Origin of the sequence: Georgenia ruanii (assembly GCF_009193175.1) — a bacterium.
GTDB classification, from domain to species: Bacteria; Actinomycetota; Actinomycetes; order Actinomycetales; family Actinomycetaceae; genus Georgenia; species Georgenia ruanii.
Map to the genome: position 1 here is coordinate 1 of NZ_VUKE01000008.1, position 174704 is coordinate 174704.

General features: G+C 74.7%; 140 protein-coding genes, 4 tRNA genes, 1 pseudogene and 2 riboswitches. Of the genes and pseudogenes, 34 read left to right on the top strand and 111 right to left on the bottom strand.

The features are described 5' to 3' along the window. The first annotated feature begins 351 nt into the window (after window positions 1-351). Window positions 352-2496, top strand: a complete 2145-nt coding sequence (helR, locus tag GD880_RS09275; protein ID WP_152231353.1) for an RNA polymerase recycling motor ATPase HelR — start codon at window positions 352-354, stop codon at window positions 2494-2496. A 134-nt stretch (window positions 2497-2630) separates the two neighbouring features. On the opposite strand, the gene GD880_RS20320 is transcribed toward helR, so the two are convergent. From GD880_RS20320 to GD880_RS09320, 10 genes are all read right to left on the bottom strand, one after another. Beyond that, entirely contained in the window at window positions 2631-2801 is a 171-nt protein-coding gene (locus tag GD880_RS20320; protein ID WP_193314439.1) for a hypothetical protein, read from the bottom strand. Window positions 2802-3024: 223 nt separating this feature from the next. Continuing rightward, window positions 3025-5412: an ATP-binding cassette domain-containing protein gene (locus tag GD880_RS09280; protein ID WP_152231354.1), complete on the bottom strand. Its 2388-nt coding sequence runs from the start codon at window positions 5410-5412 to the stop codon at window positions 3025-3027. A gap of 147 nt (window positions 5413-5559) precedes the next feature. Further along, window positions 5560-5970: a VOC family protein gene (locus GD880_RS09285; protein WP_152231355.1), complete on the bottom strand. Its 411-nt coding sequence runs from the start codon at window positions 5968-5970 to the stop codon at window positions 5560-5562. Between the two features lie 5 nt (window positions 5971-5975). Then, complete coding sequence (locus GD880_RS09290; protein WP_152231356.1) at window positions 5976-6425, bottom strand: helix-turn-helix transcriptional regulator; 450 nt, start codon at window positions 6423-6425, stop codon at window positions 5976-5978. A 100-nt stretch (window positions 6426-6525) separates the two neighbouring features. After that, window positions 6526-6909 carry a DUF1801 domain-containing protein gene (locus GD880_RS09295; protein WP_152231357.1) on the bottom strand — a complete coding sequence of 128 codons (384 nt, stop codon included), beginning with the start codon at window positions 6907-6909 and terminating at the stop codon, window positions 6526-6528. A 280-nt stretch (window positions 6910-7189) separates the two neighbouring features. Continuing rightward, entirely contained in the window at window positions 7190-7630 is a 441-nt protein-coding gene (locus tag GD880_RS09300; RefSeq protein ID WP_152231358.1) for a CHRD domain-containing protein, read from the bottom strand. 79 nt (window positions 7631-7709) lie between these two features. Further along, on the bottom strand, window positions 7710-8540 hold the full coding sequence (locus GD880_RS09305) for a putative protein N(5)-glutamine methyltransferase (protein WP_152231359.1): 831 nt from the start codon (window positions 8538-8540) through the stop codon (window positions 7710-7712). Then, entirely contained in the window at window positions 8530-8925 is a 396-nt protein-coding gene (locus GD880_RS09310) for a VOC family protein (RefSeq protein ID WP_152231360.1), read from the bottom strand. Before GD880_RS09310 ends, GD880_RS09305 begins: the two co-directional genes overlap by 11 nt. A gap of 68 nt (window positions 8926-8993) precedes the next feature. Next, entirely contained in the window at window positions 8994-9788 is a 795-nt protein-coding gene (locus GD880_RS09315) for an alpha/beta hydrolase (protein ID WP_152231361.1), read from the bottom strand. Between the two features lie 25 nt (window positions 9789-9813). Further along, on the bottom strand, window positions 9814-10416 hold the full coding sequence (locus GD880_RS09320) for a biotin transporter BioY (RefSeq protein WP_152231362.1): 603 nt from the start codon (window positions 10414-10416) through the stop codon (window positions 9814-9816). Between the two features lie 244 nt (window positions 10417-10660). On the opposite strand from GD880_RS09320, the gene GD880_RS09325 reads away from it, so the two are divergent. After that, window positions 10661-11011: an RNA polymerase-binding protein RbpA gene (locus GD880_RS09325; protein ID WP_152204365.1), complete on the top strand. Its 351-nt coding sequence runs from the start codon at window positions 10661-10663 to the stop codon at window positions 11009-11011. Window positions 11012-11124: 113 nt separating this feature from the next. On the opposite strand, the gene GD880_RS09330 is transcribed toward GD880_RS09325, so the two are convergent. The 13 genes from GD880_RS09330 to ribD all read right to left on the bottom strand — a co-directional run bounded on the left by GD880_RS09330 (window position 11125) and on the right by ribD (window position 25356). Continuing rightward, window positions 11125-11880 carry a polyprenol monophosphomannose synthase gene (locus GD880_RS09330; RefSeq protein WP_152231363.1) on the bottom strand — a complete coding sequence of 252 codons (756 nt, stop codon included), beginning with the start codon at window positions 11878-11880 and terminating at the stop codon, window positions 11125-11127. Continuing rightward, window positions 11877-13523, bottom strand: a complete 1647-nt coding sequence (gene lnt, locus GD880_RS09335; RefSeq protein WP_152231364.1) for an apolipoprotein N-acyltransferase — start codon at window positions 13521-13523, stop codon at window positions 11877-11879. The genes GD880_RS09330 and lnt overlap by 4 nt, the downstream gene beginning before the upstream one ends. Before the next feature lie 318 nt (window positions 13524-13841). Beyond that, the gene (locus GD880_RS09340; RefSeq protein WP_152231365.1) at window positions 13842-16787 is read right to left on the bottom strand and encodes a DEAD/DEAH box helicase; all 2946 of its coding nucleotides are present in this window, start codon (window positions 16785-16787) and stop codon (window positions 13842-13844) included. Next, window positions 16784-17866 (bottom strand): diacylglycerol/lipid kinase family protein, encoded by a 1083-nt coding sequence (locus GD880_RS09345; RefSeq protein ID WP_152231366.1) that lies wholly within the window; start codon window positions 17864-17866, stop codon window positions 16784-16786. The genes GD880_RS09340 and GD880_RS09345 overlap by 4 nt, the downstream gene beginning before the upstream one ends. Then, the gene (tatC, locus tag GD880_RS09350) at window positions 17863-18660 is read right to left on the bottom strand and encodes a twin-arginine translocase subunit TatC (protein WP_226909517.1); all 798 of its coding nucleotides are present in this window, start codon (window positions 18658-18660) and stop codon (window positions 17863-17865) included. Before tatC ends, GD880_RS09345 begins: the two co-directional genes overlap by 4 nt. Window positions 18661-18663: 3 nt before the next feature. After that, a complete protein-coding gene (gene tatA, locus GD880_RS09355) occupies window positions 18664-19050 on the bottom strand; it encodes a Sec-independent protein translocase subunit TatA (RefSeq protein ID WP_152231367.1) in 387 nt (128 codons plus the stop codon). 150 nt (window positions 19051-19200) lie between these two features. Next, entirely contained in the window at window positions 19201-19557 is a 357-nt protein-coding gene (locus tag GD880_RS09360; RefSeq protein WP_152231368.1) for a hypothetical protein, read from the bottom strand. 5 nt (window positions 19558-19562) lie between these two features. After that, window positions 19563-20522: a helix-turn-helix transcriptional regulator gene (locus GD880_RS09365; RefSeq protein WP_152231369.1), complete on the bottom strand. Its 960-nt coding sequence runs from the start codon at window positions 20520-20522 to the stop codon at window positions 19563-19565. Further along, on the bottom strand, window positions 20515-21513 hold the full coding sequence (locus GD880_RS09370) for a helix-turn-helix transcriptional regulator (protein WP_226909518.1): 999 nt from the start codon (window positions 21511-21513) through the stop codon (window positions 20515-20517). Before GD880_RS09370 ends, GD880_RS09365 begins: the two co-directional genes overlap by 8 nt. Before the next feature lie 162 nt (window positions 21514-21675). Further along, window positions 21676-22152: a 6,7-dimethyl-8-ribityllumazine synthase gene (ribH, locus tag GD880_RS09375; protein ID WP_152231370.1), complete on the bottom strand. Its 477-nt coding sequence runs from the start codon at window positions 22150-22152 to the stop codon at window positions 21676-21678. Continuing rightward, window positions 22149-23582, bottom strand: coding sequence for a 3,4-dihydroxy-2-butanone-4-phosphate synthase (ribB, locus tag GD880_RS09380; protein ID WP_152231371.1), 1434 nt, complete (start codon window positions 23580-23582; stop codon window positions 22149-22151). Before ribB ends, ribH begins: the two co-directional genes overlap by 4 nt. Continuing rightward, entirely contained in the window at window positions 23579-24181 is a 603-nt protein-coding gene (locus GD880_RS09385; RefSeq protein WP_152231372.1) for a riboflavin synthase, read from the bottom strand. The genes ribB and GD880_RS09385 overlap by 4 nt, the downstream gene beginning before the upstream one ends. Then, the gene (gene ribD, locus GD880_RS09390) at window positions 24181-25356 is read right to left on the bottom strand and encodes a bifunctional diaminohydroxyphosphoribosylaminopyrimidine deaminase/5-amino-6-(5-phosphoribosylamino)uracil reductase RibD (RefSeq protein WP_152231373.1); all 1176 of its coding nucleotides are present in this window, start codon (window positions 25354-25356) and stop codon (window positions 24181-24183) included. The genes GD880_RS09385 and ribD overlap by 1 nt, the downstream gene beginning before the upstream one ends. A 92-nt stretch (window positions 25357-25448) precedes the next feature. Continuing rightward, a riboswitch (FMN riboswitch) is annotated at window positions 25449-25582 on the bottom strand. A 235-nt stretch (window positions 25583-25817) separates the two neighbouring features. On the opposite strand from ribD, the gene GD880_RS09395 reads away from it, so the two are divergent. Next, window positions 25818-26879 carry an ATP-dependent DNA ligase gene (locus GD880_RS09395; RefSeq protein ID WP_152231374.1) on the top strand — a complete coding sequence of 354 codons (1062 nt, stop codon included), beginning with the start codon at window positions 25818-25820 and terminating at the stop codon, window positions 26877-26879. Between the two features lie 93 nt (window positions 26880-26972). Here the strand turns inward: GD880_RS09395 and ligD are convergent, their stop codons facing one another. Beyond that, a complete protein-coding gene (ligD, locus tag GD880_RS09400; RefSeq protein WP_152231375.1) occupies window positions 26973-28058 on the bottom strand; it encodes a non-homologous end-joining DNA ligase in 1086 nt (361 codons plus the stop codon). Between the two features lie 97 nt (window positions 28059-28155). Here ligD and GD880_RS09405 point away from each other — a divergent pair, with 97 nt between their 5' ends. Further along, window positions 28156-29445, top strand: a complete 1290-nt coding sequence (locus tag GD880_RS09405; RefSeq protein WP_226909519.1) for a DUF3866 family protein — start codon at window positions 28156-28158, stop codon at window positions 29443-29445. A gap of 161 nt (window positions 29446-29606) precedes the next feature. Here GD880_RS09405 and GD880_RS09410 read toward each other — a convergent pair whose 3' ends face one another. The 5 genes from GD880_RS09410 to GD880_RS09430 all read right to left on the bottom strand — a co-directional run bounded on the left by GD880_RS09410 (window position 29607) and on the right by GD880_RS09430 (window position 33202). Beyond that, window positions 29607-30056: a PH domain-containing protein gene (locus tag GD880_RS09410; RefSeq protein ID WP_226909520.1), complete on the bottom strand. Its 450-nt coding sequence runs from the start codon at window positions 30054-30056 to the stop codon at window positions 29607-29609. 1 nt (window position 30057) lies between these two features. Further along, window positions 30058-30903 carry an ATP phosphoribosyltransferase gene (gene hisG, locus GD880_RS09415; RefSeq protein WP_152231376.1) on the bottom strand — a complete coding sequence of 282 codons (846 nt, stop codon included), beginning with the start codon at window positions 30901-30903 and terminating at the stop codon, window positions 30058-30060. A 21-nt stretch (window positions 30904-30924) separates the two neighbouring features. Further along, window positions 30925-31188: a phosphoribosyl-ATP diphosphatase gene (locus tag GD880_RS09420; RefSeq protein ID WP_152204567.1), complete on the bottom strand. Its 264-nt coding sequence runs from the start codon at window positions 31186-31188 to the stop codon at window positions 30925-30927. A gap of 10 nt (window positions 31189-31198) precedes the next feature. Further along, entirely contained in the window at window positions 31199-32242 is a 1044-nt protein-coding gene (locus GD880_RS09425) for an ABC transporter substrate-binding protein (protein ID WP_152231377.1), read from the bottom strand. 78 nt (window positions 32243-32320) lie between these two features. Next, entirely contained in the window at window positions 32321-33202 is an 882-nt protein-coding gene (locus GD880_RS09430) for an ABC transporter permease (protein WP_152231378.1), read from the bottom strand. A 95-nt stretch (window positions 33203-33297) separates the two neighbouring features. Beyond that, window positions 33298-33426, bottom strand: a riboswitch (FMN riboswitch). 534 nt (window positions 33427-33960) lie between these two features. Here GD880_RS09430 and GD880_RS09435 point away from each other — a divergent pair. The 7 genes from GD880_RS09435 to GD880_RS09465 are packed head-to-tail and all read left to right on the top strand — an operon-like array spanning window position 33961 to window position 40857. Beyond that, a complete protein-coding gene (locus GD880_RS09435) occupies window positions 33961-34953 on the top strand; it encodes an ABC transporter substrate-binding protein (protein ID WP_152231379.1) in 993 nt (330 codons plus the stop codon). 5 nt (window positions 34954-34958) lie between these two features. After that, window positions 34959-35786 carry an ABC transporter permease gene (locus GD880_RS09440; protein WP_152231380.1) on the top strand — a complete coding sequence of 276 codons (828 nt, stop codon included), beginning with the start codon at window positions 34959-34961 and terminating at the stop codon, window positions 35784-35786. Continuing rightward, on the top strand, window positions 35783-36616 hold the full coding sequence (locus GD880_RS09445) for an ABC transporter permease (protein WP_152231381.1): 834 nt from the start codon (window positions 35783-35785) through the stop codon (window positions 36614-36616). Before GD880_RS09440 ends, GD880_RS09445 begins: the two co-directional genes overlap by 4 nt. Then, entirely contained in the window at window positions 36616-37491 is an 876-nt protein-coding gene (locus GD880_RS09450; RefSeq protein WP_226909522.1) for an ABC transporter ATP-binding protein, read from the top strand. Before GD880_RS09445 ends, GD880_RS09450 begins: the two co-directional genes overlap by 1 nt. Further along, entirely contained in the window at window positions 37488-38669 is a 1182-nt protein-coding gene (locus tag GD880_RS09455) for a 4-hydroxybenzoate 3-monooxygenase (protein ID WP_152231382.1), read from the top strand. The genes GD880_RS09450 and GD880_RS09455 overlap by 4 nt, the downstream gene beginning before the upstream one ends. Before the next feature lie 2 nt (window positions 38670-38671). Beyond that, window positions 38672-39490 carry an IclR family transcriptional regulator domain-containing protein gene (locus GD880_RS09460; protein ID WP_152231383.1) on the top strand — a complete coding sequence of 273 codons (819 nt, stop codon included), beginning with the start codon at window positions 38672-38674 and terminating at the stop codon, window positions 39488-39490. Continuing rightward, on the top strand, window positions 39487-40857 hold the full coding sequence (locus tag GD880_RS09465; RefSeq protein WP_152231384.1) for an MFS transporter: 1371 nt from the start codon (window positions 39487-39489) through the stop codon (window positions 40855-40857). Before GD880_RS09460 ends, GD880_RS09465 begins: the two co-directional genes overlap by 4 nt. A gap of 47 nt (window positions 40858-40904) precedes the next feature. On the opposite strand, the gene putP is transcribed toward GD880_RS09465, so the two are convergent. Together putP and rpe are read right to left on the bottom strand one after the other, a co-directional pair. Then, window positions 40905-42410 carry a sodium/proline symporter PutP gene (putP, locus tag GD880_RS09470; RefSeq protein ID WP_152231385.1) on the bottom strand — a complete coding sequence of 502 codons (1506 nt, stop codon included), beginning with the start codon at window positions 42408-42410 and terminating at the stop codon, window positions 40905-40907. A 377-nt stretch (window positions 42411-42787) separates the two neighbouring features. Continuing rightward, window positions 42788-43453 (bottom strand): ribulose-phosphate 3-epimerase, encoded by a 666-nt coding sequence (gene rpe, locus GD880_RS09475; RefSeq protein WP_152231386.1) that lies wholly within the window; start codon window positions 43451-43453, stop codon window positions 42788-42790. A gap of 605 nt (window positions 43454-44058) precedes the next feature. Here rpe and GD880_RS09480 point away from each other — a divergent pair. Then, window positions 44059-45900, top strand: coding sequence for a DUF222 domain-containing protein (locus tag GD880_RS09480; protein WP_193314440.1), 1842 nt, complete (start codon window positions 44059-44061; stop codon window positions 45898-45900). Between the two features lie 68 nt (window positions 45901-45968). Here GD880_RS09480 and GD880_RS09485 read toward each other — a convergent pair whose 3' ends face one another. The 32 genes and pseudogenes from GD880_RS09485 to GD880_RS09645 form a co-directional block, all read right to left on the bottom strand. Continuing rightward, entirely contained in the window at window positions 45969-47702 is a 1734-nt protein-coding gene (locus GD880_RS09485; protein ID WP_152231388.1) for an RsmB/NOP family class I SAM-dependent RNA methyltransferase, read from the bottom strand. Continuing rightward, entirely contained in the window at window positions 47699-48637 is a 939-nt protein-coding gene (gene fmt / locus GD880_RS09490) for a methionyl-tRNA formyltransferase (RefSeq protein ID WP_152231389.1), read from the bottom strand. Before fmt ends, GD880_RS09485 begins: the two co-directional genes overlap by 4 nt. Before the next feature lie 194 nt (window positions 48638-48831). Continuing rightward, window positions 48832-49524 (bottom strand): HAD-IA family hydrolase, encoded by a 693-nt coding sequence (locus GD880_RS09495; RefSeq protein WP_152231390.1) that lies wholly within the window; start codon window positions 49522-49524, stop codon window positions 48832-48834. A 79-nt stretch (window positions 49525-49603) separates the two neighbouring features. Continuing rightward, entirely contained in the window at window positions 49604-51814 is a 2211-nt protein-coding gene (locus tag GD880_RS09500) for a primosomal protein N' (RefSeq protein WP_152231391.1), read from the bottom strand. Between the two features lie 235 nt (window positions 51815-52049). Next, window positions 52050-53252 (bottom strand): methionine adenosyltransferase, encoded by a 1203-nt coding sequence (metK, locus tag GD880_RS09505; protein ID WP_152231392.1) that lies wholly within the window; start codon window positions 53250-53252, stop codon window positions 52050-52052. Continuing rightward, window positions 53249-54481: a bifunctional phosphopantothenoylcysteine decarboxylase/phosphopantothenate--cysteine ligase CoaBC gene (gene coaBC, locus GD880_RS09510; protein ID WP_152231471.1), complete on the bottom strand. Its 1233-nt coding sequence runs from the start codon at window positions 54479-54481 to the stop codon at window positions 53249-53251. The genes metK and coaBC overlap by 4 nt, the downstream gene beginning before the upstream one ends. A gap of 67 nt (window positions 54482-54548) precedes the next feature. Then, window positions 54549-54812 carry a DNA-directed RNA polymerase subunit omega gene (gene rpoZ, locus GD880_RS09515; protein WP_152231393.1) on the bottom strand — a complete coding sequence of 88 codons (264 nt, stop codon included), beginning with the start codon at window positions 54810-54812 and terminating at the stop codon, window positions 54549-54551. Between the two features lie 62 nt (window positions 54813-54874). Next, complete coding sequence (gene gmk / locus GD880_RS09520) at window positions 54875-55480, bottom strand: guanylate kinase (RefSeq protein ID WP_152231394.1); 606 nt, start codon at window positions 55478-55480, stop codon at window positions 54875-54877. Window positions 55481-55596: 116 nt separating this feature from the next. Continuing rightward, window positions 55597-55908, bottom strand: coding sequence for an integration host factor, actinobacterial type (mihF, locus tag GD880_RS09525; RefSeq protein ID WP_152203891.1), 312 nt, complete (start codon window positions 55906-55908; stop codon window positions 55597-55599). Window positions 55909-55950: 42 nt separating this feature from the next. Beyond that, on the bottom strand, window positions 55951-56982 hold the full coding sequence (locus tag GD880_RS09530) for a Mut7-C RNAse domain-containing protein (RefSeq protein WP_152231395.1): 1032 nt from the start codon (window positions 56980-56982) through the stop codon (window positions 55951-55953). Window position 56983: 1 nt separating this feature from the next. Continuing rightward, window positions 56984-57865: an orotidine-5'-phosphate decarboxylase gene (gene pyrF, locus GD880_RS09535; RefSeq protein ID WP_264372279.1), complete on the bottom strand. Its 882-nt coding sequence runs from the start codon at window positions 57863-57865 to the stop codon at window positions 56984-56986. A 23-nt stretch (window positions 57866-57888) separates the two neighbouring features. Next, window positions 57889-61266 carry a carbamoyl-phosphate synthase large subunit gene (gene carB / locus GD880_RS09540; protein ID WP_152231396.1) on the bottom strand — a complete coding sequence of 1126 codons (3378 nt, stop codon included), beginning with the start codon at window positions 61264-61266 and terminating at the stop codon, window positions 57889-57891. Then, complete coding sequence (carA, locus tag GD880_RS09545; RefSeq protein ID WP_152231397.1) at window positions 61266-62555, bottom strand: glutamine-hydrolyzing carbamoyl-phosphate synthase small subunit; 1290 nt, start codon at window positions 62553-62555, stop codon at window positions 61266-61268. Before carA ends, carB begins: the two co-directional genes overlap by 1 nt. Continuing rightward, the gene (locus GD880_RS09550; protein WP_152231398.1) at window positions 62552-63874 is read right to left on the bottom strand and encodes a dihydroorotase; all 1323 of its coding nucleotides are present in this window, start codon (window positions 63872-63874) and stop codon (window positions 62552-62554) included. Before GD880_RS09550 ends, carA begins: the two co-directional genes overlap by 4 nt. Before the next feature lie 269 nt (window positions 63875-64143). Continuing rightward, window positions 64144-65100 (bottom strand): annotated as a pseudogene (locus tag GD880_RS09555) (aspartate carbamoyltransferase catalytic subunit); the annotation flags it as partial. After that, window positions 65097-65768 carry a bifunctional pyr operon transcriptional regulator/uracil phosphoribosyltransferase PyrR gene (pyrR, locus tag GD880_RS09560; RefSeq protein ID WP_152231399.1) on the bottom strand — a complete coding sequence of 224 codons (672 nt, stop codon included), beginning with the start codon at window positions 65766-65768 and terminating at the stop codon, window positions 65097-65099. The gene pyrR and the pseudogene GD880_RS09555, both read right to left, overlap by 4 nt. A 357-nt stretch (window positions 65769-66125) precedes the next feature. Next, window positions 66126-66554, bottom strand: coding sequence for a transcription antitermination factor NusB (gene nusB, locus GD880_RS09570; RefSeq protein WP_152231400.1), 429 nt, complete (start codon window positions 66552-66554; stop codon window positions 66126-66128). Between the two features lie 145 nt (window positions 66555-66699). Next, window positions 66700-67260 (bottom strand): elongation factor P, encoded by a 561-nt coding sequence (efp, locus tag GD880_RS09575; RefSeq protein WP_152231401.1) that lies wholly within the window; start codon window positions 67258-67260, stop codon window positions 66700-66702. A gap of 76 nt (window positions 67261-67336) precedes the next feature. Further along, window positions 67337-67726 carry a hypothetical protein gene (locus tag GD880_RS09580; protein WP_226909524.1) on the bottom strand — a complete coding sequence of 130 codons (390 nt, stop codon included), beginning with the start codon at window positions 67724-67726 and terminating at the stop codon, window positions 67337-67339. Continuing rightward, window positions 67723-68367: a winged helix-turn-helix domain-containing protein gene (locus tag GD880_RS09585; RefSeq protein WP_152231402.1), complete on the bottom strand. Its 645-nt coding sequence runs from the start codon at window positions 68365-68367 to the stop codon at window positions 67723-67725. The genes GD880_RS09580 and GD880_RS09585 overlap by 4 nt, the downstream gene beginning before the upstream one ends. A gap of 413 nt (window positions 68368-68780) precedes the next feature. Next, the gene (locus GD880_RS09590) at window positions 68781-69431 is read right to left on the bottom strand and encodes a shikimate kinase (protein ID WP_152231403.1); all 651 of its coding nucleotides are present in this window, start codon (window positions 69429-69431) and stop codon (window positions 68781-68783) included. Between the two features lie 14 nt (window positions 69432-69445). Beyond that, the gene (gene aroB / locus GD880_RS21105) at window positions 69446-71092 is read right to left on the bottom strand and encodes a 3-dehydroquinate synthase (protein ID WP_319593260.1); all 1647 of its coding nucleotides are present in this window, start codon (window positions 71090-71092) and stop codon (window positions 69446-69448) included. A gap of 142 nt (window positions 71093-71234) precedes the next feature. After that, on the bottom strand, window positions 71235-72452 hold the full coding sequence (gene aroC / locus GD880_RS09600) for a chorismate synthase (RefSeq protein ID WP_152231405.1): 1218 nt from the start codon (window positions 72450-72452) through the stop codon (window positions 71235-71237). 127 nt (window positions 72453-72579) lie between these two features. Beyond that, window positions 72580-73278 carry a prepilin peptidase gene (locus tag GD880_RS09605; RefSeq protein ID WP_152231406.1) on the bottom strand — a complete coding sequence of 233 codons (699 nt, stop codon included), beginning with the start codon at window positions 73276-73278 and terminating at the stop codon, window positions 72580-72582. Continuing rightward, on the bottom strand, window positions 73275-74261 hold the full coding sequence (locus GD880_RS09610; RefSeq protein WP_226909525.1) for a shikimate dehydrogenase: 987 nt from the start codon (window positions 74259-74261) through the stop codon (window positions 73275-73277). The genes GD880_RS09605 and GD880_RS09610 overlap by 4 nt, the downstream gene beginning before the upstream one ends. 197 nt (window positions 74262-74458) lie before the next feature. Continuing rightward, entirely contained in the window at window positions 74459-75607 is a 1149-nt protein-coding gene (mltG, locus tag GD880_RS09615) for an endolytic transglycosylase MltG (RefSeq protein ID WP_226909526.1), read from the bottom strand. Further along, the gene (gene ruvX / locus GD880_RS09620) at window positions 75604-76134 is read right to left on the bottom strand and encodes a Holliday junction resolvase RuvX (protein ID WP_152231407.1); all 531 of its coding nucleotides are present in this window, start codon (window positions 76132-76134) and stop codon (window positions 75604-75606) included. Before ruvX ends, mltG begins: the two co-directional genes overlap by 4 nt. Beyond that, the gene (gene alaS / locus GD880_RS09625; RefSeq protein ID WP_152231408.1) at window positions 76131-78839 is read right to left on the bottom strand and encodes an alanine--tRNA ligase; all 2709 of its coding nucleotides are present in this window, start codon (window positions 78837-78839) and stop codon (window positions 76131-76133) included. The genes ruvX and alaS overlap by 4 nt, the downstream gene beginning before the upstream one ends. Window positions 78840-78902: 63 nt before the next feature. Next, window positions 78903-79163 (bottom strand): hypothetical protein, encoded by a 261-nt coding sequence (locus GD880_RS09630; RefSeq protein WP_152231409.1) that lies wholly within the window; start codon window positions 79161-79163, stop codon window positions 78903-78905. Window position 79164: 1 nt separating this feature from the next. Beyond that, window positions 79165-79518, bottom strand: a complete 354-nt coding sequence (locus GD880_RS09635; protein WP_152231410.1) for a DUF948 domain-containing protein — start codon at window positions 79516-79518, stop codon at window positions 79165-79167. 149 nt (window positions 79519-79667) lie between these two features. Then, a complete protein-coding gene (rpsD, locus tag GD880_RS09640) occupies window positions 79668-80291 on the bottom strand; it encodes a 30S ribosomal protein S4 (RefSeq protein ID WP_152231411.1) in 624 nt (207 codons plus the stop codon). Between the two features lie 140 nt (window positions 80292-80431). Then, window positions 80432-81787, bottom strand: a complete 1356-nt coding sequence (locus GD880_RS09645) for a replication-associated recombination protein A (protein ID WP_152231412.1) — start codon at window positions 81785-81787, stop codon at window positions 80432-80434. A gap of 405 nt (window positions 81788-82192) precedes the next feature. Here GD880_RS09645 and GD880_RS09650 point away from each other — a divergent pair, with 405 nt between their 5' ends. Then, window positions 82193-84469, top strand: a complete 2277-nt coding sequence (locus GD880_RS09650) for an MMPL family transporter (RefSeq protein ID WP_226909527.1) — start codon at window positions 82193-82195, stop codon at window positions 84467-84469. Window positions 84470-84546: 77 nt separating this feature from the next. After that, window positions 84547-85824 (top strand): MFS transporter, encoded by a 1278-nt coding sequence (locus tag GD880_RS09655; RefSeq protein WP_152231414.1) that lies wholly within the window; start codon window positions 84547-84549, stop codon window positions 85822-85824. A gap of 56 nt (window positions 85825-85880) precedes the next feature. On the opposite strand, the gene GD880_RS09660 is transcribed toward GD880_RS09655, so the two are convergent. The 4 genes from GD880_RS09660 to GD880_RS09675 all read right to left on the bottom strand — a co-directional run bounded on the left by GD880_RS09660 (window position 85881) and on the right by GD880_RS09675 (window position 90495). Further along, window positions 85881-87155, bottom strand: a complete 1275-nt coding sequence (locus GD880_RS09660; protein WP_152231415.1) for a glycoside hydrolase family 3 N-terminal domain-containing protein — start codon at window positions 87153-87155, stop codon at window positions 85881-85883. After that, window positions 87152-87919, bottom strand: a complete 768-nt coding sequence (locus GD880_RS09665; RefSeq protein ID WP_152231416.1) for a GNAT family N-acetyltransferase — start codon at window positions 87917-87919, stop codon at window positions 87152-87154. Before GD880_RS09665 ends, GD880_RS09660 begins: the two co-directional genes overlap by 4 nt. After that, window positions 87903-89702 carry an aspartate--tRNA ligase gene (gene aspS / locus GD880_RS09670; RefSeq protein WP_152231417.1) on the bottom strand — a complete coding sequence of 600 codons (1800 nt, stop codon included), beginning with the start codon at window positions 89700-89702 and terminating at the stop codon, window positions 87903-87905. Before aspS ends, GD880_RS09665 begins: the two co-directional genes overlap by 17 nt. Window positions 89703-89907: 205 nt before the next feature. Beyond that, window positions 89908-90495, bottom strand: a complete 588-nt coding sequence (locus GD880_RS09675) for a DinB family protein (RefSeq protein ID WP_152231418.1) — start codon at window positions 90493-90495, stop codon at window positions 89908-89910. Between the two features lie 303 nt (window positions 90496-90798). On the opposite strand from GD880_RS09675, the gene GD880_RS09685 reads away from it, so the two are divergent. Both GD880_RS09685 and GD880_RS09690 read left to right on the top strand, forming a co-directional pair. Then, entirely contained in the window at window positions 90799-92295 is a 1497-nt protein-coding gene (locus GD880_RS09685; protein WP_193314441.1) for an MFS transporter, read from the top strand. Window positions 92296-92529: 234 nt separating this feature from the next. Continuing rightward, on the top strand, window positions 92530-94536 hold the full coding sequence (locus GD880_RS09690; RefSeq protein ID WP_405002742.1) for a DEAD/DEAH box helicase: 2007 nt from the start codon (window positions 92530-92532) through the stop codon (window positions 94534-94536). A 234-nt stretch (window positions 94537-94770) separates the two neighbouring features. Here GD880_RS09690 and GD880_RS09695 read toward each other — a convergent pair whose 3' ends face one another. The 5 genes from GD880_RS09695 to GD880_RS09715 all read right to left on the bottom strand — a co-directional run bounded on the left by GD880_RS09695 (window position 94771) and on the right by GD880_RS09715 (window position 102061). Continuing rightward, on the bottom strand, window positions 94771-96042 hold the full coding sequence (locus GD880_RS09695; RefSeq protein WP_152231421.1) for a heparan-alpha-glucosaminide N-acetyltransferase domain-containing protein: 1272 nt from the start codon (window positions 96040-96042) through the stop codon (window positions 94771-94773). 327 nt (window positions 96043-96369) lie between these two features. Beyond that, complete coding sequence (locus GD880_RS09700; RefSeq protein WP_226909528.1) at window positions 96370-98049, bottom strand: GTPase; 1680 nt, start codon at window positions 98047-98049, stop codon at window positions 96370-96372. Next, window positions 98046-99800, bottom strand: coding sequence for a dynamin family protein (locus GD880_RS09705; protein WP_152231422.1), 1755 nt, complete (start codon window positions 99798-99800; stop codon window positions 98046-98048). The genes GD880_RS09700 and GD880_RS09705 overlap by 4 nt, the downstream gene beginning before the upstream one ends. Continuing rightward, complete coding sequence (gene hisS / locus GD880_RS09710) at window positions 99797-101152, bottom strand: histidine--tRNA ligase (protein WP_152231423.1); 1356 nt, start codon at window positions 101150-101152, stop codon at window positions 99797-99799. Before hisS ends, GD880_RS09705 begins: the two co-directional genes overlap by 4 nt. A gap of 174 nt (window positions 101153-101326) precedes the next feature. After that, window positions 101327-102061, bottom strand: a complete 735-nt coding sequence (locus GD880_RS09715; protein WP_152231424.1) for an MBL fold metallo-hydrolase — start codon at window positions 102059-102061, stop codon at window positions 101327-101329. 353 nt (window positions 102062-102414) lie between these two features. Between GD880_RS09715 and GD880_RS09720 the strand changes: the two genes are divergently transcribed. Continuing rightward, window positions 102415-104286 carry a DUF349 domain-containing protein gene (locus GD880_RS09720; protein ID WP_226909529.1) on the top strand — a complete coding sequence of 624 codons (1872 nt, stop codon included), beginning with the start codon at window positions 102415-102417 and terminating at the stop codon, window positions 104284-104286. 85 nt (window positions 104287-104371) lie between these two features. Here GD880_RS09720 and GD880_RS09725 read toward each other — a convergent pair whose 3' ends face one another. The 10 genes from GD880_RS09725 to pdxT form a co-directional block, all read right to left on the bottom strand. Next, on the bottom strand, window positions 104372-106705 hold the full coding sequence (locus GD880_RS09725) for a RelA/SpoT family protein (protein WP_152231425.1): 2334 nt from the start codon (window positions 106703-106705) through the stop codon (window positions 104372-104374). 310 nt (window positions 106706-107015) lie between these two features. Continuing rightward, window positions 107016-107567, bottom strand: a complete 552-nt coding sequence (locus GD880_RS09730) for an adenine phosphoribosyltransferase (protein WP_152231426.1) — start codon at window positions 107565-107567, stop codon at window positions 107016-107018. Continuing rightward, window positions 107564-108679 carry a protein translocase subunit SecF gene (gene secF, locus GD880_RS09735; RefSeq protein WP_152231427.1) on the bottom strand — a complete coding sequence of 372 codons (1116 nt, stop codon included), beginning with the start codon at window positions 108677-108679 and terminating at the stop codon, window positions 107564-107566. Before secF ends, GD880_RS09730 begins: the two co-directional genes overlap by 4 nt. Beyond that, on the bottom strand, window positions 108679-110643 hold the full coding sequence (secD, locus tag GD880_RS09740; RefSeq protein WP_152231428.1) for a protein translocase subunit SecD: 1965 nt from the start codon (window positions 110641-110643) through the stop codon (window positions 108679-108681). Before secD ends, secF begins: the two co-directional genes overlap by 1 nt. Window positions 110644-110710: 67 nt before the next feature. Continuing rightward, window positions 110711-111184, bottom strand: a complete 474-nt coding sequence (gene yajC / locus GD880_RS09745) for a preprotein translocase subunit YajC (RefSeq protein WP_152231429.1) — start codon at window positions 111182-111184, stop codon at window positions 110711-110713. 215 nt (window positions 111185-111399) lie between these two features. Beyond that, a complete protein-coding gene (gene ruvB, locus GD880_RS09750) occupies window positions 111400-112419 on the bottom strand; it encodes a Holliday junction branch migration DNA helicase RuvB (protein WP_152231430.1) in 1020 nt (339 codons plus the stop codon). Continuing rightward, window positions 112412-113017, bottom strand: coding sequence for a Holliday junction branch migration protein RuvA (gene ruvA, locus GD880_RS09755; RefSeq protein WP_152231431.1), 606 nt, complete (start codon window positions 113015-113017; stop codon window positions 112412-112414). The genes ruvB and ruvA overlap by 8 nt, the downstream gene beginning before the upstream one ends. 57 nt (window positions 113018-113074) lie before the next feature. Then, window positions 113075-113692, bottom strand: coding sequence for a crossover junction endodeoxyribonuclease RuvC (gene ruvC / locus GD880_RS09760; protein ID WP_152231432.1), 618 nt, complete (start codon window positions 113690-113692; stop codon window positions 113075-113077). A 114-nt stretch (window positions 113693-113806) separates the two neighbouring features. After that, the gene (locus GD880_RS09765; RefSeq protein WP_152231433.1) at window positions 113807-114568 is read right to left on the bottom strand and encodes a YebC/PmpR family DNA-binding transcriptional regulator; all 762 of its coding nucleotides are present in this window, start codon (window positions 114566-114568) and stop codon (window positions 113807-113809) included. A gap of 12 nt (window positions 114569-114580) precedes the next feature. Further along, entirely contained in the window at window positions 114581-115240 is a 660-nt protein-coding gene (gene pdxT / locus GD880_RS09770; protein WP_319593261.1) for a pyridoxal 5'-phosphate synthase glutaminase subunit PdxT, read from the bottom strand. A gap of 46 nt (window positions 115241-115286) precedes the next feature. Here pdxT and GD880_RS09775 point away from each other — a divergent pair, with 46 nt between their 5' ends. After that, window positions 115287-116027 carry a hypothetical protein gene (locus GD880_RS09775; RefSeq protein ID WP_152231434.1) on the top strand — a complete coding sequence of 247 codons (741 nt, stop codon included), beginning with the start codon at window positions 115287-115289 and terminating at the stop codon, window positions 116025-116027. A 133-nt stretch (window positions 116028-116160) separates the two neighbouring features. On the opposite strand, the gene GD880_RS09780 is transcribed toward GD880_RS09775, so the two are convergent. From GD880_RS09780 to GD880_RS09835, 12 genes are all read right to left on the bottom strand, one after another. Further along, window positions 116161-116715 (bottom strand): NUDIX hydrolase, encoded by a 555-nt coding sequence (locus tag GD880_RS09780; RefSeq protein WP_152231435.1) that lies wholly within the window; start codon window positions 116713-116715, stop codon window positions 116161-116163. Between the two features lie 9 nt (window positions 116716-116724). After that, complete coding sequence (gene pdxS / locus GD880_RS09785; protein ID WP_152231436.1) at window positions 116725-117645, bottom strand: pyridoxal 5'-phosphate synthase lyase subunit PdxS; 921 nt, start codon at window positions 117643-117645, stop codon at window positions 116725-116727. Between the two features lie 128 nt (window positions 117646-117773). Next, window positions 117774-118979, bottom strand: coding sequence for a PrsW family intramembrane metalloprotease (locus GD880_RS09790; RefSeq protein ID WP_152231437.1), 1206 nt, complete (start codon window positions 118977-118979; stop codon window positions 117774-117776). An 83-nt stretch (window positions 118980-119062) separates the two neighbouring features. Next, complete coding sequence (locus GD880_RS09795) at window positions 119063-119671, bottom strand: hypothetical protein (protein ID WP_152231438.1); 609 nt, start codon at window positions 119669-119671, stop codon at window positions 119063-119065. Then, complete coding sequence (locus GD880_RS09800; RefSeq protein ID WP_152231439.1) at window positions 119668-120894, bottom strand: glycosyltransferase family 4 protein; 1227 nt, start codon at window positions 120892-120894, stop codon at window positions 119668-119670. Before GD880_RS09800 ends, GD880_RS09795 begins: the two co-directional genes overlap by 4 nt. Beyond that, on the bottom strand, window positions 120894-121883 hold the full coding sequence (locus tag GD880_RS09805) for a phosphatidylinositol mannoside acyltransferase (RefSeq protein ID WP_152231440.1): 990 nt from the start codon (window positions 121881-121883) through the stop codon (window positions 120894-120896). The genes GD880_RS09800 and GD880_RS09805 overlap by 1 nt, the downstream gene beginning before the upstream one ends. Beyond that, window positions 121880-122557 carry a phosphatidylinositol phosphate synthase gene (pgsA, locus tag GD880_RS09810; protein WP_152231441.1) on the bottom strand — a complete coding sequence of 226 codons (678 nt, stop codon included), beginning with the start codon at window positions 122555-122557 and terminating at the stop codon, window positions 121880-121882. The genes GD880_RS09805 and pgsA overlap by 4 nt, the downstream gene beginning before the upstream one ends. Continuing rightward, the gene (locus GD880_RS09815) at window positions 122557-123231 is read right to left on the bottom strand and encodes an HIT family protein (protein WP_152231442.1); all 675 of its coding nucleotides are present in this window, start codon (window positions 123229-123231) and stop codon (window positions 122557-122559) included. Before GD880_RS09815 ends, pgsA begins: the two co-directional genes overlap by 1 nt. Next, entirely contained in the window at window positions 123231-125258 is a 2028-nt protein-coding gene (gene thrS / locus GD880_RS09820; RefSeq protein WP_152231443.1) for a threonine--tRNA ligase, read from the bottom strand. Before thrS ends, GD880_RS09815 begins: the two co-directional genes overlap by 1 nt. A 174-nt stretch (window positions 125259-125432) precedes the next feature. Further along, entirely contained in the window at window positions 125433-126017 is a 585-nt protein-coding gene (locus tag GD880_RS20715) for an FUSC family protein (RefSeq protein WP_319593262.1), read from the bottom strand. An 89-nt stretch (window positions 126018-126106) separates the two neighbouring features. Further along, on the bottom strand, window positions 126107-127381 hold the full coding sequence (locus GD880_RS09830) for a cytochrome P450 (protein WP_226909530.1): 1275 nt from the start codon (window positions 127379-127381) through the stop codon (window positions 126107-126109). A gap of 14 nt (window positions 127382-127395) precedes the next feature. Further along, window positions 127396-129045, bottom strand: coding sequence for an FAD-dependent oxidoreductase (locus GD880_RS09835; RefSeq protein ID WP_152231445.1), 1650 nt, complete (start codon window positions 129043-129045; stop codon window positions 127396-127398). Between the two features lie 737 nt (window positions 129046-129782). On the opposite strand from GD880_RS09835, the gene zwf reads away from it, so the two are divergent. The 7 genes from zwf to GD880_RS09870 all read left to right on the top strand — a co-directional run bounded on the left by zwf (window position 129783) and on the right by GD880_RS09870 (window position 137971). Continuing rightward, complete coding sequence (zwf, locus tag GD880_RS09840) at window positions 129783-131150, top strand: glucose-6-phosphate dehydrogenase (protein WP_152231446.1); 1368 nt, start codon at window positions 129783-129785, stop codon at window positions 131148-131150. 12 nt (window positions 131151-131162) lie between these two features. Further along, window positions 131163-132743: a GMC oxidoreductase gene (locus GD880_RS09845; protein WP_152231447.1), complete on the top strand. Its 1581-nt coding sequence runs from the start codon at window positions 131163-131165 to the stop codon at window positions 132741-132743. After that, window positions 132740-134113 carry an NAD(P)/FAD-dependent oxidoreductase gene (locus GD880_RS09850; protein ID WP_152231448.1) on the top strand — a complete coding sequence of 458 codons (1374 nt, stop codon included), beginning with the start codon at window positions 132740-132742 and terminating at the stop codon, window positions 134111-134113. Before GD880_RS09845 ends, GD880_RS09850 begins: the two co-directional genes overlap by 4 nt. Next, complete coding sequence (locus GD880_RS09855; RefSeq protein ID WP_152231449.1) at window positions 134110-135543, top strand: cytochrome ubiquinol oxidase subunit I; 1434 nt, start codon at window positions 134110-134112, stop codon at window positions 135541-135543. Before GD880_RS09850 ends, GD880_RS09855 begins: the two co-directional genes overlap by 4 nt. After that, the gene (locus GD880_RS09860; RefSeq protein ID WP_152231450.1) at window positions 135540-136589 is read left to right on the top strand and encodes a cytochrome d ubiquinol oxidase subunit II; all 1050 of its coding nucleotides are present in this window, start codon (window positions 135540-135542) and stop codon (window positions 136587-136589) included. The genes GD880_RS09855 and GD880_RS09860 overlap by 4 nt, the downstream gene beginning before the upstream one ends. Window positions 136590-136737: 148 nt before the next feature. Then, window positions 136738-137007: a hypothetical protein gene (locus GD880_RS09865; protein WP_152231451.1), complete on the top strand. Its 270-nt coding sequence runs from the start codon at window positions 136738-136740 to the stop codon at window positions 137005-137007. 202 nt (window positions 137008-137209) lie between these two features. Beyond that, window positions 137210-137971 (top strand): cyclase family protein, encoded by a 762-nt coding sequence (locus tag GD880_RS09870; protein ID WP_226909531.1) that lies wholly within the window; start codon window positions 137210-137212, stop codon window positions 137969-137971. A 74-nt stretch (window positions 137972-138045) separates the two neighbouring features. On the opposite strand, the gene GD880_RS09875 is transcribed toward GD880_RS09870, so the two are convergent. The 3 genes from GD880_RS09875 to GD880_RS09885 all read right to left on the bottom strand — a co-directional run bounded on the left by GD880_RS09875 (window position 138046) and on the right by GD880_RS09885 (window position 140129). Further along, on the bottom strand, window positions 138046-138708 hold the full coding sequence (locus GD880_RS09875) for a dihydrofolate reductase family protein (RefSeq protein WP_152231452.1): 663 nt from the start codon (window positions 138706-138708) through the stop codon (window positions 138046-138048). A 347-nt stretch (window positions 138709-139055) separates the two neighbouring features. Continuing rightward, window positions 139056-139127: transfer RNA gene (locus tag GD880_RS09880), tRNA-Val, on the bottom strand. A gap of 156 nt (window positions 139128-139283) precedes the next feature. Then, window positions 139284-140129 carry an aminotransferase class IV gene (locus tag GD880_RS09885; RefSeq protein ID WP_152231453.1) on the bottom strand — a complete coding sequence of 282 codons (846 nt, stop codon included), beginning with the start codon at window positions 140127-140129 and terminating at the stop codon, window positions 139284-139286. A 119-nt stretch (window positions 140130-140248) separates the two neighbouring features. Here GD880_RS09885 and GD880_RS09890 point away from each other — a divergent pair. The 6 genes from GD880_RS09890 to treZ all read left to right on the top strand — a co-directional run bounded on the left by GD880_RS09890 (window position 140249) and on the right by treZ (window position 147312). Then, window positions 140249-140321, top strand: a tRNA-Gly gene (locus GD880_RS09890). 36 nt (window positions 140322-140357) lie between these two features. After that, window positions 140358-140428 (top strand) — tRNA-Cys (locus GD880_RS09895). A 16-nt stretch (window positions 140429-140444) separates the two neighbouring features. Continuing rightward, window positions 140445-140519, top strand: a tRNA-Val gene (locus tag GD880_RS09900). Between the two features lie 316 nt (window positions 140520-140835). Further along, window positions 140836-142956: a glycogen debranching protein GlgX gene (gene glgX / locus GD880_RS09905; RefSeq protein WP_152231454.1), complete on the top strand. Its 2121-nt coding sequence runs from the start codon at window positions 140836-140838 to the stop codon at window positions 142954-142956. Between the two features lie 94 nt (window positions 142957-143050). Beyond that, window positions 143051-145555, top strand: coding sequence for a malto-oligosyltrehalose synthase (gene treY, locus GD880_RS09910; RefSeq protein ID WP_152231455.1), 2505 nt, complete (start codon window positions 143051-143053; stop codon window positions 145553-145555). Further along, the gene (gene treZ, locus GD880_RS09915; protein ID WP_152231456.1) at window positions 145552-147312 is read left to right on the top strand and encodes a malto-oligosyltrehalose trehalohydrolase; all 1761 of its coding nucleotides are present in this window, start codon (window positions 145552-145554) and stop codon (window positions 147310-147312) included. Before treY ends, treZ begins: the two co-directional genes overlap by 4 nt. 40 nt (window positions 147313-147352) lie before the next feature. Here treZ and GD880_RS09920 read toward each other — a convergent pair whose 3' ends face one another. The 9 genes from GD880_RS09920 to GD880_RS09960 all read right to left on the bottom strand — a co-directional run bounded on the left by GD880_RS09920 (window position 147353) and on the right by GD880_RS09960 (window position 161458). Further along, a complete protein-coding gene (locus GD880_RS09920; RefSeq protein ID WP_152231457.1) occupies window positions 147353-151744 on the bottom strand; it encodes a TIGR02680 family protein in 4392 nt (1463 codons plus the stop codon). Beyond that, window positions 151741-153000 carry a TIGR02678 family protein gene (locus GD880_RS09925; RefSeq protein WP_152231458.1) on the bottom strand — a complete coding sequence of 420 codons (1260 nt, stop codon included), beginning with the start codon at window positions 152998-153000 and terminating at the stop codon, window positions 151741-151743. The genes GD880_RS09920 and GD880_RS09925 overlap by 4 nt, the downstream gene beginning before the upstream one ends. Continuing rightward, the gene (locus GD880_RS09930) at window positions 152997-154667 is read right to left on the bottom strand and encodes a TIGR02677 family protein (protein WP_226909532.1); all 1671 of its coding nucleotides are present in this window, start codon (window positions 154665-154667) and stop codon (window positions 152997-152999) included. Before GD880_RS09930 ends, GD880_RS09925 begins: the two co-directional genes overlap by 4 nt. Window positions 154668-154790: 123 nt before the next feature. Beyond that, window positions 154791-155549 (bottom strand): iron ABC transporter ATP-binding protein, encoded by a 759-nt coding sequence (locus GD880_RS09935; protein WP_152231460.1) that lies wholly within the window; start codon window positions 155547-155549, stop codon window positions 154791-154793. Further along, a complete protein-coding gene (locus GD880_RS09940; protein ID WP_344381342.1) occupies window positions 155546-156553 on the bottom strand; it encodes an iron chelate uptake ABC transporter family permease subunit in 1008 nt (335 codons plus the stop codon). Before GD880_RS09940 ends, GD880_RS09935 begins: the two co-directional genes overlap by 4 nt. Continuing rightward, window positions 156543-157484, bottom strand: a complete 942-nt coding sequence (locus GD880_RS09945) for an iron chelate uptake ABC transporter family permease subunit (RefSeq protein WP_152231481.1) — start codon at window positions 157482-157484, stop codon at window positions 156543-156545. The genes GD880_RS09940 and GD880_RS09945 overlap by 11 nt, the downstream gene beginning before the upstream one ends. Window positions 157485-157753: 269 nt before the next feature. Next, window positions 157754-158731, bottom strand: coding sequence for a siderophore ABC transporter substrate-binding protein (locus GD880_RS09950; RefSeq protein ID WP_226909534.1), 978 nt, complete (start codon window positions 158729-158731; stop codon window positions 157754-157756). A 388-nt stretch (window positions 158732-159119) separates the two neighbouring features. After that, on the bottom strand, window positions 159120-160169 hold the full coding sequence (locus GD880_RS09955) for a lipid II:glycine glycyltransferase FemX (RefSeq protein ID WP_152231461.1): 1050 nt from the start codon (window positions 160167-160169) through the stop codon (window positions 159120-159122). Window positions 160170-160219: 50 nt separating this feature from the next. After that, a complete protein-coding gene (locus GD880_RS09960; RefSeq protein ID WP_152231462.1) occupies window positions 160220-161458 on the bottom strand; it encodes a carboxylate--amine ligase in 1239 nt (412 codons plus the stop codon). Window positions 161459-161815: 357 nt separating this feature from the next. On the opposite strand from GD880_RS09960, the gene GD880_RS09965 reads away from it, so the two are divergent. From GD880_RS09965 to GD880_RS09975, 3 genes are all read left to right on the top strand, one after another. After that, window positions 161816-162400: a DUF3000 domain-containing protein gene (locus GD880_RS09965; RefSeq protein WP_226909535.1), complete on the top strand. Its 585-nt coding sequence runs from the start codon at window positions 161816-161818 to the stop codon at window positions 162398-162400. Between the two features lie 55 nt (window positions 162401-162455). Continuing rightward, a complete protein-coding gene (locus GD880_RS09970) occupies window positions 162456-163718 on the top strand; it encodes an HRDC domain-containing protein (RefSeq protein WP_452176737.1) in 1263 nt (420 codons plus the stop codon). 206 nt (window positions 163719-163924) lie between these two features. Beyond that, window positions 163925-166153: a 3-hydroxyacyl-CoA dehydrogenase NAD-binding domain-containing protein gene (locus GD880_RS09975; protein WP_226909537.1), complete on the top strand. Its 2229-nt coding sequence runs from the start codon at window positions 163925-163927 to the stop codon at window positions 166151-166153. A 67-nt stretch (window positions 166154-166220) separates the two neighbouring features. On the opposite strand, the gene GD880_RS09980 is transcribed toward GD880_RS09975, so the two are convergent. The 5 genes from GD880_RS09980 to GD880_RS10000 form a co-directional block, all read right to left on the bottom strand. Continuing rightward, complete coding sequence (locus tag GD880_RS09980) at window positions 166221-167927, bottom strand: amino acid permease (protein ID WP_152231486.1); 1707 nt, start codon at window positions 167925-167927, stop codon at window positions 166221-166223. A 150-nt stretch (window positions 167928-168077) separates the two neighbouring features. Then, window positions 168078-168983 carry a pyruvate formate-lyase-activating protein gene (gene pflA, locus GD880_RS09985; protein WP_152231464.1) on the bottom strand — a complete coding sequence of 302 codons (906 nt, stop codon included), beginning with the start codon at window positions 168981-168983 and terminating at the stop codon, window positions 168078-168080. Between the two features lie 172 nt (window positions 168984-169155). After that, on the bottom strand, window positions 169156-171429 hold the full coding sequence (gene pflB, locus GD880_RS09990) for a formate C-acetyltransferase (RefSeq protein WP_152231487.1): 2274 nt from the start codon (window positions 171427-171429) through the stop codon (window positions 169156-169158). A 365-nt stretch (window positions 171430-171794) separates the two neighbouring features. After that, window positions 171795-173714: a 1-deoxy-D-xylulose-5-phosphate synthase gene (dxs, locus tag GD880_RS09995; protein WP_152231465.1), complete on the bottom strand. Its 1920-nt coding sequence runs from the start codon at window positions 173712-173714 to the stop codon at window positions 171795-171797. A gap of 403 nt (window positions 173715-174117) precedes the next feature. Then, the coding region (locus GD880_RS10000) for an HNH endonuclease signature motif containing protein (protein WP_226909539.1) at window positions 174118-174704 on the bottom strand (587 nt) is incomplete at its 5' end.

Genomic DNA, 174704 nt, shown 5'->3' on the forward strand with positions numbered 1-174704 from the left:
CGGCCCTCCCGGCCATGACCGCCCTGCCAGGACCGCCCTCACCGCCTCGAGCACTCACGATGTTCGCGAACCGACCCAATGACCGCGGTCAGCGCGTCGCCATGCCCTTACCGACCCACGCTCCTAGGTGTCGAACCAGGCGGCCCGGCAGGTCGCGGCGACGGCGAAGGCCCGGGTCAGCGGCGCGGGCGATCAGGCCAGATTTGGCGCAACCCGTGCGGGACGCGAGCACCGCCTCCCTGCCACTTTCAACGTATAGCGCACCGGGGGGCTTGCGGCAAGGCCCCGGTGCTGCCGCAGAATCTCCGGCTCAGGGCCGACGGCGGCCCCTCGCTGACCGGAGCTGATGACGTGTCCCCCGTGACGACAAGCGCGTTCGACCTGCCCGACCACCTCGCCGCCAAGGCCGACCCCGGGCTGATCACCCCGGACGAGCACCACTTCGCGGCCATCGCCCGCAGCCTGGAGCGCTCGGTCGAGGACCTGTCCGCCCGTCTGGACGCCGAGCGCCGGAAGCCCGGCAGGACCGGCCAGCAGGCGCTGGATCGCGACCAGGAGATCCACCGCCTGAGCAGCCGGCTGCGCACCCTGCGCCGCTTCGGCCTGGACCTGTGCCTCGGGCGCATGGTCCCAGCCGAGGACGGTGCCGCGCCGGTGTACGTCGGACGGCTCGGCCTCACCGACGGGGAGGGCCGGCGCCTGCTCGTCGACTGGCGCTCCCCCGCGGCCGCGCCGTTCTTCGGCGCCACCCACGCCAACCCCATGGGCCTGGCGAGCCGTCGGCGCTACCGCTGGGCCGGTGGCCGGGTCAGCGACTACTGGGACGAGGTGTTCACCGCCGACGCGTTCGCCGGGCACGCCCTCGACGACCAGTCGGCGTTCATCGCCAGCCTCGGCGCGAGCAGGTCGCCCCGGATGCGGGACGTGCTGGCCACCATCCAGGCCGACCAGGACGCCATCGTCCGTGCGGGGTCGCGCGGGGCGCTCGTGGTCGACGGCGGCCCGGGTACGGGCAAGACGGTCGTGGCCCTGCACCGCGCGGCCTACCTGCTCTACGCCGAGCCGCACCTGCGGCGGCACGGCGGCGTGCTGGTCGTCGGGCCCCACGAGCCCTACCTCGCCTACATCGCGGATGTCCTCCCGAGCCTGGGCGAAGAGGGCGTGCGGACGTGCACGGTGCGCGACCTCGTGCCCGAGGGGGCCGCCGCCCTGCCCGAGGCCGACCCGGCGGTCGCCCGCCTGAAGTCCTCGGCCCGGATGATCGGGGCGATCGAGCCGGCCGTGCGCCTGTACGAGGAGCCGCCGACCGAGGGCCTCCTCGTCGAGACCCCGTGGTCGGACATCTGGCTCAGCCCCGCCGACTGGGCCGAGGCCTTCGAGGCGCCCGATCCGGGGACGCCGCACAACGAGGCCCGCGACCAGGTCTGGAACGCCCTGCTCGACATCCTGCTCGACGGCTGCGACGACGAGGAGGTCCCGCCAGAGCTGGTTCGCCGCTCGCTGCGGCAGAACGGGGACCTGGTCCGCACCTTCAACGCGGCGTGGCCCGTGCTCGACCCGGCCGAGGTGGTCGGCGACCTCTGGGACGTGCCCGCCTACTTGCGCAGGTGCGCACCGTGGCTCACCCGCGACGAGGCCGCGAAGCTGCGGCGGGAGGACCCGCACGCCTGGACGGTGTCGGATCTCCCGCTGCTGGACACGGCCCGCCAGCGGGTCGGCGACCCGGAGGCCGCGCGACGCAGGCGCCGGCACGAGGCGGCGATGGCCGCCGAGCGGGAGGAGATGGCCCGGGTCGTGGACGATCTCATCGCGACCGACGACACCGAGATGCAGGTCATGTCGATGCTGCGGGGCGAGGACCTCCAGGCCGCGCTGGTGGACGAGACGCGCGGCACCGCCACACCGGACCGGCTCGCGGGCCCGTTCGCCCACATCGTCGTCGACGAGGCCCAGGAGCTCACCGATGCCGAGTGGCAGATGCTGCTGCGCCGCTGCCCGTCGCGCAGTCTCACGATCGTCGGGGACCGCGCGCAGGCCCGGCACGGGTTCGCGGAGTCGTGGGCGGACCGGCTCGAGCGGATCGGCCTCGCCGAGCTCGCCGTCGCCCCGCTGAGCATCAACTACCGCACGCCGGAGGAGGTCATGGCGGAGGCGGAGCCGGTCATCCGGGCGGCGCTGCCGGACGCCAACGTGCCCACCTCCGTCCGCAGCACCGGCGTGCCGGTGGCGCACGCGACGGTGGCTGAGCTGGGCGCGATCCTCGAGCGGTGGTTGGCCGTGAATGCCGACGGCGTCGCCTGCGTCATCGGCGCTCCCGCCGTCCCGGAGGGGCCGCGGGTTCGGTCGCTGGCGCCCGAGCGGGCGAAGGGTCTGGAGTTCGACCTCGTCGTCCTGGTCGCTCCTGACACCTGGGGAACGGGCATCGAGGGTGCCGTGGACCGTTACGTCGCGATGACCCGAGCGACGCAGCAGCTCGTCGTCCTCACGAGTCCCTGAGCGCGGCGTGCGCACGAGTCCCTGCCGGCGGCGTGCTCAGGAATAGCTGAGGGCGGCGTGCCACCGGGGGACCTGAGGGCGCTGGAACCCGCGGCGGCCTTCGCCGGCGGTCCGCACCCGGGGTGCGCGCCAGGTCAGCAGGTCCCGCCGGCGCTCCCGCTGTCGACACCCCCGGCGGCCCCCGCGCTGCCGGCGGCCTGCACGCCGTGCAGGCTCACCGGCTCCGTGCGGGCCGTCCAGTACCCGGCGAGGCCGGCGCGGCGGGCCTTGCGCCAGCCCAGCAGGGCGACGACGAGCCAGAGCACGACCAGAGATACGAGGACGCCGACGGCGATCCATGCCTCTGTGTCACGCGTGCCTCCTTGCACCCGAAGAAGGCGCCAGTGTGGCAGACGCCGTCGCCTGAGGGGGCAGGAGCGCCGGTCAGGGAGTCGCCCGGGCGTGGCGCGCGAGCCTCGGCGACCGCTCCCCCACGTCCCGGGCCGGGGGTGCCTGAGCAGAGGCGCCCCCGGACGCTCGGGCCGCCGGTCAGGCGCCGACGTAGGCGGCCAGGTGCTTGCCGGTCAGCGTCGAGCGGGAGGCGACGAGGTCGGCGGGCGTGCCCTCGAAGACGATCCGGCCGCCGTCGTGGCCGGCGCCCGGGCCGAGGTCGATCAGCCAGTCGGCGTGCGCCATGACCGCCTGGTGGTGCTCGATGACGATGACCGACTTGCCGGCGTCGACGAGCCGGTCGAGCAGCCCCAGCAGCTGCTCGACGTCGGCGAGGTGGAGGCCGATGGTCGGCTCGTCGAGGACGTAGACCCCGCCCTTCTCCCCCATGTGGGTGGCCAGCTTGAGGCGCTGCCGCTCGCCGCCGGACAGCGTGGTCAGCGGCTGGCCGAGGCTGAGGTACCCCAGGCCGACGTCGGCGAGCCGCCGGAGGATCTTGGACGCGGCCGGCAGGCGGGCCTCGCCGGCGCCGAAGAACTCCTCCGCCTCGGTCACCGGCATCGCGAGCACCTCGGCGATGTCGCGGCCCCCGAGCGTGTACTCGAGCACCGCCGCCTGGAACCGCTTGCCCTCGCAGTCCTCGCAGGTGGACTCCACGGTGGCCATGACGCCGAGGTCGGTGTAGATCACCCCGGCGCCGTTGCAGGTGGGGCAGGCGCCCTCGGAGTTGGAGCTGAACAGGGCCGGCTTGACGTCGTTGGCCTTGGCGAAGGCCTTGCGGATCGGGTCGAGCAGGCCGGTGTAGGTCGCCGGGTTGCTCCGGCGTGATCCGCCGATCGCCGCCTGGTCGACGAGGACGACGCCGTCGCGGCCGGCGACGGAGCCGTGGATGAGCGAGCTCTTGCCGGATCCGGCCACGCCGGTGACGACGCAGAGCACCCCGAGCGGGATGTCGACGTCGACGTCCTTGAGGTTGTGCGTCGCCGCGCCGCGGACCTCGAGCGTGCCGGACGGCGCGCGCACCGCCTCCTTGACCCTGGCCCGGTCGTCGAGGTGGCGCCCAGTGATGGTGCCGCTGCGTCGCAGCCCCTCCACTGTCCCCTCGTAGCAGACGGTGCCGCCGGCCGTGCCGGCGCCGGGGCCGAGGTCGACGACGTGGTCGGCGATCGCGATCGTCTCCGGCTTGTGCTCGACGACGAGCACGGTGTTGCCCTTGTCCCGCAGCTGCAGCAGCAGGTGGTTCATCCGCTCGATGTCGTGCGGGTGGAGGCCGATCGTCGGCTCGTCGAAGACGTAGGTGACGTCGGTGAGCGAGGAGCCCAGGTGACGGATCATCTTGGTCCGCTGCGCCTCGCCCCCGGACAGGGTGCCCGCCGGCCGGTCGAGCGAGAGGTAGCCCAGCCCGATCTGGGTGAACGAGTCGAGCAGGTGCCGCAGCCCCGCGAGGAGCGGCGCGACGGACGGCTCGTCCAGGCCCCGGACCCACTCGGCCAGGTCGCTGATCTGCATCGCGCAGGCGTCGGCGATGCTGATCCCCCGGATCTTCGAGGACCGGGCCTCGTCACTGAGCCGGGTGCCCTCGCACTGGGGGCAGACGGTGAACGTGATGGCCCGCTCGACGAAGGCGCGGATGTGCGGCTGCAGGGCGTCGACGTCCTTGGAGAGCATCGACTTCTGGATCTTGGGGATGAGCCCCTCGTAGGTGAGGTTGATGCCCTCGACCTTGATCTTGGTCGGCTCCTTGTAGAGCAGGTCGTGCAGCTCTCGCTTGGTGTACGTCGCGATCGCCTTGTCGGGGTCGAAGAAGCCGCAGCCGCGGTAGATCCGGCCGTACCAGCCGTCCATGCTGTAGCCAGGGATCGTGAGCGCGCCCTCGTTGAGGGACTTCGAGGCGTCGTACAGGGCGGCGAGGTCGAAGTCGTTGACCGAGCCCATCCCCTCGCATCGCGGGCACATGCCGCCCAGCCGGGTGAAGGTGGCCTTCTCGGCCTTCGTCTTGGCGCCACGCTCGACGGTGATCGCGCCGCTGGCCCGCACGGTGGGGATGTTGAACGAGTAGGCGTTGGGCGAGCCGATGTGCGGCTGGCCGAGCCGGCTGAAGAGGATGCGCAGCAGCGCGTTGGCGTCGGTCGCGGTGCCGACCGTGGAGCGGGGGTTGGCGCCCATCCGTTCCTGGTCGACGATGATCGCCGTCGTGAGCCCGTCGAGCATGTCGACCTCGGGCCGGGCGAGGGTGGGCATGAAGCCCTGCACGAAGGCGCTGTAGGTCTCGTTGATCAGCCGCTGCGACTCGGCGGCGATCGTTTCGAACACCAGCGAGCTCTTGCCCGAGCCGGACACGCCGGTGAAGACGGTGAGCCGACGCTTGGGGATCTCGACGCTGACGTCCTTGAGGTTGTTCTCCCGCGCGCCCTGCACGCGGATCAGGTCGTGGACGTCGGCGGCGTGCCGCGCCGGCGCCGGGGTGTCCGTGCTCGTGGCTGTCATCGTGCTGTCTCCTTCTTCCCCCCGCGGGTCGCCCGCGGTCTCCGCCGGCCTCGGCCGGGTCGATCTAACCAGCCGCCGCGCGCTCGCGGTGCGAGTCGGACGGCGCGCGTCGGCACCCGACGGTGGGCGCCGCGCGCCTCGTGGATCTCAGCGCACCTCCTGGATGCGGATGAGGTTGCCGGCGGGGTCGCGGACGGCGCAGTCCCGGACGCCGTAGGGCTGGTCGGTCGGCTCCTGGACGACGTCGGCGTCGCCGGCCTGCAGCCGCTCGAAGGTGGCGTCGAGGTCCGGGGTGGCGAGCAGCAGCATGGCGAAGGTGCCCTTGGCCATCATCTCCGCGATGGTGCGCCGCTCGTCGTCGGTGATGCCGGGGTTGGCGGCCGGCGGGTCCAGGACGATGGAGGTGCCGGGCTGGTCGGGCGGCCCGACCGTGATCCAGCGCATCTTGCCCTGGCCGACGTCGTTCCGGACCTCGAAGCCGAGGACGTCCCGGTAGAAGGCCAGGGAGGCCTCGGGGTCGTCGTGCGGGAGGAAGCTGGCGTGAATGGTGAGGTTCATAGCCCTCACGCTAGGTGCGGCACCGGCTCTCGGGCTTCTTGATTCCTGATCGGTCTGGTCACCTGCCTGGCCACGCACGCCGGCATGCCGGCCGGCCCGTGCGCCGCCTGGCGCCGGTAGACGCTGGGCGGCACACCGACCAGCTCGGTGAAGCGCGTGCTGAAGGTGCCCAGCGACGAGCAGCCGACGGCGAAGCAGACCTCGGTGACGGTGAGGTCGCCGCGGCGCAGCAGCGCCATCGCTCGCTCGATGCGGCGGGTCATGAGGTAGGAGTACGGCGACTCGCCGTAGGCCAGCCGGAACTGGCGGCTGAGGTGCCCGGCCGACATGTGCACGCCGCGGGCCAGCGCCTCGACGTCGAGCGGCTGGGCGTACTCGCGGTCGATGCGGTCGCGCACGCGGCGCAGCAGCGCGAGGTCGCGCAGGCGCTGCGCCTCCGCCGGTCTGCCGGTCACGTCCGTGATGGTCCCACGCCCTGCCGCGGTTGCCTAGCGTGGTCCCCCGGGCCGGTCCGCCCTTCCGGGCACGCCCGGCGCACTCGGGCGCACGCCGCGGTCAGGCGCGCATCCAGCGGTTCACCACGTCGACGACGGCGGTCTCCTTCGCGGCGACGTCGTCGAGGTCGCGGAAGGTGATGACGGCCCGATCGGGCGCCGCCCACGCCAGCAGGCCGGACGGGTCCTCGAACCGGAAGCTGTCGCCGTCGTCCCGCTTCGTGGCGCCGCGATGCAGGACGAGCTGGAGGCGGTCGCCCGGCCGCAGCCGGAACGTCGCCCGGTCGACGCCCGCGGAGCAGAAGCTCGGGGCGTTCCACTTCACCCGCTCGGTGATCTCGTCGTTCGACGCGAGGATGGCGGCGCGCAGCCGCTCGACGCCGGGCTTGAGCGGGTGGTCCAGGGCGGCCAGGTACGCCTCGACGTCGGCGGACCGAACGGCCATGGTTCCTCCTCATCTCACGACACCCCGTCGCCCCCGGCGTCGCCACCCGGCCCGCCGCGGTCACGGACGGGAGGCGACACCACCCCGCGCCGTGCCCTTCAGGCGACGGCGTCGTTGTCGCGGATCGTCCCAGCACCGGGCCGCGCTGTCACCGAAATACCGGCGACGGCGTGGCCGAACCCCAGTGCGGGTGTGGCGTCGTCGGGACACCCCCCCTCGACCGGCCGATGCCGTGCTTCGTGGATCCCGAGCGCCGGGCGCCGCGCGTCCGGTCCGTGCGTCAGTGCAGCTGGCCGCGGAGCGCGCCGGCGCGGTACTGCCGGGTGTGCACGTCGACGTAGAAGAGGTTGGGCTGGCGCAGCAGGTCGCGAGCGGTCTCCCGGCTCACCCCCACGCAGCCGGTGGCGCGTCCGCGCTGCGGGGCCTTGAGGGTCACGACCAGCGCACCGTTCTCGCCCGCGCGGCCGCGGTGGACGTGCGCCTGCGTGGCCGCGTCGATCCGGGAGGCGTCAAGGCGGTAGCAGACCTGCCGCTGGGCGGTGTTGACCGTGATCCGGGCGCGACCGGTGCCGTCGGGATCGCCCGGGTGGCCCACCACGTCCCGCCCGTGCAGCGAGGCGACCAGGCTCCTGCCCGCCTGCGGCGCCGCCTCTGCCGCCGCGGCGCCGGGTCCTGCCGTCAGTGCCGCGGCCACGGCCAGTGCGGCGAGTGCGCGTCTCATGAGCAGCCCCCTCACGTGACGGTCGGCGTGTGAGGTCACGCTACGCCTGCCGCCGAACCCGCACCGTCCTGGCTGTGGATCACTCGCCCCGGCCGGCGACGACCAGGCCGCCCAGGTCCTCGTCGCGCACGACCCGGGCGCGCAGGTGCGCGGCCTCCATGGCCGCCACCACCGCCGGCGCCTGCCGCTCGCTGGTCTCCACGAGCACCCGCCCGCCCGGGGACAGCCACCGGGGCGCCTTGGTCACGACGCGCCGGAGGACGTCCAGCCCGTCGGGCCCGCCGTCCAGCGCGGCCCGCGGCTCGTACAGGCGCGCCTCCGGCGGCAGGAGCGCGAGGGCGTCGGTGGGCACGTACGGCGCGTTGGCGATGACGACGTCGACCCGCCCGCGCAGCCGCTCGGGCAGCGGCGCGAGGAGGTCGCCGGTGTAGACGTGCCCGCGGCCTGCGAGGTTGCGGCGGGCGCAGCGGACCGCGGCGGGGTCGACGTCGACGGCGTGCAGCTCCAGTGGCGCGACCGCCGCCGCCAGCGCGGCGCCCACGGCCCCGGAGCCGCAGCACAGGTCCACCACGACGGCGCCGGCGTGCCATCCCCTGCGCGCCTCGGTCACGAGCAGCTCGGTGCGCCGGCGCGGCACGAACACCCCCGGCTCGACCGCGATCCGCAGCCCGCAGAACTCGGCCCAGCCGAGCACCCGCTCCAGCGGCTCCCCGCCCACCCGGCGGGCCACCAGGGCCTCCAGGGCCCCGGCGTCCTCGGCCGCCGCGAGGAGCAGCCGAGCCTCGTCCTCGGCGAACACGCACCCGGCGGCGCGCAGCCGGGCGACGACCCCGACCGCGGTCGGAGCGCCCGGTCGTGCGGCCACGGAGCCCGGCCGGCTTTCTGGACGTGCCGGGCGGTCAGCGCTCATCCGGTGCCGGTTCGATGACGTCCCAGCGATTGCCGTACAGGTCCTCGAGGATGATCACCCGCCCGTGCGGCTCCTGACGCGGCTCCTCGGTCGCGACGGCGCCGTGCGCCAGCGCCCGCTCCAGGGTCGCGTCGAAGTCCTCGACGTGGAGGAAGAAGCCCACGCCGTCGCCGGCCTGGTTGCCCACCCGGGCGCGCTGCGCCTGCCGGGTGGCCAGGGCCAGGCGCAGGCCGGCGCCGTCGTCGGGCGAGCCGACGACGACCCACCGCTTGCCCCCGCCCTGTGGGCTGTCCTCGAGCAGCCGCAGCCCGAAGGCGCCGGTGTAGAACGCGATGGCCTCGTCGTAGTCGCGGACGAGGACGTTGACCAGGGCCACGTGCGACACGCGGACCCCCTCTCAGGTCTTGGGCGGTGAGGGCGGCGGCGCCGGGCCGCGCTCCTGCGGGTGTGCGGTCAGTGGGGCGCCGCGGTGGCCGGGCGCAGCGGCAGCCAGGCCAGGACGTCCTGGATCTTGGCGTCCCAGTAGGCCCAGTCGTGCCCGCCGGGCCCGGCGTCGTATGCCAGCTCCACGCCGGCCTCGGCGGCGACCCGGCGGAACGTCTCGTTGCCGGGGAGGAGCGGGTCGTCCGTCCCGCAGCAGGCGTACAGCTGGGGCAGGTGCACCGCCCGGTCGCGGGCCCGGGCGAGCAGCCCGAGGAGGTCGTGCTCGCTGCCGGCGAGCGGCCCGTCGCCGAAGACCCGCGCATACAGCTCCGCTCGGCCGGCGTCTGCGCGAGCGGCGGCGGCGAGGTCGAGCACCCCGGAGAGGCTGGCGGCCGCCGCGAAGCGGGTCGGGCGGGTGAGGGCCCAGCGCATCGCGCCGTAGCCCCCCATCGACAGACCGGCGACGAAGGTGTCCTCCCGGCGGGTGGAGACACGGAAGAAGCCGGCGACGATCTCCGGGAGCTCCTCGGTCAGGAACGTGCCGAACCGGTTGCCGTGCCGTTCGTCGACGCAGAAGCTGCGCCCGACCTGCGGCATGACGACGGCCAGTCCGAGCCCGGCGACGTAGCGCTCGATCGAGGTGCGCCGCACCCAGGTGGTGGCGTCGTCGCTGAGGCCGTGGAGGAGGTAGAGCACGGGCGGGGGGCCGGCGGGGGCGGTGCCGGTCAGGCCGATCTGGCCGGTGGCCGCCTGGGGCAGCAGCACCGTCATCGAGGTGCCCAGGCCCAGCACCTCCGAGAAGAAGTCGCAGCGCACCAGCGCCATGCCGGCCCCCGCCCCCGCCGGGCGGTCAGCGCCGCTCGCCGAGCAGCCGCCAGGTGCCGGGCAGCAGCAGCGCGGCGGCGACGGCCTTGATCGCATCGCCGACGAGGAACGGCACGACGCCGAGCGCGAGTCCCGCGGCCAGGCCGACCCCGAGGTACGCCATGAGCCACGGCACGCCGACGAGGTACACGAGCGCCGTCGCGGCGACGGCCGCCAGCGCCGTGCGCCACGGGGAGCGGTCCCCGCCACGTCGGGCGAGCCAGCCCAGGCAGGCGGCCGCGGGCAGGTAACCCACCGCGTAGCCGAAGGAGGCGAAGGCCCAGCCGCTGGTGCCGTCGGCGAACACCGGTGCGCCGGCGAGGCCGGCGAGCAGCATGACGGCGATGCTCGCCGCGCCGCGCACCGGCCCGAGCGCGGCGCCGACGAGGAGGACCCCGAAGGTTCCCAGGGTCAGGGGCACCGGGGTGAACGGCAGCGGCACCACGGCCTGGCCGACGATGGCCACGAAGGCGGCGCCGCCGAGCACGAGCGCGACGTCGCGGGCCCCGACAGCGCGACGGGCGGTCTGCGTGCCGCCGGGGAGGATGTCGGCGAGGACGGGACGGACGGACACGGTGGTGACGCTCATGGGCACTCCTGACGTGACGGGATCAACAGGGTCCTAGCATGCCGCACCAGCGCGCGGGTGCGGCATGCTGGTCCGTCCCGCAGGTTGACGAGCGTCACAACACCTTCACATCCGTCCTGGAACAGACCGGGCGGGCGTTGCGTTGGACCCATCAGACAACGCGGGTGGTGGGCCTGAGCACTGGCCCCCGCATCCGGCTGCCGTGGACCAGGCCGCCGGGAGTTTCCGAGCGAGGGAGATGCACATGGCAGAGCGCTCACTGCGTGGCATGAAGATCGGCGCCAACAGCATGGAGTCGGACGAGGGCGTGGAGTTCGCCCCCCGGATCAAGGCGCAGTACAACTGCCCCGACGGGCACACCTTCGAGCTGCCGTTCTCGGTCGACGCCGAGGTGCCACCGGTGTGGGAGTGCAAGTGCGGCAAGGAGGCGCTCCTGCTGGACGCCACCAAGCCCGAGCCGAAGAAGCCGGTGAAGCCGCCGCGCACCCACTGGGACATGCTGCTCGAGCGGCGCAGCATCCCCGAGCTGGAGGCGCTCCTGGAGGAGCGGCTGCAGCTGCTGCGCAGCGGCGAGTTGCGTCGTCGTAGCGCCTGAGACGCCCACGGCGGAAGACGGCCCGCCCGGTCCTGCTGGACCGGGCGGGCCGTTTCGCGTCCCGGGGCTGGCTTGTGCGGCGCGGCCGGGCGGCGGCCGGACGGCGCGTAGCCTCAGCGCGGCGAGGGTCGGCCGGTGAGCAGCCCGCGCAGCTGCCGCCCGCGATGGGCCAGGCCCCAGGCGGTGGTGCGCCACAGCGCCTCGAGCACGATCTGCCGGCTCATCTTGGACCGCCCCTCGGCGCGCTCGACGAAGGTGATGGGCATCTCGACGATGTGGCCGCCGGCGCGGTGCACCCGCCAGGTCATGTCCACCTGGAAGCAGTAGCCCTGGGACTGGATCTCGGCCAGCGGCAGCCGGCGCAGGGTCGCCGCCCGGTAGACCCGGTACCCGCCGGTCGCGTCGTGGACGGGTACCCCGAGGGCGAGGCGCACGTAGAGGTTCCCGCCCTGGGAGAGGGCCTGGCGCCGACCGGGCCAGTTCACCACCGCGCCGCCGGGCACCCAGCGGGAGCCGAGCACGAGGTCCGGGGCGTCCGACAGGGCCGCGCGCTCGAGGAGCAGCGGCAGCTGCTCGGGCGGGTGCGAGCCGTCGGCGTCCATCTCCACGACCAGGTCGTAGTCGCGCCCGAGCGCCCAGGCGAACCCGGCGACGTAGGCGCGTCCCAGGCCCTCCTTGCCGGCCCGGTGCAGGACATTGACGCGCGGGTCGGCCGCCGCGGCGGCGTCGGCGAGCTCGCCGGTGCCGTCCGGGCTGTTGTCGTCGACGACGAGGATGTCCGCCCCGGGCACCGCGGCACGGGTGCGGGCGAGCGTGCGCGGCAGGGCGTCGCGTTCTTCGTAGGTGGGGATGATGACCAGCGTTCTCATCGGCGACCTCGCGCGGGCACCCGGCCGGCCCCGGCACGCCCGGCCCCGGCACGCCCGGCGGCGGCACGCCCGGCCCCGGTACGTCCGGCGGCGGCACGCACGCCGCGGCGCTCGCGCAGCCAGGTCGCCAGTCCCGCCGCGACGGCGAGCACCGCCAGGACGCTCGCGGCCAGCGCGGGCCAGGCCCCCAGCCGGTCGGCCAGGGTGAGGGAGGTGCGCAGCGGGAGGGTGTCGATCATCTGCGCGGGGGTCCACAGCCCCGTGGACTGCCGCACGACGCCGTTGGGGCTGATGATGCCGCTGACGCCGACGGTGGAGACCTGGACGACGGCGCGGCCGTGCTCGACGGCGCGGAACCGGGACATCGCCAGCTGCTGGGTGGACTCCTGGGTGTGCCCGAAGGAGGCGTTGTTGGTCGGGATGACGATGAGCTCACCGCCCGCCCGCACCGAGTCGCGGATCAGGTCGTCGTAGGCGACCTCGAAGCAGATGGCCGTGGTGATCGGCACGGTCCGGCCCAGCCGGGCGATTTCCACGGGCACCAGGGCCGTCCCGGTGCCCGGCGCCATGTCGGTGCCGACGAGGTCGACGGCGGCGGTGATGCGCCGGAAGAAGTCGCGGTAGGGGATGTACTCCCCGAAGGGCACCGGGTGCTGCTTGGTGTAGCTGACCGCGCTGCCCCGCCCCGGCTCCCACAGGATGTAGTCGTTGTAGCGCACGTCGGGCAGGAACCGCTGCGTGCCGAGCAGGACGGGCGCCCCCACGGCGCGGGCGGCGCCGTCGACCGCGGCGCCGATCCCGGCGTGGGTGCGCGGGTCGATGTCCGAGGCACTCTCGGGCCAGAGCACGAGGTCCAGCTCCCCCGGCGCGACCTTGTCGAGGAGCGCCTCGGTGCCGGCGGCGTGGTTCGCGGCCACCGCCTCGGCCTGCGACATCGCCTCCGCGCCCCGGGTGGGCACGTCGCCCTGGACGGCGCCCACCCGCAGGGTGCCGGCCTCCGGCCTGACGCCCAGCGGCACCAGCCACGGCGCGAACGTCACGGCGACGACGCCGACGAACGCCGCGCTCGCCGTGCCGACCCGTAGCCGGCGCGCCTCGGCCAGGACGATCGCCAGGAGCGCCCCGACGACCACCACCACCGCGCTGACGAGCGGCGTGCCGCCCACCGGGGCCAGGCGCAGCAGGGGGGCGTCGGTCTGGGAGAAGGCCAGCAGGCCCCAGGGGAAGCCGCCGAAGGGCCACCGGCCGCGGACCTGCTCGACGGCCACCCACAGCACCGCCACGACCAGGACCTGCAGCCAGGGGCGGTCGCGCAGCCAGCCGGCCCGCCGGGCCCAGACCCACGCGGCGCCGAAGCATCCGATCGCGGCCGCCTCCGCCACCGACAGGGCGAGCCAGCCGATGGGCTCGCCCACCGCCTCGTTGGCCCACCACAGGTGCGGGAGGAAGAACCCCAGCCCCCAGACCGTGCCGACGACGAAGGCCCAGCGCGCGGAGTCGCGCCGCAGGGCGAGCAGGAGCAGGGCGACGCCCAGGTAGGCCATGGGCCACCAGGACGTGTCGGGGAACGCCGTCTCCGTCGCGAGCCCGCCGGCGCCGGCGAGCAGCACGGTCCACCGGCGGGAGGGAGGGGCGGGGCGCACCCAGACAGTCTAGGTGCGCTGCCCTCCCGCACAGCGCCAGACCCGCGCACCCTTCGGACCGGCTGCCCCGTCTCGCGACGAGGTCAGCCGTTTTCTAACGGGCGCACGGGTCTGGCACTGCTTTCCCGGAACGTGCCATGCGCAGCGCGGTGCCGCGGCGGAGGCCTGCTCGGCGGGGGTCAGGGCACGAAACTAGCGCCCCGGCGGGGGTTACGACAAGCACCCGTCCGACCGGTTTTGCCGAGTGGAGAGCAAGGCCACAGCACTCCGCCGCGCACCGGCCGGCGTGTCGTCGGCGTGTCGCCCGGTGCCCCCGGATCACACGTTCGACCAGGCGACGACGCCGCGGCGGACCAGGCCCATCGCCTCGTGCGCCCGCTGCGCCAGCCGGGCGCTCGGCGCGGCCGTGGCGAGCTGGTCGAGCACGTCGAGCACCTGCTTGCACCAGCGCACGAAGTCCCCGGCGCCGAGCTCGGCGGCGCGCAGCGCGTCCGCGAGCGGGGCGCCCGAGGCCCACAGGTGCACGGCCCCGACGAGGCCGAGGTCCACCGGCTCGGTGACCGGCAGGTGGTGCAGCCGCTCGAGCTCGGCCAGGCGGGAGCTGATCGCCGTCGTCTCCCCCAGCGCCTGCCCCACCCGACCGTGCCGCCCGCCCGGGATCGGACCGGGCCCGCGCTGCTCGGGGCTGCGGGCCTCGTAGACGGTGGTGGACACCACCGCGGCGAGTTCGGCCGGGCTCAGCTTGTCCCACACGCCCGCCCGCAGGCACTCGGCCAGCAGCAGGTCCTTCTCGGCGTACAGCCGGGCGAGCCAGCGCCCGTCCTCGGTGACCCGCCACGCCGGCGGCTGCGCGCCGCGCTCCCCCGGCTGCGCCGCGCCGGCGGTGCCCTCGGCGGCGCCGGCGGTGCCCTCGGCGGCGCCGGCGGGGCCGTCGGTCGCGCCGGCGGGGCCGTCGCCGAGGTAGCCCAGCTCGGCGAGCACGGCGCACACCCGGTCGAAGTCCTCGGCGATGGAGCCGGTGCGCCGCTGGATCTTGGCGAGCAGCTGGTCCTGCTCCTCCTTGGCCCGCTCCCACCGCTGCGCCCACCTGGCGTGGTCCTCCCGGTGCGAGCAGCCGTGGCAGGGGTGGGCGCGCAGCCGCTCGCGCAGCCGGGACAGCTCGGCGTCGCCGCCGTGGCCGCCCCCGCCGCGCCCGGGCCGGCCCGGCGCGTCCGCGAGGCGGCCCTCGCTCAGGGCGTTGCGCAGCGAGGAGGCCAGGTCGCGCCGCTGGGCCGGGTTGCGCGGGTTGAAGTTCTTGGGCACCCGGACGCTGCCGACGGCGCTGACCCCGTGCGGCAGCTCGGTGCTCGTCAAGGTGCGCACCTGCCGCTCGTCGGTGAGGACGCGCAGCTCGGGCCCGTCGAAGCCGCCGTCGAACGTCTCGAGCACGACGGCGTGGGCGGTGCGCCGCCCGCGGCTGTAGCCCACGACCGTGCCGCGGGGCAGCCCCTCCATCGATCGGCGCGCCTCGCGCCGGTGCGCCAGGGACCGCTCGCGGGACAGCGCCCCCTCGCGCTCCTTGATCTGGCGGCGCAGCTCGGCGTACTCGGTGAAGTCGCCCATGTGGCAGCGCATCTGCTCGGCGTACTGCGTCACCGCCTCGGCGTGCTTGCGGGCCTGGCGGGCCATGCCGACGACGCCGCGGTCGGCCTGGAACTGGGCGAAGGAGGTCTCCAGGACCTCGCGGGCCTGGTCGTAGGGCAGGGCGCCGAGGAGGTTGACCGCCATGTTGTAGGTGGGGTGGAACGCCGAGCGCAGCGGGTAGGTGCGCCGGGAGGCCAGCCCGGCGACGGCGACCGGGTCGATCTCGTCGGAGTACACGACGACGGCGTGCCCCTCGACGTCGATGCCGCGGCGCCCGGCCCGGCCGGTCAGCTGGGTGTACTCCCCCGGCGTGAGCTGGACGTGCGCGCTGCCGTTCCACTTCACCAGGGACTCGAGGACCACCGACCGGGCGGGCATGTTGATCCCCAGGGCGAGGGTCTCGGTGGCGTAGACGACCTTGACGTACCCGGCGGCGAAGAGCTGCTCGACGGTCTCCTTGAACACCGGCAGCAGACCGGCGTGGTGGGCGGCCACACCCCGCTTGAGCGCGTTGGCCCACGCCTCGAAGCCGAGCACGGCGAGGTCCTCGGGCGGCACGGCCGCGCACGAGGCCTCCACGACCTCCCGGATGGTGGCCGCCTCGGCCGCCGTCGTCAGGCGGATCCCGGCGGCCACGGTCTGCTGGACGGCGGCCTCGCAGCCGGCGCGGGAGAAGATGAAGACGATCGCGGGCAGCAGCGCCTCCCGGTCCAGCCGCTCGACCACCACCGGCCGGGGCGCCGGGCGCACCCGCCCGGGGAAGCGGGCCACCTCGCGGCCGCCGCCGCGGTGGTGGCGGCTGCCCCGCCCGCCGCGCTGGACGTTCTTGGGACCGCGGCCGGGCACGGCGCGGGCGCTGCCGGTGCGCCGGGCGCGGCGGATGGCCTCGAGCAGGTCGGGGTTGAGCGGGGGGTCGGCCCGCACGTCGGCGGGGTCCACGTGCGAGGAGTACAGGTCGTAGAGCCGGTTGCCCACCATCATGTGCTGCCACAGCGGCACCGGGCGCACCTCGGAGACGATGACCTCGGTGTTGCCGCGCACCATGGTCAGCCACTCGCCGAACTCCTCGGCGTTGGAGACGGTCGCGGACAGCGAGACGAGCTGGACGGCGGCGTCGAGGTGGATGATGACCTCCTCCCACACCGGCCCGCGGAACCGGTCGGCGAGGTAGTGCACCTCGTCCATGACCACGAAGCCGAGCCCGTCGAGGGTTGGCGAGGAGGCGTAGAGCATGTTGCGCAGCACCTCGGTCGTCATCACCACGACGGGGGCGCTGCCGTTGATGGTGGTGTCCCCGGTGAGCAGCCCGACGCTGGCCTTGCCGTGCACGGCGATCAGGTCGAGGTACTTCTGGTTGCTCAGCGCCTTGATGGGCGTGGTGTAGAAGGTCTTCCGGCCCGTGGCCAGGCCGAGGTGGACGGCGAACTCCCCCACCACCGTCTTGCCGGCGCCGGTGGGCGCGGCGACGAGGACGCCGTGCCCGGACTCCACCGCCTCGCACGCACGGACCTGGAAGTCGTCGAGCTCGAACTCGAGCCCCCGGCGGAACCGGCCCAGCTCGCTGTGCTCGGCCTGCCGGCGGCGCCGGGCGGCGGCGTACCGCTGCGCCGGCGAACGCGTGTCTTCTGCCGAGGAGGTCATGCCCCGAGCGTACGTGCCACCACCCTGACGGCGCCCGGATGCAGGTCGCACTGCAGCGGCAGGGTGTCCAGCCGCTCGCCGTCGGCGAACGCCACCGGCGGGGCGGCGCCGAAGCGGGCGGCCGGCTCGATGAGCACGCTGCGCGCGCGGTGCACCCGGATCGCCGGGTGGCGCACGTGCGTGCCGCGGTAGAGGCGGGGGAACACGGCGAGCAGCTCGGTGCGGGTCAGGCCGTCGGCGATGACGACGTCGAGCAGGCCGTCGTCGAGGGCGGCGTCCGGGGCGATGAGCAGGCCGCCGCCGAAGCTGCGGGTGTTGGCCACGGCGACGAGGGTGCCGGCGCCCTGCCAGACCTCCCCGTCCATCGTCACCCGGTAGCCGAAGGGCTCGAACGCGGCCAGCTCGACCATCAGGGCGCGCACGTACCGCGCGGCGCCGGCGGGCCAGGACATCTTGTTGGCGCGGTCGTTGACGGCGGCGTCGATGCCGCAGGAGAGCACCGCCATGTACCAGCGCTCGACCGGGCCGCCGGGGCGGGAGACGGCGACGGCGTCGAGCGCGCGCACCGTGGCCCGGCCGGGCGCGGCGCCGGCGGCGCCCCCGGCGGCGGGCAGGCCGGCGTCCGCGGCGGGCAGGCCGGCGGCACGGGCCGGGCCCGTCACCTCCCCCGGCGCCTCAGCGGCAGCGCCGGGCGGCTTGCCCAGCGCCTCGGCGATGAGCACGATCGCCGCGTCGACGTCGTGCACGGGCAGGTTCAGGTCGCGGGCGACGTCATTGCCCGAGCCGACGGCCACGATCCCGAGCGGCACACCGGTGCCGGCCACGACATTGACGCCGAGGTGGACCATGCCGTCCCCGCCGACGACCACCAGGGCGTCGAGGCCGCGCACCAGCCCGCTGCGGGCGCGGGCGGCGGCGCTCTCGGCGTCGGGCCCGGACAGGTCGATCGCCTCCAGGCCGGCGCGGGCCAGCCCGGTGGTGACCCGGGCGGCGACCTTCGCGCCCCGGCCCTTGCCCGAGGTCGGGTTGACGACGAGCCCGACCCGGCCGGTGCGCGCGCCGCCGGCGGCCGCGCTCACAGGTCGGTGGCGGCGTCGGCCGCGCGCCGCTTGGCGACCCGCCGGTCGCGCAGGAAGCTGATCCCCACCGCCCCGAAGTACAGGGTGCAGATCGGCGCCGCCATGGCGATCATCGACCAGGCGTCGGGCAGCGGGTTGGCGAAGGCGGCGAAGACGAACGCGCCGAGCACGGCCCAGCGCCAGGCCTTGAGGTAGGTGCGGCCCGAGACGATGCCGAGGAAGTTCAGCCCGACCATGATCACCGGCAGCAGGAACGCGCAGCCGAAGGCGAGGATCACGCGCATGAAGAAGCTGAAGTAGGTGCGCGCGTCCATGAGGTTCAGTGCCATGGACGGGGTGAAGGAGGTCAGCATCTCCACCGCGTGCGGCAGGATCCACCAGGCCATCGCGCCGCCGGCGACGAAGAGGACCGCGCCGGAGAGGATGAACGAGAGCGAGTAGACGCGCTCCATCCGGGTCAGGCCCGGGGTGACGAACATCCACAGCTGGCCGATCCACCACGGGCTGGCGATGAACAGCCCGAGGAAGATCGAGACCTGGATCTTCAGGTCGAACGCGGAGCCGACGGTGCCGAAGTTCAGCGCCGCCTCGCCGCCGCGCTCGGTGATGACGTTCAGCGGGGCGGTCATCGCGCCGAGCAGCGGGTCGTACAGCAGCCAGCCGGCGACGGCCCCGACGATGATGCCGAGGGCGGCCCACATGATGCGTCTGCGCAGCTCGCGCAGGTGGTCGCCCAGGGGCATCCGCCCCTCGGGGTCCTTCTTGCGGGAGCGTGCGCGAGCCTTCGCGCTCACCCGTCAGTGCTGGGGCGTGGGGCCCTGCCCCGGCTGGGGCGGGTTCTGCCCGGCCTGGGGGTCCTGGGCCGGCGGGTACGGCGCCGCCTGGGCGGGCGGGTAGGGCGTGCCCTGGGCGGGTGGGTAGGGCCCGGTCTGCGGGGCGCCCGACGGCGGGACCTGGCTGCCCGGGTAGGGCGGGTAGGCGGTCTGCGGGGGCTGGCCGCCGGTGGCGGTGTAGGAGGAGGACGTGTCGTCGTCCTCACGCAGCTCCTTGACCTCCTTCTTGAACACCTTGAGCGACTGGCCGACGCTCTTCGCGATGTCGGGGAGCTTGGAGGCTCCGAAGATCAGCAGGATCACCAGCAGCAGGATGATGATGTGCGAGGGCTGGAGGCCGTTACGGAACATCGTCGGACACACTTCCGTTCGTGGGCGGGGCTAGGCCCTACCCTACCCGCCGCCGGTCCCGCCCCTGAGCACGCCTCGGCCGCGTCGTGACGCCGTTATCGGGCCGTCACGGGCCCGTCACCGGGGGGACGGCGGGCGGCCACCCGGCATTCACTCTCGCGCCGCGAGGGGCGCGGGCTCGGCGGGGGTGACGGGGCGGTCCGTCAGGCCGTGGGCGTGCCACCGGGCGCCGGCGCGGGCCAGGCGGGCGCGGCGTCGTCGGCCCCGCTCGTCGGCGATGCGGGCCCGGGCGGCCACCGCGGCGGCGAGCGTGGCCCGGTCCCCGGTCGCGCCGGGCACGTGCGGGGCCACGGGGGCGGGCTCGCCGGGGTCGAGGCGGGCGGTGAGCTCCCCGGCGGCCGCGGCCTCGCGGCCCAGGGCCTTGGCCTGGCGCCACAGCCGCAGCAGGAGCAGGGCGCCGGTGCCGAGGGCGCCGAGCGCGAGGACGATCCAGACGAGCCACCACATGGCCGTCAGGATAGGTGCTGGTACGCCCCCAGGGCCGCGCGGGCGCGCGCGGCCACCTCGTGGGCGAGCTCGGGCGGCTCGACGGCGCGCAGCGCCTCGCCGAGGGAGAGCAGCAGGTTGCTCAGCCAGGCCGGGTCGCCGGCCAGGAGCCGGACGCGCAGGCCGCCGTCGGGCAGGTCGGTGACCTCCTCGACGGGGGTGGCCTCGGCCACCCACCGCGCCTGCGGGGCGAGCTCGAGGGTGACCGGGCGTCCGCCCTCCCACGGCTCGTCGCCGTCCATGTCGGGGTGCGCCGCCGCCGGCACGTCGAGGACGGCGAGGTCGAGGATCCGGTCGAGCCGGAAGGTGCGCGCCCCGTGGGCCCGGTGGCACCAGGCGCGCAGCGACCAGGTGGTGCCGTCCGAGCGCAGCTCGACGGGATCGACGTCCCGCTCGGTGACGACGTCGGCGGCGGAGACGTAGCGCAGGTGCAGCCGGCGGCCCTCCTCCAGCGCCCCGCGGACGGTGGCGAGGACGGCGGGCGGGACCTCCGCGCGCACCCGGACCTGCACGGCGGCGGCCTGCTCGGCCGCGCCGCCGGTGGCGGCGGTGAGCTTGGCGACGGCGGAGTCCAGGGCCCCCGGCTCCCCCGCCACGCCCGCGCCGGCGAGCTCGCGCAGGGAGCGCAGCGCCACGAGCAGCGACAGCGCCTCGGCGGTGCTCAGCCGCAGGGGGCGATCCATGCCGCGGGCATCGGTCAGGGTCAGCTCGCCGTGGTCCAGCGCCTCGGCGGAGAAGTCGATGAGGTCGTCGGGGAGGTATCCCGGCGTGCCGGCCACCCACAGCAGGTTGACGTCGGCGAGCACCTGGGCCTCGGTGGTCCTGAAGTGGGCGGCGACCTCGGGCACCGGGGCGCCGGGGTGGTCGTGCAGGTAGGTCACCAGGGCGAGCAGCCGGGTGACCCGGTCGGCGGTGGTCTCAGCCACGGCGCTCCCCTCCCCCGTCCAGGGCGGCGACGGCGCGCAGCCGGCGCAGCACCGCCTCGCGCAGCTCCGGCGGGTCGAGCACGAGGACGGTCTCGGCGTAGGTGGCGACCTCCTCGGAGAAGACCTCGAGGTCGGCGTAGGGCACCGCGAGGACGTCGCGGTCGGTGAGGGCCCCATCCGCGTGGTCCGGGGGCGGGGTCGGCGTGCCGCGGGCGCGCAGGGCCGCCGCGCGGCCCGGCAGCACGGCGAGGCGTGCCCTGCCTGCGCGGGGCCGGGCCCGCTCGAGCAGCGCCTCGACGTCGACGTCGGCCGGCACGGCGAACGCGCGGGTCGGGCCGGTGGCGCGGACCTTGCCGGCGATCCGGGACAGGCGGAAGGCGCGCGGCGCCTGCCGGTCGCGGTCGAGGCCCACGAGGTACCAGCCGCGGTCGCGGCTGAGGATGCGCCACGGCTCGACGGTGCGGCGGGCCACCTGCCCGGTGCTCGCGGCCCGGTAGGTGAAGGTCACCGCCCGGCGCGCGTCGATGGCCTCTAGCAGCGGCGCGAAGGCCGCCTCGGGGCCGCGCACCCGCAGCGCCAGGCCGGCGTGGGCGTCCGGCTCGGGGGCCGGGCCGACGGCGCGGAGCTTGGTCATGCCGCGGCGGGCGAAGGAGCGCAGCGAGGCGTCCTGCCACAGCTCGGCCGCCAGCGACAGGACGCCGACCTCCTCGGCGGTGAACGCCACCGGCGGCAGGGAGTAGCCCGCGGTGTCGATCCGGTAGCCGACGTCGTCCTCGTGCACCGGGTCGTGCTCGACGACGAGGGGGACGCCCATCTCGCGCAGCAGGTCCTTGTCGCGCTCGAACATCCGCTCGAAGGACTCCTCGCTGGCGGCGTCGGCGTAGCCGTGCACGCGCTCGCGGATCTGCCGCTTGGTCATCCAGCGCTGGGTGTGCGTCAGCGCGATCACCAGGTCGAGCAGCCGTTCGGCCGCCTCCACGCGCTGAGCCACGGGCCCACGCTACCGGCAGTGGCGCCGCGGTCCGGCACCGGGTGTGCCGCCACGCGCCAGATCCGGTCCGATGCCGTCCGGCGGGCCGGTGCGCCGGGCGCCGGGGCCCGGCCGCAGCCGCAGCCGCAGCCGCAGCCGCAGCCGCAGCCGCAGCCGACCGGCCTACACCGTCGCGCGCAGGCCCCGCAGCGCGACCGCGGTGGCCACGGCCGCCTGGGCGGCCTCGGCGCCCTTGTCCTCGGCCGAGCCGGGCAGGCCCGCCCGGTCCAGGGCCTGCTGCTCGTCGTCGGTCGTGAGCACCCCGAACCCCACCGGCACGCCGGTGCGCACGGCCACGTCGGTGAGCCCCGCCGTCGCCGCCTGGCAGACGTAGTCGAAGTGCGGCGTGCCGCCGCGGATGACGACCCCGAGCGCGACCACCGCGTCGGCGCCGGCCCGGGCGGCCACGGCGGCGGCCACCGGCAGCTCGAACGAGCCGGGCACGCGGACCACGGTGGGCTCGACGTGCGCGGCCTCCAGGGCGCGGGCCGCGCCGGCCAGCAGCCCGTCCATCACCCGGGTGTGCCACTGCGCGGCGACGACGACGACCCGCAGGTCCCTCCCGTCGACCTCCAGCGTGGGTGCTCCGGCTCCGCTCATCGCTCCTCCTTCTCTCCTGTGCCGTCCTCGTCCAGGCTCGGCAGGTGGTGGCCCATCGCCGTCTTCTTCGTCGCGAGGTAGTCGAGGTTGTGCGGGCCGAGGCCCGCCTCGAGGCCGACGACCTCCGCCACCCGCACGCCGGCGGCTGCGAGGGCGGCGACCTTGTCGGGGTTGTTGGTCAGCAACCGGACCTCGGCCAGGCCGAGGTCGGCCAGGATCGCGGCCGCGGCGCCGTACTCGCGCCGGTCCGCCGGCCAGCCCAGGGCGAGGTTGGCCGCGACGGTGTCGAGGCCCGTGTCCTGCAGGGCATAGGCGTCGATCTTGTGCAGCAGGCCGATGCCGCGGCCCTCGTGACCGCCGAGGTACACCACCGCCCCGCCCTCGTGGGCGACGCGGTCCAGCGCGGTGCGCAGCTGCGGGCCGCAGTCGCACCGCAGCGAGCCGAGGGCGTCGCCGGTCAGGCACTCGGAGTGCACCCGGACGAGCGGGACGGGCGAGCCGGTTGCCCCGCCGCCAGGCCGCGGGGGCGCCCCTCCGGGCGCCGCGGCCACGAGCGCCAGGTGCTCGGCGCCGGTGCGCAGGTCCCGGTAGCCGTGGACGGCGAAGGGGCCCGCCGCCGTCGGGAGCGTGGCGGTGCCGGTGCGCCGGACCCGGGCGGTGGCGTTCGCCGCCGGGGCCGCAACCCGCTCCCGCTCGCGCCGGTGCGCGACGAGGTCCGCCACGCTGAGCAGCACCAGCCCGTCCCGCGCGGCGAGCCGGGCGGCGCCGGGCAGGCGGAGCATCTCGCCGTCGTCGGCGACCAGCTCGGCGATGGCACCCACCTCCCCCTCGCCGGCCAGCCGGACGAGGTCGACGGCGGCCTCGGTGTGCCCGCCACGCTCGAGCACGCCGCCGGGCACCGCCCGCAGCGGCAGCACGTGCCCGGGGCGGAGGAGGTCGGCGGGGCCGGACGCGGGATCGGCGAGCGTGCGGAGCGTGGTGGCGCGGTCGGCGGCGGAGATGCCGGTGGTCACGCCCCGGGCGGCATCGACCGCGACGGCGTACGCCGTGCCCCGGGGATCCTCGGAGCGTCGCACCATCGGCGGCAGGTCGAGGGCGTCGGCGCGGGCGGCGGGCATCGGGGCGCACAGGTAGCCCGAGGTGTGACGCACGGTCCAGGCCAGCCACGCCGCGCTCGCGGTGCGCGCCGCCAGGACGACGTCGACCTCGTTCTCCCGCGCCGCGTCGTCGGCGACCAGCACCGGGCGGCCCTGCCGCAGGGCGGCGAGCGCCGCGCCGACGCGCGCCTCGCGGGCCGCGCGGCCGGCGGGCAGCGCGGCGGGGCCGCCGGGGTTGGCGCCCCGGGCCGGGGGTGCGGGTCGGGGCTGGCCCTGCGCCGGCGGGGCCGGTCGGGGGTGCGCCGTGGCCGGGGCGCTGGCCCGCCCCGTCATCGCGCCGCTCCCGAGGTGGCGAGGAGGCGCTCGACGTACTTCGCCACGACGTCGACCTCGAGGTTGACCGCGCTGCCGGGCGCCAGCGCGCCCAGCGTGGTCGCCGCGAGGGTGGTCGGGATGAGCGAGACCCCGAAGGCGTCATCGCTCACGTGGGTGACCGTGAGGGACACGCCCTCGATGGCGATCGAGCCCTTCTGCGCGACGTAGCGCGCCAGCGCGGGCGGCAGGCCGATCTCGAGGTCGTCCCACCGCGGCCCCGGGGTGCGCGACAGCACGGTGCCGACGCCGTCGACGTGCCCCTGGACGATGTGTCCGCCGAGGCGGGTGTGCGGGGCGACCGCGCGCTCGAGGTTGACCGGTGCGCCGGGGGCGAGGCGGCCCAGGGTGGTGCGGTCGAGCGTCTCAGGCATGACGTCGGCGACGAAGCCGTCGGGGCGAGGTGTGGTCACGGTGAGGCAGACGCCGGCGACGGCGACCGAGTCGCCCGGGGCGAGGTCGGCGGTGACGGTGCTGGCGGCCAGGGTGAGCAGGACGGCGCCGTCGACCTCACGGCGCTCGCGGACCGTGCCCACCTCCTCGACGAGTCCGGTGAACATCAGGCAGCTCCTTGGGTGGTGGGGTGCGGGGACGTGGCGGTGCGGGCCCGCGCGGTGGCGCGCCGGCTCGTGGTGGGGTCGGCCGGCGCGGTGGCGCGCCGGTTCGTGGTGGGGTCTCCCGGCGTGGTGGGCCGGGCGGCGGTGGCGACGAGCAGGAGGTCGGGGCCGAGCTGCTCGGTGCGGCGGGTCCGCCAGCGGGCGGCGTCGGCGATGGTTGTGATGCCCAGGTCGCCGACCGCGCCGGGGCCGGCGCCGAGGAGGACCGGCGCGACGTAGGCGTGCAGCTCGTCGACCAGCCCGCGGCGCAGCGCCGCGCTGAGCAGGGCGGGGCCGCCCTCGAGCAGTACCCGGCGCAGGCCGCGGCGGTCCAGCTCGGCGAGGACGGCGCCGAGGTCGTGGGTGCGCAGGTGCAGCCACTCCCCCGGGCCGCTGCGGACCCGGGCCGTGTCCGGCACGTCCCGGTGGCCGATCACGACCCGGACGGGCTGGTGCGGTGCCGGCCTGCCGTCGGGGCCCCGGGCGGTCAGGGCCGGGTCGTCGGCGAGGACGGTGCCGGTGCCCACGACGATGGCATCGACGCCCGCGCGCACCACATGGGCGTGCGCCCGGGCGTCCGGGCCGGTGATCCACCGGCTGGTGCCGTCCGCGGCGGCCACCCGCCCGTCCAGCGACGTGGCAGTCTTGCCGATCAGCCACGGCCGGCCCCGGCGCACCGCCGTCGTCCACGGGTGGAGCAGCTCGTGCGCGCGGTCGACGAGCGCGGGGTCGAGGCCGGCGCGCGCGGCGTCCAGAGTGGTCACGCCGTGGGCAGCGAGCCAGGCCGCGCCGCCCGCCGCGACCGGGTGCGGGTCGGCGACGGCGTAGATCACCGCGGCGACGCCCGCCTCGTCCAGGGCGGCCGCGCACGGGGGCGTGTGCCCGGTGTGCCGGCACGGTTCGAGGGTGACCACGGCGACCGCCCCGGTGAGGCGATGACGGCTCGCGGCGGGCACGGCGGCCAACGCGGCCGCCTCGGCGTGCGCGGTGCCGGCGCCGCGGTGCCAGCCCTCGGCGAGCGGCCCGCCGGCGGTGTCGAGGATGACGCAGCCCACCCGCGGGTTGCCGCCCGCGAGCGGTCCGTGTTCGGCGAGGTCGAGCGCCCGGGCGAGGGCGGCGTCGAGAAGCCTGCGCTCCATCGGTCTCCTTCCTGGTCGGCACGGCGACCGGGAAGAAGGGGTGCACAGGTATGGCCCCGCGGCGCACGGACGATGACGTCCGCGGCCGGTGGCCACGTGCTGCCTCCCATCCGGACTTTCACCGTCGGTCCTGGAGTTCCACCAGGTCAACCGCTCGTCCTTGCGGACTCGCGGGTCGCGGACTGTCACCGCCGGTTCGGAATTACACCGACCCCGGAGCACGTGCTCTGCGGCGATGGTGGCACGCGCGGCCGGGACGGGACAAGGGTGGTCCACGAGGTGGTCCGTGGCGGCGCCGGCGTCCACAGGGTGGTCCACGAGGTGGTCCGTGGCGGCGCCGCAGTCCGTGTCGTGGCCGTCGCGACGGCCACCGGCCCCCGTCGTCCGCCGGGTAGCCAGGGCGCGCCGCCTCTACGCTGGCGACGGCGCGGTCCCGCGCCGGGAGGAAGAAGGAGGCCGGAGTGGACCTGCCCGTCATGCCGCCGGTGGCGCCGATGCTCGCCAAGGCGGTCAAGGCCGTGCCGGAGGGTGAGTACCTGTACGAGCCGAAGTGGGACGGCTTCCGCGCGATCATCTTCCGCGACGGCGACGAGGTGGAGATCGGCAGCCGCAACGAGCGGCCGTTCACCCGCTACTTCCCCGAGGTGGTGGCCGCTGCCAAGGCCGAGCTGCCCGAGCGGTGCGTCGTGGACGGGGAGATCGTCATCGTCACCGGCGCCCGGCTCGACTTCGAGGCGCTGCTCAACCGCATCCACCCCGCCGCCTCCCGGGTGCGGCTGCTGGCCGAGCAGACGCCGGCCAGCTTCGTCGCCTTCGACCTGCTGGCCCTGGGCGAGCGGGACCTGCGCGGGGCGCCGATGACCGAGCGGCGCGCCGCCCTCGAGGAGGCGCTCGCCGGCGCCCGGCCGCCCGTGCACGTCACCCGGGCCACCCGCTCCCTGGACACCGCCCGCGACTGGCTCGACGTGTTCGAGGGCGCCGGGCTGGACGGCGTGGTGAGCAAGCCGCTCGACGGCACCTACCGGCCCGACGTCCGCGCCATGCTCAAGACCAAGCACGAGCGCACCGCCGACTGCGTCGTCGCCGGGTTCCGCTGGCACAAGAACGGTCCCGTCATCGGCTCCCTGCTGCTCGGGCTGTACGACGACGGCGGCCGGCTGCAGCACGTGGGGGTGGTGGCGTCCTTCCCGATGAAGCGGCGCGCCGAGCTCGTCGAGGAGCTGGCGCCGCTGCGGATGGAGGACGCGGCCGGGCACCCCTGGCAGGAATGGGCGGAGGCCGAGGCGCACGAGGGCGCCCGGCTCCCGGGCGCGCAGAGCCGGTGGAACGCCGGCAAGGACCTGTCGTGGGTGCCGCTGCGGCCCGAGCGCGTGGTCGAGGTGGCCTACGACCACATGGAGGGCACCCGGTTCCGGCACACGGCGCAGTTCCGCCGCTGGCGCCCGGACCGCGAGCCCGCGTCGTGCACCTTCGAGCAGATCGAGGTGCCGGTGCGCTACGACCTGGCCGACGTGCTCGACTGACGGGCGCCGGCTCTCCCGCCGGTGGAGGCGACCAGCTCTCCCTCGGCGCCCTGCCGTCCTCGGCGTCCCGCCCGGCGGGCGATGGGGGGCCGCTCACTCCCCGGCGGCGTCGTCCTCCCCCGCGGCGGCGTCGCGCCGGGCCCGGCTGGGCTGCACCCGCCGCGGCTCGCCGGGCATCTTCGGGTACTCCGGCGGGTAGGGCAGGTCGCCGTGCCCCGCGCGCTCGTCGCGCTCGAACCACTCCAGCAGCGGGGTGAGGTCGTGCGCGACGTCGTCGATCGCGGCGTGCAGGTCGCCGCGCTCGGCGAAGCGGGCCGGCATGGTGAGCACGGTGAGCTCGCGGGGGTCGACGTCGGGCAGCTCGTCCCATGTCACAGGGGCCGAGACCGGGGCGTGCGGCAGGGGGCGGACGCTGTAGGCGCTGGCGATGGTGCGGTCGCGCGCGTTCTGGTTGTAGTCGACGAAGATCTGCTCCCCGCGCTCCTCCTTCCACCACTTCGTCGTCACCTTGCCCGGCAGGCGCCGCTCGAGCTCGCGGCCGAAGGCGATGGCGGCGTGGCGCACGTCGGTGAACGTCCACCGCGGCTCGATCCGGACGTAGATGTGCACGCCGCGGTTGCCGGAGGTCTTGGGGAAGCCGACCCAGCCGAGCTCGTCGAGCAGGGCGTGGGCCTCGTGGGCGACGGCGACGGCGTGGCCGAAGTCGGTGCCGGGCTGGGGATCGAGGTCGATGCGCAGCTCGTCGGGGTGGTCGACGTCGGTGCGGCGCACCGGCCAGGGGTGGAAGGTGATCGTGCCGAGGTTGGCGGCCCAGGCGATCGCGGCGAGGTCGGTGGGGCACAGCTCGTCGGCGGTGCGGCCGCTGGGGAAGGTGATGGTGGTGGTGGGGATCCAGTCCGGCGCGGAGTCGGGGATGCGCTTCTGGTAGAAGGCGTCGCCGCGCGGGTCGGCGCGGGTGGCCCGCTTGACGCCCTCGCGCACGCCGCCGGGCCAGCGCTCGAGGGTGACGGGCCGCTCGCGCAGCGCCCGCAGGATGCCCTCCCCCACGCTGACGTAGTACTCGACGAGCTGGCGCTTGGTGAGGCCCGGCTCGGCGAAGTACACCTTGTCCGGGTTGGTCACCTTCACCTGGCGTCCGGCCACGTCCAGCTCGATCGAGGGCGTCTTCGTGGGCGACATGGCCGCACGCTATCGCGCCGGGTGGCGTCCGGCCCGGCGGATGGGTGGCGGGCCGGGCCTGCAGGTGCCGCCCCACCCGCCGGGTACGGTGACCGGCGTGATGATGTGGCGTGACGGCGTGGTGCGGGGACTCGGGCGGGCGTGGGACGGGGCGGTCGAGCTCGACGTCGAGATCCGGGGCGGCGCACCGTCGGGCGCCTCCGCGGGAACGCCTGCCACGCCGTCGGGAGGCCCCACGGAAACGCTCACCACGCCGTCGGGCGCTCCCGCGGAAGCGCTCACCACGCCGTCGGGCGCCCCCGCGGAAGCGCCTGCTCCGCTGGGCGCCGGCAGCCGGGTCCGCGCGCTGGCCTACCCCGAGCTGGTCGGCGTGCCCGCGCCGGGCGACCGGGTGACCCTGACCACCGCGGCGCTCGCCCGCGGCCTGGGGACCGGCGGCTACGCCATGGTCGTCGCGCTGCCCGACCGGCTGCCGGCCGACCCGCCGCCCGCACCGGGCCACCTCGTCAAGGCGCGCTACACGCCGCTGCAGACCATGCTGCTGGGCGCCGACGAGCAGGAGTCGGCCCACCACGAGGTGCTGCGCGACGCCGACGACCTGGGTGGCATGCCCGTGGTCGTGGCCGACCTGCACTCGGCGCTGCCCGCGGTCGTCGCCGGGCTCCGCACGGTGTCGCCCGCGCTGCGCGTGGCCTATGTGATGACCGACGGCGGCGCGCTGCCGGCGTGGTTCTCCCGCACGCTGGCCGCTCTGCGGGAGGCCGGCTGGCTGGCCGGGTCGGTGACGGTGGGCCAGGCCTTCGGCGGCGACTTGGAGGCCGTGAGCCTGCACTCCGGCCTGCTCGCCGCCCGGCTGGTGCTCGGCGCCGACGTCGCGATCGTCGCGCAGGGGCCCGGCAACCTCGGCACCGGCACCCGGTGGGGCTTCTCCGGCACGGTCTGCGGGGACGCGGTCAACGCCATCGCCACGCTCGGCGGGGCGCCGGTGGCCTCGCTGCGCGTGTCCGGCGCCGACCCGCGGGACCGGCACCGGGGGGTGTCGCACCACTCCCTCACGGCCTACGGGCGGGTCGCGCTCGCGGCCGCGGATGTCGTGGTGCCGCGCTTCGACGCCGGCACCGACCTCGAGGCCGCGCTGCCGCCGGGCCTGACCGAGCGGGTCCGCGCGCAGGCGGCCACGCTCGCCGCCCCGGACGGGCGACACCGGCTGGTGGAGGTCTCCACCGCCGGCCTGGCCGACGGCCTCGCGGCCGCGCCGGTGCGGCTGTCCACCATGGGTCGCGGCCTGGACGAGGACCCGGCCGCCTTCCTTGCGGCCGGCGTCGCCGGCGTGCACGCCGCCCGCCTCGCCCGACCCGCGCACGCTCAGGCGTCACACGCCCGGTGACGCGGCACGCCTGACGGCGTGCTGGTGGCCCCGACACCCGTGACCGAAGAGAAAGTCCGGGGTGGGCGAGTTCTCGTGGTCGTCATGTCCGTACGTGCTTTTCGGTCAAGCGCGGCGCGGCGCACGACGGCTGGCGCCTCGCGCCCAAGGGAAGAACCGCGCTAGGGCTGCGGCTCGTGCAGGGCGACCAGCGTCGCCAGGCGGCGCGACTCCTCGACCGCGCGGGCGCCGTCGGCCCGTTGGATCGCCATCACGGCGAGCGTGTCGCCGTCGGAGAGGTCCAGCTGCACCCACGGGCTCCCCGCCCCGAACGTCACGCCCACGATCTCGGCCCACTCCACCGAGCGCGTGTAGATGAAGTTGCGCACCGTCAGGCCCTGCTCGCCGGGCACCGCGCGGACCGCCCCCTGCCGCCACAGCAGCCACAGCACGCCCAGCGCGAACACCGCGGTCCCCACCTCGTCGGCGGGACCGAAGGTGACGCCCGGCATCTGCGGCACGAGCACCATGATGAGCACGGCGCCGACGGCGGTGAGCACCCCTAGGACGAAGGAGACCCTGCGGGCCGCCCGGGGGCGGAAGGGCCGGTGGAGCTCCTCAGCAGTGGTCACGTCAGAGGCGGCAGGCGTGGATCGAGGTCACCAGGATGGCCCGGGCGCCGACGTCGTACAGCTCGTCCATGACCTGATTCGTCGACTCCTTGCGCACCATCGCCCGCACCGCCACCCACTCGCCGTTCTGCAGTGGCGAGACGGTGGGCGACTCCAGCCCGGGGGTGATGCGCATGGCGTCGTCCATGTGGGCGACCGGCACGTCGTAGTCCATGAGCACGTACTGGCGGGCCACGAGCACCCCGTGCAGCCGGCGGTCGAGGATGTGCACCCCCGGCGCCGCCTCCCGGTCGGCCGGGCGGATGAGCACCGCCTCGGACTGCAGGATCGGCTCGCCGAAGGTCTCGAGCCCGGCGGCGCGCAGCGTGGTCCCGGTCTCGACGACGTCGGCCACGAGGTCGGCCACGCCCAGCTGGACGGAGGATTCCACGGCGCCGTCGAGGTGGACCACCGTGGCGTCGACCCCCCGCGCGGCGAGGTAGTCGGCCACGAGCACGTCGTAGCTGGTGGCCACCCGCTTGCCGTGCACCTGCTCGAGGGAGGTGATCCGCCCGGTGGGCGCGGCGAAGCGGAAGGTGGAGCGGGCGAAGCCGAGGGGGCGGTGCTCGACGGCCTCCGCGTGGGAGTCCAGGAGCAGGTCACGCCCGGTGATGCCGGCGTCGACGGTGCCGGCGCCGACATAGACGGCGATGTCCCGCGGGCGCAGGAAGAAGAACTCCACGTCGTTGGCGGGATCGGCGAGGACCAGCTCGCGGCTGTTGCGCAGCGAGCGGTAGCCCGCCTCGGCGAGCATCTGGGCGGCGGGCTCGGACAGGGAGCCCTTGTTGGGGACGGCGATGCGCAGCACGGTGCTCTTTCGGGTCGGGGCTCAGAGGTGGCGGTAGACGTCGTCGAGCGTGAGCCCGCGAGCGATCATCATGACCTGCAGGTGGTAGAGGAGCTGGCTGATCTCCTCGGCGGCGGCCTCGTCGCTCTCGTGCTCGGCGGCCATCCACACCTCCGCCGCCTCCTCGACCACCTTCTTGCCGATGGCATGGATGCCCGCATCCAGCTCCGCGACGGTCCCGGACCCCTCGGGACGGGTGGCTGCCTTGTGCTGCAGCTCGGCGAAGAGCTGGTCGAAGGATTTCACGGCCCTCACCTTAGTTGGTGGCGCCGGTCAGGAACTCCTGCGTCCAGGCCTGGGCCGGGTCGACCTGCCCCTGGAGCAGCTTGCGGTCGGCCATGAACGTGGCCATCGCGGCCCAGGTGTCGCCGTTCTGGGCGCCGGGTGTGCCGCCCGCCTCGTACAGCGGGATGGTCGCCTCGAGGGTGGACAGGGCGGCCTTCTGCCGGTCCGGACGGGCCAGGTCCGGCACGTACGCGGCCGAGGTCTTCACGGCCGCCTCGGGGTCGGCGGCGACGTCCTTCACCCCGCGCAGGGTCGCCTCGACGACCGCCCGGACGTCCTCCGGTCGGTCGGCGGCGGTCGCGTCGAGCACGCCGAGCCCGATCCCGACGAGGGGCAGGCCGCTCGGCCCGTCGGGGATCTCGATGGTGCGCACCTTCATGCCGGCGGTGGCGAAGTTCACCGCGTCGTTGTTGACGAAGCCCATGACGGCGTCGACGTGCCCGGCGGTCAGCGCCGCCTGCTGGGTGAAGCCGATGTGCTGGACCTCCACGTCGCCCTCGGTCAGCCCCGCGGCGTCGAGCATCGCGAGCAGGCCGAAGTAGGTCTCCCCGAACGGGCCGGGGATGCCGATCTTCTTGCCCCGCAGGTCGGCCGCGCTCTGGATCGGCGAGTCCTCGGGGACGATGAGCACCACCGGGTAGTGCTGGTAGAGCGTGGCGACGTCCTTGAGCGGCACCCCCTGGGAGCGGGCCTGGAGCATCTCGTCGCCGCCGGCCACGACGACGTCCTCCTCCCCCGCGCCCACCGCGGTGAACAGCCCCTCGCTCTGGCCGTGGTGGCGCAGCGTGACGTCCACGCCGGCGTCCGCGTAGTAGCCCTTCTCCGCCGCGACGTAGAAGGGGGCGAACTGGATGTCCGGCACGTAGGTCAGGCCTACCGTCATGTGGTCCTTGCCCGCCGAGGACCCGGTCGCGCCCGACGGCGACGCACCCGTCTTGGACGGGCCGGCGCAGGCGGCGAGCAGCAGGCCGGCCGCAACGGCTCCGGCGGCGAGGGCGCGACGGGTGAAGGTCATCGAAAAACTCCTGATCGTGGGGTGGGGCGGGTCTAGGACGGCAGGTGGGTGGGCAGGTGGGTGGGCCGGCGCCGGTGCTCAGCGGCGGGCGAGGCGACGTTCGACGGCGGTGAGCAGCCCGTAGATCGTCATCGCCAGCGCGCACAGCACCACGAGGGCCGCGAACAGGCCGGTGGTGTCGGCGGACTGGCCGTGGATGGACAGCAAGGTGCCCAGCCCGTTGCCGCCCATGACGAACTCGCCGACCACCGCGCCCGTGACGGAGAGGGTGAAGCCGTTGCGCACGCCGGTCAGCACGCTGGGCAGCGCCAGCGGTCCGGCGATGTGCCGCAGCAGCTGCCAGCGGCCGGCGCCGTCGAGCCGGGCGGCGTCGACGACGTCACGGTCCAGGGTCCGCAGGCCGTGCACGGTGGCCAGGAGGATCGGGAAGAAGACGAGCAGCGCGCACAGGACCGTGATGGGGACCAGCCCGTAGCCCACCCAGATGACCAGCAACGGCGCGATGGCGACGGCGGGGATGGCCTGGGAGGCGGCGATGTACGGGGACAGGGCGGCGTCGGCCACGCGGCTGCGGAAGACGAGGTAGCCCAGCGGCAGCGCGACGACGGCCCCGAGGGCGCAGCCGGCCGCGGCCTCGGTGAGGGTGGGGCGCACGTAGGTGAGCAGCCCGCCACCGGTGAGGTCCTCCCACAGCCGCTGGGCGATCGCGGAGGGCGCGGGCAGGAAGAACGGGTCGATCGTGCCGGCCGCGGTGGCGCCCTGCCACAGGGCGAGCACGACCACGCCGAGGCCGAGGGCCGCCGCCCAGGGCCGCGCGAGCGGGTCGGCGGGACGACGACGACGCGGCCCCTGCGGCGATCCCGCGACGGCGGGCCCCCCGGCGTTCGCGGGCGGGGCTGCCGCGCCCACGCTCGGGGCGCGCGGCGTCGTCCGCGCGGCACCTGGGGCCTGCGTGCTCATCTGCGTCCTCCCGGTCCGGTTCACGTGGACCGGGGACGACGGACCGGTCGACGGCGGAGCCGTCGCCCGAGCCTCGGCACGCACCAGGTGCGCACCGCGTGCTTCCTCCCATCCGGACTTTCACCGTCGGTCCTGGAGTTCCACCAGGTCAACCGGCACCCGAGGGTGCGCGGCTCGCGGACTGTCACCGCCGGTTCGGACTTACACCGACCCCGGAGCACGTGCTTGCTACGCGGGCATCGTACCCCGACGCCCGCGTGCCCCGCGCAGACGCGCCGTGCGCTGCCTGTCGGCCCCTCGGGCACGGGTGGGCGCCGGACGGTAATGCCGGCGCCCCGCCGCCTTCAGCGTGGTGCGGGGCAACAGTTGGATAACGGACCGCGCCGTGCTTGACGTGTGACGGAGGTCCCTCTTAGGTTCTGCATGCGAACCACAGTTCCACATGAGAACAACCGGATCGACGACGATCGGCCGGGTCCAGCAGCACCGTCGACGCAGGACCCGCTCCGAGGGTCACACCCCCGGCCCTGACGTGCCCGCTTCACCGACGAGACGACACGCCCCACACCGTACGACCAGCCCGACATCGCACCCCGCAGAACCGCCGAAGACATCAGCACCGCCGCCCGTCGGCGCCCGCGGACACCCCCGCGGACGCACCTCGCGCGGCGGCTGCCGCGACACGCCCGGGAGCGCCCGGGGTGGCGGCGGCTCGCCCCCGCCCTCGCTCCTCTTCCCTCTGACAGAAGGACGAATCCATGAGAACCCGACGCCTTCCCCTCACGCTGGCCCTGGCCGGCGCGCTCATGCTCACCGCGGCCTGCGGTGGCGGCTCCGGCGACGGCGCCAGCCCCTCCGCCGGAGCGAGCGGCAGCGGCGCCTCGGGCGAGATGACCTCCATCAAGGTCGGCGTGCTGCCCATCGTCGACACGGCGGCGATCTGGCTCGGCAAGGACAAGGGCATCTTCGAGCAGCACGGCCTGGACGTCACCCTCGAGGTAGCCCAGGGTGGCGCGGCCGTGGTGCCCGCCGTCGTCGCCGGGGAGTACCAGTTCGGCTTCTCCAACGTCACTTCCCTCATCGTCGCGGCGAGCAAGGGGCTGCCGCTTCAGATCGTGGCGCCGGGCAACTTCTCCACTGGCGACACCAAGGCCGACATCGGCGCGGTCGTCACGAAGTCCGACTCCGGCATCACCTCCCCCGCCGATCTGGCCGGCAAGACCGTCGCCGTCAACACGCTGAACAACATCGGCACCGTGACCGTCAGCGAGGTCGTCGAGCAGGCCGGAGGCGACCCGTCCACCATCAAGTTCGTCGAGATGGGCTTCCCGGACATGCCCGCCGCCCTCTCCAGCGGGCGGGTCGACGCCGCGTGGGTCCTCGAGCCCTTCCTCACCATCGCGAAGAACCAGGGCGCCACGGTCGTGACCTCCAACTTCGCCGAGGTCGACCCCAAGATGCAGATCGCGGCGTACTTCACCACCAAGCAGTACGCCCAGACGGAGCCGGACACCACCAAGGCGTTCACCGACGCCATGACGGAGTCCCTCGACTACGCCGAGGCCCACCCGGACGAGGCCCGCGCCATCCTCAGCACCTACACCGAGATCGACCCCGAGGTGCAGAAGGCGATGACCATGCCGAAGTTCTCCAGCCAGACCAACACCGACAGCCTCCAGCAGATGGCCGACCTGGCCCTTAAGTACAAGGTCGTCGACAAGAAGGTCGACACCGCGGAGCTGCTGCCGTGAGTGCCGTGACCGCTGCTCCCGCGACCCGGGCGGCGGCCCCCGCCCGGCGGCGTCCGCGCCGCCGGGGCGGCAAGGCCCTGCTCGGCCTGGCGGGCATCCTCACGGTGGTGGTGCTCATCCAGCTGCTGCCGAGCCTGGGGGTGGTGGACCCGCGGTTCCTGCCGCCCTTCTCGGAGATGTTCACCGCCCTGGTCGAGCGGGTGCAGACGCCGGAGTTCTGGACGGCGTTCCGCCAGACGCTGACCACGTGGGCCCTCGGCCTGGCCATCGCGATGGTGGCCGGGGTGGTCGCGGGCATCGTGATCGGCTCGGTGCCGTTCCTGCGCGAGGCGACCGCCTCGACGATCGAGTTCCTCCGGCCGATCCCGTCGGTGGCGCTGATCCCGCTGGCGGTGCTGCTCTACGGCACCGGCATGCAGGCCACGCTGCTGCTGGTGGTCTACGCCTCGTTCTGGCAGGTGCTGGTCCAGGTGCTCTACGGCGTCCAGGACGTCGACCCGGTCGCGCGGGACACCGCGCGTTCCTACCGCTTCCGCGCCCTGACCCAGGCGCGCACGGTGACCTGGCCGACGGCGCTGCCCTACGTCGTCACCGGCTTCCGGCTGGCGGCCACGGTGGCGCTGATCCTGACCATCACCGGCGAGCTGATCATCGGCACCCCCGGGCTGGGCAAGCTGCTCGCCGTGGCCCAGCAGTCCGGCGCGGTGGCCTCGATGTACGCCCTGGTCATCGTCACCGGCCTGCTCGGCGTCGCGGTGAACCTCTTCGCCCGCCTCGTCGAGCGGCGCATCCTGCGCTGGCACCCCTCCGTCCGTCGGGAGACCGCCTCATGACCGCCACCCCCGCTGCGACCCCCGCCACGGCCGCCCCGCGCCGCCGCCGCGGCAGCTCCCTGCTGCGCCGGGTCCTCATGGCCCTCGGCCTGCCGGTCATCCTGCTCGCCATCTGGTGGGTGGCCTCGGCCGGCTCGGAGAGCTTCTTCTTCCCACCGCTGCGCGAGATTCTTGCCACCTTCCCCGCCACCTGGTTCGAGGGCCGGATCACCGCCGAGGTGCTCCCGTCCCTCATGCGCCTGGTCATGGGCTACCTCATCGCCCTGGTCCTCGGGGTGGGGATGGGCACCGCGATCGGCCTGTCCCCGCGGCTGCGGGCCTTCGCCGAGCCGGCGCTGGAGTTCTTCCGGGCGATCCCGCCGCCGGTGATGATCCCGATCATCATGCTGTTCCTGGGCATCTTCACCACCATGAAGGTCTTCGTCATCGCCACCGGGGCGGTGTGGCCGATCCTGCTCAACACCGTCGAGGGGGTGCGCGGGGTCGACGACGTCCTGCGCGACACCTCCAGCGTGTACCGGCTGCGCCCGGCGACGAAGCTGCGCACCCTGGTGCTGCGCGGGGCCTCCCCGCAGATCGTCACCGGCGCCCGCCAGGCGCTGTCCATCGCGATCATCCTGATGGTCATCTCCGAGATGTTCGCCGCGTCCAACGGGCTCGGCTTCACCATCGTGCAGTTCCAGCGGTCCTTCGCGATCCCCGAGATGTGGACCGGCATCATCCTGCTCGGCCTCGTCGGCGTCGTCCTGTCCCTGATCTTCCGCGCCATCGAGCGCCCCGTGCTGGCCTGGTACACGGGCCTGCGCCAGTCCCAGCGAGGAGGCAACTGATGTCTACCGCCAACCGTCCCGCCCCCGGGTCCACCATGCTCGCCGTCGCCGGGCTGAGGAAGGTCTACGAGTCCGCCACCGGCTCCACCGAGGCCATCCGCGACCTGACCTTCCAGGTCCGCGCCGGGGAGATGGTCTGCATCGTCGGCCCCTCCGGCGCCGGCAAGACCACCCTGCTGCGGTGCATCTCCGGCCTGCTCCCGCCCACCTCGGGCACCGTCTCGCTGGAGGGGCAGAAGGTCTCCGGCCCACCCAAGGGCATGGCCGTGGTCTTCCAGGAGTACGCCCGCTCCCTCTTTCCCTGGCTCACCGTCGAGCAGAACGTCGAGCTGCCGCTGAAGGAGAAGGGCATCGGCAGGGCCGAGCGGCGCCGCCTGGTCGACAACGCCCTGGAGGCGGTCGGCCTGGCCGACGTGCCCAGGTCCTACCCCTGGCAGCTCTCCGGCGGCATGCAGCAGCGCGTGGCCATCGCCCGCGCGGTGGCCTACGAGCCGCACATCCTCCTCATGGACGAGCCCTTCGCCGCCGTCGACGCCCAGACCCGCGCCGACCTCGAGGACCTCGTGCGGGCCCTGTGGCACCGTCTCGGGGTGACCGTGCTGTTCGTCACCCACGACATCGACGAGTCGATCTACCTCGGCCAGCGCGTCCTCGTCCTCTCCGGGCGCCCGACCGTCATCCTCGAGGACGTCGCCGTCGACCTGCCCGACGAGCGCGACCAGCTCACCACCCGCAACGACCCCGAGTTCGCCCGGCTGCGCGCCCACGTCTACGACCTGGTGCAGAAGGCCAAGCGCGGCTACCGGCCCGGCGACGAGGACTCCGTGCTCGCCGCGGACGTGCAGGGGGCGGGCCGCTCGGCGGTGACGCCGTGACGCCCGGGCCGGTCGAGGAGCGCACCCAGGTCGTCGTCGTCGGCGCCGGCCCGGCGGGGCTGCTGCTGACCCACCTGCTGCACCGGGAGGGCATCGCGACCATCCTGGTCGAGGCCCGCGACCGGGAGTACGTCCAGGCCCGCGTGCGGGCCGGCGTCATCGAGCACGGCGCGGCCGACATCCTGCGCCGCGCCGGCGTCGGGGAGCGGATGGACCGCGAGGGCCTGGTGCACGAGGGCATCGAGCTGCGCTTCGACGGCGTGGGCCATCGCATCCCCATGACCGAGCTGACTGGGCGGCACATCACCGTGTACGGCCAGCAGGAGGTGGTCCACGACCTGGCCGAGCGGCGCCTGGCCGACGGCGGGGACGTGCGCTTCGCCTGCGGGCCGGCGGCGATCCACGACATCGACTCCGCCGAGCCGTCGGTGACCTACACCGTCGACGGCGTGGAGCACCGGATCGTCGCGGACTTCGTCGTCGCCTGCGACGGCGCGCACGGCGCCGGGCGCCCGGCCATGGGCGAGGCCGTCACGCCGTACGAGAAGGTATACCCCTTCGGGTGGCTGGGCATCCTGGCCCACGCCGCACCGCGCATCCACGAGCTCATCTACGCCAATCACCCCCGCGGGTTCGCGCTGTACTCGATGCGCTCGCCCAGCGTGACGCGGCTGTACCTGCAGGTGCCGTCCACCGACCGGCTCGAGGACTGGCCGGACGAGCGGATCTGGGAGGAGCTCGCGCTGCGGTTCAGCCTCGACGGCGAGCCGTGGGAGCCGACCCAGGGCGAGATCTTCGAGCGGTCCATCGCGCCGCTGCGCAGCTACGTCGGCGAGCCGATGCAGCGCGGGCGGCTCTTCCTGGCCGGCGACGCCGCACACACGGTCCCCCCGACGGGCGCCAAGGGCATGAACCTGGCAATCCGCGACGTCGACCTCCTCGCCCGGGCGCTGACCGTGCAGTTCCGCACGGGCAACGAGGAGGCGCTGCGGCGGTACACCGAGGAGGCCTTGCGCTCGGTGTGGCGGGCGGAGTACTTCTCGTGGTGGATGACGACGATGCTGCACCGGTTCGACGGCGACACCCCGTTCGACCGGCGGGTGCAGACCGCGCAGCTGCGCAGCGTCGCCTCCTCGCGGGCACACGCGACCGCACTGGCAGAGAACTACGTGGGATGACGATGAACACCACCGCCCGGGGCCTGCAGGTCAGCCCCGACGACGCGGCCGACGAGACCCCCGGGCGCTCGACCGGGTACGTCCAGTCCCTCGACCGGGGCCTGGCGGTGATCCGGGCGTTCGACGCCGAGCACGCACAGCTCACGCTCAGCGACGTCGCCCGGCGCACCGGGCTCACCCGGGCGGCGGCGCGGCGGTTCCTGCACACCCTGGTGGAGATCGGGTACGTCGAGGCGGACGGGCGCCTGTTCAGCCTGCGCCCGCGGGTGCTGGAGCTGGGCTACGCCTACCTGTCCTCCATCTCCCTGCCCGAGCTGTGCCGGATGCACCTGCAGCGCCTGGCCGCTCAGGTCGGGGAGTCGGTGTCGGTGTCCGTGCTGGACGGGTCGGAGATCGTGTACGTCGCGCGGGTGGCCAGCAACCGGATCATGAGCGTCGACCTCGGCGTCGGCGCCCGGCTCCCGGCGTACGCGACGTCCATGGGCCGGGTGCTGCTCGCCGGGCTCCCGGCCGCCGAGGTCGACGCGCACCTCGGCGAGCTGCGGCCGCTCACCCGGTACACGCTGACCGCCGTCGAGGACCTGCTCGCGGAGCTGGCCACGGTGCGCGCGCAGGGCTGGGCGCTGGTGGACGAGGAGCTCGAGGAAGGGCTGCGCTCCATCGCGGCCCCGATCCGGGACCGCGACGGCCGCGTCGTCGCCGCCTGCAACATGTCGACGGCGGCGCGGCGCGGCCCAGCCTCGGCGCTGGTCAGCGACCTGCTCCCGCACCTGCTCGCCACCGCCGCGGCCATCTCCGACGACCTGTCCGCGTTGCGATGACCCGGCGTCCGGCCGCCCGCGCCGGCGGCGGCCTCGGGCTGCTCGTCGCGGCCACGGTGCTCATCGGGCTGAACCTGCGCGGGCCGATCGTCGGCATCCCGCCCCTCATCGACGAGATCAGCGCCGACCTGGGCCTCAGCTCGACGACCGCGGGGCTGATCACCTCCCTGCCGCTGGTGTGCTTCGCCGTCGGCTCCCCCGTGGCGGCGCTGCTCGCACGCCGCTTCGGCCTCGAACGCACCATGCTGGCTGCCCTCCTGCTGCTGGGGGCCGCGATCGCCCTGCGGCCGTGGGACGGGCTGGCCGCGCTGCTGGCGGGCACGGTGGTCGTGGGCGCGGCGATCACGGTGGGTAACGTGCTCGTCCCGGTGCTCGTGCGCCGCGACGGCGGCAGCCACGTCAAGAGCATCATGGCCACCTCGACGAGCTCGTACGGGGTGGGCGGGGCCCTCGCCGCGGCGGTGGCCGTGCCGATGGCCGCCCGGCTGGGCTGGCGGGGGGCGACGGCGTCCCTGGCGGTGCTGGTCGCCGTCGCGGTGGTGGTGTGGCTGGTGCACATGCGCCTGCGCGCCCGGGTCCGTGCCGACGTCGCCCCGTCCACGCCGGCCGCCGGTGCAGGGGCCACGCCCGCCCGGATGAGCGCACCGCCGGCGTCGTCGGCCGCGCCCCGGCCCAGGCCGTCGTCGGGCACGCCCGGGCCCGGGCCGTCGTCGGCTCCACCCCGGCCCGGTCCGTCGTCGGGCACGCCCCGACCTGCGCCGTCGTCGGCCCACCCCCGCCCGCCGGTGTGGACCCAGGCCAGCGTGTGGTGGCTCGCCGCGTTCTTCGGGCTGCAGGCGACGCTGTTCTACAGCGTCAGCGCGTGGCTGCCGCCGCTGCTGGTGGAGTCGGCCTCGGCGAGCGCGGCCACCGGCGGGACCGCCGTCTCCCTCTTCCACCTGCTCGGCATCGCCGGGACGCTGGCGGTGCCCGCCCTGCTCCGCTGGCTCGGCGGCGCCCGGCGCGTCGGCGTCGTCATCGCCCTCGGCTGGCTCGTGCTGCTTGTGGGGGTCCTGGTCCTCCCCCACGTGTGGATGCCGTGGGTGCTCGTCGGCGGTCTCGCGCAGGGCGCCGGGATCGGCCTCGGACTCACCCTCGTGGCGGAGCGCCCGGTGGACGCCGACTACGGCCGGTCGGTCTCGGCGATGGTGCAGGGCGCCGGATACGCCCTGGCGGCGCTCGGCCCGATCGTCATCGGGTGGGCGCACGGCGCCACAGCCGGCTGGGCGGTGCCGCTGACGATCCTGGTCGCGCTCGCGGTCGGCCTCGCCGTGAGCGGCCTCCGCGCGGGCGAGGACCGGCCCATCGGCGGTCCCGCGCACGGCTGAGCCGGCGGCGGGCCCACTCAGGCCGCGCTCGGCGTCGCGCCGCATTCTCAGGCGGTCACCGCGGCCGGCTCCGCGCCGCGCGCGGCCGCGACGTGCTCGTCGAACTCCGCGGCGATCTCCGCGTCGTGGCGGTGCGTGCGCAGCGAGACGACGACGGCCGCGGCGAGGTTCAGGGCGAAGCCGGGAAGGATCTCGTACAGGTCGAAGATGCCGCCGTCGACGTTGCCCCACACGGCCACCGTGACGGCGCCGACGATCATCCCGGACAGCGCGCCGGCCGTGGTCAGGCGCCGCCAGTACAGCGCCAGCAGGATGGTCGGGCCGAAGGCGGCCCCGAAGCCCGCCCATGCGAAGGACACGAGGGCGAGGATGGTGTCGTTCTGGGTCCAGGCCATGGCGCCAGCGACGACGGCGATGAGCAGCACGGCGCCGCGGCTGAGCAGCACCTGCCGACGGTCCGACGCTGCGCGCCTGGTGAGCATCGAGTACAGGTCCTCCACCAGGGCCGACGCGGTGACCAGCAGCTGGGACGAGACGGTGCTCATGATCGCCGCGAGCACGGCCGCGAGGATGAAGCCCGCGATGAGGGGGTGGAACAGCAGCTGGCCGAGCACGAGGAAGACCGTCTCAGGGTCGGCGAGCGTGAGCTCGGGGTGCTGGCGGAAGTAGGCGACGCCGACGAGGGCCGTGACGATCGCGCCGCCGACCGACAGCGCCATCCACCCCATGCCGATGCGGCGGCCGGCGGTGGCCTCCTGCGGGGTGCGCAGCGCCATGAACCGCACGATGATGTGCGGCTGCCCGAAGTAGCCCAGGCCCCACGCCAGCGCGGAGACGACCCCGATGACGGTGGCCCCCTCGCCGAGCATGGACAGCATGCCGGGGTCGATCTCGCGCACGGTGGCGGCGACCTCGCCAGGGCCGCCGACGGCGACGAGCCCGACGATCGGCACCGCGAGCAGGGCGAGGAACATCATCACGCCCTGGACGAAGTCGGTGTAGCTGACGGCCAGGAACCCGCCGAAGAGGGTGTACAGGATCGTGACGGCCGCGATGAGGATCATCCCGCCGCGGTAGTCGGCGCCGAACGAGCTCTCCATGAACACGCCGCCGGAGACCATGCCGGCGGAGACGTAGAACGTGAAGAAGACCAGGATGATCAGGCCGGAGACGACGCGGATCGCGCGCGTCCGGTCACGCAGGCGGCTCTCGAGGAAGCTCGGGATGGTGATGGAGTTGGTGGAGACCTGGGAGTAGCTCCGCAGCCGCGGCGCCACGATCTTCCAGTTGACCCACGCCCCGATCGTGAGGCCGACGGCGATCCACGCCTCGACCAGGCCCGCGACGTAGATGGCGCCGGGCAGGCCCATGAGCAGCCAGCCGGACATGTCGGACGCGCCGGCGCTGAGGGCGGCGACCGAGGGCGGCAGGCCCCGCCCGCCGAGCATGTAGTCCGACAGGTCCTTGGTCCGCACGAAGAAGTACCAGCCGATCGCCAGCATGCCTACGAGGTAGACAAGCACCGCGATGAGATGAAACGCCTGGTCAGACACTGCAGCAACCGTCCTGTCGGGGGTGAGGGCCCGCCGAAGGTACCCCGGCGCCCCGGGGGCCACCAGCCGACGTGAAGCGCCGGTTCAGTGTTACTGAATGACACTGTGGAGATGCTGAAGCGTTGCTGAGCCTTGGTCGAACGACAGCCCGGTGCGGGAGCGGCACGGTGGTGCGGATTGCTTGAACCGGGCATGTGCGGGCGGACGTGTGCCCGTCGGACGGTTTGTGACCTGGCCCGCATTTTGGACGGCCTTCGCCGATTTCGTGGGTCCCTGCGCTGCCGCACCATGCCCCTCTGCCGCCGTCGGCACGCCCTGCCGGGCCGGTCTGCGCACGGGGTTCGGCCTGCCTGACAGCGGGTCGAGGGGGCGACGGGTCAGTGCTTGTGCGCCTCCTGCGCGAGCTGGCGCAGCGCGGCCACCTCGGCGTCGGCGTCCTCGGCCTTGTACACGGCGGACCCGGCCACGAACACGTTGGCGCCAGCCTCCGCGGCGCGCTCGATCGTCGAGCGGGACACGCCGCCGTCGACCTGGACCCACACGTCCAGGTTGGCCGCCGAGATCGCCTCGCGGGTGCGGGCGATCTTCGGGAGCGTGCCATCGATGAAGGACTGCCCGCCGAAGCCGGGCTCGACGGTCATGACGAGGATCATGTCGAACTCCGGCAAGAGGTCCAGCAGGGGCTCGATCGGGGTGGCCGGTCGCAGCGCGATGCCGGCGCGCGCGCCCTTGGCGCGCAGCTCGCGGGCGAGCTTGACCGGTGCGGTGGCGGCCTCGGCGTGGAACGTCACGGAGGCGCAGCCCGCCTCGGCGTAGGCCGGCGCCCAGCGGTCCGGGTCCTCGATCATGAGGTGCGCATCGACCGGGACCGGCGTGACCTTGATGATGCCCTCCACCACCGGCAGTCCCATCGTCAGGTTGGGGACGAAGTGGTTGTCCATGACGTCGACGTGGGCGTAGTCCGCGCCGGAGATCTTGGCGAGCTCGCCGCGCAGGTCGGAGAAGTCGGAGTTGAGGATGCTGGGCGAAATCACGATGCTCACCGGCTCAGGGTAACGGGGCCGGCCGCGTGGCTCGGACGCGGCCCGGAGCCGGGGCGGGCCGCCGGGATCGCTCGTGGGCGCCCTCCGGGCAGCCACCTTCTGGCGGCGCCGGCGGGCGGCGACGTCGTCGGGATGCGTCGTCGTGCGACGTCGTCGGGCTGCGTCGTCGTGCGACGTCGTCGGGCTACGTCGCCATGCGACGTCGTCAGGCTGCGTCGTCGTGCGACGTCGTCGGGCTACGTCGCCGTGCGACGTCGTCAGGCTGCGTCGTCGTGCGACGTCGTCAGGCTGCGTCCTCGCGCGGCTCTCATCGCCACGCTCGTGCCGCCCTGTCCACAGCTGCCGCCCGACCGCCGATCCCTGCCCTCGTAGATCGGTAGCGTCCCTGGCATCAGCTCGACCGGGGCGAGGGGGTGGCAACGATGGCGGCACCGGCTGACGATCGGTTGCCCGCCTCGGCACCGGCTGACGATCGGTTGCCCGCGCCGTCCCAAGCGACCAGTCACCCCACCCGCGCCGCTCACCCGGGCGGCGCCACGGCGGGGCGGGGCGCCGCCGCTCCTCCCGCCGTCGACTCGCCTGGTCCGGTCGCCCTGCTCGACGTCGTGCGGAACGCCGTTCGCGGGCTCACCGCCGGCGCGCCGGGCGCCAACGCGGTCCGGTGGGAGCAGCGCGAACGCGAGAGCGTCATCGCCGGGCTCGACGCGGCGATCCAGTCGCTGACGATCTACCGCGGCCAGGTCCTTCTCGCCCACAAGGAGGACGGACGCTGGGGCACCGCGCTGGACAGGGACTTCGCAGACTGGCGCGCCCGGTCCACGGGCACGGGCCGAGGCCCGGCGGTCGGCGAGCTCCAGGTGGCGGAGGGGCTGCAGGCCATGCCCGAGGTGGCTGACGCGGTGGCGGACGGCGAGCTCACCCTCGAGCACGCGCGGACGTTTGCTCGATTGCGCGCCACCGCCTCAGAAGAGGTCAAGGCAGCGCTCGAGGGCGGGGCCGCGGCCGACCTGCTCGAGAAGGCGAAGCACCTCAGCGCGCCCGAGCTCGCCCGGGAGGCGAAGAAGGTGGCCGCCTCGATCGACGCCCGGGCCGCCCAGGAGCAGTACGACGCGGTGTGGCGACGGCGGTCGGTGAGCACCCGCCGGTCGGCGGGCGGGCGCGCCGGCGCCTGGTTCCTCGACGACATCGGCGGCACGATCGTCGAGACGGCCCTCGACGCCATCCTCGGCAAGCCGGCGAAGGACGACGTCCGGACCCGGGAGCAGCGCCGCGCCGACGCGCTCGTGACGATGGCGTCGCGCGTGCTGCAGGTCGGCGCCGACCGCAACGGCGCCCAGATCCGCCCCCATCTCGCGCTGATCGTCTCGGAGGAGACCTGGGACGCCACCCTTCGCCGTCGTCGGGCGATCGAGGAAGCCGATCGGCACGAGATGGACGCGGCTGCCGGCTGGCCTGGTGCCGCGCTCGGCCTCGACGCGGACGGCCTCCCCATGGCGCCGGGAACGCTGACGGCATCCGCGACTCCGAGCCCTGCACCCGGGGCCCCTCCCCGAAGTCCGAGAGCCGCAAGCGGGCCGGCGTCGCCCGGCGACCCGAGCCCCGCACTCCCCCGGATCGTGCTCCGTGACCCGCCCCCGCTAGCCAACGTGCCGCCCGCGGAGCTCGAGGACGGATCGCTGGTCCCCGGCCAGGAGCTCGAGCGCCTGATGTGCGACTGCGAGGTCACCCGCATCGTCATGAACGCGGCCTCAGTGCCCCTGGACGTCGGGCGCACGGAGCGCGTGTACAACCGCGAGATGCGGCGGGCGATCACCACGCGCGACCGCCACTGCCAGTGGCCAGGGTGCTCGATCAGGGCCTCCTGGTGCGAGGTCCATCACGTCTGGTTCTTCGCCGACGGCGGCCCCACCTCACTGGCCAACGGCTGCACCCTCTGCGTGTACCACCACCACCGCGTCCACCAGGAGCACATCCGCATCACGATCCTCGGCGATGGCTTCGACTTCCACTATCGCGACGGGCGGCACCTGGGCACGACGAAACGACGACGCGGGCCCGTCAAGGGCACCCGCAACGCAATCGGCCTCAGCGACGAGGGCCTCACCCCCGAGCGCACCACGTGCCACGACCCGCTCGTGGCCTCCTGGCCGCCCGACCTTCGAAGCCGGCGGGCGGGCACCACCAGCACCGGGCCGGCCGCGTCAGCCGCCTCGGGAAGCACGGCGTCAGCCGCCTCGGGAAGCGCGGCGCGGACAACGACGATCGAGCGCGGCGCACCAGAGGGCATCACTCCGGCGGACGCACGATTCGTGCCGGCGCCAGCCACGTCACCGGCGGCGGACACCGGACCACCGTCCGAGCCGGCGCCGCCGCCCTCAGGCAACGATCCGTTGACGCTGTGGGATGCCGACCTCCCGCCTGGTCAGAGCAGCGAGCCGCCGTTCTGACCCTCGCGCTGCGAGCGGCGCCCGGCGCCGGTCGCGTCCGGGCCGGATCGCCCTTCGCGGCCGGGCCCTCAGGTGGTCTTCCGCAGCAGGGCGAGGAACATCGCGTCGGTGCCGTGCAGGTGCGGCCAGAGCTGGACGTACGGCCCCGCGCCGAGCCCGGGCAGGCGGTCGGCCGTCACGGACTCCATGGTGGCCGTGGCATCGAGGACCTCGACGTCGCCGCGGCGGCGGACCACGTCCTCCACGACGACATGCGTCTCGGCCACATGGGGAGAGCACGTCACGTAGGCCACCACTCCCCCGGGCCGCGTGGCGTCGAGCGCCGAGCCGAGCAGCTCGCGCTGGAGGCTGCCGAGGCCGGCGAGGTCTTCCGGGGTGCGCCGCCAGCGGGACTCCGGACGCCGGCGCAGCGCGCCGAGCCCGGTGCACGGGGCGTCCACCATCACCCGGTCGAACCCGCCGGGACGCTCGGCGCCGAGGTCCCGGCCGTCGCCAGTGCGCACCTCCACGGTCCCGTGGGGCACCGCCGCCACCGACCGGCGGACCAGCCGGGCCCGGTGCGGGGCCACCTCGTTGGCGAGCAGGTGGGCGCCGCGCTCGTGAGCGAGCGCGCCGAGGAGCGCCGCCTTGCCGCCCGGGCCGGCACACAGGTCGAGCCAGGATGCGTCGGCCGCGGCGCCGTCGCCCCCCGCCAGCGGCGCCGCCGCCAGGGCCAGCGCGACGAGCTGGGACCCCTCGTCCTGGGCGCCGGCGGCCGCCCGCCGCACCGCGGGCAGGTCGGCGGGGTCCCCTCCGCGAAGGACGAGCGCGAGCGAGGACCAGCGCCCCGCGCGCGGGGCCGCCCCCGTGCGCCGCGCGGCCTCGGCGGCGAGCTCGTCGGCGGTCACCAGGCCCGGACGGGCGACGAGGGTGACGTGCGGTGCGGTGTTGTCGGCCGCGAGGAGCTCGTCGAGCTCCTCGGCCGGGCGGCCGTTGGCGACGAGCGACTGGCGCAGCGCCCTAGCGATCCACGCCGGGTGCGACTCGGTGACGGCCAGCCGCGCGACGACGTCCGAGCCGAGCGGGTCGGCGGCGTCGGCGATCGCCGCGAGCCACTCGTCCACGGAGCGGCGGGCCACCGCGCGCAGGACGGCGTTGACCAGCCCCGCCGGGCCGGGACCCGTCACCGCCCGGGCGAGTGCGACGCTCTCGGACACGGCGGCATGGCTCGGGACCCGCATCCCAAGGATCTGGTGCGCGCCCAGCCGGAGCACATCCAGCACCGGGGCGTCGAGGCTCTCCAAGGGTCGGCCGTTGGTGCACAGGGCCAGCACGGCGTCATAGCGGCCGCGCAGGCGCAGCGTCCCGTAGGCGAGCTCGGTGGCGAAGGCGGCGTCGCGTCCGCCGATGCCGCGCTCACGCAGCAGCCCCGGCAGGACGAGGTTGGCGTAGGCATCCGACTCGACCACCTGGCGCAGGACGTCGAAGGCGGCCTGGCGGGCTGCGTCCGGTCCGCGGCGGCGCGGGGCACGGCCTACAGCGCCTCCGGTGGTGGGCCGCGCCCGGCGGGGGCTTCCCGCCGCGCCGGCGCCGTGACGTCCGGCTCCGGCATCGCGGCCCCGCCGCTGGCCTCCGCCGTCGGCGCCGCGGTCGGGGCGCTGGCCTCCGCCGTCGGCGCCGCGGTCCGGGCGCTCGCCTCCGCCGTCAGCCCGTCGGTCCGGGCGGTGTCCGCCAGCGCCGGTGCCCCCGCCCGGGCGCCGACCCGCCCCACCGGAGCCCCCGCCCGGATGCCGGCCACCACCGCCGGGGCGACGCTCGCTCATTCGGCCTGCCCCAGCCGGGCGCCGGGCGCCGCATGAGCACCGCGGGCCCAGGCCTCGGCGGGCATCCAGCTCTTGCCCGCCGGCGCCACCTCCCCGAGGGCGACGGCGTGGGAGCCGGTGCCCACGAGCACCTCGTGCTTGCCGGCCCGCATCTCGCCGGGCCGCAGGTCGACCACATCCGGGCGGGAGGTTATCGGTCCGACCTTGAGTCGGGCGCCAGTCGGGGTCGTCGTCCACGCCCCGGGGGCGGGGGTGCAGCCGCGGATCAGCCGGTCCACCGCCAGCGCCGGATCGGCCCAGCGCACGCGTGCATCCTCCACGTCCAGCTTGGGGGCGAGGCTGACGCCGTCGGCGGGCTGCGGGCTGGGGCGGGCAGAGCCGTCCGCGAGGGCGTCGAGCACCTGGAGAAGTAGCTGCGCACCGGAGTCGGCGAGGCGTCCCAGCAGGTCGCCGGCGGTATCGCGCGGGCGCACCGTTTCGGTGAGCGTGCCGTAGACCGGCCCGGTGTCGAGCCCGCTCTCGAGCTGGAAGACGCTGGCCCCCGTGACCTCGTCGCCGGCGATGAGCGCGCGCTGGACCGGTGCGGCGCCCCGCCACGCCGGCAGGAGCGAGAAGTGTAGGTTGACCCAGCCGTGGCGGGGCACGGTGAGCAGGTCGGCGGGCACGAGGCCGCCGTAGGCGACGATCGGCGCGGCGTCGATGGCGAGATCCGCGATCTGCTCCGCCACGCCGTCCTCACGCAGAGAGCGCGGCGTCAGGACGGTGATGCCCCGGGCGCGGGCGAGCTCGGCGACCGGGCTGGCGGCCAGGGTCCGGCCGCGGCCCTTGCGGGTGTCGGGTCGCGTGAGCACTGCCGCCACCTCGTGGTCGGAGGCGAGCAGGGTACGCAGGGAGGGCAGCGCCACCTCGGGGGTGCCGGCGAACAGCAGACGCATGGTGACCGAGTCTATGCGTCGGCTCGGGTCCGGGCCGGGACGGCGACCGGGCCAGGCGCACGGCCGACGTGACGCACACGGCCGGCGTGACGCACACGGCCGACGTGACGCACACGGCCGGCGTGACGCACACGGCCGGCGTCGCGCGCACGGCCGGTGTGGCGATCACCCGCCCATCCGGGCCCGGACCCCGACTACGGGTGGCTGTTGCTCACGCGCGGGACCAGTCGGACGGGCAGGCCGAGGGCACGCAGGTCGTCCCGCAGCCGGTCGGCGCCGGTGAACCGCAGGGCGGTGAGGCCGACGGCCTCGGCGCCACGGACATTTCCCGGCGAGTCGTCGATGAACACGGTTCGGGCAGGGTCGAGGGCGTACCGGGTGATGAGGATCTCGAAGATGGCGGGGTCCGGCTTGACCACCCCCTCCTCCCCGGACACGACGACGCCGTGCAGACGGCCGATCGCCGGTGCGGCCGGCCGGGCGTGCACGAACGTCTCGGCCGACCAGTTCGTCAGTCCCAGCAGCGGCACGCCAGCGGCGGCGAGCTCGTCAATGACCTCGTCGGTGCCGGGGACAGGACCGGTGAGGCTGCCGGCGAAGTTCTCGCAATAGCGGGCGAAGGTCGCTGCGTGCTCGGGGTGGGCCGCCGCCACGCGCTCACGCGCCGCGGCGTGGGTGAGGCCGGCGTCCATCGCCAGGTTGACGCCGGGGAAGTCGATGGCCGCCGAGAAGTCCGCCCAGCCGGCGCGGTCGAGGCGGTCGGCGAGGGCCATGTACGGATCCCAGTTCACGACAACCCCTCCGAGGTCGAACACGACCGTGAGGGGCCGATCGGCGGCCGGGCCGCTCGTGCCGAGCTGGTTCTCGGTGTCGTCAACGTGACTCATCTCGCCATCCTCCCGCACGAGCCGTCGACCGGGTGGCGGTCCGGCCGGCCGCGCTGGGGCGCCCATCGACAAGCGCGCGTCACCACAGGTCGGGCGGGTCCACCTGGACGCGGATCGCGCCAGGTTCCTTGCGGGCGCTGCGTGCTGCGGCCGCGTGCGCCAGGGCGCGGCACAAGTCCGCGCCGCGCCGCCGCTCCACGCGCAGCACCGCGCGCGCTTCGGTCTCCGGGGGCACGACTGCCGTGGCGCGGCCGGCGTTGCGCGCGCGTGCGCCGTTTCGACGACGGGGCCCCGACCCCTCACCGACCTCCTGTGCGGTGTCGGCGGTGCCCCGGGCCGCGACCTCCACGGGGCCGAGGACCTCCAGCCCGTCGAGCGGCTCGAGGTGACCGAGGAACGACCGCACCGCGGCGGGCGGACCCTGCACCGCGGCCATCCGCACAGCGGGCGGGAAGGCCAGCTCTGCCCGTTCGGCGAGCTCCCGCTCGGCGAAGCCGGCCGGGTCCCAGCGCACGAGAGCCTGGGCGGGGACCGGTGCCGGCTGGCCGAGCAGCATCACCCGCCCACCCTCGGACGCGCCGCGCACGAGCGCCGCGGCGCCGAGCCAGCGGCGCAGCGCCTCGGCTGACGCCCACAGCTCGGGCCGGGAGGTGCTCACGGCGCCGTCGAGCAGAAGCGCCGCGGCGTACCCGCCGCTAGCGACCGGCTCCGCCCCCGGCGTGGCAACCACCAGACGCGGCCTGTCGTCGACGGTCTCGACGACGCCGTGCGCGGCGGTGGTGCCGGAGACGACGACGGGTACCGACGGGAACGCCCGACCGAGCTCCTCCGCGGTGCGGGAGGAGCCGACCCGGCCGGCGCGCAGCGCGGTGGTCCCGCACGTGGGGCATGCCCAGTCGGTCGCGTGCCGCCCGCACCAGGCGCAGGTAGGCGCGGCGCCCGCCCGTTCCAGGCGCAGCGGCCCGTGGCACGCGCGGCAGCGGGCCGGTTCGCGGCAGCGCGCGCAGGCCACGACCGGGACATAGCCGCCCCGGGCGACCTGGACCAGAACCGGGCCCGATGTCAGCGCCTCCTTGGCGAGGCGCCAGGCCGGGTGCGGGATGCGGGCCGCGGCCGCGGCGCCCTCTCGCGCGAGGTCCACCTCGGTGGGCGCCTCGACGCGGGGCGTCGCCGCACGCAGCACCTCACGAGGGGCCTGGACCGGATGGGCCCACCGCCGGTCCACGAGCAGCTGCGCCTCGACCGTGCGGGCGAAGCCCCCGACCAGCAGTGCCGCCCGCTCCTGCTCGGCCCGAAGCACCAGCACCTGGCGCGCGTGGGGGTAGGGCGCGTGCGGCTCGGCGAGGCGGTCGTCGCCGTCGTCGAAGATGACGCAGAGGCCGAGGTCCTGCACCGGCGCGAACGCCGCCGCGCGGGTGCCCACCACGACGCGTGCCTCGCCCAGCAGCGCGCGCAGGAACGCCCGGTAGCGCTTCGACGGCCCGTCGTCGGCGACCAGCCGCACCACCGGCTCGCCGGGCAGCACCGCCGCCAGCGCGTCGACGACCTGGGCGACGTGGCGGGTGGTGGGGACGACGACGAGAACCCCTCGGCCGGAGGCGAGGGTCGCTTGTGCGGCCTCCGCCACGGCCAGCGGCCAGGCGGCGACGGAGGGAGGAGAGGGCTCGACCGACGGCGCCTCGTCGGGCATGGGCACGGCCACATCGTGACCGGGTAATGCCGTCCACACCGCGCGCGGACTCTCCCCCGCGGCCAGGTGCCGCAGGAAGGCCGGGCCGCCGGTGTAGGGCCGCCACGCCGACCCCTCCGGGGCCGGCACGGCTGGGGCCTCCGCACCGGCGACGTGCTTCTCCTGGACCGCCTTCTCCGTGGTGGCGTGCCGCGGGGGCACCGCGAAGCGCACGACGTCCATGAGGGTGCCGGCGTACCGGTCGGCCACCGACCGGCACAGCGTCAGCACGGCCGGCGTGAGCACGGGGACCGGCGAGACGGCACGTCGCAGCGGGGTGAGCGTGGAGTGGTGATCGGTCTCCGCCCGCCGCTCGACGACGAACGCGGAGCGGTCCCGCCCGGCAAAGCGCACCTGCACGCGGGTGCCGGGCAGCGCCGTCGCCGCCATCGCGGGCGGCACCAGGTAGTCGAAGCTGTGATCCAGGTGCGGCAGGGGCACGTCGACCACGACGCGAGCGACCGGGTCGGTGACCCCGGCGCCGTCGACGGGGACGGGACCGGCGGCAGGCAGATCGAGCAGCGCCCCCTGCTGGGGCCGGGGGCTGCTCGGGACGGTCATGTCCTCATCTCATCACGCGGCGCCGACACGCCGCGTCAAGGCGGTGGGCAGCGCGGTTCGGTAGCGCGGCGGGCCAACAGGAGCGGCGCGTCCAAGGGGCCCCGGAGGAGCCGCGTCCCGGCCGTCCGGGAGGAGCGGCGCATTCGGGCGGGCGGCGGCATCCCGCCGTCACCGACCGCGACGTCCGACCGCGACGTCCGACCGCGACGTCCGACCGCGACGTCCGACCGCGACGTCAGCCGACGACGGCGCGCAGGTCGGCGACCCGGTCGGTGCGCTCCCAGGTGAACTCGGGCAGCTCCCGGCCGAAGTGCCCGTAGGCGGAGGTGTGCCGGAAGATCGGGCGCAGCAGGTCCAGGTCGCGGATGATCGCGGCCGGACGCAGGTCGAACACCTCACGGATGGCCATCTGGATGTGCTCCACCGGCACCGTCTCGGTGCCGAAGGTCTCCACGTACAGCCCCACCGGGTGCGCCTTGCCGATCGCGTACGCGACCTGCACCTCGCAGCGCCGCGCCAGCCCCGCCGCGACGACGTTCTTCGCGACCCACCGCATCGCGTACGCCGCCGACCGGTCCACCTTCGAGGGGTCCTTGCCGGAGAACGCCCCGCCGCCGTGACGGGCCATGCCGCCGTAGGTGTCGACGATGATCTTCCGCCCGGTCAGCCCGGCGTCGCCCATCGGCCCGCCGACCTCGAACTTGCCGGTGGGGTTGACCAGCAGGTCGAACCCGTCGGCGCGCAGGTCCACCCCGGCCTCCTCCAGCACCGGGGCCACCACCTCGTGCGCGACCTGCCCGTGCAGCAGGTCCTGGCGCACCCACCCGTCGTGCTGGGTGGAGACCACCACGGTGTCCAGGCTCACCGGCCGGTCGCCGTCGTAGCCGATGGTCACCTGGGTCTTCCCGTCCGGGCGCAGCCCCGCAACGATCCCCTCCTTGCGGACCTTCGCCAGCCGCTCGGCCAGCCGGTGCGCCAGGTAGATCGGCAGCGGCATCAGCTGCGGGGTGTCGTCGCAGGCGTAGCCGAACATCAGCCCCTGGTCCCCGGCGCCCTGGATGTCCAGTGCGTCGTAGGCGGCGGAGTCCTCGCGGCCCTCGACGGACTTGCTCACCCCGGCCGAGATGTCCGGCGACTGCTGCCCGATGGAGATCGACACCCCGCACGAGCGCCCGTCGAAGCCGATCTTGGAGGAGGTGTACCCGATCCGGGTGACCTCGTCGCGCACGATCTGCGGGATCTCCACGTAGGCGTCGGTCGTCACCTCGCCCACGACGTGCACCAGGCCCGTGGTCACCATGGTCTCCACCGCCACCCGGGCGGTGGGGTCCTGCTCGAGGATCGCGTCGAGGATGCTGTCCGAGATGCGGTCGCAGACCTTGTCCGGATGTCCCTCGGTCACTGACTCCGAGGTGAACTGGCGCTGTGCAGAAGTCACCGGTCGATCGTAGTCGTCACGCGCAACCGCTCCGCGACGGCGTCCAGCAGGGCCTCGGCGACCGCCACCTTGCTGCCCTGCGCGCGGGCGAGGACCTCCCCGGCGGCGTCGAGCACGGTCACGGAGTTGGGCACGTCGCCGAAGCCGACGGCGGTGCCGACCTCGTTGACGGCCAGCAGGTCGGCGCCCTTGCGGCGAGCCTTCTCCCGGCCGTGCGCGAGCACCCCACCCTCGCTGTCGCCGGTCTCGGCGGCGAAGCCGACGACGACCTGACCGGGCCGCAGCCGCTCGGCGGCGAGCTCGGCGAGGATGTCGGGGTTCTTCACCAGCTCGATCGGCGCGGGGCCCGCGGCGGTCTTCTTGATCTTGTGGGCGGCGCTGGCCACCGGGCGGAAGTCGGCGACGGCGGCGGCCATCACGACGACGTCCGCGTGGGCGGCCGCTGCGCGCACGGCGTCACGCAGCTGCGCGGTGGTCTCCACCTCGCGCACCTCGATGCCCGGCTCGTGCGGGAGGAGGGCCTCCTCGACGTTCGCGGCCACGAGGACGACGCGCGCCCCGCGGCGGGCGGCGGCGACGGCGAGGGCCACGCCCTGGCGGCCGCTGGAGCGGTTGCCGAGGAAGCGCACGGGATCGAGCGGCTCGCGGGTGCCGCCGGCGGAGACGACGACCAGGCAGCCGGCGAGGTCGCCGGGGGCCGGAGCGCGCGCCACGAGCGCCAGCGCAGCGTCGACGATCCCGGCCGGCTCGGGCAGGCGTCCGGGCCCGGAGTCGGCGCCGGTGAGCCGGCCGGAGTCGGGTTCGAGCACGTGGAGGCCACGGCCGCGCAGGGTGGCGACGTTGGCCTGGGTGGCGGGGTTGAGCCACATCTCGGTGTGCATCGCGGGGGCCAGCAGCACCGGGCAGGTCACGGTGAGGAGGGTGGTGCTCAGCAGGTCGTCGGCGAGGCCGGCGGCCGCCTTGGCGAGGAGGTTCGCCGTCGCCGGGGCGACGACCAGGAGGTCGGCGCCGCGGCCGAGGGCCACGTGGTCGACGTGCTCGGCGTCGTCGAAGACGCCGGTGCGCACCGGCTCCCCGGACAGCGCCTCCCAGGTGGGCCGGCCCACCATGCGCAGCGCGGACTCGGTGGGGACGACCCGCACGCGGTGCCCGGCCTCGCGCAGCAGGCGCAGGACGTAGGCCGCCTTGTACGCGGCGATCCCGCCGGTCACCCCCAGGACGATGCGCAACGCGCCGCCCGTCCCCCGCGGGGGCGTGGCGGCGCGTGTGCCGGGACTCTCCGTCATGCCGACGAGGCTAGTCCTCAATCCGGGTGAGGGTGAGCATGCCTTCGTTGACCTCGCGCAGCGCGATGGACAGCGGCTTGTCCTCCTGCGCAGCCGGCACGAGAGGGCCGACGAACTCGAGCAGGCCCTCCTGCAGCTGGGCGTTGTACGTGTTGATCTGCCGGGCACGCTTCGCGGCGTAGATCGCCAGGGCGTACTTGGAGTCGACCTTGTCGAGCAGCTCGTCGATGGGCGGGTCGGTGATGCCCTCGGGGGCGGCGACGGTTCCGTACATGCGTGACCTTCTTACGGGCTCGATGGTTCGGGTGACGCGCCGGCGTGGGCGCATACAGCCTTCTATGCTACCTGCTCCTGCAAGCCCATGAGCCGCATCAGCTCGCCCGTGGCACGTGTCACGTCGTCGTTGACGACGACGTGGTCGAACTCGGTGACGGCGTCGAGCTCCTGGCGCGCGGTGGCCAGGCGCCGCTCGCGCTCCTCGGGGCCCTCGGTGCCACGTCCGACGAGGCGATGCACGAGCTCCTCGAACGACGGCGGCGTGAGAAAGACGAACTGGGCCTCGGGCATCGCCACGCGCACCTGCCGGGCGCCCTGGAGGTCGAGCTCGAGGAGGACCGGGCGGCCGGCGGCGAGCTGGCGCTCCACCGGCTCGCGCGGGGTGCCGTAGCGGTGCACCCCGTGCACCACGGCCCACTCGAGCATCTGCCCGGTGGCGACGAGCTCGTCGAACCGCTCGGGGGTGACGAAGTGGTAGTGCACGCCCTCGACCTCGCCGGGGCGGCGCGGGCGGGTGGTGCAGGAGACCGAGATCCACAGGTCGGGCCGACGACGGCGCATCTCCGCGCTCACCGTCCCCTTGCCGACCGCCGTGGGCCCGGACAGCACCGTGAGGCGGGCGGGCGCGGTGGTGGGCGGCGGGCTGGCGGGGGCGGGGTCGGTCATAGGTGCCCATCCTGCCAGGGCGGCACCGGTGCGCAGAAAACGGCCGGGGACCGTCTGTGGAGGGGCGGTCCGGGAGGCGGCGCGCAGCGGGGGCGGGAGCCGACCCGCCGAAGGGGTTAACCGAAGCGCTCGACCAGCGAGGCGGCCTGGTGCGGGCCGAGGCCGCGCACGCGCCGGGCCTCGGAGATCCCGATCTCGGCCATGAGCGACCGCGCGGTGGCCTTGCCCACACCGGGCAGCGCCTCGAGCAAGGAGACGACCTTGAGCTTGGCGAGGGCGTCATCGGTGCGCGCCGCCTCGAGCACCTCGGAGAGCCGCACCTGGGAGTACTTGAGCTTGCTCTTGACCTCGGCGCGCGTCGCACGGGCGGCGGCGGCCTTGGCCAGGGCGGCGGCACGCTGTTCGGGGGTCAACGGCGGCAGGGCCACGTCGGTCACCTCGTCTGGAGCGGGGAGGGCGGTGGGGACTCGCTATCTCTCCACGGTACCGGGAAGCTCCGTCGCTGGTGAGGGAACCGTGTCACCCGCCGGGCCCGCGCCCAGGGCCGTGCCGGACGCCGTCGGTGGGCCGCCCAGGCCCGCGCCCAGGGCCGTGCCGGACGCCGTCGGTGGGCCGCCCGGGCCCGCGCCCAGGGCCGTGCCGGACGCCGCCGGTGGGCCGCCCGGACCCGCCTCCGCCCGGCCCGGCGCCGCGCCGGCCGACGCCGCCTCCCCCAGCCCCGGCGCCGCGCCGGCCGACGCCGCCTCCCCCAGCGCCGCTTCCGCCCGCCGCACCGCGGCCTCGAGACCCCGGCTGTGCGCGCCGCGCCAGAACGGGCGCCCGCACCGGGCACACCGGGCGAACTCGTCGTAGGTGCGTCGCGTCCCGGCCGGCAGCAACGCCCCCAGCTCCGCCTTGGTCGCGGGCTCGAGCGGGCCGCCGCACACCAGGCAGCGCGTCCAGGGCGCGAGCGGCGGGGCGAAGCGCCGCAGCACCTCGACCGCCTGGGCCTCCACGGCGGTGGCACGGACGAAGGCGGCGTGCCGGGGCGGGAGGGACAGCGCCCGACGGCGCAGCATCTCCCGGTCGCGGGTGAGCAGCACGCGGTCCTCGGCCAGCGCCGCGGCGACCAGCGCGTCGTCGGCGGCGTCGCGGGCGTAGGCGACGTCGAGACCGAGCAGGCGCAGCCGCCGGGCCAGCGAGCCGAGGTGGACGTCCAGGACGAAGCGTGGCGGCGCGGTGGGCGCGGGCTGCGGGGCGGGCGCGACGGGCACCACGAGCAGGGCGCCCACCGCGCGGGCCGGCGGGTCGACCGGGCCGCCGTCGAGCACCAGCCGCCCCACCTCGGTCAGGGGCACGCCGAGCGCCTGGACGACGTGACCCACCGTCACCGCGGGGTCGGCGGGGACGGTGAGCGCGGGGCGCCGCCGCGGGGGCGGCAGGTGGAAGCGCAGCTCCGGCGCGATCTCCACCCGGAGCAGCCCGGCCGGGCCCTCCGCGGCGGGGTCGCCGGTGCCGGCCACGTCAGCCCGCCAGGGCCGCCCGGGCCTGGTCGACCGCCTGCGCCAGCGCGCCGCGCAGCGCCGCGGCGTCCGGCCCGGCGCGCAGCACCCCGCGCGAGGTCGACGCGAGCACCTGGCCCCGGGCGTCGCCGAACACCTCCGCGAGCTCGGCCGCACCGGCGCCCTGCGCGCCCACGCCGGGGGCCAGCAGCGGGCCGCGCACGGCCGCGAGGTCGAGGTTGAGGTCGCGCACCGCCGCGCCGATGGTCGCGCCGACCACCAGGCCGACGGAGCCGAGCGGGCCGTCAGCGGCCGCGTTCTCCTCCCGTGCGCCTGCCACCATCTGCCCGGCCACCGAACCCTCGACGCCGAAGGCGTGCTGGACCTCGGCGCCCTCGGGGTTGGAGGTCAGGGCCAGGACGAACACCCCGCGCCCGCTGGCGCGGGCCGCGTCCAGCGCCGGCCGCAGGGACTCGAAGCCCAGGTAGGGCGAGAGGGTGACGGCGTCGGCGGCGAGGGGGGCGCCGTCGCGCAGGTAGGCGTCGGCGTAGCCGGCCATGGTGGAGCCGATGTCGCCGCGCTTGACGTCGAGGACGCTCAGCGTGCCCGCGGCCCGGGCCAGGGCGAGGACCTCCTCGAGGACGGCGATGCCCCGCGAGCCGTGCCGCTCGAAGAACGCCGACTGCGGCTTGATCGCGGCCACCCGTCCGCCCAGCGCCTCGACCACCCCGAGACTGAAGCGGCGCAGCCCCTCGACGTCGTCGGCGAGGCCCCACTGGGTCAGCAGCCCGGGGTGGGGGTCGATGCCGACGCACACCGGGCCGTGCTGCGTCATGGCGGCGGCGAGCCGGGTCCCGAACGGCGCGGGCGCGGCGGCGGCCGCCCCGCGGCCGGGAGCCGGCACGGCTCCCGGCCCCGTCGGGCCGCTCACGCCAGCCCCGCCGCCGCGGGCGCCGCCTCCGCCGCCGGCACCGCCGCGTGCCGGGCGTGCCGGCGGGCGAGGCGGTCGGCGTCGTGCTCCTGCAGGCTGCGCACCGTGTACGCCCCGGCGGTGACGGCCTCGATGGCCTGCACGGCCGCGCCGAACTGCTGGACGGTGGTGATGATCGCCCTGTCCGCGGCGGTGGTGGCGGTGCGGATGTCGTAGCCGTCGGCGCGCGCGCCCTGCCCGTTGGGCGTGTTGACGACCATGTCGATGTCCCCGTCGGTGATGAGGTCGATGACCGTCGGCTCGCCGTTCGGGCCGCGCCCGTCGGAGGCCTTGCGTACGACCCGCGCGTGCACGCCGTGGCGGCGCAGCACCGCCGCGGTGCCCTCGGTGGCGAGGATCTCGTAGCCGAGCTCGACCAGGCGGGTGACGGGGAAGACGAGCGAGCGCTTGTCCCGGTCCGCCACGGAGACGAACACGCGCCCCGAGGTCGGCAGGCCGCCGAACGCCGCCGTCTGGGACTTCGCGAACGCCAGCGGGAAGGTGGTGTCGAAGCCCATGACCTCGCCCGTCGAGCGCATCTCCGGGCCCAGGACCGTGTCGACGACTGACCCGGAGGCGGTGGCGAAACGCTTGAAGGGCAGCACCGCCTCCTTGACGGCGAGCGGGGCGTCGAGGTCGATGACCGTGGCGTCATCCTCGGGCAGCAGGCCCCGCTCGCGCAGGGACGCCACCGTCTCCCCCGCCATGATCAGCGCCGCGGCCTTGGCCAGCGGCACGCCGGTGGCCTTGGCAACGAACGGCACGGTCCGGGAGGCGCGCGGGTTGGCCTCAATGACGTAGAGCACGTCGGAGACGAGCGCGAACTGGATGTTGATGAGGCCGCGCACCCCCACCCCGGCGGCGATGGCCTCGGTGGAGCGGCGGATGCGCTCGATCTCCTTGTGCGACAGGGTCACCGGCGGCAGCACGCAGGCGGAGTCACCCGAGTGGATGCCCGCCTCCTCGATGTGCTCCATGATGCCGCCGAGGTAGAGCTCGGTGCCGTCGTAGAGGGCGTCGACGTCGATCTCGATGGCGTCGTCGAGGAACCGGTCGATGAGCAGCGGGGCGACCCGGCGCGAGGCGTCCGAGGAGCCCGTGTGCCCGCCCAGGGAGGAGCGGGCGACGTAGTCGCGCAGCCCGTCCTCGTCGTAGACGATCTCCATCCCGCGCCCGCCGAGGACGTAGCTGGGCCGCACGAGCACCGGGAAGCCGATGCGGGCCGCCACGTCGAAGGCCTGCTCCGCCGTCGTCGCGGTGCCGTAGGCGGGGGCCGGCAGGCCGGCCCGGTCCAGGACGGCACCGAAGGCGCCGCGGTCCTCGGCGGCGTCGATCGCCTCGGGCGGGGTGCCCAGGATCGGCACCCCGGCGTCGGCCAGGCGCTGGGCGAGGGAGAGCGGGGTCTGCCCGCCGAGCTGGACGACGACGCCGGCCACCGGCCCGGCGGCGAGCTCGGCGTGGTAGACCTCCAGGACGTCCTCGAAGGTCAGCGGCTCGAAGTAGAGCCGGTCGGAGATGTCGTAGTCGGTGGAGACGGTCTCGGGGTTGCAGTTGACCATGACGGTGTCGTACCGCTCGGCCAGCGCCAGGGTGGCGTGCACGCAGGAGTAGTCGAACTCGATGCCCTGGCCGATGCGGTTGGGCCCGGAGCCGAGGATGATCACGGCCTCGCGCTCGCGCCGGGCCACCTCGGTCTCGGTGTCGTAGGCGGAGTAGTGGTACGGGGTCCGCGCGGCGAACTCGGCGGCGCAGGTGTCGACGGTCTTGTACACCGGGCGCAGCCCGTAGGCGTGGCGCACCTCGCGCACGACCTCTTCGCCCAGCCCGCGGAGCCGCCCGATCTGGGCGTCGGAGAAGCCGTGCCGCTTGGCCAGGCGCAGCACGCCCTCGGTGAGGGCTTCGGCCGCGCGCACCTGCGCGGCGACCTCCTCGATGAGGACGAGCTGGTCGAGGAACCACGGGTCGATCGCGGTCGCCTCGTACAGCTGCTCCACCGTCGCCCCGCCGCGCAGCGCCTGCTGGACGTCCACCAGGCGGTGCTCGGTGGGCGTGCGGACCGACTCCAGCAGCGCGGCGGTGGCGGCGGCGTCGGGCACCGGGCCGTCCCAGTGGAAGACGCTGCCGGTCTTGTCGATCGAGCGCATGGCCTTCTGCAGGGCCTCGGTGAAGTTGCGGCCCAGCGCCATGGCCTCGCCCACCGACTTCATGGTGGTGGTCAGCGTGGGGTCGGCGGCGGGGAACTTCTCGAACGCGAACCGCGGCACCTTGACCACGACGTAGTCCAGCGTCGGCTCGAAGGAGGCCGGGGTGGAGCCGGTGATGTCGTTGGGGATCTCGTCGAGGGTGTACCCCACGGCCAGGCGCGCGGCGATCTTCGCGATCGGGAAGCCGGTAGCCTTGGAGGCCAGCGCCGAGGAGCGCGAGACGCGCGGGTTCATCTCGATGACGACGACGCGGCCGGTGGTGGGCTCCACGGCGAACTGGACGTTGCAGCCGCCGGTGTCCACCCCGACCTCGCGGATGATGGCGATGCCGACGTCGCGGAGCTTCTGGTACTCGCGGTCGGTGAGCGTCAGCGCCGGGGCGACGGTGATGGAGTCGCCGGTGTGCACGCCCACCGGGTCGACGTTCTCGATGGAGCACACGACGACGACGTTGTCCGCCTTGTCGCGCATGAGCTCGAGCTCGAACTCCTTCCAGCCGAGGATGGACTCCTCCAGCAGCACCTCGGTGGTCGGCGAGTAGTGCAGGCCCGCGCCGGCGATCCGGTCGAGGTCCTCGGCGTTGTAGGCCATGCCCGAGCCCAGGCCGCCCATGGTGAAGGACGGGCGCACCACCAGCGGGAAGCCGAGCTCGGCCGCGATCGCGTGGGCGTCCTCGAGGCTGTGGGCGATGGCGGAGCGGGCGCTCTCGGCGCCGCAGCGCGCGACGACCTCCTTGAACGCCTGGCGGTCCTCGGCGGCGTTGATCGCGTCGATGGAGGCGCCGATGAGCTCGACGCCGTACTCCTCGAGCACGCCGTTCTCGTACAGGGCCAGGGCGGTGTTGAGCGCGGTCTGCCCGCCCAGGGTGGGCAGCAGGGCGTCGGGGCGCTCCTTGGCGATGATCGTGGCCACGACCTCGGGGGTGATCGGCTCGACGTAGGTGGCGTCGGCCAGCTCGGGGTCGGTCATGATCGTGGCCGGGTTGGAGTTGACGAGGATGACCCGCAGGCCCTCCTCGCGCAGCACCCGCACGGCCTGGGTGCCGGAGTAGTCGAACTCGGCGGCCTGGCCGATGACGATCGGCCCGGAGCCGATGACCATGACGCTGGAGATGTCGGTGCGCCGGGGCATCAGCGGGCCTCGCTCTCGTCGGAGGTGGAAGTGGTGGTGGGGGTGGCGCCGCGGGCGAGGCGGCGGTTCTGCATGAGCGCGACGAACCGGTCGAACAGGTGCTCGGCGTCGTGCGGGCCGGCGGCGGCCTCGGGGTGGTACTGCACCGAGAACGCCGGGATGTCCAGCGCGCGCAGCCCCTCCACGACGTTGTCGTTGAGGGCCACGTGGGAGACCTCGACGCGCCCGTAGCGCCCGGCCTCGTACGGCGCGGTGGACGTCTCGCCGATCGGGGCGTCGACGGCGAAGCCGTGGTTGTGGGCGGTGATCTCCACCTTGCCGGTGGTGCGGTCGAGCACCGGCTGGTTGACGCCGCGGTGGCCGTACTCGAGCTTGTAGGTGCCGTAGCCCAGGGCCCGACCGAGCAGCTGGTTGCCGAAGCAGATGCCGAAGAAGGGCAGCTGCTCGTCGAGGACCCCGCGCAGCAGGTCGACCTCGTGGGTGGCGGCCTCCGGGTCGCCGGGGCCGTTGGAGAAGAACACCCCGTCCGGCTCGTAGGCGAGGACCTCGGCGAGGGTGGTGCGCTGGGGCACCACGTGCACGCGCACCCCGCGGGCGGCGAGCTGCTGGGGGGTGCGGGCCTTGATGCCCAGGTCGACGGCGACGACGGTCGCCACCGGCTCCCGGCCGGCGAACTCCCCCGTCGGCTCGACCACGTAGGCCTCCTCGGTGGAGACCTCCCGGGCCAGGTCCGCGCCGAGCATCTGCGGGGACTCGCGCACGACGTCGAGGAGGACCTCCATCGCCTGGTCGGTGAGGTGGTCGGCGCCGGCCGGCAGTGCGGCGCCGGAGAAGATACCGGCGCGCATGACGCCCCGCTCGCGCAGGTGGCGGGTCAGCGCGCGGGTGTCCACGTCGCAGATGCCGACGACGCCCTGGTCGGCGAGCTCGTCCTCGAGCTCGCGGGTGGCGCGCCAGCTCGACGCGCGGCGGGCGGGGTCGCGCACGACATACCCGGCGACCCAGATCCGGGAGGACTCGGGGTCCTCCTCGTTCACGCCGGTGTTGCCGATGTGCGGGGCGGTCATGACGACGATCTGGCGGTGGTAGGAGGGGTCGGTGAGGGTCTCCTGGTAGCCGGTCATGCCGGTGGAGAAGACGATCTCGCCCACCGTCCGGCCGGTCGCGGCGTACGCGCTGCCGCGCAGCACGTACCCGTCCTCGAGCACGAGCAGGGCGGGCTCGCGCACCGCCCGGCGCGGGCCGGAGCCCGTCCGGGTCGCCGGGGTGTTCGTGGTGGGCGCGCTCATGCGCCGACCTCCTCACGCGCCACGGGGGCGCCGTCGAGCACGGTGGCGCGTCCCCGCAGGAACGTCGCCATGACCTGGCCGGGGAGCTCCCGCCCGGCGAACGGGGTGTTGGCCGACCGGGTGGCCTGGGCCGCCGGGTCGACGACCCGGCGCGCGGCCGGGTCCACGAGGGTGAGGGTCGCCGGCTCGCCGACAGCGAGGGGGCGCCCCTGGTCGCCCACTCGGCCGATGGCCGCGGGCGCGGCGGACAGCACGCGGGCGACGTCGGCCCACGTCATGCGGCCGGTGTCGACCATGACCTGCTGGACCACGGGCAGCGCGGTCTCTAGCCCGGTCATGCCGAAGGCGCCGGCGGCCCACTCGCAGTCCTTGTCCTCTGCCGGGTGCGGGGCGTGGTCGGTGGCGACGATGTCGATCGTGCCGTCCGCCAGCCCCGCCCGCACCGCCTCGACGTCCTCCGCGGTGCGCAGCGGCGGGTTGACCTTGTAGCGCGGGTCGTAGGAGCGGGCGAGCTCGTCGGTCAGCAGCAGGTGGTGCGGGGTGACCTCGGCAGTGACCGCGATGCCCCGGGCCTTCGCCCAGCGGATGATGTCCACCGAGCCGGCGGTGGACAGGTGGCACACGTGCAGCCGGGAGCCCACGTGCTCGGCGAGCAGCACGTCGCGGGCGATGATCGACTCCTCCGCCACGGCCGGCCAGCCGGCCAGGCCGAGCTCGGCGGAGACGACGCCCTCGTGCATCTGGGCGCCCTCGGTCAGCCGCGGCTCCTGGGCGTGCTGGGCGATGACGCCGTCGAAGCTCTTGACGTACTCCAGGGCCCGGCGCATGAGCACCGGGTCGGCCACGCACTTGCCGTCGTCGGAGAAGACCCGCACCCGGGCGGCGGAGGCGGCCATGGCGCCGAGCTCGGCGAGCATCTCGCCGCGCAGGCCGACCGAGACGGCGCCCACCGGGTGCACGTCGACCCACCCGGCCTGGCGGCCGAGGTTCCACACCTGCTCGACGACGCCGGCGGTGTCGGCCACCGGGGTGGTGTTGGCCATGGCGTGGACGGCGGTGAAGCCGCCCAGGGCCGCGGCGCGGGTGCCGGTCTCGACCGTCTCGGCGTCCTCGCGGCCGGGCTCGCGCAGGTGGGTGTGCAGGTCGACGAGGCCGGGCAGGGCGACGAGCCCGTCGGCCTCGACCGTGACGACGGCGGCGGACTCGCGGGCCAGCCGGGCGGCGTCGGCGCCGACGGCGGCGATGCGCCCGTCGGCGAGGAACACGTCGGTGGGCTCCGCGCCCAGGGGCCGGACGCCGCGGAGGAGGTGGTCGGTCACTGGGCGGTCCCTTCGGTGGTGCGGGTGGTGGCGTCGGCGAGGGAGGCGGGGGTCCCGGCGGGCCGGGCGGCCTCGCGCCGGGCGGGCGCGCCCGGTGACGCCGTCCGAGCGCCGGAAATCGCATCCGTCGAGGCCGGCTGGGCACCGGACGCCGTCGAGGTTGGCTGGGCACCGGACACCGTCGACGCCGGCTGGGCAGCGGCGACCGCAGCAGCGTGCGCGGCGGGCTCGCCGTGCGCGGCGGGCTCGCCGTGCGCGGCGGCCCCCTCCTCGCCGGCCAGCAGCAGGTAAAGCACGGCCATGCGCACGCTCACGCCGTTGGCGACCTGCTCGACGACGACGGAGCGGGGCGAGTCGGCGGCCTCGGCGCTGATCTCCAGGCCGCGGTTCATCGGCCCGGGGTGCATGACGACCGCGTGGCCGGGCAGGGCGCGCAGCCGGGCGCCGTCGAGGCCGTAACGGCGGTGGTACTCCAGCGGGGAGGGGAAGAACCCGCCCCCGGCTGAGGACATCCGCTCGCGCTGGACCCGCAGCATCATCACGGCGTCGGGGGTGTCGGCGGCGATGGCCTCGTCGAGGTCGTAGCGCACGGTGCACGGCCAGCCCTCCATGCCCACCGGCAGCAGGGTGGGCGGGGCGACGAGGGTGACCTGGGCGCCGAGGGTGGTGAGGAGCTCGACGTCGGAGCGGGCGACGCGCGAGTGGAGGATGTCGCCGACGATCGTCACCCGGGCGCCGGCGAGGTCGGTGCCGGCGGGGGCCGCCGCGCCACCGCCGTGCAGGTGGCGCCGCAGGGTGAAGGCGTCGAGCAGCGCCTGGGTGGGGTGCTGGTGGGTGCCGTCGCCGGCGTTGAGGACCGGCACGTCGATCCAGCCGGCGTGCGCCAGGCGGTAGGGCGCGCCCGAGGCCTGGTGTCGGATGACCACGCCGTCGGCGCCCATGGCCTGCAGCGTCTGGGCGGTGTCCTTGAGGGACTCGCCCTTGGACACCGAGGAGCCCTTGGCGGAGAAGTTGATGACGTCGGCGCTCAGCCGCTTGGCGGCGGCCTCGAAGGAGATGCGGGTGCGGGTGGAGTCCTCGAAGAAGAGGTTGACCACGGTGCGCCCGCGCAGCGTCGGCAGCTTCTTGATGGTGCGCTGCTGGGTGGCGGCCATCGCCTCGGCGGTGTCGAGGATGTCGACGGCCTCGGTGTGGCTGAGGTCGGCGGCGGCGAGCAGGTGCCTCATCGCTGCGCCTCCTCGCCGGTCTCGACGGCCGCCCCGCCGACCCGACCGCCCGGGGTGTCCTGGCCGGCGCCGTCGGAGCTCACGGCGTCGCCGGCCCGCCGGGCGGCGCCGTCGGCGATCGTCACGGCGTCGGGGACGTCGTCGGTCTCGGTGAGCTGGACGCGCACCCGCTCGGCCCGCGCGGTGGGCAGGTTCTTGCCCACGAAGTCGGCCCGGATCGGCAGCTCGCGGTGGCCGCGGTCGACGAGGACGGCGAGCTGGACGGCGCGCGGCCGGCCGAGGTCGTTCAGGGCGTCCAGGGCCGCCCGGATGGTGCGGCCGGAGAAGAGCACGTCGTCGACGAGGACCACGACCTTGTCGTCGATGCCCGCGCCGGGCAGCGTGGTCAGCCCGAGGGTGCGGGTGGGCTGGCCGCGCAGGTCGTCGCGGTACATCGTGATGTCGAGCGCGCCCACCGGGAGGGACTCGCGCCCCTCGGTGGCGGCCATCCGGGCCGCGATGCGCTCGGCGAGCGGCACGCCGCGGGTGGGGATGCCCAGCAGGACGACGTCGTCGCTGCCGTGGTTCCGTTCGAGGATCTCGTGCGCGATGCGGGTCAGCGATCGCGCGACGTCGGAGTCGGAGAGCACCTGGCGTGCGGCGCCGGGGCTCGTGGGCGTGGTGGCCACGGAGGACCTCCTTCCCCGCCTCACAGGACGGGCCTTAAAGGATGTCTGACGGCCGCGATCGTACCTCCGGCGCCGGCGGCCTCCCCGGCGGCGTCCCGGTTCTGAGACGCGGTGTGACGGCCCTCACGCGGGGGTCGCGGCCGGCGCGACCGGCGTGGCCGGCGCGGCCGGCGCGACCGACGTGGCCGGCGCGACCGGCGCGACCGACGTGGCCGGCGCGACCGTCGCCTCGGTCGGCAGGCTCAGGCCCACCGAGCCGCGGCCACATGGGGGCCGGCACCCACGCGGAGGGATCAGCCACACGGGACGCCCCCTCGCACGGGTAGCGGCCACGTGGGGCCGCACCCTGCAGGGAGATCAGTCGAGCAGCGTCGGCTTGAGCTCCAGCAGGCGCCCGAGGAGCCCGTTGACGAACGCCGGCGACTCGTCCGTGGACAGCTCGGCGGCGAGGGCGACGGCCTCGTCGACGGCGACGGCGTCGGGGACCTCGTCGTTGTAGAGCAGCTCCCAGGTGCCCAGCCGCAGGATGCAGCGGTCGACCACCGGCATCCGCTCGAGCGTCCAGCCCTGGGAGTAGGTGGTGAGCAGCTCGTCGATCTCGCTCCGGTGCGCGGCCACCCCCCGGACGATGTCGCCGGCGTAGGCCGGGAACGGGCCCTGCGCGACCGTCACCTGCTCGCGCTGGCCGAGCAGGTCGATGAGGTCCTCCGCGGAGGTGCGGCCCTTCTGGTCGGCCTCGAACAGGACGTCCAGCGCCCGCCGACGGGCCTTGCTGCGTGCGGACACCGGGGTCCTTCCTGGTTGCGACGGTGACCGGCCGGGCCGGTCACGTAACGGGCGCCGCCGCTGGCTGACCCGCCGGCCTCGCAGTGCGGGAGCGGGTCGGCCAGCGGCGGCCGGGTGGAGCGGGGGCGCCTGGTCGGGCGCCCGGTCAGCTGACGCGGCCGAGGTAGTCCCCGGTGCGCGTGTCGACCTTCACCTTGGTGTTGTTGTCGAGGAACAGCGGCACCTGGATCTCGTAGCCGGTCTCGAGGGTGGCGGGCTTGGTGCCCGCGGAGGACCGGTCGCCCTGCAGGCCCGGCTCGGTGTAGGTGATCTCCAGAACCACCGAGGCCGGCAGCTCGACGGAGAGCACCCGCCCCTCGTGCATGGCGACGACCGCCTCCTGGTTCTCGAGCAGGAAGTTCGCCGCGTCGCCCACCGTCTCGGCCGGGATCGGCAGCTGCTCGTAGGTCGAGGAGTCCATGAAGACGAAGTCGGTGCCGTCCTTGTACAGGTACTGCATGTCCCGGCGGTCCACCGTGGCCGTCTCGACCTTCACGCCCGCGTTGAACGTGCGGTCCACGGTCTTGCCGGACAGGACGTTCTTGAGCTTGGTGCGGACGAAGGCCGGGCCCTTGCCGGGCTTGACGTGCTGGAACTCCACGACGGACCAGAGCTGTCCGTCGATGTTGAGCACCATGCCGTTCTTCAGGTCGTTGGTCGAAGCCACTTGAGGAGCCGTCCTTCGTCGGGAGCTGGGAGGTCGGTCCGACCGGCGGGTCGCGGCCGGCGGTCCAGAGCGCCCGTCAGGATACCCCGGTCAGCGCCCAGACGCCGAGGAGGCCGCACGCCCCCGCCCACGAGTAGCTCGCGAGCGTGCCGATGATGAACCGCTCCGCGGCGGGGCTGCGCTTGTCCGGGTGCGCCTCGCGCAGCTCGGGGTAGCGGCCGAGGCCCTTGACGGCGAGCACGACGGCGACCGCCTCGGGGAACCCGGCGAGGATCGCGCCGGTGATCGCCAACCGCTCCAGCATGCCGATCCACGTGCCGCCCCGGAGCAGCCCGGGCACGGCGGGCCCGGGCTCGACGCGGCGCAGCACGTAGCCGACGACCAGGCGGCCGAGGAACACCGAAAAGAGCAGCACCGCGGCGATGGCGACGGCGATCGGCACCAGCCGGGCCGTGTCGAACGTCACGTCGCGCTCCCCTCGTCCTCACCGGTCGCCGCGCCGGCCGCCCGCTCGATCACCGCGGCCGCCAGCGGGCGGACGCCCATCTCCTCCTCCAGCAGGGCCGACCGTACCCGCTGGCTGACCGCCTGCTCGGAGATGCCCAGGCGTGCCGCGACATCCTTCTGCCGAACGCCCGGCTCGAGCAGGTCGGCGACCTCCCAGCCGGCGGCGGAGCGGCGCCGGACGACCGAGGCGAGGAGCTGGACCAGGGCGGTGGCCTGCCCGGCGGCCTCCGCGTCCTCGCCGGCGACGACGACCGGGGCGGGCACCCCGCGGCCGCGGGCGCGCTCGACGGCGTTGCGGGCGTGGACGAACGCCGGACCCGAGCTCGCCCGGGACGTCGCCGCCAGCGGCTCGTTGACCGGTCCGGCGCCGATGCCCACCGCCCACTCCCCCAGCCGCATTAGGTGCAGCGCCAGGTCGAGTGCCGCCTCCGCGGTGGTAAGGACCGTCTGGACCTCGTCGCCGACCGTGCGCTCCAGCGGCAGGGCGACGGCGCCACGCGCCGGGGGCCGGTCGCCCCACGCGGCGAGCGCGTCGAGGAGATCGGCCACCTTGTCGCCGTGGGCGGTGCTGGCGTGCTGGTCCGCCGTGACCACGAACATAACTGAAGGCTAGTGCCTTGATCACTGACAATCAAGGCTGAGACTGTGATCCTGCGTCATCAAGGCTGTCAGGGACGGTCGGGGCACAACGCTGCGCGGGAGGGCTCACGGCTGCCGGGAGAAGTGAAGACTGCTCGGGAGGAGTCGAGGCCGCCCGGAAGGGCTCACGGCTGCCGGGAGAAGTGAAGACTGCTCGGGAGGAGTCGAGGCCGCCCGGAAGGGCTCGAGGCTGCCGGGAGAAGTCGAGGCTGCCCGGGAGCAGTCGAGGCTGCCCGGAGCGGTCAGAGCCGCGGGGAACGATTCGCTCTGCGCCGTACCTGCTGACGTCGTCCGTGAGCGGGTGACCGGGTGGGAGCACGCCACGGTCGATCGGCACCGCGAGCACACCCAGGCCGACCGCGGGCTGGTCGCCCTCAGCCCCGCGAGCCCGGCAGCGCAGCGAGCACCGCCTCGACGACCTGCTCGACCGTCAGGTCGGACGTGTCGACCACCGCCGAGGCGACGGACTCGTACGCCGGGCGGCGCTGCGCCGCCATCGAGGAGAACAGCGCGCGGGGACTGCCCAGGGTCACCGAGCGGGGGGCGTTGAGCCCGACGCGGGGCATCCCCGCGGCCAGGGAGACGTCGAGGAAGACGACCGTGCCGCCGTCGGCCCGGTACCGCCCGAGGGAGGACGCGGCGTGCTCGACGGCGCCGCTGCCGAGGGCGAGCACCCCCGGCGCGGCGAGCGCCTCGGTCACCGCGGCGTCTTCGAGCTCGCGGAACCGCTCCTCGCCGACGTCGATGAACAGCTCGCCCACGCCGCGCCGCGCTCGCTCGGCCAGCACGGCGTCGGTGTCCGTGAGCGCGACGCCGAGCCGCTCGGCGACGAGCGCGCCGGCGGTGCTCTTGCCGGACCCGGGCGGACCGACGAGGACGAGCAGGGGCTGGGGCCCCGCCGACGTGGTCGCCGCGCCTGGACCAGACGCCGGCGCGGTCGTGGCGGCCGGGCCCCGCGCCGGCTCACCGGGGGCGGTCGTCGCGGCCGGCCCGGACGCGCGCTCGGGCTCAGGCGTGCTGGTCATCCCCGCACCGTACGTCACCGGCCGCTCACCCAGGCGTAGGCCTCCTCGAGCAGCTCGCGGTCCGGCGCGCGCAGGATGGTCGGGCGGGCGACGTCCTCCAGGACGACGAAGCGCAGCGCGTTGCCGCGCACCTTCTTGTCGTGGGCCATGGCCTCGTAGAGCTCCGGCCAGCGGTCGGCGCGGTAGGAGACGGGCAGGTGCAGCATGCCGAGGATGTCGCGGTGGCGGCGCACCACGTCGGCGTCGAGCACACCGGCGGCGCGGGCCAGCTCGGCGGCGAAGACCATGCCGACGGCGACGGCGTCGCCGTGGCGCCACCGGTAGTCCTCGGTGCGCTCGATCGCGTGCCCGAGGGTGTGGCCGTAGTTGAGGATCTCCCGCAGCCCGGCCTCGCGCAGGTCCTCCCCCACCACCCGGGCCTTGACGGCCACGGCCCGCTCGACGAGCTCGCGCAGCGCCGCCGAGCTCGGGTCCTGGGCGCCGACGCCGCCGTTGGCCTCGACGATGCGCAGGATCTGCTCGTCGGCGATGAACCCGGCCTTGACGACCTCGGCCAGGCCCGAGCGCAGCTGCTCGGGCGGCAGCGTGGGCAGCGCGTCGAGGTCGCACACCACCCCGGCCGGCGGGTAGAAGGCGCCGACGAGGTTCTTGCCCTCGGCGGTGTTGATGCCCGTCTTGCCGCCGACGGCGGCGTCGACCATGCCCAGCAACGTGGTGGGCACGTTGACGAGGCGGACGCCGCGCAGCCAGGTGGCGGCGACGAACCCGGCGACGTCGGTCGTGGCGCCGCCGCCGAGGGCGACGACGGCGTCCTCGCGGCCGAAGCGCTGCTCGCCCAGCAGCGCCCAGCACGCGGCGACGGTGTCGATGGTCTTGGCCTGCTCGGCGTCGGGGATCTCGTGGAGCACCGCGGTGCGGCCCTCGCTCGTCAGGGTGGTGCGCAGGCGCTCGGCCGTGGTCGCCAGGGAGGCGGGGTGGACGACGAGCACGCGGGTGGCGGCCTCGCCGACGAGCTCGACGACGCTGTCCTGCAGCCCGTGGCCGACGACGACGTCGTACCCGGCCGCGCCGGACACGTGCACGCGCGAGGCAGGGCCGTGCTCGACGACGGCCTCCCGGACCTGGGCGGGATCGAACGCGATCTCGCCGCGGCCGGACAGGACGAGCAGGATCTCCTCGGCGATCTCCTGGGGCCGGCGGTCGGTGGTGGCCACGTGCATCGTGGCCACGGTCTCGTAGATGGGCCGGCGCTCGGCCATCAGGGCGTTGAACTTGCCCACCGGGTCGCCCGTGAGGAGGGGGCGCACGCCGGACAGGCCGACGCGCGGCAGCGCCTGGGCGACGTCGACGTCGAGGAAGACCACCTCGTGCCCGCGCAGGGCCTCTTGGGTGCCGGGGTGGAGGACGGCCCCGCCGCCGAGGGCGACCACGCCCCGGTGGTCCTTCAGGACACCGGAGACCACCTCGTGCTCGAGCTGGCGGAATTCCGCCTCGCCGCGGGCGAGGAAGAGGTCGGGGATGGACATGCCGGCGACCCGCTCGACCTCGTGGTCGGTGTCGAGGAAGTCGACGCCGAGGACCCGGGCGATGAGCGTGCCGATGGTGGTCTTGCCCGCACCGGGCGGGCCGACCAGGACGACGTGCGGACGAGCGGTAGCCACACGCGCACGGTACCTCGCTGCCCGCATGGCGGGACGCGGCGTCTCATGGCGTCGGCTGCTCGTCGGACGAGCGCTGGGGACGGCGCGCCGCGGCCCGCGCGACGGCGGTTCCCCGTCACGCGGGCCGCGGCCATGGCGTCCCTCAGCGCATGTGCTCCGGGATCGCCTCGAGGTAGCCGCGCAGGTTGCGGGCGGCCTCGTCGACGGAGTCGCCGCCGACCTTCTCCAGCAGCGCCTGGGCGAGCACCAGCGCCACCATGGCCTCGGCGACCACGGCGCCCGGTGGCACCGCGCACACGTCGGAGCGCTGGTGGATGGCCTGGGCGACCTCACCCGTGGTGACGTCGACGGTCGCCAGGGCGCGCGGCACGGTGGAGATCGGCTTGAGCGCGGCGCGCACCCGGAGCACCTCGCCGTTGCTCATCCCGCCCTCGGTGCCGCCCGCACGGTTGGTGCGCCGGTGCAGGTGGCCGTCGTCGCCCGGGACGATCTCGTCGTGGGCGGCGGAGCCGCGGCGCGCGGCGGTGCGGAAGCCGTCGCCGATCTCCACGCCCTTGACCGCCTGGATGCCCATGACGGCGCCCGCGAGGCGGGCGTCGAGTCGCCGGTCGCCCGACACGTGCGAGCCCAGCCCCGGGGGCACGTCGTAGGCGAGGACCTCGACCACGCCGCCGAGCGTGTCGCCGTCCTTCTGGCACCGGTCGATCTCGGCGACCATCGCGGCGGAGGTGGCCGGGTCGAAGCAGCGCACCGGGTCCGCGTCCAGCGCGGCGACGTCGTCGGGCCCGGGCAGCGGGGCGTCGTCGGGGGCGGCGATGGGGCCGATGGCCACGACGTGCGCGACGAGCCGGATGCCGGCGACCTGCTCGAGGAGCGCCGCGGCGACGGTGCCCAGGGCCACGCGGGTGGCGGTCTCGCGGGCACTGGCCCGCTCCAGGATGGGGCGGGCGTCGTCGAGGTGGTACTTCTGCATGCCGACGAGGTCGGCGTGCCCCGGGCGCGGCCGGGTGAGCGGGCGGTTGCGGGCGATCTCCCGCTCGTCGCCGGTGCCGGCGTCGACGAGCAGCGCCTCGCGGGCCACCGGGTCCGGCGACATGACGGTCTGCCACTTGGGCCACTCGGTGTTGCCGATCTCGATGGCGACCGGGCCACCCATCGTGCGGCCGTGGCGCACGCCGCCGAGCAGGCGCACCTCGTCCTGCTCGAACTTCATCCGGGAGCCGCGACCGTGGCCGAGGCGACGCCGCGCGAGGGCGGCCTGCACGTCGGCGGAGGTGACGGCCACACCGGCGGGCACTCCCTCGAGGATCCCGACGAGGGCCTGGCCGTGCGACTCACCTGCGGTCAACCATCTGAGCATGCGTGCGATCCTGCCACGACGCGGCGCGGTGCTGCCGGGGCGTCCACGGGAGGCGTCCGGGACGGGCCCGCCGGTGGCCGGCGCGCCGTCGCCGCGGCGTCCGCCGGTTTGTGCCCGACGCCGCACCTCAGCCGCCGAGCGGCACCTCCGCGACGGCGAGCACCGTCGTCACGGCCGCGCCCAGGACCATCCAGGGGCCGAACGCGATCGCCGAGCCGCGGCTCGCCCGCCGCGTCACGAGCAGGACGAGCGCGATCACGCCCCCGAGGACGAACGCCGCCAGGACGCCGGTGAGCACGTGCGCCCACCCGAACCACCCTAGCCAGAGCCCGAGCAGGCCGCCGAGCTTGACGTCCCCCAGCCCGAGCCCGCCCGAGCGCAGAAGGGCGAGCACGAAGTACCCGACGAGCGAGACGAGCGCCGCGGCCACGGCGCGGCCGAGCACCGCCCAGGCGTCACCGGTCGCCGCCGCTGTGACGAGGACGAGCAGGACCCCGACCGTGCCGGCGAGCACGATCCGGTCGGGCAGCCGGTGGGTGCGCCAGTCGATGACGGTCAGGACGGTGCCGACCAGGGTCAGGTAGGCGCCGGCCACGGCGACGTCCCAGCCCTCGCCGGCCAGCCCCCAGCCGGCGACGACGGCGAGCACCGCGCCGACGACGAACGTGGCCCGGCCGGCGATGGCCAGGTCCTCCCTCAGGGGAGGCGTGCGCCAGCCCGCGTCGGCGCCGCCGGCCTCGGGCGCGCCTTCGCCAACCCGGGCCTCGGCCGCGGTGTCGGCGTCCCCCCCGACAGCCGGGCGGCCGCCCTGGGGCTCGCCCGTCATCGGTCCGGCAGGTCGAAGGGCGGCGGGGCGTCGGGCACGGCGCCCCCGTCGCGGCGGCGGGCGAGCTCGCCCAGGAGGCCCGCGCGCATGGCCTCGACGTCCGGTGCGCGGCCGGTCATGAGCTGGACCTGCGCCGCGGCCTGGTGGAGCAGCATGCCCCAGCCCGGCGCGACGAGCCCGCCAGCCTCCGTCCACACCCGCACCAGCGGGCTGGGCCAGGGGTCGTAGACGACGTCGAGCAGGACCCGGCCCGCCAGGGCGTCGGGCCGGCCGGACCGTTCCAGCAGCTCGGCCAGCGCCAGCGCGACCGGGTCGGCCACGCCCTGGGGCACCGTGGAGACGACCACGTCCGCCTCCAGCAGCGTCGCGGCGACCTCCTCGGGCGCGGACCAGGGCACGTTCTGGGTCGTCACGCCCATCCGGTGCGCGGCGGCCGCGGCCGACCCCGGCCCGGCGAAGGAGCGGGCGACCACGGTCGGGCGGGTGCAGCCGAGCTCGGCGAGCGCGGCCAGGGCCGACGACGCGGTCGCCCGGGCGCCGAGCACCACGGCCCGCTCGGACCGCCACCCGGGCGGGGCCACCTCCCGCACGGTCGCGACGATCCCGTGCACGTCGGTGTTGAAGCCCACGAGGAGGCCGGCGCCGCCCTGCCCGGGCTGGACCACGAGGGTGTTGACCGCCCCGGTGACCTCCGCGAGCGGGTCGACGATGTCCAGCAGCGGCATGACGGCCTGCTTGAGCGGCATCGTCAGGGACAGTCCGGCCCAGGTCGGGTCGAGCCGCGCGACGACGCCGGCCAGCTCGGCGGCGGTGACGTCCTGCAGCCCGTAGCCCCAGCCGGCGAGGCCGAGCTGGGCGTACGCGCTGCGGTGCAGGGCCGGCGAGAGCGAGTGGGCCACGGGATGGCCCAGCACCGCGGCCCGCCGCTCGATGCCCGGTGCGCGCAGGTCCTGCCCGCCCAGTGCCTCCGTTGCCACGTGCACGCCTCCTCCTTCGGCCGCCGGCCTTCCGCCGGTGCCAGGTCTACCAGCCTCGGCGGCGCCGCGAGGACGCCGTCCACACCGTCGGCGCGCGGCAGGGGGGCCACCGCTGTCACGGCGCAGCCCCGGGCCGCGGATTCCGCGTGCCGCCCGCACACCTGGCGCGGCCGCGACGCGGCGCGTGGGCGGCCAGTCGTGACCTACTGCGGGTGCTCGGCCATGTACTGGCGGAACTCGGCCACGTTGGCGTTGTGCTCCTCCAGCGTCGCGGCGAACTTCGTCTCGCCCGTCTCGAGGTTGACCGTGACGAAGTACAGCCAGTCCCCCGGCGGCGGGTTGATGACGGCGTCGAGCGCCGCCTCGCCGGGCGCGCCGATCGCCGTCGGCGGCAGGCCGGGGTGCAGGTAGGTGTTGTAGGGGTTGTCGTTGTCCAGGTCCGCCCGCGTGGGCACCCCGCCCACCTTCCCGACGCCGTAGAGCACCGTGGAGTCCATCTGCAGCATCCCGCCCACCTGGGCGGTGTCGTGGATGCGGTTCTCGATCACCCGAGCCACCTGGCCGTAGTACTGCGGCAGGTTGACCTCTCGCTCGACGACGGAGGCCTCGGTGAGCACCCGCTGGCGCTCCGCGGCGGGCACGCCGAGCTTGTCGAGGCGCGACACGGTCAGCGCGACCATGCTGCGCAGCATGCTGGCGGCGTCGTCGCCGGGCTCGAAGGTGTACGTCGCGGCGGCGAGCCAGCCCTCGGGGTTGCCGCCGGCCTCGGCGGGCAGCCCGATGGCGGCCGGGTCCGCCGCGGCGGCCTCGACGTCCTCCATCGGCAGGCCCGAGACGCTGGCGATGCGTTCGTAGACCTGCTTGGCGTGGAAGCCCTCGGGCACGGTGACGGTGATCTCCGCCTTGTTGGCCGGGTCGAGCAGGGCGGCGACGGCGTCGCGGGCGGGCATCTGGCGCTTGAGGTGGTAGCTGCCGGCCTGGATGCGCGCGGCGTTGACGTTGTCGTTGTAGGCGTCGGTGAAGGCGCGCACGGAGGCGACGACGTCGGCCTCCTCGAGGACCGTGCCCATGTCGTGGCCGGTGGCACCTTCGGGGATGGCGACGAGGACCTCCCCGGTGCCCGGCCCCGGGTAGTCCTCCGGGCCGCCGCCCAGCGAGAGCAGCGAGGAGACCTTCGGCACGGCCCAGACGGAGAGCGCGGCGAGGGCCGCGACCACCACGAACAGCACCACGGCGCTGCGCCGGCGACGTCGACGGCGGCGCACCTCGCGCGCCAGGCGCTGCTCGCGCCGGGCCCGCCGGGCCGCGCTGGCGTCCAGCTCGGGCTCGGCGTCCGTGAAGAGGTCGTTCACTCGCTCTCCTTGCTCGCGGGGGGCGGGTCGGGCACGACCAGCTCACCGGCGGGGGCACCGGTGCGCCGTTCGACCTCGAGCGCCTGCTCGACGATCATCACCGCGGCGACCTGGTCCACGACCTCCCGGTGCCGACGCCCGGGGCGTCCGGAGGCACGCAGCGCCTGGTGCGCGCTGACGGTGGTGAGGCGTTCGTCGACCAGCCGCACGGGAAGCGGGGCCAGGGCCTCGGCGACCCGGACAGCGTACCCGCGCGCGGCGTCGGCCGACCTCCCCTCCTTCCCCGACAGGCTGCGTGGCAGCCCGACGACGACCTCGATGGCGTCGTGCTCGCGCACGAGCGCCACGATCTCCGCGAGATCCGCGCCGTCCTTGGCGCGGGCGACCGTCCGCACGGGGGTCGCGAGGATCCCGCTGGGGTCGCTCCGGGCGACACCGATGCGGACGGTACCGACATCGATGCCGAGCCGCACGCCGTGGCGGGGCCGCGCGTCGCCGGCCCCGCCCGCGCCGGGGGGCTCGCTCATGCGCCCAGCAGCGTCGCGACCTCGGAGCGGACCCCGTCGAGCGCCTGGCCGAGCGCCGCGACGTCGGTGCCGCCGCCCTGGGCGACGTCGTCCTTGCCGCCCCCGCCGCCGCCGAGGACCGTCGCGGCGCCACGCACCAGGGCGCCGGCGCGCACGCCGGCCTGGCGGGCCGCGGCGTTGGTCGCGACGACGACCACCGGGCGCTCCTTGGCCGCCCCGCCCACCGCGATGACCGCGGGGGCGGACTCGCCCAGGCGGGCGCGGACGTCCAGGGCGAGGGTGCGCAGGTCGTCCGCCGAGGCGACCTCGCCGGCGTCGTGCGTGACGACCCGGCCGGTGCCCACCTGGGCGGCGCCGTCGGCGACCGTGCCGGCCGCGGCGAGCAGCTGCTTCTGGCGCAGGGCCGCGAGCTCCTTCTCCGCCGCCTTGAGCTTGGTCATCAGGGAGTCGACCCGCTCGGGCAGCTCCTCCGGGCGGCCGCCGAGCAGGCTGGTGACCTGGCTGACCAGGGCGTGCTCCTTGGCCTGGTAGCCGTACGCGCCGGCCCCGACGAGGGCGTCGACGCGGCGCACGCCCGAACCGATGGAGGACTCCCCCAGCACCGTGACGAGGCCGAGGGTGCCGGTCTGCGGCACGTGGGTGCCGCCGCACAGCTCCTTGGACCAGTCGCCGCCGATGGAGACCACCCGGACGTTGCGCCCGTACTTCTCGCCGAACAGCGCCATGGCGCCGGCCGCCTTGGCGTCGTCGATGTCCATGATCTCGTCGGTGACGTCGAGGTTGTCCACGAGCCGCTCGTTGACCCGGCCCTCGATGTCGCCCAGCACGGAGACCGGCACCGCCGAGCCGTGACGGAAGTCGAACCGCAGCCGCGACGGGGCGTTCTCCGAGCCCGCCTGGGTGGCCTGGTCGCCGAGGAACTCGTGCAGCGCCTTGTGCACCATGTGGGTGGCGGTGTGCGCGCGGGCGATGGCCTTGCGCCGGGCGGTGTCGATGGCGGCCACGCCGCGCTCGTCGAGGGTCAGGGTGCCCTCGGTGAGCTGGCCGCGGTGCACCGACAGGCCCTTGATCGGCGCCTGGACGTCGGCGACGTCGACGATCGCGCCGCCCTCGAAGGTGATGGTGCCCTGGTCGGCGAGCTGGCCGCCGGCCTCGGCGTAGAACGGGGTGCGGTCGAGGACGACCTCGACGTCGGCCGGGGCGCTGGCGCTGGGCGCGGGGACGCCGTCGACGAGCAGGCCCACGACCCGCGCCTCGGCGGTGGTGTCGGTGTAGCCGAGGAACTGCACGGGGCCGCCGAGGCGGTTCTGCAGGTCGGCGTACAGCGAGGTGTCGACGTGCCCGGTCTTCTTCGCGAGGGCGTCGGCCCGGGCACGCTGGCGCTGCTCGTCCATGAGCGACCGGAAGCCCGCCTCGTCCACGCTCACGCCGTGCTCGGCGGCCATCTCCAGGGTCAGGTCGATGGGGAAGCCGTAGGTGTCGTGCAGCGCGAAGGCGTCGGCGCCGGAGAGCACCGGCTTGCCGGCGGCGCCGGCGGTGGACCGGGCCCGGCTCACCGCGGTGTCCAGGATGGTCGTGCCGGCGACGAGGGTGCGCCGGAAGGCCTCCTCCTCCTCGTACGCGACCTGGGAGATGCGGTCGAAGTCGGTCTCGAGCTGGGGGTAGGAGCCCTTCATGGCGTCCTTCGACGCCGGCAGCAGCACCGGCAGCGCCGGCTCCTCCACGCCGAGCAGGCGCATGGAGCGCACGGCGCGGCGGATGAGCCGGCGCAGCACGTACCCGCGCCCGTCGTTGCCGGGGCGCACGCCGTCGGCGATGAGCATCATGGCGGAGCGGACGTGGTCGGCGACCACGCGCATGCGCACGTCGTCGGGGTTCGCCGAGCTCGCGCCGCGGGTGTAGCTGCGGCCGGACAGCGCCTCCGCGGCCTCGATGACCGGGAAGACCTCGTCGGTCTCGTACATGTTCGCCCGGTCCTGCAGGATGAACGCGAGGCGTTCGACGCCGAGGCCGGTGTCGATGGCCTTCTGCTCGAGCTCGTGCAGCAGCGGGTAGTCCTTGCCCGCGCCCTCGCCGCGCAGGTACTGGTCGAAGACCAGGTTCCAGATCTCGACGAACCGGTCGCCCTGGGTGTCCACCTCGGGGCCGCCGTCGGGCCCGTAGGCGCGGCCGCGGTCGTAGTGGATCTCGGAGGTGGGGCCGGCGGGACCGGGCTGGCCGGTGTCCCAGAAGTTCTCCTCGCGGGTCTGGAACTGCAGCCGCTCGGCGGGCAGGCCGATCGTGTTCAGCCAGATGTCCTTGGCCTCGGCGTCCTGGTCCCACACGGTGATCCACAGGCGCTCGGGGTCGAGGCCGTAGCCGCCGTCGGCCGGGGAGCTGGTCAGCAGCTCCCAGGCCATGGTGATGGCCCCCTCCTTGAAGTAGTCCCCGAAGGAGAAGTTGCCGGCCATCTGGAAGAAGGTGCCGTGCCGGGTGGTCTTGCCGACCTCTTCGATGTCGTTGGTGCGGATGCACTTCTGCACCGACGCCGCCCGCGGCCACGGGGCCTGCTGGGTCCCGACGATGTAGGGGATGAACGGGACCATGCCCGCGATCGTGAAGAGGATCGAGGGGTCGGGCGAGACCAGCGGGACGCTCGGGGCGATGTGGTGGTCCTGCTTGGCGAAGTAGTCCAGCCAGCGGGTGCGGATCTCAGCGGTGCGCATGGTTCCTCGGGGTCGGGGCGGTGGTGGGCGGGGCGCCGTGGGCGCCGGCGTCGAGAAGGGTGCTCAGTAGAACGAGTACGGCAGGTCGTCTGATTCCTCGTCCGCGGCGTGGCGGCCGCGGCGGCGGGCGACCTCGGTGCGGGCGGCGGCGTCGTCGTCGGGCAGCAGGGCGGCGCGCAGCTCGGCCTCCCGCTCGCGGAACGCCGCGGCGAAGTCCGCGGGCAGGGCCCGCAGCCGGTCCCGCAGGCCCGGGGCGCGGGCGACCGTCAGGGCGGTGACGGCGACGGCGCCGGCGGCGACGACGAGCAGCACCCGCGGCCGCATCTCAGCGGGCCTTCCGGCCGCCGAGCACGGAGCGCACGGCGTAGGAGAAGGCGGAGAGCTTGATCAGCGGGCCGCCGACCGTGGCGGCGACCAGGGTGGTCAGCGCGGAGACGTCCTCGGTGACGCGGGCGGCGGAGGTGGTGATGGTGTCGACCTTCACCAGCTGGCCGTTGGCCTCGCGGATCGTCTGCGCGGCCTCGTCGATGGCGGGCAGCGTGTGCGTGGTGAGCTCGCGGACGGTGCCCCGGGCCTCGTCCAGCACGCGGCCGAGCTTGACCAGCGGCACGGCGAGGACGACGACGAGCGCGACGAACGCCAGCGCGGCGATGAGGCCGGCGATGTCACCGACGGACATGAACTCTCCTAACGACGGGGACGGACCGGGCGCGCGTCGGGCGCAACGCCCGGGCCGTCACAGGTGAGGCTACCGGTTCGACGGCGACGCCCCGGGCACCGGCACAGGCCGGCTGCCCGGGGCGCAGCGCATCGCGGACGTCGGGGACGTCAGCGGGAGTAGTACTCGACGACGAACTGCTCGTTGCAGGTCACCGGGATCTCGGCGCGCTTGGGGCGGCGGACCAGCTCGGCGCGCAGCTTGGCGATGTCGACGTCGATGTAGGCCGGCACGTTGGGCAGCACGTCGCGGTGCGCGCCGGCGGCGGCGATCTGGAACGGCACCATGGCCTGGCTCTTCGGCTTGACCTGGATGACCTGGCCCGGCTTCACCCGGAAGGAGGGGCGGTCGACGAGCTTGCCGTCCACGAGGATGTGGCGGTGCACGACGTCCTGGCGAGCCTGGGCGATGGTGCGGGCGAAGCCGGCGCGCAGGACCAGCGCGTCCAGGCGCATCTCGAGCAGCTCGACCAGCGACTCACCGGTCAGGTACTGCTCGCGGCGGGCCTCCTCGAAGTAGCGGACCAGCTGGGCCTCGCGGATGCCGTACTGGGCGCGCAGGCGCTGCTTCTCCTTGAGGCGGACGGCGTAGTCGGACTCGGTGCGGCGGCGGGCGCGGCCGTGCTCGCCGGGCCCGTACGGGCGCTTCTCGAAGTACTTGACGGCCTTGGGGGTCAGCGGGATCCCCAGGGCGCGGGAAAGGCGCACCTGCCGGCGCGTGCGGCTCACTGCCATGTTTCGTCCTGTCGTGGTTTCTGTGACGTCACACCGCGCGGGCAGGATCGCCCGGACGGCGTGGGGTCGGCCGCGGTGGGCCATGACCCCAGGTGGCTGCCGGGGCGCGAGGCCCGCGTGGCAACCGGAAGAGATTACCACTACCGCCCGGCGAGGATCTGCCGGATCCGGGCCAGCCGGGCTGTGATGTCGCGCTCGTGACCGTAGGCGGTGGGCCGGTAGTAGGTGGTGCCGACCAGCTCGTCCGGGGCGTACTGCTGGGCGGCGATGCCGTGCGGGTAGTCGTGGGCGTAGCGGTAGCCCTGCCCGTGGCCGTGCTGCTTGGCGCCGGCGTAGTGGGCGTCGCGCAGGTGGGGCGGCACCGGCCCCGCCTTGCCCGCCTTGACGTCGGCGATGGCCGCGTCGATGGCGGTGTAGGCGGCGTTGGACTTCGGCGCCGTGGCCACGTGCACCACCGCCTCGGCGAGGATGATCCGGGCCTCGGGCATGCCGATGAGGGCGACCGCCTGCGCCGCGGCGACGGCCGTCTGCAGGGCCGAGGGGTCGGCCATGCCGACGTCCTCGGCGGCGGCGATGACGATGCGGCGGGCGATGAACCGTGCGTCCTCCCCCGCCACGACCATCCGGGCGAGGTAGTGCAGGGCGGCGTCGACGTCGGAGCCGCGCATGGACTTGATGAACGCGCTGGTGACGTCGTAGTGCTGGTCGCCGGCGCGGTCGTAGCGCACCGCGGCGACGTCGATGGCCCGCTCGACGGCCTCGAGCGTGATCTGCGGCTCCTCCGCGGCCTCGGCCGCCCCGGCGGCGGCCTCGAGGATGGTCAGGGCCTTGCGGGCGTCGGCGCCGGCCAGGCGCACGAGGTGGTCCTCGGCGTCGTCGGCCAGGGTGAGAGAACCACCCAGGCCCCGCTCGTCGCTCAGCGCCCGGTCCACCAGCGCCCGCACGTGCCCCTCCTCGAGCGGGCGGAGGGTGAGCAGGAGGGAGCGCGAGAGCAGCGGGGAGACGACGGAGAAGCTGGGGTTCTCCGTGGTGGCCGCGACGAGGGTGACCCACCGGTTCTCCACGCTGGGCAGCAGGGCGTCCTGCTGGGTCTTGGAGAAGCGGTGCACCTCGTCGATGAACAGCACCGTCTCGGCGCCGGAGGTCACCAGGCGGCGGCGGGCCTCCTCGACGACGGCGCGGACGTCCTTGACCCCGGCGGTGACGGCGGAGAGCTCGACGAACCGGCGCCCCGAGGCGTGCGCGACGAGGTAGGCGAGGGTGGTCTTGCCGGTGCCGGGCGGGCCCCAGAGGATCACCGAGGCGGGGCCGGCCCGGCGGCGCTCGTGCTCGGTCGGCTCGACCAGGCGGCGCAGCGGGGAGCCGGTCTCGAGCAGGTGCTCCTGGCCGAGGACCTCCGCCAGGCTGGTGGGGCGCATGCGCACGGCGAGCGGCGCCGTCGCCCCGACGGCGGGCACGCCCGCCTCGTCCGCCCCCGCGGCCTCGAACAGATCCACCCCCCGAGCCTACGGCGCCCGGGAGGGGTCGGCTCTTGCGCCGCACGTCACCTGTGTCACGGGATGTGGCGGCGGTTTGCCATGGGAGGTGGCGGGGGCTGCCACGGCACGTCGCGGATGCTGCCACGGCACGTGGCGGGGGCTGCCACGGGACGTGGCGGGGGCTGCCACGGGACGTGGCGCCCGCCGGGAGGCCTCGGTCGCGGCCGCGAGCGGTCAGCAACCGGGCGGTCGCCGACGCGAGCAGTCGGCGGGCCGTCGGCCGGCGCGACACGCCGGGCGGGCTCCGCCGCGCCCCTCCGTGCCCCGAGACGCCGCCGGTCCCGGGCCGCCGGCCGAGCGCCGTCGGCCCATTCGGACGCACCCGGAGCCGGACGACCCCGCCCCGGTGCGAGACTGTGCACCGTGTTCGACCGTCTCGGCCGCGTGGTCACCCGCCGCCCCCGTACGATCATCGCCGCCTGGGCCGTCATCGCCCTCGTCTGCGTGCTCACGGCGCTGGCCGGCGTCACCGGCCAGGGCCTGTTCGACCGCCTCCGCACCGGCGAGCCGGCCGTCCCGGGCTCCGAGAGCCAGGCGGGCCGCGAGATCCTGGCCGAGGCGCAGCACACCGGTACGCAGATCACCCTCCTCGTCCGCGGCGCCGACCTCACCGACGAGGGGCAGGTGACCGCGCTCGGCGAGGCGCTGCGGCCGGCGCACCAGGACCTCACCGCCATCGCCGGCGTCGACACGGTCGTGGACCCGTTCCTGCTGCCCGGCGCGATCACCAACCCCGCCGCCGCCGGGCTGGTATCGACCGCGCAGGACGGCTTCCTCGTCGTCGTCATGCTCGACACCGGCCTGGCCGAGACGGCCGAGGACACCGCGCACGACGCCGTCGTCGACCGCCTCGACGCCGTGCCGGGCGAGCTCGCCTCCGTCACCCCGGGGATCACCGGCATCGCCAGCTCCACGCCGATCTTCGCCCAGGAGATCGTCGACCAGGTGCGCGAGGACCTGGTGACCGGCGAGGTCGTCGCGCTGCCCGTGGCGCTGCTCATCATGGTCGTCGTCTTCGGCGGGTTCCTCTCCGCCGGCATCCCGCTCGTCGGGGCGCTGGCGTCCATCGTCGGCGGGCTCGGCGTCGTGCTCGCCCTGACCTACACGATGGACATCGACTCCTTCGTCATCAACGTCGTCACGGTCCTCGGGCTGGGCCTGTCGGTCGACTACGGGCTGCTCATCGTCTCCCGCTTCCGCGAGGAGGCCCACCGGCTGACCGCCGCGGCCAGCGCCGCGGCGGCCGAGACCCCTGCCACCGGGCTGCGCCGCCGGCGGCGGCGGCCGGGCGGCCCGCTCGTCGAGCAGGCGGTGCGCACGGCCGTGGCGACCGCCGGGCGCACGGTCGCCTTCTCCGCGGTCACCGTGGCCCTCGCCGTCGCCGGCCTGCTCCTCATGCGCCCGGAGGTGCTGCGCTCGATCTCCGCCGCGGGCGTGGCGGTGGTGGTGCTCGCGGTCCTCTCCGCGATCACCCTCGTCCCCGCGGTGCTCGTGGTGCTGGGCGCGCGGATGCTCCGCCCGTCGGTCCTCAGCCGGGTGCCGGGCCTGCGCCGCCTGGTGAGCGGCCTGGGCGACGTCGCCCCGGAGGAGGGCGTCTTCTCCAGGCTGGCCCGCCGCGTCCACGACCACCCGTGGCTGGTGCTCGTCGGCTCGGTGGCGGTGCTCGGCCTGCTGGCCTCCCCGGTGGCCGGGTTGCAGATGCGCAACTCCACCGCCGAGCTGCTGCCTTCGGCCTCCCCCCAGCGCGAGTACCTGCGCATCCTCGCCGCGGACTACCCCGCCGCCGCGGCCCCGGACGTCACCGTCGTCGCCAAGGCCAACCCCCCGGCAGCCGCCGGGCTGGCCGAGCAGATCGGCGGGGTGCGCCACGTCACGCAGGTCGCCGCGCCGGTCGCGGCCGACGGCTACAGCGTGCTCAGCGTCTTCGTCGACACCGACGACGCCGGCAGCGCCGAGGCCGCCGCGGTGGTGCGGGACCTCCGCGACCTCGACCCGGGCTTCCCCACCTGGGTGGTGGGACAGGCGGCCAACCAGATCGACTTCAACGCCGCGCTCCTCAACGGCCTGCCGATGGCGGGCGGCATCGTCGTCGTCGCCGTCCTGCTGCTGATGTTCCTCATGACCGGCTCGGTGCTGGTGCCCATCAAGGCGATCGTGGTCAACGTCCTGTCGCTGAGCGCCTCCCTCGGCGTGACCGTCTGGGTCTTCCAGCAGGGCCACGGCGCCGACCTGCTCGGCTTCACCCCGCTGAGCGGCCTGGAGGCCTACGTGGTGGCCGTGGTCGTGGCGTTCGGGTTCGGCCTGGCCATGGACTACGAGGTGTTCCTGCTCTCGCGGATCAAGGAGTACTGGGACGCCGGGTACAGCAACGACGACGCCGTCGTCTACGGCCTGCAGCGCTCCGGCCGGATCATCACCTCCGCGGCGCTGATCGTCGTGGCGGTCTTCGCCGGGTTCGTCGCCGGCGACCTCATCGTCATCAAGCAGGTGGGCGTGGCCCTGGCCGTGACCGTGCTGGTCGACGCGACGCTCGTGCGCATGCTGCTCGTCCCGGCCACGATGACGCTGCTCGGCCGGTGGAACTGGTGGGCGCCGGCGCCGCTGGCCCGGATCTACAGCCGGCTCAAGATCGTGCACTGACGGCGGGCCGCGGCCCGCCGCGCGGGATCCGCGGGACGACCCGCTGCCCGGCCCGGGAGCGTCCGTATGCTGCGCCCGTGCCGCTGCTCCTCGACCTGACGCCGCTGCGGGTCAGCCCCGCCTATCGCCGCCTCTGGACCGGCTTCACGCTGTCCGGCGTCGGCACGCACGTGGCGACGACGGCGATCGGGCTGCAGGTCTACGAGATGACCGGCAGCTCGTTCTCCGTGGGGCTGGTCGGGGTCTTCGCGCTCGTCCCGATCGTCGTGCTCGGCCTGTACGGCGGGGCGCTGGTGGACGCGCACGACCGGCGCACGGTCGCCGTCCTCGGCGGCGCGGCCCTGTGGGCGGCGGCCGTCCTCAACACCGCGCAGGCCGTCCTGGGCAACACCAACCCGTGGGTGCTGTACGCCCTGGTGGCCCTCGCCAACGCCGGGTTCGCGGTCAGCAGCCCCGCCCGGGCGGCGATCTACCCCCGGCTGCTCCCGCCCCACCTGCTCGCGGCCGCCAACGCCCTCAACGCCGCGGCCATGAACGCCGCGCTGATGCTGGGTCCCGTGCTCGCCGGCGTGCTCATCGACCGCGGCGGGTACGCGCTCACCTACGGCCTGGACGCCGCCCTGTTCGCCTTCGCCATGTGGGGCCTGGCCCGCCTGGGACCGGTGCCGCCGCAGCCCGGCGCCGCCGGGACGCCCCGCCGGGTCCCGGGCCTGCGCAGCGTCCTCGACGGGCTGCGCTTCCTGACCACCCGCCCCAACGTCCGCATGACCTTCCTCACCGACTTCTGCGCGATGATCCTCGCCCACCCGCGCGCGTTGTTCCCGGCCGTGGCGCTGGTGGCCTTCGGCGGCGGCGCCGCCACGGTCGGGCTGCTGAGCGCGGCCTTCGCGGTCGGCGCCACGGCCGCGATGGTCCTCTCCGGCCCGCTCGGGCAGGTCGTCCACCAGGGCCGGGCGGTGGTCCTGGCGGTGACCGGCTGGGGCGTGGCGGTGGTGGGGTTCGGGCTGAGCGTGCTGCTGGCCGGCCGCGGCCTCGAGCCGGCGCACGCGCTGTGGCTGGCCGCCGGCTGCCTCGCCGCCGCGGGCGCGGCGGACTCCGTCTCGATGGTCTTCCGCAGCACGATCCTGCAGGCGGCGACGCCGGACCACCTGCGGGGCCGGCTGCAGGGGGTGTTCATCGTGGTCGTGGCGGGCGGGCCGCGCCTGGGCGACCTCGCCGCCGGGGCGCTCGCCACGGCGTGGACCGAGTGGGCCGCGATCGTCGCCGGCGGGGTGGCCTGCGTCGTCGCGGTCCTCGCCCTCGCCAGGTGGCAGCGTGGGTTCCTCGCCTACGACGCCCACCACCCCACGCCCTGAGCCCGGGCGGGCCCTCGCCCGCCTCCCGCCGCAGCCCCCTCACCGGCCCGTGACCGCTAGGCCGCGCCCGCCTCGCGCAGCGCCGCCGCGGCGTCCGCCGCGCTGCCGACGTCCGCCGGGCCGACGGGCCCGGCGCCCCCGGCGAGCTCCCCCTGGTGGCGCAGCATCGCGATGACCCGCCCGGCGGCCTCGTCCACCCGGTCGCGGTCCAGCCTGCCGTCCTCGAGCGCGGCGACCACCGCGGCGTGCGCGGCGCCGTTGTCGGCCGGGTTCAGCAGCAGGTCCGCGCCGGCCTGCAGCGCGGCGACGGCGATCTCCCCCGGCCCGCCGACCACGCCGAGCGCCCCCATGCCCAGGCTGTCGGTGACGGCCACGCCGGAGAAGCCGAGGTCCTCGCGCAGTACCCGGTACGCCGCCGGGGAGACCGACGCGGGCACGCCGGGCTCCCACGCCGCGACGTCGACGTGGCCCATCATCACCATCGGCACGCCGGCGTCCACCGCGGCCCGGAACGGCGGCAGGTCGTGGGCGCCGAGGGCGGCGGCGGGGGCGTCCTGGACCGGCAGCGCCTCGTGGGAGTCCGTGGTCAGCGAGCCGTGCCCCGGGAAGTGCTTGACCGCGGGCAGCACCCCGCCGTCGCGGAAGCCCTCCACGGCGGCGACCACCGTGCCGGCGACCCGTGCCGGGTCGGCCCCGGCCGAGCGTGAGCCGATGGTGACGTCCTGGCCCGGCACGGTGACGTCGGCGACGGGCGCCCAGTCCACGGTGACCCCGGAGGCGCGCAGCTCGCCGGCCATGGCCGCGTAGGCGCGGGTGACGACGTCGGCCGGGGCCCGGCCGGCGACGGCGAACGGCGGGAAGGTGGTCCACGGCCCCTCGTCGCCGGACATCCGCTGGACGGCGCCGCCCTCGTTGTCCGTGCTCACCAGCCCGGGCCAGTCGCGCCGGTCGGCCGTGACCGCGGCGTGCACGCCGGCGCTGAGCGCCCGCACCTGCTTCAGGCTCGCCACGCTGCTGCCGGTGATCATCACGCCCGCCAGGTGGAGGTCGGTGACCAGCTCCGCGGCCTCGCGGGGGTCGGTGCCGTGCAGCCGCCCGACGATGACCTGCCCGGCGACCGCCTCGGGGCTCATCGCGGCGGCGGTCCGGGTGGCGGCGTCGACCTCCGCCGGGCTCGGCCCCCACGGGTGGGCGAACGCCGTCGGCGCGGGCGACGGCGGGGCACCCTTCTTCTCCGGGCGGGCGGCGCACCCGGCCACGACCAGGGCCGCCCCGAGCCCGGCCAGCACCGCGCGGCGGCTCGGCCCGCGAGTGGTCGGACGGCGCGTCATCGCGGGTTCAGCCCCTCGAACTCCTGACCGACGGCGAACCCGAGGCCGGCGTAGAGCCGCCGCGCGCCGTCGTGGTCGGCCCAGATCCCGAGGTGGACCACCGGCGCGCGGCGCAGCGCCCACCGGGTGACGGCGGCGACCATGGTCCGGGCGACCCCGCCGCGGCGGTGGGCGGGATCGACCGCGACGGCGGAGAGGTGGACGCCGGCGTCCGCCGCCGCGCCGGGGCCGTGCACCTCGGAGGCCAGCACCCCGGCGAGGGCGCCGTCCGGCGCGGCGTAGCCCCACCAGTCCAGCTCGGCGTCGCCCGGGTGGGCGCCGCGCTCGGGATAGGCGCGGGCGAGGACGGCGTGAACCTCGTCGAGCCGGCCAGGCAGCGGGGCGACCCGGTCCTCCCCCGGCTCGGCCGCCGGTGGCCGGTCGGTCGACATCCAGTCCCAGCCGCGCGCGAGGGTCACGCCCGTGCGTTCCCGCACCGGGCCGGTCAGCCGGTCCCAGGTCCCCCGGGTGAGGATGACGTGATCCACGGGCGGCAGCTCCGTGGTCGCGACGAAGGCCGCGAGGTGCTCGGGCGCCCCGAGACCGACGAGCAACCGCCGCCGCTCGCCCACGCACAGCGCCAACGCGGCCCGCCCGCCCGGCGCCGCCCACGCCTCGGCGAGGGGGTAGTGGCCCCGGTTCGCGCGCCAGAACGGCCAGCGGACGAGGAAATCCTCGCCGCTGGCCGTGGTGGTGACGCTCAGGCCGTCAGACCGTCGCCTCATCCTTGGCCTTGTCCTGCTCCTTGGGCTTGGGCTGGGCGTCGACGCCGGCCTCCTTGCGCTGCTCCGGGGTGATCGGGGCCGGCGCCTGGGTCAGCGGGTCGTAGCCGCCGCCGGACTTGGGGAAGGCGATGACGTCGCGGATCGAGTCCGAGTGGGTGAGCAGGGAGACGATCCGGTCCCAGCCGAAGGCGATGCCGCCGTGCGGCGGGGCGCCGAGCTTGAACGCGTCGAGCAGGAAGCCGAACTTCTCCTGGGCCTCCTCCTCGCCGATGCCCATGACGTTGAACACCCGCTCCTGCACGTCGCGGCGGTGGATACGGATGGACCCGCCGCCGATCTCGTTGCCGTTGCAGACGATGTCGTAGGCGTAGGCCAGCGCCTCGCCCGGGGACTCCTCGAACCGGTCGATCCACTCCGGCGTCGGGGAGGTGAAGGCGTGGTGGACGGCGGTCCACGCGCTGTGGCCGAGGGCGACGTCGTCGTCCTCGCCGGTGGGCTTGAACAGCGGGGCGTCGACCACCCAGACGAAGGCCCAGGCGTCCTCGTCGATCAGGCCGACGCGGCGGCCGATCTCCAGGCGCGCCGCGCCGAGCAGCGCCCGGGCGTCCGAGGCCCGGCCGGCGGCGAAGAAGACGCAGTCCCCGGGCTTTGCCCCCACGGCGGCGGCGAGCCCCTCGCGCTCGGCGTCGGAGATGTTCTTGGCGACCGGGCCGCCCAGGGTGCCGTCCTCGGCCACCGTGACGTAGGCGAGGCCCTTGGCGCCGCGGGACTTCGCCCAGTCCTGCCAGGCGTCGAAGGTGCGGCGCGGCTGCGAGGCCCCGCCGGGCATGACGACGGCGCCGACGTAGGGGCTCTGGAACACCCGGAACGGGGTGTCCCGGAAGTACTCGGTGAGGTCGGTCAGCTCCAGGCCGAAGCGCAGGTCCGGCTTGTCGGTGCCGTACTTCTCCATCGCCTCCTTGTAGGTCATGCGGGCGATGGGCCGGAGGATCTCGACGTCGATGAGCTGCCACAGCTCCGCGAGGACCTCCTCGGCGACGCCGATGACGTCGTCCTGGTCCACGAAGCTCATCTCGACGTCGAGCTGGGTGAACTCCGGCTGCCGGTCGGCGCGGAAGTCCTCGTCGCGGTAGCAGCGGGCGATCTGGTAGTAGCGCTCCATGCCGGCGACCATGAGCAGCTGCTTGAACAGCTGCGGGGACTGCGGCAGCGCGTACCAGCTGCCGGGCGCCAGGCGGGCCGGGACGAGGAAGTCGCGGGCGCCCTCGGGGGTGGACCGGGTCAGGGTCGGGGTCTCGATCTCGACGAACTCGTGGCCGTCGAGCACCCGGCGCGCGGCCTGGTTGGCCTTCGCGCGCAGGCGCAGCGCGTGCTGGGGGGCCTTGCGCCGCAGGTCGAGGTAGCGGTACTTCAGCCGCACCTCCTCGCCGACCTGGCCGGCGTCCTCGGCGTGCTCGGAGACCTGGAAGGGCAGCGCCTCGGCCTTGTTGAGCACGACGACGTCCTGCGCGATGACCTCGATCTCGCCCGTCGGGAGGTTGGGGTTGGCGTTGCCCTCCGGACGGCGGGACACCTCGCCGGTGACCTGGAGGACGAACTCGCTGCGCAGCTCGTGCGCGACGGTCTCGTCACGGATGACGACCTGGGCGATGCCGGAGGCGTCCCGGAGGTCGATGAACGCCACGCCGCCGTGGTCGCGGCGGCGGTCGACCCAGCCGGTGAGGGTGACGGTGGACGAGATGTCGCTGGCGCGCAGGGAGCCGGCGTTGTGGGTGCGGAGCACGGATTTCCTTCCGACGGTCGGGCGCATCGCTAGACGGGCGGGCGCTCCGAGAATCCTAGTGGCCGCCCCAGACGGCGCCGCGGCGGGCGGCGTGTGAGCCGGGTCGTAGACGCGCCTGTGACGCCGCCGTTGGCGACCCGGGGCGATTCCGTCGACGTCGTCGCGCGTGGCGATGCCCACAGGCGGCGGGTGAGCGAACAGCCGCTCAGAAGCGCTGGGCGAGGAGGGTCAGCTTGGCGACGTACGCCGGCCAGTCCTGCTGATCCGGAAGGTTGGGGGCCTCCACCCGGAGGCCGGCCGCGCCGTCGATGCCCTCGCGCAGGATGTCGGCTTGGCCGACGTGCCGTGTCAGGTCGACGAGCACGTGCACCATGATCCGGCCCAGGGTGACCGGGTTGCGCTCCTCCCCCCACCACGGGACCCGGCCGTGCGCGTCGAGTGGGAGCTCGTCGATGGTCGCGTCGGCGAAGGTCCACACCCGCCGGTACAGGCCGATGATCTCGTCGCAGCTCTCGCTCTCGGTCGCGTACCAGTCGGCCTGCGGGTCCGCCTCGAACTCGTCGTCGGAGATCCGTTCCCCGGGCGTCGGCCACTCACGGCCGAAGGTGTCGCCGAAGTAGCCGATCTCGACATTGGCCATGTGCTTGACGATGCCGATGAGGTTCGTGCCGGTGGCCGTGCGCGGCATGCGGAGGTCACGCTCGCTGAGGCCGTCCAGCTTCCAGAGCAGTGCATCGCGACTGAACTGGAGGTAGTCGCGCAACACGGCCTTGTGTTCTCCCAGATCGCTCATGCGACGAGTCTGGACCATTGCCGGTGTCCTCCGATGCATGTGGTCGGTGGCCCTCAGCGCCGCGGGGCGCCTCCTGACGCCACGCGCACGGCCCGCGGGCGAGCGCTACCGGCCTCCAACGCGCCGCCCTCTGCCCGTGGTTCGCCGCACCCGGCCCGTGGTTCGCCGCACCCGGCCCGTAGTTCGCCGCACCCGGCCCGTAGTTCGCCGCACCCGGCCCGTAGTTCGCCGCACCCGGCCCGTAGTTCGCCGCACCCGGTCCGTGGTTCGCCGCACCCGGCCCACCTGCGCCATCATCGACCCGTGCAGCACAGCGACGGCGCAGGCCGGCGGGCCGACGCCCCGCACCCAGCCATCGGCGCCCCGGAACGAACCACCGGGGTGCCGCAGCCAACCACCCGGGTGCCGCAGCCACCCGGCACCATGGCCGGTCCCGACCAAGCTCGCCCGGGACCGGACCTCACGCGCCTGCTGCTCGTCGGGTCGGTCGCGCTCATCACCCTGGTGGCGTTCGAGAACCTCGCCGTGGGCACCGCCATGCCGCAAGTCACCGCCGACCTCGGCGGCCTGCGGCTCTATGCCGTCGCCAGCGGGGCGCCGCTGGCCGCCCAGCTCGTCGCGACCGCGGCGGGCGGGGCGTGGAGCGACGCGCGCGGGCCGCGCGGCTCCCTCGTCCTGGGCATCGTGCTGTTCTGCGCCGGGCTCGTCGTGGCCGGCCTCGCACCCAGCATGGAGATCCTCGCGATCGGCCGGGCCGTGCAGGGCTTTGGCGGCGGGCTCCTGCTGGTGCCGCTGTATGTCCTCGTCGGCGCCCTGGTGCCGCAGGCACAGCAGCCGCGCTTCTTCGCCGCGTTCGCCGCGGCGTGGGTGGTGCCGGGCCTGGTCGGGCCGGGGATCGCCGGGCTCGTCGTCGAGCACGCGTCGTGGCGGTGGATCTTCCTGGCCGTGCCCGTCCTCACCGTGATCGTCTCGGTGATCCTCCTGCCGCTGCTCAGGCGGATCGGCAGCCACGACGGTCCGGCGAGCCGCGGGACGCCGGCACGCACCCGCCGCCTCCTCCTCGCCGGCCTCGGCGCCGGGCTGGCCGCCGGGGTGCTGCAGGTGGCGGGTGCCGAGCGCAGCGCGTGGGCGTGGACCGCCGCGGCCGGCGCGGTGGTCGTCCTCGTCCTCGCCACCCCCGTGCTCCTGCCGGGTGGCACCGCGCGGTTGCGCCGCGGTGTCCCGGCGGCCGTGGCGTGCCGCGGACTGCTCAATGCGACCTTCATCAGCGCCGAGACATTCCTGCCACTGCTGCTCGTGCGGGAGCACGGGTGGCCCACCTGGGCGGCGGGCCTGGTGCTCACCGTCGGCTCGCTGACCTGGGCGCTCGGCTCCCAGATCCAGGGCCGCATCCAGGACCCGCGGCGACGGGCCCAGATCACCTGGGCCGGGCCGGCGGTCCTCACCCTCGGCACGCTCGTGGCGGCCGCGGCAACCCTGCCCGGGGCGCCGCCCTGGCTGGTCCTCGTCGGCTGGACGGTTGCCGGCGTCGGCATGGGCCTGGTCTTCCCCGCGCTCTCCGTCTTCGTGCTGCAGGCCACCCCCGCCAGCGAGCACGGACGGGTGAGCTCCGCGCTCCAGATGTCCGACGGCCTCGGCGCCGCGCTCGGCCTGGCCGCGGCCGGTGCGCTGTTCACCACTCTCGTCGGCGTCGGCGGCAGCGGCGCCTACCTCGCCGGCCTGCTCCTGGCCGCCGCGCTCGGGGCGCTCGCCGCGCTGGCCGGGGGCCGCGCCAGCGTCCCGGACGACCCCCGGGCTTGACACGGGAGGTGCCAAGGGGGGGGGCAGGCGCCTGACCGCGCTAGACCTGTGCGGGAGGTCACCGGCCCCGCCCGCGCCACGGAGCACGCCCGGCCGATACCCTGGAGCCTCCTGGAGTGAACGAGACCGCCCAGGCCCCGTGCGGAAGTGTCGCGTGGTGGGGCCGCTCGCGCGGATGGTGGGTCGCCGACCTGGCGAGGTCACCCGCACTCCGCTGACGATGGGTTATCTCCTTTGACCACCCCTGCCTACGCTGCCCTGCCGACCGACGACGACGCCGCCGTCGAGGTCGCCGTCCCCCAGGACGCCGCCCCCGAGAGCGCGCCGAGCGCCGCCTCCGCCGACGACGCGGCCGCACCGACCACTCCCGACGCCGAGAACGCGACCGACGTCGCGGGCGAGCCCGACGCCGAGACCGCCGAGCAGGATGCCGTCCCCGACGCGGTGACCTTCGCCGACCTCGGCCTGCCGGCCGACCTCCTCGCCGCCGTCTCCGACCTCGGGTTCACCACCCCCACCGACATCCAGGCCGAGGCCATCCCGGTCCTGCTCGGCGGCCGCGACGTCGTCGGCATCGCCCAGACCGGCACCGGCAAGACCGCCGCGTTCGGCCTGCCGCTGCTCGCCGCCGTCGACCCCAAGGACCGCGCGGTGCAGGCGCTGGTGCTCACCCCCACCCGCGAGCTCGCCATGCAGGTCTCCGACGCCGTCGCGTCCTTCGCGCACCGCACCCGCGACCTCGTGGTCCTGCCGGTCTACGGCGGGTCGAGCTACGTCCCGCAGCTGCGGGCCCTGAAGGACGGCGCCCAGGTCGTCGTCGGCACCCCCGGCCGCGTCATGGACCTCATCGAGCGCGGCAGCCTCGACCTGTCCGGGGTGCGCTTCCTCGTCCTGGACGAGGCCGACGAGATGCTGCGCATGGGCTTCGCGGAGGACGTCGAGGTCATCGCCGGCCACGTGCCGTCCTCGCGCCGCACCGCGTTGTTCTCGGCGACGATGCCGGCCGCCATCAAGAAGGTGGCCGCGACGCACCTCAACAACCCCGTCCGCGTCGCGGTCACCCGGCCCGCCTCGACCGTGGCCACGGTGCACCAGACCTACGCCGTCGTGCCGTTCAAGCACAAGGTCGGCGCGCTGAGCCGGGTGCTGGCCACGACCGAGGCGGAGGCCGCCATCGTCTTCGTGCGCACCAAGGGCACCGCCGAGGAGGTCGCCCTCGAGCTGGCCGGCAAGGGCATCCAGGCCGCCGCCCTCTCCGGCGACGTGCCGCAGAAGGAGCGCGAGAAGCTCGTCGAGCGCCTGCGCCACGGCTCCCTCGACGTCCTCGTCGCCACCGACGTCGCCGCCCGCGGTCTCGACGTCGAGCGCATCGGCCTCGTGGTCAACTTCGACGTGCCGCGGGAGACCGACGCCTACGTCCACCGCATCGGCCGCACCGGCCGCGCGGGCCGCACCGGCACCGCGCTGACCTTCCTCACCCCGCGCGAGCGGGGCCGCCTGGTCCAGATCGAGCGGGCCACCGGTTCGACCCTCGAGGAGGTCGGCCTCCCGACGCCGGCGGACGTCTCCCGCCACCGCGCCGAGCAGCTGTTCGGCAAGGTGGCCGTGCGCCACGAGGCCGGCCGGCTGGAGATGTACCGCGAGGCCGTGACCGCCTACGTCGAGGAGTCCGGGCTCGACCTCACCGAGGTCGCCGCCACCCTCGTCGCCCTCGCCGTGGGCGACGACGGACCCCGCCGACGCGACGAGGACGGCGCGCGGGTGCGCCGCGAGGAGCAGGTGGACGAGGACGGCACGTTCCTCGGCGCCACCTTCGACGAGGGCTTCGCGCCCAAGCACTCTCGCGGCGCCGCCGAGCGCGGCGGCCGCCGGCCCCGGGTGGCCGGGGTGCGCTACCGCGTCGAGGTCGGGCACAAGGACGGCGTCCAGCCCGGCGCGATCGTCGGCGCGATCACCGGCGAGGGCGGCCTGCGCGGCTCGGACCTGGGCAAGATCGACATCTTCCCGAGCTTCTCCCTCGTCGAGATCAGCGGCGACCTCTCCCCCGAGACCGCCCGACGCATCGGCGCGGCCAAGGTCGCCGGCCGCCCCCTGCGCATCCGCCCCGACGAGGGCCCGCGCGGCGGCAAGGGACACAAGCACGGCGGTCACGGCGGCTGGGGCGACAAGCCCGGCCGCGGCGAGCGGGGCCTGCGCCCCTCCCGGCCCGCCGGCGGCCCGCGCCGAGGCTCCGGCCGCTGAGGCTCGGGTAGCCGTCCGCCGCCGCTCCACCTCGCGTCGACCGCCGCAGTTCAAGCTGTGGCGGTCGACGCGTCTTGCCGTAGTCGTCGGACTGACGCGCCGACCGTCGACGCGGACCGAGGCGCGGACCGACGCGTCGGACTGTCGACGCGGACTGACGCACCGGCCACCGCACCGACCGACTCGCCGGACGCCGTGCGGGCTGGCGCCGTCGGGCGGGGCGTTCGGCTCCCGCTACCCCGGGCTCCCGGGACCGGCGACCACCCCGTGACGGTCGGGGGCGGCGAGCACCGCGGCCCGGGCCCGGTTCGCCCCCGCCGCCACGAACCGCTCCAGCGGGCCCTGCCCGAGGTACTTGTGCCACAGGACGGCGAACGGCAGCGCGACGCCGATGATGATGAGGTACCGGGCAAGGGGTTCGCCCACCAGGTCCGACAGCGCGAAAGGCGTGTGGGTGGAGTAGATGGTCAAGGTCATCGCCCCGGCCACCCCGATCGGCCACAGCAGGCGCCGGGCGGCGGGGAGCTTCGTCACCAGCAGGACGGCGCCGAGGACGGCGATCGCGCAGCCCACGGTGTGCAGCATGTCGAGCGGAGCGCCGGAGTGGTGCACGTTGACGCCGAGCCACCACCACGAGGGCACCTCGTCCGCGTCCCAGACCACCTGGTCCGGCGTCGCCCCCGCGCCCGCGGCGAGGAGGTGCTGCAGACCGCCCAGGGGGTAGAGCACCAACCACGAGACGAACCAGGTGACGACCGCCGTCGCCAGGCCGCCGACCAGCAGGCGGCGGGCCACCGTCGTGGAGGACAGGTTGAGCCGCCCGATGGCCAGGCCGGCGCAGATGTAGGCCATGTTGGTCACGGCCGGGAAGTCGCCCGTGACGAGCAGCTGCTGGACGAAGCCGCCGGGGTTGGAAAGAGGCGCGGAGAGGGTGAGTCGGTCGACGGCCTCCTCCCAGCCGAGGGCGTAGGACGCCAGCAGGATCAGCGGGCTGACCACGACCAGTCCGACGGCGATGCCGGCCAGCGTCCGCGGCCGCAGCCCGACCAGTGGGATGGCCAGGAGGAAGAACGCGCCGTAGTAGGCCAGGATGACCGAGATCGTCGCGACGTAGCCAAGGGCCAGGCCGATGGCGCCGATCAGCACGGCGCGGGCGGCGATGTTCGCCCGGGCGGCGCGCCGGACGCGGCCCTGCACGGGGTGCCGTCCCCCGGTGATGAAGGCCAGGCTGATGCCCGCCACCATCACGAACAGGGTGGCGGACCGGCCGATGACGGTCATGCCGGCCAGCGACGGCCCGCCGTCGGGCCCCAGCGGTTTCCAGACGTTCGCTGCCAGCATCGCCACGAGGGCGACCCCGCGGGTGACGTCGACGCCCAGGAACCGCGGCTTGCCGGGCGCGCCGGCGGTTCGGACCGGTGCTTCGGCGGCGGCACCTGGCGTGCTCCACCCACCGGTAGGTCCCGCAGCCGCATTCGCCCGGATGTGCGCCTCTCGCTCGGCCATGGCGAACTCCTCCCGCTCATCGTTGAGGACGTCACCCTCGCGGCCGCGAGTTCTGCGCAAGCGGGGTCGAGCACGGCCACGCTGGAGCGACCACGCTAACCAGACGCCCGGCGACACGGAAGCGTGGCTGACAGGCCTGTCAGCGGACCGACGAGGTCAGGATCTGCGGCGACGGCCGCGCTCGGGCACCGGCGGACCGTGTGCCTCCCGACACGGTCCGCCGTTTCCGTGCGCCGCGGCGTGGGCGTGGCCGCGGGCCGTCCCGCGCCGACCCCGCGCAGGCCGTCGACGTTCTCGGCCGCGGGGCGGACGGCAGGGCCGGCGAGGTCAGCGCGCCAGCTCGGCCAGCGCCCCGGCGAACCGCGAGAACTCGGCCAGCTGCTCCTCCAGCGGGCCGACCACCTGCTCGCGCACGGTCTGGTCCACCGCGGCCCGCAGCCGCCGCTCGACCCGCCGAGCCCGGCGCCTCGCGCCGGCCCGCGCGGCCACGGACCCCACCAGCGCCAGCAGCAACCCGGCCGCGAGCCCGCCGCCGAGCAGCACGGTGGGCCAGGGCAGGGGCCCGGCCATCGCCGTGACCGGCTCGGGCAGGCGGAGATAGGACAGCGCGGCGAGGACGCCGAGCCAGGCCGCGCCGGCGACCGCCGCGAGCAGGAACACCCACTGCAGCACGCCCAGCACCCGCCACCAGGCCGGTCGTCGGGTCTGCTCGAGCTCGGCGCCGGCCACCCGCTGGTCCAGGGAATCCACCAGCGCGGGGACGCGCGCGGTGACGTCCTCCAGCACGTCGGCGCGCCACTGCCCGGGCAGGTGCGTGGTGCCGCTCGCGACCATGGCGTGCGCCGCGGCCCGCACCGCTGCCTCCTGCACCGGCGTGGGGCCGGGCAGCGAGGTGCGCGCCAGGCGGACGTCCTCCGCCTGCGCGCCCAGGTGCAGACGCTTGAGCGGGTCCGGGCGCAGCCGGGACACCCATCTCACGGGTGGCCAGCCCACGTGCCGGCGGGCGGCGCGGACGTACGACCCGCGGGTCGCGTAGCGCACGGCGTCCACCCCGGCGGCCTGGGCCGCGGCGCCCACGAGCCGGGCCACCGCGGCGTCCCCGACCTCCACCGGAGCCGCAGCCGCGTCGGCCTCCGCCGCGCGGGCGAGCGCGGTGGCGGCGGTGCGCACGTCCGCGGCCAGGCGCAGCTGCGCCGCGCGCCGGCCCTCGGCGACGGCGGTGATCCGCTCACGCAGCTCGGGAACGCCGCTGCCCTCGCGGGCCGAGACGGCGAGCACCTCCACCCCGTCGAGCCCGTCGCGGGCCAGCAGCCGGGCCAGGTCGGCGAGCACGGCCGCGCGCTCGTCCGCGGCCAAGGTGTCGACCTGATTGAGCACCACCAGGGTGACGTCCGCGTGCGCGGCCATGGGCGCGAGGAAGTCGTCGTGCACGATCCCGTCGGCGTACTTCTGCGGGTCGAGCACCCAGACGAGCACGTCGACACGGCCCGCCATCCGCCCCGCCACCCGCCGGTGGTCGGCGACGGTGGAGTCGATGTCGGGCAGGTCGAGCAGCACGAGCCCGCCGGGGCCGTCGGGGCCGTCGGGTTCGCCCGGGCCGTCGGGTTCGCCCGGGCCGTCGGGGACGTCCGGGCCATCCCCGGCCACGGTGCGCTCGGGCACGCCGAGCCAGTCCAGCAGGTCGGCGGCGTCGTCGTCGCCCCACACCGCCGCCAGCGGCTGATGGGTGGTGGGACGGCGAGCCGCCACCTTGGCCACCTCGCGCCCGAGCAGCGCGTTGAACAGGGAGGACTTGCCCGAGCCGGTCGCCCCGAGCAGGGCCACGACTGTCCGTCCGGCGGCGAGGTTCTGCCGTTCCTCGGCGCGGCCGAGCAGCGCCCGGACGGCCTCGACGGCGGGAGCAGGCAGGTGCCCGTCCGCCAGCTCGACCGCCTCGCCGAGCAGGGACAGGTCGCGCGGCAGGGTGGCAGCCGGGTCGGCCGGGCCGCGGCGCAGCAGCGCGCTCACAGGCCCGCCTCCGCGCGCCGGGCGGCGCGCACGGCGGTGACGGCGGCCCCGATCCGGTCCGGCCCGCCGGGGTCGACGGCGAGCCCGGCGAGGGCGCCGCGGTAGGCGGCCGCCTGCGCGGCGAGGAACTCCCCGGCCCGCCGGTGCAGGTCGGCGCGCGCCGCCTGGGTCATCTTGCGCACGGCGTCGTCGCCGAAGACCGCCTCGAGGAGCTTCTGGGCCACGACGGCGGTGCCGCCGGCGATGGCGATCTCCGCGCCCGTCAGCCCCGCGGTGGAGGCGAAGAGGACCACCATGAGCGCGATGGCCAGGCCGTTGACGCCGAAGGAGAGCATCCGCGCGGTGAACCGCTTGTCGGCGCCCTCCTCGCGCACCATGCCCAGCAGGTCGCCCTGCCAGCCGCGCACCTGCGCCGAGGCCTGGTCGACGAGCCGGTCCTCGGAGGTCAGCGCCGCGGTGGCCCGCGCGAGGACGGTGCGGGCGCCGGGCTCGAGGCGCCAGGCGTGGTCGACGTCGGCGGCGGCCCGGGCGGCCTCGGCCACGAGCAGGGTCTGCAGCCCGGTCTCGATGGCGACGCCGACCTGCTCGGCCGGGGCGGGACGGCCCCGGAAGAAGCTGCCGATGCGGTCGCGGACGCGGCCCACGTGGGCCTCCACGGACCGGAAGAACTCCCCCGTGCCGACGAACTCCTGCCAGCGGGCGAGCACCTCCCCGCGCAGCATCGCCCCGTCGGCGGTGGCCGCCATGAGGCGCTGGTGGGCCTGCGCGTAGGCCTCGTCCACCTGCGCGGCCAGGGCGTTCTGCGCACCGATCTGGGCGCGGGCGGCGTCGCCCACGCCGGAGGCCCGCTCGAGGACGGCGTCCACGGCACCGCCGAGGGTCTGGCGGGCCACCGAGGCCCGCGAGCCGGCGTCGGCGGCGATGCCGTGCAGCCAGCCGCGCAGGGCGGCGACGTCGTCGGCGGGCAGCAGCCCGTCGGGGTCGAGGGTGGTCTCCCGGATGACGAACAGCGGCGCCCGGCCCAGTCCCTCCTCCTCCAGCCGCGCGGCGAGGTCCTGGCGCACCTCCGCGCTCACCCCGGCCGGGACCCGGTCGAGGACGACGGCGACGACGATGCGGCGGGCGGCCGCCTCGGCGAGCAGCGCCCACGGGATGGCGTCGCCGTACCTCGCGGCGGTGGTGACGAACACCCACAGGTCGGCCGCGGCGAGCAGCTGGTTCGCCAGCTGACGGTTCTCGGTGACCACGGAGTCGATGTCCGGGGCATCGAGCAGCGCCAGCCCCTCGGGCAGCTCGGCCGAGGCCCGCAGCTCGAGCTCGTGGTGGGCGCCCGCCCCCGTCCCGGGGGCGGCCGGCGCGCCGGGCGCGAGGGTGACGCGCGCGAGGCCGGGCAGGACGCGGTCGTCGGCGAACCAGGCCGCGTCGTCGGGGTGGTGGACCAGCAGCGGTCGGCGTGTGGTGGGCCGGATGGCCGAGGCCACGGCGACGCGGTCCCGCAGCAGGGCGTTGACCAGCGTGGACTTCCCGGCGCCGGTCGAGCCCCCGACGACGGCGAGCAGGGGCGCCTCGAGCTGCTCGTAGCGCGGGATGACGTAGTCGCCGAGCTGGTCGAGCACCTCGGCCCGCTCGGCGCGGGCCTCGTCGGCGCCGGCGACGTCGAGCGGGAGCGCCAGCCCGACGAGGGCCTCGCGCAGCCCGTCCAGCGCCGCGAGCACCGCGCGGGCGCCGTCGGGGCTCGCGAGCAGCGTCATCGACGCTCCGCCGGCACCGGGACGACCACCCGAGGCCACAGGTCCTCCTGCGGCGGGGTCCACGTGGCGGCGTCGGCGGGGACCTGCTCCCCGGAGCGGATGTCCTTGACCTCGTCGGCCTCCTCGCCGGGGAACCACACGAACGGGATGCCGCGGCGGTCGGCGTAGCGGATCTGCTTGCCGAACTTCGCCGCGGTCGGGGCGACGTCGGTGGGGATGCCCCGGGCGCGCAGGGCGCGCGCGACCCGGTCGCTGGCCCGGCGGTGCTCCTCGTCGGTGACGGCGACGAGCACGGCGGTGGGCACCGGCCGGGTGGCCCGCGCGAGGTCGTCGCCGAGCACGCGGGCGAGCAGCCGGGACACGCCGATCGACAGCCCGACGCCGGGGTAGGTGCGCTTGCCGTCGGAGGCGAGGGAGTCGTAGCGCCCGCCCGAGCAGATCGAGCCGAGGTTCTCGTGGCCCACCAGGGTGGTCTCGTAGACGCTGCCGGTGTAGTAGTCCAGGCCCCGGGCGATCTTGAGGTCGGCGACGACGGTGCCGGGGGCGAGGTCCTCGGCCGCCTCGAGCAGCGCGACCAGCTCGCCGAGCCCCTCGTCGAGCAGGTCGGAGCGGAAGCCCAGGGCGAGGACCTGGTCCGCCACCCCGGCGTCGACCCCGGAGATCGAGGCGAGGGCGAGGGCGTGAGCGGCCTGCTGCGGCGTCGCGCCGGCCTCCTGCTCCAGCGCGACGGCGACCGCCTCGGGGCCGATCTTGTCGAGCTTGTCGATCACGCGCAGCGCCGCCTCGACGTCCTCCAGCCCGATGGCCTCGTAGAAGCCCTGGGCGACCTTGCGGTTGTTGACGCTGATGCGCACCGGCGGGATCGGCAGGGCCGCCAGGGCCTCGGCCATCACGAGCGGCAGCTCCACCTCGTAGTGGAACGGCAGGGTGTCCGCGCCCACGACGTCGATGTCCGCCTGGGTGAACTCGCGGAAGCGGCCGTCCTGGGGTCGCTCGCCGCGCCAGACCTTCTGGATCTGGTAGCGCTTGAAGGGGAAGGTCAGCTGCCCGGCGTGCTCGAGGACGTAGCGCGCGAAGGGGACGGTGAGGTCGAAGTGCAGGCCGAGCTGCTTGTCGGGGTCCTCGGACGCTGTGTCCTCGGGGTCTTCCTGCAGCCGGCGCAGCAGGTAGACCTCCTTGGAGGTCTCGCCCTTGCGCAGCAGCTGGCTCAGCGGCTCGACGGCGCGCGTCTCGATCCCGGCGAAGCCATGGAGCTCGAAGGTGCGCCGCAGGGAGTCGAGGACGTAGCTCTCGACGACGCGGCCGTCGGGCAGCCACTCGGGGAATCCGGACAGGGAGGACGCACGTGCCATGGCCACGATCTTCGCACCCGCGCGCCCTTCCGGGCGATTCGCCCCGCCGCCGCGGCCGGCGTCCTCCGCTGGGCGCCCGACGGACGGCCGCTCGGCGTGGGCGGACGGCTGCTCGGCGTGGGCGCGGCTGCTCGGCGCCAGGTGGACGGCCGCGCCGCGTGGGACGGCGGCCGCTCAGCGCCGGCCCAGCGCCTCCCGCACGTACGGATTGGTGGCCAGCTCGTCGGCGAGGACGGTCGCCGGGCCGTGCCCGGGCAGGAGCACGGTGTGCGGCGGCAGCGCGCGGGTGAGGGTGCGTAGGGTGGCGGACATCTCGTCGGCGTCCCCGCCGGGCAGGTCGGTGCGGCCGATCGAGCCGGCGAAGAACACGTCCCCGCACAGCGCCACGAGGTGCATCCCGTCGTCGTCGGGCTCGGCGTGGGCGGGCAGCACCCCGTCGGTCTCCACCCGTCCGCGGGCGAGGAGCAGCGTGGACCCCTCCGTGTGCCCGGGGGCGGGCACCGCGCGCAGCACCACCCCGGGCACCGCCTCCCCACCCCCGCCGGTGAGCCAGGACGCCGGGAAGGGCGCGGCGCCGGCGGGCGACTGCCACGGCGTCGGCGCCAGCTGGGTGAAGTACTCGCCGAGGGGGCCGAGGGCGCCGGCCGGGTCCTCCAGCCGGTACGCGTCGCGGGGGGCGATGTACACCGGGGCGTCGCCGGCCAGCGCTGCGGCGTCCCAGACGTGGTCGGCGTGGCCGTGGGTGATGACCACCGCCCCGAGGCGCAGCCGGTGCCGGAAGAGCAGCTCTGTCACGACCGGCGCGGCGCCGGCGCCGGGGTCGACGACGACGGCGGTCCCGCCCTCCTCGGCGGCCAGGACGTACGCATGGGTCTCGAGCACGGGGGCGGTCGCCCGCAGCAGCAGCATGGGCCCAGGCTATCGGCCGCTCGGGCCGTTCCTTCCCGGGGAGCCCGGCTCCGAGATCGGACCGTGCTCCGCGCCGTGCGGGCCGCCCGGGGCACGCCAAGCGCCGCTCGGGGCGCGCCCGCCGCCGCTCGAGGGCGGTCCTCAACCCGCCGCGTCGCGAATGTGGTGTGATCCCCGTCGCCTCAGTCCCTAGACTGAGGGCCTCTCCACGCACCCGGGCCGCGACGCGGACCGGGACGCGCGCCCGCGGGCGCGCAGGCGCGGTGGGGCCGCGGCGGCGGGACCGCCCCGGGCAGGTACGAGAACGGTGTGGCACCACGCCAACTCCGTCATCGAGAAGGAGTGACGTCCAAGTGACCGAGCAGTCGAGCCCCAGCGAGACCCGCGCAGCGAACGAGCAGACCCAGAACGATGCCCAGGCATCCCCGGAGACGGAGGCGTCGGTGGTCGCGGAGTCCGAGCGCGCGGAGGAGGTCACCCCGACGGCGGAGAGTGCGGCGGCGGGCGACGCCCCCGCGAGCGGCGCTCAGGCCGCTCAGGCCGCTCAGGCCGCTCCGGCGGCGCACGTCGCCGACGGCGCGGGACCGGACGCCGCAGAGCCGTCCGCCCCTGACGCCGTCCCCGCTCCCGCCGCGGAGGCCGCTTCCGCGGGACCGGACGCCGCCCCGGCCGCGGACGCCGCCCCCGCGGGACCGGACGCCACCGGCGAGACCGCGACGGCGCCTCAGCCCGAGCGCGCCGAGGCTCCCGCGCAGCCGGCCGCCCCCGCCGCGGACGCTGCCTCCGCCGAGCCGGGCGGCGCCGACGAGATCGCGGCGGCCGCGCCCCACGGCGCGCCCGCCGAGCGGCCGCACCCCACACCCTCGCCCGCCGACGCCCGCCCCGGCCCGCGCGCGGTGCCCCGCCCGGTCCCGCGCCCCAAGGTGCCCGCCGCCGCGGCCCCCGTCGCCGCGCCGCCGGTGCCGCCCGTCGACGCCCACGACGCCGCGGAGGCCGCCGCCTGGGGCCGGGTGGACGACGACGGCACCGTCTGGGTGCGTGAGGCCACCGGCGAACGCGTCGTCGGCCAGTACACCGGCGCCGACCGGGAGGAGGCCCTCGGGTTCTACGTCCGCCGCTTCCTCGACCTACAGGCGCAGGTCGCGCTGTTCGAGGCGCGGCTCCCCCAGCTCAGCGGCAAGGAGATCGACCAGACCCTCGCCACCCTGACCGACGCGCTCAAGGAGCCCACCGCCGTCGGCGACCTCGACGGGCTGCGCACCCGCCTCGACCGCGTCCGCGCAGCCGCCGAGGAGCGCCGCGCGGAGGCCGCGGCCGAGCGGGAGGCCGCGCGCGCCCGCGCAGTCGCGGACCGCACGGCCATCGTCGAGCAGGCCGAGAAGGTCGCCGCGCAGGACCCCACCCGCACCCAGTGGAAGCAGTCCGGGGAGCGGCTGCGGGACCTGCTCGACCAGTGGAAGAACGCCCAGCGCACCGGCCCGCGCCTGGACCGGCCCACCGAGGACGCCCTGTGGAAGCGGTTCTCGCACGCGCGCACGGCCTTCGACCGCCACCGCCGGCAGTACTTCTCCGAGCTCGACGCCTCCCAGGCGCAGGTCAAGGACGCCAAGGAGCAGCTCATCGCGCGCGCCGAGGAGCTGGCGGCCTCGACGGACTGGGGCCGCACCACCGCCGCGTACCGGCAGCTGATGGACGAGTGGAAGGCGGCCGGTCGCGCCTCCCGCAAGGACGACGACGCGCTGTGGGCACGGTTCCGCGCCGCCCAGCAGCGCTTCTTCGACGCCCGCAACGCCCAGAACGCCGAGATCGACGCCGAGTACTCCGAGAACCTCAAGGTCAAGCTCGCGCTGCTCGAGCAGGCCGAGGCGCTGGTGCCCGTCACGGACGTCAAGGCCGCCAAGGCCGCCCTGCGGCCGCTCCAGGACAAGTGGGACGCCGCGGGCAAGGTGCCCCGGGCGGACGTCCAGCGCGTCGAGGGGCGCATGCGCGCCGTCGAGCAGGCGGTGCGCGACGCCGAGCAGGCGGCCTGGCAGCGGACCGACCCGGAAAAGAAGGCCCGCGCGGAGGGCGCCGCGGCCCAGCTCGAGGCCGCCATCGCCGGCCTGGAGGCCGACCTGGCCCGGGCCCGCGAGACCGGCGACGAGTCGCAGATCGCCGAGGCGCAGACCGCCCTCGACGCCCGCCGCGCGTGGCTGGACCAGGTCCAGCGCACCGCGCGGGACTGAGCCCCGAAACACCGCCGGCCGGCCCCTCCGGGGGCCGGCCGTTCGTGTCTGGGCCGAAGCGGGCGCCGCGTGGGCCGCCCGGCCGTCACACCGCCGTGGCGGTGCGCGTGTTCTTCGTGCCCGTGACGCGGTAGGCGTCGAAGACGCCGTCGATGCGCCGCACGGCGTTGAGCACGTGCCCGAGGTGCGAGGGCTCGGCCATCTCGAAGACGAATTTGCTGATGGCCACCCGGTCCCGGGACGTGGAGACGGACGCGGACAGGATGTTGACGTGGTTGTCCGACAGCACCCGGGTCACGTCGGACAGCAGCGCATTGCGGTCCAGCGCCTCAACCTGGATCTGGACCAGGAACGTGCTGTGCGCCTGGGCGGCCCAGCTGACCCCGACCATCCGCTCCGGCTGGGCGCGCAGGCCCTCGACGTTGCCGCAGTCGGCCCGGTGCACCGAGACCCCCGACCCGCGGGTGATGAACCCGACGATCGGGTCCCCCGGCACCGGCGTGCAGCAGCGGGCGAGCTTCACCCAGATGTCGGTGTCGCTCATGCCCTCGACGACGACGCCGGAGTCGCCGGTGCGGTGCCGCGGCCGGTGCTCGCCGGGCATGGTGGCCTCGGCGAGGGTCTCCTCCGCGCCCGGCTCCCCGCCCATCGACTGCACGAGCCGGTGGACGACGTTCGACGCCGAGACGTGGTTCTCGCCGACCGCCGCATACAGCGCGGACACGTCGGCGTAACGCATCTCGGTGGCCAGCGCGCTGAGCGAGTCGTGGTTCATCAGGCGCTGGATGGGCAGGTTCTGCTTGCGCATCGCCTTGGTCAGCTGCGCCTTGCCGGCCTCGATGGCCTCCTCGCGGCGCTCCTTGGTGAACCAGGCCTTGATCTTGTTGCGCGCGCGGGGGCTCTTGACGAAGCTGAGCCAGTCCTGGCTGGGCCCGGCGTTCTCCGCCTTGGAGGTGAAGACCTCGACGCTGTCGCCGTTCTCGAGCACCGAGTCCAGCGGCACGAGCCGGCCGTTGACCCGGGCGCCCACCGTGCGATGGCCGACCTCGGTGTGCACGGCGTAGGCGAAGTCCACCGGCGTGGCCCCGGCCGGCAGCGCGAGCACGTCGCCCTTGGGGGTGAAGACGTAGACCTCCGCCCCGGACATCTCGTAGCGCAGCGAGTCGAGGAACTCCCCCGGGTCCGCCGTCTCCCGCTGCCAGTCGACGAGCTGACGCAGCCAGCCCATCTCCCCGCCGCCGGGCGGGCCGCCGTCGACCTTGGCGCCCTTGGCGTTGGGGTTCTCCTTGTACTTCCAGTGCGCCGCGACGCCGTACTCCGCGCGCCGGTGCATGTCGTGGGTGCGGATCTGGATCTCCACCGGCTTGCCGGCCGGCCCGACCACGGTGGTGTGCAACGACTGGTAGAGGTTGAACTTCGGCATGGCGATGTAGTCCTTGAACCGCCCCGGCAGGGGGGTCCAGCGGGCGTGCATCGCACCGAGGGCGGCGTAGCAGTCGCGCACGGTGTCCACGAGCACCCGCACGCCGACGAGGTCGAAGATGTCGTCGAAGTCGCGGCCCCGGACGATCATCTTCTGGTAGATCGAGTAGTAGTGCTTGGGCCGGCCGGTGACCACGCCGCGGATCTTCGCGGTGCGCAGGTCCGCCTCGATCTGCTGGCGCACCGTGGCGAGGTACTCGTCCCGGGCGGGTGCCCGCTCGGCGACGAGGTGCTCGATCTCCTCGTAGACCTTCGGGTACAGGGTGGCGAAGGAGAGGTCCTCGAGCTCCCACTTGATGGTGTTCATGCCCAGCCGGTGGGCCAGCGGGGCGTAGATCTCCAGGGTCTCCCGGGCCTTCTTGCCCGCCTTGTCCGCCGGCACGTACTTCCACGTGCGGGCGTTGTGCAGGCGGTCGGCGAGCTTGATGACCAGGACGCGGATGTCCTTGGCCATGGCCACGACCATCTTGCGGACCGTCTCGGCCTGGGCGGCGTCGCCGTAGGTCACCTTGTCGAGCTTGGTCACGCCGTCGACGAGGAGGGCGATCTCGTCGCCGAACTCGGCGCGGAGCTCCTCGAGCGGGTACCCGGTGTCCTCGACGGTGTCGTGCAGCAGTGCGGCGGCGAGAGTGGGCGCGGTCATTCCCAGCTCGGCGAGGATGGTGGCGACGGCGACCGGGTGGGTGATGTAGGGGTCGCCGCTCTTGCGCAGCTGGCCCCGGTGGGCCCGCTCGGCCACCTCGTAGGCGTGGACGATGAGCTGGGTGTCCGCCTTGGGATGGTTCGCGCGGACGGCGCGCAGCAACGGCTCGATCGCCGGCGGGCTGGAGTGCCCGCGCGAGCCCAGCCACACGAGACGGGAGCGCACGCGGGAGCCGGGCACCACCGACTCGGCGGCGCTGCCCTCCCCCGTCGTCTGCACCCGTTCACCGGCCATTGCACGATCCTACGGCGTGCCCGGAGCACCCACGACCAAGGCCCGGCCGCTTCGTCCCCGGGCGAAACGGCAGGCCGGCGGGGCGGCCGCCGGAGCGACGGTGGTCGTCAGGAGACACCTGGCCGGCGAACCGGCCGCCGGAGCGACGGGGGTCGTCAGGAAACCTGGCCGGCGAACCGGCCGCCAGAGCGACGGGGGTCGCCAGGAAACCTGGCCGGCGACCCGGCCACCAGAGCGACGGAGGTCGCCAGGAAACCTGGCCGACGGCCCGCCGGCGCACGACGAGGCGGGCGCCGACCGGGACCGGCGGTCAGTACACCAGGACGGAGTCCACCTGGTAGCCGTCGAGCTTGGTCCGCCCGCCCAGCGCGGCGAGCTCGAGCAGCATCGCCAGCGCGACGACGTCGCCGCCGCTGCGTTCGACGAGCTCGATGGCCGCCGCGCCCGTGCCGCCGGTGGCGAGCACGTCGTCGATGATGAGGACGCGCTGGCCCTCGCTGATGGTCTCCGGCCGCAGCTCCATCCGCGCGGTGCCGTACTCGAGGGCGTAGTCGACGCCGAGCACCGGCCCGGGCAGCCGGCCGGCCTTGCGCACGGTGATCATGCCGACGCCGAGCTCCAGCGCCAGCGGCGCGGCGAGGATGAACCCGCGCGACTCCAGGCCGGCGACGGCGTCGACCTGGCCGCGGTACTTCTCGGCCAGCCCGCGCACCAGCGCGCCGAACGCGGCGCCGTCGGCGAGCAGCGGCGTGATGTCCCGGAACAGCACCCCCGGCGCCGGGAAGTCGGCCACCTCGCGCACGTGGTCACGGACGAGGTCCGTGAGCTGCGCAGGGAACGCGGAGGTGGGTGCTGCCGTCATCGTCGGCCCTTCTTTCGCTTCGGCTGGGCGCTCGGCCCGAGGTGGTGGCCCGCCACGACGCCGACCCCGAGGTCCTCGGTGGAGGGCGCAAGGTCGGCCTCGCCGTCGTCATCCCCGCCCTCGCCGTTGGCGGCGCGGGTCTTGGCGCGGTGGGCGAGCACCTGGCGGGTGTGCTTGGCGATCGGGGCCTGCCGCTCGCGCAGCGAGACCTCCAGCGGCGCGGCGATGAACACCGAGGACCACGTGGAGAGCAGCATGCCGACGAACAGGGCGAGGCCGATGTCGCGCAGGGTGCCGGCGCCGAGGAGGAAGGCACCGACGAACAGGATCGACGCGACCGGCAGCAGGCCGGTGACCGAGGTGTTGATAGAACGGACCAGCGTCTGGTTCACCGCGAGGTTGGCGCCCTCGGCGTACGTGCGCCGCTTCTGGTTGAGCAGGTGGGCGTTGTTCTCGCGGACCTTGTCGAACACGACGACCGTGTCGTACAGGGAGTACCCGAGGATCGTGAGGAAGCCGATGACCGACGCCGGGGTCACCTCGAAGCCGACGAGGGCGTAGATGCCCACGGTGACGACGAGGTCGTGCACGAGCGCCCCGATGGCCGCCAGGGACATCGTCCAGGTCCGGAAGTACGCCGCCATGACGATCGAGACGAGCACGAGGAAGATCACCAGGCCCTGCAAGGCCTTCGCCGTCACGCTGGACCCCCACGAGGGGCCCACGTAGGTGGCTGCGACGTCGTTGACGGGCACGCCGTACTCCTCGGCGAGCCCCTGCTTGACCTGCTGGGTCTGCTGGTCGGTGAGCTTCCCCGTCTGCACGCGCAGCGAGTTGGCGCCCACCCCGGAGACGCGCGGGGCCTCGCCCGTGCCGGTCTGCGCGATGACGTCGTAGGCCCGCTGCTGGTCGAGGGTCTGGGCGCCCGAGACGGTGAACTGCGACCCGCCACGGAACTCGATGCCCGCGTTGATGCCCTTGAAGCCGAGCAGCAGCAGCGAGGCGACCATGAGCGCGCCGGCGACGGCGAACCAGGTGCGGCGCCGGCCGACGAAGTTGATCGACCGCTTGCCGGTGTAGAGCTCGTTGCCGAGGGTGGCGAGGCTGGCCATCACCGCTCACCTCCTGCGTTCGGGCTCTGGGGATCGTCCTGGTCGGCCGCGGCGGCGTCGGGGCCGGTGTCGGCGGGGTCCGGGCCGGGCGACGCGGCGGTCTCCTCGGCGCGCTGGCGGGCGCGCTCGGCGGCGCGCCGCTCGGCGATGGTCAGGCGGCGGCCCTCGCCGGCCTCCTCCGGGCTGGCCGGACCGGTGCCGCCGGGCAGCGCTCCGCCCGTCCCGACGCCGGCGCCGACGAGCGCCTTGTCGCGGGCGGCGGCGCGCGCCGGGGCGGGGGCGAACCGGCCGCGGCCGCGGTAGGTCATCGACGTCGCGCCCAGGGACTTCGGCTCGAGGCCGGAGAAGCGGTGGCCCTCGCCGAAGAACTTCGTGCGCACGAGCAGCTGCATGACCGGGTGGGTGAAGAGCATCACGACGACGAGGTCGATGAGCGTGGTCAGGCCCAGGGTGAACGCGAAGCCCTGCACCCCGCCGACGGCGAGGAAGTACAGCACCACCGCGGCGAGGAAGTTCACCGCGTCGGAGGCGAGGATGGTGCGGCGGGCACGGTCCCAGCCGCGCTCGACGGCGGCGCTGAGCACGCGGCCCTCGCGCACCTCGTCGCGGATGCGTTCGAAGTAGACGATGAAGGAGTCCGCCGTGATGCCCACGGCGACGATCAACCCGACCACGCCGGGCAGGGACAGCCGGTACCCGATCGTCCAGGACAGCAGCGCGATGACGCCGTAGTTGAGGATGCCGGCGGCGACCAGGCTGGCGATGGAGACGACGCCGAGGCCGTGGTACTGCCAGATCATGTACAGCACCACGAGGATGACGCCGATGATGCCGGCGAGCACGCCGCGGGCGAGCTGCTCGCTGCCCAGGGTGGCGGAGATCTGGTCCTCGGACTGGACCTCGAAGTTCAGCGGCAGCGAGCCGAAGTTCAGCTGGTTGGCGAGCTGGTTGGCCGTCGCCTGGGTGAAGTTGCCGGAGATCTGGGCGCGGCCGTCCAGGATGGCGTCGTTCATCCGCGCGTTGGAGACCACGAGCCCGTCGAGGACGACGGCGAACTGGTTCCGGGGCTCCTGCAGGGTGAGCAGGCGCTGGCTGAACTCGGCGAAGGTCTTCGTGCCCTCGCCGTTGAGCTGCAGGCTCACCACCCACTGGCCGGTGCTCATGCCCTGGGAGTTCTGGCCGATCCCGGCCGTCGCGGTCTTCACGGCGGTGCCCTCGAGCGCGGCCGGGCCGAGGATGAACTTCTGGCTGCCGTCCTGGGAGCAGGAGACCATCGGCTTGGCCGGGTCGTCGGTGGAGCCGCCGGTGCGGTTGGCCGGGTCGGTGCAGTCGAGCGTGTAGAAGTCGTAGTTGACCTGCTCGGTGATCCAGGCGGGGTCGGAGCTGTTGGCCGGCTCCGTCGCCGGGGTGTCGGAGAGCTTGCCGTCGCCGTCGGTGTCGGCCGCCTTCATCGCGGCGGCCTTGATCTCGTCCGCCGTCGGCTTGGTCGTGGGCTGGGCGGTGGGCTGCTCGCCCTTCTCGGCGGCGGCCACCGCGGCGGGGTCGATGGTGCCGGGGGCGCCGGCGGCCAGCACCGGGCGGAAGCGCAGCTGCGCGGACTCGCGGACGAGGTTGAGGGTCTCCTCCGAGGGCTGCCCGGGAAGCGAGACGACGATGTTCTGCCCGCCCTGGCTGGTGATCTCCGCCTCGCTCACCCCGGAGGCGTCCACGCGTTGGCGGATGACCTCGATGGCCTGCTCGACGTCCTTCTGGGTGACCTGGGAGTTGTCCGTGGTCTTGGGCGTGAGGATGAGCTGGGTGCCGCCCTCCAGGTCGAGCGCGAGCTTGGGGGCGAGGGACGCGGCGTCCTCCTGGCCCTTGGTCAGCTGGACGCCGGCGACGAGGCTGCCGATCAGGGCGATGATCACGACGGCCAGGAAGATGAGCTTCCGGCCGGGCCGGGGCTGGTTCGGGCGTTTCGCCACGGTGTCTTCTCTCGGTGCAGGGCTGTGCCGCCGGCCGTGGGCCGGCGGGGACGGAGGGCGGGCGGGGTCAGGCGCGTGGCTCGGGACCGGGGCGCGGGCCCTGGTCCTCCGACCGCTCCGGGTCGTCCGCCGGGTCGCCGACCGGGCGGTCCTCGGGCTCGGTCGTGGCGGCCTCGGCCGGCGGGTCGGTCGTCAGCGAGGAGGCGTCGTCGGGCACGACGAGGTGCTCGCCGTCCTCGTGGGCCGGAGCGAACGGCGGCTCCTTGATCTCCTTGATGGCGCTCTTGAGCCAGATGGTCTCGACGCCCGACGGGCTCTCGAGGGTCACGACGTCGCCGTCGACGTCGACGACACGGCCGAAGAAGCCGCCGATGGTCATGACCGAGGTCCCGGGCACCATGGCCTGGCCCATGCGCTCGCGCTGCTCGGCCATCTTCTTCTTCCCGCGGTTCGTGGTGAACCACATGACACCGATCATGAGGGCGAGGAAGAGAAAGATTTCGTATCCCATGAGGGCGTGGCTCCGCTCGGTTGAGGGCATTTGGCCCCCTGAGTCTAGGCGAGCGGCGGCCCCGGCCGGAACACCGGGCCCCGGTGAGTCCGCACACCAGTACTGAGCGGCCAGCGGCGACGGTTCTGAGAGGCCAGGGGCGACGCGCGCGGGGCACCGCACCGATCCGCCCCGCCGAGCGGCCCGCACGGCTCGTGGCGGGCACGCGGCCCGAACCCACGACCCCGCACGGTCGGCGGACGCCGTCAGGCGAACAGCATGCCCTCGGACGGGGGGCGCAGGCCGAGGTGGTCGTAGGCGGCCGGGGTGGCCATGCGCCCGCGCGGGGTACGCACGATCAGGCCCTCGCGCACGAGGAACGGCTCGGCGACCGTCTCGACGGTCTCCGGCTCCTCCCCCACCGTCACGGCCAGGGTGGTCAGGCCGACCGGGCCGCCGCCGAAACGCTGGCACAGCGCCTGCAGCACGGCGCGGTCGAGCCGGTCCAGGCCGAGCCGGTCCACCTCGAACACGTCGAGCGCGCCGTGCGCGGCGGCGAGGTCGAGCACCCCGGTCCCGCGCACCTGGGCGAAGTCCTGGACCCGGCGCAGCAGCCGGTTGGCGATGCGCGGGGTGCCGCGCGAGCGCGACGCCAGCTCGGCCGCGGCGTCGCCGCGCAGCTCCACCCCGAGCAGCCCGGCGCTGCGGCGCAGCACCTGCTCGAGCTCGGCCGGGGAGTAGAACTCCAGGTGGCCGGTGAAGCCGAACCGGTCGCGCAGCGGCGCCGGCAGCAGCCCGGCCCGGGTGGTCGCGCCGACGACGGTGAAGGGCGGCAGGCTCAGCGGGATCGACGTGGCGCCCGGGCCCTTGCCGACGACGACGTCGACCCTGTAGTCCTCCATCGCCAGGTAGAGCATCTCCTCGGCGGGGCGGGCCAGGCGGTGGATCTCGTCGATGAAGAGCACGTCGCGCTCCTGCAGCGAGGAGAGGATCGCCGCGAGGTCCCCGGCGTGCTGGATGGCCGGGCCGGAGGTCATCCGCAGCGCGCCGTCGACCTCGGCGGCGATGATCATCGCCAGGGTGGTCTTGCCCAGCCCGGGCGGGCCGGAGAGCAGCACGTGGTCGGGCGGGGTGTTGCGGGCGTTGGCGGCGTCGAGCACGAGGGAGAGCTGGTCGCGCACGACGGGCTGGCCGACGAAGTCCGCCAGCCGGCGCGGGCGCAGCGCGGCCTCGGCGGCGCGCTCGAGGTCGTCGGCGGCGGAGTCGACCACGCGATCGTCAGCCATGGCGGTGCCCGCCCAGGTGCTGCAGGGCCGCCCGGAGCACGCCCGGGACGTCGACGGGGCCGCCGTCGGCGCCGGTCACGGCCTCCACGGCGCCGGCGGCGACCTTCTCGCTCCAACCGAGCTGGACCAGGGCCTCGACGACCTCGGGCGAGGGGGCGGCCGCCGCGGGGGTGACCGCGGGCGCGGCCTCGCCGGTGGCGGGGCCGAGCTTCTCCCCCACCTCCAGGACGATGCGCTGGGCACCCTTCTTGCCGATGCCGGGCACGCGCTGCAGGGCGGCGAGGTCCTCGCCGGCCACGGCGCGGCGCAGCCCGTCGGGGGTGTGCACGGCGAGCATGGCCAGGGCCAGGCGCGGCCCGACGCCCGAGACGGTCTGGAGGGTCTCGAAGACCTCGCGCTCGTCGTCGTCGGCGAAGCCGAACAGGGTCAGGGAGTCCTCCCGGACGACAAGGGAGGTGGCGAGCCGGGCCTCGCGGCCCGGGACGAGGCCGGCCAGGGTCGTGGGCGTGGCGTGCACCAGCATGCCCACCCCGCCGACACGGACCACCGCGCGGTCCAGCCCGACGGCCTCCACCTCACCGGTGACTGACGCGATCATGCGGTCCTCTCGCGACGGCCCGCCGCAGCGGGGACGAACACCTGTACGACGATCAACCTACCTCTTGGGTGCGACAGCGCCGGCCCGGCGCGCCGCCCGCTCGGCCTCCGCCCAGGCGCGCTGGGCGGGGGTCAGGCCCGCCCCGGCCGCGCGGGGCAGGGTGTCAGCCCCGCCGTAGCTCGCCCGCACGGCGCTGCCCACGCCGCCGCCGCGCCAGGCGTGGCAGATGGCCAGGGCGAGCGCGTCGGCCGCGTCCGCGGGCTTGGGGCGGGCCGCGAGGCCGAGGATACGCATGACCATCTCCTGCACCTGCACCTTGTCGGCGCGGCCGTTGCCGGTGACGGCGGCCTTGACCTCGCTGGGGGTGTGCAGCGCGAGCGGCAGGTGGGCGCGCGCGGCGGCGAGCATGGCCACCCCGGCCACCTGGGAGGTGCCGGTGACGCTGCGCACGTTGGCCTGGGCGAAGACGCGCTCGACGGCGACGACGTCGGGGCGGTGCTCCCGGAGCCAGGCGTCGAGGGCCTCGGCGACCGTGAGCAGGCGCAGGTGCGGGGCCTGCTCGGCGGGCGTGCGCACGACGTCGACGGCGACCAGGCGGACCTTGCGTCCGCCGGCGGCCTCGACGACGCCGAGGCCGCACCGGGTCAGGCCGGGGTCGACTCCGAGGATGCGCACGTGCCCAGCCAACCACCGCCCGCCGGCGCGGCCCGGCAGCCACACGCCCCGGCCCGCGTGACGTCGCCGACGTCACGCGGCCGGGGCGCGGCAGGAGGCGTCACCCGCGGGCGGTCAGTCCTCCTCCTCCAGGGCGGCCATGACCTCGTCGGTGGCGTTGAAGTTGGCGAACACGTTCTGCACGTCGTCGCTGTCCTCGAGGGCGTCGATGAGGCGCAGCACCTTCCGGGCGCCCTCGACGTCGACGTCGACCTCCATGGACGGGACGAACTGCGCCTCGGCGGAGTCGTAGTCCAGCCCGGCGTCCTGCAGGGCGGTGCGCACCGCGACGACGTCCCCGGCCTCGGAGATGACCTCGAAGGACTCCCCCAGGTCGTTGACCTCCTCGGCGCCGGCGTCGAGGACGGCGCCGAGGACGTCGTCCTCGGTCAGCCCGTCGCTCTTGGGCACGACGACGACGCCGCGGCGGTTGAACAGGTAGGACACCGAACCGGGGTCGGCGAGGTTGCCGCCGTTGCGGGTGAACGCCACGCGCACGTCGGAGGCGGCGCGGTTGCGGTTGTCGGTGAGGCACTCGACGAGGACGGCGACGCCGCCGGGGGCGTAGCCCTCGTACATGATCGTCTCGTAGTCGGCCCCACCGGCCTCGGCGCCGGAGCCGCGCTTGACGGCCCGGTCGATGTTGTCGGCCGGGACGGAGCTCTTCTTCGCCTTCTGGATGGCGTCGAAGAGCGTCGGGTTGCCGGCCGGGTCACCGCCGCCGGTGCGGGCGGCCACCTCGATGTTCTTGATGAGGCGCGCGAACAGCTTGCCGCGCTTGGCGTCGATCGCGGCCTTCTTGTGCTTGGTGGTGGCCCACTTTGAGTGCCCGGACATCAGTGAAGCTCCTCAGCTCGTCAGTTGCTGCGTACTCGGCAGGCGGGCGTCCGAGACCATCTCGACGAACAAACGGTGAACGCGCATCTCGCCCCCGATCTCGGGGTGGAAGGCGGTCGCCAGCAGCCTGCCTTGCCGCACTGCGACGATCTTACCGTCGGCGTCGCCAGCTGCCGGTGCGGCCGCACGGGCGAGCACCTCGACGCCCTCGCCGACCTGCTCGACCCACGGGGCGCGGATGAACACCGCGTGAAGCGGCGGCTCGCCCTCTCCCGCGCCGAGCGCGGGCGCGGTGAGGTACTGCTCGTGGGAATCGACCTGCCGCCCGAACGCGTTGCGGCGCACGGTCATGTCGATGCCGCCGAGCGTCGTCTGGTCCGCGGTGGCGCCTGCGACCCGGTCGGCGAGCAGGATCATCCCGGCGCAGGAGCCGTACACCGGCAGCCCCTCGGCGATCCGCTCGCGCAGCGGCTCGAAGAGGTCGAAGGCGCGGAGCAGCTTCTCCATCGTCGTGGACTCCCCACCGGGGAGGACCAGGCCGTCGACGGCGGCGAGCTCGGCCGGGCGGCGCACGGGCAGGGGGCGGGCCCCGGCCCCGGTCAGGGCGGCGACGTGCTCGCGCACGTCGCCCTGCAGGGCCAGGACACCGACGCTGGGGATGGAGGGACTCACGTCCAACCATCTTAGGACCCGGGCGAGGTGGGCTAGCGTGCGGGGCGTGAGCGCCCCCGTCCTCGACCGCGTGAGCACGCCCTTCGTCGTCCCGGCCCGCTTCTGCGGCCCGCCGGCCTCCGGGAACGGCGGCTGGGTCAGCGGGCACGCCGCCGGTCTGCTCACGGAGCCGGGTGGGCCGGCCGTCAGCGTGCGGCTGCTGAGCCCTCCCCCGCTGGACACGGCGATGGAGGTGCGCCGCGACGACGCCGGGATCGAGGTGCTCGACGGCCCGCACGGGGTGCTGCGCGCGGGGCCGGCCACCGGTCCGCTCGCCGGCGACGTGCCGGGGCCGGTGGGCTACGCCGAGGCCGTCGCGGCCGCGGGTGGTTTCCCGGGGCTGCACGACCACCCCTTCCCGGGTTGCTTCGTGTGCGGCACCGACCGGGACCCAGCGGACGGCCTGGCCCTGCGCCCGGGCCCGACCGACGGCGGGAGCGTGTTCGCCGCGGCGTGGGTGCCGCGGGAGAGTTCCGTGGAGATGGCGTGGGCGGCGCTGGACTGCCCGGGCGCCTGGGCGCTGGGGTTCGCCGGCCGGCCGATGGTGCTCGGCACCATGACCGCCCAGGTCCGCGAGCTGCCGGAGGTCGGCGCGGCGCACGTGGTCGTCGCGTGGCCGCAGGGGGTGGTGGGCCGCAAGCACCACAGCGGCACGGCCCTGTACACCGAGGACGGGCGGCTGCTCGCCCGCGCCGACGCCATCTGGATCGCCGTCGACCCGGCGCTGGTGCGCCCCGCGCGGGGCTGAGGGCCGCGACGCGGCGATCGCGGCAGGTAGAACAGGCGCGCTCAGCGAGATCTGCAGCGGCCGCCGGCGGTGCCGCGGCCGATACCGGTGCCCCACGCGCCCCCGTCGCCGGCGCGTCTGGCTCGTGCCCGGATCACACGGAGGACTCGTCCAGGTGCGGCGTGGTGCCGTCCCACCCGCCCAGCAGGGTGCGCACGAGCTCGGGCAGCGGCGTGGGGTAGACGACCGTCCCATCCGCGACCGCGGCGTCGAGCGCGTCGAGGTCCCACCAGCGCACCTCGTCGAGGACGTCGCGCTCGAGCTCGGTCCAGCCGTCGTCGGAGAAGTCGTGCGCGCCGGAGACCCGGGCGAGGAAGAACTCCTCGTCCTGCCGGCACGTCACCCGCGCGAAGTCGAACAACGCGCTGCGGGTGAGCACCGGCCCGACCAGGTCGTCCGGGGCCACGACCAGCCCGGTCTCCTCGAACACCTCCCGGGCGGCGCCCGCCCGCACGTCCTCGCCGTCGTCGAGCCCCCCGCCCACGGTGAACCACCACGAGCGGGTGACCTCGCCGGCGTCGTGCCCCCGCACGAGCAGGACGCGGTCCGCCTCGTCGACCACGATGACGCGGGCGGCGCGCCGGAACGGCACGCCGTCCGGGCCCGGCACCCAGTCGGGCCCGAGCCCGTACGTCAGCGCGTCAGGCACCGCGCGGGCTCACCAGCCGCGCTCGGCGAGCCGGTGCGGGACGGGGATGTCGTCGACGTTGATGCCGACCATGGCCTCGCCCAGGCCGCGGGAGACCTCGGCGATGACGCTCGGGTCGTCGTAGAACGTCGTCGCCTTGACGATGGCGGCGGCGCGCTGGGCGGGGTTGCCGGACTTGAAGATGCCCGAGCCCACGAAGACGCCCTCGGCGCCCAGCTGCATCATCATGGCCGCGTCCGCCGGGGTGGCGATGCCGCCGGCGGTGAACAGCACGACGGGCAGCTTGCCCTTCTCGGCGACCTCCTTGACGAGGTCGTACGGCGCCTGCAGCTCCTTGGCCGCGAGGTACAGCTCGTCCTCGGGCAGGCTCTGCAGCCGGCGGATCTCGTCGCGGATGGCGCGCATGTGCGTCGTGGCGTTCGAGACGTCCCCGGTGCCGGCCTCGCCCTTGGAGCGAATCATCGCCGCGCCCTCGGTGATGCGGCGCAGCGCCTCGCCGAGGTTGGTCGCCCCGCACACGAACGGCACGGTGAACTGCCACTTGTCGATGTGGTGGGAGTAGTCGGCCGGGGTGAGCACCTCGGACTCGTCGACGTAGTCCACGCCAAGGGCCTGCAGCACCTGCGCCTCGACGAAGTGGCCGATGCGGGCCTTGGCCATGACGGGGATGGTGACGGCGTCGATGATGCCGTCGATCATGTCGGGGTCGCTCATCCGCGACACGCCGCCCTGGGCGCGGATGTCGGCGGGTACCCGCTCGAGGGCCATGACGGCGACGGCGCCGGCGTCCTCGGCGATCTTCGCCTGGTCGGGGGTGACGACGTCCATGATGACGCCGCCCTTGAGCATCTCGGCCATCCCCCGCTTGACGCGGGCGGTGCCCTGCTGCGTGGTGGCCTGCTCGGTGACGGCGAACTCGTTCTCTGACACGGTGACCTTCTGCGGATGGGGGGCTGACGCCTCGAGTCTAGTCGTGTCGCCGTGCGGCCCGTGCCGGTCTGCCCGACGGTGGACGAGCGCGCCCACCGCGCGCCCGCCAGGTGGTCGCCAGGCCGCCGTCACACCGCCCCGGCGCCCGTGACCGCCGCCCGGCTGCGCACCACCTGCTCGAGCAGCTCCTGCTCGTCGCGGCGCACGCGCGGGTCGTACCGCCCGGACAGCGCGCGCTGGCGGGTGTAGGCCAGCGAGGTCGCCGACGCCTGGAAGTCCCGCATGGCCCGCTCGGCGGCCGGGCCGCGGGTGGCGGCCCAGGCGCGGGCGCGGCGCCGGCCCGGCATCGAGGTCAGCATGGTGACCTCGAAGGGGGTGAACCAGCCGGCCTGGGCGTATTCCCCCAGCCGTCGGGCGATCGTTCGCCGCTCGTCGGAGCGCAGCCAGAGCACGAGCAGGATCAGTCCGACGAACAGCGGCACCTGGAACCCCCAGTACACGGCGTCGGACGCCCCGAGCACCGCGGAGGCGTTCCACACCGCGTGCAGCGCCATCGCCGCGACCACGCCCACCGGGAAGAGCACCACCCATGCCGCTCCCGAGCGCCGGGAGGCCAGGCCCAGGGCGATGCCGGTGCACGCGGTGAAGGTCACGTGCGCGAACGGCGAGTAGATCGCGCGCGCCACGAAGACCTGCGAGAGGGCCTCGCGGTACTGCACGAAGTACAGAACGTTCTCGGTGAAGGCGAAGCCGGCCGCCACCACCGCGGCGTAGACGATGCCGTCGACCGGCCCGTCCACCGCGCGCCGCCGCAGCAGGAAGATCAGCAGCACCCCGGCGCCCTTGGCGAGCTCCTCGACCACCGGCGCACCGACCACCGTGCCGAACGCCTCCGCCTGGTCGGGGCTGCCGGTGACGGCGTAGACGCTGAGAGCGATGAGGTCGTTGAGGAACAGCGCGACGGCGGCCGCCACCCCGATCCCCCACGCGAGCGCCGCGGCGAGCAGGCCGCGCGGCTCGGGCTCCCACCGGTCGACCCAGCGCACGGTGGCCAGGACGACGACCAGCGGGACGAAGGCGAGCGCCCCCGCCAGCGCGGTCGCCCCGGTGCCGCCCACGGCGAGCACGGTGGACAGCACCCACAGCGCCCCGACGAGCCCGAGGGCGACGCCGGCCACCTCGACCGCCAGCGTCGCAGCGTGCCGGCGCGGCACCGGGCCCCACTGGGGCCGCCCCGGCAGCTGGGCCTCCGGGGTCACGGCCGCAGGGCGCGGGGGCGGGCCGGCGCGGCGCCCCACGCGGCCCGACGGCGGGGGCAGGTTCGGACCGCTCACCTGCGCCACCCTAGGGTCCGGCGCCGGCTCACTCGTTCAGGAGGGCGTCGTCCATGTCGAACGGCTCGGGCAGCGGCGCCGGGTCAGTCGTCCGGGAGGCCGTCGTCCATGTCGAACGGCTCGGGCAGCGGCGCCCGCCCGGCCAGGTGGAAGGTCCGCACCACCCACCGGGCGCGGACCTCGCGCACCCGCTGGACGTGGGCGTTGTGGAAGCGGCGCGCCACCTGCAGGCGGTACCAGGACCGCTGCAGATGGCCGAGCACCTCGGTGGCGCGCGGGTCGGCCGCCAGCGCCGCCCGGTCCTCCGGCTCGCCCAGCACCGTGCGCAGCGTGCGGCTGAGCTCGCTCTCCACCAGGCCGCGGTCGGGGGCGTCGTCGACGGCGGCTCCCTCACCGAGCGGGTCGGAGCCCGGGGCGCCCTCCAGCCCGTCCCGGACGAGCCCGGCCGGGGCGGCGTCGATGGCGCGCAGTGCGACGTCGGTGACCACGATCGCCTCGGCGGGGTCGAGCGCGCCGGAGGCGGCGAGCTCGGTGGCCGCCGTCGCCCGCCGGACCAGCTGGGTCTCCAGGGTCGCGCGCGAGCGCAGCACCGTACGGTGCAGCCGGTCCACCCGGGAGGCCTGCACCCACAGCGCCCAGCCGAGGAGCACGACCACCACGACGCCGAGCAGCACCCAGTCGCTGAGGTTCACGAGCGCTCCTCCCCGCCGCTGAGGGCCTGGATGCCGCCGCCGGTGACGGCCTTGCTGGCGGCGCGCAGCCGGCCGAACATCGTGCGTGAGCGCGGGTCCTCGCTCACGCGGGCGTGCGCGGTGGACAGCACCATGTCGTAGACGGCGAGCACCTGGCTCGTCACGGTCGACCAGTCGTAGCGGCGCACCGCGCTGGCGGCGCGCTCGACCACCGGCACGGTGCCCGCCCGGTCGCCGAGCACCTCGACGAGGGTCCGGCCCAGGCTGAGGGGGTCCCCGCGGCTGAAGAGCCGGCCGAGGCGGCCGCCGTCGAGCACGGCCTGGAAGGCGGGGATGTCGGCGGCGACGACGAGCGAGCCGGCGCTCATCGCCTCGACGAGCACGATGCCGAAGCTCTCCCCGCCGGTCTGCGGGGCGACGTAGGCGTCCACCGAGGCGAACAGGCTGGCCTTGTCCTCGTCGCTGACGCCCCCGAGGAAGGTCACGGCGTCGCCGTACCGGGCCAGCGCGGCCCGCTCCTGCGCGGCCTCGCCGCGCCCGGCCACGAGGAAGCGGGCACCGGGGAACTCCGCGAGCACCGGGCCGACGGCCTCGGCGAGGATGGGCAGGCCCTTGCGCGGCTCGTCGAGCCGGCCGAGGAACGCCACGGTCGGCCGGGCGTCGCTGCCCTCCCACTCGGGCCGGCGGGCGGCGCCGGCGAACCGGTCGACGTAGACGCCGTTGGGGACGACGACGGCGTCCCCGCCCAGGTGCTGGACGAGGGTGCGCCGGGCCTCCTCCGAGACGGCGATGCGCCCGGTGATCTTCTCGAGCATCGGCACGACCACCGGGGAGATCGCCTGCAGCGCGCGGGACCGCTCCATGGAGGTGTGGAAGGTGGCGACCACCGGCCCGTCGGCCACCCACAGGGCGAGCATGCTCAGCGAGGGGATCATCGGCTCGTGGATGTGCAGCAGGTCGAAGTCGCCCTGCTCCACCCAGCGGCGCACCCGGCCGGCGACGACCGGGCCGAAGTTCAGCCGGGCCACCGACCCGTTGTACGGGATGGCGACGGTGCGCCCGGTGGACACGACGTAGTCGGGCACCGGGGTGGAGTCCTCGGCGGGGGCGAGCACGGAGACGGTGTGACCGCGGCGGATCAGCTCCTCGGCGAGGTCGCGGACGTGGAACTGCACCCCGCCCGGCGCGTCGAAGGAGTACGGGCAGACGATCCCGACCCGCATCAGCCGCGCCCCTCGGGCGCGCCGGCGGGGCTCTCCCCCGCCGCCTGCCGCGCCCGCTCGGCGGACCGGGCGAGCCGGCCGGCGTCGAGGTCGGCGAGGAAGACCTTCTGGAGCATGTGCCAGGCGTCGGGGTGCCGGCGCAGCTGGGCGCCCACCCAGTCGGCCCACCGCTGGGTGAGGTCCGCGACGGTGGCCTGCTCTCCGGGCCGGTCCAGCCGGGGGCTGAACTCGACCACCAGGCCCCACGGCCCGCCCGCCGCGCGGCGGCGCGCCCCCCGCAGCCGCTCGTGGCGGATCATCACGGCGTGCAGGGCCTGCCCGGCAGCCTTGCTCAGGGCCGCCGGGCCGGGCGCCATCCGGGCCGGGTGGCCGGCGAGGTCGACCTCGACGCCGGTGCTGGACAGGTCCCGGTCGGCCAGCAGCGGGACCAGGTAGGTGCCGGTGCGCGACAGGCGCAGCAGCTCCCGGAAGACGTTGCCGCCCTTCTCCAGCGGGATGATCGTCATGCCGAGGCCGGTGCGGAACCGCAGGAAGCCCTGGAAGACCTCCTCGGGCTCGAGGTGCTCGGCGACGGTGAGGACCTGGGCGAGCTCGCGGGTGCCCCAGGCGCCGGCGAGGTCCCAGTTGCCCGAGTGCGACAGGGCGCACTGCACCGAGCGCCCGGCGGCGAACTCGGCGCGCAGGGGGGCGTCGCCGATCACCCGCACCCGGGCTTCGATCTGCGCGCGGGCCAGGCGGGGCAGCTGGAAGGACTCGCGGTAGTAGCGCAGATAGCCGCGCATGTTCTCCCGGGAGAGGCGGCGCAGGGCCCGGCGGGACAGGTCCGGGCGCAGCCGGGCCAGGTTCGTCTCGAGCTGGCGCACCCCGGCGCCGTGGGCGAGCCAGGCGGCGTCGGCCACGGCGGTGAAGGCGGCGCGCGCCACCGGCTCGGGGAGGCGCTCGACGCCGCGCTGGGCGAGCCGGAACACGCGGGCGATGTCGAGGCTCACGAGGCGGCACCCTCGGGCGTGGGCGCGCTGTCCTGCCCGTCCGCCGTGCTGTCCCGGCCGGCGGCCCGGGCCTGGACGTAGACGGTGCGCATGCGCTGGACCACGGTGACGGCGCTGGCGGCGGCGAGCAGGCCCAGCGCGGCGGTCATGACCCAGGCGGGCAGGCCGAGCCCGACGAGCAGGGTCGCGGCGAGGGCGAGGACCAGCCGGTCGGCGCGCTCGGCGAGCCCGACGTTCGCCGTCATGCCCAGGCCCTCGGCGCGCGCCTTGGCGTAGGGCACCACCCCGCCGAGCACCAGGCAGGCGAGGGCGAGGGCCGCCGTCCAGGCACCCAGGGCGCCCTCGACGTGGTGCAGCGCCCACAGCAGCAGCCCGGAGAACAGGGCGGCGTCGGCGATGCGGTCCATCGTGGAGTCGAGGAACGCGCCCCAGCGTGAGACCCGGTCGGTCATCCGGGCCATCTGCCCGTCGAGGTTGTCGGCGACGACGAGCGCGCCGACGACGAGCGCGCCGGCGGTCAGGTGGTCGGTGGGCAGCAGCGTCAGGGCCGCGACGGTGGTGGCGGCGGTGCCGCCGACGGTGACGACGTCGGGGCTGACGCCCAGCCGGACCAGCACGCGGGCGGCCGGGCCGAAGACCGCCGCGGCGAAGCCGCGCCCGCTCCTGCTGAGCACTAGCGCACCGCCTCCTCGCCGGCCGGGGCGCCAGCGGCACCGGCGGCGCCCGCGGCGCCGGCCAGCCGGGCCCATCCGTCGGCGAGGAGCCCGCGGGTGTCGCCCAGCACCTGCGGCAGCGCCTTGGTGCGCGCGACGATCGGGAAGAAGTTCGCGTCCCCGCCCCACCGGGGCACCACGTGCTGGTGCAGGTGCGCGGCGATCCCCGCGCCGGCCACGGCGCCCTGGTTCATCCCGAGGTTGAACCCGTGCGGCGCGGAGACCGCGGTGAGCACCCGCATGGCCGTGGCCGTGAGCACGCCGACCTCCTCGCGCTCGGCGTCGGTGAGGTCGGTGAAGCCGGCCACGTGCCGGTAGGGGCACACCAGCAGGTGACCGGGGTTGTACGGGTAGAGGTTGAGCACCACGAAGGCCAGCTCGCCGCGGTGGACGATGAGACCGTCCTCGTCGCTGCGGGAGGGCGCCCGGCAGAACGGGCACGCCTGCTCGCCGTCGTCGTCGGGGCGGTCCTCGCCGTCGATGTAGGCCATGCGGTGCGGGGTCCACAGTCGCTGGAAGGCGTCCGGCACGCCGGCGAAGTCCGCCGCCGGCTCGGCCTGGGGCCGGGCGCCCGCCGTCCCGGCGCCGGCGCCCGCCGTCCCGGCGCCGGCGGTCCCGGCGCGCTGCTCGTCCATCAGACCTGCTCCCGGTTCGCGATCGCGGCCACGATCCGCTCGACCGCCTCCGCCACCGGCACCGGTCCGCCGCTGCCGTCGCGGTAGCGGAAGGTCACGGTGCCGTTCTCGGCGTCCTCCCCACCCGCGATGAGCACGAAGGGCACCTTCTCCTTGGCCGCGTTGCGGATCTTCTTGCCGAACCGGTCGTCGGAGGCGTCGAGCTCGACGCGCACGCCCTGGGCCCGCAGCTCGTCGAGGACGCCGCGGAGGTAGTCGTCGAAGACGTCGGCCACCGGCACGCCGAGCACCTGCACCGGGGCGAGCCAGGCCGGGAACGCGCCGGCGTAGTGCTCGAGGAGAACGGCGAAGAACCGCTCGATCGAGCCGAACAGGGCACGGTGGATCATCACGGGCCGCTGGCGCGAGCCGTCGGCGGCGGTGTACTCGAGGTCGAACCGCTCCGGCAGGTTGAAGTCGAGCTGGATGGTCGACATCTGCCAGGTGCGGCCGATCGCGTCCTTGGCCTGGACGGAGATCTTCGGGCCGTAGAAGGCCGCGCCGCCCGGGTCGGGCACGAGGTCGAGGCCGGAGGCGGTGGCGACCTCCTCGAGGGTGCGGGTGGCCTCCTCCCACGCCGCGTCGTCGCCGACGGACTTCTCCGGGTCGCGGGTGGAGAGCTCGAGGTAGAAGTCCTCGAGGCCGTAGTCCTTGAGCAGGTCCAGCACGAAGGTGAGCGTGCGGGTCAGCTCCTCCTTCATCTGCTCGCGCGTGCAGTAGATGTGGGCGTCGTCCTGGGTGAACCCGCGCGCCCGGGTCAGGCCGTGGACCACACCCGACTTCTCGTACCGGTAGACCGTGCCGAACTCGAACAGCCGCAGCGGCAGCTCGCGGTAGGAGCGACCGCGCGAGCGGTAGATGAGGTTGTGCATGGGGCAGTTCATGGGCTTGAGGTAGTAGTCCTGCCCCTGCCGGCGCACGTTGCCCTCGGCGTCGACCTCCTCGTCCAGGTGCATCGGGGGGTACATGCCCTCGGCGTACCAGTCGAGGTGCCCGGAGATCTCGAAGAGGTTCTTCTTGGTGATGTGCGGGGAGCTGACGAAGGAGTACCCCTCCTCGAGGTGCCGCCGGCGGGAGTAGTCCTCCATCTGGGTGCGGATGATCCCGCCCTTGGGGTGGAAGACGGCGAGGCCGGAGCCGATCTCGTCGGGGAAGGAGAAGAGGTCCATCTCCGAGCCCAGGCGGCGGTGGTCGCGCCGCTCGGCCTCGGCGAGGCGCTCGGTGTAGGCCTTGAGCTCGTCCTTGCTGGGCCAGGCGGTGCCGTAGACGCGCTGGAGCTGGGGGTTCTTCTCGCTGCCGCGCCAGTACGCGGCGGCCGAGCGCATGAGGGCGAAGCCGTTGCCGATGTACTTCGTCGAGGGCAGGTGCGGGCCGCGGCACAGGTCCTTCCAGGCCACCTCGCCGCCGCGGCGGACGTTGTCGTAGATGCTCAGCTCGCCGCCGCCCACCTCGACCGAGGCGCCCTCGGCCACGTCGGCGTCGGAGGCCTCGCCGTCGCCGCCGGGGCCCTTGAGCCCGATGAGCTCGAGCTTGTAGGGCTGGTCGGCCAGCTCGGCGCGGGCCTCGTCCTCGGTGACCACGCGGCGCCGGAAGGCCTGGTTCTCCTTGACGATGCGGCCCATGACCTTCTCGAGGGCCTTGAGGTCCTCGGGGGTGAAGGGCTGCTCGACGTCGAAATCGTAGTAGAAGCCGTCGGTGATGGGCGGACCGATGCCGAGCTTGGCGTCCGGGTTGACCTGCTGGACCGCCTGGGCCAGCACGTGCGCGGCGGAGTGGCGCAGGATCGCCAGGCCGTCGGGGCTGTCGATGGTCACCGGCTCGATGCCGGCGCCGACGGGCAGCTGGTCGACGGCGGTGGCCAGGTCGCGCAGCTCGCCCCCGACCTTGAGGGCGACGACCTCCGAGCGGCCGGCGAACAGCTCCGTGCCCGTCGTTCCCCCGCTGACGGTCTGCTCGACGCCGTCGATGGTCAGGGTGTGGTCGGACACGGTGGGGCTCCTGGCAGTTGGCGGGTAGGACCACCCGATCCTACCGAGCGGCGCCCCCGGTGCCGCGCACCGCGCGACACGCGGCACCGATCCCCCGTGCCCCGGCAGGGCCCGTGGCGTCGTCCCGCGCCCCGTCGTCGTCCGGCTCGATGCACGACGAGACACGCCCCCGGCTCACGCTGCCTGCCGTGCGACCTGGGCGGAGGCCCGCTTCTGGAGCAGGTCCGTGAGAAGCGTGCCGGCGACGCCGATCCCGACGCCGACCAGGGTGTAGAGGATCCGTTGTTCCTCCGCCGCAAGGGTGGACGGGTGGTGCAGGCCGCTCGCGATGATCACGGTCGCGGCGACGGCAGCGGTGGACAGCGCGTCGTTCACGTATCGGATGGAGTTCGCCGCGGCGGAGAGGACCACGAGGACCAGCTCCAGCGCGCGGCTGTCGTGGATGGTCGGCACCGGGCAGGCGAGCGCCGCGCCCACGACGGCGCCGGCCAGGCGCTGCTGGGCTGCCAGCACGGACTCCTTGACGCTCGCCATGCTGGCGACGATCGTGGCGACGGGCAGCGCCCCGAGGCGTTCGGCAGGCCCCGGCCGAAGCCGATCACGGCGGAGCCCGTCACCGCGAGCGCCCGGACCAGGGCGAACTCGACCACTCGGCGGGTCGGCTCGCGTCGCGAGGTGTCTCCCGGGACCTCCGGAACGGGCGCCTGCCGCGAGCTGCGGCCGCGCGCCAGCCACAGGACGCAGGTGCTGGCGATCCACAGCGCTGAGCCGGCGAGCCAGGCCAGTGCCTGCGGCCGCGGCGGGGCGGAGGCCCCGGCCTCGTCAGCCGGGCATCGCGCATCCGAGGATCAGGACGACGCGGGGGCGATGCCGTCGACGGCGACCTGCAGGTGTCGCGGTCCGCGCAGCACCGGGTTCTGGCGGTAGGGCGGTGGGTCGACGACCAGGCGGGGGTTGACCAGCCGACGGGAGAGCTCCGTCAGTGCGGTCTGCGTCTCCAGCCGTGCCAGTGGGGCGCCGAAGCAGTAGTGGATGCCGCCGCCGAAACCCAGGTGCTGGTCGGTGTCGCGGGTGAGTCCGAACCGGTCCGGGTCGAACCGGTCCGGGTCGAACCGGTCCGGGTCGCGCACGTGGGCGGGGTCGCGGCTGCCCGAGGCGAGGACCAGCACGACCCGGGAGCCCCTGGGGATGGTGGTGCCGGCGATCTCGATGTCGTCAAGGGCCGCCCGCCACGGGATGAAGTGCACGGGTGGCTCGTAGCGCAGGAGCTCCTCGACCAGGTGGATGACCATCTCGGGCTCGCGGCGCAGCCGCTCGAGCACGGCGGGGTGGCGCAGCAACGTCAGCGTGCCGTTGGTGATCAGGTTGACCGTGGTCTCGTGCCCGGCGATCAGCAGCAGGAACGCGGTGGTCAGCAGCTGCCCGTCGGTCATGCGCCCCTCGGGGCCGTCGTCGGTGGCCAACGCGGAGAGCAGGTCGGCCCCGGGGGCGCCGCGGTGGGCGTCGACGAGCCGGACGAAGTACAGGCCCATCTGCTGCCTGGCGGCCGCGGCCTTGCGCTGGACCTCCTCCGCAGCGCCGCCGCTCGGGTCGAGCGCACCGACGATGGCCTCCACCCAGACGTGGAAGCGAGGCTCGTCCTCGCGGGGCACCCCGAGCAGCTGGCAGATCACCGTCACCGGGAACGGGTACGCGACCTGGTCGACGACGTCGACCTCGCTCTGGCCGGTGAGGCCGTCGATGAGCCCGGTGATGGTGCGGCGCAGGTCGGGGACCATCGCGTCGATGCGGTCGGGGGTGTGCGGTGGGCCGAAGTGGCGCATCGCCAGGCGGCGCAGCCGGTCGTGCTCGGGTGGGTCGGTGCGGATGAAGCTCGGCGGCAGCCCCGGCGCGTCCTCGGCGCCCGCGGCGGCGGCCTCGGGGGGCAGGTTGTGCGGGTCGGAGCTGATCCGCGGATCGTGCAGCAGGTCGACGATCTCCCGGTAGGTCGAGACGACGTAGCTGCCGTCCTCCTGCAGGGCCACCGGGGTCTTGCGCAGCTCGGCGTAGAGCGGATACGGGTCGGCGCGGTTGGCGTAGTCGAGGATCTGCGCGAAGACGCTGGGCGACGCGGTCATCACCATGACGGCGGCCTCCTTCAGGCGCGGGTCGTGGGGGGCGGGGAGGATCCTGCGGCCGGGGCCAGCAGGGTGGCGCGCCGCTCGGCGGGGTCGTGCCCGGTGAGCACGACCGTCGCGCTCTGGGTGGGGATGGGCTGGGTGGGGAACCCGGCCGGCACCGGGCGCAGCTCGGCGGGTGGGTCGACCGTGCGGTGCGCGGGCGGGAAGGCCGCGGCGCGTTCGATCTGCCGGCCGTAGAACTCCAGCCACTTCGCCTGGTTGAAGGTGACCGCGCCGACCAGGCGGCCCTGTCGGCCATAGGCGGCGACGAACCGGCGATCGGGCGCCGAGCCCTGGGTGATGACGACCTGATCGGCGATGCTGGGCACGCCGACGGACTTGATCTCGGTGCCGAACTGGGTGGACCAGAAGATCGGCACGTCCAGGTGCGGCCAGCGGTGCGCCTGGTCGCTGATCATGTTGTGCGCGGCGACCTCGGCCTGGGCGACCGCGTTGCCCCAGTGCTCCAGCGCCAGGAACTGGTAGCCGAACAGCGGCTGCGGGGCCCGGGCGACGTCGCCGGCGACGAAGACGTCGTCGGTGACCAGGCCGTTGGCGTCGATGGCGCGGCAGCCGGCGTCGCAGGCCACCCCCCACCGTCCCGCCGCCAGCCCGGAGCCGTCCAGCCACTCGACGTTGCGGACGCCGCCGAGCGCGGCCACCGCCACGTCGACGTCCAGGGTGCTGCCGTCGGAGAGCCGGGCCCGGCGCAGCCGCCCGTCCTCCCCCTCCAGCGCGGCGACCCTGACCCCGCAGCGCAGGTCGACACCGGCCTCGCGCTGCATGTCGGCCGCGACGGCACCGATCGCGTCACCGAGGGCGGCCACGAGCGGCGCCGGGCCGGCCTCGGCAACGGTGACCGGTAGATCCAGCTCGCGGCAGACGGAGGCGACCTCCGAGCCGGTGAACCCGGCGCCGATGACCAGCACGCGACTCGGCCGCGCGGCGAGCAGCCGCCGGAGCCGGTCGGCGTCCTCCCGGGTGCGCAGCACGAGCACCCCGTCCAGCGCCGCCTCGGCCGGGTTCGGCCACGGCCGGGCCCGCACACCGGTGGTGACGAGCAGCCGGTCGAACCCCACCGATGAGCCATCGGCCAGGCGGACCTGCTTGGCGGCCAGGTCCAGCCCGGTGGCCGCCACACCGAGCCGCCAGTCGGCGTCGATGGCCTGGCGCCGCGGCAGTCCGGTGTGGCCGGCCGGGACCCTGCCCTCCTGCACCTGCTTGGACAGCGGGGGGCGGTCGTAGGGCTCGGCCGACTCGTCGCCGATCACGGTCAGCGAGCCGGTGAATCCCTGGTAGCGCAGCGCGCCGGCGGCCCGCGCGCCGGCCAGCGATGCCCCGACGATCACGATCCTTCCGGTCTTCAGGAACGCCTCGTCCATGTCGCCGCGGCGCGCTGCGGCGGCGGCCGCCCTCCGAGCGCCGTTCTCGGCAGGTCCCCGGTCGAGAACGATCGCCTGCACCGGGCAGGCCGCCGCCGCCCGCAGCACCCGTTCCCGCAGCTCGTCGCTGGGATCGGGGTCGTAGAGCAGGGCCTCTCCGTCCCCGTGCATGGTGAATGCGGTCGGGGCCAAGAAGGCGCACTGCGCGTAGCCCTGGCAGCGGGTGAGGTCCACGACGAGCTTCATGTCGGCCTTCTCCCGTCAGGTCGTGGTGCAACGGGCAGCCGACCCGGGTGGCGCGCGTGCCCCGCTGCCGTTCCCGAACAGGGCCTCGCCACGCGAGCCGCCAGACTGACGAGTCTTGAACCGTGGCAGCTTCCGCGCCATCACTCACCCAGGACGAAGTGCTCGGACGTCATCGGCGCATCTGCGCATCGGCGCGAAAGACCGCGCGGTTCGCGCCCCAGCCCACATGCCGTTCAGTGTCGGCGTCTCATCGGGGCGACGACGGCGGCGTGGCAGCCGGCCGCCAGCCCCGAAGCCCCGGCACGGACGATGCGCGGGCTCGAGCGAAGGAGGACACTACGACGACCTTCCCGCCTGGGGTCGAGAGCATCAGCTCCCGGAACCGCGCCGACGCGGAGCAGCCGGCGGCCCGGGCCGGGCGTACCGAGTTCGGATCGGTGCCCCCGCCTTGGTCCTCCGTCATTGTCGGCCGGCTTCATTGTCGGCCTGCGGCGTGGGCGTCGGCGGCGTGGGCGCCGGCGACGCCGTCGCGGTCGCGGGTCCGTCGCCGAGGTCAGGACTCGCCTGGGCCCAGGCGAGTCGATGCCGGTCGGGCCGCATCGACGGTTCCGCTCGGTGGGCGGGTACTCGCCCGGGGTGCCGCGGGAGCCGGCTGGTGCCGTTCACCCCTTGAGGGTGAGTCGCGACCCCGTCTCCGGGGTTGTGGTGGAAACCCCGGCACGACGGAGGAGACGGTCATGGCATCGGACCAGCTCGGCGCGTTGGTGATCTTCGGGGCCACGGGGGACCTGGCGAAGCTCGAGACCTTTCCGGCCTTGGTCGGGCTGGTCGCGCGGGACGTCCTGGACGTCCCGGTGGTGGGTGTCGCGAAGAGCGGCTGGGGCCTCGCGGAGTTCCGCAACTACGCGACAGAGTCGTTGCGGCTGAACGACATCGAGCCCGACAGCGACCCCGCCAAGCGGATGCTGGACCTGCTGCAGTACGTCGACGGCGACCTGACGGCGGATTCGACCTATCGGAGCGTGGCCGAGCTGCTGCCCGACGGCGCTCCCCCGTTGTTCTACCTCGAGGTGCCGCCGCCGCTGTTCGGCACGATCGGGCAGGGCATCCAGCGGGCGGGGATGGCGGCCGGAGCCCGGATCATGGTGGAGAAGCCGTTCGGCACGGACCTCAAGAGCGCGCAGGCGCTGAACGAGACCTTGCACGGGGTCTTCCCGGAGGAGTCGATCTACCGGGTGGACCACTGGCTCGGCCTGGAGCCGGTCGAGAACGTGCTGGTGGCCCGGTTCGCCAACCGGGTCCTCGAACCGCTCCTGAACCGGGACGAGGTCGAGAGCATCCAGATCACCATGGCGGAGGCCTTCGACGTGTCCGACCGGGGTGCCTTCTACGACCGGACGGGCGCCGTCCGTGACGTGGTGCAGAACCACATGCTGCAGGTGCTCGCCACGACGCTGATGGATCCCCCACCGGCGGGCCATCTGGAAGGGATCCGGGACGGCCGGGCGAACATCGCCAAGGCGATCCCCCCGCTCGCGCCCGACCGCGTCGTGCGCGGCCAGTACGAGGGGTACCACGACGTGACCGGGGTGGCGCCCGGCTCGACGACCGAGACCTTCGTGGCGCTGCGGCTCACGGTGGACACCTGGCGGTGGTCGGACGTGCCGGTCTACATCCGGGCCGGCAAGTGCATGCCGGTGACGGCCACCGAGGTCACGCTGCGATTCCGGCGCCCGCCGCAGAACGTGTTCGGCGTCGACCCGTTCCAGTCGGTGAACGTGCTGCGGTTCCGGGTCTGGCCGGAGACCGAGATCGGGCTGACCCTGGCAGGCAAGCAGCCCGGCCACATGGCCCTCGACCACCACGAGCTCGTCTTCGCCGAGCAGCCGGGCTCCGACACCCGCCCGTACGACCGGCTGATCGGTGCCGCCCTCAGCGGCGAGCGGTGGTTGTTCGCCCGGGAGGACACCGTCGAGGCGGCGTGGCGCGTGGTCGAGCCGATCCTCGACGACGCCGTACCCGTCACCACCTACGCCCGGGGAACCTGGCCGGCGGAGGCCGACCGGCTGCTCGACCCAGGTGACCACTGGCACGACCCGCAGTGAGGGCGAGGCACCATGGCAGACGACCGGCACTACGACGTCATCGTCATCGGCACCGGCGCCGGGGGCGGGACCCTGGGGCACCGGCTCGCGACCGGCGGGGCCCGGGTGCTCTGGCTGGAACGCGGCTCGTTCCTGCCCCGGGAGCTGGACAACTGGGACAGCGGGGCCGTCTTCGTGCGCGGCAAGTACCTCGCGCCGGAGTCCTGGTACGACGGGCACGGCCACGAGTTCCAGCCGGAGGTCAACTACTACGTCGGGGGCAACACCAAGTTCTACGGGGCCGCCCTGTTCCGCCTCCGCCCGGAGGACTTCGGGGAGATCCGCCACCACGGCGGCATCTCGCCCGCCTGGCCCCTCTCGTACGACGACCTCGAGCCGTACTACACGCAGGCCGAAGAGCTCTACCTGGTGCACGGGAGCCACGGTGAGGACCCCACCGAGGGCCGGGCCAGCGCCCAGTACCCCTTCCCGCCCGTCGCGCACGAGCCGCGGATCCAGCAGCTCAGCGACGACCTGGAGAAGCAGGGACTGCACCCCTTCCACCTGCCGATCGGCGTCAACCTGCACGAGGACTCGCCCGGCGTCGCGAACCGGCACAGCGTGTGCATCCGCTGCAGCCGCGTCGACGGGTTCCCGTGCCTGGTCAACGGCAAGTCCGACGCGCAGGTCATCTGCGTCGACCCCGTCCTGGACCGGGACAACGTCACGCTCGTCACCGACGCGAACGTCCAGCGCCTGGAGACCGACCCGTCCGGGCGCACGGTGACCGGGGTCGTGACCGAGCTGGGCGACGGGTCCGTCACGACGTTCACCGGCGACGTCGTCGCCGTCGCCTGCGGGGCCGTGAACTCCGCCGCCCTGCTGCTCCGGTCCGCCGGCGACCATCACCCGGAGGGGCTCGCCAACAGCTCGGGCGTCGTCGGGCGCCACTACATGCGGCACAACAACCTCGCCCTCATGGCGATCTCCGCCGAACCCAACCCGACCGCCTTCCAGAAGACGATGGCGATGAACGACTGGTACCTCGGCGCGGACGACTCGGACTACCCGCTCGGCGGGATCCAGATGCTGGGCAAGTCCGACGCGACCCAGATCCACGCCGAGGCCCCCCGCTGGGCGGGCCGCCTCTCGCCCGACCTGCCGTTCGGGGTACTGGCCCACCACGGGGTCGACTTCTGGCTGTGCGGCGAGGACCTGCCCCAACCCGGGAACCGGGTCACCGTCGGCAAGGAGGGCGCGATCCACCTCACCCTCGACGAGAAGAACAACGTCGAAGGCGTCCGTCGGCTGCGGCACAAGCTCGACGGCATGCTCAGCGACCTCGGCCTGCGCAAGCACCACCTGCTCGACCACAGCCTCTACCTGCACAAGACGATGCCGATCGGTGCCACCGCGCACCAGGCGGGGACGGTGCGGTTCGGGACCGACCCGGCGAGCAGCGCGCTGGACACGAACTGCAAGGCGCACGACCTGGACAACCTCTACGTCGTCGACACCAGCTTCTTCCCGAGCATCGGGGCGGTCAACCCGTCGCTGACCGCGATCGCCAACGCCCTCCGGGTCGGCGACCACCTGCTCGAACGGCTTCGATGACTGTCGATCCCGGACTCCCCGACCACATCACCCCGCGGCGGGTGGTGATCATCGGGGGCGGCTTCGCCGGCCTCTTCGCCGCACGCACCCTCCGGCACGCGCCGGTGCAGGTGACCGTGGTCGACCGCACGCCGCACCACCTGTTCCAACCCCTGCTGTACCAGTGCGCGACGGGCATCTTGTCCGAGGGACAGATCGCGGTCCCGCTGCGCCACGTGCTGCGCCGCCACGAGAACGTGGACTGCGTGCTTGCCGAGGTGACCGACGTCGACGTCGCGGCGCGACGCGTGATCGGGTTGCGGCCCACCGGCCGCCCGATCGAGATCCCGTACGACGACCTGATCGTCTGCGCGGGGGTGCAGCAGTCCTACTTCGGGCACGACGAGTACGCCCTCGTCGCGCCCGGCATGAAGACGCTGGAGGACGCGCTCACCATCCGGCGCCGCGTGTTCGGCGCGTTCGAGATGGCGTCCACCGCGACCGACCCGGCGGAGCGGCGGCGCTGGCTGACCTTCGCGCTGGTCGGCGCCGGCCCGACCGGAGTCGAGCTGGCCGGCCAGATCCACGAGGTCGCCACCTTCACGTTGCGCAACGAGTACCGGCAGTTCGACCCGGACGAGACCACGGTGCTGCTCTTGGACGGGGGCAAGGAACCCCTGGCGCCCTTCGGTCCGAAGCTCGCGGCCCGCGCGGCGAAGGCGTTGGCCGGGATGGGGGTCGAGCTGCACATGGGCTCGATCGTCACCGCCGTCGACGCCCGTGGGATCGAGGTCAAGGGACCCGACGGCACCGCCCGGCGGTTCGACGCCGGCACCGTGCTGTGGACCGCCGGCGTGACCGCACCAGCACTTGCCGGGCAGCTGGCGCGCCGGACCGGCGCGGAACAGGACCGGGCCGGGCGGCTCAAGGTCCGGCCCGACCTGACGCTCCCCGGACACCCGGAGATCTCGGTGGTCGGCGACCTGATGAGCCTGGGACACCTGCCCGGCGTCGCGGAGGTCGCCATGCAGGGCGGGTTGTACGCCGGCCGCAGGATCACCCGCCAGGTCGAGCGGGGCGCCGGCGAGCCGAGGCCGTTCCGCTACCACGACCTGGGATCGGCCGCCTACATCTCCCGGGGGCGGGCCGTCCTCTCGGTCGGTCCGGTCCACGCCAGCGGTCTCGTCGGCTGGCTGGGATGGCTGTTCATCCACCTCGCGTTCCTCACGAGCTTCCGGAACCGGCTCGGCGCCCTGCTGACCTGGGCCACCGCCTTCAGCCGGGAAACACGCCGCGAGCGCGCGGTGACCATGGCCCGGGTCAAACCCGGCGAGGACCTCTACCACCCTGTGCCGGAGTCGCTCGCTGCGCGTGAACGGACCCGGTCATGAACCCCACCGCCTACGTCCTCGCCGACGCCACCGCCCAGCTGCTGCCCGCGCGCGAGCAGATGGCGTTCACCCTGATGGTGCACGTGATCCTGGTCCCGTTCGGTGTCGCCCTGCCCTTCATCACGCTGGTGATGAACTACCTGGGCCTGCGCCGGCGCGACCCCGTCGCGATGCAGCTGGCCCGGCGCTGGTCCAACGTCATGGCGATCCAGTTCGCCGTGGGCGCCGTGACCGGCACGGTGATCAGCTTCGAGTTCGGGCTCCTGTGGTCCGGGTTGATGGGGACCTGGGGCGACGTGATGGGCCTCGCGTTCGGCATCGAGGGCTGGGCCTTCTTCCTCGAGGCGATCCTCATCGCGATCTACATCTACGGCTGGAAGCGGATGAGCCCGCGCGCCCACTTCCTCGTGGGGCTGCCGCTGCCGGTCATCGCGTTGGTCGGCGCCTTCTCCATCCTCTCGGTCAACGCCTGGATGAACACGCCGCAGGGCTTCACGCTCGACAGCCAGGGCAACCCGACCGCCGTCAAGGTCGGCCAGGTGCTCATCACGCCGATCGTCAGGGGCGAGTTCCTGCACATGATCGGGGCCGCGTACATGACCGCCGGCTTCGTCGTCGCCAGCGTGTACGCCGTCGGATGGCTGCGCGGACGCCGGGACCGCTACCACCGGCTGGGCATGCTGGTTCCGTTCACGGTGGCCGCCGTGGTCACCCCGCTGCAGCTGATGATCGGCGACTCGCTCGCCCGCGACGTCTACCAGCACCAGCCGGTGAAGTTCGCCGCGACCGAGATCGTCTGGACCACCGGGCCGGACCAGGCCGAGTACCTCTACGGCCGGCTGCAACCGGACGGGACGGTCGCCGGCGGGGTCAAGATCCCCGGCCTCGACTCGGTCCTGGCCGGCTTCAGCCGGAGCACCGTCGTCCAGGGCCTGTCCGAGACACCGGCGCAGGACCGCCCGACCACCCTGGAGGCCAACATCACCCACTTCGCCTTCGACACCATGGTCGGGATCGCCACGCTGCTGCTGGGCCTCGCGCTGTGGTACGCGGTGGCCTGGGTGCGCCGCCGCGACATGCCCCGATCCCGCTGGTTCTACCGAGCCGCGGCCCTGGCCGGCGTGGCGTCGGTGGTGACGATCGAGGCCGGCTGGGTCACCGCGGAGGTCGGCCGGCAACCCTGGATCGTCTACCAGCAGATGCGCGTGTCGCAGGCCGTGACGCACATCAGCGCGGGGCCGATGTGGCTCTCGTTCGCGATCGTCGTCGTGGTCTACGCGCTGGTCGTGTGGGCGATGCTGGGGCTCCTGCTGCGGCTGAAGACCCGCTGGCGGCACGAGGACGCCGCGCTCGCACGGACCCGGCGCGGCGCACCGGCGGACGTCCCCGCGCAGCGCGGCACCGGTGAGCGGGAGGAGGCCGAGCGATGAGCAGCGCGGACGTCGTGGCCGTCGTCCTCCTGCTGCTCATCGCCGCCTACGGCTGCGGGGGCGGCGCCGACTTCGGAGCCGGGATCTGGGACCTGCTGGCCGGCGACAGGTATCGCGGCGCCCGCCCCCGCGAGCTCGTCGACTACGCCATGGCGCCGGTGTGGGAGGCGAACAACGTCTGGTTGGTGTTCGCGCTGATCGTGACGTGGACGGGATTCCCGCCGGTCTTCGAGGCGGTGATGTCGACCATGTGGGTCGCCCTGATCCTCGCCGCCCTCGGGTTGGTGCTGCGCGGCGCCGCGTTCGCCATCCGCAAGCCGACTCTCGGTGTCGCTCGCCGGCACCGCCTCGGTGTCGTGTTCGGGGTCGCCTCGGTGCTGACGCCGTACTTCCTCGCATCGGCGTTCGGTGGCGTCGCCTCCGGCCGGGTCCCCCCCGGCAACCGGCAGGGCGACCCGATCACCTCCTGGTTGAATCCCACCTCCGTGGTCTTCGGGCTGGTGGGGCTGGCCGCGGCCGCGTTCGTCGCGGCGTCGTTCCTCGTCTCCGACGCCCGCCGCTTCGGCGAGCCGGACCTCGAGGCCTACTTCCGCCGACGGTCGATCGGGTCGGGCGGGGTGCTGTTGCTCCTGATGGTCGTCGGCCTGCTCGTGATGCACCAGGACGCCGCCCGGCTGTTCGACGGACTGACCTCGGGATGGGGCCTGGTCTTCGGCATCCTCGCCGCGATCGCGGTCCTCCTGACCGGGCTCCTTCTGAGCCGAGGCGTCCTGCGGGCGACCCGGCTGACCGCCGTCGCGGCGGTCGCCTTGCTGGTCCTTGCCTGGGGGGCCGCGCAACGCCCCTACGCACTCCCCACCACCCTCACCATCGACCAGGCGGCCGGGGATCCCGACACCCTGCGGTGGCTGGTGGTGGTGACCGTCGTCGCCGTCGTGCTGGTCGGCCCCGCCCTCGCGCTGCTCTTCCGGCTCGACACCACGGCGAGGCTCGCGGCCGACCACGACGAGGACCTCACCGAGGTCCCGCCGGCCGTCCAGCAGTGATCGGGATCCACCCGCCCGGCCGGACGGCCGCGAGATGCTCCGATCCGTGGCCGAGCTCGGTGCGACGGCGTCCGGTCGATCGACGAGTCCAGGGCCGGCGCCCGCCTCGGACAACGCCTCGGACAACCCACGGCCGGGCGGTGGCGGCGTGATCCACCTGCGGGTGGTCAGCCCGCCCGACATCACCGACGCGCTGGTGCCCGAGCTTCGGGCGGAGCCGGCCGTGATGAACCTGGCCGTGCTGCGCTCCGCGGTCGGCAAGCCCGCCGGGGACGTGGTGCAGTTCGACGTCCTGCAGGGCGCCGCCGACGACGTCATCTCGCGGCTGCGCGTCCTGACGGCCGTCGCGCTCGCCGGGCTCCCCGCGCAGCGGGCCATCTGGCGGCGGTCACGCGGGCCCACCGGGCGGGGAGGCTGACCACGTGACCGGGATGAGGCGCACGGGCGGCGCGGAGGAGAGCGCCTCGCCGCGGCGGATGAGCGAGGACGCGTTCCGCTCGCTCTACCGGCGGCTCAGGACGAGCGTGCCGTGGGGACCGGAGGACCGGCGCGGCGCGTTGAACCACCTCGATCCCGCCGGGACCGTCGCCGCCGCCGGTGAGGTGAGGCTGGGCCGCGCGGTGTCGCTCGCCGCGCCGGTGGAGGGGCGCGTGACGCCCGACAACCCCGAACCCGCCCGGCACCGGATGAAGGAGGGGGGCAGTGCCGGTGGGGGGCTCGCGTTCAGCCTGGACCGGATCGACATGAACATCCACGGCAACGCCGACAGCCACCTCGACGCGCTGTGCCACGTGATCGTCGACGGCGAGCTGTACAACGGGGTGGACGCGGCCACGATCACCGAGCACGGGGCGAGCGAGCTGTCCATCGGGTTGGCCGGTGAGGGGATCGTCGGCCGCGGGGTGCTCCTCGACGTGCCGCGCTCCCGCGGAGCGCCCTGGCTGGAGCCCGGCGACCACGTGACCGTCGACGACCTGCTGACCGCCGAGCGGAACCAGGGCGTTCAGGCCGGTCGCGGTGACATTCTGCTGGTGCGGGTCGGGCATCGGCAGCGGCGGACGGAGCGCGGGCCCTGGGACGCCGCGGCGGCCCGGGCCGGGCTGCACCCGGACGTGGTGCCGCTGCTGGCCGAGCGGCAGGTCGCCGTGCTCGGCAGCGACGGGAACGGCGATACCGCGCCGAGCCTGGTCGACGGGGTGGACTACCCCGTGCACGTGCTTGCCATCAACGCGCTCGGGCTGATGCTGATGGACTACCTGCAGTTCGAGGATCTGGCGCCGATCTGCGGGCAGACGGGGCGATGGTCGTTCATGTGCGTGATCGCGCCGCTCCGGCTGCCGACCGGGACCGGGTCTCCGATCAACCCGATCGCCGTGCTGTGACGAGGTGCCGTCGACGGCTCCGCGGGCGCCGGGGCCCGGCCGCGTCGAGGACGGCCCGTCCCGACCAGGGCCGGTTACGCGGCGTGGTGGCGTCGCTCGAAGGTCAGGTGGATGACGCCGCTGGGCGAGGGGGCTGCCTCGATGTGGAAGCGCTGCTCAAGTCCTTCGAGGCCGTCCCAGAGTCGTTCGCCGCGGCCGAGGACGATCGGCACGAGGACGATGTGCATCTGGTCGATCAGATCCGCCTCGAGGAACCGGCGGATCGTGGTGACGCCGCCGCCGATGCGCACGTCGAGGTCGCCGGCGAGGGCGCGTGCCTGCGTGAGCGCCGCGGCGGGCTCGGCGTCGACGAAGTGGAAGGTGGTCCCGCCCTCCATCTCCAACGGCGGCCGCGGGTGGTGGGTCAGGACGATCACCGGCGTGTGGAAGGGCGGGTTGTCGCCCCACCAGCCGCGCCACTCCTCGTCCGCCCACGGGCCCCGCTGCGGACCGAACTTGTTGCGGCCCATGATCTCCACGCCGATGCCGCCGGCCCACCGGCTCGCGAACGCCTCGTCGACGCCGGCGGAGCCCTCCTCCTCGCCGTGCAGGCCCATCTGCGTGAAGGTGCGCGTGGGAAAGGCCCACGTGAGCAGCCGGTGCCCGGCGTGGCCGAAGGGCGCATCCAGCTGCTGCCCCTCGCCAGTACCGAATCCGTCGAGCGAGACGGAGAAGTTGTGAACGCGAACGAGTGACATGCGGTCTCCTGGTCGTGGGTCGTCATCCGGGACGAGAACGCGGGACGCTGAACCGTCGGCGGTCCGCAATCAGTGCGCCGACCGTAGCGCCGAAGCCCCCGTCGGTCTGCCCGATCAACGCCGCCCGCGAGGTCCTCGGCGACCGGCGGAGCCTCCTCGTCGGTGGTCGCGTCGCCATCGGCCTCTCGGCGCCCACGAGCGAGGCGGCGTCGATCAGCCGTTCGCGGGCTCCCGGTGCGCCTCCGGGAGGCACACCGGGGGCGTCCGGGTCCTCCCGTGTCCGCCGGGGCGGACGCGCAAAGGGCCCCCGACCCGCGTTTCCGCTGGTCGGGGGCTCTCTCGTGCTGTGGGCGATACTGGGATCGAACCAGTGACCTCCTCGGTGTGAACGAGGCGCTCTACCGCTGAGCCAATCGCCCGTAGGTCAGCCGCGGGGGCTGTCCGTTGCGAGATGTGATCGTAGCGAACCTTTCCCCGGATCGTGAAACCGGCGCCGTGAGAGGAAGGCCACACCGCCTCCCAGGGCCGCCCGCTCGCCCCGGGCACAGGGGCCGCCGGCAGGCCCCCACCGGGCCTCACGGGTCGGTGTCCAGCACGTGCTGGCGGGTGTAGATCTCGGCGACCTGCTGGGTCAGCGGCCCGGGCTCGAGGTCGCGCCCGTTGACCGCGACCACCGGGACCATCCCGCGGGTCGAGGATGTCAGCGCCAGATGGCGCGCCTCGTCCATGACGGCGATGTCGAGGGTCTCCTCGCGCACCTCGATCCCCGCCCCGAGCGCCCACTCCATGACGATCGCCCGCGTCACCCCGGCCAGGCAGCCGGACTCGAGCGGCGGGGTGAGCAGGGCGCCGTCGGCCTCGACGAAGACGTTGGTGCCGGTCCCCTCGCACAGCTCGCCGCGGGTGTTGGCGAACACCGCCTCGTCCGCGCCGTGCGCCTTGGCCCAGGCCAGCGCCCGGACGTTCTCGGCGTAGGACGTCGTCTTCAGCCCGGCGATGGCGGAACGCTCGTTCCGCACCCACGGGACGACGGCGACCCGGGCCGCCACCGGCGCGCCCACCGCGCCGGCCGCGACCACGAGCGTGCCCGGCCCCCAGGCGGCGTCGCTGCCCAGCGGCCCCTCCCCCGCCGTCCACAGGATCCGGATGCGGGCCAGGTCGGTGCCCCACGCCGCGGCGACCGCCTCGACGGCGCGGGCGACCTCCTCCCGGTCGGGCGTGGGCAGGCCGAGCCCGTCGGCGGAGCGCTCCAGCCGGTCCAGGTGTCGGGTGAGCGCGAAGGGCCGCCCGTCGAGGAGCTCGCACGCCTCGAAGACACCGTCGCCGACGGTGAGCCCGTGGTCGGTGGCACGCAGCAGCGGCTCGGCGGGGTCGCGCAGTGCGCCGTCGAACCAGAGAACGACGCGGTTTTCGGAGGCCATCAGCGCACTGTGTCACGGCTCACGCGCTCAGACCACCCCGTGGATTTGGACTTTCACCGCGGTCCTGGTTTAAAGTTCTGGAGCACCGCCGGAGAGCGAAAGCTCCCCGGATGGAGCATGCGGATGTGGCTCAGTTGGTAGAGCATCACCTTGCCAAGGTGAGGGTCGCGGGTTCGAGTCCCGTCATCCGCTCGGAGGCACCACCCCCCGGTGGGCAACAAGCCTCAGGGTGGCGTGGCCGAGAGGCGAGGCAGCGGCCTGCAAAGCCGTACACACGGGTTCGAATCCCGTCGCCACCTCGGATGCTGACAACTTGGGCGATTGGCGCAGCGGTAGCGCGCTTCCCTGACACGGAAGAGGTCACTGGTTCGATCCCAGTATCGCCCACCACGGAAGGCCCGGAACCGGAAGGTTCCGGGCCTTCGTCGTTCGCGCGGCTCGTCCGCTCAGGCGACGCGGGCTGACGCGGCCGACGCGGCGCGTGACGCACCCCACGACCCGATGCGCGTGACGCCATCACGACCCGATGTGCATGACGCACGTCACGACGACTCGACGCGCATGACGCACGTCACGAGCACCCTCCGGCCCGGGCGGCCGGTGACGCCGACAGCCCCAGCCGGCCCGCGGCGCCCACCGGACGTGACGCATGCCACTTCTGCCCCTTCACCGGGCCGTCCCGGCGAGCCCGTGCGAATCTGGGCGAATGCAGATCTGGCCCGGACGCCCCTACCCTCTCGGGGCCACGTACGACGGCTCTGGCACCAATTTCGCCCTGTACTCCCACGTCGCCGAGCGGGTCGAGTTGTGCCTGCTCGACGACGAGAAGAACGAGGAACGCGTCGAGCTCACCGAGGTCGACGCGCACGTGTGGCACGCCTACCTCCCCGGCGTCCAGCCGGGCCAGCGCTACGGCTACCGGGTGCACGGGCCCTACGACCCCGCCGCCGGGAACCGGTGCGACCCGTCCAAGCTCCTCCTCGACCCCTACGCCAAGGCCATCGACGGGTGGTTCGACGGCCACCCCTCGCTGTTCTCCTACAGCTTCGAGGACCCGGAGGAGCGCAACACCGAGGACTCCCTCGGGCACACGATGGTCTCGGTGGTCATCAACCCCTACTTCGACTGGGGCTACGACCGCCCGCCGGACCTGGACTACCACGAGTCGGTGATCTACGAGGCCCACGTCAAGGGCCTGACGAAGCTGCACCCGGCCGTCCCCGAGGAGCTGCGCGGCACCTACGCCGGCCTCGCGCACCCGGCGGTCGTCGAGCACCTCACCGAGCTGGGCATCACCGCGATCGAGCTCATGCCGGTCCACCAGTTCGTCAACGACTCGCACCTGCAGGCCAAGGGGCTGAGCAACTACTGGGGCTACAACACCATCGGCTTCTTCGCCCCGCACAACGGCTACGCCGCCTACGGCACCCGCGGCGAGCAGGTGCAGGAGTTCAAGACCATGGTCAAGGCCATGCACGAGGCCGGCATCGAGGTCATCCTCGACGTCGTCTACAACCACACCGCCGAGGGCAACCACCTCGGGCCCACGCTGTCCTTCCGCGGCATCGACAACGCCTCGTACTACCGCCTGGTCGACGGCGACGAGGCGCACTACTTCGACACCACCGGCACCGGCAACTCCCTGCTCATGCGCTCGCCGCACACGCTGCAGATGATCATGGACTCGCTGCGGTACTGGGTCGAGGAGATGCACGTCGACGGGTTCCGCTTCGACCTGGCCTCCACGCTCGCCCGCGAGCTGCACGAGGTGGACCGCCTGTCGGCGTTCTTCGACATCGTCCAGCAGGACCCGGTCATCTCCCAGGCCAAGCTCATCGCCGAGCCGTGGGACGTCGGCGAGGGCGGGTACCAGGTGGGCGGCTTCCCGCCGCTGTGGTCGGAGTGGAACGGCAAGTACCGCGACACCGTGCGGGACTTCTGGCGCGGCGAGCCGTCGACGCTCGGGGAGTTCGCCAGCCGGCTCAGCGGGTCCTCGGACCTGTACGAGCACAGCGGGCGCCGGCCGGTCGCCTCCGTCAACTTCATCACCGCCCACGACGGCTTCACCCTGCGCGACCTGGTCTCCTACAACGAGAAGCACAACGAGGACAACGGCGAGGACAACGCCGACGGCGAGTCCTACAACCGCTCGTGGAACTGCGGCGCCGAGGGGCCCACCGACGACCCCGGCATCAACCGGTTGCGCGCGCGCCAGCAGCGCAACTTCCTCACCACCCTGCTCATCAGCCAGGGCGTGCCGATGATCGCCCACGGGGACGAGTTGGGCCGGACCCAGCTGGGCAACAACAACGTCTACTGCCAGGACAACGAGCTGAGCTGGGTGCACTGGGACCTGGACGACGAGCGCCAGGAGCTCCTCGACTTCACCCGCAAGGTGGTCCACATGCGCAAGGACCACCCGGTGCTGCGCCGGCGCCGGTTCTTCGCCGGCGCCCCCGAGCACGGCGGGGAGTCCGAGCTCGGCGACATCGAGTGGTTCCGCCCCAGCGGCGAGCACATGAGCGACGAGGACTGGGGCGCCTCGTTCGCCCGGTCGGTCATGGTCTTCCTCAACGGCAACGCGATCTATGAGCCGGACGCCCGGGGCGAGCGGGTCGTCGACGACTCCATCCTCGTCATGCTCAACGCCGACCCGGAGGCGATCCGGTTCACGCTGCCCGGGGCGGAGTTCGCGGACCGGTGGCACGTCTTCCTCGACACGAGCTCGCGCCGCTCGGCCGGGACGACGGCGCGCGCCGGGGCGTCGCTGACGGTCCAGGGCCGCAGCGTCGTCGTCCTCGTGGCCCCGCAGGACGAGGAGCAGTGAGCCCCCCGGTCCCCGGCCGCCGTCGCGCAGCCACGCGACCCGCGCGGCGAGGGAGCACGATGACCGTGCCCACGGCCCGACCGCAGGAGGAACAGTGACCGAGACCCACCGTCCCCACCTGCCGGCGCCGGGCCGCCGGCTGCCGGTGAGCACCTACCGGCTCCAGCTCGGCCCGGACCTGTCCCTCGCCCAGGCGGAGGCGCTCCTGCCCTACCTCGACGCCCTGGGGGTCACCGACCTCTACCTCTCGCCCGTCCTCCAGGCGGCGCCGGGCTCGACCCACGGCTACGACGTCGTCGACCACTCCCGGATCAGCGAGGTCATCGGCGGGCGGGCGGGCCTGGAATCCCTCGCGGCCGCCGCGCACGCGCGCGGCCTGGGCGTCGTCGTCGATGTCGTCCCCAACCACATGGCCGTGCCGACCCCCGCCTGGCACAACCGGGCGCTGTGGTCGGTGCTCGGCCACGGCCCGGACTCGCCGTACGCGCGCTGGTTCGACATCGACCTGGAGGACTCCGAGGACGGCGTGCTCATGCCCGTCCTCGGCAGCCGGATCGGCGACGTGCTCGCCTCGGGCGAGCTCACCCTCGACCGGATGGTCGTGCCCTCCGAGCCCGCCGCCGGCGAGCAGCCCGTGCTGCGCTACTACGACCACGTCTTCCCGGTGCGCCCGGAGACCGAGCAGCTCCCACTGGCCGACCTCGTCGACCGCCAGCACTACCGCCTGGCCTACTGGCGGGTGGCGGACGAGGAGCTCAACTACCGCCGCTTCTTCGACATCGGCACCCTCGCCGCCGTCCGGGTCGAGGACCCCGAGGTCTTCGACGCCACCCACGCGCTGCTGCTCGAGCTGCACGCCGCCGGCGTCATCGACGGCTTCCGCATCGACCACCCCGACGGCCTCGCCGATCCGCGCGGCTACCTCCGCCGGCTGCACGAGGCCACCGGCGGGGCGTGGGTCGTGGCGGAGAAGATCCTCGAGGGCGACGAGGAGCTGCCCTCGGACTGGCCGGTGGCCGGCACCACCGGTTACGACGCGGCCTGGCGGCTGGGCGCCCTGCAGGTCGACGCCGCCGGCTCAACCCCGCTGGCGGCGCTGCAGTACGAGCTCACCGGCGAGGCGGTCAACCTCGACACGGTCGTCGACGACGCCAAGCGGCAGATCGTCACCACCTCCCTGTACGCCGAGGTGCACCGGATCTCCACCCTGCTGGCCGACATCTGCCACGACGACGTCCGGCTGCGCGACCACACCTTCCGGGCGCTGCAGGACGTCGTCGTCGAGCTCCTCGTCGCCTTCGACCGCTACCGCACCTACATCGTCCCCGGCGAGCCGGTGCCGCCGGCCAGCGAGCGCACGCTGCACGAGGCCGCCGAGACGGCCCGCGCCCGCCTCGAGCCCGAGCGGCACGACACCCTCGACGTCGTCGTCGACCTCCTGCTCGGTACCGAGGTGGGCAGCGCCGGGCGCACCCTGGAGCCGCGCCGGGCCGAGCTGCTCGTCCGGTTCCCGCAGGTGTGCGGGGCGGTGATGGCCAAGGGCGTGGAGGACACCGCCTTCTACCGCTGGACCCACCTGGTGAGCCTGTGCGAGGTGGGCGGGGACCCGGCCCGCTTCGGCATCGACCCCGACGAGCTGCACGCCTGGGCCGGGCACGTCGTGGCCACCTGGCCGGCCACGATGACCGCGGGCACCACCCACGACACCAAGCGCGGGGAGGACGTGCGCGCCCGCATCAACGTGCTCTCCGAGCTGGCGCCGGAGTGGGTCAGCCTGGTCCACACGCTGCGCGAGGCGACCGCCGAGCTGCGCCCGGGGGACCTGGACGGGCGCACGGAGAACCTGCTGTGGCAGACCCTCGCCGGCACCTGGACCGCCGCCGGGCCCATCGCGGCGGACCGCCTGCAGGGCTACCTGCTCAAGGCCGCCCGCGAGCAGAAGTCCTGGACGACCTGGACGGCGCCGGACACCTCCCGCGAGGAGGCGATGCTCGCCTACGCCGCGGCGCTGCTCGAGCACCCGGCCGTCGTGGAGGCCTTCACCGCCTGGGTGGCGCGCACGACGGAGGCGGTGCGGGCCACGGTGCTGAGCACCAAGCTGCTCCAGCTCACCGTGCCCGGCGTGGCGGACGTCTACCAGGGCAGCGAGATCACCCAGACCTCCCTCGTCGACCCGGACAACCGTCGCCCGGTCGACCACGCCGCCCTCGCCGCCCGGTTGGGGGCGCTGGACGCCGGCGCCCGGCCCGGCGGGCTGGACGACGAGAAGCTCCAGCTCACCGCGGCCGTGCTGCGGCTGCGCCGGCGCCACCCGGCCGCCTTCGTCGGCGCCGACGCGGGGTACGAGCCGCTGCCGACCACCACCGGCCACGCCGTCGCCCTGGCCCGCACCACGCCCGCGGGCCCGCGCGTCGTCGCGGTGGCCACCCGCCTGGCGGCCGGCTCGGCCGCGGCCCGGGGCCTGCCGGACGCCACCGTCGTCCTGCCCGAGGGGCCCTGGCGCGACGTCCTCGACGACACCACCATCCCCGGGGGGCCGTGCCGCCTGGGCGACCTGCTCGCCGCCCGCCCGGTGGCCCTGCTCGAGAAGCTCTCATGACCGCCGTCGTGAGCGTGTGGGCCCCGGCCGCGCACCAGATCGAGCTGGTCCTGCCCGGGCGGGGCGTGCGGGAGCCGATGGTGGCGGCCGAGCGCGGCTGGTGGCGCTCGGCCCGGGAGCTCGCGCCCGGGACCGACTACGCCTTCGCCGTCGACGGCGGCGAGCCGCGCCCCGACCCGCGCAGCCCCTGGCAGCCCGCCGGGGTGCACGGCCCCTCGCGCACGTTCGACACCGCCGCTCACGCCTGGTCCGACGGCGCCTGGGCCGGCCGGTCCAGCCTGGGGGCGGTGATCTACGAGCTGCACGTCGGCACCTTCACGCCGGAGGGCACCCTCGACGCCGCCGCCGAGCGGCTCGACCACCTCGTCGGCCTCGGGGTGGACATGGTCGAGCTCATGCCGGTGGCCGCCTTCCCCGGCCGGGCCGGCTGGGGCTACGACGGCGTGGCGCTGTACGCCGTCCACGAGCCCTACGGCGGGCCCGCCGCCCTGCAGCGCTTCGTCGACGCCGCGCACGCCCGCGGCCTCGCCGTGTGCCTCGACGTCGTCTACAACCACCTGGGCCCGTCCGGGAACTACCTCGCCGAGTTCGGGCCCTACTTCACCGAGCGGCACCACACCCCCTGGGGCGCCGCGGTCAACCTCGACGGCGACGACGCGGGCGAGGTGCGCGCGTTCCTCGTCGACAACGCCCTGCGCTGGCTGCGGGACTTCCACCTCGACGCGCTGCGCCTGGACGCGGTGCACGCCCTGCTGGACGACTCCCCGCGGCACCTGCTCGCCGAGCTGTCCGACGCCGTCGCCGAGCTCTCTGGATCGGTGGGCCGGCCGCTGTCGCTCATCGCGGAGTCCGACCTGAACGACGTCCGGATGGTCACGCCCACCGACGCCGGCGGCCTGGGCATGACGGCGCAGTGGGACGACGACGTCCACCACGCCCTGCACGCCCTGCTCACCGGGGAGCGGCACGGCTACTACGCCGACTTCGGGTCCGTCGAGACCCTCGTCAAGGCGCTGCGCGACGTCTTCGTCCACGACGGCACGTACTCGAGCTTCCGGGGCCAGGACTGGGGCGCGCCGGCGCCGGCGGAGACGGACCGGCGCCGCTTCGTCGTCTTCGCCCAGGACCACGACCAGGTGGGCAACCGCGCCCTGGGTGACCGGCCCAGCCGGGTGCTCTCCCCCGGCCGGCTTGCCGTCAGCGCCGCCCTCGTGCTGCTCGGGCCCTACACCCCGATGCTGTTCATGGGCGAGGAGTGGGGCGCGACCACCCCGTTCCTGTACTTCACCGACCACGACCCCGAGCTCGGCGCGCTGGTCAGGCAGGGCCGCACCCAGGAGTTCGGCGGCCACGGCTGGGCCGAGCTCTACGGCGGCCCGGTGGAGGTGCCCGACCCGCAGTCGCCGGAGACCTTCGCCCGCTCCCGGCTGGACTGGGAGGAGCCCGCGCGGCCCGAGCACGCCCGGCTGCTGGAGTTCTACCGCTCCCTGGTCCGGCTCCGGCACACCGAGCCCGACCTCGCCGCGGGCGAGCGGCCCGCCGTCGACCTCGCCGCGGACCAGACCTGGCTGGTCATGCACCGCGGCGCGCTCGACGTCGTCGTCGCCCTCACCGACGCCGGCGCCACCGTGCCGCTGCCCACCGCCGACGCCGGCGCGCCGGAGGTGGTGCTGGCGTGGGGCGAGACCGACCTCGCGCACGACGGCACGTCGCTCACCGTCCAGGGGCCCGGCGTGGCGGTGCTGCGCAGCGCCTGACCTCGGCCTGCCGCCAGGTGGCCAGGACCGCGCCGCCCCGTCATACCGTCAGGTGCCGGGTGCGGCCGTCCCAGTGCGTGTGGACGGCGACGGCCGGGGTGCCCTCGGCGCGCAGGATCTCGTACTCGTCGGCGCACGGCACCTGCGGGTAGGTCACCCACAGGTTGTGCGCCGTCATGCAGAAGTCCAGGTCGAGGCGCACGAGCAGGCCCATGAGCTCGCCGATCGTAGGGTCGTCGACCTTGGCGAAGGCGTCGTCGAGCAGCACCAGGCGCAGCGCCGTGTCGCCCAGCCCCGACAGGTACGCGTCGGCCGCGGCGAAGAGCGTCACGTAGGAGACGAATCGGGTCTCGCCCTGGGAGAGCTTGGCCCGGCCGCGCAGCTCGCGGCGGTCGTGCGGCCCGGGCCCGAGGATGGTGACCCGCATGTGGTGCCAGTCGCGGTAGTCCAGGGCGTTCTTGAGGTGCTGGGCGTAGCCGGCGGTCTCGTCGAGCGCGAACTGCTCCTCGACCTGCTCGCGCAGCAGCCCGATAAGTTCCTCGGTGCGCTCGCCCGGGCGCACGGCCGACGCGGTCTGGACGAGCGCCTTGATGCGGTGGACCGCGCTGCCCTCGGGCGCGTCGAGCACCCACGCCAGGCGCACCCCGATGCCGTGAGAGGTGCTGATGCTCCGCAGGCTGTCGTTCATCGCGGCCACGAGCTGCTCGGACTGCGCCAGGCGCCGGCGCAGCTCCTCCCCCACGCCGCCGATGACGAAGTTGGTGAACACCTCGTGCTCGCGGCTGGTCAGGGCCTCGCGGGCGCGCTCGGCGCGGCCGCGCAGGTCCGCGGCGGCCTCGGCCACGGGCCGCCGGCCGGTGGCGTCGACGAGGTCGACGAGGTGGACGTCGTCGGTGACGGTGTGGACGACGTCGAAGCCGCCCTGCAGCTCGGCCTCGAGCTTCTGCCGGGCGCGCATGAGGGCGTTGACGTCCGCGCTGCCGACGTCGGCGACGGCGTCGCGCACCGCGGCGGCGGCGCGCTGGACGAGGTCGGGGGTGACCGGTCCGTCGACGGGCGGGACCTCGAGCCGGCGGGCACCGGTCGCGGGCTCCTCGGCACCGGCGGCAGACCCGCCGCCCCCGGGCTCGTCGGCACCGGTCGCGGCCGCCACGAGGCCCGGCAGGGCGACCTGGCGGCGCAGGCGCTCCAGGACCCCGGCAAGCTGCGCCCCGGCCGTCGCGGCGGCGCCCTCGGCGGTCTCGGCGTCGCGGCGCGCCACGGCCTCCTGCTCGCCGAGCGTCTGGGCGGTGCGCCGCGCCTCGGCGAGCTCGCGGGTCACCCGCCGCAGCTCCTCCTCGGCGGCGGCGAGGCGGCGGTGGACCTCGCCCGCCTCCTGGCCCAGGCTCTCGGTGAGCGCCTCGACCTCGGCGGCCTCGCGGTGCCACTGGGCCCAGGCCTCCTCGGCGCCGTGCTCGGCCTCGATGCGGCGGTCCCGGTGGCCGGCGAGCCGGGCGACCTCCTCGACGTGCCGCTCCCGGCGGCGCGCCAGGGTGGCCAGGGCGGCGGCACCGGCCCGGCACGCCTCCTGGGCGGCGTGGGCGGTGTCGCGCACCTCGCGCAGCCCCTCGGTGTCGTGGGGCAGGCCGTGCCGGTCGCACAGGCTGCGGTGGGTGGCCTCCTGGGCCTTCCACGCGGCACGCAGCTCCGCCGCCCGGTCGCCGAGCCGGGCCGCCTCGGTGCGGCTGCGCGCCGCCTGCCGGGCGGCCGCGACGGCGAGGGTACGGGCCTGGGCGAGCGCGGCGCCCGTCGGGGCGGTGCGCACGTGGGCGGTGAGGGCGGCGCGCGCGGCGGCGAGCCGCTCGCGCGCAGCCACCCGCTGCGTCGCCCGCTCGTCCAGGGCCGCGAGCTCGTCGTCGATCTGCGCGAGGCGCGCGGCGCGCGCGGCCGCCCGGGCCGCGGCGCCGATGTGCCGCGCGGCCGCGGCGGTGTGCCGGCCGCGCAGGGGCCCGTTGCCCCACGACCCGTCGACGTCGACCCAGGTGGTGTGGCTGTCGCGGCCCAGGCCGACGCGGGCGAGCACGGCGCTGACGGTCGCTGCCGGCACGCCGGCGGCGGGGTCGGGTACGAGCGCGGCGCGTAGCGGGTGCTGGGCCGGCGGGGCGGCCGGGGTGAGGAGGGTCTGGCCGTCCTCGGCGACCAGCGCCCCATCGGCGCTCAGCCCGGCACCGAGCAGGCCGGCGGCCAGCAGTGCCGCCTCCAGGCCGGCCCGGTCGGCGTCGTCCAGGCCGTCGGCGAAGTCGACGGCGCGCCACAGCGGCTCGGTCCCCTCCGGCAGCGCGCCGGTCCATGGCGCTGCGGGCGGCTGGGGGTCCTTGGCGGCGCGCAGCTCGCGCTGCTCGGCGGTGAGCTCGGCGCGCCGGGCCTTGTCGGCCTGCTCCTCGGCGTCCAGCGTGGCCACGGTGCGGGCGTGCCGGTCGCGGGCGGCCTCGGCGGCCTCGGTGGCCACGCGGTCGAGCTCGGCGAGCCGGGGCACGTCCGGGGCGTCGTCGGCCTGCCCGTCGCGGGCGTCCCCGGTGAGCACGTCGGCGTCGAGGAGGAGCGGGCCGACGGCGGTGGCCGGCCAGTCCACCTCCCCGAGGAGCTCTGCGGTGCTCTCGTCCGCCACCCAGGCGCGCCAGGCGCCGGCGAGCTCGCGGGCGGCGGCGTCGCGGTGCTCGCCGCGCTCGGCGGCCGCGGTATCGTCCGCGGCGCGCCGCTCGTCCGCCTCCGCGGCCGCCGCCTCGGCGTGGTCCGCCTCGGTGCGCGCCCGGGCGAGCTCGGCGGCGCCCTGGAGGCGGTTGCCGGCCTCCCCGGCCCGGGCCTGGGCCGCGCCGGCCACCTCGCGGGCACGCGTGGCGGCCTCCTCGAGGTCCGGAGGGGCGACCACGAGCTGCTGGGCGACGGGGCGCCCCTGCGGCTGCGGCTCGCCCTCGAGGCGGAGTCGCACCGGTTCGGCGGCGGTGGTGACGGGCTCGAGGTGCGCCTCGACGGCGCCCGGGAGCGCGGTGGTCGCCAGGTGCGCCCCGCGAAGGCCGGCCCGGGCCTCGTCGAGGACGTGCGCGGCGTCGCGGGCGGCCTCGACCACCTCCGCGGCGAGCGCGTCGGCGGCGGCGACGGCGTTGGCCTCGGCGCGGCGCGCGCCCTCGGCGGTGTCGAGCCTGCCCTGGGCCAGCTCGGCGAGGGTGCGGACGTGGCGGTCCCGCTGCGCGAGGTCCTGGCCGGCGCGGTAGGCCTCGGAGGCCTTGAGGCCGTCCGCGGTGGCGGCGAGCTCGCCCTGCCGGGCGTCGAGGCGCTCGACGGCGGTGCGCGCCTCCGTGGTCCGGGTGGCGAGGTCGTCGCGGGCGGCGGCGGCGGTCGTGGCCGCCTCGGCGGCGGCCCGCGCGGCGTCGGCGGCGCCGGCTGCCCGGCCGGCCGTGGCGCGCAGCTCGGTGGCGGCGTAGCGGCCGTAGGTGCCGAGGAAGGTGGTGACGTGCTCGAGGGCGGCGCTCAGGCGGCGCTGGGACTCCCGGGACTCCGAGAGGTCGTCGAGCCGGCCGCCGGCGTCGTTGAGGGTCTCCTCGGACAGCGGCGGCAGGGCGTCGGAGAGGATCCGCGGGAGGTTGCCCTCCTCGATGCGGTTGCCCACGTCGGGCGAGCGGAGGGTGCGGATGAGCTGGAGCAGGCCGTCGTAGCGTTCGCGGGCGCCCGGCCCGGTCAGGCCGAAGACGGTGGCACGGACCCGCTCGCGGTGGGTCTCCGGGTTCTCCGTGAGCCGGTCGGCGCCGATGAGCTCGGCGAGGCGCTCGCGCGGCATGGGCTGGCGGGCGGCGTCGAGGAGCTCGAGGTCGTGCCCGACGCGCAGCGGGGTGGTGAAGTACCAGACCCGCGCCTCGCCCGAGCTCGCCGACCAGCGCACCAGCGCACCGAGGGTGAGGTGCTCGCGGGCGGCGTCGGTGCCGGGCGCCTCTGCGCCGCCATCGCCGTCGCGCTCGCCGCGGCTCCGCTCGCCGTCGCGGGCCAGCTCGACCCACAGGTACCCGAGCCGGTTGCCCTGTCCCTCGGCGCCCACCTTCATGAGCTCGTCGAGGCGGACCTTGCCCGAGCCGGTGGAGTCCATGCGCCGCCGGTCGGCGTCGAGGACGAAGGGCAGGAGCATCTCCAGGGCGCGGCTCTTGCCCGAGCCGTTGGTGCCGCGCAGCACCATCCGGCCGCCGGAGAACTGGAACGTCTCGGCCCAGTAGTGCCACACGTTGACGATGCCGGCCCGGTGCAGGCGCCACCTGTGCGGGTGGGGCGCCTGCTGGCCGCCCGCGGCCGGGGCGGCGACGCCGTCCGGAGCGGTGCCCGCGGCGATGTCCGCGCCGGCGTCCGCGACGACGTCGGCGGCACCGTCCGGCTCCGCCGGGATCGGCGTCGTGGTCGTGGCACTCATCGGTCCTCCTGGAGCGGGAAAAGGCTCTGCTGCGCGTCGGGTCCGGCCGCGTCCGGGCCGCCGGCCGGCGCGGCCGGGGCGGGCGTCCGGCGCGGGGCGCGCTGGGGTTCGGGCTGGTAGCGGGCGCAGGCGGGGTGCAGCACCAGCCCGGCGGGGGTGCGCCGGGCGAGGCTGAGCTCCTCGAGCCGGGTGACGACCTCGGCCTGGAGGTACTCGGGGTCGGTGGCGAACGCCTCGGCGAACGTGGCGCCGTACTGCTCGACGAGCAGATGGACGGCGTCCGAGACCGCGGCCCAGGGGGCGAGCAGGCCGGGCACCGCCCGGCCGTCGACCTCGGCGGTGGCGCCGGGCCCGCCGTCGAGGTCGTCGACCAGGGCATTGACGAGCAGCAGCGCGACGTGCGCGACGGTGCCCTGGCCGGGGAAGGCGACGTCGGTGAGGTCGCCATCGACGTCGTAGGCCAGGGCGCCCTCCTGGCGGACCTCGAGGGTCAACCCGAAGTGGTCGGCCAGGGTGCGGCTCAGGTCGGCCCGCTCGCGGGAGAGCACGTGCTGCTCCTCGGCCGTGAGGTCCTCGCGGCGCACGAGCGGGTTCTCGACGAGCCGGCGGCGCAGCGCCCGCCGCGCCTGCTCGGCGGCCGTGCGGCCGCCGCGCTCCAGGAGCTCCTCGGCGGTGTCGACGTCGCCCAGCGGGCGGGCGAGCACGTGGGTGAGCAGGGTGCGGTTGACCTCGAGCAGGGCCTCCTCGTGGCGGTCGCCCCAGGCGGTGACCGAACCGTCTGTCTCGCTGAGCACGCCCCAGTCGAGGAGCAGCGCGATGGCCTGGACGAGATGGCGGCGGTCCGTGAGCGAGTCGTCCATCGCGATACCGGCGATCGCGGCGTCCGCGCGGACCTGCTCGACGAGGGTGCCCAGGAGCACCTGCTCGCGGCCGGCGGTCTGCAGCAGGCCGGCGCAGACGAGGGCGAGGTAGGCGTAGGTGCGCGGCGCGAAGGGCTGCCCGCCGCGGCGCTGGGCGGGGCGCGGCGGGGCGTCGGTGCTGGGGGCGTCCTTGACGAGGCGGGCGAAGGAGGCCTCCACCACGAGGTGGTATCCCAGGACGGCGGAAAACATCTTCTTCAGGGCCGGCGCATGCCGGCGGACGAGGGCGAGCTCCTCCCCGTGCCGGGCCTTGGTGAGGACGGGGTGGCGCAGCAGCGCCCGGGCGGCCTCGCGGCGCTCGGCGGCGTCGTGCTCGGCGGTGCCGTGGGCGCTCACGCCTGCACCTCCGCGGGCTCGCGGTGCGTGGGCGCGTCGGCCTCGGCGTCGGCGTCGGCCTCGGCCTCGGCGCTGCTCGCCGCCGCCGCGGGCGGGGTGGCCGGGGCCCGGTTCGACGTGGCCGGTGCCGACGACGCGGCGGCCGGTGACGACGCGGCGGCCGGCGGCGCACCGGCGGCGCTGACCTCGAGGACGAGCCCGTGGACGGTGAGGTCGCCGTCGGGGGTGCGTAGCGTCGTCGTCGCGGCCGGGTCGGGCACCGCTTCCAGGGTGAGCCCGAGGTCGGTGTCCGTGGCGCGCGCCGCGGCCTCGAGCTGGGGGTGCACGGCCAGCAGGCGGGTGAGCTGGCCGAGCAGCAGGCTCAGCGCCGCCGGGCTGACCTCGGCGCCGTCCAGGCGGCCGGCGGCGACGAGCTCGCCGACGGCGGCGGCGCGGGCGTCGGCCTCGCCCTGCGCCTCGGCCAGCAGCCGGACCCGGTCCAGGCCGGGGTCGGGCACCGAGGAGGTCCGCCCGCGTGCGCCGCGGTCGCCGCGCTCGCGCAGGCTCAGCGGCACCTCCACGGGGGTGGCGGCCCACCAGGAGGTCGTGGCGCCGTCACGCGGGTCCGGCTCCTCCGGCCCGCCGAGCAGGTGCCGGGCCGGGTAGGCCCCGAAGGCGGCGGCGTACAGCCGGTGCGCCTGGTCGGCGTCGGCGTCGTCGAACCACGCGGCGAGCTTGAGCAGGTCGGCGCGCCGGCTCACCCCGGTGCCGGCCGACGCCAGCATCCGCTTGGTGTTGGCCAGGAGCTGGCCCAGCGCCTGGTCGGCGGCCATCCGCAGCGTCTCGGGGCCCGAGCGCCCGTCGGCGCCGGTGTACCAGCCGCGCACGTGCTCCCAGTCCTCGCGGGTGCGGCCAGGCAGCCGCTCGGTGCGCGCGTCCGCCGACTGCAGCGTGGGCAGGGCGGCCAGGGCCGCGAGGACGTCGTCGAGCACCGGCTCGAGGGCGGCGAATCGGCGCGCGACGACGGGGGCGTGGCGGGCGACGTCGGCGGTGAGCAGGTCGATGTAGTCCAGCAGGAGGCGCTTGAACTGCTGGTACTCCTCCCCGGCGAGGTCGTAGCGGGTGAGCACCGTGTTCACGTACGCGTAGAAGTCGCGGACGCTGTCGGAGAAGAGCCGCTGGTTGTTGAACACCGTGGTGACGTCGCCGGAGAGGGCCTCGGCGTCGACCGGGCGGGCGTCGGTGGCCGCCGCCATGCGGGCGACGATGCGGTCGAGGGTCTCGGCGGTGGCGCCGAGCAGCTCGCGGGCCACCTCCCGGGCGCCGTCACCGGCGGCCAGGATCGCCTCGGCCTCGCGGTGCACCCGGACGCCGAGCTTGGAGGCCTGGTAGCGGGCGCGGGAGCGCACGTAGTCCTGCACGGTGGCCACCCGGGCATCGCGGATGCCGCGCACGAGGTTGCCCCACCGCTCGAGCTGCTCGCAGCGGGTGGTGACCTCCTCGACGGAGAGGGCGACGCCGCGCTCGGCCAGCCCGTCGCTGACCTCGGCGGCGGACAGGTCGGCCAGCAGCGTGGAGCCGAACAGGCTCATGATGGCGCGGTACTCCGCGGCCAGGTCGGCCGTGAGGTAGCGGAACAGGTCCAGCCGCGCCGTCGCCTCCTCGCCGTCCGGCACCGTCTCGCTCACCCCAGCAACCACCTGCACGTCCCTTCCTCCGCCACCGGCGGACGGTCCACCTTAATGGCCGCAGGCGGACCGGATCGGCGGGCGGGGGCGCGTGGCGAGGTGACGTGCGCCGCGCCGGGTCAGTCAGCCGTAGTACACCCCGATGCGCCGCCCGCCGATGACCTCCACGGCGACCTCCATGTCGTAGACGTCGCGCAGGCAGGCGGTGTCGATGATCTGCTCGGGGCTGCCCTGGCAGAGCACCTTGCCGTCCTTCATCGCCACGATGTGGTCGGAGTAGCAGGAGGCGAAGTTGATGTCGTGGACGACGACGACGACCGTCTTGCCCAGCTCGTCGGCGGTGCGCCGGAGCAGCTGCATCATGCCGACGGCGTGCCTCATGTCGAGGTTGTTCAACGGCTCGTCGAGCAGGACGTAGTCGGTGTCCTGGCACAGCACCATCGCCACGAAGGCCCGCTGGCGCTGCCCGCCGGAGAGCTCGTCGAGGTAGCGCCCGGCCAGGCCGGACAGGCCCAGGTACTCCATCGCCCCGGCGATCTTGCGCCGGTCCTCGACGGTGAGCCGGCCCTTCGTGTGCGGGTAGCGGCCGAAGGCGACGAGGTCCTGCACCGTCAGCCGGACGGCGAGGTGGTTGTCCTGGCGCAGGATGGACAGCCGCTTGGCCAGCTCCGCGCTCGGCGCCTGGGCCACGTCGAGGCCGTCGATGCGCACGGTGCCGGCGTCGGCGCCGAGCAGGCGGGCGATGATCGACAGCAGGGTGGACTTCCCGGCCCCGTTGGCGCCGATGATCGAGGTCACGCCGCCGGTGGGCAGGGTGAGCGAGACGTCGTCGACGACGACGGTGGACCCGTAGGCCTTGGTGAGCTGCTGGACCTCGATCACCGCTTGCCTCCCCGGATGAGCAGCATGATGAAGACGATCCCTCCGACGAACTCGACGATGACGGAGAGCACGGTGTCCATCCCGAACACGTGCTCGAGGATGCTCTGCCCGCCCACGAGGGTGATCACGCCGAGCAGCGCGGCCCCGGGCAGCAGGTAGGCGTGCCGGTGCGTGCCCATGACGAGGTACGCCAGGTTCGCCACGAGCAGGCCGAAGAACGTGATCGGGCCGACCAGGGCCGTGGAGACGGAGACGAGCAGCGCGCAGGCGGCGAGCACCTTGAGCACCAGCACCCGGTGGTCCACGCCCAGCGCGGTGGCCATGGGCTGGCCGAGGGCGACGACGTCGAGGTCGCGGCGCGCGCCCCAGACCCAGGCGAACACCGCCACGACGACGACGGCGCACACCGCCAGCAGCCCCGGGTCCACCCGGCTGAAGGAGGCGAAGAGCCGGTCCTGGACGATGAGGTACTCGTTGGGGTCGATCACCCGCTGCAGGAACGTCGCCAGGGAGCGGAACAGCGTCCCGAAGACGATGCCGACGAGGACCATGAGGTACAGCGAGCGGCGCGGCCCGCCGAACAGCCACCGGAACAGCAGCATCGACAGCGCGAGCATCGCCACGACCTCGACGCCGAATCGCGCCACCGGCGCCGTGGCGATGACCGCCGTCGAGCCCAGCACGAACACCGCGGCCGTCTGGATCAGCGCGTAGAGGGCGTCGAAGCCCATGATCGACGGCGTGAGGATGCGGTTCTCGGTGACCGTCTGGAAGAGCACGGTCGAGACCGCCACCGCGGCCCCGACGATGACCATCGGCGCCAGGCGGGCCAGGCGCAGCGGCGCCAGCAGCTCGAAGGCGTCCATCGCGCCCAGGGTGAGGAACGCGGCGGCGGCCACGACGGCGGCGGCGCCGAGGAGCACCAGGCGCACCGCCGGCGTCAGGGTGCGCCGGTCGCCGTCGGCCGCGGCGGGCGCGGTCACGGGGAGGGTGTCAGCGGGCACCGGCGGGCCTCCGCAGGAGCAGGAAGAGGAAGACGGCGGCCCCGACGACGCCGACGACGACGCCGATGGGGATCTCGGCCGGGTAGATGACCAGCCGGCCGACGATGTCGCAGACCAGCACGAACGCCGCGCCGAGGATGGCCACCCAGGGCAGCGAGCGGCGCAGGTAGTCCCCCATCGCCAGCGAGACAACGTTGGGCACGACCAGGCCGAGGAAGGGCAGGCCGCCGACCACGACGACGACCACCGCGGAGGTGACCGCGACGATGGACAGGCCCAGCGCGAGCACGCGGCGGTAGTTCAGCCCGAGGTTGGTGGTGAACTCCTCGCCCAGCCCGGCCACGGTGAACCGGTTGGCCGCGAGGTAGGCGACGACGGTGCACGCCGCCACCACCCACAGCAGCTCGTAGCGCCCGCGCACCACCCCGGAGAAGTCCCCGGTCATCCAGGACGAGAGGGTGTGGAGCATGTCGAAGCGGTAGGCGAGGAAGGTGCTCGCGGCGCCGACGACGCCGGACAGGATCATCCCCACCAGGGGCACGACGACCGCCGAGCGCAGCGGGATGGCGCGCAGGACGCGCAGGAAGAGCACCGTGCCGGCCAGGGCGAAGAGCGCTGCCACGCCCATCTTCCCGGCCAGCGGCAGGCCGGGGGCGAGCAGGGTCACCGCGAGCAGCCCGAGCCCGGCGGACTCGGTGGTGCCCGCGGTCGAGGGCTCGACGAACTTGTTGCGCACGAGCAGCTGCATGACCAGCCCGGCGATGGCCATCGCCGACCCGGCCAGCAGGATCGCGACGGTGCGCGGCACCCGGGAGGCCAGCAGGGTCTGGGCCTGGGCGTCGGTGAGCTGGCCGGACAGGACGTCGCCGACGGACAGGTCGGACACGCCGACGAACAGCGAGACCCCGGCGAGCAGGGCCACGCCGAGCAGCGCGGCGGAGACGGCGAGGCGCCGGCGGCGGGTGGTGCGCGCGACGAGGTCGGCCCCCGCCGCGTCCGCCGAGGTGACGGCGCCGGCGCGCGGGGCGGGGCCGTCCGGGCCGGCGCCGGTGCGGGTCCGGTCGCCGGCCGTGGCGACGGCGGCGTGCTCCCGGCGCTCGGCGGTGGCCACGCCGGTGCGCTCGGGGCGCCCGTCGGGGGCGACGGCCCGCGGGTCGGCCGGACGGCCGCCCCGGAGGCTGGCGTCGCGGTGGACGGCGGTCATCGCGCCAGGGCCTGGCCGACCTCGTCCAGCATGGCGGGGACGTTGTTGAGGCCGTGCTGGGCGATGTACCAACGCTGCGGGTCGAGGTAGACGACCTGCTGCTGCTGCCAGGCGGTGGTCGCGGCGACGAGCTCGTTGTCCAGCACCTGCTCGGCGGGCTTGGCGTCGCCCTGGCCGATGGCGGCGTCGCGGTCGTTGACGAAGAGCCAGTCGGGGTTGGCGTCGCGGACGGCCTCGAAGGACACGACCTCGCCGTGCGGGGTGTTCGCCACGCCCTGGACGGCGTCGGTCATGCCCAGCTCGGTGAAGATCAGCCCGAAGCGGGAGTCCTCGCCGTACATGGTGACCTCGCCGCCGGAGGTGGAGACCACCATGCCGGTGCCGGCGGCCGCGCCCTGGGCCTTGACCTCCTCGGCCTTGGCGTCGATCTCGGCCAGCTTGGCGTCGACCTCGTCCTCCTTGTGGAAGATCTGCCCGAGGATCTGGGCGCTCTCGCCGAAGGAGTCGAGGAAGTTGGTGTAGGGGAAGGTGATGTCGACCGTCGGGAAGGACTTCGAGAGGTCGGGGTAGGCCGCCGCCGAGCGGAAGCCGACGATGACCAGGTCCGGGTCGAGCCGGGCCAGCGCCTCGAGGTCCGGCTCCTGCAGGGTGCCGACGTCGGTGTACTTCTCGCCCTTGTAGTCGCTGAGGAAGTCCGGGACCGGGGAGGACTGCGGCACCCCGACCACGTGGTCGTCCAGGCCGAGGGCGTCGAGGGTGTCCAGCGCGCCGAAGTCGAGCACGACGACGCGCTGCGGGTCGGCGGGGACCTCGGTGCTGCCCTGGGCGTGCTCGACGGTGATCGTCCCGGCGTCCGAGCCGCCGTCCGCCGTGGCGCCGCCGTCGGCCGTGGAGGACGAGGAGCAGGCGGCGAGGGCCAGGACGAGCGATGCGGTGAGGGCGGCAACCGTGCCGCGGCGCGTGGTCAGACGCACGAAGACTCCAGGTGTGATCAAGGAAGGCTGACCTAACGAAGGCGAACCTAACAGAGATATACGCAAGCGTCACGTGCCGTAATTAAATTGTGTCGCGCTTCCCCCGACGGCATTCGTCCGTGATGGGACGACGGCTTCGCGGCCGCCACGGGCAAGGAGCTCTGGTCCCACCGCCCGCGCCGTCGTCGGCCGTGGTCTCGGCGCCCGCCGCACCGGTGGAGGGTCGGCGCGCCGTCGGACCCGTCCGATCGGCGGCGCGCGCAGCGTCCTCCGGAGCCCAGCCAGCAGTCTCCGGACTCCTCACAGCGGGGACCGTCAACAAGACAGCAGGCCTGCGGTGACACAGAGGGATACCCGCTGCCCCACCGCAGACCCGCGGGTCCGCCGCTCAGCCCCGGCGCCGCAGCAGGCCCCGCGCGCGGCCGGGCAGCTCGCGGGCCGCGCGCACCGCGGTCCGCTTGGCGGCCAGCGCGGCGACGAGCGCGCCGTACCAGGCCCGGTGCACGGGCACGTCCCAGGCGCCGTCGACGTCGACGATCTCCTCGGAGAACTTCGTCTTGAAGTCCCGCACCCCACGCAGTTGGGGGGCGCGGTCGGAGTCGATGCCCATGAGGTCGAAGGTCTGCACGCCCGTGGCCCGCAGCGCGGTGGCCATGTGCCAGACCAGCAGGTCCGCGGCGCCGGAGCGACGCCCCTCGGCGTTGGAGGCGGCGTAGTAGTAGGTCGCGAAGGCGCCATTGACGGTGACCAGCCCCCAGGCCAGGGCCCGGCCCTCGCGGCGGGTGACGAACAGGCGGCAGTGCTCGGGCCCGAGGGTGGTGAGCATGGTCCAGTAGACGTCCTCCGGGGAGATGCCGAACCCGTCGCGCCCGCCCGTCTCGACCAGCAGCTGGTAGAGCTCGCGGAACTGCTCGCGGGTCAGCCCGGTCTCCTCGCCGGCGACCATGCTCTCGTCCCGCAGCGCCTTGCGGACGTCGCGACGGCCGCGCTTCTTCATCCCGGCGAGGATCTCCTCCTCCTCGGGGCGCAGGTCGAGCACGACCGTCCGGTCGTAGGTGACGGTCTGGAGCAGCTCGCGCAGCTCCGGCGCGCGGTGGCGGGCGTGCAGCCGGACGAACACCAGGGCGCGGTCGGCCCGGCGCACCGCCGCGACGAGCGCCTCGCGCACCGCCCGCTCACGCTCGGCCGTCGCCTCGACCAGCCAGACCGGCCCGTGCTTGGCCCACAGGTACCGGAAGCCCCGGCCGCGCATCTCGGTGAGGGAGACGAGGGCGAGCGCGTCGTCGCCGTCGAAGAACCCCAGCCGCCGCCACGGCGTGCGCCCGGGCACCGCCCGGTCGAACCCGTCCCACGCCGGCGCCTGCTCCAGCGGCACCATGGCGCCGCCGGCCAGGCGCAGGTACGTGGCGTCGTCCAGGGGGCGGACCGTGACGGTCATGGGTCTCCTCACGCGCCGGCCCGCGGCCGGCAGGTCGATGGCCCGGCCGGTCAGAAGCCGGTGGCGGTGGGCCGGGGGTAGTACGTGCGCAGCGCGCGCACCTGGTTGATGCCGTTCAGCAGCCGGTAGAGCGAGCGGCGGGGGTTGCGGTCGGCCGCGTAGGCCAGCGGGTGCACGGCGCGGCGCCGGCGCAGCACGCCGCGCACCTTCGCCTGCAGCGCCGGGTCGGTGAGGTAGCGCGGCAGGACCGCGGTGGGCAGGTAGTGGAACACGCCCGTCTCGGTGGCCAGCTCGGGGGCGTGCGCGCGGCCGTGGACGAGGTCCTCGACCATGACCCGCACCGGGTTCGCGCCGCCGACGTTGATGTAGTAGTTCGACCGGCCGATGCGGGGGTTGATGTCGAGCAGGCGGGGGACGCCGTCGCGCGGGTCGATCTTGAGGTCGACGCTGGCGTATCCGCGGTAGTCCACGGCGGCAAGCACACGGCGGACCGTCTCGACGAGCTCGGCGTCGTACTCGACGAGGGTGATCGCCGCGTTGCCGAGGAACGCCGGCTGGTGCAGGCCGAGGAGCACCTGGCCCGAGGCCGCCATGGTCATCTGCCCGCGCGAGTCGACGTAGGCGTTGACCACACGGTTGTAGGTGTCGTCGCCGGGCACGAGCTCCTGGACGAGCATCTCCCCGCCGAAGCCGGCCTGCTTGACGGCGGCAAGGATGTCGAGGACCTCGGCGAGGGTGTGCGCGGCGTAGACCTTCTTGCGGCCGGGGAACTGCAGCACCTCGTACTCCCCCGACGTCGCCGGCTTGACGACCACCGGGAAGGCCAGCTCGGCGAGCAACGCCGGCCAGGCGCCCCGGTCGGTGGCGGGCACGTCCACCGCGACGTGGGCCGGGCTGGCCACGCCCTCGGCGCGCAGCACCCGGTCGAGCACACCCTTGTCACCCACCCGCTCGATGACGGCGTCCGGCGGGGTGGGGACGACGAAGCGGTCCTCCAGCCAGGCCCGCTCGCGGCGCACGAGGTCGATGTGGTGCTCGACGTTGACCATGAGCACGGGCTTGGTGCCGGGGTGGCGGGCGGCGATGGTGTCGAGCGTGGCGAGCAGGCGGTCGTCGTCGGCGCCGGCGCCCATGTAGACGTTCTCGATGATCGCGGAGTGGTCGATGGGGCCGCGCGGGCCCTCGCTGACCACGGTGGAGCGCACCCCGTACGCCTCGTGGAAGGACCTCGCCATCGAGTACACGCCGATGTCGGTGCCCAGGATGACCGGCGTGAGCGGCGATGTCATGTGCGTGCGGTTCCTCCTGCGCCTCGGGAGCGGGGCTCCTCTGCGGTTCGGGGAGCACCGCTTCCGGTCCCCCTGCGATCCGGGCCAGTGTAGTCAGGACACCGGACGGGCCCGTCCGTGAGCCTGTTCACCCACCGGGGATCCACACCCCGCCCCGGACCGTGCCACGGTCGTCCCTGCCGCCGCCCGCACCACCCCCATCAGCGCCGCCGCCGTCCGTTGTCGACGCTCGCCGCGCTCCCCACCACTCGCTCGGTCGATGCCGCAATCCGGCTCCGTGCCACGCGTCCGGTCCATACCACGCGTCCACCCGGCGCGCCTCTCCCACCCGGGCGTGCACCCACCTAGCCTGGAGGCGTGAAGGAGGACGCCCCGGTGGCACCACCGGACTTCCAGGACGCGCTGCTCAGCCTGCGCGGCCATCGCATGCGCCCCGAGCTCCACCTCGAGGAGGTCCCGGCGCCCTCCCGGATCGCGCCCTACGCCCTCGCGCTGACGGCCGAGGTCAATGCCGCGCCGCGGACGATGGACCCCGACGCGTTCCTCGGGCACGGCCGCTTCGTCGTCCTTCACGATCCGGCCGGCCAGGAGGCCTGGCACGGGACCTTCCGCGTCATCGTCATGGCCAAGGCCCGCCTCGAGGACGAGATGGGCGCCGACCCCATGCTCGGCGAGGTCGGCTGGAGCTGGCTCACCGACGCGCTCACCGAGGCCGGCGCGGGCTACCACGACCTCTCCGGCACCGTGACCCGGGTGCTCTCGGAGACCTTCGGCGGCCTGGAGCTGCGCGGGGGCCAGGTGGAGATCGAGGTCCGGGCCTCGTGGACGCCGACGACGACGGACCTGGGCCCGCACCTGCGCGCGTGGGCCGCGCTCACCTGCACCACGGCGGGGCTCGAGCCGCTGCCCGAGAATGTCACCGCACTCACACGCCGGCGCTGACGGCGCCGCGGGTCCCGCCGCCCGCGCACGACGTACCGTGGCTGCCGTGCCCGCCCTGACCGACGACCCGCAGACTCCCCAGCCGCTCGCGCCGGAGCTGCCTCCGACCGCGCCGCTGCCGCCGGTCCCGCTGACCGAGCCGGCCGGGGGCATCCCCCCGGTCACCGACACCGCCCCCGGCCTCGCCGACGCCGTCGCCCGGCTGGCGGCCGGCTCCGGGCCCATCGCGGTCGACGCCGAGCGGGCCTCGGGCTACCGCTACGGCCAGCGGGCCTATCTCGTGCAGCTGCGCCGGGCGGGCGCGGGCACGGTGCTGCTCGACCCGGTGCCGTTCGCGGACCTGTCCGCCCTCGCGGCGGTGCTCGCGCCCGAGGAGTGGGTGCTGCACGCCGCCGACCAGGACCTGCCCTGCCTGCGGGAGGTCGGCCTGACGCCCGCGGCGCTGTTCGACACCGAGCTCGCGTCTCGGCTGCTCGGGCGCGAGCGGGTGGGCCTGGCGGCGGTGGTCGCCGAGAACCTCGGGTACGAGCTGGCCAAGGAGCACTCCGCCGCGGACTGGTCCACCCGGCCGCTGCCGGAGTCGTGGCTGCGCTACGCCGCCCTCGACGTCGAGCTGCTCCTGCCGCTGCGAGAGGTGCTCACCGCGCAGCTGGCGGCGGCCGGCAAGCTCGAGTGGGCCCGCCAGGAGTTCGAGCACGTGCGCACCGCCCCGCCCGCACCGCCGCGCACCGACCCCTGGCGCCGCACCTCCGGGCTGCAGGCGGTCAAGTCCGCCCGCGGGCTCGCCGTGGCCCGGGAGCTGTGGCGGGCGCGCGAGGAGCTCGCCCAGCAGCTCGACCGCTCCCCCGGCCGAGTGCTGCCCGCCGCCGCCGTCGTCGCCGCCGCCGTGGCGCTGCCGCGCACCGAGGGCCAGCTGGTCCGCCTGCGCGAGTTCTCCGGCAAGGGCACGCGCAAGCGCTCGGCGTACTGGTGGGGCGCCGTCGCCCGGGCGCTGCGGCTGCCGGACGGCGAGCTGCCGCCCCGCCGCGCCGCCCGCGAGCCGGGCCAGCTGCCCGCGCCGCGCGCCTGGGGGGAGAAGAACCCCGACGCCGCCGCGCGGCTGGAGCTGGTGCGCCAGACCGTCCGCGAGGTGGCCGCGGAGCACGCCCTGCCCCAGGAGAACCTGCTCGCCCCGGCCACCCAGCGCCGCTTCGCCTGGGAGACCGGCCCGCGCCCCACCGCCGCGCAGGCGGGGGACCGTCTGGCCGCGCTCGGCGCACGGGAGTGGCAGGTCTCCCTCACGGCCGGCCCGCTGGCGCGGGCGCTCGCCGCGCTCTGACCGCGCGCCGCGCTCTCACCGCTCGCCGCGCTCTTATCGCGCGCCACGCATCGCCGCGCGCCACGCTCGCACCACGCGCCGCGCATCACTCCGCGCCACGCTCTCACCGCTCGCCGCCCCTGACCGTGGGCGCCGCCTGTGACGCAGGTCTCATCAGGCGCGATAGGCTCCGGACGGTCCGAGAGCGCCGTCCCCCAGGAGTGCCCGTGGTCTCTGCAGCCGCCGCCCCGTACGAGGAGCGGGTGACCGTCGTCCACGCCACCGATCTCGAGGTCACGGACCTCGGCACGGTCCTCGTCCTGACCCTCGCGCCCGAGGACGGCGCCGACCGGCCCTGCACGCTCGGCGAGCGGGGGCTGACCAACCTGCGTGCGGCGCTAACGGCGGCCCGCGACCGCGCGGAGGAGGGCCACCTGGCCGCCGTCGTGCTGACCGGCACCGGACGGACCTTCCTCGCCGGGGCCGACCTGCGCGCCATCCGGGCGGCCCGAGATGAGACCGAGGCGCGGCGGCTCGCCCGGCTGGGCCACGAGGTGGTCGCGGCGATCGCCGACCTGCCGGTGCCGACGCTCGCCCATCTCAACGGCGCCGCCCTCGGCGGCGGGCTGGAGATGGCGCTGGCGTGCGACTACCGCACCGCGGGGCACAACGTGCGCGCGATCGGGCTGCCGGAGACCTATCTGGGCCTGGTGCCCGGGTGGGGCGGGTGCACCTTCCTGCCGCGGCTCGTGGGCCCGGAGGCCGCCCTCGAGATCATCATCGACAACCCCTCGCGCAACAACCGGCTGCTCGACGCCCCCGCGGCGCTGGCCGCTGGGCTCGTCGACGTCGTCCTGCCCGGGCCCGACGCCGCCCCGGCCGACGCCGGCGCCCACGACGTCGCGGGCGCCGGCGCCGGCGAGGACGTCCTGTTCCCCCGCGGGTCCGTCGCCCTCCCCCGTGCGGTGCTGGAGTGGCTGCGCCAGGCCGTCGACGGGCAGGTGCCGGTGGCGCGCCGGGTCGAGCGGCCCACCGGTCCCCACCCCGCCGACCCGGCGGACGACGCCGAGTGGCTCGCCGCCGTCGACCGGCGACGCGACTTCGTCCACGCCCGCGCCGCCGGCGGCGCCGCGGCGCCCGAGCACGCGCTGCGCGCGGTGGCCGCCTCCCGGACCCGCTCGCGGGCGGAGTCCTTCGCCGTCGAGGACGAGGCGCTGGTCCATCTGGTCGTGACCGACGCGCTGCGGGCCAGCCTGTACGCCTTCGACCTGCTCGGACACCGGGCCCGGCGCCCCGCCGGGCGGCCGGAGGGGGTGCCGGCCCGGGAGATCCGGTCCGTGGGCGTCGCCGGCGCCGGCCTCATGGCCGGCCAGCTCGCGCTGCTGCTGGCCCGCTCCCTGCGGGTGCCGGTGACGATGCGCGACCTCGACGACGAGCGGGCGCGGCGGGGGCTCGCGGCCGTGCACGACGAGGTCGAGCGCCAGCGGGCGCGGGGCCGGATCTCCGACGCCGGCGCGGCGCGGCTGCGCGAGCTGGTCCGGGTGACCACCGACGTCGCGGACCTCGCCGGCGCCGACCTCGTCGTGGAGGCGGTGTTCGAGGAGCTGGCGGTCAAGCAGCGCGTCTTCGCCGAGCTCGAGGGGGTGGTCGGCGCGGACACCGTGCTCGCCACGAACACCTCCGCCCTGTCCGTCTCCGCGATGGCCGCGCCGCTGATCCACCCCGAACGGGTGGTCGGCCTGCACTTCTTCAACCCGGTGGCCCAGATGCCGCTGGTGGAGGTGGTGCGGGCCGCCCAGACCGACGACGTCGCCTACTCCACCGCCTTCGCCGTCGCGCAGGCGTGCCGCAAGACCGCCGTCGCCGTCGCGGACGCGCCCGGCTTCGTGGTCAACCGGCTGCTGGTCCGGCTGCTGGGCGAGGTGCTGGGCGCCCTGGAGGACGGCACCACGGTGGCCGAGGCCGACCGGGCGCTCGTCCCGATGGGGCTGCCCATGGGCCCCTTCCAGCTGCTCCAGCTCGTCGGCCCCGCCGTCGCCGAGCACGTGCTGCGCACGCTGCGCCACGACCTCGGGGAGCGATACCCCGACTCCCCCGGCCTCGCCCGGGTGGTGCGCGAGGGCCGGTCCTTCGTCACCGGCGCGGGCCGGCCGACGGCGGCGTCGCCGGTGGACCCGGCGATCGGTGAGCTGTTCGGCGCCCGCCGAGTCGCGCGGCCGCTCGACGCCGCCGGCCTCCTCGAGCGGGTGCGGCGCGCCCTGGCTGAGGAGACCGCGCTGCTGCTGGACGACAGCGTCGTCGCCGGCGCCGAGGACGTCGACGTCGCGATGGTGCTGGGGGCGGGCTGGCCGCTGCACAACGGCGGGCTGACGCCCTACCTGGACCGGACGGGGACCTCGGAGGCGGTGCTCGGCCGGCGCTTCCACGAGCCGGGCGTGGCGAGCCTGCCGCAGTAGCTCGGCCAGCCGCTAGCGCGGCTCGTCGGCGCGGCCAGGGCTGGATGCGTCGGCGCTGCCAGGGCCGCTAGCGCGGCTCGTCGGCACGGCTCGGAGGCGCCGTCCCCCCGGCGGGTGGCGCACCACCGCCTGCCGGGGGCATGGCACCCCCGGCCGGCGGCATGGCACCCCCGGCCGGCGGCATGGTGCCCCGACCGGCCGGCCCGCCGCCCGCCAGCGGCGCGGCACCACCGAACGACGCCGTCCGCCGGACCTCCTCGCCCCCACCGGCCGCCCCGGGCGCGAGCCGGCTGTGCTGCCGGCTGTAGACGAAGTAGAGAACCAGCCCGATCACCATCCAGATGGCAAACCGCAGCCACGTCTCGGCCGGCAGGTTGAGCATGAGCCACAGGCAGGCCGCGGCCGACAGGATGGGCAGCACCGGCACCCACGGGACCCGGAACGACCGGTGCAGGTCCGGGCGGGTGCGGCGCAGGACGATCACGCCGATCGAGACGAGCACGAACGCGAACAGCGTGCCGATGTTGACGAGCTCGGCCAGCGTGCCGAGCGGGACGAGCCCGCCGAGCACGGCGACGACGATGCCCGTGAAGATGGTGATCCGGTACGGCGTGCGGTAGCGGGGATGCACCGCGCCGAGACCCGGCGACAGCAGGTGGTCGCGGCTCATCGCGAACAGCACGCGGGACTGACCGAGCATGAGGATCATCACGACCGAGGTCAGGCCGGCCAGCGCGCCGACGGAGATCAGCGCGGAGACGAACGGCAGCCCGACGCTGCGGAAGGCCTCGGCGAGCGGCGCGTCCGTCGAGAGCTCGGTGTAGTTCTGCATGCCGACGACGACCAGCGAGACGGCCACGTAGAGCAGGGTGCAGACGGTCAGCGAGGCGATGATGCCGCGCGGCAGGTCACGCTTGGGGTTCTTGGTCTCCTCGGCCGCGGTCGCCACGATGTCGAAGCCGATGAACGCGAAGAAGACGATGGCGGCGCCCGCGAAGATGCCGCCGACTCCGAAGGTGGACGGGGTGAAGCCGGCGATGAGCTGGATCAGCGGCGCCGTGAGTGCACTGCCCCCGGTGGTGGAGGTCGGCTGGGAGGGCGGGACGAACGGGCTGTAGTTCGCCGCCTGGACGTAGAAGAGCCCCAGGACGATCACCAGCAGGACGATGGCGATCTTGATCGCCACGATGACGGTGGTCACCCGCGAGGAGAGCTTGATGCCGAGCACGAGGACGCCGGTCATCAGGAGCGCGATGAACATCGCCGGGATGTTCACGGTCGCGGTCTCCCCCGCGATGGACGCGGGTAGGGGGATGCCGAGGTCACCGAGCAGCTGGTTGAAGTAGCCCGACCAGCCGACCGAGACGGTGGCCGCACCGAGCGCGAGCTCGAGGACCAGGTCCCAGCCGATGATCCAGGCGATGAACTCGCCGAAGGTCGCGTAGGAGAAGGTGTACGCGGAGCCCGCCACCGGCACGGTGGAGGCGAACTCGGCGTAGCAGAGCGCGGCGAAGCCGCACACCACGCCGGCGACGACGAACGAGAGCGCCACCGCCGGGCCGGCCTGGGTCTTCGCGACCACGCCGGTGAGCACGAAGATGCCGGTGCCGATGATGACGCCGACGCCGAAGACGGTCAGGTCCAGCGCGGAGAGGTTACGGCTGAGCCTGTGCTCCGGCTGTTCCGTGTCGCGGAGCGATGCCTCGACGGACTTGACGCGGTGCTGTGCCACGGGATGCCTCCTCGACCACGAGCCGAAGCCGGAGCCCTCCATCCCTGGAGCAGCGCCGGAGCTCTCCATCCGTGCAGCAGCGTGGCACGCCTGGGGCCGCCGCGCATTCGTAGGCGGAACCGGGGCACGCCTGACCGGACGTGGTCACGACGCCGGGCCCCCGGCCCCGCTCGGTACGTCCCCCGGCCACGCTCAATACACGGACAGCCCGCGGGCCCGGAACTGCCCGCGCACCCGCTCGACGAGCGCGGCCGACGGCGCCGGGGTGTCGCCGAGCTCGTACGCCATACCCAGCCGCTCCCACTTGTCTCGGCCCATGTTGTGGAAGGGCAGCACCTCCACCCGGGAGACGGTCGCGAGGGTGGCGACGTGGTCGGCGACGGCGTCGACGTTCTCCGGGGCGTCGGTCAGGCCCGGCACGAGCACGAACCGGATCCACATCTCGGTGCCGCGGTCGGCCAGCCGGCGGGAGAAGTCCAGGGTGGGCTCCAGCGCGCGCCCGGTGGTGGCCTGATAGGTCTCGGGCAGGCCGGACTTGATGTCGAGCAGGACGAGGTCGACGTCGTCGAGGAGCGCCTCGGAGGCGTGTGCGCCGAGGAAGCCCGAGGTGTCGATGGTGGTGTGCACCCCCATCTCTCGAGCGCCGCGCAGCAGCCGGCCGAGAAAGGCGGGCTGCATGAGCGGCTCGCCGCCGGAGACGGTGAGCCCGCCGCCGGTGGCGCGGAAGACCGGCAGGTAGCGCCGGACGCGGGCGAGCAGGTCCGCGAGGGCGACCGGCTCGCCGTCCTTCATCTTCAGCGTGTCGGGGTTGTGGCAGTACAGGCACCGCAGCGGGCACCCCGCCAGGAAGACCGTCAGCCGCGTGCCCGGGCCGTCGACGGCGGTGACCAGCTCCCACGAGTGCATCGAGCCGATGTCCCCGGCGCGGACGGCGGCGACGTGCTCGGCGTGCGTCATGACCGGCGCGGTCGCGATCCCGGCGGTGCCGGCGGAGCGGCGCACGCGGGGCACGGCGTCCTCGGGGACGGGCTCGTACTCGCCGTTGATGCCGTCCGGGGCGACGACGCAGCTGGTCGAGGTCTCGAACGTGGCGGTCATGGCATCCTCCTGCTCCGCCGTCGTCTCGCGGGCCGGTGCGGGGTCGTACCGGCGCGCCGTGCGGGGTGGTCGCCGGCCGGTGCCCACCGGGTGGGGTGGGGACCGGCCGGCGGCGGGGGCGGCTCGTGGCCGCCGGTCGGGGCGCCGGCGGGTGGGACCGGCGCCGGTGGCGTCAGAGGCCGCCGTGGAAGGTGCGCGAGATGACGTCGAGCTGCTGCTCGCGGGTCAGGCGCACGAAGTTCACGGCGTAGCCGGAGACGCGGATGGTCAGCTGCGGGTACTGCTCCGGGTGCTCCATGGCGTCGTAGAGGGTGTCCGGGTTCAGCACGTTGACGTTCATGTGGTACCCCTGCGAGCCCATATAGGCGTCGAGGAGACCGACGAGGTTGGTCACCCGCTCGTCCGCGGTCCGGCCGAGCCCGGAAGGCACCACCGTGTTGGTGAGCGAGATGCCGTCCTGGGCCTCGTCGTAGGGCAGCTTGGCCACCGACAGCGCCGAGGCGAGCATCCCGTGGGTGTCGCGCCCGTTCATGGGGTTGGCCCCGGGCGCGAACGGCTGGCCGGCGCGGCGGCCGTCGGGGGTGTTGCCGGTGTGCTTGCCGTAGACGACGTTGGAGGTGATCGTCAGCACCGACTGGGTGTGCACGGAGCTGCGGTAGGTGGGCAGCCGCCGGATCTTCGCCATGAATCGCTCGACGAGGTCGGTGGCGATGGTGTCGACGCGGTCGTCGTCGTTGCCGAAGGCTGGGTAGGTGCCCTCGATCGCGTAGTCGACGACGAGACCGTCCTCGCGTCGCACCGGCCGCACGGTGGCGTAGCGGATGGCGGAGAGGGAGTCCGCGGCGACGGACAGGCCGGCGATGCCGCAGGCCATGGTCCGCAGCACCTCCTTGTCGTGCAGGGCCATCTCGAGGCGCTCGTAGGCGTACTTGTCGTGCATGTAGTGGATGCAGTTGAGGGCGTCCACGTAGGTCTGCGCGAGCCAGTCGAGCAGGGTGTCGTAACGGGCCATGACGTCGTCGAAGTCCAAGACCTCGCCGGCCACCGGCGGGCTGACCGGGGCGACCTGCTCGCCGGTGTTCTCGTCCCGGCCGCCGTTGATGGCGTAGAGCAGCGCCTTGGCGAGGTTGACGCGGGCGCCGAAGAACTGCATCTGCTTGCCCACGCGCATCGGGGAGACGCAGCAGGCGATGGCGGCGTCGTCGCCCCAGGCCTCGCGGATGAGGTGGTCGGACTCGTACTGGATGGCCGAGGTGTCGATGGAGACCTGCGAGCAGAAGCGCTTGAACCCGCCCGGCAGCTCCTCGCTCCACAGCACCGTGAGGTTCGGCTCGGGGGCCGGACCGAGGTTGTACAGGGTCTGGAGCATGCGGAAGGAGGTCTTCGTCACCAACGGCCGGCCGTCCTGCCCGATGCCGCCGATGGACTCGGTGACCCAGGTCGGGTCGCCGGAGAAGAGCTCGTCGTACTCGGGGGTGCGCAGGAAGCGGACGATGCGCAGCTTGATGACGAAGTCGTCGATCATCTCCTGCGCCTCGGTCTCGGTGAGGCGTTCCTCGGCGAGGTCGCGCGCGAGGTAGACGTCGAGGAAGGTCGAGGTGCGGCCGAGCGACATGGCGGCGCCGTTCTGCTCCTTCACGGCGCCGAGGTAGGCGAAGTACAGCCACTGGATGGCCTCACGGGCGGTCGCCGCCGGGCGGGAGATGTCGTAGCCGTAGGACGCGGCCATCTCCTTGAGCTCGGTCAGCGCCCGGATCTGCTCGGTGTTCTCTTCGCGGTCGCGGATGACGTCCTCGACGCTGCGCTGCCCGTCGAGCTCGGCCCGCTCCGCCTTCTTCGCCGCGATGAGGGCGTCGACGCCGTAGAGGGCGACCCGGCGGTAGTCGCCGATGATGCGGCCGCGCCCGTAGGCGTCCGGCAGGCCGGTGAGGATGTGGGAGCGGCGGGCCTTCCTGACGTCGGGCGGGTAGACGTCGAAGACGCCCTGGTTGTGGGTCTTGCGGTACCTGGTGAAGATCTCCTTCACCACCGGGTCGACCTCGTAGCCGTAGGTCTGCAGCGCGGTCTCCACCATGCGCCAGCCGCCATAGGGCATGATCGCGCGCTTGAGCGGGGCGTCGGTCTGCAGGCCGACGATGAGCTCGCGGTCGTGGTCGATGTAGCCCGGCGCGTGGGCGGTGATGCCGGCGGGGGTGGTGGCGTCGACGTCGTAGACGCCCTTCTCGCGCTCGGCCGGGAACATCGCCAGGAGGGTGTTCCAGACGGCGGTGGTGCGCTCGGTGGGGCCGGCCAGGAAGCTCGCGTCGCCGAGGTAGGGGGTGTAGTTGCGCTGGATGAAGTCGCGCACGTCGATGGCGGTGGACCAGGCACCTGCGGTGAATCCGCGCCACGCGCTCGGGGTCTCGGCGGGTCCGGCTACGGCGGGCTCGATCGTCAGGGTGGCCATCACGCTGCCTCCTCGTCACAGGCGACAACCCTTGCCGCCTCTGACATCCACGCTAAGAACGGGGCGGATCGGACCCGTGGGACCTTCGACCGCAGGGGTGCGTGGCACCGCTCACAACGGAGATTCCGCGGCATTCACGCGGTTTCGTCGCAGGTGACCGTGCCGCGGGGGCGGCGTGTGGACGCGGTGCGGGCCGCCGTCGGCGAACCTCGACTCGCCGACAGCGGCCCCGCCACGGCGCCGCGACGCCCCGTCCCTTCGGCCGCGCGACAGCGGCCCGGCCACGGCGCCGCCGCGCCCCTCCCGTTCGGCGCGCGCCAGCGCCGACGCGGCGAAGTGCCGTGCCTTGCTGTGCCCCTCCGGCGTCAGCGGCCGGTCGGACGGAGCCGGACGGCGGGGTCCTGCCGCTCCGGCGCCAGCGCCGCCACGGCGGCGGCGGTCTCGCGGGCGATGTCCGGTCCGCGCAGGTGGAACTCCTCCACCAGCTGGGCGCGGGAGGCGTGCTCGAGGAAGCGAAGCGGGATGCCATGGCAACGCACCGGCACGTCCGCCCCGGCCGCGGCGAGGGCGTCGCGCAGCGCGGACCCGATGCCGGCGCTGGCCAGGCCGTCCTCGACGACCACGACGAGATCGTGCTGGCCGGCAAGGCTCACGAGGTCCTCGGACACCGGCAGCACCCAGCGGGGGTCGACGACCGTCGAACCGATGCCTTGGGCGTCGAGCGCCACGCCGACCTCGACCGCGGTGTGCGCCATGACGCCGACACCGACGACGAGCACGCGCGGCACCCCGCCGTGCCTCGCAAGGACGTCCACGCTGCCCTGGCGCCCGACGGCGGGCAGCGCGTCCGGCACGGCGCCCTTCGGGTAGCGCACCACGGTGGGGCCGTCCTCGACGGCGACCGCGTCCCGCAGCGCCGCGCGCAGCGTCGGTTCGTCGCGGGGCGCGGCCAGGCGCAGGCCCGGCACGGTGCGCAGCAGCGCCATGTCCCACATGCCGTTGTGCGAGGCGCCGTCGTCGCCCGTCAGACCGGATCGGTCGAGCACGAACGTCACGCCGGCCCGGTGAAGGGCGACGTCCATGAGGAGCTGGTCGTACCCGCGGTTCAGGAAGGTGGCGTACAGCGCGACGACGGGGTGCAGGCCGGCGAACGCCATGCCGGCCGCCGAGGTCACCGCGTGCTGCTCGGCGATGCCGACGTCGAACACCCGGTCGGGGAACTCCTCGGCGAAGGGCGCCAGGCCGACCGGTGCGAGCATGGCGGCGGTGAGGGCGACGACGTCGCTGCGCCGTCGCCCGATCTCCACGATCTCCTCGGCGAAGACGGAGGTCCAGCCGAACCGGGACGGCGCGACGGGCAGCCCGGTCTCCGGGTGGATGACGCCGACGGCGTGGAAGCGGTCGACGACGTCGGTCTCGGCGGGGGTGTAGCCGCGGCCCTTCTGGGTGATGGCGTGGACGATCACCGGCCCGCCGAACGCCTTGGCCCGGCGCAGCGCCATCTCGACCTCGCCGATGTCGTGCCCGTCGATGGGGCCGACGTACTTGATGCCGAGCCCCTCGAACAGGCCCTGCGGGGCGATGACGTCCTTGAGGCCCTTCTTCATCCCGTGCAGGGCCTCGAAGGCCATCCGCCCGGGCGGGCCGGAGCGCTGGAGGGTCCGCTTGCCCCAGTCGAGGACCTTCTCGTAGTGGGGCGTGGTGCGCAGGGCGTCGAGGTGGCGGGCGAGGCCGCCGATCGTCGGCGCGTACGAGCGGCCGTTGTCGTTGACGACGATGACGACCGACCGGTCCTGCCCGTCAGCGATGTTGTTGAGCGCCTCCCATGCCATGCCGCCGGTGAGCGCACCGTCGCCGATGACGGCGACGACGCTGCGGTCGCCCAGCCCGCGGAGCTGGTTCGCCTTGGCGATGCCGTCGGCCCAGCTCAACGCGGTGGAGGCGTGCGAGTTCTCCACGATGTCGTGGTCGGACTCGGCCCGCGAGGGGTAACCGGAGAGGCCGCCGCGGTGGCGCAGGTCGCCGAAGTCCTGGCGACCGGTGAGGAGCTTGTGCACGTAGGCCTGGTGCCCGGTGTCGAACACGACTCGGTCGCGCGGGGAGTCGAAGACGCGGTGCAGCGCGATGGTGAGCTCGACGACGCCGAGGTTGGGGCCCATGTGGCCGCCTGTCCGGGCCACGGCGGTCACCAGGAAGTCCCGGACCTCCTTCGCGAGGACGTCCAGCTCGGCCGGGCTGAGCTGTCGAAGGTCAGCGGGCCGGCGGATGCGCTCCAGGTAGCTCATCGGTCTTCCTTCCTCGGCGCGCGAAGCGCACGCACCAGCGCCCCACTGTAAAACGGACCGCGCGTCAGGGGCGAGACGGTCGGAAGTGCGGCGTGCTGACATCGCGTCGGTGGGCATGGAGTCCGAGCCCTTCCGCGACCCCAGGCGTGTGCGCATACCCCTCACAACCGCTCGCGGAGGACCTCACGTGTCCCAACTCGATCCGGTCGGCTCCCCCGTGACGTACTCGCCCGGGCGGGCGGACACTGCGATGTCTCTCACAGCCGACGGGGCCGCTCCGACCCGTATGTCTAGGGTCCCGCCACCGCTCTGGTGGTCGCCGGGCGCCGGTGTGCCGGGCGAGCCTCGGGACGCTTCCTTTGCCGGGCGTCGGGGTGCCGTCGCGGCATCCTGCCGGCGTTGGTCAGTAGGTGGGTGGGTCGAAGGTGTCGGGCGGGATGGGGATGGTGGTGCCGGTGATGTCGCGGCGGTAGGCGTGGCCGGAGGGGGTGCGCCATTCGAAGACGCCGGGGGTGGGCTGGCGGACCTTGAACAGCCCGGCGGTCTTGAGCAGGTGGTCGCCGGTGCACAGCGGGCCGAGGTTGTCCGCGCTGGTGGTCCCGCCCTGGGACCAGGGGTTGGTGTGGTCGATCTGGCACTGCCAGGCCGGGGTGGGACAGCCCGGGCTGGCGCAGGTGCGGTCGCGTTCGCGGACCCAGCGGGCCAGGTCGGCGGGGGGCCGGTAGCGGGTGCGGCCGACGTCGAGGACGGCGCCGGAGAGCGGGTCGGTGACCAGGCGGCGCCAGGTGCCGCCGGCGGCCAGGATCCGGGCCAGGTCGGGGCTGATCGGCCCGTAGCCGGTCAGCTCGGGGGCCTGGGCCAGCGGGGGCCGGTCGAACGGGGCCGGCGGCCCGCCCGCCGCCGCGCCGGCGCCCGCCGCGCCGGTGTCGGCGCCGGTCCCGGCCGGCGCGCCCGCCGTCGCTGCCGCGGCCCCGGCGGGGCCGGTGGGCG

Bases quoted from the DNA above. Each gene is read 5' to 3' on its own strand.
- GD880_RS09855 (WP_152231449.1), top strand. From the start codon at position 134,110: ATGAACCCCACCGCCTACGTCCTCGCCGACGCCACCGCCCAGCTGCTG.
- GD880_RS09280 (WP_152231354.1), bottom strand. From the start codon at position 5,412: ATGACAGCCACGAGCACGGACACCCCGGCGCCGGCGCGGCACGCCGCC.
- rpsD (WP_152231411.1), bottom strand. From the start codon at position 80,291: ATGGCAGTGAGCCGCACGCGCCGGCAGGTGCGCCTTTCCCGCGCCCTG.
- GD880_RS09730 (WP_152231426.1), bottom strand. From the start codon at position 107,567: ATGACGGCAGCACCCACCTCCGCGTTCCCTGCGCAGCTCACGGACCTC.
- GD880_RS09765 (WP_152231433.1), bottom strand. From the start codon at position 114,568: ATGTCCGGGCACTCAAAGTGGGCCACCACCAAGCACAAGAAGGCCGCG.
- ruvB (WP_152231430.1), bottom strand. From the start codon at position 112,419: ATGGCTGACGATCGCGTGGTCGACTCCGCCGCCGACGACCTCGAGCGC.
- ribD (WP_152231373.1), bottom strand. From the start codon at position 25,356: ATGGAGCGCAGGCTTCTCGACGCCGCCCTCGCCCGGGCGCTCGACCTC.
- zwf (WP_152231446.1), top strand. From the start codon at position 129,783: ATGGCATCGGACCAGCTCGGCGCGTTGGTGATCTTCGGGGCCACGGGG.
- GD880_RS09960 (WP_152231462.1), bottom strand. From the start codon at position 161,458: ATGACATCGCCGCTCACGCCGGTCATCCTGGGCACCGACATCGGCGTG.
- GD880_RS09450 (WP_226909522.1), top strand. From the start codon at position 36,616: ATGTCTACCGCCAACCGTCCCGCCCCCGGGTCCACCATGCTCGCCGTC.
- GD880_RS09445 (WP_152231381.1), top strand. From the start codon at position 35,783: ATGACCGCCACCCCCGCTGCGACCCCCGCCACGGCCGCCCCGCGCCGC.
- GD880_RS09585 (WP_152231402.1), bottom strand. From the start codon at position 68,367: ATGTTCGTGGTCACGGCGGACCAGCACGCCAGCACCGCCCACGGCGAC.
- GD880_RS09320 (WP_152231362.1), bottom strand. From the start codon at position 10,416: ATGAGCGTCACCACCGTGTCCGTCCGTCCCGTCCTCGCCGACATCCTC.
- GD880_RS09875 (WP_152231452.1), bottom strand. From the start codon at position 138,708: ATGTCACTCGTTCGCGTTCACAACTTCTCCGTCTCGCTCGACGGATTC.
- GD880_RS09495 (WP_152231390.1), bottom strand. From the start codon at position 49,524: ATGAGTCACGTTGACGACACCGAGAACCAGCTCGGCACGAGCGGCCCG.
- GD880_RS09980 (WP_152231486.1), bottom strand. From the start codon at position 167,927: ATGGAGGGCTCCGGCTTCGGCTCGTGGTCGAGGAGGCATCCCGTGGCA.
- pflA (WP_152231464.1), bottom strand. From the start codon at position 168,983: ATGACCGCCACGTTCGAGACCTCGACCAGCTGCGTCGTCGCCCCGGAC.
- aroC (WP_152231405.1), bottom strand. From the start codon at position 72,452: ATGCTCAGATGGTTGACCGCAGGTGAGTCGCACGGCCAGGCCCTCGTC.
- GD880_RS09635 (WP_152231410.1), bottom strand. From the start codon at position 79,518: ATGTCCGTCGGTGACATCGCCGGCCTCATCGCCGCGCTGGCGTTCGTC.
- tatA (WP_152231367.1), bottom strand. From the start codon at position 19,050: ATGTTCCGTAACGGCCTCCAGCCCTCGCACATCATCATCCTGCTGCTG.
- GD880_RS09705 (WP_152231422.1), bottom strand. From the start codon at position 99,800: ATGACGCTGCTCGCGAGCCCCGACGGCGCCCGCGCGGTGCTCGCGGCG.
- GD880_RS09285 (WP_152231355.1), bottom strand. From the start codon at position 5,970: ATGAACCTCACCATTCACGCCAGCTTCCTCCCGCACGACGACCCCGAG.
- GD880_RS09850 (WP_152231448.1), top strand. From the start codon at position 132,740: ATGACTGTCGATCCCGGACTCCCCGACCACATCACCCCGCGGCGGGTG.
- GD880_RS09330 (WP_152231363.1), bottom strand. From the start codon at position 11,880: ATGAGAACGCTGGTCATCATCCCCACCTACGAAGAACGCGACGCCCTG.
- GD880_RS09800 (WP_152231439.1), bottom strand. From the start codon at position 120,894: ATGCGGGTCGGGATCGTCTGCCCGTACTCCTTCGACGCGCCGGGCGGG.
- pflB (WP_152231487.1), bottom strand. From the start codon at position 171,429: ATGGCCACCCTGACGATCGAGCCCGCCGTAGCCGGACCCGCCGAGACC.
- GD880_RS09630 (WP_152231409.1), bottom strand. From the start codon at position 79,163: ATGCGGCCGCGGGTGCTGCTCGTCGTCGCCGCCGGCGCCGTCGCCGTC.
- GD880_RS09425 (WP_152231377.1), bottom strand. From the start codon at position 32,242: ATGACCTTCACCCGTCGCGCCCTCGCCGCCGGAGCCGTTGCGGCCGGC.
- ribH (WP_152231370.1), bottom strand. From the start codon at position 22,152: ATGAGCGGAGCCGGAGCACCCACGCTGGAGGTCGACGGGAGGGACCTG.
- GD880_RS09835 (WP_152231445.1), bottom strand. From the start codon at position 129,045: ATGAAGCTCGTCGTGGACCTCACCCGCTGCCAGGGCTACGCGCAGTGC.
- GD880_RS09500 (WP_152231391.1), bottom strand. From the start codon at position 51,814: ATGACCGTCCCGAGCAGCCCCCGGCCCCAGCAGGGGGCGCTGCTCGAT.
- GD880_RS09465 (WP_152231384.1), top strand. From the start codon at position 39,487: ATGACCCGGCGTCCGGCCGCCCGCGCCGGCGGCGGCCTCGGGCTGCTC.
- GD880_RS09860 (WP_152231450.1), top strand. From the start codon at position 135,540: ATGAGCAGCGCGGACGTCGTGGCCGTCGTCCTCCTGCTGCTCATCGCC.
- GD880_RS09675 (WP_152231418.1), bottom strand. From the start codon at position 90,495: ATGAGCGATCTGGGAGAACACAAGGCCGTGTTGCGCGACTACCTCCAG.
- GD880_RS09815 (WP_152231442.1), bottom strand. From the start codon at position 123,231: ATGGACGAGCAGCGCGCCGGGACCGCCGGCGCCGGGACGGCGGGCGCC.
- GD880_RS09295 (WP_152231357.1), bottom strand. From the start codon at position 6,909: ATGGCCGTTCGGTCCGCCGACGTCGAGGCGTACCTGGCCGCCCTGGAC.
- GD880_RS09660 (WP_152231415.1), bottom strand. From the start codon at position 87,155: ATGACGCGCCGTCCGACCACTCGCGGGCCGAGCCGCCGCGCGGTGCTG.
- carA (WP_152231397.1), bottom strand. From the start codon at position 62,555: ATGAGCGCGCCCACCACGAACACCCCGGCGACCCGGACGGGCTCCGGC.
- alaS (WP_152231408.1), bottom strand. From the start codon at position 78,839: ATGCGCACCGCTGAGATCCGCACCCGCTGGCTGGACTACTTCGCCAAG.
- GD880_RS09665 (WP_152231416.1), bottom strand. From the start codon at position 87,919: ATGAGGCGACGGTCTGACGGCCTGAGCGTCACCACCACGGCCAGCGGC.
- ligD (WP_152231375.1), bottom strand. From the start codon at position 28,058: ATGTCGCCCACGAAGACGCCCTCGATCGAGCTGGACGTGGCCGGACGC.
- GD880_RS09305 (WP_152231359.1), bottom strand. From the start codon at position 8,540: ATGAGCGCTGACCGCCCGGCACGTCCAGAAAGCCGGCCGGGCTCCGTG.
- GD880_RS09715 (WP_152231424.1), bottom strand. From the start codon at position 102,061: ATGCTGCTGCTGCGGGCGACCGCCCCCGTGCTCGAGACCCATGCGTAC.
- GD880_RS09460 (WP_152231383.1), top strand. From the start codon at position 38,672: ATGAACACCACCGCCCGGGGCCTGCAGGTCAGCCCCGACGACGCGGCC.
- GD880_RS09430 (WP_152231378.1), bottom strand. From the start codon at position 33,202: ATGAGCACGCAGGCCCCAGGTGCCGCGCGGACGACGCCGCGCGCCCCG.
- ruvX (WP_152231407.1), bottom strand. From the start codon at position 76,134: ATGAGCGAGCCCCCCGGCGCGGGCGGGGCCGGCGACGCGCGGCCCCGC.
- ribB (WP_152231371.1), bottom strand. From the start codon at position 23,582: ATGACGGGGCGGGCCAGCGCCCCGGCCACGGCGCACCCCCGACCGGCC.
- GD880_RS09885 (WP_152231453.1), bottom strand. From the start codon at position 140,129: ATGGCCTCCGAAAACCGCGTCGTTCTCTGGTTCGACGGCGCACTGCGC.
- glgX (WP_152231454.1), top strand. From the start codon at position 140,836: ATGCAGATCTGGCCCGGACGCCCCTACCCTCTCGGGGCCACGTACGAC.
- yajC (WP_152231429.1), bottom strand. From the start codon at position 111,184: ATGCCCTCAACCGAGCGGAGCCACGCCCTCATGGGATACGAAATCTTT.
- GD880_RS09845 (WP_152231447.1), top strand. From the start codon at position 131,163: ATGGCAGACGACCGGCACTACGACGTCATCGTCATCGGCACCGGCGCC.
- GD880_RS09725 (WP_152231425.1), bottom strand. From the start codon at position 106,705: ATGGCCGGTGAACGGGTGCAGACGACGGGGGAGGGCAGCGCCGCCGAG.
- GD880_RS09485 (WP_152231388.1), bottom strand. From the start codon at position 47,702: ATGAGCGAGCGTCGCCCCGGCGGTGGTGGCCGGCATCCGGGCGGGGGC.
- dxs (WP_152231465.1), bottom strand. From the start codon at position 173,714: ATGAGCTACCTGGAGCGCATCCGCCGGCCCGCTGACCTTCGACAGCTC.
- gmk (WP_152231394.1), bottom strand. From the start codon at position 55,480: ATGACCGACCCCGCCCCCGCCAGCCCGCCGCCCACCACCGCGCCCGCC.
- GD880_RS09300 (WP_152231358.1), bottom strand. From the start codon at position 7,630: ATGAGACGCGCACTCGCCGCACTGGCCGTGGCCGCGGCACTGACGGCA.
- hisS (WP_152231423.1), bottom strand. From the start codon at position 101,152: ATGGCACGTGCGTCCTCCCTGTCCGGATTCCCCGAGTGGCTGCCCGAC.
- GD880_RS09385 (WP_152231372.1), bottom strand. From the start codon at position 24,181: ATGTTCACCGGACTCGTCGAGGAGGTGGGCACGGTCCGCGAGCGCCGT.
- rpoZ (WP_152231393.1), bottom strand. From the start codon at position 54,812: ATGTACGGAACCGTCGCCGCCCCCGAGGGCATCACCGACCCGCCCATC.
- ruvA (WP_152231431.1), bottom strand. From the start codon at position 113,017: ATGATCGCGTCAGTCACCGGTGAGGTGGAGGCCGTCGGGCTGGACCGC.
- GD880_RS09315 (WP_152231361.1), bottom strand. From the start codon at position 9,788: ATGGCGCTGGTGCGCTGCGACTTCTTCTCGGAGGTGCTGGGCCTGGGC.
- GD880_RS09590 (WP_152231403.1), bottom strand. From the start codon at position 69,431: ATGACCAGCACGCCTGAGCCCGAGCGCGCGTCCGGGCCGGCCGCGACG.
- GD880_RS09340 (WP_152231365.1), bottom strand. From the start codon at position 16,787: ATGACCTCCTCGGCAGAAGACACGCGTTCGCCGGCGCAGCGGTACGCC.
- carB (WP_152231396.1), bottom strand. From the start codon at position 61,266: ATGCCCCGGCGCACCGACATCTCCAGCGTCATGGTCATCGGCTCCGGG.
- GD880_RS09955 (WP_152231461.1), bottom strand. From the start codon at position 160,169: ATGACCGTCACGGTCCGCCCCCTGGACGACGCCACGTACCTGCGCCTG.
- fmt (WP_152231389.1), bottom strand. From the start codon at position 48,637: ATGCGTCTGCTGTTCGCCGGCACCCCCGAGGTGGCGCTGCCCTCCCTG.
- GD880_RS09920 (WP_152231457.1), bottom strand. From the start codon at position 151,744: ATGAGTGCCACGACCACGACGCCGATCCCGGCGGAGCCGGACGGTGCC.
- GD880_RS09695 (WP_152231421.1), bottom strand. From the start codon at position 96,042: ATGGCCGAGCGAGAGGCGCACATCCGGGCGAATGCGGCTGCGGGACCT.
- GD880_RS09325 (WP_152204365.1), top strand. From the start codon at position 10,661: ATGGCAGAGCGCTCACTGCGTGGCATGAAGATCGGCGCCAACAGCATG.
- treZ (WP_152231456.1), top strand. From the start codon at position 145,552: ATGACCGCCGTCGTGAGCGTGTGGGCCCCGGCCGCGCACCAGATCGAG.
- GD880_RS09830 (WP_226909530.1), bottom strand. From the start codon at position 127,381: ATGGTGATGACCGCGTCGCCCAGCGTCTTCGCGCAGATCCTCGACTAC.
- secF (WP_152231427.1), bottom strand. From the start codon at position 108,679: ATGGCCAGCCTCGCCACCCTCGGCAACGAGCTCTACACCGGCAAGCGG.
- GD880_RS09605 (WP_152231406.1), bottom strand. From the start codon at position 73,278: ATGACGGGCGAGCCCCAGGGCGGCCGCCCGGCTGTCGGGGGGGACGCC.
- GD880_RS09360 (WP_152231368.1), bottom strand. From the start codon at position 19,557: ATGTGGTGGCTCGTCTGGATCGTCCTCGCGCTCGGCGCCCTCGGCACC.
- GD880_RS09435 (WP_152231379.1), top strand. From the start codon at position 33,961: ATGAGAACCCGACGCCTTCCCCTCACGCTGGCCCTGGCCGGCGCGCTC.